This window comes from Pantoea sp. YU22, assembly GCF_003970755.1.
In the GTDB taxonomy this organism is placed as follows: domain Bacteria; phylum Pseudomonadota; class Gammaproteobacteria; order Enterobacterales; family Enterobacteriaceae; genus Pantoea; species Pantoea piersonii.
Genome location: NZ_RYDU01000001.1, coordinates 568,132 through 795,563 on the forward strand (window position 1 = coordinate 568,132; position 227,432 = coordinate 795,563).

The 227,432-nt window shown below is 58.1% G+C and carries 223 protein-coding genes, 3 tRNA genes, 1 other RNA gene and 2 pseudogenes (2 of these 229 only partly in view); 126 read left to right on the plus strand and 103 right to left on the minus strand.

The features are described from left to right. From EKL29_RS02720 to EKL29_RS02730, 3 genes are all read left to right on the plus strand, one after another. Positions 1-786, plus strand: the 3' portion of a protein-coding gene (locus tag EKL29_RS02720; protein ID WP_126688964.1) for a YchO/YchP family invasin. It extends 657 nt beyond the left edge of the window; only the last 786 of its 1,443 coding nucleotides appear in the window; its start codon lies beyond the left edge, outside the window; it ends in the stop codon at positions 784-786. 79 nt (positions 787-865) lie between these two features. Further along, positions 866-1,228 carry a hypothetical protein gene (locus EKL29_RS02725; protein ID WP_126688795.1) on the plus strand — a complete coding sequence of 121 codons (363 nt, stop codon included), beginning with the start codon at positions 866-868 and terminating at the stop codon, positions 1,226-1,228. 129 nt (positions 1,229-1,357) lie between these two features. Beyond that, positions 1,358-2,266: a bestrophin family protein gene (locus EKL29_RS02730; RefSeq protein WP_126688796.1), complete on the plus strand. Its 909-nt coding sequence runs from the start codon at positions 1,358-1,360 to the stop codon at positions 2,264-2,266. A gap of 93 nt (positions 2,267-2,359) precedes the next feature. Here the strand turns inward: EKL29_RS02730 and EKL29_RS02735 are convergent, their stop codons facing one another. Further along, the gene (locus EKL29_RS02735) at positions 2,360-3,433 is read right to left on the minus strand and encodes a porin (protein ID WP_269949110.1); all 1,074 of its coding nucleotides are present in this window, start codon (positions 3,431-3,433) and stop codon (positions 2,360-2,362) included. 492 nt (positions 3,434-3,925) lie between these two features. Beyond that, positions 3,926-4,156 carry a hypothetical protein gene (locus EKL29_RS02740; RefSeq protein ID WP_126688797.1) on the minus strand — a complete coding sequence of 77 codons (231 nt, stop codon included), beginning with the start codon at positions 4,154-4,156 and terminating at the stop codon, positions 3,926-3,928. Positions 4,157-4,352: 196 nt separating this feature from the next. Here EKL29_RS02740 and EKL29_RS02745 point away from each other — a divergent pair, with 196 nt between their 5' ends. The 6 genes from EKL29_RS02745 (at position 4,353) to spy (ending at position 11,189) form a co-directional block, all read left to right on the plus strand. Continuing rightward, positions 4,353-5,573, plus strand: coding sequence for an aspartate aminotransferase family protein (locus EKL29_RS02745; RefSeq protein ID WP_120452336.1), 1,221 nt, complete (start codon positions 4,353-4,355; stop codon positions 5,571-5,573). Then, a complete protein-coding gene (astA, locus tag EKL29_RS02750) occupies positions 5,570-6,601 on the plus strand; it encodes an arginine N-succinyltransferase (protein ID WP_120452337.1) in 1,032 nt (343 codons plus the stop codon). The genes EKL29_RS02745 and astA overlap by 4 nt, the downstream gene beginning before the upstream one ends. Next, positions 6,598-8,064 (plus strand): succinylglutamate-semialdehyde dehydrogenase, encoded by a 1,467-nt coding sequence (astD, locus tag EKL29_RS02755; protein ID WP_120452339.1) that lies wholly within the window; start codon positions 6,598-6,600, stop codon positions 8,062-8,064. The genes astA and astD overlap by 4 nt, the downstream gene beginning before the upstream one ends. Further along, positions 8,064-9,389 (plus strand): N-succinylarginine dihydrolase, encoded by a 1,326-nt coding sequence (gene astB, locus EKL29_RS02760; RefSeq protein WP_126688966.1) that lies wholly within the window; start codon positions 8,064-8,066, stop codon positions 9,387-9,389. The genes astD and astB overlap by 1 nt, the downstream gene beginning before the upstream one ends. A gap of 36 nt (positions 9,390-9,425) precedes the next feature. Further along, positions 9,426-10,424: a succinylglutamate desuccinylase gene (astE, locus tag EKL29_RS02765; protein WP_126688798.1), complete on the plus strand. Its 999-nt coding sequence runs from the start codon at positions 9,426-9,428 to the stop codon at positions 10,422-10,424. Between the two features lie 276 nt (positions 10,425-10,700). Further along, entirely contained in the window at positions 10,701-11,189 is a 489-nt protein-coding gene (gene spy, locus EKL29_RS02770) for an ATP-independent periplasmic protein-refolding chaperone Spy (protein ID WP_126688799.1), read from the plus strand. A 76-nt stretch (positions 11,190-11,265) separates the two neighbouring features. Here spy and cho read toward each other — a convergent pair whose 3' ends face one another. The 4 genes from cho to EKL29_RS02790 form a co-directional block, all read right to left on the minus strand. Continuing rightward, complete coding sequence (gene cho, locus EKL29_RS02775) at positions 11,266-12,126, minus strand: excinuclease Cho (protein ID WP_120452345.1); 861 nt, start codon at positions 12,124-12,126, stop codon at positions 11,266-11,268. A gap of 123 nt (positions 12,127-12,249) precedes the next feature. Continuing rightward, positions 12,250-13,074 (minus strand): ammonia-dependent NAD(+) synthetase, encoded by an 825-nt coding sequence (gene nadE / locus EKL29_RS02780; protein WP_120452347.1) that lies wholly within the window; start codon positions 13,072-13,074, stop codon positions 12,250-12,252. A gap of 126 nt (positions 13,075-13,200) precedes the next feature. Further along, complete coding sequence (locus EKL29_RS02785; protein WP_126688800.1) at positions 13,201-14,394, minus strand: multidrug effflux MFS transporter; 1,194 nt, start codon at positions 14,392-14,394, stop codon at positions 13,201-13,203. Then, positions 14,391-14,978 (minus strand): TetR/AcrR family transcriptional regulator, encoded by a 588-nt coding sequence (locus tag EKL29_RS02790; protein WP_120452350.1) that lies wholly within the window; start codon positions 14,976-14,978, stop codon positions 14,391-14,393. Before EKL29_RS02790 ends, EKL29_RS02785 begins: the two co-directional genes overlap by 4 nt. A gap of 192 nt (positions 14,979-15,170) precedes the next feature. On the opposite strand from EKL29_RS02790, the gene osmE reads away from it, so the two are divergent. Next, positions 15,171-15,506: an osmotically-inducible lipoprotein OsmE gene (osmE, locus tag EKL29_RS02795; RefSeq protein ID WP_126688801.1), complete on the plus strand. Its 336-nt coding sequence runs from the start codon at positions 15,171-15,173 to the stop codon at positions 15,504-15,506. A 95-nt stretch (positions 15,507-15,601) separates the two neighbouring features. Here osmE and EKL29_RS02800 read toward each other — a convergent pair whose 3' ends face one another. The 6 genes from EKL29_RS02800 to hxpB all read right to left on the minus strand — a co-directional run bounded on the left by EKL29_RS02800 (position 15,602) and on the right by hxpB (position 21,002). Continuing rightward, a complete protein-coding gene (locus EKL29_RS02800; RefSeq protein WP_081137281.1) occupies positions 15,602-15,985 on the minus strand; it encodes a DUF6515 family protein in 384 nt (127 codons plus the stop codon). A gap of 195 nt (positions 15,986-16,180) precedes the next feature. Then, the gene (locus tag EKL29_RS02805) at positions 16,181-17,572 is read right to left on the minus strand and encodes an L-cystine transporter (protein ID WP_126688802.1); all 1,392 of its coding nucleotides are present in this window, start codon (positions 17,570-17,572) and stop codon (positions 16,181-16,183) included. A 155-nt stretch (positions 17,573-17,727) separates the two neighbouring features. Further along, complete coding sequence (locus EKL29_RS02810; RefSeq protein WP_126688803.1) at positions 17,728-18,318, minus strand: metal-dependent hydrolase; 591 nt, start codon at positions 18,316-18,318, stop codon at positions 17,728-17,730. A gap of 196 nt (positions 18,319-18,514) precedes the next feature. Continuing rightward, the gene (gene kduD, locus EKL29_RS02815; RefSeq protein ID WP_120452357.1) at positions 18,515-19,276 is read right to left on the minus strand and encodes a 2-dehydro-3-deoxy-D-gluconate 5-dehydrogenase KduD; all 762 of its coding nucleotides are present in this window, start codon (positions 19,274-19,276) and stop codon (positions 18,515-18,517) included. Between the two features lie 16 nt (positions 19,277-19,292). Beyond that, complete coding sequence (gene kduI, locus EKL29_RS02820) at positions 19,293-20,129, minus strand: 5-dehydro-4-deoxy-D-glucuronate isomerase (RefSeq protein WP_120452358.1); 837 nt, start codon at positions 20,127-20,129, stop codon at positions 19,293-19,295. 192 nt (positions 20,130-20,321) lie between these two features. After that, entirely contained in the window at positions 20,322-21,002 is a 681-nt protein-coding gene (hxpB, locus tag EKL29_RS02825) for a hexitol phosphatase HxpB (protein WP_126688804.1), read from the minus strand. 143 nt (positions 21,003-21,145) lie between these two features. Between hxpB and EKL29_RS02830 the strand changes: the two genes are divergently transcribed. Next, positions 21,146-21,682: a YniB family protein gene (locus EKL29_RS02830; protein WP_120452362.1), complete on the plus strand. Its 537-nt coding sequence runs from the start codon at positions 21,146-21,148 to the stop codon at positions 21,680-21,682. A gap of 4 nt (positions 21,683-21,686) precedes the next feature. Here EKL29_RS02830 and EKL29_RS02835 read toward each other — a convergent pair whose 3' ends face one another. Then, a complete protein-coding gene (locus EKL29_RS02835; RefSeq protein ID WP_120452364.1) occupies positions 21,687-22,580 on the minus strand; it encodes a fructosamine kinase family protein in 894 nt (297 codons plus the stop codon). A 135-nt stretch (positions 22,581-22,715) separates the two neighbouring features. Then, on the minus strand, positions 22,716-23,006 hold the full coding sequence (gene ghoS, locus EKL29_RS02840) for a type V toxin-antitoxin system endoribonuclease antitoxin GhoS (RefSeq protein ID WP_120452366.1): 291 nt from the start codon (positions 23,004-23,006) through the stop codon (positions 22,716-22,718). 353 nt (positions 23,007-23,359) lie between these two features. Here ghoS and EKL29_RS02845 point away from each other — a divergent pair, with 353 nt between their 5' ends. The 16 genes from EKL29_RS02845 to EKL29_RS02925 all read left to right on the plus strand — a co-directional run bounded on the left by EKL29_RS02845 (position 23,360) and on the right by EKL29_RS02925 (position 37,702). Next, positions 23,360-24,121 carry a YdiY family protein gene (locus EKL29_RS02845; protein ID WP_120452368.1) on the plus strand — a complete coding sequence of 254 codons (762 nt, stop codon included), beginning with the start codon at positions 23,360-23,362 and terminating at the stop codon, positions 24,119-24,121. 239 nt (positions 24,122-24,360) lie between these two features. Next, on the plus strand, positions 24,361-26,289 hold the full coding sequence (gene thrS, locus EKL29_RS02850) for a threonine--tRNA ligase (protein WP_120452370.1): 1,929 nt from the start codon (positions 24,361-24,363) through the stop codon (positions 26,287-26,289). Positions 26,290-26,293: 4 nt separating this feature from the next. Further along, positions 26,294-26,836, plus strand: a complete 543-nt coding sequence (infC, locus tag EKL29_RS02855; RefSeq protein WP_033747527.1) for a translation initiation factor IF-3 — start codon at positions 26,294-26,296, stop codon at positions 26,834-26,836. Positions 26,837-26,935: 99 nt separating this feature from the next. After that, positions 26,936-27,133, plus strand: coding sequence for a 50S ribosomal protein L35 (rpmI, locus tag EKL29_RS02860; protein WP_081137701.1), 198 nt, complete (start codon positions 26,936-26,938; stop codon positions 27,131-27,133). Positions 27,134-27,230: 97 nt separating this feature from the next. Continuing rightward, positions 27,231-27,587, plus strand: coding sequence for a 50S ribosomal protein L20 (gene rplT / locus EKL29_RS02865; protein WP_010616241.1), 357 nt, complete (start codon positions 27,231-27,233; stop codon positions 27,585-27,587). Positions 27,588-27,707: 120 nt separating this feature from the next. After that, on the plus strand, positions 27,708-27,752 hold the full coding sequence (gene pheM, locus EKL29_RS23190) for a pheST operon leader peptide PheM (protein WP_123912837.1): 45 nt from the start codon (positions 27,708-27,710) through the stop codon (positions 27,750-27,752). A gap of 145 nt (positions 27,753-27,897) precedes the next feature. After that, positions 27,898-28,881, plus strand: a complete 984-nt coding sequence (gene pheS / locus EKL29_RS02880) for a phenylalanine--tRNA ligase subunit alpha (RefSeq protein WP_120452375.1) — start codon at positions 27,898-27,900, stop codon at positions 28,879-28,881. Positions 28,882-28,895: 14 nt separating this feature from the next. Further along, positions 28,896-31,283 (plus strand): phenylalanine--tRNA ligase subunit beta, encoded by a 2,388-nt coding sequence (gene pheT, locus EKL29_RS02885; RefSeq protein WP_120452377.1) that lies wholly within the window; start codon positions 28,896-28,898, stop codon positions 31,281-31,283. A gap of 4 nt (positions 31,284-31,287) precedes the next feature. Next, complete coding sequence (gene ihfA, locus EKL29_RS02890) at positions 31,288-31,590, plus strand: integration host factor subunit alpha (protein WP_033747517.1); 303 nt, start codon at positions 31,288-31,290, stop codon at positions 31,588-31,590. A 204-nt stretch (positions 31,591-31,794) separates the two neighbouring features. Beyond that, entirely contained in the window at positions 31,795-32,145 is a 351-nt protein-coding gene (locus EKL29_RS02895) for a DUF2502 domain-containing protein (protein WP_126688805.1), read from the plus strand. Positions 32,146-32,244: 99 nt separating this feature from the next. Continuing rightward, positions 32,245-33,228 carry a vitamin B12 ABC transporter permease BtuC gene (gene btuC / locus EKL29_RS02900; protein ID WP_126688806.1) on the plus strand — a complete coding sequence of 328 codons (984 nt, stop codon included), beginning with the start codon at positions 32,245-32,247 and terminating at the stop codon, positions 33,226-33,228. Positions 33,229-33,266: 38 nt separating this feature from the next. Beyond that, positions 33,267-33,809 (plus strand): glutathione peroxidase, encoded by a 543-nt coding sequence (locus EKL29_RS02905; protein WP_120452383.1) that lies wholly within the window; start codon positions 33,267-33,269, stop codon positions 33,807-33,809. A gap of 2 nt (positions 33,810-33,811) precedes the next feature. After that, positions 33,812-34,552 (plus strand): vitamin B12 ABC transporter ATP-binding protein BtuD, encoded by a 741-nt coding sequence (gene btuD, locus EKL29_RS02910; protein WP_126688807.1) that lies wholly within the window; start codon positions 33,812-33,814, stop codon positions 34,550-34,552. A 72-nt stretch (positions 34,553-34,624) separates the two neighbouring features. Beyond that, a complete protein-coding gene (locus EKL29_RS02915; RefSeq protein WP_120452387.1) occupies positions 34,625-35,086 on the plus strand; it encodes a C40 family peptidase in 462 nt (153 codons plus the stop codon). A 314-nt stretch (positions 35,087-35,400) separates the two neighbouring features. Then, complete coding sequence (locus EKL29_RS02920) at positions 35,401-36,132, plus strand: EAL domain-containing protein (RefSeq protein ID WP_120452871.1); 732 nt, start codon at positions 35,401-35,403, stop codon at positions 36,130-36,132. Positions 36,133-36,265: 133 nt separating this feature from the next. Beyond that, positions 36,266-37,702, plus strand: a complete 1,437-nt coding sequence (locus EKL29_RS02925; protein WP_126688808.1) for a YdiU family protein — start codon at positions 36,266-36,268, stop codon at positions 37,700-37,702. A 5-nt stretch (positions 37,703-37,707) separates the two neighbouring features. On the opposite strand, the gene EKL29_RS02930 is transcribed toward EKL29_RS02925, so the two are convergent. Next, entirely contained in the window at positions 37,708-38,754 is a 1,047-nt protein-coding gene (locus EKL29_RS02930; protein WP_120452873.1) for a 3-deoxy-7-phosphoheptulonate synthase, read from the minus strand. A gap of 152 nt (positions 38,755-38,906) precedes the next feature. Beyond that, entirely contained in the window at positions 38,907-39,734 is an 828-nt protein-coding gene (locus tag EKL29_RS02935; protein WP_120452391.1) for a pyruvate, water dikinase regulatory protein, read from the minus strand. Between the two features lie 456 nt (positions 39,735-40,190). Between EKL29_RS02935 and ppsA the strand changes: the two genes are divergently transcribed. Then, positions 40,191-42,575 carry a phosphoenolpyruvate synthase gene (gene ppsA / locus EKL29_RS02940; RefSeq protein ID WP_120452392.1) on the plus strand — a complete coding sequence of 795 codons (2,385 nt, stop codon included), beginning with the start codon at positions 40,191-40,193 and terminating at the stop codon, positions 42,573-42,575. A 60-nt stretch (positions 42,576-42,635) separates the two neighbouring features. Here ppsA and rprA read toward each other — a convergent pair. Together rprA and ydiK are read right to left on the minus strand one after the other, a co-directional pair. Next, positions 42,636-42,742, minus strand: an RNA gene (gene rprA, locus EKL29_RS02945) — antisense sRNA RprA. 245 nt (positions 42,743-42,987) lie between these two features. After that, a complete protein-coding gene (gene ydiK / locus EKL29_RS02950; protein ID WP_120452394.1) occupies positions 42,988-44,106 on the minus strand; it encodes an AI-2E family transporter YdiK in 1,119 nt (372 codons plus the stop codon). A 205-nt stretch (positions 44,107-44,311) separates the two neighbouring features. On the opposite strand from ydiK, the gene EKL29_RS02955 reads away from it, so the two are divergent. Further along, on the plus strand, positions 44,312-47,365 hold the full coding sequence (locus EKL29_RS02955; RefSeq protein WP_126688809.1) for an FAD-binding and (Fe-S)-binding domain-containing protein: 3,054 nt from the start codon (positions 44,312-44,314) through the stop codon (positions 47,363-47,365). Positions 47,366-47,398: 33 nt separating this feature from the next. Here the strand turns inward: EKL29_RS02955 and EKL29_RS02960 are convergent, their stop codons facing one another. After that, positions 47,399-47,803, minus strand: coding sequence for a hypothetical protein (locus tag EKL29_RS02960; RefSeq protein WP_120452397.1), 405 nt, complete (start codon positions 47,801-47,803; stop codon positions 47,399-47,401). A gap of 390 nt (positions 47,804-48,193) precedes the next feature. On the opposite strand from EKL29_RS02960, the gene sufA reads away from it, so the two are divergent. Genes sufA through EKL29_RS02995 form a run of 7 tightly spaced genes read left to right on the plus strand, consistent with a single transcriptional unit; the run spans position 48,194 to position 54,837 of the window. Beyond that, entirely contained in the window at positions 48,194-48,568 is a 375-nt protein-coding gene (gene sufA, locus EKL29_RS02965; protein ID WP_120452399.1) for a Fe-S cluster assembly scaffold SufA, read from the plus strand. Positions 48,569-48,575: 7 nt separating this feature from the next. Then, positions 48,576-50,069: a Fe-S cluster assembly protein SufB gene (gene sufB, locus EKL29_RS02970; RefSeq protein ID WP_120452401.1), complete on the plus strand. Its 1,494-nt coding sequence runs from the start codon at positions 48,576-48,578 to the stop codon at positions 50,067-50,069. A gap of 42 nt (positions 50,070-50,111) precedes the next feature. After that, complete coding sequence (sufC, locus tag EKL29_RS02975) at positions 50,112-50,858, plus strand: Fe-S cluster assembly ATPase SufC (RefSeq protein WP_120452403.1); 747 nt, start codon at positions 50,112-50,114, stop codon at positions 50,856-50,858. Next, the gene (sufD, locus tag EKL29_RS02980; RefSeq protein WP_126688810.1) at positions 50,833-52,110 is read left to right on the plus strand and encodes a Fe-S cluster assembly protein SufD; all 1,278 of its coding nucleotides are present in this window, start codon (positions 50,833-50,835) and stop codon (positions 52,108-52,110) included. The genes sufC and sufD overlap by 26 nt, the downstream gene beginning before the upstream one ends. Beyond that, positions 52,110-53,333, plus strand: coding sequence for a cysteine desulfurase SufS (gene sufS / locus EKL29_RS02985; RefSeq protein ID WP_120452875.1), 1,224 nt, complete (start codon positions 52,110-52,112; stop codon positions 53,331-53,333). Before sufD ends, sufS begins: the two co-directional genes overlap by 1 nt. A 20-nt stretch (positions 53,334-53,353) precedes the next feature. Further along, a complete protein-coding gene (sufE, locus tag EKL29_RS02990) occupies positions 53,354-53,770 on the plus strand; it encodes a cysteine desulfuration protein SufE (RefSeq protein ID WP_120452406.1) in 417 nt (138 codons plus the stop codon). A 56-nt stretch (positions 53,771-53,826) separates the two neighbouring features. Then, positions 53,827-54,837 (plus strand): L,D-transpeptidase family protein, encoded by a 1,011-nt coding sequence (locus EKL29_RS02995; RefSeq protein ID WP_126688811.1) that lies wholly within the window; start codon positions 53,827-53,829, stop codon positions 54,835-54,837. Between the two features lie 60 nt (positions 54,838-54,897). Here EKL29_RS02995 and EKL29_RS03000 read toward each other — a convergent pair whose 3' ends face one another. The 6 genes from EKL29_RS03000 to EKL29_RS03025 all read right to left on the minus strand — a co-directional run bounded on the left by EKL29_RS03000 (position 54,898) and on the right by EKL29_RS03025 (position 58,990). Continuing rightward, positions 54,898-55,134: a major outer membrane lipoprotein gene (locus tag EKL29_RS03000; protein ID WP_007374746.1), complete on the minus strand. Its 237-nt coding sequence runs from the start codon at positions 55,132-55,134 to the stop codon at positions 54,898-54,900. Between the two features lie 301 nt (positions 55,135-55,435). Continuing rightward, positions 55,436-56,848, minus strand: a complete 1,413-nt coding sequence (gene pykF / locus EKL29_RS03005) for a pyruvate kinase PykF (protein WP_120452410.1) — start codon at positions 56,846-56,848, stop codon at positions 55,436-55,438. A gap of 346 nt (positions 56,849-57,194) precedes the next feature. Continuing rightward, positions 57,195-57,271: transfer RNA gene (locus EKL29_RS03010), tRNA-Val, on the minus strand. Positions 57,272-57,281: 10 nt separating this feature from the next. After that, positions 57,282-57,358, minus strand: a tRNA-Val gene (locus EKL29_RS03015). A gap of 3 nt (positions 57,359-57,361) precedes the next feature. Next, positions 57,362-57,438: transfer RNA gene (locus EKL29_RS03020), tRNA-Val, on the minus strand. Between the two features lie 178 nt (positions 57,439-57,616). After that, complete coding sequence (locus EKL29_RS03025) at positions 57,617-58,990, minus strand: MATE family efflux transporter (RefSeq protein WP_120452412.1); 1,374 nt, start codon at positions 58,988-58,990, stop codon at positions 57,617-57,619. 193 nt (positions 58,991-59,183) lie between these two features. Here EKL29_RS03025 and EKL29_RS03030 point away from each other — a divergent pair, with 193 nt between their 5' ends. Further along, the gene (locus tag EKL29_RS03030; protein ID WP_120452413.1) at positions 59,184-59,822 is read left to right on the plus strand and encodes a riboflavin synthase subunit alpha; all 639 of its coding nucleotides are present in this window, start codon (positions 59,184-59,186) and stop codon (positions 59,820-59,822) included. A 43-nt stretch (positions 59,823-59,865) separates the two neighbouring features. Here EKL29_RS03030 and cfa read toward each other — a convergent pair whose 3' ends face one another. Continuing rightward, entirely contained in the window at positions 59,866-61,014 is a 1,149-nt protein-coding gene (cfa, locus tag EKL29_RS03035; RefSeq protein ID WP_126688812.1) for a cyclopropane fatty acyl phospholipid synthase, read from the minus strand. Positions 61,015-61,325: 311 nt separating this feature from the next. Then, positions 61,326-62,531 (minus strand): purine nucleoside transporter PunC, encoded by a 1,206-nt coding sequence (gene punC, locus EKL29_RS03040; RefSeq protein WP_120452417.1) that lies wholly within the window; start codon positions 62,529-62,531, stop codon positions 61,326-61,328. Between the two features lie 122 nt (positions 62,532-62,653). Here punC and punR point away from each other — a divergent pair, with 122 nt between their 5' ends. Beyond that, positions 62,654-63,559, plus strand: coding sequence for a DNA-binding transcriptional activator PunR (gene punR / locus EKL29_RS03045; RefSeq protein WP_126688813.1), 906 nt, complete (start codon positions 62,654-62,656; stop codon positions 63,557-63,559). Here punR and purR read toward each other — a convergent pair. Further along, complete coding sequence (gene purR / locus EKL29_RS03050; protein WP_120452420.1) at positions 63,556-64,581, minus strand: HTH-type transcriptional repressor PurR; 1,026 nt, start codon at positions 64,579-64,581, stop codon at positions 63,556-63,558. The genes punR and purR overlap by 4 nt on opposite strands. A 285-nt stretch (positions 64,582-64,866) precedes the next feature. On the opposite strand from purR, the gene EKL29_RS03055 reads away from it, so the two are divergent. After that, complete coding sequence (locus EKL29_RS03055; protein ID WP_120452422.1) at positions 64,867-64,956, plus strand: YnhF family membrane protein; 90 nt, start codon at positions 64,867-64,869, stop codon at positions 64,954-64,956. 49 nt (positions 64,957-65,005) lie between these two features. On the opposite strand, the gene EKL29_RS03060 is transcribed toward EKL29_RS03055, so the two are convergent. After that, entirely contained in the window at positions 65,006-65,809 is an 804-nt protein-coding gene (locus EKL29_RS03060) for a C40 family peptidase (protein WP_120452423.1), read from the minus strand. A gap of 362 nt (positions 65,810-66,171) precedes the next feature. Here EKL29_RS03060 and EKL29_RS03065 point away from each other — a divergent pair, with 362 nt between their 5' ends. Continuing rightward, a complete protein-coding gene (locus EKL29_RS03065) occupies positions 66,172-66,507 on the plus strand; it encodes a Grx4 family monothiol glutaredoxin (RefSeq protein ID WP_179256429.1) in 336 nt (111 codons plus the stop codon). Positions 66,508-66,542: 35 nt separating this feature from the next. Here EKL29_RS03065 and rnt read toward each other — a convergent pair whose 3' ends face one another. The 5 genes from rnt to eptA all read right to left on the minus strand — a co-directional run bounded on the left by rnt (position 66,543) and on the right by eptA (position 71,270). Then, a complete protein-coding gene (rnt, locus tag EKL29_RS03070) occupies positions 66,543-67,217 on the minus strand; it encodes a ribonuclease T (RefSeq protein ID WP_120452877.1) in 675 nt (224 codons plus the stop codon). A 111-nt stretch (positions 67,218-67,328) separates the two neighbouring features. Beyond that, a complete protein-coding gene (gloA, locus tag EKL29_RS03075) occupies positions 67,329-67,736 on the minus strand; it encodes a lactoylglutathione lyase (RefSeq protein ID WP_120452425.1) in 408 nt (135 codons plus the stop codon). Between the two features lie 111 nt (positions 67,737-67,847). Beyond that, the gene (locus tag EKL29_RS03080; protein ID WP_126688814.1) at positions 67,848-68,945 is read right to left on the minus strand and encodes an alkene reductase; all 1,098 of its coding nucleotides are present in this window, start codon (positions 68,943-68,945) and stop codon (positions 67,848-67,850) included. A gap of 48 nt (positions 68,946-68,993) precedes the next feature. After that, the gene (locus EKL29_RS03085; protein WP_120452428.1) at positions 68,994-69,590 is read right to left on the minus strand and encodes a TetR/AcrR family transcriptional regulator; all 597 of its coding nucleotides are present in this window, start codon (positions 69,588-69,590) and stop codon (positions 68,994-68,996) included. 39 nt (positions 69,591-69,629) lie between these two features. After that, positions 69,630-71,270, minus strand: coding sequence for a phosphoethanolamine transferase EptA (gene eptA, locus EKL29_RS03090; RefSeq protein WP_126688815.1), 1,641 nt, complete (start codon positions 71,268-71,270; stop codon positions 69,630-69,632). A gap of 201 nt (positions 71,271-71,471) precedes the next feature. On the opposite strand from eptA, the gene EKL29_RS03095 reads away from it, so the two are divergent. The 4 genes from EKL29_RS03095 to EKL29_RS03110 all read left to right on the plus strand — a co-directional run bounded on the left by EKL29_RS03095 (position 71,472) and on the right by EKL29_RS03110 (position 73,874). Next, on the plus strand, positions 71,472-71,711 hold the full coding sequence (locus EKL29_RS03095; protein WP_120452431.1) for a DUF1289 domain-containing protein: 240 nt from the start codon (positions 71,472-71,474) through the stop codon (positions 71,709-71,711). 57 nt (positions 71,712-71,768) lie between these two features. Continuing rightward, positions 71,769-72,665 carry an aldo/keto reductase family oxidoreductase gene (locus EKL29_RS03100; RefSeq protein ID WP_126688816.1) on the plus strand — a complete coding sequence of 299 codons (897 nt, stop codon included), beginning with the start codon at positions 71,769-71,771 and terminating at the stop codon, positions 72,663-72,665. 84 nt (positions 72,666-72,749) lie between these two features. Continuing rightward, positions 72,750-73,271, plus strand: a complete 522-nt coding sequence (gene sodC, locus EKL29_RS03105) for a superoxide dismutase family protein (protein WP_126688817.1) — start codon at positions 72,750-72,752, stop codon at positions 73,269-73,271. Positions 73,272-73,406: 135 nt separating this feature from the next. After that, positions 73,407-73,874, plus strand: a complete 468-nt coding sequence (locus EKL29_RS03110) for a hypothetical protein (RefSeq protein WP_120452437.1) — start codon at positions 73,407-73,409, stop codon at positions 73,872-73,874. On the opposite strand, the gene EKL29_RS03115 is transcribed toward EKL29_RS03110, so the two are convergent. Genes EKL29_RS03115 through EKL29_RS03125 form a run of 3 tightly spaced genes read right to left on the minus strand, consistent with a single transcriptional unit; the run spans position 73,875 to position 76,982 of the window. Beyond that, on the minus strand, positions 73,875-75,875 hold the full coding sequence (locus tag EKL29_RS03115; RefSeq protein WP_126688818.1) for an FUSC family protein: 2,001 nt from the start codon (positions 75,873-75,875) through the stop codon (positions 73,875-73,877). 7 nt (positions 75,876-75,882) lie between these two features. After that, the gene (locus EKL29_RS03120) at positions 75,883-76,740 is read right to left on the minus strand and encodes an HlyD family secretion protein (protein WP_120452440.1); all 858 of its coding nucleotides are present in this window, start codon (positions 76,738-76,740) and stop codon (positions 75,883-75,885) included. Next, on the minus strand, positions 76,737-76,982 hold the full coding sequence (locus tag EKL29_RS03125) for a DUF1656 domain-containing protein (protein WP_120452442.1): 246 nt from the start codon (positions 76,980-76,982) through the stop codon (positions 76,737-76,739). The genes EKL29_RS03120 and EKL29_RS03125 overlap by 4 nt, the downstream gene beginning before the upstream one ends. Positions 76,983-77,134: 152 nt before the next feature. On the opposite strand from EKL29_RS03125, the gene slyA reads away from it, so the two are divergent. Continuing rightward, positions 77,135-77,572 carry a transcriptional regulator SlyA gene (slyA, locus tag EKL29_RS03130; protein ID WP_033747426.1) on the plus strand — a complete coding sequence of 146 codons (438 nt, stop codon included), beginning with the start codon at positions 77,135-77,137 and terminating at the stop codon, positions 77,570-77,572. 42 nt (positions 77,573-77,614) lie between these two features. On the opposite strand, the gene slyB is transcribed toward slyA, so the two are convergent. After that, complete coding sequence (gene slyB, locus EKL29_RS03135) at positions 77,615-78,082, minus strand: outer membrane lipoprotein SlyB (protein ID WP_120452444.1); 468 nt, start codon at positions 78,080-78,082, stop codon at positions 77,615-77,617. A gap of 268 nt (positions 78,083-78,350) precedes the next feature. On the opposite strand from slyB, the gene anmK reads away from it, so the two are divergent. The 5 genes from anmK to pdxY all read left to right on the plus strand — a co-directional run bounded on the left by anmK (position 78,351) and on the right by pdxY (position 82,812). Continuing rightward, entirely contained in the window at positions 78,351-79,466 is a 1,116-nt protein-coding gene (anmK, locus tag EKL29_RS03140) for an anhydro-N-acetylmuramic acid kinase (protein ID WP_126688819.1), read from the plus strand. Positions 79,467-79,483: 17 nt separating this feature from the next. Further along, complete coding sequence (locus EKL29_RS03145) at positions 79,484-79,816, plus strand: MliC family protein (RefSeq protein ID WP_126688967.1); 333 nt, start codon at positions 79,484-79,486, stop codon at positions 79,814-79,816. A 6-nt stretch (positions 79,817-79,822) separates the two neighbouring features. Continuing rightward, positions 79,823-80,479, plus strand: coding sequence for a pyridoxamine 5'-phosphate oxidase (gene pdxH / locus EKL29_RS03150; RefSeq protein WP_120452451.1), 657 nt, complete (start codon positions 79,823-79,825; stop codon positions 80,477-80,479). Between the two features lie 134 nt (positions 80,480-80,613). Further along, positions 80,614-81,888, plus strand: coding sequence for a tyrosine--tRNA ligase (gene tyrS / locus EKL29_RS03155; protein ID WP_126688820.1), 1,275 nt, complete (start codon positions 80,614-80,616; stop codon positions 81,886-81,888). A 63-nt stretch (positions 81,889-81,951) separates the two neighbouring features. Further along, positions 81,952-82,812, plus strand: coding sequence for a pyridoxal kinase PdxY (gene pdxY / locus EKL29_RS03160; protein WP_120452879.1), 861 nt, complete (start codon positions 81,952-81,954; stop codon positions 82,810-82,812). A 36-nt stretch (positions 82,813-82,848) separates the two neighbouring features. On the opposite strand, the gene gstA is transcribed toward pdxY, so the two are convergent. Next, positions 82,849-83,454 (minus strand): glutathione transferase GstA, encoded by a 606-nt coding sequence (gene gstA, locus EKL29_RS03165; protein WP_126688821.1) that lies wholly within the window; start codon positions 83,452-83,454, stop codon positions 82,849-82,851. A 145-nt stretch (positions 83,455-83,599) separates the two neighbouring features. Further along, positions 83,600-85,096, minus strand: coding sequence for a dipeptide/tripeptide permease DtpA (gene dtpA, locus EKL29_RS03170; RefSeq protein ID WP_120452456.1), 1,497 nt, complete (start codon positions 85,094-85,096; stop codon positions 83,600-83,602). Positions 85,097-85,776: 680 nt separating this feature from the next. Here dtpA and EKL29_RS03175 point away from each other — a divergent pair. Then, complete coding sequence (locus tag EKL29_RS03175; protein ID WP_126688822.1) at positions 85,777-86,475, plus strand: CTP synthase; 699 nt, start codon at positions 85,777-85,779, stop codon at positions 86,473-86,475. Positions 86,476-86,500: 25 nt separating this feature from the next. On the opposite strand, the gene nth is transcribed toward EKL29_RS03175, so the two are convergent. The 9 genes from nth to ydgT form a co-directional block, all read right to left on the minus strand. Further along, on the minus strand, positions 86,501-87,136 hold the full coding sequence (gene nth / locus EKL29_RS03180; protein ID WP_126688823.1) for an endonuclease III: 636 nt from the start codon (positions 87,134-87,136) through the stop codon (positions 86,501-86,503). Further along, positions 87,133-87,837, minus strand: coding sequence for an electron transport complex subunit E (locus tag EKL29_RS03185; RefSeq protein WP_120452462.1), 705 nt, complete (start codon positions 87,835-87,837; stop codon positions 87,133-87,135). The genes nth and EKL29_RS03185 overlap by 4 nt, the downstream gene beginning before the upstream one ends. Then, positions 87,830-88,462 (minus strand): electron transport complex subunit RsxG, encoded by a 633-nt coding sequence (gene rsxG / locus EKL29_RS03190; RefSeq protein ID WP_126688824.1) that lies wholly within the window; start codon positions 88,460-88,462, stop codon positions 87,830-87,832. The genes EKL29_RS03185 and rsxG overlap by 8 nt, the downstream gene beginning before the upstream one ends. A 3-nt stretch (positions 88,463-88,465) precedes the next feature. Beyond that, a complete protein-coding gene (gene rsxD / locus EKL29_RS03195) occupies positions 88,466-89,524 on the minus strand; it encodes an electron transport complex subunit RsxD (RefSeq protein ID WP_120452466.1) in 1,059 nt (352 codons plus the stop codon). Next, on the minus strand, positions 89,525-92,110 hold the full coding sequence (gene rsxC, locus EKL29_RS03200) for an electron transport complex subunit RsxC (RefSeq protein WP_126688825.1): 2,586 nt from the start codon (positions 92,108-92,110) through the stop codon (positions 89,525-89,527). Beyond that, positions 92,103-92,681: an electron transport complex subunit RsxB gene (rsxB, locus tag EKL29_RS03205; protein WP_126688826.1), complete on the minus strand. Its 579-nt coding sequence runs from the start codon at positions 92,679-92,681 to the stop codon at positions 92,103-92,105. The genes rsxC and rsxB overlap by 8 nt, the downstream gene beginning before the upstream one ends. After that, positions 92,681-93,262: an electron transport complex subunit RsxA gene (gene rsxA / locus EKL29_RS03210; protein WP_033747388.1), complete on the minus strand. Its 582-nt coding sequence runs from the start codon at positions 93,260-93,262 to the stop codon at positions 92,681-92,683. Before rsxA ends, rsxB begins: the two co-directional genes overlap by 1 nt. A gap of 123 nt (positions 93,263-93,385) precedes the next feature. Further along, positions 93,386-93,829, minus strand: a complete 444-nt coding sequence (locus EKL29_RS03215) for a DUF2569 domain-containing protein (RefSeq protein ID WP_126688827.1) — start codon at positions 93,827-93,829, stop codon at positions 93,386-93,388. Positions 93,830-93,934: 105 nt separating this feature from the next. Continuing rightward, positions 93,935-94,150, minus strand: a complete 216-nt coding sequence (gene ydgT / locus EKL29_RS03220; protein WP_120452474.1) for a transcription modulator YdgT — start codon at positions 94,148-94,150, stop codon at positions 93,935-93,937. Positions 94,151-94,865: 715 nt separating this feature from the next. Between ydgT and ytfQ the strand changes: the two genes are divergently transcribed. From ytfQ to yjfF, 4 genes are read left to right on the plus strand one after another with little or no spacing between them, the layout of a single operon-like run. Beyond that, positions 94,866-95,822, plus strand: coding sequence for a galactofuranose ABC transporter, galactofuranose-binding protein YtfQ (gene ytfQ, locus EKL29_RS03225; protein WP_126688828.1), 957 nt, complete (start codon positions 94,866-94,868; stop codon positions 95,820-95,822). Between the two features lie 54 nt (positions 95,823-95,876). Next, complete coding sequence (locus tag EKL29_RS03230; RefSeq protein WP_120452477.1) at positions 95,877-97,397, plus strand: sugar ABC transporter ATP-binding protein; 1,521 nt, start codon at positions 95,877-95,879, stop codon at positions 97,395-97,397. Next, complete coding sequence (ytfT, locus tag EKL29_RS03235) at positions 97,390-98,400, plus strand: galactofuranose ABC transporter, ATP-binding protein YtfT (RefSeq protein WP_120452478.1); 1,011 nt, start codon at positions 97,390-97,392, stop codon at positions 98,398-98,400. Before EKL29_RS03230 ends, ytfT begins: the two co-directional genes overlap by 8 nt. Then, the gene (yjfF, locus tag EKL29_RS03240) at positions 98,397-99,383 is read left to right on the plus strand and encodes a galactofuranose ABC transporter, permease protein YjfF (RefSeq protein WP_120452480.1); all 987 of its coding nucleotides are present in this window, start codon (positions 98,397-98,399) and stop codon (positions 99,381-99,383) included. The genes ytfT and yjfF overlap by 4 nt, the downstream gene beginning before the upstream one ends. 283 nt (positions 99,384-99,666) lie before the next feature. Here the strand turns inward: yjfF and araA are convergent, their stop codons facing one another. After that, a complete protein-coding gene (gene araA / locus EKL29_RS03245; protein ID WP_120452481.1) occupies positions 99,667-101,169 on the minus strand; it encodes an L-arabinose isomerase in 1,503 nt (500 codons plus the stop codon). Between the two features lie 11 nt (positions 101,170-101,180). After that, positions 101,181-102,866: a ribulokinase gene (locus EKL29_RS03250; protein ID WP_126688829.1), complete on the minus strand. Its 1,686-nt coding sequence runs from the start codon at positions 102,864-102,866 to the stop codon at positions 101,181-101,183. 15 nt (positions 102,867-102,881) lie between these two features. Here EKL29_RS03250 and EKL29_RS03255 point away from each other — a divergent pair, with 15 nt between their 5' ends. The 6 genes from EKL29_RS03255 (at position 102,882) to EKL29_RS03280 (ending at position 108,903) form a co-directional block, all read left to right on the plus strand. After that, complete coding sequence (locus EKL29_RS03255; RefSeq protein WP_126688830.1) at positions 102,882-103,142, plus strand: hypothetical protein; 261 nt, start codon at positions 102,882-102,884, stop codon at positions 103,140-103,142. A 92-nt stretch (positions 103,143-103,234) separates the two neighbouring features. Next, positions 103,235-104,218: an arabinose ABC transporter substrate-binding protein gene (locus tag EKL29_RS03260; RefSeq protein ID WP_126688831.1), complete on the plus strand. Its 984-nt coding sequence runs from the start codon at positions 103,235-103,237 to the stop codon at positions 104,216-104,218. A gap of 62 nt (positions 104,219-104,280) precedes the next feature. Beyond that, positions 104,281-105,801: an L-arabinose ABC transporter ATP-binding protein AraG gene (gene araG, locus EKL29_RS03265; protein ID WP_120452486.1), complete on the plus strand. Its 1,521-nt coding sequence runs from the start codon at positions 104,281-104,283 to the stop codon at positions 105,799-105,801. A gap of 14 nt (positions 105,802-105,815) precedes the next feature. Further along, on the plus strand, positions 105,816-106,802 hold the full coding sequence (gene araH / locus EKL29_RS03270; protein ID WP_126688832.1) for an L-arabinose ABC transporter permease AraH: 987 nt from the start codon (positions 105,816-105,818) through the stop codon (positions 106,800-106,802). Positions 106,803-106,866: 64 nt separating this feature from the next. Beyond that, on the plus strand, positions 106,867-107,784 hold the full coding sequence (gene araC / locus EKL29_RS03275) for an arabinose operon transcriptional regulator AraC (RefSeq protein WP_120452490.1): 918 nt from the start codon (positions 106,867-106,869) through the stop codon (positions 107,782-107,784). Positions 107,785-107,862: 78 nt separating this feature from the next. Next, on the plus strand, positions 107,863-108,903 hold the full coding sequence (locus EKL29_RS03280; protein WP_120452491.1) for an oxidoreductase: 1,041 nt from the start codon (positions 107,863-107,865) through the stop codon (positions 108,901-108,903). 225 nt (positions 108,904-109,128) lie between these two features. Here the strand turns inward: EKL29_RS03280 and add are convergent, their stop codons facing one another. From add to malX, 3 genes are all read right to left on the minus strand, one after another. Beyond that, a complete protein-coding gene (add, locus tag EKL29_RS03285; RefSeq protein WP_120452881.1) occupies positions 109,129-110,127 on the minus strand; it encodes an adenosine deaminase in 999 nt (332 codons plus the stop codon). A 134-nt stretch (positions 110,128-110,261) separates the two neighbouring features. After that, entirely contained in the window at positions 110,262-111,443 is a 1,182-nt protein-coding gene (locus EKL29_RS03290) for a MalY/PatB family protein (protein WP_126688833.1), read from the minus strand. Between the two features lie 5 nt (positions 111,444-111,448). Beyond that, the gene (gene malX / locus EKL29_RS03295; protein WP_126688834.1) at positions 111,449-113,032 is read right to left on the minus strand and encodes a maltose/glucose-specific PTS transporter subunit IIBC; all 1,584 of its coding nucleotides are present in this window, start codon (positions 113,030-113,032) and stop codon (positions 111,449-111,451) included. A 181-nt stretch (positions 113,033-113,213) separates the two neighbouring features. Here malX and malI point away from each other — a divergent pair, with 181 nt between their 5' ends. Continuing rightward, complete coding sequence (malI, locus tag EKL29_RS03300) at positions 113,214-114,245, plus strand: Mal regulon transcriptional regulator MalI (protein ID WP_120452496.1); 1,032 nt, start codon at positions 113,214-113,216, stop codon at positions 114,243-114,245. 38 nt (positions 114,246-114,283) lie between these two features. Here malI and EKL29_RS03305 read toward each other — a convergent pair whose 3' ends face one another. Both EKL29_RS03305 and manA read right to left on the minus strand, forming a co-directional pair. Further along, positions 114,284-115,783: a YdgA family protein gene (locus tag EKL29_RS03305; protein WP_120452498.1), complete on the minus strand. Its 1,500-nt coding sequence runs from the start codon at positions 115,781-115,783 to the stop codon at positions 114,284-114,286. A 132-nt stretch (positions 115,784-115,915) separates the two neighbouring features. After that, the gene (gene manA, locus EKL29_RS03310) at positions 115,916-117,091 is read right to left on the minus strand and encodes a mannose-6-phosphate isomerase (RefSeq protein WP_126688835.1); all 1,176 of its coding nucleotides are present in this window, start codon (positions 117,089-117,091) and stop codon (positions 115,916-115,918) included. A 193-nt stretch (positions 117,092-117,284) separates the two neighbouring features. On the opposite strand from manA, the gene fumC reads away from it, so the two are divergent. After that, complete coding sequence (gene fumC / locus EKL29_RS03315) at positions 117,285-118,682, plus strand: class II fumarate hydratase (RefSeq protein ID WP_120452502.1); 1,398 nt, start codon at positions 117,285-117,287, stop codon at positions 118,680-118,682. A 42-nt stretch (positions 118,683-118,724) separates the two neighbouring features. Here the strand turns inward: fumC and tus are convergent, their stop codons facing one another. Continuing rightward, a complete protein-coding gene (gene tus / locus EKL29_RS03320; protein ID WP_126688836.1) occupies positions 118,725-119,654 on the minus strand; it encodes a DNA replication terminus site-binding protein in 930 nt (309 codons plus the stop codon). A gap of 213 nt (positions 119,655-119,867) precedes the next feature. Here tus and EKL29_RS03325 point away from each other — a divergent pair, with 213 nt between their 5' ends. From EKL29_RS03325 to EKL29_RS03335, 3 genes are all read left to right on the plus strand, one after another. After that, entirely contained in the window at positions 119,868-121,052 is a 1,185-nt protein-coding gene (locus EKL29_RS03325; protein ID WP_120452883.1) for an MFS transporter, read from the plus strand. Positions 121,053-121,244: 192 nt separating this feature from the next. Beyond that, positions 121,245-121,733, plus strand: a complete 489-nt coding sequence (locus EKL29_RS03330) for an Rrf2 family transcriptional regulator (protein ID WP_120452505.1) — start codon at positions 121,245-121,247, stop codon at positions 121,731-121,733. A gap of 164 nt (positions 121,734-121,897) precedes the next feature. Beyond that, positions 121,898-122,230, plus strand: coding sequence for a hypothetical protein (locus tag EKL29_RS03335; RefSeq protein ID WP_120452507.1), 333 nt, complete (start codon positions 121,898-121,900; stop codon positions 122,228-122,230). 104 nt (positions 122,231-122,334) lie between these two features. Here the strand turns inward: EKL29_RS03335 and oqxB are convergent, their stop codons facing one another. Together oqxB and EKL29_RS03345 are read right to left on the minus strand one after the other, a co-directional pair. Further along, positions 122,335-125,487 (minus strand): multidrug efflux RND transporter permease subunit OqxB, encoded by a 3,153-nt coding sequence (gene oqxB / locus EKL29_RS03340; RefSeq protein ID WP_126688837.1) that lies wholly within the window; start codon positions 125,485-125,487, stop codon positions 122,335-122,337. 17 nt (positions 125,488-125,504) lie between these two features. Next, entirely contained in the window at positions 125,505-126,665 is a 1,161-nt protein-coding gene (locus EKL29_RS03345) for an efflux RND transporter periplasmic adaptor subunit (protein WP_126688838.1), read from the minus strand. Positions 126,666-126,974: 309 nt separating this feature from the next. Here EKL29_RS03345 and EKL29_RS03350 point away from each other — a divergent pair, with 309 nt between their 5' ends. The 3 genes from EKL29_RS03350 (at position 126,975) to EKL29_RS03360 (ending at position 128,112) form a co-directional block, all read left to right on the plus strand. Then, positions 126,975-127,319 (plus strand): helix-turn-helix domain-containing protein, encoded by a 345-nt coding sequence (locus tag EKL29_RS03350; protein ID WP_033747323.1) that lies wholly within the window; start codon positions 126,975-126,977, stop codon positions 127,317-127,319. Between the two features lie 86 nt (positions 127,320-127,405). After that, positions 127,406-127,840 (plus strand): ribonuclease domain-containing protein, encoded by a 435-nt coding sequence (locus tag EKL29_RS03355; RefSeq protein WP_126688839.1) that lies wholly within the window; start codon positions 127,406-127,408, stop codon positions 127,838-127,840. A 2-nt stretch (positions 127,841-127,842) separates the two neighbouring features. Further along, positions 127,843-128,112 carry a barstar family protein gene (locus EKL29_RS03360; RefSeq protein WP_126688840.1) on the plus strand — a complete coding sequence of 90 codons (270 nt, stop codon included), beginning with the start codon at positions 127,843-127,845 and terminating at the stop codon, positions 128,110-128,112. Here EKL29_RS03360 and EKL29_RS03365 read toward each other — a convergent pair. From EKL29_RS03365 to EKL29_RS03380, 4 genes are all read right to left on the minus strand, one after another. Beyond that, positions 128,109-130,484, minus strand: a complete 2,376-nt coding sequence (locus tag EKL29_RS03365) for a virulence factor SrfC family protein (RefSeq protein ID WP_126688841.1) — start codon at positions 130,482-130,484, stop codon at positions 128,109-128,111. The genes EKL29_RS03360 and EKL29_RS03365 overlap by 4 nt on opposite strands. Further along, positions 130,481-133,444: a virulence factor SrfB gene (locus EKL29_RS03370; RefSeq protein WP_126688842.1), complete on the minus strand. Its 2,964-nt coding sequence runs from the start codon at positions 133,442-133,444 to the stop codon at positions 130,481-130,483. Before EKL29_RS03370 ends, EKL29_RS03365 begins: the two co-directional genes overlap by 4 nt. Before the next feature lie 2 nt (positions 133,445-133,446). After that, a complete protein-coding gene (locus EKL29_RS03375) occupies positions 133,447-134,745 on the minus strand; it encodes an SrfA family protein (protein ID WP_126688843.1) in 1,299 nt (432 codons plus the stop codon). Between the two features lie 162 nt (positions 134,746-134,907). Next, positions 134,908-136,083: a benzoate/H(+) symporter BenE family transporter gene (locus tag EKL29_RS03380; protein ID WP_311778956.1), complete on the minus strand. Its 1,176-nt coding sequence runs from the start codon at positions 136,081-136,083 to the stop codon at positions 134,908-134,910. Between the two features lie 92 nt (positions 136,084-136,175). Between EKL29_RS03380 and EKL29_RS03385 the strand changes: the two genes are divergently transcribed. The 4 genes from EKL29_RS03385 (at position 136,176) to EKL29_RS03400 (ending at position 138,870) form a co-directional block, all read left to right on the plus strand. After that, on the plus strand, positions 136,176-136,721 hold the full coding sequence (locus EKL29_RS03385) for a helix-turn-helix domain-containing protein (RefSeq protein ID WP_126688844.1): 546 nt from the start codon (positions 136,176-136,178) through the stop codon (positions 136,719-136,721). A 79-nt stretch (positions 136,722-136,800) separates the two neighbouring features. After that, positions 136,801-137,232 carry a MarR family winged helix-turn-helix transcriptional regulator gene (locus EKL29_RS03390; protein WP_126688845.1) on the plus strand — a complete coding sequence of 144 codons (432 nt, stop codon included), beginning with the start codon at positions 136,801-136,803 and terminating at the stop codon, positions 137,230-137,232. Between the two features lie 11 nt (positions 137,233-137,243). Further along, on the plus strand, positions 137,244-137,801 hold the full coding sequence (locus tag EKL29_RS03395; RefSeq protein ID WP_120452525.1) for an isochorismatase family protein: 558 nt from the start codon (positions 137,244-137,246) through the stop codon (positions 137,799-137,801). A gap of 1 nt (position 137,802) precedes the next feature. Beyond that, positions 137,803-138,870: an AbrB family transcriptional regulator gene (locus EKL29_RS03400; protein WP_126688846.1), complete on the plus strand. Its 1,068-nt coding sequence runs from the start codon at positions 137,803-137,805 to the stop codon at positions 138,868-138,870. A gap of 33 nt (positions 138,871-138,903) precedes the next feature. On the opposite strand, the gene pqqU is transcribed toward EKL29_RS03400, so the two are convergent. After that, complete coding sequence (gene pqqU, locus EKL29_RS03405; protein ID WP_311778957.1) at positions 138,904-141,012, minus strand: TonB-dependent receptor PqqU; 2,109 nt, start codon at positions 141,010-141,012, stop codon at positions 138,904-138,906. A 265-nt stretch (positions 141,013-141,277) separates the two neighbouring features. Here pqqU and EKL29_RS03410 point away from each other — a divergent pair, with 265 nt between their 5' ends. From EKL29_RS03410 to EKL29_RS03505, 20 genes are all read left to right on the plus strand, one after another. Next, positions 141,278-142,141, plus strand: a complete 864-nt coding sequence (locus EKL29_RS03410; RefSeq protein WP_126688847.1) for an NAD(P)-dependent oxidoreductase — start codon at positions 141,278-141,280, stop codon at positions 142,139-142,141. Positions 142,142-142,314: 173 nt separating this feature from the next. Next, positions 142,315-143,247, plus strand: coding sequence for an ABC transporter substrate-binding protein (locus EKL29_RS03415; protein WP_126688848.1), 933 nt, complete (start codon positions 142,315-142,317; stop codon positions 143,245-143,247). Between the two features lie 129 nt (positions 143,248-143,376). Then, the gene (locus EKL29_RS03420) at positions 143,377-143,580 is read left to right on the plus strand and encodes a hypothetical protein (protein ID WP_126688849.1); all 204 of its coding nucleotides are present in this window, start codon (positions 143,377-143,379) and stop codon (positions 143,578-143,580) included. A gap of 9 nt (positions 143,581-143,589) precedes the next feature. Further along, positions 143,590-144,372: a hypothetical protein gene (locus tag EKL29_RS03425; RefSeq protein WP_126688850.1), complete on the plus strand. Its 783-nt coding sequence runs from the start codon at positions 143,590-143,592 to the stop codon at positions 144,370-144,372. An 84-nt stretch (positions 144,373-144,456) separates the two neighbouring features. Continuing rightward, the gene (locus EKL29_RS03430; protein ID WP_120452534.1) at positions 144,457-145,476 is read left to right on the plus strand and encodes a dipeptidase; all 1,020 of its coding nucleotides are present in this window, start codon (positions 144,457-144,459) and stop codon (positions 145,474-145,476) included. A gap of 148 nt (positions 145,477-145,624) precedes the next feature. Further along, the gene (gene pqqA, locus EKL29_RS03435) at positions 145,625-145,696 is read left to right on the plus strand and encodes a pyrroloquinoline quinone precursor peptide PqqA (RefSeq protein ID WP_010617686.1); all 72 of its coding nucleotides are present in this window, start codon (positions 145,625-145,627) and stop codon (positions 145,694-145,696) included. Positions 145,697-145,748: 52 nt separating this feature from the next. Next, entirely contained in the window at positions 145,749-146,666 is a 918-nt protein-coding gene (gene pqqB / locus EKL29_RS03440) for a pyrroloquinoline quinone biosynthesis protein PqqB (protein ID WP_126688851.1), read from the plus strand. 3 nt (positions 146,667-146,669) lie between these two features. Then, a complete protein-coding gene (gene pqqC / locus EKL29_RS03445) occupies positions 146,670-147,425 on the plus strand; it encodes a pyrroloquinoline-quinone synthase PqqC (RefSeq protein WP_120452537.1) in 756 nt (251 codons plus the stop codon). 4 nt (positions 147,426-147,429) lie between these two features. Then, complete coding sequence (gene pqqD / locus EKL29_RS03450; protein WP_120452539.1) at positions 147,430-147,708, plus strand: pyrroloquinoline quinone biosynthesis peptide chaperone PqqD; 279 nt, start codon at positions 147,430-147,432, stop codon at positions 147,706-147,708. After that, a complete protein-coding gene (gene pqqE / locus EKL29_RS03455; RefSeq protein ID WP_120452541.1) occupies positions 147,695-148,837 on the plus strand; it encodes a pyrroloquinoline quinone biosynthesis protein PqqE in 1,143 nt (380 codons plus the stop codon). Before pqqD ends, pqqE begins: the two co-directional genes overlap by 14 nt. A 2-nt stretch (positions 148,838-148,839) precedes the next feature. Beyond that, complete coding sequence (gene pqqF / locus EKL29_RS03460; protein ID WP_158618916.1) at positions 148,840-151,134, plus strand: pyrroloquinoline quinone biosynthesis protein PqqF; 2,295 nt, start codon at positions 148,840-148,842, stop codon at positions 151,132-151,134. Positions 151,135-151,250: 116 nt separating this feature from the next. Further along, positions 151,251-151,835, plus strand: a complete 585-nt coding sequence (locus tag EKL29_RS03465) for a YceI family protein (RefSeq protein ID WP_120452545.1) — start codon at positions 151,251-151,253, stop codon at positions 151,833-151,835. Positions 151,836-152,309: 474 nt separating this feature from the next. Then, positions 152,310-153,290, plus strand: coding sequence for a 6-phosphofructokinase (locus EKL29_RS03470; RefSeq protein WP_120452547.1), 981 nt, complete (start codon positions 152,310-152,312; stop codon positions 153,288-153,290). Positions 153,291-153,300: 10 nt separating this feature from the next. After that, positions 153,301-153,615, plus strand: coding sequence for a PTS sugar transporter subunit IIB (locus EKL29_RS03475; protein WP_120452549.1), 315 nt, complete (start codon positions 153,301-153,303; stop codon positions 153,613-153,615). Next, positions 153,608-154,975 carry a PTS sugar transporter subunit IIC gene (locus EKL29_RS03480; protein WP_120452551.1) on the plus strand — a complete coding sequence of 456 codons (1,368 nt, stop codon included), beginning with the start codon at positions 153,608-153,610 and terminating at the stop codon, positions 154,973-154,975. Before EKL29_RS03475 ends, EKL29_RS03480 begins: the two co-directional genes overlap by 8 nt. Continuing rightward, the gene (locus EKL29_RS03485; protein ID WP_120452552.1) at positions 154,962-155,804 is read left to right on the plus strand and encodes a class II fructose-bisphosphate aldolase; all 843 of its coding nucleotides are present in this window, start codon (positions 154,962-154,964) and stop codon (positions 155,802-155,804) included. Before EKL29_RS03480 ends, EKL29_RS03485 begins: the two co-directional genes overlap by 14 nt. Before the next feature lie 58 nt (positions 155,805-155,862). Next, on the plus strand, positions 155,863-156,132 hold the full coding sequence (locus EKL29_RS03490) for a hypothetical protein (RefSeq protein ID WP_120452554.1): 270 nt from the start codon (positions 155,863-155,865) through the stop codon (positions 156,130-156,132). A gap of 9 nt (positions 156,133-156,141) precedes the next feature. Then, the gene (locus EKL29_RS03495) at positions 156,142-156,579 is read left to right on the plus strand and encodes a PTS sugar transporter subunit IIA (RefSeq protein WP_126688853.1); all 438 of its coding nucleotides are present in this window, start codon (positions 156,142-156,144) and stop codon (positions 156,577-156,579) included. Continuing rightward, complete coding sequence (locus tag EKL29_RS03500) at positions 156,576-157,172, plus strand: glucokinase (protein ID WP_126688854.1); 597 nt, start codon at positions 156,576-156,578, stop codon at positions 157,170-157,172. The genes EKL29_RS03495 and EKL29_RS03500 overlap by 4 nt, the downstream gene beginning before the upstream one ends. Positions 157,173-157,278: 106 nt before the next feature. Beyond that, complete coding sequence (locus EKL29_RS03505) at positions 157,279-157,707, plus strand: thiol-disulfide oxidoreductase DCC family protein (protein WP_120452559.1); 429 nt, start codon at positions 157,279-157,281, stop codon at positions 157,705-157,707. 5 nt (positions 157,708-157,712) lie between these two features. Here EKL29_RS03505 and EKL29_RS03510 read toward each other — a convergent pair whose 3' ends face one another. After that, complete coding sequence (locus EKL29_RS03510) at positions 157,713-158,042, minus strand: cupin domain-containing protein (protein ID WP_126688855.1); 330 nt, start codon at positions 158,040-158,042, stop codon at positions 157,713-157,715. Between the two features lie 138 nt (positions 158,043-158,180). Here EKL29_RS03510 and EKL29_RS03515 point away from each other — a divergent pair, with 138 nt between their 5' ends. The 7 genes from EKL29_RS03515 to EKL29_RS03550 all read left to right on the plus strand — a co-directional run bounded on the left by EKL29_RS03515 (position 158,181) and on the right by EKL29_RS03550 (position 164,856). After that, the gene (locus EKL29_RS03515) at positions 158,181-158,819 is read left to right on the plus strand and encodes an RpiB/LacA/LacB family sugar-phosphate isomerase (protein ID WP_126688856.1); all 639 of its coding nucleotides are present in this window, start codon (positions 158,181-158,183) and stop codon (positions 158,817-158,819) included. Between the two features lie 240 nt (positions 158,820-159,059). After that, the gene (locus EKL29_RS03520) at positions 159,060-159,887 is read left to right on the plus strand and encodes an MBL fold metallo-hydrolase (RefSeq protein ID WP_120452564.1); all 828 of its coding nucleotides are present in this window, start codon (positions 159,060-159,062) and stop codon (positions 159,885-159,887) included. A 99-nt stretch (positions 159,888-159,986) separates the two neighbouring features. Next, positions 159,987-161,102: an ABC transporter substrate-binding protein gene (locus EKL29_RS03525; protein ID WP_126688857.1), complete on the plus strand. Its 1,116-nt coding sequence runs from the start codon at positions 159,987-159,989 to the stop codon at positions 161,100-161,102. Positions 161,103-161,230: 128 nt separating this feature from the next. Next, on the plus strand, positions 161,231-161,638 hold the full coding sequence (locus EKL29_RS03530) for a DUF2231 domain-containing protein (protein ID WP_120452568.1): 408 nt from the start codon (positions 161,231-161,233) through the stop codon (positions 161,636-161,638). 12 nt (positions 161,639-161,650) lie between these two features. After that, a complete protein-coding gene (locus EKL29_RS03535; protein ID WP_120452569.1) occupies positions 161,651-162,943 on the plus strand; it encodes a sorbosone dehydrogenase family protein in 1,293 nt (430 codons plus the stop codon). A gap of 630 nt (positions 162,944-163,573) precedes the next feature. Further along, complete coding sequence (locus EKL29_RS03545; protein WP_126688858.1) at positions 163,574-164,203, plus strand: DapH/DapD/GlmU-related protein; 630 nt, start codon at positions 163,574-163,576, stop codon at positions 164,201-164,203. 38 nt (positions 164,204-164,241) lie between these two features. After that, a complete protein-coding gene (locus EKL29_RS03550) occupies positions 164,242-164,856 on the plus strand; it encodes a glutathione S-transferase family protein (RefSeq protein WP_126688859.1) in 615 nt (204 codons plus the stop codon). Between the two features lie 12 nt (positions 164,857-164,868). Here the strand turns inward: EKL29_RS03550 and EKL29_RS03555 are convergent, their stop codons facing one another. Next, on the minus strand, positions 164,869-166,188 hold the full coding sequence (locus tag EKL29_RS03555) for an MFS transporter (RefSeq protein ID WP_126688860.1): 1,320 nt from the start codon (positions 166,186-166,188) through the stop codon (positions 164,869-164,871). Positions 166,189-166,654: 466 nt separating this feature from the next. Between EKL29_RS03555 and EKL29_RS03560 the strand changes: the two genes are divergently transcribed. Next, a complete protein-coding gene (locus EKL29_RS03560; protein ID WP_126688861.1) occupies positions 166,655-169,009 on the plus strand; it encodes a membrane-bound PQQ-dependent dehydrogenase, glucose/quinate/shikimate family in 2,355 nt (784 codons plus the stop codon). A 60-nt stretch (positions 169,010-169,069) separates the two neighbouring features. Here EKL29_RS03560 and EKL29_RS03565 read toward each other — a convergent pair whose 3' ends face one another. Continuing rightward, the gene (locus tag EKL29_RS03565) at positions 169,070-170,548 is read right to left on the minus strand and encodes a catalase (protein WP_126688862.1); all 1,479 of its coding nucleotides are present in this window, start codon (positions 170,546-170,548) and stop codon (positions 169,070-169,072) included. Between the two features lie 159 nt (positions 170,549-170,707). Further along, on the minus strand, positions 170,708-171,448 hold the full coding sequence (locus EKL29_RS03570; protein WP_126688863.1) for an NADPH-dependent oxidoreductase: 741 nt from the start codon (positions 171,446-171,448) through the stop codon (positions 170,708-170,710). A 286-nt stretch (positions 171,449-171,734) separates the two neighbouring features. Here EKL29_RS03570 and EKL29_RS03575 point away from each other — a divergent pair, with 286 nt between their 5' ends. Then, positions 171,735-172,862 carry a beta-propeller fold lactonase family protein gene (locus tag EKL29_RS03575; protein WP_311778958.1) on the plus strand — a complete coding sequence of 376 codons (1,128 nt, stop codon included), beginning with the start codon at positions 171,735-171,737 and terminating at the stop codon, positions 172,860-172,862. 57 nt (positions 172,863-172,919) lie between these two features. Here the strand turns inward: EKL29_RS03575 and EKL29_RS03580 are convergent, their stop codons facing one another. From EKL29_RS03580 to EKL29_RS03625, 10 genes are all read right to left on the minus strand, one after another. Then, positions 172,920-173,804, minus strand: coding sequence for an Rpn family recombination-promoting nuclease/putative transposase (locus EKL29_RS03580; RefSeq protein ID WP_126688864.1), 885 nt, complete (start codon positions 173,802-173,804; stop codon positions 172,920-172,922). Between the two features lie 346 nt (positions 173,805-174,150). Further along, entirely contained in the window at positions 174,151-174,399 is a 249-nt protein-coding gene (locus EKL29_RS03585; protein WP_120452585.1) for a hypothetical protein, read from the minus strand. 143 nt (positions 174,400-174,542) lie between these two features. Next, on the minus strand, positions 174,543-174,968 hold the full coding sequence (locus EKL29_RS03590) for a hypothetical protein (RefSeq protein WP_120452587.1): 426 nt from the start codon (positions 174,966-174,968) through the stop codon (positions 174,543-174,545). A gap of 10 nt (positions 174,969-174,978) precedes the next feature. Then, positions 174,979-175,653, minus strand: coding sequence for a hypothetical protein (locus EKL29_RS03595; protein WP_269949045.1), 675 nt, complete (start codon positions 175,651-175,653; stop codon positions 174,979-174,981). A 191-nt stretch (positions 175,654-175,844) separates the two neighbouring features. Then, on the minus strand, positions 175,845-176,414 hold the full coding sequence (locus tag EKL29_RS03600) for an NTP transferase domain-containing protein (RefSeq protein ID WP_126688865.1): 570 nt from the start codon (positions 176,412-176,414) through the stop codon (positions 175,845-175,847). After that, on the minus strand, positions 176,411-177,427 hold the full coding sequence (locus EKL29_RS03605; RefSeq protein ID WP_126688866.1) for an XdhC family protein: 1,017 nt from the start codon (positions 177,425-177,427) through the stop codon (positions 176,411-176,413). Before EKL29_RS03605 ends, EKL29_RS03600 begins: the two co-directional genes overlap by 4 nt. Before the next feature lie 68 nt (positions 177,428-177,495). Next, positions 177,496-178,692, minus strand: coding sequence for an MFS transporter (locus EKL29_RS03610; protein ID WP_311778959.1), 1,197 nt, complete (start codon positions 178,690-178,692; stop codon positions 177,496-177,498). A gap of 149 nt (positions 178,693-178,841) precedes the next feature. Then, a complete protein-coding gene (locus tag EKL29_RS03615; RefSeq protein ID WP_126688867.1) occupies positions 178,842-180,179 on the minus strand; it encodes a cytochrome c in 1,338 nt (445 codons plus the stop codon). A 25-nt stretch (positions 180,180-180,204) separates the two neighbouring features. Next, positions 180,205-182,439 (minus strand): molybdopterin cofactor-binding domain-containing protein, encoded by a 2,235-nt coding sequence (locus EKL29_RS03620; RefSeq protein ID WP_126688868.1) that lies wholly within the window; start codon positions 182,437-182,439, stop codon positions 180,205-180,207. Beyond that, positions 182,436-182,894, minus strand: coding sequence for a (2Fe-2S)-binding protein (locus EKL29_RS03625; protein ID WP_120452596.1), 459 nt, complete (start codon positions 182,892-182,894; stop codon positions 182,436-182,438). The genes EKL29_RS03620 and EKL29_RS03625 overlap by 4 nt, the downstream gene beginning before the upstream one ends. A gap of 252 nt (positions 182,895-183,146) precedes the next feature. Between EKL29_RS03625 and EKL29_RS03630 the strand changes: the two genes are divergently transcribed. After that, positions 183,147-184,025: a LysR family transcriptional regulator gene (locus EKL29_RS03630; protein ID WP_205685209.1), complete on the plus strand. Its 879-nt coding sequence runs from the start codon at positions 183,147-183,149 to the stop codon at positions 184,023-184,025. A 5-nt stretch (positions 184,026-184,030) separates the two neighbouring features. Here EKL29_RS03630 and EKL29_RS03635 read toward each other — a convergent pair whose 3' ends face one another. Then, the gene (locus EKL29_RS03635) at positions 184,031-184,927 is read right to left on the minus strand and encodes a LysR substrate-binding domain-containing protein (RefSeq protein WP_120452601.1); all 897 of its coding nucleotides are present in this window, start codon (positions 184,925-184,927) and stop codon (positions 184,031-184,033) included. A gap of 196 nt (positions 184,928-185,123) precedes the next feature. Here EKL29_RS03635 and EKL29_RS03640 point away from each other — a divergent pair, with 196 nt between their 5' ends. From EKL29_RS03640 to EKL29_RS03670, 7 genes are all read left to right on the plus strand, one after another. Then, complete coding sequence (locus tag EKL29_RS03640; RefSeq protein WP_126688869.1) at positions 185,124-185,873, plus strand: SDR family NAD(P)-dependent oxidoreductase; 750 nt, start codon at positions 185,124-185,126, stop codon at positions 185,871-185,873. Between the two features lie 54 nt (positions 185,874-185,927). Next, positions 185,928-187,226, plus strand: a complete 1,299-nt coding sequence (locus EKL29_RS03645) for an MFS transporter (RefSeq protein ID WP_126688870.1) — start codon at positions 185,928-185,930, stop codon at positions 187,224-187,226. Between the two features lie 12 nt (positions 187,227-187,238). Then, complete coding sequence (locus EKL29_RS03650; protein ID WP_126688871.1) at positions 187,239-188,072, plus strand: transketolase; 834 nt, start codon at positions 187,239-187,241, stop codon at positions 188,070-188,072. Position 188,073: 1 nt separating this feature from the next. Beyond that, positions 188,074-189,090, plus strand: a complete 1,017-nt coding sequence (locus EKL29_RS03655; protein WP_126688872.1) for a transketolase family protein — start codon at positions 188,074-188,076, stop codon at positions 189,088-189,090. A 201-nt stretch (positions 189,091-189,291) separates the two neighbouring features. Next, positions 189,292-190,362 (plus strand): ABC transporter substrate-binding protein, encoded by a 1,071-nt coding sequence (locus EKL29_RS03660; protein WP_120452611.1) that lies wholly within the window; start codon positions 189,292-189,294, stop codon positions 190,360-190,362. Continuing rightward, positions 190,331-191,062, plus strand: coding sequence for a substrate-binding domain-containing protein (locus EKL29_RS03665; RefSeq protein WP_120452893.1), 732 nt, complete (start codon positions 190,331-190,333; stop codon positions 191,060-191,062). The genes EKL29_RS03660 and EKL29_RS03665 overlap by 32 nt, the downstream gene beginning before the upstream one ends. Before the next feature lie 70 nt (positions 191,063-191,132). Then, positions 191,133-192,194 (plus strand): nitronate monooxygenase family protein, encoded by a 1,062-nt coding sequence (locus EKL29_RS03670; protein WP_126688973.1) that lies wholly within the window; start codon positions 191,133-191,135, stop codon positions 192,192-192,194. Between the two features lie 13 nt (positions 192,195-192,207). Here EKL29_RS03670 and EKL29_RS03675 read toward each other — a convergent pair whose 3' ends face one another. The 3 genes from EKL29_RS03675 to EKL29_RS03685 all read right to left on the minus strand — a co-directional run bounded on the left by EKL29_RS03675 (position 192,208) and on the right by EKL29_RS03685 (position 193,540). Then, positions 192,208-192,753: an NUDIX domain-containing protein gene (locus EKL29_RS03675; RefSeq protein WP_126688873.1), complete on the minus strand. Its 546-nt coding sequence runs from the start codon at positions 192,751-192,753 to the stop codon at positions 192,208-192,210. Positions 192,754-192,789: 36 nt separating this feature from the next. Next, entirely contained in the window at positions 192,790-193,119 is a 330-nt protein-coding gene (locus EKL29_RS03680) for an SMR family transporter (protein ID WP_120452616.1), read from the minus strand. A gap of 160 nt (positions 193,120-193,279) precedes the next feature. Then, the gene (locus tag EKL29_RS03685; protein ID WP_120452617.1) at positions 193,280-193,540 is read right to left on the minus strand and encodes a hypothetical protein; all 261 of its coding nucleotides are present in this window, start codon (positions 193,538-193,540) and stop codon (positions 193,280-193,282) included. A gap of 278 nt (positions 193,541-193,818) precedes the next feature. On the opposite strand from EKL29_RS03685, the gene hpxO reads away from it, so the two are divergent. Continuing rightward, positions 193,819-194,976, plus strand: a complete 1,158-nt coding sequence (gene hpxO / locus EKL29_RS03690; protein WP_126688874.1) for an FAD-dependent urate hydroxylase HpxO — start codon at positions 193,819-193,821, stop codon at positions 194,974-194,976. Positions 194,977-195,003: 27 nt separating this feature from the next. On the opposite strand, the gene dcp is transcribed toward hpxO, so the two are convergent. The 3 genes and pseudogenes from dcp to EKL29_RS03705 form a co-directional block, all read right to left on the minus strand. Continuing rightward, the gene (gene dcp, locus EKL29_RS03695) at positions 195,004-197,052 is read right to left on the minus strand and encodes a peptidyl-dipeptidase Dcp (protein ID WP_126688875.1); all 2,049 of its coding nucleotides are present in this window, start codon (positions 197,050-197,052) and stop codon (positions 195,004-195,006) included. 28 nt (positions 197,053-197,080) lie between these two features. Beyond that, a complete protein-coding gene (guaD, locus tag EKL29_RS03700; RefSeq protein ID WP_120452622.1) occupies positions 197,081-198,424 on the minus strand; it encodes a guanine deaminase in 1,344 nt (447 codons plus the stop codon). A gap of 361 nt (positions 198,425-198,785) precedes the next feature. Beyond that, positions 198,786-199,013: pseudogene (locus tag EKL29_RS03705) on the minus strand (chemoreceptor); the annotation flags it as partial. Between the two features lie 498 nt (positions 199,014-199,511). On the opposite strand from EKL29_RS03705, the gene EKL29_RS03710 reads away from it, so the two are divergent. After that, a complete protein-coding gene (locus EKL29_RS03710; RefSeq protein ID WP_126688974.1) occupies positions 199,512-200,684 on the plus strand; it encodes a multidrug effflux MFS transporter in 1,173 nt (390 codons plus the stop codon). Between the two features lie 81 nt (positions 200,685-200,765). On the opposite strand, the gene EKL29_RS03715 is transcribed toward EKL29_RS03710, so the two are convergent. Then, a complete protein-coding gene (locus tag EKL29_RS03715) occupies positions 200,766-201,362 on the minus strand; it encodes an undecaprenyl-diphosphatase (RefSeq protein WP_120452895.1) in 597 nt (198 codons plus the stop codon). A 241-nt stretch (positions 201,363-201,603) separates the two neighbouring features. Further along, positions 201,604-202,635, minus strand: coding sequence for a fimbrial protein (locus tag EKL29_RS03720; RefSeq protein WP_126688876.1), 1,032 nt, complete (start codon positions 202,633-202,635; stop codon positions 201,604-201,606). Between the two features lie 794 nt (positions 202,636-203,429). Here EKL29_RS03720 and EKL29_RS03725 point away from each other — a divergent pair. Beyond that, complete coding sequence (locus EKL29_RS03725; RefSeq protein WP_120452627.1) at positions 203,430-203,840, plus strand: ester cyclase; 411 nt, start codon at positions 203,430-203,432, stop codon at positions 203,838-203,840. On the opposite strand, the gene EKL29_RS03730 is transcribed toward EKL29_RS03725, so the two are convergent. The 4 genes and pseudogenes from EKL29_RS03730 to EKL29_RS03745 all read right to left on the minus strand — a co-directional run bounded on the left by EKL29_RS03730 (position 203,837) and on the right by EKL29_RS03745 (position 205,668). Then, positions 203,837-204,253, minus strand: a complete 417-nt coding sequence (locus EKL29_RS03730; RefSeq protein ID WP_271151961.1) for a MarR family transcriptional regulator — start codon at positions 204,251-204,253, stop codon at positions 203,837-203,839. The genes EKL29_RS03725 and EKL29_RS03730 overlap by 4 nt on opposite strands. Before the next feature lie 266 nt (positions 204,254-204,519). Further along, positions 204,520-204,948, minus strand: a complete 429-nt coding sequence (arsC, locus tag EKL29_RS03735; RefSeq protein WP_126688878.1) for an arsenate reductase (glutaredoxin) — start codon at positions 204,946-204,948, stop codon at positions 204,520-204,522. Positions 204,949-204,988: 40 nt separating this feature from the next. Next, a pseudogene (locus EKL29_RS03740) lies at positions 204,989-205,268 on the minus strand (ArsB/NhaD family transporter); the annotation flags it as partial. A gap of 46 nt (positions 205,269-205,314) precedes the next feature. Continuing rightward, positions 205,315-205,668, minus strand: coding sequence for a metalloregulator ArsR/SmtB family transcription factor (locus tag EKL29_RS03745; RefSeq protein WP_126688879.1), 354 nt, complete (start codon positions 205,666-205,668; stop codon positions 205,315-205,317). Positions 205,669-206,036: 368 nt separating this feature from the next. Between EKL29_RS03745 and EKL29_RS03750 the strand changes: the two genes are divergently transcribed. Continuing rightward, positions 206,037-206,723: a ZIP family metal transporter gene (locus tag EKL29_RS03750; RefSeq protein ID WP_126688880.1), complete on the plus strand. Its 687-nt coding sequence runs from the start codon at positions 206,037-206,039 to the stop codon at positions 206,721-206,723. Between the two features lie 904 nt (positions 206,724-207,627). Here EKL29_RS03750 and EKL29_RS03755 read toward each other — a convergent pair. Further along, the gene (locus tag EKL29_RS03755; RefSeq protein ID WP_126688881.1) at positions 207,628-207,825 is read right to left on the minus strand and encodes a hypothetical protein; all 198 of its coding nucleotides are present in this window, start codon (positions 207,823-207,825) and stop codon (positions 207,628-207,630) included. A gap of 1,060 nt (positions 207,826-208,885) precedes the next feature. On the opposite strand from EKL29_RS03755, the gene ydfG reads away from it, so the two are divergent. Further along, positions 208,886-209,632: a bifunctional NADP-dependent 3-hydroxy acid dehydrogenase/3-hydroxypropionate dehydrogenase YdfG gene (ydfG, locus tag EKL29_RS03760; protein ID WP_120452636.1), complete on the plus strand. Its 747-nt coding sequence runs from the start codon at positions 208,886-208,888 to the stop codon at positions 209,630-209,632. Between the two features lie 36 nt (positions 209,633-209,668). Here the strand turns inward: ydfG and EKL29_RS03765 are convergent, their stop codons facing one another. Continuing rightward, positions 209,669-209,998 carry a YnfA family protein gene (locus tag EKL29_RS03765; RefSeq protein WP_126688882.1) on the minus strand — a complete coding sequence of 110 codons (330 nt, stop codon included), beginning with the start codon at positions 209,996-209,998 and terminating at the stop codon, positions 209,669-209,671. A 131-nt stretch (positions 209,999-210,129) separates the two neighbouring features. Between EKL29_RS03765 and EKL29_RS03770 the strand changes: the two genes are divergently transcribed. Both EKL29_RS03770 and EKL29_RS03775 read left to right on the plus strand, forming a co-directional pair. Beyond that, positions 210,130-210,465 (plus strand): DUF1283 family protein, encoded by a 336-nt coding sequence (locus EKL29_RS03770; RefSeq protein WP_126688975.1) that lies wholly within the window; start codon positions 210,130-210,132, stop codon positions 210,463-210,465. A gap of 55 nt (positions 210,466-210,520) precedes the next feature. Then, on the plus strand, positions 210,521-210,817 hold the full coding sequence (locus tag EKL29_RS03775; RefSeq protein ID WP_120452640.1) for a DUF1161 domain-containing protein: 297 nt from the start codon (positions 210,521-210,523) through the stop codon (positions 210,815-210,817). 28 nt (positions 210,818-210,845) lie between these two features. Here the strand turns inward: EKL29_RS03775 and EKL29_RS03780 are convergent, their stop codons facing one another. Next, the gene (locus tag EKL29_RS03780) at positions 210,846-212,312 is read right to left on the minus strand and encodes an MDR family MFS transporter (RefSeq protein ID WP_126688883.1); all 1,467 of its coding nucleotides are present in this window, start codon (positions 212,310-212,312) and stop codon (positions 210,846-210,848) included. Between the two features lie 299 nt (positions 212,313-212,611). Here EKL29_RS03780 and osmY point away from each other — a divergent pair, with 299 nt between their 5' ends. Genes osmY through osmV form a run of 4 tightly spaced genes read left to right on the plus strand, consistent with a single transcriptional unit; the run spans position 212,612 to position 216,050 of the window. Beyond that, positions 212,612-213,325, plus strand: a complete 714-nt coding sequence (gene osmY / locus EKL29_RS03785; RefSeq protein ID WP_120452643.1) for an osmoprotectant ABC transporter permease OsmY — start codon at positions 212,612-212,614, stop codon at positions 213,323-213,325. Positions 213,326-213,345: 20 nt separating this feature from the next. Then, on the plus strand, positions 213,346-214,257 hold the full coding sequence (locus tag EKL29_RS03790; RefSeq protein WP_126688976.1) for a glycine betaine ABC transporter substrate-binding protein: 912 nt from the start codon (positions 213,346-213,348) through the stop codon (positions 214,255-214,257). A gap of 9 nt (positions 214,258-214,266) precedes the next feature. Beyond that, the gene (osmW, locus tag EKL29_RS03795; protein ID WP_126688884.1) at positions 214,267-214,914 is read left to right on the plus strand and encodes an osmoprotectant ABC transporter permease OsmW; all 648 of its coding nucleotides are present in this window, start codon (positions 214,267-214,269) and stop codon (positions 214,912-214,914) included. Then, on the plus strand, positions 214,914-216,050 hold the full coding sequence (osmV, locus tag EKL29_RS03800; protein WP_120452647.1) for an osmoprotectant ABC transporter ATP-binding protein OsmV: 1,137 nt from the start codon (positions 214,914-214,916) through the stop codon (positions 216,048-216,050). Before osmW ends, osmV begins: the two co-directional genes overlap by 1 nt. A gap of 154 nt (positions 216,051-216,204) precedes the next feature. On the opposite strand, the gene EKL29_RS03805 is transcribed toward osmV, so the two are convergent. From EKL29_RS03805 to EKL29_RS03820, 4 genes are all read right to left on the minus strand, one after another. Then, positions 216,205-217,581, minus strand: a complete 1,377-nt coding sequence (locus tag EKL29_RS03805; RefSeq protein WP_120452649.1) for a nucleobase:cation symporter-2 family protein — start codon at positions 217,579-217,581, stop codon at positions 216,205-216,207. A gap of 182 nt (positions 217,582-217,763) precedes the next feature. Then, positions 217,764-218,462, minus strand: a complete 699-nt coding sequence (gene bioD, locus EKL29_RS03810; protein ID WP_126688885.1) for a dethiobiotin synthase — start codon at positions 218,460-218,462, stop codon at positions 217,764-217,766. A gap of 104 nt (positions 218,463-218,566) precedes the next feature. Continuing rightward, positions 218,567-219,784, minus strand: coding sequence for an ROK family protein (locus EKL29_RS03815; protein WP_126688886.1), 1,218 nt, complete (start codon positions 219,782-219,784; stop codon positions 218,567-218,569). 136 nt (positions 219,785-219,920) lie between these two features. Further along, a complete protein-coding gene (locus tag EKL29_RS03820) occupies positions 219,921-220,817 on the minus strand; it encodes a LysR family transcriptional regulator (RefSeq protein WP_126688887.1) in 897 nt (298 codons plus the stop codon). Between the two features lie 93 nt (positions 220,818-220,910). Here EKL29_RS03820 and EKL29_RS03825 point away from each other — a divergent pair, with 93 nt between their 5' ends. From EKL29_RS03825 to EKL29_RS03840, 4 genes are all read left to right on the plus strand, one after another. Continuing rightward, entirely contained in the window at positions 220,911-222,170 is a 1,260-nt protein-coding gene (locus tag EKL29_RS03825; protein WP_126688888.1) for an MFS transporter, read from the plus strand. Positions 222,171-222,331: 161 nt separating this feature from the next. Next, positions 222,332-222,583 carry a hypothetical protein gene (locus EKL29_RS03830; RefSeq protein ID WP_120452659.1) on the plus strand — a complete coding sequence of 84 codons (252 nt, stop codon included), beginning with the start codon at positions 222,332-222,334 and terminating at the stop codon, positions 222,581-222,583. A 124-nt stretch (positions 222,584-222,707) separates the two neighbouring features. Beyond that, positions 222,708-223,247 carry a cytochrome b561 gene (gene cybB / locus EKL29_RS03835; protein ID WP_120452661.1) on the plus strand — a complete coding sequence of 180 codons (540 nt, stop codon included), beginning with the start codon at positions 222,708-222,710 and terminating at the stop codon, positions 223,245-223,247. A gap of 178 nt (positions 223,248-223,425) precedes the next feature. Next, positions 223,426-224,610 carry a sugar transporter gene (locus EKL29_RS03840; RefSeq protein ID WP_120452663.1) on the plus strand — a complete coding sequence of 395 codons (1,185 nt, stop codon included), beginning with the start codon at positions 223,426-223,428 and terminating at the stop codon, positions 224,608-224,610. 45 nt (positions 224,611-224,655) lie between these two features. On the opposite strand, the gene EKL29_RS03845 is transcribed toward EKL29_RS03840, so the two are convergent. Next, positions 224,656-224,913: a hypothetical protein gene (locus EKL29_RS03845; protein WP_126688889.1), complete on the minus strand. Its 258-nt coding sequence runs from the start codon at positions 224,911-224,913 to the stop codon at positions 224,656-224,658. A gap of 31 nt (positions 224,914-224,944) precedes the next feature. Next, entirely contained in the window at positions 224,945-225,202 is a 258-nt protein-coding gene (gene bhsA, locus EKL29_RS03850; protein WP_120452666.1) for a multiple stress resistance protein BhsA, read from the minus strand. Between the two features lie 292 nt (positions 225,203-225,494). Here bhsA and EKL29_RS03855 point away from each other — a divergent pair, with 292 nt between their 5' ends. Next, complete coding sequence (locus EKL29_RS03855) at positions 225,495-226,145, plus strand: TetR/AcrR family transcriptional regulator (RefSeq protein ID WP_126688890.1); 651 nt, start codon at positions 225,495-225,497, stop codon at positions 226,143-226,145. Between the two features lie 58 nt (positions 226,146-226,203). On the opposite strand, the gene rhaM is transcribed toward EKL29_RS03855, so the two are convergent. The 3 genes in view from rhaM to EKL29_RS03870 are tightly spaced (at most 9 nt apart) and all read right to left on the minus strand, a layout consistent with a single transcriptional unit that may run on beyond the window. Beyond that, the gene (gene rhaM / locus EKL29_RS03860) at positions 226,204-226,518 is read right to left on the minus strand and encodes an L-rhamnose mutarotase (protein ID WP_120452669.1); all 315 of its coding nucleotides are present in this window, start codon (positions 226,516-226,518) and stop codon (positions 226,204-226,206) included. After that, on the minus strand, positions 226,508-227,350 hold the full coding sequence (gene rhaD / locus EKL29_RS03865) for a rhamnulose-1-phosphate aldolase (RefSeq protein WP_120452670.1): 843 nt from the start codon (positions 227,348-227,350) through the stop codon (positions 226,508-226,510). Before rhaD ends, rhaM begins: the two co-directional genes overlap by 11 nt. Positions 227,351-227,359: 9 nt before the next feature. Then, positions 227,360-227,432: the final stretch of an L-rhamnose isomerase gene (locus EKL29_RS03870; RefSeq protein WP_126688891.1), read on the minus strand. Its footprint extends 1,184 nt past the window's final position; only the last 73 of its 1,257 coding nucleotides appear in the window; the start codon falls outside the window, past its right edge; the stop codon is at positions 227,360-227,362.

The window sequence follows — 227,432 nt, forward strand, 5'->3', positions numbered from 1 at the left end:
TATCACCCGCTGGGCAGCTGGAAGAACAGCGGCGAAACGCAGCAGCAGCGCATGGCGCGCGGCTACGACATCACCACTCAGAGCTATCTGCCGTTCTATCGTCAGCTGGGCGTCTCGCTGAGCTGGGAGCAGTACCTGGGCGACAACGTCGATCTGTTCCACAGCGGCAACCGCTATCATAATCCTTCCGCGCTGTCGCTCGGCGTCTCCTATACCCCGGTGCCGCTGGTGACCTTCTCCGCCAGCCATAAAACCAGCAGCGCGGGCGAGACGCAGGACCAGCTGGGCCTGAAGCTCAACTATCGCTTCGGCGTGGCGCTGAGCAAACAGCTGGAGGCGAGCAACGTCGACGAGGCGCGTTCACTGCGCGGCAGCCGCTACGATCGCGTCACGCGTTCAGATACGCCGGTGCTCGATTTCCGCCAGCGCAAAACGTTGTCGGTGTTTCTCGCCACGCCGCCCTGGCAGCTGACGCCGGGCGAAAGCCTGCCGCTTAAATTGCAGATCCGCCACAGCAATCCCATTAAGGCAGTGAGCTGGCAGGGCGATACGCAGGCGTTGAGCCTGACGCCGCCGGGGGATAACAGCCAGCCGCAGGGCTGGAGCCTGATCGTGCCCGCGTGGGATGATTCACCAGGCGCCAGCAACGAATATCACCTGTCAGTGACGCTGGAGGATGATAAACAGCAGCGCGTCACCTCGAACTGGATTACGCTGAAGGTGCAGCCGCCGATGCGTCTGGATGCGGGGCAGGCGTCCGATCGCTTCGATATCATGGCGCTCTGAGCCTGTTCTGAGGAAAGCTCAACTCAGCGAAGGCGCCAGGTCTTTTCGCCTTACTCTTTTCCTTCAGGCTGGTAATGAAATGAAACGCATCTCACTTTGTCTGTTTAGCTGTTTTTTATGCGGCTGCGTCGATGTGGGCCAGGTCTCGCTCCATCCGCAAACCACAACCGGCTACTTTTCCGCCTATCGTGGTGAGGTTGAATCCTGTCTGGAGAATGAAGCCCTGCGCCAGCAGCACCAGCTGCAAAAAGACGACCCCTTGCCGGGCGGAACAGACCGCTTCAATCTTCTGAATTCGCAGTCAGAGGTGGTCGCCTGGATTGAGGTGGCGCCGTTCAGCAACAGAGAAACCAGCGTCCAGTTCTATTACGCGCCCGATAAACCTGAAACTAAAAGCGTCGTCGCAGCGCTTATTTCCCGCTGCGGCAGCATCCGGGAATAGCCAGCCCGTGCGGAAATCGCGACGCGCTGGCCTGGGGCGATAAATTGTGACAATTGTCACAATTTATCGCTGGTAAGGCGGGCGGGAAAGTCGCAGAATCGCCGCAAAATCCCTTTTCACCTGCACATCATGATCGTTCGTCCCCATCGCCATTGGTTCGTTCGTTTGTTCGCCTGGCACGGCTCAGTGCTGCCCGATATTTCGTTTCGCTTGTTTCTCAATTTGCTGATGTCGCTGCTCGCGCTCTGGCTGCTCAACTGGTACGAGACGCTCGGCATCCGGCTGACGCTGGCGCCGTTTAGCCTGCTTGGCGTCTCAATTGCCGTGTTTCTCGGCTTTCGCAACAGCGTCTGCTTTGCGCGCTTCAGCGAGGCGCGCCATTTTTTCGGCGCGCTGCTGATCGCCTGCCGCACGCTACAGCGTCAGGTGCTGGCGCTCTTTCCTGACGAGGCGCCGCGTATCCAGGCGCTGCTGCTGGCGTTCTGCTACAGCCTGAAGCACCAGCTGCGCCGCAGCGATCCGCGCCCCGATCTGGAGCGTCTGCTGGGCGAGGATGCCGAATGGGTGCTGTCGCGCCGCTCGCCGACCAATATGCTGCACCTTCAGCTGTCGCACTGGCTGGCGGAGCAGCGTCGTCAGGGCAAAATCAGCGACCTGGTATGGAGCAATATTGACGAAAGCCTGAATCAGCTGGCGGCGGTGCTCGGCGGCTGCGAGCGGCTGGCTAGTATGCCGGTGCCTTTCGCCTATGGCCTGCTGCTGCACCGCACCGTCTATCTCTTCTGCACGCTGCTGCCGTTCGCGCTGGCGCCCGATCTGCACGCGATGACGCCGCTGGTGTCGATGTTCATCTCCTATACCTTTCTGTCGCTGGACACGCTGGCGGAAGAGCTGGAGATGCCCTTTGGCTATCAGAACAACCATCTGCCGATGGACGCTATCTGCGCCAATATTGAAATAAGCCTGCGAGAAATGGCGGGTGAAGAGGAGACGCTGCCGACGCCGCTGCGGCCGGACGTACACTATCGCCTGACCTGAAGGCGGCTTTTACGTCTGCATTAGCCCTGGCAAAAAGCGCTTGTACGACGCGCGCCCGGTTAACAGAAACCGGGCGCAGCGTGGGGAAGGTTATCAGAACTGGTAGATCAGGCCGACGGCGGTGATATCGTCGGTCTTCAGTCCCAGCGGATTGTTCTCCTTCAGCAGGTTGATCTTGTACTCCACGTAGGCAGACATGTTTTTGTTGAAGTAGTAAGTCGTGCCCACCGAGACATATTTGAAGATATCGGCGTCGCCGATGTTCTCAATCTCTTTGCCCTTCGAGGAGACGTAGCCTACTGACGGGCGCAGGCCGTTCAGGAACTGATACTGCGCGACGGCTTCAACGTTCTGCGCTTTGTTGGCAAAGCCGCCGCTGATCGGCGTGGCGTTCAGCGTCTCGCCATACATCGCCGCCAGATAGATCTGGTTAGCGTCATATTTCACCGCTGTCGCCCAGTTTTGCGCTTTATCACCCTCACCGCGCGCCGCCGCGTTCTGCGCCTCGGTGCGGTCCAGACTGGCGAATGCGCCGGTAAAGCTCAGGCCGAAATCGAAATCGTAGCTGGCGGAAAGGGCGTAGCCGTCGCCGTTGGAGCGGCGCACGCCGTCGGTATTGGCGGCGCGATCGTTTTTGCCTTCATACTGCGCGGCCAGGCTGAGGCCTTTAACCAGACCAAAGAAATCTTTGTTGCGCCAGGTCAGCACGCCAGTTGAGCGGCCCGCCAGGAAAGCATCGGTGTAACCTGAATCCCCGCCGAAGAAGGGCAGCATATCGGTATAGGCCAGCGCGTCGTAGACCAGCCCGTAGTTACGGCCGTAGTCCAGCGATCCGGCATTGCCGAATTTCAGACCGGCATAGCCAAGACGGGTTCGGTTCCCGGCCTGCGCGTCGCTGCCTTCTGAGTTGCGCAGGCTGTACTGATACTGCCAGAAACCATAGCCGGTCAGTCGATCGGTAATTTTAGTTTCGCCTTTGAACCCGAGGCGGGTGTAGGAAGAGGTATCGCCATCGTTAGTGCTGTCACTGGAAAAGAGATGCGAGACGTTTATTTTTCCCACCAGGTCGAGCTTGTTGCCATCTTTATTATAAATTTCCGCTGCCTGAACGGCAGATATTCCAAGCAGAGACGACACGACTGTCGCCGCTAAAGCACGCTTCATCATTTATTTTTACCCTGTCACTGTTTGTTATTATTCCCCGCTATCTGGGGCGAAGGAAAAATGACATAAAAGGGTGGGGCGACATAGTGCAATAACTGTAAGTAAATATTTCAATGAATTTCCTCGCCCATGCATTGCCTGGTTATTAACCTTTTCTGTATGGCGTAAATTTATATCTGACAAAGGAAAAAAGAATTATGAATTAATATCTGTATGATTTTAATGTCTTTTTGTGTGGGGTGAATGGTTTCTGTAAAGCGATTAGGCTATTTCTATTTCCCCGGCTAATCCCATGTGGACATCAAGCTTTACTGAAAAAAAGCAATGGAATTTATTGAGGTTAAATACCTAATCATTAGTTTGCTTACAAATAGCCTGGTCATCATATTATCTTATTTCTGCACTGATAATAACGTCAGAAATAATAATGACGATGCTCATTATTTATTCCCCCATTCCTGAAAGATAAATAGTCCGCTTTTCCACCAGAGGGTTTTATTTGTTCAGACGCGCTGTTGTTATTCCGTTTCGCAGAAAACGTAACGGCTGCTTTCCTTCCCGATTTTTTGCCCACCAGTGAAGCAACATGCGCCTCTCTGGTGCAGGTTTTGCCCGAATTTGAACATAAAAGTCAGGGGCGATCACAAAAGCAATATTTACTCTGGCAACTGCATAAATCTGCTGCGGATTCTGCGGCGCAGGCGCGCTTCGGTCAAAATTATTCACTATTTATTCACTTAAAATGAATAGTTGATGTTTATAAGTTATTGATATTACGTCGTGACAACTGTTTTATGCATTTTTTTCTCTGGCTGGCACGCATGCTGCAATCTAGAGTAGGCTGCGTTTACCCAACTTTCACAAATTTAAAACATTCGCTTTACTCACCGGCGCGCCGGGCGGGAAAGCAGGAGAAACAGTTATGTCACTGCAGGTTTCGCGTCACGATTTCGATCAATGGATGGTGCCGGTCTATGCGCCCGCGAGCTTTGTACCGGTCCGCGCATCGGGTTCGACACTCTGGGATCAGAGCGGCAAAGAGTATATCGACTTTGCCGGCGGCATTGCGGTTAACGCGCTGGGTCATGCGCATCCGGCGCTGCAGCAGGCGCTGACCGAGCAGGCGTCGCGCCTGTGGCATACCGGTAACGGCTTCACCAATGAGCCGATTTTGCGCCTGGCGAAGCAGCTGATCGACGCCACCTTCGCTGACCGCGTTTTCTTCTGTAACTCCGGCGCCGAAGCCAACGAGGCTGCGCTGAAGCTGGCGCGTAAAACGGCGCACGATCGTTTCGGCGCGCATAAAAGCGGCATCGTTGCCTTTAATAACGCTTTTCACGGCCGTACGCTGTTTACCGTTTCCGCTGGCGGCCAGCCCGCCTATTCAAAAGATTTCGCGCCGCTGCCGCCCGATATTCGCCATACGCCTTTTAACGATCTGGAGGCCGCGGCGCAACAGATTGACGACAATACCTGTGCGGTGATTGTGGAACCGATTCAGGGCGAGGGCGGCGTACTGCCCGCCGATCCCGCCTTTTTACGCGGTTTGCGCGAGCTGTGCGATAAACATCAGGCGCTGCTGATTTTTGATGAGGTGCAGAGCGGCGTAGGCCGCACCGGTTCGCTCTACGCCTATATGCACTACGGCGTAACGCCGGACGTCCTCACCACCGCCAAGGCGCTGGGCGGCGGTTTTCCTGTCGGCGCGATGCTGACGCGCGAAGACCTGGCGCAGGTGATGAGCGTCGGCACGCACGGCACCACCTACGGCGGCAATCCGCTGGCGGGCGCGGTGGCGGGCAAGGCGCTGGAGCTGATCAACCAGCCCGAGACGCTGGCGGGCGTGAAGGAACGCCATCAGTGGATCGTCGACGCGCTGGAGGAGATCAACCAGCGGCTGCATCTGTTTAAAGAGGTGCGCGGCCTGGGCCTGCTGATTGGCGCGGTGCTGAATGAGGATTATGCCGGTAAAGCGAAACAGTTCAATCTGGCGGCCGCCGAGCAGGGCGTGATGGTGCTGATCGCCGGCGCTAACGTGGTGCGCTTCGCGCCCGCGCTGAATATCAGCGAACAGGAAGTGAAAACCGGCATGGCGCGCTTTGCCGTCGCCTGTGAACACCTGGCGCGAGGATCGACATCATGATGGTGATCCGCCCTGTTGAACATGACGATCTGGCGCAGCTGCTGACGCTGGCGGGTAAAACCGGCGGCGGGCTGACATCGCTGCCCGTCGACAGCCCGACCTTACAGGCGCGCATTGAGCGATCGCTGCAAACCTGGCAGGGCACGCTGCCGCGCGCCGAACAGGGCTACGTCTTTGTACTGGCGGACAGCGAAGACAACCGTGCCGTGGGCATTTGCGCCATTGAGGTGGCGGTCGGACTTCAGGAGCCCTGGTATAACTTTCGCGTCGGCACGCAGGTGCACGCCTCGAAAGAGCTTAACGTCTATGCGGCGCTGCCGACGCTGTCGCTGAGCAATGACCATACCGGCAGCAGCGAACTCTGCACGCTGTTTCTTGACCCTGACTACCGCGACGGCAAAAACGGCTACCTGCTGTCGAAATCGCGCTTTCTGTTTATGGCCAACTTTCGCCATCTGTTTATGGATCGCGTGGTGGCGGAGATGCGCGGGGTCAGCGACGAAGAGGGGCATTCGCCCTTCTGGGAAAGTGTCGGCAGCCGCTTCTTCTCTATGGAGTTTCGCAAGGCTGACTTCCTCAGCGGCACCGGACAAAAGGCGTTTATCGCCGAGCTGATGCCGAAGCATCCGCTCTATATCGACTACCTGTCGCCGGAAGCGAAAGCGGTTATCGGTCAGGTGCATGAGAAGACCGCGCCCGCGCGCGCGGTGCTTGAGGCGGAGGGGTTCCGCTACCGCAACTATATCGACATTTTCGACGGCGGCCCGACGCTGGAGTGCGAGATCGACGACATCCGCGCCATCCGCAAAAGCCATGTGCGCAGCGCCGTGCTCGGCGAGCCGGACGACCATGCGCCGCTTTGCCTGGTGGCGAATCTGGACTATCACCATTTTCGCGTCGCGCTGCTGCCTGCACGTATCGAGCAGCACGACGTCGTACTTAATGAGAATCAGCTCAGGGCATTGCACGTTCAGCCAGGCGACAGCCTGCGCGTGGTGACGCTGAGCGGCGAGGAGAAAAAAGCATGACGCAAATGATTAACGGCGACTGGCTGCCGGGCCGCGGCGACACCTTAAGTAAAATCGATCCGGTCTTCGGCGAGACCCTGTGGCAGGGCGAGTCCGCGACTGCGGAGCAGATCGCGCAGGCCGCCGCCGCCGCCCGCGAAGCCTTTCCCGGCTGGGCGCGTCGGCCTTTCGCCGAGCGTCAGGCGATAGCTGAACGTTTCGCCGCGCTGCTGGAGAGCCACAAAACCGAACTGGCGGAAACCATCGCCGCCGAAACCGGCAAGCCGCGCTGGGAGGCGCTGACCGAAGTGCAGGCGATGATCAATAAAGTCGCTATCTCGGTAAAAGCCTTTCACACGCGCACTGGCGAACAGCACGAGGGCGAAAGTTCGCTGCGCCATCGTCCGCACGGCGTGCTGGCGGTCTTCGGTCCTTATAACTTCCCCGGTCATCTGCCCAACGGCCATATTGTGCCAGCGCTGCTGGCGGGCAACTGCGTGCTGTTTAAGCCGAGCGAGCTGACGCCGCTGACGGCGGAGAAGACCGTACGCCTCTGGCTAGAGGCGGGACTGCCGCGCGGCGTGCTGGCGCTGCTGCAGGGCGCGCGCGAAACCGGCCAGGCGCTGGCGGCTGAAGCGCAGATCGACGGCGTGCTCTTTACCGGCAGCGCGGGAACCGGCTATCAGTTGCATCGCCAGTTCGCCGGTCAGCCGGAAAAAATGCTGGCGCTGGAGATGGGCGGCAACAACGCGCTGATCGTTGAAGATCCGGCTGATATCGACGCGGCGGTGCATATCGCCGTTCAGTCCGCCTTTATTACCGCCGGGCAGCGCTGCACCTGCGCACGTCGCCTGCTGGTGAAGCGCGGCGCGGCGGGTGACGCTTTCTTACAGCGTCTGGTAGAGGTGAGCGCGCGGCTGCAGCCCGGCGCGTGGAACGCCGACCCGCAGCCCTTTATGGGAAGCGCTATCTCCGTCGGCGCGGCGGAAAAAATCTATCAGGCCTGGCAGCAGCGCGTCGCGCTGGGCGGCAAGCCGCTGCTGGAAATGCGCTGGCCGCAGCGCGGCAATGCGCTGCTGACGCCCGGCATTATCGATGTCACGCAGGTCAGCGGCCTGCCGGATGAAGAGGTCTTCGGGCCGCTGCTTAATGTTATCCGCTATGACAGCTTCGATGAGGCGATCCGCCTCGCCAACGACACGCGCTATGGCCTCTCATGCGGCCTTATTTCGCCGTCGCGCGCGCAGTTCGATCAGCTGCTGCTGGAGGCGCGCGCCGGGATCGTTAACTGGAACAAGCCTCTGACCGGTGCCGCGAGCAGCGCGCCTTTTGGCGGCATCGGCGCGTCCGGCAATCATCGCGCCAGCGCCTGGTATGCGGCGGATTACTGCGCCTGGCCGATGGCGTCGCTGGAGACACCTGACCTGACGCTGCCTGCCGCGCTCTCGCCGGGACTCGATTTCTCTGTGGGCGAGGGGCGATGATGAAAGCGATTGAAGCGAACTTCGACGGGCTGGTCGGCCTGACGCACCACTATGCCGGATTATCGTTCGGCAATGAGGCTTCGACGCGCAACCAGCATCAGCCGTCAAATCCGCGCCTGGCGGCGAAGCAGGGGCTGCTGAAGATGAAGGCGCTGGCGGACCGCGGCTTTGTGCAGGGCGTGATCCCGCCGCACGAGCGGCCAAACCTGCCGCTGCTGCGCCAGCTCGGCTACAGCGGCAGCGACGAGCAGGTGCTGGCGCAGGCGGCGAAAACTTCCCCTGGCCTGTTGTCGGCGGTCAGCTCCGCCTCGGCGATGTGGGTCGCCAACGCGGCGACGGTGTCGCCCTCGGCTGACAGCGCCGACGGACGCGTACACTTCACCGCGGCAAACCTGAATAATAAATTCCATCGCGCGATGGAATCGCCGCAAACCGCCCGATTGCTGCGTGCTATCTTCCGCGATCCGCAGCATTTCGCCGTCCACGACGCGCTGCCGCAGGTGGCGCTGTTCGGCGACGAAGGGGCAGCGAACCATAACCGCCTCGGCGCGGCGTATGGTGAACGCAGCCTGCAGCTGTTTGTCTATGGACGCGACGATAACGGCGGCAGCGCGCCGGGGCGCTACCCTGCGCGCCAGACGCTGCAGGCGAGTCAGGCGGTGGCCAGGCTGCATCAGCTTGCTGACAGCCAGGTGCTGTTTGCGCAGCAGAACCCGCAGGTGATCGATCAGGGCGTGTTTCATAATGACGTTATCGCGGTGAGCAACCGCGAGGTCCTGTTCTGCCATCAGCAGGCGTTTGTCGACCAGCCTGCGCTGCTGGCGACGCTGGCGCGCCGCGTACCCGGCTTTACCGCTATCGAGGTGCCCGACAGTCGCGTGTCCGTGGCGGACGCGGTCAGTACCTATCTCTTCAACAGCCAGCTGCTGAGCCGCGACGACGGCTCCATGCTGCTGGTGCTGCCTGAAGAGTCGCGCCAGCATCCCGGCGTCTGGCGCTATCTTAGCGAACTGGTGGAGCAGGGCGGCCCGGTGCGCGAGCTGGTCAGTTTCGATCTGCGTGAAAGCATGCAAAACGGCGGTGGCCCGGCCTGTCTGCGCCTGCGCGTGGTGCTGACGCCGCAGGAGCAGCAGGCGCTCAATCCGGCGGTGATAATGAACGACAGCCTGTTCGCCACGCTCAATCGCTGGGTGGATCGCCACTATCGCGATCGCCTGACGCAGGCGGATCTGGCTGATCCGCAGCTGTTAAGAGAGGGGCGCGAAGCGCTGGACGAACTGACGCGACTGCTGGACTTAGGCAGCGTTTATGCCTTCCAGCTGTAGCGGAAACGGCTCTTTTTCTCGCAGACAGGAGTAGCAATGCAGGATTTTCTTCAGCAAACGCTGTCGGGCGACGCTCCGCAACGTCAGCGCGGCGAAACCCCTTATTTACGCTGGCAGTGGCTCGATCACGGTATTTTACAGCTTGAGCCGCTGGGCGAACCGCAGCAGGCGCTGGTGCTGTCGGCAGGCATTCACGGCAATGAGACCGCGCCGGTAGAGATACTGAATACGCTTATCGGCGCGCTGCTGCGCGGCGAAATGCAGCTGCGGCATCGCGTACTGGCGATCCTCGGTAATCCGGCCGCCCTGCGTGCCGGCAAGCGCTATTTGCGTCATGATGTTAATCGCCTGTTCGGCGGCCGCTGGCAGCGCATCGACGACTGTGACGAGGCGCGACGCGCGCTGCGTCTGGAACAGGCGACGGAAGCCTTCTGGCTGCAGGAGACCAGAGAGGTTCAGCCGCGCTGGCATCTTGATCTGCATACGGCCATTCGCGGCTCCTGGCATACACGCTTTGGCGTGCTGCCGCTTAATCCGCAGCCCTGGCCGGATAATTTTATCGACTGGCTGACAGCGGCAGGGCTGGAAGCGCTGGTCTTCCACACTGCGCCGGGCGGTACTTTCACCCATTTCAGCTGTGCAAACTTTAATGCTGCCAGCTGTACGCTGGAGCTGGGTAAAGCCCTGCCGTTCGGCACCAACGACCTGACGCAGTTCGCTGCCGCGCAGCAGGCGCTGGCGGCGCTGCTGAGCGGCGAGCCGCTGCCGGAAGCGCAGGAGGCGCCGCGCCGCTATCGGGTGGTGCAGCAGATTACCCGCCTCAGCGAGCAGTTCCGGCTGCACATGGACGCGGAAACGCGTAACTTCACTGCGTTTCCGCAGGGCGCGCTGCTGGCCGAGGATGGTGAGACGCGCTACTTTGTGCAGCAGGCGCGCGAATATGTGCTGTTCCCCAATCCCGGCGTGGCGCTCGGGCTGCGCGCCGGCCTGATGCTGGTGGAAGAGAATGCGCAGACCGAGGCGCTGTCGCGCTGACGAAATAAAGGCGGCAGGGCGTGGGATTTTCCTTCCGCTTTGCTGCCAGAACCCTTACACTCCTCCATAATTCCTGCCAAATCCGCTTTGAATTCATACTCTTTTGCAATTCTTCACTTAATTCTTCTCATTCTCTCCATGATTGCGCGATTTTTGTCTTTTATGCTTTCACGGCTTTACTCACTCTCTGAGTAGTTGACATTCAGCAGCGTAATCTTGTTCTCGAAGACGCGACAGGCTGCTGTCGTTATTAACTGAATGATAAGGACAACTATTATGCGTAAACTGACTTCCCTGATTCTGGCGTCTACTCTGGCTTTCGGTGCGGCAAGCGTGGTACATGCCGCAGCTGACAACCTGACGCCGCCGCCGGCCGGTAGCGAAAAGCCCATGCATAAGCCGCCGATGCCGCACGGGATGAACATGATGTTCAAAGATCTCAATCTGACCGAGGCGCAGAAAAAACAGATCCATGAGATCCTGAAAGAGAGCCACAAAGACTTTAAACGTCCGTCGCTGGAAGAGCGTCGCGCCGGTCACGCCATTATCGCTTCTGACACCTTCGACCGTGCGAAAGCGGAAGCGCAGGCAGAGAAAATGACCGCAGACGCGAAAGAGCGCGCGGTGGCGATGATGGAAACGCAGAACAAACTCTATAACGTGCTCACGCCGGAGCAGAAAAAGCAGTACAACGCTAATTTTGAGAAGCGTCTGACAGAGAAAGGCCCGCACGACGATAAAATGGCACCACCGCCGGCTGAATAATCAGGCTGAATTAAGGCAGTGAGACCGCCTGTGTTGTCCAGATAAGCAAAATGCTGGGCAGCGCAGGCGGTTTTTTTTATAAGGGTTCGACAGGATAGTGGCCGGAAAGCAGCGGCCGACACAAGATTTTATAGCCGTCATGGTCAAAGCCGCTCGGCGCCCGTTTTAGCTGGCGCGCCTCCTCCATATCGTTGACCGATCCCAGATAGAACCAGTGATCGATAACGTGGATCTGCGTCATCAGCTTCCCTTCCTCTATCAGCGCCACCGGGCCTTGCCACGGCCAGCAGATCACCCGTACGCTCTCCAGCGCCTCCACCAGGCGCGCCTGATGTTCGCTTAGCGTCTCGCGGCCGCAACAGGCGCCTGCGCAGCGGCGCAGGGCGGCGCGGAAGCAGGCGCGGTTGGCGCTCAGCTTTTCCAGCCCCAGCAGCCCGTGACAGAGCTGATGCTCGTCAGCAAGAAACTTAAGCGTCTCCAGCGCCTTATGGCGGCTGCGGTAGAGGCCGAACAGATCGGGCGAGTGGGAAAAGTCGACGTCGCGCGCGGACACCACTTCAGGCTTGCCGTCGGCGATGCGGATCGAACAGAGCTGGCGATTCTTACGCAGGCGCTTATTAAAAAGCGGCTGCTGCGTCTTGATCATCTGCGCTTCCAGCAGCAGCGCGCCGAGATCGCCAGCGGTCGGGATCCAGCTGACGCGCCGCGCCTGACGCAGCATGCGCGCCTCTTCCGGCGTACGGAAATGAGACATCACGCGCGATCGCAGGTTGATGCTTTTCCCGATATAGAGCGGCAGCGTTTCGCTGTCACCGTGGAAGGTATAGACGCCCGGCTGATTCGGTAAACCTTCCAGCCATTCGCGCAGATGTTCGGGATATTCGTAGATGGCAGCCGCATCGAACTCGAGGCGGTGCGTGGCGGCACGTCGAACCAAGACAGACTCCTGTAACTGTGTATTCATACAGCATATCAGTCTGTTCAGGCTTTCGCCAGCGGGTTAATGAGTGAACACAACGGCAGGAAAAATTCCCCCTGCCGGAGAGCAGGGGAAAAGAGGTTATTTCCAGAAGTCATCGAATACCGTAATCGGCGGACGACGCTTGTGCTCGGTCTTCGTATACCAGTTTTCAATGATTTTCGCCGTTTCCGGCGCGACGCTTTTGCCTTCCAGGTAGTCGTCAATCATCTCGTAAGTCACGCCGAGCGCGACTTCATCTTCAAGGCCGGGACGATCGTCTTCCAGGTCCGCCGTCGGGCGTTTCAGGTAGAGATGTTCCGGGCAGCCCAGCGTTTTCAGCAGCAGTTTGCCCTGACGTTTGTTAAGGCGGAACAGTGGGTTAATATCCGTGCCGCCGTCGCCATACTTGGTGAAGAAGCCGGTCACCGCCTCCGCCGCATGGTCGGTACCCACCACCACGCCCTGCGTCATACCGGCGATGCTGTACTGCGCTTTCATACGCTCGCGCGCTTTTTCATTGCCGCGCACAAAGTCGGAAAGCTCGATGCCCGCTTCCCGCAGCGCGCGTTCGCTGGCCAGCACCGACTCTTTGATATTTACCACCAGCGAGCGATCCGGCTGGATAAACGCCAGCGCGTCCTGGCAATCCTGCTCATCCGACTGCACGCCGTAGGGCAGGCGCACGGCGATAAAGGCGTAGGCCTTGTCGCCGGTCTCTTCGCGCAGTTCGCTGATCGCCATCTGCGACAGCTTGCCCGCCAGCGTTGAGTCCTGACCGCCGCTGATGCCCAGCACCAGGGTCTTCAGAAACGGGTGGCGTTTCAGATAGCTTTTGAGGAAATCAACGCTGCGGCGAATTTCCTGCTGCGCGTCGATAACCGGGTTAACGCCGAGTGCTGTAATGATTTCCTGCTGCAGTGACATGCATTTCTCCTCAAGACGGTGGCCTGTTGGCCCGTGCGAACCATCCATTAAAGCTAACGTGCATCGCTGAAAACAACAAGCCAAAGCGCCAGTTGTTTCCAGTTAAGTGTTGCGATATCAGGCAGTTTATGTTCGCGGCGCGGGCTTCTGCGCCAGGAAAATAAACATCAGAATCGCCAGCATAAAGCAGCCGAAGATGGTGCCGGTCATGCTGAGCAGCGAGGTGCCGCCAAGGCCGGTAATGGGGACTGAAATGGCGCCGAGCGAGAACATGCAGACGCCAATCACCGCCGAGGCGCTGCCGGCGCGATGGCCCTGGCTCTGCATCGCCAGCGACGAGGCGGTGGTGGCGATCACCCCGTTGCTCGCGATAGTGAAGAAAAGCGCCACCAGCACCAGCGGCAGCGGCGCGGCGGTAATGCCCGCCAGCAGCAGCAGGCTGGAGGCGACGAACGCCAGCGTCAGGCCGCCCTTCAGCACGCGATACTCACCCCAGAGCGGGCAAAGACGCGCGCTGGTCTGCGAGGCGATCACCAGGCCGATGCCGTTCGCCGCAAAACAGAAGCTGAACGCCTGCGGCGACAGACCATAAATCTGCTGCAGCACGAACGGCGAGGCGCCGATATAGGCGAACATGCCCGACATCATAAACGCCTGCGTCAGGCAGAAGCCCATAAAAGGACGATGGACGATAACCTGGCCCAGCGCCGCCCAGGCGGAAAACACCGAGCCCTGGCTACGGCGTTCCGGGGGCAGGGTTTCGTGCAGCTTCCAGCGCGCCAGCAGGATAAGCAGCAGCGCCGTCGCGCCCAGCACCACAAAGATGCCGCGCCAGTTAAGCACCGTCATCAGCACGCCGCCGAGCACCGGCGCGCCGATCGGCGCCAGCCCGTTCACCAGCATCAGCAAGGCAAAGAAACGCGTCAGCTCATGTCCGCTGTACATATCCCGCGCCACCGCGCGCGACAGCACCGCGCCGCCTGCGCCCGCCAGGCCTTCAAACAGGCGCGCCAGCAGCAGCTGGTGGATATCCTGCGCCAGTGCGCAGCCAATCGAGGCAACAAACAGCAGCACCAGCGAAAGCGTCAGCGGCCGCAGGCGGCCGAACTTATCGCTCATCGGCCCGAACAGCAGCTGTCCGGCCCCCAGGCCGAGCAGACCGGCAGTAAGGCTGAGCTGCGCCGTCGCGGTTGATGTCTGGAGATCCCGGGCCAGTTCAGGCAGCGCGGGAAGGTAGAGATCGATGCAGAGCGGGCCGAGCGCCGCCAGCAGGCCCAGCGTTATGGCATAGACCAGTCGGTTATTATGTGCAGGTGTCATTTGTCCTCTGAGGGCTTTACTAAGTCGTGGATCATCTTTTTGTAGAGGGTATGGAGCAGCTCCGCTGACGCTTTCTGCGTCGTCAGTCGGCGAAAAGCGGTGCCTTCTACCAGCACCGCCAGCACTTCGACGCAGGCGGCGCGCTGCGTCTCGCTGAGATGCGGATAGTCTGCGCGCATTTTTTCACAGGCGTTGTGAAACAGTCGCGCCTCGGCATGTTGCAGGATATCGCTGACGCGCGGATTGCGGCTCGCCTCGGCGGCAACTTCCAGCATCAGCATCTCATCCTCTTCGTTCAGGGTTTCGCGGCGGGCGATCAGATCGGCGAGATGGCTGGCGTCGGTCTGCTCACTCATCGCCGCCACGCGGCCATCGACGATGCGTTTTACCATCTCTTCGATCAGCGCGTCTTTACTGGGGAAATAGCGGTAGATTTGCCCGACGCTCAGGCTGGCGGCGCTGGCGAGCTGCGCCATGCTGGCACCGTGAAAGCCGGACTGGCGGAAACAGCGCCGCGCCGCCGCGATGATCTCATCCTGGCGCGTGCGATGCCGCGCATCGCGCGCTTCACGCTGTTTGTTCATCCTGCCTCCTGAAACAAGTTTTGAGAGTGTTTATTCTCGCGCTGGATTATACGAGGCGATCGCGATAAGAACAGCTTTTTTACGCTAACCTGACGTTTCAGACTCACCTTAAAAATGCGCCATAAAGTTGATTAATCTGCATTTCTGTTCCAGGCTTAAGCTTACATGGACAATACAACGAGGAACAACAAGATGAAAAAAGCAATGGGATGTATCGCTGCGGCGCTGGCGCTGGTCGCACTGTCTGGTTGTACGGCTTACGATCGTGCTGAGAGCTACGTGAGCAAGCCAGTAGTTAAGGATGTGAAAAAAGGCATGACGCGCGATCAGGTTCGCCAGATTGCCGGTCCGGCTTCAACTGAGATCACCATGGTTCACGCGCGCGGCACCTGTCAGACCTATGTGCTGGGCGAGCGCGACGGTAAACAGCAGACCTATTTCGTCAGCTACAACGACACCGGTCGCGTCATGAACTACGGCTTCCAGAGCTGTAAAGAGTACGATACCGATCCGCAGGCTGCCCAGTAAGCTGCGCAAGAGCGGTAGAGAATAGCAAACGGCCCGTCAGTGACGGGCCGTTTTTCATTGGCTGACTTAGTGCCAGAAGCTGCCCGGGCGAACGGTTACAGCCCGGCGGGACGCGGCACCTCAATATACTCGCCATTAATATCGCGCTGATAGTAATGCCCCTCCTGGACGTAGAAGCGTCGTCCGTTAAAGTCGAGTACGCGCATCGCACTGCCCGGTTCGGCTGGCGGCTGCACCACCACATAGTTCTCGCCCTGACGCTGATAGTAGGCGCCGTTGAGCATATAGTAGGTCAGGCCGCCGATCAGCACCGCGGTAGCCGCTTCAGGCAGGAAGCGCAGCGGGCCGGGACCACCCCAGCCGCGACCAGGGCCGCCCCAGTGGGGACCCGGACCTGGGCCCCAACCGCCGGGGTGAGCAGAGACAATGGCTGGCGACAACAGCGTTAACGCCAGCAGTGAGGCGATAACTTTTTTCATGGGTTTTCTCCTGCGATAACTGACTGAAGCATTCTCCTTTTCCGCCGCGAAAACAAGCGCAGAGGCGCGACTTTTTCCTCTCTTTACCACGCTTAACGCTTTCTTAACGACGTCGCCATAAAGCCAGCGGATTGTGAAGCGCAGACATAAAAAAACCGGGCGCAATGGCCCGGTTTACGGCGACAGAAAAGGTGATTAACGGTGCGCCAGCTCCGCGTGCTCCTCGCTCTCCAGCACCGCTTTATCGGTCAGACCGAGCCAGCGGCTGGTAAGGGAACCGGCGGTCATCGAACCGTTAACGTTAAGCGCGGTACGGCCCATATCGATCAGCGGTTCAATAGAGATGAGCAGGGCGACCAGCGTCACCGGCAGGCCCATCGCAGGCAGTACGATCAGCGCGGCGAAAGTCGCGCCGCCGCCTACGCCCGCCACGCCAGCGGAACTGAGCGTAACGATGCCTACCAGCGTGGCGATCCAGACCGGATCGAACGGGTTAATGCCTACGGTCGGGGCAACCATCACCGCCAGCATGGTCGGATAGAGTCCTGCGCAGCCGTTCTGACCAATAGTCGCACCGAAAGAGGCGGAGAAGCTGGCGATCGATTCCGGCACGCCCAGACGACGCGTCTGGGTTTCCACGTTAAGCGGAATGCTCGCGGCGCTGGAACGGCTGGTAAAGGCGAAGGTGATAACCGGCCAGACCTTGCGGAAGAAGCGCAGCGGATTAATACCGTTTACCGACAGCAGCAGCGCGTGCACGCCGAACATAATCGCCAGGCCCAGATAAGAGGCGACGACAAAACCGCCCAGCTTGATAATGTCCTGCAGGTTCGACCCGGCGACCACTTTAGTCATCAGCGCCAGCACGCCGTAAGGCGTCAGCTTCATAATCAGACGCACCAGCTTCATTACCCAGGATTGCAGGGTATCTATCGCCACCAGCACGCGCTGGCCTTTGGCTTCGTCATCTTTCAGCAGCTGCAGCGCCGCAACGCCGAGGAAGGCGGCGAAAATCACTACGCTGATAATCGAGGTCGGGCTGGCGCCGGTCAGATCGGCAAACGGATTTTTCGGCACAAACGAGAGCAGCAGCTGAGGGACGGTCAGATCCGCCACTTTGCCCGCGTAGTTGCTCTGTATCGCAGCGAGGCGCGCGCTCTCCTGCGCGCCCTGCACCAGGCCTTCAGCGCTGAGGTGGAACAGGCCGGTAACCAGTACGCCGACCAGTGCGGAGATGGCGGTGGTGAACAGCAGCACGCCAATCGTCAGCAGGCTGATTTTGCCCAGCGACGAGGCATTATGCAGACGCGCGACGGCGCTGAGGATCGAGGCGAACACCAGCGGCATCACGATCATCTGCAGTAGCTGTACGTAGCCGTTGCCCACGATATTAAACCAGTTGATAGAGGTTTTCAGCACCTCGCTCTGCTGGCCGTAGATGGTTTGCAGCGCCAGGCCGAACAGTACGCCGATCACCAGACCGACCAGCACCTTTTTCGACAGGCTCCAGCTTTGACGGCCGAGGCGCGACAGCAGCAGCAGCAGCGCGACGAAGGCCGCGAGATTAAGAATCAGAGGTAGATCCATGTTGGCTCCCGAGAGAGGCGCCCGACGACAGCTGTGGTGTCGGGGCGCCAGATAATGTTATGCACGAATTAAGTGCCGGTATGTTAACAGTTACCTGGGGTGCCAACTTATATCCAAATGGAATGGCTTATAACCAGACAGCGCTTTCTGCTGGTTTAATGCGCTTTTTGTGTAGAAATCAAGCGGGAAACGCCATTTTGTAGCGTATCGAAGAGCTGTGAAGGCCAGCCGTTCGCACCAAAAGAGGGCGAGCCGGGTGGAAACCAGAGCGCATAGCCAACCAGCGCCAGGCAAAGCGTACGCTCCAGCTGGTTACCTTTCTGGCTTCTGAGGATAGGCAGGCGGAAGCGCCAGCGGCACGGCCACAGCAGCGGCACTCCGGCGGGGGTTAGCATATCCGCCACGATATGGCTGAGATAGCCCAGCGTCATACCTTGCAGCACGTCGGCAGGCAGCAGCCAGTCTTCGGGGACGTTAATCTGGAACAGCCACAGGCTGGCGGCCACCGCCAGCAGGCTGTGCGTGAATCCCCGGTGACCAAAGGCGCGTGCGATAGGATGCGACAACCACTTTAAGCGCTGGCCAAGCAGGGATTTGGGATGATCGATATCGGGCAGCAGGCAGGTGAGCAGCGAGGCGGAAATAAGGTGCCACCAGTCGGCCTGCGCCAGCACAGGCGTCAGCTCTGCGCGCTTGGCAAAAATAGCGGTGGCAATAGCGAAAATTACGTGGCCTTCGCCCGTCATGATAAAACCTGGCTGCAAACTGTCGATGCATCCAGTATAGGGATTTATCCAGTGAATGAGAAGTTGTGACGCTGTAACGAAGCGTGAATTTTTTTAGCGAAACGGCGGCGCCAGACCTGCCGTTTCGCCACAGATAGCCTTTCAGGGCGAGAAGTGCCGAAGGGCTACTTTTCTCGCCTGGCGCGCATCACAGCGCTTAACGCGCCAGCCAGCCGCCGTCGACGGCCAGCGTATAGCCATTCACATAATCCGACGCCGAAGAGGCCAGGAAAACAACCGGACCCATCATATCTTCCGGCAGTCCCCAACGCTCGGCCGGGATGCGCCCGAGAATTTCTGCGCTGCGGCCCTCGTCGCTGCGCAGCTGCTCGGTGTTGTTGGTCGCCATGTAACCCGGCGCGATGGCGTTAACGTTAATGCCGTGTTTCGCCCATTCGTTCGCCATCAGTCGCGTCAGCCCCATCACCGCGCTTTTCGACGCTGTGTATGAGGGAACCCGAATGCCGCCCTGAAAAGAGAGCATCGAGGCGATATTGATGATTTTACCGCCCTGGCCCTGGGCGATGAAATGACGCGCCACCTGCTGCGACAAAAAGAAGACGCTCTTGGTGTTGATGTTCATCACATCGTCCCAGTCCTGCTCGCTGAAGCTAAGCGCGTCTTCGCGGCGGATAATTCCGGCGTTATTGACCAGAATGTCAATTTTGCCCGCGGCGGCGATCGCTTGCTCCACGACGCGCGGCACCTGCTCGGTACGGATAAGATCCGCCTGCAGGGACCAGAAGCGGCGGCCAAGTGCTTCGACGCGCTGCTGCGTTTCTGCTGGCTCTTCGCGATTGACGCCGACGATATCGCAACCGGCCTGCGCCAGGCCCAGCGCCATGCCCTGGCCAAGCCCGGTATTGCAACCGGTGACCAGCGCGATTTTACCTTCCAGATTAAATGCGTTGAGTATCATGAGAGCGCCTCCTTTTTTAGCGCAGATCGCGGATTTTGACATGATCCATGTCGTCGAATACCTGATTCTCGCCGACCATGCCCCAGATAAAGGTGTAGCGTTCGGTGCCGACGCCGGCATGAATCGACCAACTGGGCGAAATGACCGCCTGCTCGTTGTGCACCAGCAGATGACGCGTCTCCTGCGGCTGACCCATCATGTGAAATACCGCGCTTTCCGGGTTCATATCGAAATAGAAATAGACTTCCATACGGCGCTCGTGCGTGTGACACGGCATGGTATTCCACAGGTTGCCTTCATCCAGGCGGGTCAGCCCCATGGTGAGCTGGCAGGTCGGCAGCACGTCCGGCACCAGATATTTATTGATGGTGCGGCGGTTGGAGGTCGCCGCATCGCCGAGCGTGGTGCGTACCGCCTCCTCTTTACCCACTTTCTTATCGGGAAAGCGGCTGTGCGCGGGCGCGCTGTTGAAATAGAACTTCGCCGGGTGAGCCGCATCGCTGCTGCGAAAGCTCAGCGACTGGGCACCTTTGCCGACATAGAGCGCTTCTTCCGTGCCGATCTCCCAGACTTTGCCGTCCACCTCAATGGTACCCGGACCGCCGATATTGATGACGCCCAGTTCGCGGCGCTCCAGAAAATAGCTTACGCCCAGCTGTTTGCCCATCTCGTTGCCGAAGGAGACGCTGGCGGCGACCGGCATTACGCCGCCGACAATAATGCGATCGATATGGCTGTAGGTCAGGGTGTAGCGGTCAGCTTCGAAGATGTTTTCGATTAAGAACTCGCGGCGTAGCGCGGCGGTGTCGAGCTGTCTGGCATGCTCGCTGTGAATGCTTTGTCGAACGTCCATTCTGATCCCCTCTGGCGAAAAAGGCATACGTGCCCCGCAGGGCGTCTGAGGGCATCTTAGGAGGAGTGGAAGATCAATTCAATAAAAATGAAACGTTGTTTTATTTTTTGAGAAGGGGATCATACCGTAAACAAAACCCGCCAGCGGCGGGTCGGGTCTGATAAAAGGCGCAATCAGAGGTGCACGCGCGGATCAGGGCGCGGAATCGCCCAGCAGATGCGCCGCGGTCAGCTGGGTAAGATCGTCCAGCCTGACGTTCGCCAGCGACCAGCGCGCGTCATCGCGTAGCGCCGCGGGCGGCACCACAATGGAGCGCATGCGCGCCGCTTTTGTGGCGATCATACCGTTAAATGAGTCTTCCAGCGTCACGCAGTTTAGCGGGTCGACGTTCAACTGCGCGGCGGCATCCAGATAGACCTGCGGATGCGGTTTGCTGTAGGGCAGCGCCTCGGCGGAGACCAGCACGTCGAAATCGTCGCGCAGGTCGAAGAGCGTCAGCACGCGCTCCAGCATCATCAGCGGCGACGCGGAGACCAGACCGGTTTTCAGTCCACGCTGGCGACACAGCTGCAGCGCCTGCTTAACCCCGGGCAGCAGCGGGCGCTTTTCCTCAATCAGCGCCAGCGCGCGGGCGATAATGCGCGCCGTGACCGTCTGCTGGTCCGGGCCTGACCAGGGCAGGGTTTCATACCACATGCGCACCACCTGATCGATGCGCAGGCCCAGCGTGTCCGGCAGCTCGCTGCGGCGCGATAAATCGACGTTCAGCGTGGCGAAGATGTCCAGTTCAGCCTGATCCCACAGCGGTTCGGAGTCGATAATCAGGCCATCCATATCAAAAAGGGCGGCATAAACAGGGCGGGTATAACTCATCGGCTGGCTCCTTGTAGAATTTGCGCTACCTTATCATGGGCTGGCGCGCGCCGCGAAAGGGGCGCAGGCTGCGCTTTTTACAGGAAATTAAAACCACAGGCAGGTAGACTGGCTGCAATCTGGATTCAGGTACAGGAGATACCATGACTTATCAACAGGCTGGCCGCATCGCCATCCTTAAGCGAGTGGCTGGCTGGGCAATATTTTTGCTCGCGCTGCTGTCGACCGTGATTTCAGTGCTGAGCTTTATGTTCAGACACAGTGAAAAACAGCCGGGCATTGACGCCGTTATGCTCGACTTTGTCCATGTGATCGTTGACATGATCCGCTTCAACACGCCTTTCCTTGGCTTCTTCTGGCAGAACTCGCCGGTACCGGAGTTCCACGGTCAGATGAATATCGGCTTCTGGATCATCTACATTCTGATTTTCGTCGGTCTGGCGCTGGAAGCATCCGGTTCGCGAATGGCGCGTCAGGCGCGCCATATAAAAGAGGGTGTTGAAGATCAGCTGATTCTGGAGCAGGCGAAAGGCGGCGATGCCCGTACGCGCCAGCAGCTGGAAGAGAAAATCCGCGTGCCGCACCACACCATCTTCCTGCAGATTTTTCCGCTCTATATCCTGCCGGTGGTGATCGCCGTTGCCGGTTATTTTGTGCTGTCGCTGCTCGGCTTTCTGTGACAGGTCAGGCCGGTCTGGCCTGACGCTGCGCCAGCGCGTCCTCATCCAGCAGCCGCCCGACGGCGAACTGCGCCTCGCTTAACCAGCTGCCGCCGAATACGTTGGCGCGGTTAAGCAGGTAGTAGAGCTGGTAGACCGGCTGGCGCTGCGAGAAGCCGTCTGGCAGCGGCCAGACCGACTGATAGCCTTCATAAATCTGCCGCGGCAGATCCGGGAACCAGCCGAGCATCGCCAGATCGCATTCGCGATCGCCCCAGTAACAGGCGGGATCGAACAGCCAGGGACCGTTGGCGCTGCCAGCGCAGTTGGCTGGCCAGAGATCGCCGTGAAGCAGGGAGGGCTGCGGCTGGTGCGTGGCAAGCGCACGCTGCACGCAGTTCACAATCTCTTCCGTATTGCCGTAGGTGAGGCCTTTCTCTTCGGCCAGCTGAAGCTGCCAGCCGATACGCTGCTCGGCAAAGAAGACTGACCAGCGACGCAGCCAGCTGTTGGGCTGCGGCGTTGTGGTGATATTATTGTCGAAGTCGAGGCCGAACTGCGCCTGTTCGCTCCACTGATGCAGATGCGCCAGCTGCTGTCCCAGCTGAAAGGCGTTCTCCGCATCCAGCGGTTGAGGCGTGATATATTCCAGCAGCAAAAAGCTCTGATCGCGGTGATGGCCCACGCCATAAACCGCCGGTACGCGTACGCTTTGCGTGCGCGCCAGCAGCGCCAGCTGATCGGCTTCCCAGGCGAAAAGGGTGAGCATTTCACGACTATTGCACTTCACGAAGACGTCATGTTCGCCATAGCGAATGCGCCAGGCGGGGTGAATGTCGCCGCCAGGAAGTTCGTGGCGTTCGGTAATATCGGCATGGCCAAACTGTTCGCTTAATAAACGACTAATAGCGTTCCACATTGGGCGATCCTCTTTTAACCTGTCAGGCTGCGGTGTCGGTCAGCACGCTCTACGACCCAAAGACGATTATATCGCGTGAATATCGCTCAAAACCCGCGCTTGCGCACAGCTTACCGGAACGAATGGCGGGCGCGGTTACTGCGAAGCGTCACGTAAAAACGCCTCCAGCGTCGTCACGGTGACATCGGGCGTCTGATGCAGCACGCTCTCGCCAGCGGCAACAGCCTGTCGTTGCAGATCCTCCTGCGACAGGGCGCTGACCAGACCGAAGCTGTTGGTGCCTAGTTCATGAGTGTGACCCTGATCGTCCTTAAGCGTGGTGCTAAAACCGCCCGCGATCATCGCGCTGTTAAGCGTTTGAACGTCGCTGAGGCCCGATTCCTGATAGTGAAACGTGACAATGTAACGTTTAAGTCCGTCGCTCATTTTTCACCTCTGTTCGGCTTGACTGAGCACAGCGTAGACCATGGTGAAAAAATGCGCGAATAATGAACAGGATAAAGGCATTATTTATCACAGGCATAAAAGTAAAGCTGGGTAAAGGCGCCCCTGGCGGGTTCAGAAAAATCTTGTCGCAACTCCGCTGAATTTTTGTTGGCTGCTCCCTATAATGCGCGGCGTTAATGAGAAAATTCCCAATAATCAAGCGTGATTGACTCTGAATGGGGTGTTTCATGGAGGTTAATACTTATTTACAATACTTACCGTAAATTGCATTGATCGGCCCGTAAAACCCTTCACACTCTTCGTTTTTTAAACTGTCGTACGGGTCACAATAAATGAAAGTGCTTAACAAGCTCTCAGCCGTTCTTTTGCTCTCCGCTGGCGCGTTTTGCCACCAGGCATTGGCGGACAACACCGTTTTTACCGCGATGGACGATCCTTCAACGGCAAAGAAGCCGTTTGACGGCAGCGCCTCCGCAGGCTATCTGGCGCAGACCGGTAACACCACCAGCTCTTCGCTGACAGCGCAGACTAATATGACGTGGTATCAGAGCTCTATGGCGTACAGCCTGTGGGGCAACGCGGCGAACACCTCATCTAATGATGAACGCTCTTCTGAAACCTACAATATCGGCGGCCGCTCGCGTTATAACCTCAACAGCTTCGATTACCTGTTTGGTCAGGCAAGCTGGCTGAGCGACCGTTTTAACGGCTACGATTCGCGCGATGTGCTGACCGCAGGTTACGGTCGTCAGATCCTGAGCGGCCCCATTCATTCGCTACGTGCTGAATTTGGTCCAGGCGTGCGCTATGACGATTTCCATGACGGCGGCAGCGAAACCAAAGCGCTGGGCTACGGCGCGCTGAGCTATCAGTGGCAGCTGACCGATAACACCAAGTTTATTCAGGGCGTATCGGTGCTGAGCAGCTTCGGTGAAGACACCACCATTAACTCAGAAACCGGCCTGCAGGTTGGCATCAACGACCACTTCGCGCTGAAGCTGGCCTACAACGTCACCTGGAACAACAATCCGCCGGAGTCCGCGCCCGATCGCACCGACACCAAAACCAGCATTATGCTGACCTACGCGATGTAATTCTCTGCGTAAACCGCTTCCTGACCGCAGCCTGTCTGCGGTTTTTTTTCGCCTGCTCCTCGACTTAGCTGCGAGAGCACGGGTTTTGCTGGCCGCTCAAAGCTGTTATCATCGTCGGCGCACTACAATTCCTGGCGTCATTCCGACAATGTGGGTCTGACATTACGCCAGGCAATCAATTTTACTCAATGTTGTATGTAAGCTTTCGTGTGGCTTACCACTGCAATTAAGGATATTAAATGCCTGTAATTACTCTTCCTGATGGCAGCCAGCGCACCTACGATCGCGCAGTCAGCGTGATGGATATTGCGCTGGATATCGGGCCTGGCCTGGCGAAAGCCTGTATTGCCGGACGCGTTAACGGTCAGCTGGTGGATGCGGTCGATCCCATCACCGAAGATGCCTCTGTGGCCATCATTACCGCAAAAGATGAAGCGGGTCTGGAGATTATTCGCCACTCCTGCGCGCATCTGCTGGGGCACGCTATTAAACAGCTGTGGCCCAACACCAAAATGGCGATCGGTCCGGTTATCGACAACGGCTTCTATTATGACGTCGATCTCGATCATACCCTGACGCAGGAAGATATCGACGCGCTGGAAAAACGTATGCACCAGCTGGCCGAAACTAACTACGACGTTGTGAAAAAGGTCGTCAGCTGGCAGCAGGCGCGCGACGTGTTCGCCGAGCGCGGCGAGAGCTATAAAATTACTATTCTGGATGAGAACATCAGCCACGACGATCGTCCTGGCCTTTATCATCACGAAGAATATATCGACATGTGCCGCGGTCCGCACGTGCCGAATATGCGTTTCTGCCACCACTTCAAGCTGCAGAAAATCGCGGGCGCCTACTGGCGCGGCGACAGCAATAACAAAATGCTGCAGCGTATCTACGGCACGGCCTGGGCGGATAAAAAGCAGCTCAACGCCTATCTGCAGCGTCTGGAAGAGGCGGCGAAGCGCGACCACCGTAAAATCGGCAAGCAGCTCGACCTCTACCATATGCAGGAAGAGGCACCCGGCATGGTTTTCTGGCATAATGACGGCTGGACTATCTTCCGCGAGCTGGAAGTGTTCGTGCGCAGCAAGCTGAAAGAGTACCAGTACCAGGAAGTAAAAGGTCCGTTTATGATGGACCGCGTGCTGTGGGAAAAAACCGGGCACTGGGAAAACTACAAAGAGGCGATGTTTACCACCTCTTCAGAAAACCGTGAATACTGCATCAAGCCGATGAACTGTCCGGGCCACGTGCAGATCTTTAATCAGGGGCTGAAGTCCTACCGCGATCTGCCGCTGCGCATGGCGGAGTTCGGCAGCTGTCACCGCAACGAGCCGTCAGGCGCGCTGCACGGCCTGATGCGCGTACGCGGCTTTACCCAGGATGACGCCCACGTCTTCTGTACGGAAGATCAGGTGCGTGACGAAGTGAACAGCTGTATCCGCATGGTCTATGACATGTACAGCACCTTCGGCTTCGAAAAGATCGTGGTGAAACTCTCCACGCGTCCTGAGAAGCGTATCGGCACCGACGAAATGTGGGACCGCGCCGAAGAAGATTTAGCCGCTGCGCTGAATGAAAACGAAATTCCGTTTGAATTCCAGCCCGGAGAAGGTGCATTCTACGGCCCGAAAATTGAATTTACGCTTTACGACTGTCTCGATCGCGCCTGGCAGTGCGGCACAGTTCAGCTAGACTTTTCCCTGCCAAAACGTCTGGACGCCACGTATGTGGGCGAAAACAACGATCGTCAGACGCCGGTTATGATTCACCGCGCGATTCTCGGCTCTATGGAGCGCTTTATTGGCATCCTGACCGAAGAGTTCGCCGGTTTCTTCCCGACGTGGCTGGCGCCGATGCAGGCGGTGGTGATGAATATCACCGATGGGCAGGCAGAATATGTCGACATGTTGACACGCAAATTGCAGAATGCTGGCATTCGTGTGAAAGCAGACTTGAGAAACGAGAAGATAGGCTTTAAAATCCGCGAGCACACATTGCGTCGCGTCCCTTATATGCTGGTTTGCGGTGACAAAGAGGTGGAAGCAGGCAAAGTTGCCGTTCGCACCCGCCGCGGTAAAGACCTCGGGACGATGGATGTCGATGTGTTTGTTGAGAAGCTGCAACAAGAGATTCGCAGCCGCAATCTTCACCAATTAGAGGAATAAGGTTATTAAAGGCGGAAAACGAGTACAACCGACGCGTCCGAATCGAATCAACGGTGAAATCCGTGCCACTGAAGTACGCTTAACTGGCGTGGATGGCGAACAGATTGGTATTGTCAGCCTTCGCGAAGCTATTGAAAAAGCTGAAGAAGCGGGTGTTGATTTAGTAGAAATCAGCCCCAACGCCGAACCGCCGGTGTGCCGTATTATGGATTACGGCAAGTTCCTTTATGAAAAAAGCAAATCTTCTAAGGAACAGAAGAAGAAGCAAAAAGTTATCCAGGTTAAGGAAATTAAATTCCGTCCTGGTACCGATGAAGGCGACTATCAGGTAAAACTCCGCAGCCTGATTCGTTTTCTGGAAGAAGGCGATAAAGCCAAAATCACGCTGCGTTTTCGCGGTCGTGAGATGGCGCACCAACAGATCGGTATTGAAGTGCTTAACCGCGTGAAAGAAGATCTGACCGAACTGGCAGTAGTCGAATCCTTCCCATCGAAGATCGAAGGCCGCCAGATGATTATGGTGCTCGCTCCCAAGAAGAAACAGTAGGCTTTCAAGTAACAATGACCGCGCAGCGTTCGCGCTGTGCGGTTCTTTGTTCGCCTGTCTGATTCGTTTTATTAACAATGCGAAGTGGATATTTTTAAAATGCCAAAGATTAAAACTGTACGTGGCGCGGCTAAGCGCTTCAAGAAGACCGCTTCTGGCGGCTTCAAGCGTAAGCACGCAAACCTGCGTCATATTCTGACTAAAAAATCAACTAAGCGTAAACGTCACCTGCGTCCGAAAGGTCTGGTGTCTAAAGGCGATCTGGGTCTGGTTGTTGCCTGCCTGCCGTACGCATAAGTTAACTTTTTTATAAATCTGCCTGAAACCTTTGCATAACGGCCGCTGGCCAGCAGGGGATAAGGGCATCACAGAATATTGATACAGGAGAGCTCACATGGCTCGCGTAAAACGTGGTGTAATTGCTCGCGCACGTCACAAGAAAATCTTAAAACAAGCTAAAGGCTACTACGGTGCACGTTCACGTGTATACCGCGTTGCCTTCCAGGCTGTTATCAAAGCTGGTCAGTATGCTTACCGTGACCGTCGTCAACGTAAGCGTCAGTTCCGTCAACTGTGGATTGCGCGTATCAACGCTGCAGCGCGTCAGAACGGCATCTCTTACAGCCGTTTCATCAATGGCCTGAAAAAAGCGTCCATTGAAATTGACCGTAAGATCCTGGCTGACATCGCTGTATTCGACAAAGTGGCATTCACTGCACTGGTCGAAAAAGCAAAATCAGCTCTGGCGTAAGTCAGATGAAAAAGGGAGCTTGCTCCCTTTTTTATTGCTTGTAACTCAAGCAAAAGATTGACATTTTCATCGCTGGGCTTTTCAATAGTACCCTCAGAATCCCAGCAAGGTAACGCAAGCATGCACGCTGCTATTTTCCGTTTCTTTTTTTACTTTAGCACCTGACTCTCAGGGGCTTTTGCGCATAGAAAAGAAACGAAAAATCGCGCCGAAAGCCTCCCTCGTGGAGGCTTTCGTGTTTCTGGCGAAGCATATTGGACGGCAACGTCCCAACGAGAACTGACCAGCCCGCCTGGAAGAAGAGGAAACCATGTCCCAACTCGCAGAACTGGTGGCCCGCGCCACAGCCGCTATCGACGAGGCGACGGATATCGCCACCCTTGACGCGGTGCGCGTCGAATATACCGGTAAAAAAGGCCATCTGACGCAGCTGATGACGACGCTGCGCGAGCTGCCGCCGGAAGAGCGTCCGGCTGCGGGCGCGGTGATCAACGACGCCAAGCAGCAGGTGCAGGAGCGACTTAACGCTCGCAAAGAGACGCTGGAGTCCGCCGCGCTCAATGCCCGGCTGGCCGCCGAGACCATCGACGTTTCCCTGCCGGGGCGCCGTACGGAAAATGGCGGTCTGCATCCGGTAACGCGCACCATCGATCGCATCGAAACCTTCTTCGGCGAACTGGGTTTCGCGGTGGTGACCGGTCCGGAAATCGAGGATGACTACCATAACTTCGACGCGCTGAATATTCCCGGCCATCACCCGGCACGCGCCGATCACGACACCTTCTGGTTCGACGCCACGCGGCTGCTGCGTACTCAGACTTCCGGCGTGCAGATCCGCACCATGAAAAATCAACAGCCGCCGATTCGCATCATCGCGCCGGGCCGCGTCTATCGCAACGATTACGATCAGACGCATACCCCGATGTTCCACCAGATGGAAGGGCTGATCGTCGACAAGAACATCAACTTCACCAACCTGAAAGGCACGCTGAACGACTTCCTGCGCAACTTCTTTGAGGAAGATTTGCAGATCCGTTTCCGTCCTTCCTACTTCCCGTTCACCGAACCTTCGGCGGAAGTGGACGTGATGGGCAAAAACGGCAAATGGCTGGAAGTGCTGGGCTGCGGCATGGTGCACCCGAACGTTTTGCGCAACGTCGGTATCGATCCGGAAATCTACTCCGGCTTCGCCTTCGGTATGGGCATGGAGCGTCTTACCATGCTGCGTTACGGCGTGACCGACTTGCGCGCCTTCTTCGAAAATGATTTACGTTTCCTCAAACAATTTAAATAAGGGCAGGTTATCCAATGAAATTCAGTGAACTCTGGTTACGCGAATGGGTAAACCCGGCTCTGGACAGCGCTGCCCTTTCTGAACAGATCACCATGGCCGGTCTGGAAGTGGACGGCGTGGAGCCGGTTGCCGGCGCGTTTCACGGCGTGGTCGTCGGTGAAGTGGTGGAGTGCGGCCAGCACCCGAACGCCGACAAGCTGCGCGTGACTAAAGTCAACGTCGGCGGCGATCGTCTGCTGGATATCGTCTGCGGCGCGCCGAACTGCCGTCAGGGGCTGAAGGTGGCGGTCGCCACCGTCGGCGCCGTACTGCCGGGCGATTTTAAAATTAAAGCGGCTAAGCTGCGCGGCGAACCTTCGGAAGGCATGCTCTGTTCTTTCTCTGAGCTGGGCATTTCCGACGATCACAGCGGCATTATCGAACTGCCGGGCGATGCGCCGATCGGCATGGATATCCGCGACTATCTGAAGCTGGACGATAACACCATTGAGATCAGCGTGACGCCGAACCGTGCCGACTGCCTCGGCATTATCGGTATTGCGCGCGATGTGGCGGTGCTGAATAGCCTGCCGCTTACCGCGCCCGCTATCGAGCCGGTAGCCGCCACCATCGGTGACACCTTCCCGATCCGCGTTGACGCCACCGACGCCTGTCCGCGCTACCTGGGCCGCGTGGTAAAAGGCATCAACGTCAAGGCTGCCACGCCGCTCTGGATGCGTGAAAAGCTGCGCCGCTGCGGCATCCGCTCTATCGATCCGGTGGTGGATATCACCAACTACGTACTGCTTGAGCTGGGTCAGCCGATGCACGCCTTCGATCTTGACCGCATTGACGGCGGCATCGTGGTGCGCATGGCGGAAGAGGGCGAAACCCTGACGCTGCTCGACGGCAGCGAAGCGAAGCTCAGCAGCGATACTCTGGTTATCGCCGATCACCATAAAGCGCTGGCGATGGGCGGCATATTCGGCGGCGAGCATTCCGGCGTGAATGAAGAGACGCAGAACATCCTGTTTGAGTGCGCCTGGTTCGAGCCGCTGGCGATCACTGGCCGCGCGCGTCGTCACGGCCTGCACACCGATGCCTCGCACCGCTACGAGCGCGGTGTCGATCCGGCGCTGCAGTACAAAGCTATTGAGCGCGCCACTCAGCTGCTGCTGGAAATCTGCGGCGGCCAGGCTGGCCCGGTTATCGACCAGACGCACGAAGCGGCGCTGCCGCCGCGCGCCACCATCACGCTGCGCCGCGAGAAGCTGGATCGCCTGATTGGCCATGTTGTTACCGATGAGCAGGTGACCGACATTCTGACGCGTCTCGGCTGCGACGTGACGGCAGGCCAGGGCGAGTGGAAAGCGGTCGCGCCGAGCTGGCGCTTCGACATGGCGATTGAAGAAGATCTGATTGAAGAGGTCGCGCGCGTCTACGGTTATAACAATATCCCGAACGTGCCGGTACAGGCTGGCCTGGTGATGACTCAGCATCGCGAAGCGAATCTGTCGCTGAAGCGCGCGAAAAATATGCTGGTGGATAAAGGCTATCAGGAAGCGATCACCTACAGCTTCGTCGATCCGAAAATGCAGCAGCTGCTGCACCCGGGCGAAGAGGCGCTGATCCTGCCAAGCCCGATCTCCAGCGATATGTCGGCGATGCGCCTGTCGCTGTGGACCGGTCTGCTGAGCGCCGTGGTCTACAACCAGAACCGCCAGCAGAGCCGTGTGCGCCTGTTTGAGAGCGGTTTGCGCTTTGTACCTGATACCCAGGCTGATTTAGGCATCCGTCAGGATCTTATGCTGGCGGGCGTGCTGAGCGGCAACCGCAACGAAGAGCACTGGGATCTGGCGCGTCAGACGGTTGACTTCTATGATTTGAAAGGTGATTTGGAATCGCTGCTCGATTTAACCGGCAAGCTGGATGACATTCGCTTCCGCGCCGAAGCTAATCCAGCGCTTCATCCGGGACAGAGCGCAGCAATTTATTTGCATGATGAACGAATCGGATTTATCGGTGTGGTTCATCCTGAGCTGGAACGTAAGCTGGATCTCAATGGTCGCACCTTAGTCTTTGAACTGCTTTGGAATAAGGTCGCAGACCGCGTCCTGCCTGATGCGCGCGAGATTTCACGCTTCCCGGCGAACCGTCGCGATATCGCCGTGGTGGTGGCTGAAAACGTCCCCGCAGCAGATATCATCGCCGAGTGTAAGAAAGTTGGCGTAAATCAGGTAGTTGGCGTAAACTTGTTTGACGTGTACCGCGGTAAGGGTGTTGAAGAGGGTTTCAAGAGCCTCGCCATCAGCCTGATTTTGCAGGATACCAGCCGGACACTCGAAGAAGAGGAGATTGCCGCGACCGTTGGCAAATGTGTTGCGGCATTAAAAGAGCGATTCCAGGCAACCTTGAGGGATTGAACCTATGGCGCTTACAAAAGCTGAAATGTCAGAGTACCTGTTTGAGAAGCTTGGGCTGAGCAAACGCGACGCGAAAGAGCTGGTGGAGCTGTTTTTTGAAGAGGTTCGCCGCGCTCTGGAAAATGGTGAACAGGTAAAACTGTCTGGGTTTGGTAATTTCGACCTGCGCGATAAAAATCAGCGTCCAGGCAGGAATCCAAAAACGGGGGAAGATATTCCGATTACCGCGCGCCGCGTGGTAACGTTCCGCCCGGGTCAGAAGCTGAAAAGCCGTGTCGAAAATGCTTCTCCGAAAGATAACGACTGACCGATTTCAGTGTTCTAAAAAGGCCGCGCAAGCGGCCTTTTTCATTTCTGCGCCGTGCGCGCTGTTTTCTTTCTGCATGTTCTCTTCACACTGTCAGCTTTCTGTAAGCATAGGGGAAATAAGCTGAAAATCCGCCTGCGCCGATAGTGACCCGTGAAACGCTTTTGTTATAACTGCGCCGACAGATAACAAGAGACTACCCTGATGAAAAAAACCGCACTGCTTTTAAGCGTCCTGCTGGGGATGCCGCTGCTGGCGAGCGCTCATGCTCCGCATTATGACAACGCGCCGGGCCCTGGCGTCCATATTGGCGATCGCGATCATCGCGGCTACTACTGGGACGGCTATGACTGGCGTCCGGCGAAATGGTGGCAGGCGCACCATGGCCGCAATGTCGGACTGAAAGGGCCGCATGGCTACTGGAACGGCAACGGCTGGCAGGCGCAGCGCCCTGACCACGACAAGCCGATGGCGAAGCGCGACAACCCGTCGCATAACGACCATCCGACGCGCAACGACCGCGAGCCGGTGCCGCCGCGCGCTAACCACAACTGATCCTCTTTGCGGCGCCCTCCGGCGCCGCAAACGCCAGCCTTTCTTTTTCTGCCAATCTCTCTACAATCAAATCTCTGTTTTCTCAGCGAATCCTCGATTATGTCCCTGCTGGAGCAGCTTGCTCATCAGGCGGATCGCCGCAGCCGTCGCGTGCTGATGGCGCTGTGCCTTATCCTGCTGGCGTTAATTGTTCTCAGCCTGTGCGCGGGCGATAGCTGGATCGCCCCGGCCCGGTGGCTGAGCGACAGCGGCCAGCTGTTTGTCTGGCAGCTGCGTCTTCCGCGCACCCTTGCGGTGGTGCTGGTCGGCGCGGCGCTGGCAGTCTGTGGCGTCGTAATGCAGGCGCTGTTTACCAATCCGCTGGCGGAGCCGGGCCTGCTCGGGGTTTCTAACGGCGCGGGCATTGGACTGGTGCTGGGCGTGCTGTTCGGCAGCGGGTCGCTCTGGAGCCTGAGCCTGGCGGCGATGGCGGGCGCATTGCTGATCACCCTCATCCTGCTCCATTTCGCCCACCGGCAGCTCTCCGTAACGCGACTGCTGCTTACCGGCGTGGCGCTGGGCATTATCTGTAGCGCCATTATGACCTGGGCGGTCTACTTCAGCACCAGCCTGGATCTGCGCCAGCTTATGTACTGGATGATGGGCGGCTTTAGCGGTATCGACTGGCGTTATGGCTGGATGATGCTGGCGCTGCTGCCGGTCACCGCTGGGCTGATCGCCACCGCGCGCGTGCTCAATCTGCTGGCGCTCGGCGAAACTCCGGCGCAGCAGCTGGGCCTGTCGCTCTTTTTCTGGCGCAATACGCTGGTGCTGGCTATGGGCTGGCTGGTCGGCGTCAGCGTCGCTATGGCGGGTGCGATCGGGTTTGTCGGCTTAGTGATCCCGCACTTGCTGCGGCTGAGCGGCATCAGCGATCATCGCTATCTGCTGCCGACATCGGCGCTGGCGGGCGCGGGCGTACTGCTCGCCGCCGACATTATCGCGCGTCTGGCGCTGACCTCGGCGGAGTTGCCGATCGGCGTGGTGACCGCCACGCTGGGCGCGCCGCTGTTTATTGCGCTGTTAGTCAAATCTTCGCGCTAGCTTCGGCTGGCTTTCCGCATCCACGACAGGAGACTTTTATGGGCCTTTATCAAACTGAACTGATGACGATCGACGGCAAGAAAACCACGCTGGAAGAGTGGCAGGGCAAGGTGTTGCTGGTGGTGAACGTGGCGTCAAAATGCGGTCTTACCCCGCAGTACGAGCAGCTGGAGGCGCTGCAGCAGCAGTATCAGGCGCAGGGCTTCAGCGTGCTGGGCTTTCCCTGCAATCAGTTCCTTGAGCAGGAGCCGGGCAGCAACGAAGAGATTAAAACCTACTGCAGCACCACCTGGGGCGTGACCTTTCCCATGCTGGCCAAAGGCGATGTCAACGGCCCGGCGCGCCATCCGCTCTATGCGCAGCTGATCGCGGCGCAGCCGGAGGCGGTGCGCCCGGAAGGCAGCGGCTTTTACGAGCGTCAGGTCAGCAAAGGCCGCGGGCCGAAAGCGCCGGGCGATATTCTGTGGAACTTCGAGAAGTTCCTGATCGATCGTCAGGGCAACGTAGTGAAGCGTTTCGCGCCGGATATGACGCCGGACGACGCCATTATCCAGCAGAGTATTCAGCAGGCGCTGGCGTAACCGTGCTCATCAGCCTCAGGGACGCCGCCGTTCCCGGACGGCTGGCGTCTTTCTCCGCCGAAGTGGCCGCCGGCACGCTGCTGCATCTGGTCGGGCCAAACGGCGCGGGCAAAAGCACTCTGCTGGCGCTAATGGCGGGGATGCTGCCGGGCGAAGGAGAGATCCGGCTACTGGGGCGTCCGCTGCGCGAATGGCGCGGCCCGGCGCTGGCACGGCTGCGCGCCTGGCTGCCGCAGCAAATCGCGCCGGGCTTTATGCCGGTTTACCACTATTTGCGTCTCCATCTGAGCGAGACGCAGTCAGACGCGCCGCTGACCGCGCTGCTGGAGAAGCTGCAGCTGCAGGACAAGCTGGCGCGTCCGCTGGCGCAGCTGTCGGGCGGCGAGTGGCAGCGCGTCAGGCTGGCGGCGGCGTTCGCCCAGATCGATCCCGCCCTTAACCCAGAGGGAAAAGTGCTGCTGCTGGACGAACCGATGACGGGACTGGATATTGCCCAGCAACACGCCGTCCACAGCCTGATTGTCGGGCTGCAGCGCGCCGGCATCTGCGTTATCGCCAGCAGTCACGATCTCAACCATACGTTGCGTCATGCCGATAGCGTCTGGCTGATGGCGCAGGGCAGAGTGATGGCGCAAGGGGCACCTGCGGCGATCCTGACGCCCGAGCGTCTCAGCGATCTCTATGCTATCCCGTTTCGCCTGCTGGAACTGGATGGCCAGCCGCTGCTGACTGCGCAACCCTGACGGCCACGTCTTGCCAGGCTGCGCGCCTGACGCTAGAGTGAGGCCGTTGCGATTAACAGAGGATGTGCGCGAATGCGGTTAGGCGTGTTTTTACTGGTGTTGATACTGGCAGGATGCAGCGGCCATCGCGCGCCGCCGGTGAACGGCCGCCTGTCTGATCCCATTATGGTGGTGGCACAGCTCAACGAACAGCTGGGCCAGTGGCGTGGCACGCCCTATCGTTACGGCGGCATGAGTCGTGGCGGCGTTGACTGCTCCGGTTTTGTCTATCTCACCATGCGTGACAGGTTCGACCTGCAGCTGCCGCGCAGCACGCGGGCGCAGAGCGATATCGGCACGCGTATCAGCAAGGATGAGCTGCAGCCGGGCGATCTGGTATTTTTCAAAACCGGCCGCGGTGAAAATGGCCTGCACGTCGGCATATATGACCGCGACAACGCCTTTATTCACGCCTCCACCAGCCAAGGGGTGATACGCTCCTCGCTGGACAACGTTTACTGGCGCAAAGCCTTCTGGCAGGCGCGGCGCATTTAAGGCAAATTACCTCTCTCTCAGAACGCCGTGCGCCGTAATAGCTGCGTAAATAGCAGCAAAAAATGCAGGTATATTTTAACTCTTATTTAAATTGGCACTTTACGCTGCCGGGAAATAATTATATCAATAAGACAGAGATTTAATTTTCTGGTAAAGGGTATTTACGCGACCGTTATTTGGCTTAGGGATCTGGCGCAGCGGGCAAAGCGAAATTTAACGGCAAAGATGTCCATCTCTTCCGGGGTTTGGTACTATTGCCTGCCTGATTTCGATGATATACGATGCGCCAGTCGCCACTTTATCTGGCTGTAAAAATGAAAGTTCATTTATCTGCCGACTATCAGTCGGAAATTTGGTTTTATCCTGCCTGCACAATTAGCGGGCAGCTGGTGGCCGTCGAGCTGGTTAGCCAGTTCGTGCATGAGACTGCGCCTGTCACCTTGCCGCAGGATTTGTTATTGCCGCAGCTTAATGAAACGCAGAGACTGCGTCTGCTGCAGCGCCAGATTAGCTTGCTGGAGCAACACTACGAGTTCTTCGAAAAGAATCATGTGCTGGCATTAATGCGAATTGATGAAAATCTGGCGCAAACGCTGCTGGCGAGTGAATTGCTGATACGTAAAATTAAGCAGCTTCCCTTTTTATTGCTGGACCTCAGCGAAACGTTTCCGCAGCTTTTAAACGGAATTAACGATCCTCTTATTTCTGCGCTAAAACAACAGTTCCGTTTATCATTATCTCATTTTGGTGCCGGTAAATCTTCGACTCGCGCCGTCTACGATAATCTGTTCGACTGCATCAAACTGGATAAACAATTTATTCAGGCACTGGCGAAACGTGCCTCTTTCCAGCCTTTTATTCAGAGCATCATTGATAACTTTTGCAGCCATACGCAGCTGATGATTATTTGCGGCATTGACGACAGAACGCTGCTCGATAAAACAGCGCCGCTGCAGGATGCCGTGCTGCAGGGCGCGCTTTTCCCGCCGGTAAAAGCCGAGGCGCTAAAGCGTCTGATTGCGAGCCAATGCTGCGCCCCTGATTAAGCCCGCCTGTTGTATTTGATTTCCCACCACTATACTTGCGGTGTCTCGCGCCTCTGCGCCGGGACGGCCCGATATCCGGTTTTTCACAGCGACGGTGGCCCTGATTTCGCCTGGCTGCCGCTCGGGAGAGTGTATGTTGTTTGATAACAGCTGGCAGCGCGAGCTGCCGGGATTCTATACCGCTCAGATGCCGACTGCGCTTAAGGGCGGCCGTCTGTTTTATCACAATGCGCCGCTGGCGCAGACGCTGGGCGTCGACCCGGCGCTTTTCGCCGGCGAAGGCCATGGCGTATGGCATGGCGCCGCGCTGCTGCCCGGGATGGAGCCGCTTGCGCAGGTCTATAGCGGACATCAGTTCGGCGTCTGGGCCGGTCAGCTGGGCGACGGCCGCGGCATTTTGCTGGGCGAACAACGCCTCAGCGCGGAACACAAAGTCGACTGGCATCTGAAGGGCGCCGGACTTACCCCTTACTCGCGGATGGGCGACGGACGCGCCGTGATCCGCTCCACGGTGCGCGAATTTCTCGCCTCCGAGGCGCTGCATCACCTGGGCATTCCCACCACGCGCGCCCTCGCTATCGCCATCGGCGACGAGCCGGTCTATCGTGAAACGCCAGAGCGCGGTGCGACGCTGATGCGCATCGCTGAAAGCCATCTGCGCTTCGGTCATTTCGAGCATTTCTTCTATAGCCAGCAGCAGGAAAAAGTAGAGCAGCTGGCGGATTATGCGCTGCGCCACCACTGGCCGCATCTGGTTAACGAAGCGGATAAATATCTTTTATGGTTTACCGACGTCGTTGAGCGCACCGCGCGCCTGATCGCCCAGTGGCAAAGTGTGGGCTTCGCGCATGGCGTAATGAACACCGACAATATGTCGCTGCTGGGGCTGACAATCGACTACGGCCCTTACGGTTTCCTTGACGACTATCAGCCTGGTTTTATCTGCAACCACAGCGATTATCAGGGGCGCTATAGCTTCGAAAACCAGCCGATGATTGGTCTGTGGAACCTGAACCGCCTGGCGCACGCGCTTTCCGGCCTGCTTAACGTCGAGCAGCTTAAACAGGCGCTGAGCCGTTACGAGCCGGAGCTGATGCGGGTATGGGGCGAACGTATGCGGGCGAAGCTGGGCTTCACGCAGCCTGACAGCGGCGATAACGCGCTGCTGGTGGAGCTATTATCGCTGATGGCGCAGGAGCACAGCGACTATACCCTGACGTTCCGTCTGCTCAGCGATACGCAGCCGCAGGACGCGCGTTCGCCGCTGCGCGACGAGTTTATGGATCGCGATGCCTTTGACCGCTGGTATCAGCGCTACCGCGCGCGTCTGCTGCAGGAAGAGGTTGCCGATGAGGCGCGACAGCAGCGCATGAAAGCCGCCAACCCGGCGCTGGTGCTGCGCAACTACCTGGCGCAGCAGGCGATCGACGAGGCGGAAAAGGGCGAAAGCGGGGCGCTGGCGCGGCTGCATCAGGCGTTGCAGCAGCCCTTTAGCGACGAAACGGCCGCTGAGTATCGTCAGCGGCCGCCGGACTGGGGTAAGACGCTGGAGGTGAGCTGCTCCAGCTAGGCGGCTCAGAAGCGGCTGTTCACCGCCTCGGCCAGCAGCGACAGCACCGCTTCGCTGTCCTGCCAGCCGAGGCAGGGATCGGTAATCGACTGGCCGTAAACCAGCGGCTCGCCCGCGACCACTTTCTGGTTTCCCTCTTCAATAAAACTTTCGATCATTACGCCCGCGACCGCGCGCGACCCGGCGCGGATCTGCTGCGCCACCTCGGCCGCCACCTCTTTCTGACGACGATGCTGTTTCAGGCAGTTTCCGTGGCTGAAATCGATGACCAGTTGCTCTGGCAGACTGAATTCACGCAGGCTGGCGGCAGCGGCGGCCACATCGTCGGCGTGATAGTTTGGCGCTTTGCCGCCGCGCAGGATAACGTGGCCGTGCGGGTTGCCGCTGGTCTGGTAAATCGTCATCTGGCCATCTTTGTCGGGTGAGAGGAACATATGGCTGGCGCGCGAGGCGCGAATGGCGTCCACCGCAATGCGCACGTTGCCGTCGGTGCCGTTTTTAAAGCCCACCGGACAGGAGAGCGCTGAGGCCATTTCACGGTGAATCTGGCTCTCCGTCGTGCGCGCGCCAATCGCCCCCCAGCTGATCAAATCGGCGATAAACTGGCCGGTAACCATATCCAGGAATTCCGTCGCGGTGGGCAGACCGAGGCGGTTAATATCGAGCAGAATCTGGCGCGCCAGGTCGATGCCGCGGTTAACGTTAAAGCTGCCATCCAGATCGGGATCGGAGATCAGTCCTTTCCAGCCCACCACGGTGCGCGGCTTTTCAAAATAGGTGCGCATCACGATTTCCAGGCGATCGGCGTAGCGCTCGCGCAGCGCATTCAGCCGCTGCGCGTAGTCGAGCGCGGCGCGCGGATCGTGCAGAGAGCAGGGGCCGATAATCACCAGCAGACGCGGATCTTCGCCGGTCAGAATCCGGGCGATGCGCTGGCGCGCGCGGGTCACGTTATCCGCAATGTCGGCGGAGAGAGGATGGGCAGCGGCTAATGCGGCAGGCGTGATCAGGCTGCCGATGCGTGCCGTACGCAGTTCATCAGTTTTATTCATGAGCATCTCGAAAGCTTTTTCTTCGCAACGGTGACATACCGGGAAGTGATGATGATCACAATAAATTATTAGCCTGCGAATGCAACCCTATAAACTGAAATGATTTTTTGCCCAACGGCAGCGGCGGTTTACAAGCCGCTGCCGTTGGCTGCTCAGTACATGCGGCGCGTCAGGCCCATAATGTCGAGAATTTTGGTGGCGATCTCCTCCACCGAATAGTTGGTGCTGTTGAGATAGCGGATCTGGTGAGTGCGGAACAGCGCTTCGACTTCGCCCACTTCGAGCCGGCACTGGCGCATTGAGGCGTAGCGGGTATTTTCCGCCCGCTCCTGACGAATGGCGGCAAGCCGTTCCGGATCGATGGTTAAGCCAAACAGCTTGTGCTGAAACGGACGCAGGGCGGCAGGCAGGCGGAGATTATCCATATCGTCGGCGATAAAAGGGTAGTTGGCGGCGCGGATGCCGAACTGCATCGCTAGATAGAGGCTGGTAGGGGTTTTACCGCAGCGAGAAACGCCCAGCAGAATGACCTGCGCATCCTCCAGGCCACGTAGCGAGATGCCGTCGTCGTGCGCCAGGGTATAGTCAATAGCGGCGATACGCGCGTCGTACTTGCCCAGGTTGCTGGCGTCGAGGCCGTGGGTGCGGTGCGCCACCGGTGCGGGCGCCAGGCCCAGCTCTTCCTGTAACGGCGCCACCAGCGCCTGCACGATGTCCTGGCAGAAACCCTCGCTCTGCATAATGATGTCGCGCACTTCCGGCGTGACGATAGAGAAAAACACCAGCGGGCGAACGCCGCTTTTTTGATAGAGCGCGTTAATTTGCGCCTTCACCGCCTGCGCGCGCTGAACATTCTCGACAAAAGGCAGCGTCAGGCTATTGAACCCCACCGGAAACTGCGAAAGCACGGCATGTCCCAGCACTTCGGCGGTAATTGCGGTGCCGTCTGAAATATAAAAAACGCTTCTTTCGCTGCTCATGGCTTTTTACCTTATGCGTACAGAGATATCGGATAGGTTAGCAGCTTTAAATAGCGGTTTAAGCAAAATAAAAAATCCATATTTGAATTTTATGAACTTTTTGTTTTTTCTTGCCTGTTTTAGCCCTCGATGACGCCGTTAAAATAATGAAATGACGTTTTGAAATCATTTTCTGGGTGGCAGGTAAGGTCTGCGGGGAAATAAAACGGCTGCTCGTTGCGCAACAAAATCGCCACTAACTCAATGAATAATATAAAAAATCAAATCCATCATAGCCTTAGCGGAAAATAACCGATTTGCGCAACCAGTCCGAATTATTGGAATAATTCTTAATTTGCGAAATCTTGCGCGCTTTAACGATTCAACACTTAGTCATTAATTGCGCATTGTGCCAGGCTAATTTTGCGAATAGCTAAATTTTCCATGTGCCCATTCATTCTTAAAAGGATAATCTCGATGTCCATTACAGGCGAACAGCCGTTAGTGCTCTGGTATAACCAGCTTGGCATGCATGATGTCGATCGCGTGGGAGGGAAGAATGCCTCTCTGGGTGAAATGATTACGAATTTGTCGTCGCTGGGCGTCTCGGTGCCTAACGGATATGCGACCACATCTTACGCCTTTAATCAGTTCCTCGATCAGAGCGGCCTCAACCAGCGCATTTACGATTTACTGGACAAGACCAACATTGACGATGTCGATGAGCTGGCGAAAGCCGGTAAGCAGATCCGTCAGTGGGTCGTGGATACCCCGTTCCAGCCTGAGCTGGAAGCGGCTATTCGCGAGGCCTACGAGCAGCTCTCCTCCGACGATGCCGAAGCGTCCTTCGCCGTACGCTCCTCCGCCACAGCGGAAGATATGCCGGACGCCTCCTTCGCCGGTCAGCAGGAGACCTTCCTTAACGTGCAGGGCTTTGACGCGGTCATGATCGCCGTGAAGCATGTTTACGCCTCGCTGTTTAACGATCGCGCTATCTCCTACCGTGTGCATCAGGGCTACGACCATCGCGGCGTAGCGCTGTCGGCGGGCATTCAGCGCATGGTGCGCTCGGATCTCGCGTCGTCGGGCGTTATGTTCACCATCGACACCGAATCGGGCTTTGATCAGGTGGTATTTATCACCTCTGCCTTCGGCCTCGGCGAGATGGTGGTGCAGGGCGCGGTTAACCCGGATGAGTTCTACGTGCATAAGCCGACGCTGGCTGCCGATCGTCCCGCTATCGTGCGCCGCAATATGGGCTCGAAAAAGATTCGTATGGTCTACGCCGATTCGCAGTCTCACGGCGAACAGGTGCGTATTGAAGACGTGCCGGAAACGGAGCGCGACCGCTTTTCGCTTACCGATGAGGAAGTAGAAGCGCTGGCGCGTCAGGCCGTACTGATCGAACAGCACTACAAGCGTCCAATGGATATCGAATGGGCCAAAGATGGCCACACCGGCAAACTCTTTATTGTCCAGGCGCGCCCGGAAACCGTGCGTTCCAATGGTCAGGTAATGGAGCGCTATAACCTGCAGGGCAAAGGCAGCGTGGTAGTGGAAGGGCGCGCCATCGGCCATCGCATCGGTGCCGGCGAAGTGAAGGTTATCCACGACATCAGCGAGATGAACCGCATTGAAAAAGGCGACGTGCTGGTAACGGATATGACCGACCCGGACTGGGAACCGATCATGAAGAAAGCCTCGGCGATCGTCACTAACCGCGGTGGACGCACCTGTCACGCGGCGATTATCGCGCGTGAGTTAGGTATTCCTGCGGTAGTGGGCTGCGGCGACGCCACTGACCGCCTGAAAGACGGCAACAAAGTGACGGTCTCCTGCGCCGAAGGCGATACCGGCTATGTCTATAACGATCTGCTCGATTTCGAGGTCACCAGCTCGCAGGTAGACGAAATGCCCGCGCTGCCGCTGAAGATTATGATGAACGTCGGCAACCCCGATCGCGCTTTCGACTTCGCCTGCTTGCCGAACGAAGGCGTCGGTCTGGCGCGTCTGGAGTTCATCATCAACCGTATGATCGGCGTGCATCCGAAAGCGCTGCTGGAATTTGATCAGCAGACGCCGGAGCTGCAGCAGCAAATCCGCACCATGATGAAAGGCTTCGACAATCCGGTGGAGTTCTATATTGCGCGCCTTACCGAAGGGATTGCGACGCTGGGCGCCGCTTTTGCGCCGAAGCGGGTAATTGTGCGCCTTTCGGACTTTAAATCGAACGAGTATGCCAACCTGGTCGGTGGTGAACGCTACGAGCCGGAAGAGGAGAACCCGATGCTGGGCTTCCGCGGCGCGGGACGCTATGTGTCTGATAGCTTCCGCGACTGTTTTGCGCTGGAGTGCGAAGCGGTTAAGCGCGTGCGTAACGAAATGGGGCTGACCAACGTTGAAATCATGGTTCCCTTTGTACGCACCGTCGCGCAGGCGCAGGCCGTGGTCGAAGAGCTGGAACGCCAGGGTCTGAAGCGCGGCGAGAACGGCCTGAAGATCATTATGATGTGCGAAATTCCCTCTAACGCCTTACTGGCCGAGCAGTTCCTTGAGCATTTCGACGGCTTCTCTATCGGCTCGAACGATATGACGCAGCTGGCGCTGGGGCTGGATCGCGATTCAGGCGTGGTGTCGGCGCTGTTCGACGAGCGCAATGACGCCGTCAAAGCGCTGCTGTCGATGGCGATTCAGGCAGCGAAGAAGCAGGGCAAATATGTCGGCATCTGCGGCCAGGGACCATCCGATCATCAGGACTTCGCGGCCTGGCTGATGGAAGAGGGTATTGATAGCCTGTCGCTTAACCCAGACACCGTGGTTGAGACCTGGCTGTCGCTCGCTGAGTTAAGCAAAAGCGCATGATTGTTTAAGCTAAAATGCAGACAAAAGGCCAGCTTTGCTGGCCTTTTTACTTTATCTGGGCCAAAAAAAAGCCCATCACAGGGGATGGGCAAAGACTACACACAGCAATTCTTCACTTTACTCAGGGGAAAAGGTTGTTTAAAAATCAGTAGCTTGATTTCAAACATAGGAATCATGTTATTCATCGCGCCGTTCTGAGTCTTTAAGAATCCTCTTATTAGTTTAAAGCCAGTAAACTTTTGTCACGTATTTTGCCGCGAATTCCGGGTAAACCAGTGCGAAAAATAAACTATTCGCCGCTGATATGCGGCCTCATGGTTAAAAACTGCGTTTTTTCTTAAAAAGCGCTAATGAAAAAAAATATTAACGTGACGCAAATGAATCAGGGCGGTTAACCGCCCTGAGCCTGGGTTCAGGAAGGCAGATGTTCTTCGTCGTGATCGGCGAGGATATCGACCACGCTGGCGGCATCGTCCGCTGGCGGCGGCGCCTCATGCATCCAGACGGAAACCAGTCGGTAAGAAACCGCCAGCACCACCGGACCGATAAACAGGCCGATCAGGCCGAAGGCCACCAGCCCGCCGATAACGCCGGAAAGGATCAGGATCATCGGCAGGTCCGCGCCCATGCGAATCAGCATCGGACGCAGCACGTTATCCAGCGTGCCGACCACGCAGCTCCAGATCAACAGCACCGTTCCCCACGTGGTGTCTCCGCTCCAGTAGAGCCAGACGATGGCGGGAACCAGCACGATGAGCGGCCCAATCTGCACCAGGCAGCAGAGGATCATCAGTACGGTAAGCAGCGTGGCGTAAGGGATGCCGGAAAGCGCCAGCCCAATGCCGCCAAGCACGCCCTGCACCAGCGCAGTGACCACCACGCCGAGCGCCACGGCGCGGATCGCCTGACCAGCCAGCAACACGGTTGCATCGCCGCGGCGGCCCGCCATACGAAAGGCGAAGTGACGGATGCCATGCGCCGCCTGTTCGCCGCGCCAGAACAGCAGGGCGCTGAACAGAAGCATCACGCCGAGGTGGATCATCAGCCGACCAAAGTGGCCCGCCTGAGCGACGAAAAAGCCGGTGGTGCGGCCGACGTAGGGCTGCAGTTTCGCCATAATGGCGGAGCCGCCGCCTGCAATCAGCTTGTGGTAGCTGGAAAAGAGTTTATCGCCAATGGCCGGAATATCATTCAGCCACAGCAGCGACGGCATTTCCATATGACCCTGAGTCGCCCAGGCGATCACCGGGGCGCTGTTGTCGATCAGGCTGTTGACCAGCAACGCGATAGGAATAATAAACAGCAGCAGCAAAAGCAGCGTCATCACGATGACCGCCAGCGAACGCCGGTTCCACAGCAGTCGCTGTACGCGCAGCATCAGCGGCCAGGTAGCAATCACCACCATGCTCGCCCAGGCGAAACCCAGAATAAAAGGCTGAACTATCCAGATACAGGCGACGATCATCAACAGGATAAACATCAGCGTAAAGAGCATCTGCGGCATATCCGTGGTGCGGTGCAGGTTTTTCATAAGGAACAACGACCTCAAATAATCCTTCATGGAGGGGCAATCGGGCCCGGCTTAATGATGAGCTATTTTCAGGGCTTTAAACAGGGGCGAAAGAGAGGGTTTTTCCCTTTCCTGAAAAAACAGCGAGCGCGAAAAAAATGTGTTAAAACGGAACGTTCAGACAAAACAGACAACGCAAACGTTTACAACATCTGGTCTCCCAACAATGATCCCACAGATTTCTCAGGCGCCCGGCCTCGTTCAACGGGTGCTGACATTCCTCGACGCGCTGAAGGCGCAGGGTTTCACCGGCGATACCGCCACCAGCTATGCTGACCGCCTGTTAATGTCCACGGATAACAGCATCTATCAGCTACTGCCGGATGCGGTGCTCTTTCCGCGTTCTACCGCCGACGTCGCGCTGATTGCGCGCGTGGCGGGCGAGGAACGCTTCCGCGAGCTTGTTTTCACGCCGCGCGGCGGCGGGACCGGCACCAACGGGCAGTCGTTGAATCAGGGCATTGTGGTGGATATGTCGCGCCATATGAACCGCATCCTGGAGATCAATCCCGAGCAGGGCTGGGTGCGCGTCGAAGCGGGCGTGGTCAAGGATCAGCTTAACGCCTGGCTTAAGCCTTACGGTTTCTTCTTCTCGCCGGAGCTCTCTACCAGCAACCGCGCGACGCTGGGCGGTATGATCAATACCGACGCCTCGGGTCAGGGATCGCTGGTGTACGGTAAAACGTCCGACCATGTGCTGGGGCTGCGCGCAGTTCTGCTCGGCGGGGATATTCTTGATACCCGGCCGATGGCCACCGCGCTGGCGGAGACACTGGCGCAGACGGCGACGCCGGAAGGGCGTATCTATCAGCAGGTGCTGACGCGATGCCGCGAGCAGCGCGCCTTAATTCTGGAGAAGTTTCCTAAGCTGAACCGCTTTCTGACCGGCTACGATCTGCGCCATGTCTTTAGCGACGATATGCAGACCTTCGACCTGACGCGCATCCTGTGCGGCGCAGAGGGCACGCTGGCCTTTATCACCGAGGCGCGGCTCGACATTACGCCGATCCCGAAAGTGCGCCGTCTGGTGAACATCAAGTATGACTCCTTCGACTCTGCGCTGCGCAACGCGCCTTTTATGGTAGAGGCTAAGGCGCTGTCGGTAGAAACGGTGGACTCCAAAGTCCTGAATCTGGCGCGAGAAGATATCGTCTGGCATTCGGTGCGCGAGCTGATTACCGACGTGCCGGATAAAGAGATGCTCGGCCTGAACATTGTGGAGTTCGCAGGCGACGACGGCGCGCTGATCGAGCAGCAGGTAAGCGCGCTCTGCGCGCGGCTGGATTTGCTGATGGCGCAGCGTCAGGGCGGCGTGATCGGCTATCAGCTCTGTAACGATCTCGACGGCATCGAGCGCATCTATAACATGCGTAAAAAAGCGGTGGGGCTGCTGGGCAATGCGAAAGGCCGTGCCAAGCCGATCCCCTTTGTGGAGGATACCGCCGTGCCGCCGGAGAATCTCGCCGATTATATCGTCGAGTTTCGCGCGCTGCTCGACAGCCACGGCCTGAGCTACGGCATGTTCGGCCATGTTGACGCGGGCGTACTGCATGTGCGTCCCGCGCTGGACATGTGCGATCCGCAGCAGGAAATGCTGATGAAAACCCTCTCAGATGACGTGGTGGCGCTTACCGCGCGCTATGGCGGATTACTCTGGGGCGAACACGGTAAGGGATTCCGCGCGCAGTACAGCCCGGCCTTCTTCGGCGAAACGCTGTTCAACGAACTGCGGCGCATCAAGGCGGCGTTCGATCCCGACAACCGCATGAACCCGGGCAAAATCTGTACCCCCATCGACAGCAATGAGCCGATGATGCAGGTCGACGCGGTGAAGCGCGGCAGCTATGACCGCCAGATCCCTCTGACGGTACGCAGCGACTGGCGCGGCGCGATGGAGTGCAACGGCAACGGCCTCTGCTTCAACTTCGATGCGCGCAGCCCGATGTGCCCCTCGATGAAAATTACCCGCAATCGCATCCATTCGCCGAAAGGGCGCGCCACCCTGACGCGCGAGTGGCTGCGCCTGCTGGCGGAGCAGGGCATCGATCCGCAGCAGCTGGAGAAGCAGATACCGGAGAACAGCCTGTCGCTGCGCGCCCTGATTGGCCGCGTGCGCAACAGCTGGCACGCCAGTAAGGGCGAGTATGATTTCTCCCATGAAGTCCATGAGGCGATGTCCGGCTGCCTCGCCTGTAAAGCCTGCTCGACCCAGTGCCCGATCAAAATCGACGTACCCGATTTTCGCGCGCGCTTTTTACAGCTCTACCATACGCGCTACCTGCGGCCGGCAAGCGACCATCTGGTCGCGGCGGTAGAGAGCTATGCGCCGCTAATGGCGAAAGCGCCGAAGGCCTTTAACTTCTTCCTTAAACAGCCCTGGATGCGCGAGCTGAGCAAAAACCACATCGGCATGGTCGATCTGCCGCTACTGTCGTCGCCTTCGCTAAAGCAGGAGCTGAGCGGTCATCCGGCAATGAATATGACGCTGGAGAAGCTGGAAGCGCTGCGTGCCGACCAGCGCGCCGACTATGTGCTGGTGGTGCAGGACCCCTTCACCAGCTTCTATGAGGCGCAGCTGATCGCTGATTTTATTCGCCTGATCGAGAAGCTGGGCCTGCGGCCGGTGCTGCTGCCCTTTATGCCCAACGGCAAGGCGCAGCACGTTAAAGGCTTTCTGCAGCGCTTTGCCCGCACCGCAGCAAAAACCGCTGACTTTCTTAATCGCGTGGCGAAACTCGGCATGCCGATGGTCGGCGTCGATCCGGCGACGGTGCTCTGCTATCGCGACGAATACCGGCAGGCGCTCGGCGAGAAGCGCGGCGACTTTCATGTACAGCTGGTGCATGAGTGGCTGCACGACGTGGTGAGCCCGCGCGCCGCCCAGCCGGGCAGCGGCGAAAGCTGGTATCTGTTCGCGCACTGCACCGAAGTGACGGCGCTGCCGAACACGCCGAATCAGTGGCAGGCGATCTTTGCGCGCTTCGGCGCGAAGCTGGAGAATATCAACGTCGGCTGCTGCGGCATGGCGGGCACCTACGGGCATGAAAGCAAAAACCTCGACAACTCGCTGGGGATCTATGGGCTGTCGTGGCATCCGCAGCTGCAGAAACTGCCGCGCCAGCGCTGCCTGGCGACCGGCTTTTCCTGCCGTAGCCAGGTCAAAAGGCTGGAAGGCAACGGCATGCGTCATCCGCTACAGGCGCTGCTGGCGTTGATGTAACAAAATTGTGCGCGACGTCACGGCGCGGCTGGATTAGAATATCCAGCCCGCGTGACGCACGAAGTCGCTTTGCAGCGCGGTGGCTTTGTCCCACTCTCCGACCAGCGCCAGCTGATGGCACAGGCGGGTGAGGGAGAGGCGCGCCAGCTGATAGGCCTGGATGCGGAACAGCCTGTCGCGCTCGCTGTTGCCCATCTCCTGCACCAGCCGATGGTGCAGTTTGCCCATGGCGTGCAGATAACTTTGATCGTCTCCGTTGATCTGGCAAATTTCGGCCATATCCAGACAGGTATCGTTAAACTGACGAAGCTGATGAATGGTGCAGTCGGCCCGGTTCAGCTTTGCCTGAGCCAGATAGAAGTCAACGGTGATATCGCGAACGGAAAATTTATAATCGTCGATTTTGCGCTGTAACCAGGCGGAGACGGAAAGCGTCATGGCGCCACCTCAAGTGGTTAATGATAATAATTATCATATTCAACTGGGTGAGGATTGCAATTACGCCGCGCGAAAAATTTCACGATTTACTTAGCCTGTTAATAAAATCGGCAAGAACAATCCCCATCCAGGTGATAAAGGCGTAACCTATTAATAAGAAGTTATTAATAACTGGCTGAAAAATTTTTTACGTAATTTTAACAAGTTAGGGCGCTGTCTGACGCCCGCACTGCCTCGCCGCAAAGGTCTGCGAAGCAGCTATGCTTAATAAAGCATCGATTAAAAACAGCACAAGATGATTATCCCTGCAAAACAAGAGGTTGAAGTGATCGCCCAGATCCTTACCATAGGGGGATAGCCTGAAAAGGTCCGGACTTACGAGGTATCAACATGGCATCTGTAAATGCAGCAACGTTCTCTCCTGATGATTTTGTCTGGAAAGGGGTCACGCTGACTGATTCCGCGGCAAAGCAAATTCTTAACCTGGTGGCGCAAGACCCTGAAGTCAAAGGTCTGCACCTGGGTGTGAAGCAATCCGGCTGCGCCGGTTTCGGTTACGTCATGGATCTGGTGAAAGAGCCTGCCGATGACGATCTGCAGTTTACCCATAACGGCGCAACGCTTTACGTGCCGCTTCAGGCGATGCCGTTTATCGACGGCACCGAAGTGGATTATGTCCGCGAAGGCCTGAACCAGATTTTTAAATTCAATAACCCTAAAGCTCAGCACGCCTGCGGGTGCGGTGAAAGCTTTGGCGTCGAGTAAGTGAAATATGTCACGACACAGCGAAACATCTGACGATGTACAAATGTGGGAAGGCAAGCTCAATTACAAAGAGGGCTTCTTTACCCAGTTGCAAACCGACGAAATGGCGCACGGCATTAATGAGGATGTGGTGCGCGCGATCTCGGCTAAACGTAACGAGCCAGAGTGGATGCTGGAGTTTCGTCTCAAAGCCTTTCGCGCCTGGCTCGAAATGGAAGAGCCGCACTGGCTGAAAGCGCATTACGACAAACTGGATTATCAGGATTACAGCTACTATTCGGCGCCATCATGCGGCAACTGCGATGACAGCTGCGCCTCAGAGCCGGGCGCGCTGCAGTCATCGGGCATTGAAGAGACGAACAACTACCTGACGCAGGAAGTTGAGAAAGCCTTCGATCAGCTCGGCGTGCCGGTACGCGAAGGGCGCGAAGTGGCAGTTGATGCGATTTTCGACTCCGTTTCCGTCGCCACTACCTACCGCGGCAAGCTGGCGGAGCAGGGCATTATTTTCTGCTCGTTCGGCGAAGCGATTCAGGAACACCCGGAGCTGGTGCAGAAATACCTGGGCACCGTGGTTCCGGCTAACGACAACTTCTTTGCGGCGCTGAACTCTGCGGTTGCCTCTGACGGCACCTTTGTTTATATCCCGAAAGGGGTGCGTTGCCCGATGGAGCTGTCGACCTACTTCCGTATCAACGCGGCGAAAACCGGTCAGTTCGAGCGCACCATTCTGATTGCAGACGAAGACAGCTACGTCAGCTACATCGAAGGTTGCTCCGCGCCGGTACGCGACAGCTATCAGCTGCACGCGGCGGTGGTAGAAGTCATTATCCATAAAAACGCGGAAGTGAAGTATTCCACCGTCCAGAACTGGTTCCCGGGCGGCGAAGGCGAAGGCGGTATCCTGAACTTCGTTACCAAGCGCGCGCTGTGTGAAGGCGAGAACAGCAAGATGTCCTGGACGCAGTCCGAGACCGGTTCCGCCATCACCTGGAAATACCCGAGCTGCATCCTGCGCGGCGATAACTCGATTGGCGAGTTCTACTCAGTTGCGCTGACCAGCGGTCGCCAGCAGGCCGATACCGGCACCAAGATGATCCACATTGGTAAAAACACCAAATCGACCATCATCTCCAAGGGTATCTCTGCCGGCAAGAGCCAGAACACCTATCGCGGCCTGGTGAAAATCATGCCGACCGCGACCAACGCGCGTAACTTTACCCAGTGCGACTCGATGCTGATCGGCCCTGATTGCGGCGCGCATACCTTCCCGTATGTGGAAACCCGCAATAACACCGCTCAGCTGGAGCATGAGGCGACCACCTCGCGCATCGGCGAAGACCAGCTGTTTTACTGCCTCCAGCGCGGTATCAGCGAAGAAGATGCGATCTCGATGATCGTCAACGGCTTCTGTAAAGACGTTTTCTCTGAGCTGCCACTGGAATTCGCCGTGGAAGCACAAAAACTGTTAGCCATCAGCCTTGAGCACAGTGTGGGCTGATGCCGTCACACGCGTTGCCGGAAGCAATGTGAAGGAATAAGTATGTTAAGCATTAAAGATTTACAGGTTAGCGTTGAAGATAAAGAGATTCTGCGCGGTCTTAACCTCGAAGTGAAACCGGGCGAAGTACACGCCATCATGGGCCCGAACGGCTCAGGCAAAAGTACGCTCTCTGCAACGCTGGCTGGCCGTGAAGATTACGAAATCACCGGCGGTTCCGTGAGCTTCAAAGGCAAAGATCTGCTGGAACTCGACCCGGAAGATCGCGCGGGCGAAGGCATCTTTATGGCGTTTCAGTATCCGGTAGAGATCCCGGGCGTCAGCAACCAGTTCTTCCTGCAGACTGCGGTCAACGCGGTGCGTAAGTATCGCGGCAAAGAGGAGCTGGATCGTTTCGACTTCCAGGACTTTATCGAAGATAAAATTCATCTGCTGAAGATGCCGGAAGATCTGCTGACCCGTTCGGTCAACGTCGGCTTCTCCGGTGGCGAAAAGAAACGCAACGACATCCTGCAGATGGCGGCGCTGGAGCCGGAGCTGTGTATTCTGGATGAAACTGACTCCGGTCTTGATATCGATGCGCTGAAAATCGTAGCGGAAGGCGTTAACAGCCTGCGCGACGATAAGCGCGCTTTTATCATCGTAACCCACTACCAGCGCATTCTGGACTACATTAAGCCAGACTTCGTGCACGTGCTGTACAAAGGCAAGATCGTCAAATCTGGCGACTTTACTCTGGTGAAACAGCTGGAGGAGCAAGGCTATGGCTGGCTTACCGACGAAGAGTGATAACGCCCTGCAGCAGTGGCACCACCTGTTTGAATCCCGCGGCGAGTCACGCTCGCTGCAGGCTCAGCAGCACTGGCAGCAGCTGATGCGCGTCGGCCTGCCGACGCGTAAGCATGAAAACTGGAAATACACCGCGCTGGACGGGCTGTTCGCCCACCAGTTCGTACTGCCGCAGGCGCAGAGCCTGAGTCAGGCGCAGGTCGATGCGCTGGCGCTGCCGCTGGACGCCATCCGTCTGGTGTTTGTCGACGGCCTGTTCCAGCCGTCGCTGAGCGCGGCCGATACGGAGTTGTTCGCGATCCAGCACAGCCGCGCCGCCGAGCGTCGCCCGCTGCCTGCGCCGGTTCAGCCGGAAGTGTTCCTGCACCTGACCGAAAGCCTGGCGGAAGAGGTAACCTCGATTCGCCTGGCGCGCGGCAAGGCAGCGGCGCGTCCGCTCTACCTGCTGCATATCACCAGCGGCCAGGCGGATGCGCTTAATACCGTGCATCATCGTCACCATTTCGAGCTGGAAGAGAGCGCGCAGGCGCAGGTTATCGAGCACTACGTGACGCTGAAGGGCGCGCAGCACTTTACCGGCGCGCGCTTTACCTTCGCGGTCGGCGACAATGCCCAGCTGAAACACATCAAGCTGGCGTTTGAAGAGAGCAGCAGCTACCACTTCGCCCATAACGATATCGTTATCGGACGCGATGCGCAGGTGAGCAGCACCAGCTTCCTGCTGGGCGCGGGCCTCTCTCGTCACAACACCAGCGTGCAGCTCAACGGCGAAAATACCCAGCTGTCGCTGAACAGCCTGGTGCTGCCGATGAATTCGGAAGTGGCGGACACCCGCAGCTATCTGGAGCACAACAAAGGCTACTGCCTGAGCCGTCAGCTGCATAAAACGATTTCGCGCGACAAAGGCCGCGCGGTGTTTAACGGCCACATCAAAGTGGCGCAGCACGCGCTGAAAACCGATGGACAGATGACCAACAACAACCTGTTGCTGGGTCGTCTGGCGGAAGTGGACACCAAGCCGCAGCTGGAAATCTACGCTGACGACGTGAAGTGCAGCCACGGCGCGACCATCGGCCGCATTGATGATGAGCAGATGTTCTACCTGCGCTCGCGCGGTATTGCAGAGGACGCGGCGCAGCAGATGATTATTCACGCTTTCGCAGCCGAGCTGACCGAAGCGCTGGATGATGAGACGCTGCGTCAGGCGGTTCTGCAGCGTATCGCGGCGCGCTTCCCTGGAGATGCCTCATGATGAACTTCGATCTCGAACGTATCAGGGCCGACTTCCCGATCCTGAAGCGTGAGGTCAACGGTCATCCGCTGGCCTACCTTGACAGCGCGGCCAGCGCCCAGCGTCCGCTGGCGGTGATTAACGCCGAAAGTCATTTTTATCAGTACGGCTATGCGGCCGTACATCGCGGCATTCACAGCCTGAGCGCGCAGGCCACCACCGATATGGAAAACGTCCGCCTGCAGGCGGCGCGTTTTCTTAACGCCTCTTCACCGGAAGAGATCGTGTTCGTTAAAGGCACCACCGAGGGCATTAACCTGGTGGCGAACAGCTGGGGCGCAAGCCAGCTGAAAGCCGGCGACAATTTGATCATCACCGAGATGGAGCACCACGCGAATATCGTGCCGTGGCAGATGGTGGCGCAGCGCACCGGCGCGGAAATCCGCGTGCTGCCGCTGAACGACAGCGGAGAGCTGGCGATCGACGCGCTGCCGGGGCTGATCGACAGCCGTACGCGGCTGCTGGCAGTGACGCACGTCTCAAACGTGCTCGGCACCGTTAACCCGGTCAAGGCGCTGGTGGCGCAGGCGAAAGCCGCTGGCCTGGTTACGCTGGTGGATGGCGCGCAGGCGGTTATGCATGGCAAAGTCGACGTGCAGGATATCGACTGCGACTTTTACGTCTTCTCCAGCCATAAAATCTACGGCCCCAACGGCGTTGGTATTCTCTACGGGCGCAAAGCGCTGCTCGATGAGATGCCGCCGTGGGAAGGCGGCGGCTCCATGATCGATCAGGTCATGTTGCCGACTGGCACCACATGGAATAAAGCGCCCTGGCGATTCGAGGCGGGCACGCCCAACACCGGCGGCATTATCGGCTTCGGCGCGGCGCTGCGCTATGTGGAAGAGATTGGGCTTGATGCGATTCAGCAGCGCGAGCAGGCGCTGATGCGCTATGCGCTCGATAAGCTCGCTTCGGTGCCGGACCTGGTGATTTATGGTCCGCAGGAGCGCGCAGGCGTAATTGCGTTTAACCTGGGCAAGCATCACGCTTACGACGTCGGCAGCTTCCTTGATCAATACGGTATCGCCATTCGTACCGGCCATCACTGCGCGATGCCGCTGATGCGCCATTTCGCCGTACCGGCTATGTGCCGTGCCTCGTTTGCCTTCTACAACAGCGAAGAAGAGGCCGATCGTCTGGCGGCTGGTTTGACCCGTATTCATCGTCTGCTGGGCGGTTGAGCAGAGTTCAGGAGTAAGTCATGGCCACGTTGCCAGATAAAGAGAAGCTGGTGCGCAACTTTAACCGTTGCGCCAACTGGGAAGAGAAGTACCTCTACATCATTGAGCTGGGCGCGAAACTTCCAGAATCATCCGAAAGCCTGCACCAGCCGGAAAACGTTATCTCCGGCTGTCAGAGCCAGGTATGGATCAAGATGACGCCTCAGAGCGACGGTACGCTCGCCTTTGAGGGCGACAGCGATGCTGCTATCGTTAAAGGATTGATTGCAGTAGTGTTTAGCCTTTATCAGAACCTGACTGCGGCGGATATCGTCGCGCTGGACGTGCGTCACTGGTTCGAAGAGCTGGCGCTGACCCAGCATCTGACCCCGTCGCGGTCGCAAGGCCTTGAGGCGATGATTCGGGCAATTCGCCATAACGCTCAAAATCTCCTCTGAGTTAAACTAGCAGACGCCAACAGGCGTCTGTTTTTTTATCTGAAAGAGAAGATTGCATGAAATCAGCCTTACGTTTCGCCGGTGCGCTGCTGCTAAGCGTTGGACTTGCCGCACCTGCTTTCTCCACGGAATATCCGCTACCTCCTGCTGACAGCCGCCTTATCGGCGAAAACCAGTTAACCACCGTTCCCGACGACAAACGCCCCCTTGAAGCGATTGCTGCGAAGTACCAGATTGGACTCCTGAGCATGCTGGAAGCCAATCCCGGCACCGATCCCTGGCTACCGAAGCCCGGGACACAGCTAGTGGTGCCGCAGCAGATGCTGCTGCCGGATACGCCGCGTGAGGGCATTGTCGTCAACCTGGCCGAGCTGCGCCTCTACTACTATCCCAAGGGAGAGGACAAGGTCATCGTCTATCCGATCGGCATCGGCCAGCTCGGTGCCGCAACGCCGGTGATGGTGACCAGCGTCAGCCAGAAGATCCCTAACCCGACCTGGACGCCGACCGTCAATATACGCAAGCGCTACGCCAAAGATGGCATTACGCTGCCGGCAGTGGTGCCTGCAGGCCCGGAAAACCCGATGGGGCTGTTTGCGCTGCGTCTGGCGCGCGGCAGCGGCAACTACCTGATCCACGGCACCAATGCGGATTTTGGCATCGGTATGCGCGTCAGTTCCGGCTGCATACGTCTGCGCCCGCAGGATATCGAAGCGTTGTTTAACAGCGTGCCGAAAGGGACGCGCGTGCAGGTCATCAACCAGCCGGTAAAATTTGCCATTGAGCCGGACGGAAAACGCTACGTCGAGGTGCATCAGCCGCTGTCGCACAGCGACAAAGACGATCCACAAACGATGCCGATAGCGCTCAGCCCTGCGCTGAAGAAGTTTATCAAAAGCCCGCACAGTGACAGCGAGCTGATTAAGGCGGCGCTTGAACGCCGTTCCGGGATGCCCGTGCTGGTATCGAACGGAGAAGCGGTCGGAGAGGGGACTGAGACGGCCCCAGAGCAGGCGCAGAGCGTGCAGACGACATCTGTGAGCCAGGCGGCGGTTAACACGCCCTAGGCGCTAAATAAGGGCAAAAAAAATGGCGCCACATGGGCGCCATTTTTAATACCAGAACTCTTACTTACGGTAAGAGTGAGCCTGGTTGTCCAGACGCTGGTTAGCACGAGCTGCGTCATCTTTAGCAGCCTGCACGTCAGAACGGATTGCGTTCACGTCGTTGCTCAGCTGGTCAACTTTAGCGTTCAGAGTCTGAACGTCTGAAGACAGCTGGTCGATTTTAGCGTTGCTTGAGCAACCAGCCAGCAGAGTTGAACCCAGGATTACCGCGCCCAGTACCAGTTTAGTACGATTCATTATTTATACCCTCTAGATTGAGTTAATCTCCATGTAGCGTTACAAGTATTACACAAAGCTTTTTAAGTTGAGAATAAATTTTTGATGAGAAGATGCTTAAATTTGATCGTTCGCTCAAAGAAGCAGCGCTTAACCGCATATGATAAAAATATTTAGCGAAAACAGAGAGATTTAATCGGATTAACCTTAATTTCAGAGGATATTGAATAGTTATTATCGATTGGAAATTTTTTGGTTTTGTATTAGTAACAGAATAAAAAAAGCGCCTTTAAAGGCGCTTTTAAATAAATGCTTCTCGTAATTAAATGACGTGTACTGACGCCGTATTTGTGGTACCGCTTGGTACTAATGCGCCTGACACCATTACCACGACGTCGCCTTTTTGCGCGTAGCCGCTTTCGAGCGCCATTTCTTTACCGATGCGATAGAAATCATCGGTAGAAGCTATCTCTTTAACCAGGCGTGTTTCAACGCCTTTGCTCAGGATCAGCTGACGTGCCGTGGTCTCGTTGGTGGTAAGCGCCAGGATGGTCGCATCCGGGAAGTACTTACGTACGGATTTCGCCGATTTACCGCCTTCCGTCGCCACCACAATCAGCGGCGCTTCCAGTTTCTCTGCGGTTTCCACGGCGCCGCGGCAGACGGCCTCAGTGATGCGCAGCTTGCGGGAATCTTCCAGCGTATCGATGCGCGATTTCATCACGCGGTCGGTGCGCTCGCAGATGGTGGCCATAATGGTCACCGACTCCAGCGGATATTTACCTTTGGCGCTTTCGCCTGACAGCATGACTGCGTCGGTGCCGTCGAGGATGGCGTTAGCCACGTCGCCTGCTTCCGCGCGGGTAGGGCGCGGGTTTTTGATCATCGAGTCGAGCATCTGGGTAGCGGTGATCACTACTTTGCGCGCCTTGTTGCACTTCTTGATCATCATCTTCTGCGCGAAAATGACCTCTTCGACCGGGATTTCTACGCCCAGATCGCCGCGCGCCACCATGATGCCGTCAGAGGCGTCGAGGATTTCGTCGAAGTTGTTCAGGCCTTCCTGGTTTTCAATCTTGGAGATGATCTGGATATGTTCGCCGCCGTGGGCTTTCAGGTGCTCACGAATTTCCAGCACGTCGGAACGCTTACGAATAAATGAAGCCGCCACGAAATCGACGCCTTGCTCACAGCCGAAAATCAGGTCGCGTTTGTCTTTTTCCGCCAGCGCAGGCAGCTGGATAGAGACGCCCGGCAGGTTAACCCCTTTATTCTCGCCAAGGTCGCCGTTGTTCAGGACGGTACACACCACGGTGTTCTCCGTCACTTCTTTCACTTCCATGCCGATCAAACCATCGTCTACCAGCACGGTATTGCCAATTTTCAGATCTTCCGTAAAACCCGCGTAGGTGACAGCTACGCGCTCGCTGTTGCCGATTACGCTCTGGTCGGTGGTAAAGGTGAACGTCTGGCCCGCTTTCAGCGAAACGTCGTTACCGCCTTCCAGTTTCATGGTGCGGATTTCCGGACCCTTGGTGTCGAGCAGGATAGCAGCCTGACGACCGGTCTTCTGCATGACCGCGCGCATATTGGTGATGCGCTGACCGTGTTCGGCGTAATCGCCATGCGAGAAGTTCAGACGCATAACGTTCATGCCCGCTTCCAGCAGTTGAGTCAGCATCTCTTCAGATTCGGTTTTCGGGCCGATAGTACAAACGATCTTGGTCTTTTTCATGACAGGTTATCTGTAAGTTGTGATGGATGATAAAGGTCGGAGTTCGATGACAGCGCATCGAAATGAGAATTCTGGTTGATAGCGAAACGGACGATACAGAATAAGAATAGGTGACGAAGGCTGAGCGTGCAGGGAAGTTGTGCGGTTACGTCTGGAAACCGCCAGGAGCGTGTTGCGCAAAGAGTATAAGTTATCGCCATAGGCACGCCGCGCTGAAACCTTTCAAGTGAAACAACGCGGGATAGTATAGTCGCTAAGTATCCGAAAACCAATTAAAAAGCAGAAGGGGAAACGATGGAGATCAATAAAAAGTGAAGTTGCGCAAGGGGAAAAGGGTGCAAGAGAGTGGTGCGTTCTAATGGACTCGAACCATCGACCCCCACCATGTCAAGGTGGTGCTCTAACCAACTGAGCTAAGAACGCATTGAAGAAATGGTGCGTCCGAGTGGACTCGAACCACCGACCCCCACCATGTCAAGGTGGTGCTCTAACCAACTGAGCTACGGACGCACTTGGTGCGTTCTAATGGACTCGAACCATCGACCCCCACCATGTCAAGGTGGTGCTCTAACCAACTGAGCTAAGAACGCAACGGCTGTCAGGGCGACAGCGGGGACGAATATTAACGACAGCCAGCAACGCTGGCAAGGGGAAAAACGTATTTTTCCGTCTGACTGACCAGCAACTGCGCTATGCGTCGTTTTTTTAGGCGCAACGGGCCTTTACAGGCCCGTTCAGAGAGATGAGCGCCTTTTCCGCGTAGAGGCGTTAGCGCGCCGCGCGGGCGAGGATCACCTGCGCAGGCAGCTGCTGCAGACGGCGGATACGCCACAGCATCATGATCGCCGCTGAGGTCAGCCCGATAATGAAACCGCACCAGAAGCCCGCCGGGCCGAGACGCGGCACGACCCAGTCGGTCATCGCCAGCGTATAGCCGCTGGGCAGCCCCAGGATCCAGTAAGCGATAAAGGTGATAAAGAAAATCGAACGCGTATCTTTATAGCCGCGCAAAATGCCGCTGCCGATCACCTGAATCGAATCGGAGAACTGATAGATGGCCGCCAGCATCATCAGCTGCGCCGCCAGCGCCACCACTTCCGGATTGTCGTTATAGAGCAGGGCGATCTGATGCCGGAAGGTGACGGTAAACAGCGCGGTGATGGCGACCATACAGACGCCGACCGCCTGTGCGGTCCAGGCGGCAACGCGCGCCTGCTCCGCCGAACCCTGTCCCAGCCGGTAGCCGACGCGAATGGTGGTGGCGACGCCCAGCGAAAGCGGCAGAACGAACATCAGCGAGCTGAAGTTAAGCGCGATCTGGTGTCCGGCGACATCCACAATGCCCAGCGGCGACACCATCAACGCCACCACAGCGAACAGCGTCACCTCGAAAAAGAGCGCCAGCGCTACCGGCAACCCCAGCGAAACCAGCCGCTGCAGCACGGCGCGCGACGGTGGCGACCAGCGAGTTTGCATGCGGATATCGCGCAAACCGCCCATGCGGCGCACCCAGAAACGCATCACCAGGAACATCACCCAGTATACCGAGCCGGTCGCTACGCCGCAGCCGACGCCACCCAGCGCCGGCATACCGAAGTGGCCGTTAATAAAGATCCAGTTCAGCGGGATATTGACCAGCAGACCGATAAAACCCATCACCATGCCGGGCTTGGTTTTAGAGAGGCCTTCACACTGGTTGCGCATCACCTGGAAAAACAGGTAGCCAGGCGCGCCCCACAGCAGGGCATGAAGATAGCCTTCCGCCTTCAGAGCCAGCTGTTCGTCGATATCATGCATGGCGCGGATAACGTAACCGGCATTCCACAGCACCACCATAATCAGGATAGCGACGAAAAACGCCAGCCAGTAAGCCTGGCGGACCTGTTCGGCAATACGTTCGCGGCGGCCTGAGCCGTTAAGTTGCGCAACGGTTGGCGTCAATGCAAGCAGAAGACCGTGGCCGAACAGAATGGCCGGAAGCCAGATAGAGGTGCCGACTGCGACGGCGGCCATATCCGTGGCGCTTACTGCGCCGGCCATAATGGTATCCACAAATCCCATTGCGGTCTGCGCCACCTGAGCAAGGATGACCGGAATCGCAAGGGCAAGCAATTGACGCGCTTCTGTTAAATACTTCTGCACGTTAACACCTGTTTAAAAAAGAAAGGGGAGTAATCCCGGAGAAATGCGCGGTTAGTGTAGCGGCATTAACCGAATTCACCAAGTTTTGTCACGCTGTGCGTTATATTACGGCTGTAAAGCGGACGCGACGCGGAAATAATATCCGCGCGCTAAGCTGTGATAAGCTAGGGCAAACTTCGCAGAGGCCAAAACTATGTTTACCGGAATTGTGCAGGGCACCGCAAAGATTGTGTCCATTGAAGAAAAAGAACTGTTTCGCACCCATGTTGCGGAGCTGCCGGAAGAGCTGCTGCCGGGGCTGGCGCTGGGCGCGTCGGTTGCGCATAACGGCTGCTGTCTGACCGTCACCGCGATTGAAGGCAACCGCGTCAGTTTCGATCTGATTAAAGAAACCCTGCGCGTCACCAATTTAGGCGATCTGCAGGAAGGCGATGTTGTCAATATTGAACGCGCAGCGAAATTCAGCGATGAGATCGGCGGCCACCTGATGTCTGGCCATATTATGACCACTGCGGAAATCTGCAAAATTATCCAGTCAGAAAATAACCGCGAAGTCTGGTTTAAAATTCAGGATCCGGCGCAGATGAAATATATTCTGCATAAAGGTTTTGTCGGTATTGACGGCATTAGCCTGACCGTGGGTGAAGTGACGAAAAGCAAATTTTGCGTCTATTTAATCCCGGAAACGCTGGAACGCACCACGCTTGGCGCTAAAAAGCTGGGCCACCGCGTCAATATCGAGATCGATCCGCATACGCAGGCGATTGTCGATACCGTCGAGCGCGTACTGGCGCAGCGCGAAGCCGCCGCGCTCAGCCGCGACGCAGAATAAGCATAAAAAAAGGCGCTCAAGGCGCCTTATTTATCTGTACGGTTTAGCGCGCTACGCGCAAACCGCCTTCCACACCGCGACTAAACACGACCTGCCACAGCTGAATATCGCGGGCGCGAAACGCTCCAGCGCAGGCGTTGAGGTAGTAGCTGAACATACGCTTAAAGCGTTCGCCATACTTCTCAGCCAGCTGCGGCCACGCCTGCGTGAAACGCTCATACCAGGCCATCAGCGTAGTATCGTAATCGGCGCCAAAATTATGCCAGTCTTCAAGAATAAAGTGGGGCTCGCTGGCGTCCGCGATATGCCGTACCGACGGCAGACAGCCGTTAGGGAAAATATATTTATTAATCCAGGGATCGACATTCATATCGGTGCGGATCGCGCCGATGGTATGCAGCAAAAAGAGGCCGTCAGGCTTCAGGTTGCGATCCACCACGTCGAAGTAGGTCGCGTAGTTTTTCGGGCCAACGTGTTCGAACATGCCAACCGAAACAATACGATCGAACTGCTGATTGAGGTCGCGATAATCCTGCAGCAGGATAGTCACGTCCAGTCCTTCACAGCGCTGCTGCGCCAGCTTCTGCTGCTCGGCCGAAATGGTCACGCCATGCACGACCGCTCCGTAGTGGCGGGCGGCATAAGCAGCGAGACCGCCCCAGCCGCAGCCGATATCGAGCAGCGTCATGCCGGGCTTAAGCTGCAGTTTGCGGCAGATCATATCCAGCTTCGCTTCCTGCGCCTGTTCCAGCGTGTCGGCTTCTTTCCAGTAGGCGCAGGAGTATTGCATATAGGGATCGAGCATCAGCGAGAACAAATCGTTCCCAAGATCGTAGTGCTCTTTACCTACTATCCATGCGCGTTTTTTTGACTGCAGGTTGGTGAGACGCGCGGCGGCCACGCGCAGCGTATCTTTAAAGTGGTGCGGCAACTGCTTATCCAGCTTGTGCTTCAGCACGCGGTGAAAAAACATATCCAGCCGTTCGCACTCCCACCAGCCATCCATGTAAGCTTCGCCAAGACCAAGTGAGCCTTCCTGAATCACGCGCTTAAAAAAGTCAGGATGTTTAATCTGAATATCCCATGGGCGGCTGCCATTGATTTCGATGTCCGCTTTTTCCAGCATTTCGTGGACGATTCGATACCAGTGGTTTTCTTCAAGGCTCACTTCTTCTATACACGATGAACTCATAGCTTCTCCATCACCTGTCCGCTTTGAACCTGAGAAAAAGAATAGTCAATTTCTCAAGGCTTGTGAGAAAAGTCACGGATTGCTCCGTGCGCCTGATATCCGACGTTTTACAGAGGATTGAATCTGAAAATTATAGTCTGACGCAACGGAGTGGAAAGCGCGTGCAGACACCATCCGGGCGATAAGCTTCGCCTAATAATAAAACAATTATGTTATTGATTTGTTGCAGATTTATTGACCTGACTGAGTATAAGCTCAACCAGGTCAATATTCAACGACTTATTGTTAGGCAGCTAACTATGCAAGTTGCCTTAGTGATGATCCTGGCAGGGAGCAGCGGGACGAACAATATCCATTTGTGCGCAGGCGCGTCGCTGCCAGATATAGCCTGCAATCGCCAGAGCAATCGTCATCACCATAATCAGCGTAGTCATTAGCAGCGGCTGTTGTAAACCTGCAGAGACCGCCAGGCTGGCAAGAAAGCAGAGGCCCAGCTGCAGCGTGTTTTGCAGCGCCGCGGCTTTACCGGTGGCGTGCGGGAAAGGCAGCAGCGCATTCGACACCACAATAGGGTAAATCGCGCCGTTCGCCAGCGCCATGCCGCAGAAAGGCAAGAGAAGGGCGATCAGGTTATGGCTGCCGGTCAGCGCCACGGCAAACAGCGTTGCGACGCTCAGGCTGTAGATCGTCAGGAGCCAGGGGAGCAGCAGCGTGCCGGAGAAGCGGTTAAGCAGCGCGCGGCAGCCGAATCCGCCCAGCAAAAAGGCGATAGTTTGCGGAATATAGCTCAGACCGATATCCGCCGGCGTTAAGCCCGCGTCGGCGAGGATAAAAGGCGACCCGGTGAGCCAGGCGAAAAAACTGGCGGAGCAGGCGGCGTAGATCAAGACGTTGCCGCTATACACCCCGGAGCGCAGCAGAGCGAAAAAGCCAGGCTGATCGGCGGTCTCTTTCGCCGTCGGGCGGCGGCTGGCGGGCAGGCGTAGCGTCACCAGCATCAGCGCGATGGCGGTCAGCGTCAGCACCAGAAAAATCGAACGCCAGTGAAAATGGCTGATTAGCCAGGCGCCGAGCAGCGGCGCAAGCGCAGGCGAAAGCGCAACCAGCGGCATAATGGTGGCGAATACCTTGTTGGCGCGGGCGCTGGGATAGCGATCTACTACCAGCGCCTGCCAGCTCACCGCTGCCGCGCACACGCCGATCGCCTGCAAAAAGCGCAGCGCCAGCATAAGCGCCACGTTTTCTACCCACAGCATACCGGCGCAGCCGAGCGCGAAAAGTGCCAGTCCCATCAGCAGGACAGGTTTGCGGCCGATGCGATCGGAAAGCGGTCCCCAGAAAAGCTGACCCACGGCGAAGCCCGCCAGAAAGAGACTCATACTGGCGCTGATGACGCCGGGCGACGTGGCGAAGCTAATCTGCATCGCGCCGAAAGCGGGAAGGTACATATCGGTCGCCAGAAAACCCAGCATGCTGAGCAGGGCGAGATAGGGCATAAATCCTTTTGATGACAGCATGGTTTTACTCATTCTCATATTCGTCAGGCAGGTTGAACGCGGCAAAGTGTAAAAGGGTGCGCCCGTCACTGTGAAACGTTAATATTTGCAGAATGCTGTGAAATATTTTGAAGGGAATAATTATGTGGTCTGAATATGCGCTTGAGGTGGTGGACGCCGTCGCGCGTACCGGCAGCTTCAGCGCCGCCGCTAAGGAACTGCATCGCGTGCCTTCTGCCGTCAGCTATACGGTGCGTCAGCTGGAAAGCTGGCTGGCGGTACCGCTCTTCGAGCGGCAGCACCGCGACGTGGCGCTGACCGCCGCGGGAGAACATTTCGTACGGGAAGGACGCGAAGTTATCAAAAAAATGCTCGCCACCCGCAGGCAGTGCCAGCAGCTGGCGAATGGCTGGCGCGGCCAGCTGAGCATAGCGGTTGATCGCATCGTGAAGCTGTCGCGCAGCCGCCAGCTGGTCACGGACTTCTATCGCCATTTCCCCGATATGGAGCTGCACATCAGCTATGAAGTTTTTAACGGCGTCTGGGATGCGCTGGCCGACGGGCGCGTAGACGTGGCGATCGGCGCGACCCAGGCGATTCCGGTCGGTGGACGCTTCTCTTTTCGCGATATGGGCGCGCTAAACTGGCGCTGCGTTGTGGCGCGCCAGCATCCGCTTACGCAACAGCCGCGACTCGACGACGACGCGCTGCGCGCCTGGCCGTCGCTGGTGCTGGAAGATACCTCGCGTGCGCTGCCGCGCCGCATGACCTGGACGCTCGATAATCAACGGCGTCTGGTGGTGCCGGACTGGCAGGCGGGGCTGGCGTGCGTACTGGATGGATTATGCGTGGCGATGATGCCGGGCCATCTGGCGCGTCCGTTGCTGGACAGAGGGGATCTGGCGGAGCTGACGCTGCCTGCGCCGTTCCCGGAAAGCCCCTGCTGCGTGAGCTGGTCGGAAGCGCACGCATCGCCGGCACTGAGCTGGCTGCTCAGCTATCTCGGCGATGCGCAAACGCTCAATCAGGAGTGGTTAAGCGAGGATTAACGGCGGTAGTCGCGGAAGGGACCGTCACCGACCGAGCGACGTTCAATCAGCGTCGGGTGCACTTCAATGGTCTGCGACTCTTCGCGTTTGCTGGTGATGCGATCCAGCAGCATCTCCAGCGCCTTCTCGCCCAGCTGGGCTTTAGGCTGATGGACGGTAGTCAGGGCTGGCGTGAAGTAGCGCGCGTTGCGCACATTATCATAGCCGATCACTGAAATATCCTGCGGCACGCGCAGGCCCATCTCGTCGGCGGCGCAGATCGCCCCCATCGCCATAATATCGCCGCCGCAGAAGATCGCCGTTGGGCGCTGCTTCTGCTGCAGGATCTGTTGCATCGCCTGATAGCCCGATTCTGGCTCAAAATCGCCCTGCACAATCCACTCGGAACGCACCGCGATGCCTGCTTCCTGAAGCGCTTTTAAAAAGCCTGCATGACGGCCGCCGCCGGTGTTGCGCTCCAGCTGACCCGGTATGGCGCCGATGTCGCGATGGCCGCGTTCAATCAGGTAGCGCCCCGCCAGATAGCCGCCCTGGAAGGCGTTATCGAGCACGGTATCGGTAAAGTCTGCGCGCGATTCGCCCCAGTCCATCACGACCATCGGGATATTGCGATTCTCTTCCAGCATCTTCAGCAGATCGTCCGGGTACTCGGAACACATTACCAGCAGTCCATCGACGCGCTTCTGCGCCATCATCGACAGGTAAGCGCGCTGCTTCTGCAGATCGTTGTGGGCGTTGCCGAGAATCAGGGTATAGCCGCGCTCAAAGCAGTGGTGCTCCACCGCTTCGATAATTTCCGCAAAATAGGGCGCCTCGCTGGAAGTGGCAAGCAACCCCAGCGTCTTGGTGTGATTTACCTTCAGGCTTCGCGCCACGGCGCTGGGCGAGTAGTGCAGCTCCTGAATCGCCTGCCAGACGGCGTTGCGCGTCTCTTCCGCAACGAAGCGCGTTTTATTGATAACGTGAGAAACGGTGGTGGTGGAGACACCCGCGCGCTTCGCGACATCTTTGATTGTTGCCATTAAAAAGAGACTCCAGAACTCATCAATAACTCGCTGATAAGCATAATGTTAAACGTTTGCGTCCGCTAAGAGACTTTTCTGTTAATTCGCTACAGTTTTTGTCGGTGAAATATTCACTGGGCGGGACAAAACAGAGGCTGTTGCGTGCGAACGGAACCGGTGTTGCGTCAGTTGCGCAACAAAGCCGGAGATTCTAACAAGGCTTGCAGGATAAAACGAGATTTTTACCGGCAACTATGGGAAAATCCCTTAAGACCCTGTTAATTGTGTGGATAAGGAAAAGTGATGAGCACTGATTTGAAAATGGCACTGATGACGACCTGTGCCGCGCTGCTGATGATCGTAGCGTTTAGCTTTACCGCCGTGATGCACTGATACGCAGCGATAAAAAAACCGGGGAGGCCCCCGGTTTTTCTTTTCTGTCTTAGCGTATGGTTTTCGGCGTCATCATTCGGCGCGCGCCGATGTAGTGACGCTGCCAGTAATCTTCCGACAGACCGCTGATCTGGATATCTTTTCCGGTGCGCGGCGACTGAATAAATTTGCCGTTGCCGAGATAAACGCCAACGTGATCGGCCGTACCGCGACCGTTAATACGGAAAAACACCAGGTCGCCTTTCTCCAGCGATTCGCGCTTCACCGGCGCGGCGTCGCGCAGGTGGTACATTTCATTGGCGGTGCGCGGAATTCTGAATTTCACTAAATCCTTATAGGCGTACCAGACCAGGCCGCTGCAGTCGAAACCGGTATGCGGAGAGGTGCCGCCCCACTGATAGGGTTTGCCCAGCTGTCCCATCAGCTTGGTCATCGCGGTTTCGCGCGCTTTCTGGTAACGCAGGCGATGAGACTTGCTCATTTTGATGGTGGTGCCGTCATCGGCGTCCAGCAGCTGCAGCTTAGCGGTTTTGGCCGTACCCAGCTCGCGCTGATGGCCATAACGTTTACGGGAAGATTTAAGGGATTTTTTCTGTTCGCCAGCGGAATGAGAAAGTGAAGCCGTTTCGATTTTCTTCTGTTTTTTCAGTTTAATTTTTTGCGTAGCAGAAGAAGGGCGCGATTTTTTCGAGCTGCTTTTAACCGGCCGCCGTTTGCGTCGCTCATCTTCGCGCGCGCTTTTTTTCTCCGCCTTGTGCAGGCTGGCGTTAACCGGCGTTTGCGGCGAAGCTGAAGCGATGTTCAGAAACAGCTGCGCGAAAGCTAATATGAAAAGCGTAATCAGTAATCGCATAGTCCGGTTACAGGGTTAGCGGTTACGACGACAGGCCGTAACGAGGTTAGAAAAATCTGATCGAGGATCAGCGCCGGGGCCATTCTAAGCCAGGTTTTTTTCAAAAGTTAAGCCATTTTTCTATTAAACTGTTACAGGGTTGCAACTGACTCATAAATGAGCGATTTCAGAAGCTTATAGCAGCAAACTTATTACCAGTTATGAACAGCTTAAGTTTTGATTATCGTCAGAAAAAGTCAGAGCTTTACTTAAAAACTTAACAAACATGGCGGTTTCGCCTGGTAAGCGAGAAATTGTCGTTTTCAGTAACGGGGCGAAGTCGCTACAATAAACAAACACGAAGTAGGGAATTAAGGAAGGCAATTATGAGTACTGTAGAAAAAATTCAGCGCCAGATCGCAGAAAACCCGGTCCTGCTGTATATGAAAGGCTCGCCGAAACTGCCGAGCTGCGGTTTCTCTGCGCAGGCGGTGCAGGCGCTCTCTGCCTGCGGTGAGCGTTTTGCTTACGTGGATATTCTGCAGAACCCTGATATTCGCGCCGAGCTGCCGAAATATGCCAACTGGCCGACCTTCCCGCAGCTGTGGGTTGACGGCGAGCTTGTTGGCGGCTGCGACATTATCGTAGAAATGTTCCAGCGCGGCGAACTGCAGTCGCTGATCAAAGAGACGGCAGAAAAGCATAAAGAAGCGGAATAAACAAAAAGGCCGACGCGAGTCGGCCTTTTTTATGACTATTCCTCCGACGCAGGTTCACCCTCGTCGTCCGCCGCGGCCAGCGGCAAAGGCCAGCCTCCCAGCCGTTTCCAGCGGTTCACCAGCTCGCAGAACAGCGTCGCCGTCTGTTCGGTATCGTAAAGCGCCGAGTGCGCCTGCGTGCTGTCAAAATCCATGCCTGCCGCTTTACAGGCTTTCGCCAGCACCGTCTGCCCCAGCACCAGCCCACTCAGCGCCGCGGTATCAAAGGTGGCGAACGGATGGAAAGGGTTGCGCTTCAGGCCTGCGCGTCCGGCGGCAGCCATCATAAAATTCAAGTCAAAGGTCGCGTTGTGCGCCACCATAATGGCGCGATTGCAGTGATGATCCTTGATCCCTTTGCGCACCATCTTGAAGATGGCGTGCAGCGCCTCATATTCGCTGACCGCGCCGCGCAGCGGATTGCTGGGATCGATGCCGGTAAAGGCCAGCGCTTCCGGATGAAGCAGCGCGCCTTCGAAAGGTTCGACGTGAAAATGCAGCGTCTGGTCGCGGTGCAGCCAGCCCTCTTCATCCATTTTCAGCGTGGTGGCGGCGATCTCCAGCAGCGCATCGGTCTGCGCGTTAAAGCCTGCGGTCTCGACATCGATCACCACAGGATAGAAACCTCGGAAACGTTGATTCAGCGCGTTCAGGGAGTTCGTTTCAGACATCAGCATCTCATAGCAGAAATTAGGCAGCGCGCATTATGGCAAAAAAAAGGTGAGGGTGCAGCAGAAGGGAAGGCTTCAGCCTGCCGCAAACAACAGACTGAAGCGGCAAACTTAGTTGCCCAGGCCGTTACCGGCATCTTTGTTTTCGATCAGCTCGATTTTATAGCCGTCTGGATCTTCAACGAAAGCGATAATAGTAGAGCCGCCTTTAACCGGGCCAGCTTCGCGCGTTACGTTGCCGCCCGCGTTGCGAATACGGTCGCAGGTCGCCGCCACGTCGTCCACGCCCAGCGCGATATGACCGTAGGCGTTGCCGAGATCGTAGCTGTCCACGCCCCAGTTGTAGGTCAGTTCGATAACTGCGCCTTCGCTCTCTTCGGTGTAGCCCACGAATGCCAGCGTATATTTGTATTCCGTGTTTTCGCTCTGACGCAGCACGCGCATGCCGAGAACGCGGGTGTAAAAGTCGATGGAGCGTTGCAGATCGCCAACGCGTAACATGGTGTGGAGTAAACGCATAACTTCCTCTTTTATTAAATTGTCATCTTCTGATGACGCAAACGCTAAGTATAGCGATGAAAATAGCAAAAAACGGTCGCTGGCGTAACCGTCGTCACGCCAGCGCTTCGCTTAGAGCGTGGGGTAGTCGGTATAGCCTTCCGCGCCGCCGCCGTAGAAGCTCTCCGGACGCTGCGGGTTGAGCGGGGCATCCTGCTGCAGACGCGCCACCAGATCGGGGTTGGCGATAAAGTCGCGGCCAAACGCCACGGCATCGATCAGACCGCGCGAAATAAGGTCGTCCGCTTTTTCGACGGTATAGGCGCCTGCGCCGATAATCACACCCGGGAAGATCCCGCGCACTTTTTCGCGGAAGGCGTCGCTATAGGGCTTGCCGCCCGCCCAGTCCGGCTCGGAAAGGTGCAGATAGGCGATATTGCGCTTCGCCAGCTCGCCGATATACCACAGCGCGGCTTTCTCTTCTTCAGGGCCGTTATCCAGATTCTGGAAGCTGCCCACTGGCGAAATGCGAATGCCGATACGATCGGCAGACCAGTTGGCAATGGCGGCATCCACCACTTCCAGCGCAAAGCGGCCGCGTTTCTCAATGCTGCCGCCATATTCATCGGTGCGACGGTTGGAGTCGGGCGCCAGGAACTGGTGCATCAGGTAGCCGTGCGCCGAGTGCAGCTCAAGCAGATCAAAGTCCGCTTCGCGTGCGTTGCTGGCCGCCTGGCCGAAGTCCGCCACGATCTGCTTAATCTCGGCGATGGTCAGCTCACGCGGCGTTGAGGTCTCTTCACGATAGACGCTGCCGTCTTCTGCGCGCAGCGAGGTGCGCGTGCCAGCGGCGATAGCGGAGGGGGCGACAGGTGCTTTCCCTTCCGGCTGGACGCTGTGGTGCGAAATCCGGCCGGTATGCCACAGCTGAACGGCGCTGTGGCCGCCAGCCTCGTGAATGCCTGCGTTAATCGCTTTCCAGGCGGCAATCTGCTGCTGGGTATGCAGCCCCGGCGCGCCGGCATAGCCTTTCGCCTGGAAAGAGACCTGCGTCGCCTCGGTAATAATCAGCCCGGCGCTGGCGCGCTGACGATAATATTCTCCCATCAGCGGAGTAGGAATATCGCCAGGTTCGATGCTGCGCAAACGCGTCAGCGGCGCCATAAATACGCGGTTCGGTACGGTAATCGCACCCACTTTAAGCGGGCTAAACAGCTGGGTACTTGCCATAACAACTCCTGTAGTAGACCGGTCTGCTATAAAACGGCGTTTTTAAAATCAGTGGGCGTGTAACCACTGTTCGAGAGTGCTTAATGCCAGACGCAGCGGCTCGGGCTCACGCGATAGCTTGCTCTGCAGGCTTGCGCCCAGCCACAAAATATAGATGACTTTCGCCATCTCCTGCGGCGCATGTGGCAACACCATCTTCTCCTGCCGCAGAGCCGCCTCCAGCGTTTGCGCATAGGCCGCGATAATACGGCTGGCGCCATGCTGCAGCGCATCGCGCATCGGCTCAGAGAGATCGCAGACTTCGGCGGAGAGTTTTACCACCAGGCAGCCGACGATATGCCCCTGTTCGCTGAACAGCCGCTCCGCCTGACGGAAGAACGCCAGCAGACGTTCGCGCGGCGTGCCCTTGTCATGCTGCAGCTGCGCGTCGACCTGCTGATGGAAATGGAGAAAGTAGCGCTCCAGCAACGCCACGCCAAACGCCTCTTTCGAGCGGAAGTAGTAATAGAAGGAGCCTTTCGGCACCTGCGCCAGCGTCAGCAGTTCGCTGAGTCCCATTCCGGTAAACCCCCGCTGCAGACAGAGCTGCTCGCCGGTGGCGAGCAGGTGTTCACGAGTTTCATTGCGTTGCAGCGTCTTGTTCATGGCGCTTAAGGTAGTAGACCGATCGGTCGAATGCAACGCTTAGCCCGCTTTACGGCACGTTCTGATCATGTCGAGCTGCGGCTGATACTCGCTGGTCTGCACGTCAAACATACCCAGCAGCGTATGGAAAAGGTTGTCCTGCGACACCTCTGCCGCAGGCGCCTGACGGCGCAGACAGGCCTGATCGATACCGTAGGTTTTGGCGTAATCGTCCGACATCCAGAGCAGTAAGGGGATATGCGTCTGTTGAGACGGCGCAAACAGGTAAGGCGCGCCGTGAAGATACATGCCATGCTCGCCCAGCGATTCGCCGTGATCGGAGAGATAGATCAGCGCCACGTTGAAGCGGTCGCTGAGGCCTTTCAGCTTATCGATGGTGCGGCTGATCATATCGTCGCTGTAGAGCAGAGAGTTATCGTAGGTATTCATCAGCGCCTGATGATCGCAGTCCTGAATCTGGTTGCTGTCGCAGGTCGGCGTAAACTGGCGGAACTGCGGCGGATAACGGCGATAGTAGGCAGGCCCGTGGCTGCCCATCTGATGCAGCACGATAATGCCGTCGTTATGCAGGCTGTCGGTATAGTTATCGAGCCGGTGCAGCAACACATCGTCCAGACAGGAACCTTGCTGGCATCCGTCATTCAGCTTCCACAGCGTCATATCGGTGTGGGGCACACGGTCGCAGGCGCCTTTGCAGCCGCCGTCATTTTCGCGCCACAGTACGCTGATGCCCGCATGTCCCAGCACGTCCAGCGCGCCATCCTGATGGTGCGCCAGATTGGCGTCGTAATGGATGCGCGGCATACTGGAGAACATACAGGGCACGGAGATGGCCGTTTCTGTGCCGCAGGAGGTCGCCTGCGGGTAGTAAATAACCTTCTGTTTCTTCAGCTGCGGGTTGGTCTCACGCCCATAGCCGCCCAGCGAAAAGTTTTCCGCTCGCGCAGTTTCACCTACGACCAGCACCACGAGCGTTTTTTTCTGCTCCGCTGCGATAGTCGGCCCTTTATGCGCGTCCTGACCGATATGGACCCACTCCTGGCTGCCTTTCATCCAGCGATTGTTAACGTAGTGGCCCGCGCCGCTGACGATGTTGGCGGGCGTCACCATCTTGACCAGCCCTTTATTGTTGCGGATCAGCGACGCGTAATCTTTATAAAACAGCAACGCCATCAGTATGATCACGCCCAGCGATGCCGCCATAAACAGCGCGCGCCAGGCCAGATTCATCCACCATGAGTCGCGGCGTTTGAAACGCACCAGCAGCATGATAAGGGTCGGCACCACGCCCATCAGGGTAATCCAGATGATGGCGTTAGGGCTGATCAGCGCGGTGGATTCCTGGAGATCGGTTTCGAATACGTTCTGCACCATATTGGTATCGATAACGGTGCCGAAGCTGTACATAAAGTAGTTTGCCGCCGCGCTCGACAGGATTAGCACCGCCAGCAGCGGCTTACGCAGATAAGGCCAGGCGATCAGGTTGAAGATCAACGCGAACGCTGCCGTCAGCACGACAGGAAGACTAAAGGCAAAAAGGTAGTCGTGCAGCGAGGTGTAGGGGATACGTTCCCAGGCGCGGAAGACAAACAGTCCGTTCAGAACTAACGCAAAAAACAGAGAAACCGCCAGATTAAACGTGCTTTCGTGACAGCGTAACTTATTTAACAGCATGAGTATCCAGTAAAAAACAAAGAGTCGCTAAAAGAGAATAACGATAACTGCTTTGAGAAACCTTAACAAAAGCTCAACACTATGAGGGGAATTTCCAGATAAGCCAACCTCATTAGTTACATTTATTGACCAGACGCATCTGCCTGAGGAAAAAGGTGCAGGGATTGCGCTATCTTTAGTGGAGATATTGAACAATGCGGAGACGCTGTGGCGGAGCAACTTGAGTTTTTCCCGGTACCCAGTCCCTGTCGCGGCATCTGCCAGGTAGATGCGCGCGGCTACTGCATCGGCTGCCTGCGCAGCCGTGACGAACGCTTTCACTGGATGAAGTTCAGCGATGCGCAGAAGCGCGAAGTGCTGCGCCTGTGCCATCAGCGCCGTCTGCGCATGCTGCGCACGCAGAAACAGGATGACGATCAAGAACCGCAGCAGCCGTCCCTGTTCTGACCGCTTTTCGTTATACTCCCTGTCACCAACTGAGATAGCACACACAGGGATATCACTATGCTGCAACCGCAACCAGTCTCGCCACAGGGTCCAGATTTCTCTCCGCTGATTATGGGCTACTGGCGCCTGATGGAGTGGGGAATGACGCCGCAGCAGCGCGTCAGCTTTATCGAACATCATCTCTCTTTGGGCATTACCACGGTCGATCACGCCGATATCTATGGTGATTACCGCTGCGAGGCCGCCTTTGGCGAGGCGCTGAAGCTGTCGCCCGGCCTGCGCGACCGGCTGCAAATCGTGACCAAATGCGGCATCGCCACGCGCGCTAAGCCAGAGCATCACATCGGACACTATATTACCGACAAGGCGCATATCGTGCAGAGCGCGGAGAATTCGCTACGTCATTTCGCCACCGATCGCCTGGATCTGCTGCTGATCCACCGTCCCGATCCGCTGATGAATGCCGATGTGGTGGCCGAGGCGTTTCTGGCGCTGCATCAGAGCGGCAAGGTGCTGCACTTCGGCGTGTCGAACTTTACCCCCTCGCAGTTTGCGCTGTTGCAGTCGCGTCTGCCCTTTACGCTGGTGACCAATCAGGTAGAGATCTCGCCAGTCCAGCAAAATGTGCTGCTGGACGGCACGCTCGACCAGTGTCAGCAGCTTCGCCTGCGTCCGATGGCGTGGTCCTGTCTGGGCGGCGGCGAGCTGTTTCAGGATCCGCACTACCAGCCGCTGCGCGATGAGCTGGAAAAGGTACGCCTCGAGACCGGCGCAGCCAGCCTGGCGCAGGTGGTATACGCCTGGGTGCTGATGTTGCCCAGCCAGCCGCTGCCGATTATTGGCTCCGGCAATCCCGAACGCGTCAGCGAGGCGGCGGCCGCGCTAAGCGTGAGGCTGGACCGCCAGCAATGGTTCCGCATTCGTAAAGCGGCGCTGGGTTACGACGTACCCTGAAGCGTAAAGCTGTGTCAATCAGGGGCAGGGATCTGAAATTGCGGCCAGGCTTATCAAACCCTGGGGGAGAGATAAGAGGCAACGATGAAAAAATCGGTCTTAGCGTTGTTATTACTGATGGGCGGCGGCCTGGCCGCCAGCGCGCAGGCGCAAGAGGTGACGCTGCATAAAGTGAGCGCAGAGGGTATCGGTGAAGCGATCGGCACGATCGATATCGAGCAGACAACGTACGGCCTGCAGCTTACGCCGAAGCTCAGTGGCCTGACGCCGGGCGTGCACGGCTTTCATGTTCATGCCAGCGGCAGCTGTGAGCCAGCCGTTTCTAAAGGCAAGAAGGTCGCGGCAGGCGCGGCGGGTGGCCACCTCGATCCGCAAAAAACCGGCAAGCACCTTGGTCCTTATGCAGAGGGACACCTCGGCGATCTGCCGGCCATCTACGTTGACGATAAGGGCAACGCCACTTATCCGGTACTGGCGCCGCGTCTGAAATCCCTGGATGAGATCAAGGGCAAGGCGTTGATGGTGCATATCGGCGGCGATAACCATGCCGATCATCCGCTGCCGCTTGGCGGCGGCGGCGGGCGCTACGCCTGCGGAGTGATCTGATTGCTCGCCTGCCGACGGCTCCGTAAGGGAGCCGTTTAATTACCATTTAGTTTATAGCTATATTCTCCTGATAAATTACCGCCTATGATACTGATTCTGGACACTTTCATCTGGCGCGGTCAAAGGAGAAAAGGAATGAGAAGAACAGGCGCACTGCTGTTCTGTCTGCTGCTGGCGGGCTGCGATCAACCCAATGCGACCCAGCTTATGACCGAAACAGGACGTCAGCTGCAGCGCACCATTGACGCCAATCCGGCGCGCGGCGAGTGTGAAGATATTGCGAAAGGACGCGAGTGGCTGAGCCACAGCGCGCGTAAGCGGCTTGAAGAGAAGGGCTGCCAGTTTGTGTTGCGCAGCGCGACGGAGACTAACTTCGAGCAAACGGCGGTCTATCACACCAGCATGACCATGGTGTGCGGCAGCATTGTCGGCAAGAGCTTTACCGGCAGCGAAATCCGGCGTCGTTTTATCTACTCGCCGGAAGAGCGTGAGCTGGTGATTGAGCCGATGTCCCCCAACGATAAAACCCGGTTCGAGCAGCGTAAAACGCTGGCGCAGCTGCAGGCTGATTTTGAACGCCAGCAGCTGCAGTACTGTAAATAGCTATTCCGGCACCGCCTGCTTCAGCTGCGCCAGCGAACAGCGCAAGCGCCACAAAATGCCTGCCAGCGTATTCGCCTCCGTATCGCCATCCGCCACCAGCTGGCGGATCATCTCATCCAGCTTCGTCAGCGTCTGGTCGAGCGACCTGTGCCGCACGCCGCGCGCGCTCATAATACGCTGTAAATCCTGCAGGCTCGCCTCGCGCATCTGCGCCAGCGTGGCCGACGCGGGTTGCCAGTCGCGCAGATGCCAGACAATATGCGAACAGTTCAGCAGCACTACGCCCCAGCGCAGCAGCCAGACGCGCGCCTGTTCATCGCGACTGCTGCTCAGCTGGCTGATGCGATGATAAATCTGCGATTCAAAGCGGCTTTCGCTCAGGCGCGGACGGCGGCGCAGCTGATCGAGAAACGCCATGCGCAGCGCGCGAATATGGCGGCGGCTGCGGCGTGCGTCGGAGCTGGGTCGCAGGATCTGGAACGCCAGCCAGGCGAGCATCACGCCGCAGACTTTGGCGATATTATCATTGAGGAAATCGGCGTAATCCCAGCTGGGCGGGTTGGTGACCGCGATAAACGATCCCATAAAAACGATAAACTGGCCCCAGAGCGCGGCGCGCTGTTTTTGCTGCAGCTTAAACAGCTGCAACGTCAGCAATAACGGAAACAGAAACAGCAGAAACTGCCACAGCTGGGAAATCTGCACCATCAGGCCGAACTTCACCACAAAGCTGAACAGCGACAGCCAGAGCAGGGTTTTTAACAGCAGCGTCACGCTGCCGCTCGGTGAGGGCGCAGAGGAGTAAAGCACGCAGGCGATGGCGGTCAGCGTCAGCGCCGCCGCCCCGGAAGACCACTGGGTGGTAATCCAGAAGGCGCAGCCCGCGACGACCACGCAAAAGGTGCGCAGTGCGCTCCAGCCCGCCTCGGCGCTGTCGCTTTCCCGCGCGAGCGAGGGCACGCGCGGCGGCTGAAAGCGGGTATCCGCATCGGCGCGGGCGAGCAGGCGGATCCAGCGGCTGACGTTCAGATACATCCAGCAGAAATAGCGCAGCCGCTGGCAAAACGCGCGCTGGCGGTAATCGCCGTCGGCAGCGGGCGTCACGCTGCGCAGAATCTGCGCCAGCCGGTATTTATTGCACTCCGCGCTGGCCAGCTCCTGCATCAGCGCGCTGATGGCGTCGTAGAGCGTCTGCGGCGCATCGGGCCAGTTAAGCAGCATGCGGCGCAGGCTGGAGAGCACGCTGGTCAGGCGCAGCTGCTGGTGCAGCACATAGTTAAGGACATTGTTCTGACGGCGAAAGCGGTAGTGGCTCCAGAACGCCTGGATGCGCAGCAGGTTCATGGTGAGAATCTGACTGATGACCGCTTCATGCGCGGCGCGCACATTCTCGACGTCGGTGGGTTGCAGCAGCAGTCCGGCGTGCTCCAGCAGGCGCGTATGCATCTTCTGCAGCGACGTAATCAGCGCCTCGCCGTCCGAGGTGCTTGGCAGCACCATCATCATGAAACCGGCGCACAAAATGCCTGAAATCACCTCGCATACGCGCGCCTGAGTCAGGGTCCAGAGATCCGTCGCGTCGGTCAGGTCAACGCTGCTGAAGACGATAATCGCCGCGGTATAGCCCGCCAGCGAAAAGGCGTAGGCCACGTTGTTCTGGTAGTGGTTGGCGATGCCGGTACAGAACGCCAGCCAGCCGGCGATAAAAAAGGTAAACAGCCAGGGATCGTTAAGGGTATGACCGGCGATCAGCAGCGCGGCGCCCGCGCCCATCAGGCTGCCGACAATACGTCCCAGGCTTTTGCTTATCGCACCGCCGACGGTGGGAAAGCTGATGACCGCCGCCGAGGTCATCGCCCAGTAAGGCTCATCCAGATCGAGCGCGTAGGCGATGCTGAGCGCCAGGCACATCGCGATGGCGTTACGCAGCGCGTAACGCCACTGATTCGCGTCTGCCTTGACCCACGGCAGCTGGTCCCACGCCAGCCATTGCAGATTCATGGCGCGCTCACGGCTGTACGGAGATGGTGCAGGTGGTGCCCGCCACCAGCGGCACGTTATCCGGTATCTGCGCTAAGCGAATGCGTACCGGTACGCGCTGCGCCAGCCGCACCCAGGGCACGTTCGGTTTGATATCCGGCACCAGCCCACTGTCGCTGTCGATGCTCTGGTCATAGATAGCGCGCCCAATGCTTTCGACTTCGCCCTGCAGCCGTGCGCCATTGCTGTAGAGCACGATCTGCGCCGGCGCGCCGGGACGGATATGGCGCAGCTTGGTCTCTTCAAAATAGCCCATGACGTAATAGGAATGGCTGTCGACCAGTGCGAAGAGCGGCGTGCCCGTCGTGGCGTAATCGCCAACGCGCAGCGTCAGGTTGCTGACCCAGCCGTCGGTCGGCGCGACCACGGTGGTTTGCTGCAGGTTCCAGCGCGCCTGGTCCAGCGCCGCCTGTGCCGCTTTGGCGCTGGCCGCCATCGAGGCGGCGTTGAGCTGCGCGGCGTCAAGATCTTCTGCGGAGATTACATTGCGCGGCAGGCTGGCGCGGCGGCGGGCCTCATGCTGCGCTTTGGCCAGATCGGCCTGCGCTTTCGCCAGCTGCGCCTCGGCGTTGTCCAGCGCAATCTGCAAGGGCACGGTATCCAGCGTCAGCAGCGTCTGCCCCTGATGCACAAACTGATTATCTTTCACCGCCACGGAGACGATGCGCGCCGAAACCTGGGGCGTAATTTGCACCAGTTCGGCGCGGACCTTGCCGTCGCGTGTCCAGGGCGACTGCATGTAATAGTTCCACATCCACCAGCCCGCCAGCAGGGCGGCCGCGAAGACGATCAAGGTCGAAAAATATTTCACTGCGTTAAATTTCATGGTGAGTATCCCTGTCCCAGCAGTAAAAGCGCGGCGGCGACGCAAAGCACAAAAAGAGAGAGATCCAGCAGCGTCGGATGCCAGATATCGCCCGAGTAAATCCAGCCGCGCAGCAGCGGATGGAGAATCAACCAGAAAAAGAAGCCGAGCAGGACGGCTTTAAAGAGCGGTGGAAAAAACAGCGAAGCGCCGAACACCAAGTCAGTCAGGGGGCTAGCCGCATGAAAGGGAGGAATTGTCACATATCGTCCTTCTGATATCACCCGGGCATCGGTCTCAAAAAGCGTAGATGAAGCGCTGCGGCTTCGCCTGGGGTTTGTAATTTGTCCTTTAAACTCGCAGAATAGTGTAAAATCTGGCTTGATAGCTAGCAAGCTAATTATAAGGAGATGAAATGGATACGCCCCTTGGAACGGATTTGTCTCGCCTGGTGCGCATCTGGCGCGCGTTGATCGATCAGCGCTTAAAGCCGCTTGAGCTTACGCAGACCCATTGGGTCACGCTGCATAATATTCATCAGCTGCCGCCAGAACAGTCGCAGATCCAGCTGGCGAAGGCCATCGGCATTGAACAACCGTCGCTGGTGCGTACGCTGGATCAGCTGGAAGAGAAAGGCCTGATTACCCGCTCGACCTGCGCTAACGATCGTCGTGCAAAGCGCATCAAGCTGACGCGTCAGGCGGAACCGATCATTGAACAGGTGGAAAGCGTTATCGACGCCACCCGCGACGATATCCTTGCCGGCATCAGCCGCGAGGAGATCAACCAGATGGTGACGCTGATCGCCCGGCTGGAAAAAAATATTCTCGAGCTTCAGCATCGGGAAAAATAAAAAAACCGACGCAGCGGCGTCGGTTTTTTTTTGCTGAGGCGATCAGCGCGGCGAAACGGTAATCTGGCTGCCGTTAGACGCCAGCGCCACTCGCTGGCCAACTGAGTAGCGGGTAGCCGCCTGTTTCTGCACCACCATAATGGTGTTGCCATCATCTTTACGAATTTCCAGCTCAACGCCGTCGGTTTTATTGACTGCGCCCTGAACGCCCTGACCCGCCAGACCGCCAGCGATAGCGCCGCCTGCGGTGGCAAGGCTGCGTCCGGTGCCGCCGCCGATGGTGTTGCCGAGGAAACCACCCAGCACTGCGCCGCCGATAGCGCCGATCACGTTGCTGTCATCGCCGCCCTGAATCTTAACCGGGCGGACCGATACCAGCGTGCCGTAAGAGACGCTCTGAACCTGTTTGGCCTCACTGGCGCTGTAGGTATCGCCTGACAGGGTACTGTTATTTGCGCACCCGGCCAGGGTAATACCAGCCAGTGCAACCGCAACGAAACGCTTGATCATTTGTTACTCCTTTCTTAAGCAATGCGCCATGTGTATCGCGAAATCCTGCAAACAGTATAAGACACAAAGCAAATTAATCTTAGTCTGAGTAAAACATGGTGAACCCAAGCATAGACTATTGGCGATCAACAAAAATTCAACCAGGCGGCAAAAAAAGGCGCGCAATGTTACCTGTTGCATAAAGTGGGTGAAAAACATCAGGTAATCGTCGAATCAGACGAGAGAATTTGCCAGACTAAACGGAGTTGAATCGCCTTAAGGACCCGAAATGAAATCAGGACGTTATATCGGCGTTATGTCAGGCACCAGCCTGGACGGCGTTGACGTGGTGCTGGCCGCCATTGATGAGAATATGGTGGCGCAACAGGCCAGCTACTGCCATCCCATGCCGGGTGAGCTGCGCCAGCAGATTCTGGCGATCTGCCAGGGCCAGACGCTGACGCTCTCGCAGCTCGGCCAGCTCGATACGCGGCTTGGCCGGCTGTTTGCCGAAGCGGTCAATACGCTGATGCGACGCGAGGCGCTGGAGCCGAGCGATATCGTCGCGATTGGCTGTCATGGGCAGACCGTCTGGCACGAGCCGCAAAGCGACGCGCCCAACACGCTGCAAATCGGCGATAATAATCAGATTGTCGCGGCGACGGGCATTACGGTGGTGGGCGATTTCCGCCGCCGTGATATGGCGCTGGGCGGTCAGGGCGCGCCGCTGGTGCCCGCTTTTCATCAGGCGCTGCTGATGGATGGGGTGGAGCGCCGCATGGTGCTCAATATCGGCGGTATCGCTAATCTTTCTCTGCTGCTGCCCGGCCAGCCGGTGCGCGGTTTCGATACGGGTCCCGGCAATATGTTGATCGATGCGTGGATCTGGCGCCATCAGGGCAAGCCCTTCGATCGGGATGCCGGCTGGGCGCGCGGCGGCAAAGTGGTGCCTGCGCTGCTGGAGCAGATGTTGCGCGATCCCTGGTTTGCGCTGCCGTCGCCGAAAAGCACCGGTCGCGAATATTTCAATCTGGGCTGGGTTGAACGTCAGCTACAGAACTTCCCGGGCCTGGCGCCGCAGGACGTGCAGGCGACGCTGACTGAACTGAGCGCCGTCTCTATCGCCCATCAGGTGCAGCTTAACGACGGCTGCGATCGGCTGCTGGTGTGCGGCGGCGGCGGTCGCAATCCGCTGCTGATGGCGCGCCTCGCCGCGCTGCTGGCTGGAACCGAAGTCACCACCACCGATGCGGCGGGCATTCGCGGCGACGATATGGAGGCGCTGGCGTTCGCCTGGCTTGCCAGCCGTACGCTCTCCGGGCTGCCCGGTAATCTGCCTGCCGTGACCGGCGCGGCCGAAAAAAGCGTGCTCGGCGCCATCTATCCGGCTAATCCGCTCTTTTGACTGTAAGGAGAATCATGATGAAACAGGGGTTAATTTTTGCCGCCGCGCTGCTGCTCTCGGGCTGCGGCCTGATGCACAAGCAGGCTGAGGCGCCGCAAACGCTGCACTATCGCTGTGGAACCTTGCCGCTGACCGTCACGCTCGACAACGTCAGCGATCAGGTCAGCTTTATTATGGACGGCCAGCCTTTAACGCTGAAGCGAGCGATTTCCGCCTCAGGCGCGCGCTACAGCGACGGGAAATATGTATTCTGGAGCAAAGGCGATACCGCCTTTATCGAGCGTGACGATAAAATCGTCGTTAACGACTGTGCGCTGCAGCCTGCCAGCCAGTCAGTTCATGTTGAGTAACTCCTTATGAGCACGAATTTCACTCTGCAAGATATCGCCAGCCTGCGCCGCGAATATACGCGCGGCGGGCTGCGTCGCAAGGATCTGCCGGACCAGCCGCTGGCGCTGTTTGAAACCTGGCTGCAGCAGGCGTGCGAGGCGCAGCTGCCCGATCCCACTGCCATGACAGTAGCGACGGTGGATGAGCAGGGGCAGCCTTACCAGCGCATCGTGCTGCTCAAGCACTATGATGACAACGGTCTGGTGTTTTATACCAACCTGGGCAGTCGCAAAGCGCAGCATCTTGCCGGCAATCCGCGTATTTCGCTGCACTTCCCGTGGCACTTCCTTGAGCGGCAGGTGATGGTGCTGGGCGAAGCGGAGAAACTGTCGCCGCTGGAAGTGCTGAAATATTTCCATAGCCGCCCGCGCGACAGCCAGATCGGCGCCTGGGTATCGCGTCAGTCGAGCCGTATCTCGGCGCGCGGCGTGCTGGAGGGCAAGTTCCTCGAACTGAAGCAGAAGTTCCAGCAGGGAGAGGTGCCGCTGCCGAGTTTCTGGGGAGGATATCGCGTTAAATTTCATACCATGGAGTTCTGGCAGGGGGGCGAACATCGCCTGCATGACCGTTTCCTCTACCAGCGCGACGACAACGGCTGGAAAATCGACCGCTTAGCCCCGTAAAACAGCGTTTTTCTACTCTCTCAGCGCTGGCACAGAAGTCGCCAGCGCTTTATGCTATAGCCCTCTTTTTTTTCCGCACTCAGCGGAGAGCTGTGTACCAGCATAGGTGCAGTCTGATCAATTTGGAGTCAGTGATGACCAGCAGTAACCTGATACAACAATTGCAGGAACGGGGCTTAATCGCCCAGGTAACGGACGAGGAAGCGTTAGCAGAGCGACTGGCGCAAGGGCCGATCTCCCTCTATTGCGGCTTCGATCCGACCGCTGACAGCTTGCATTTGGGCCATCTGGTGCCGCTGCTCTGCCTGAAACGTTTTCAGGATGCCGGACACAAGCCGGTCGCGCTGGTGGGTGGTGCCACCGGTCTGATTGGCGATCCCAGCTTTAAAGCAGCAGAACGTAAACTCAATACCAGCGAAACCGTAGGCGAGTGGGTCGAGAAGATCCGCAAGCAGGTCGCGCCTTTCCTCGATTTCGACTGCGGCGACAACAGCGCTATCGCCGCTAACAACTACGACTGGTTCGGCAGCATGAACGTGCTGACCTTCCTGCGCGATATCGGCAAGCACTTCTCTGTGAATCAGATGATTAACAAAGAAGCGGTGAAACAGCGCCTGAACCGCGACGACCAGGGGATCTCCTTTACCGAGTTCTCCTACAACCTGCTGCAGGGCTACGACTTCGCCGAGCTGAACAAGCGTCACGGCGTGTCGCTGCAGATTGGCGGTTCCGATCAGTGGGGCAACATCACTTCCGGCATCGATCTGACGCGTCGCCTCTACCAGAATCAGGTCTTTGGCCTGACGGTGCCGCTGATCACCAAATCGGACGGCACCAAGTTCGGTAAAACCGAAGGCGGCGCGGTGTGGCTCGATGCGAAGAAAACCAGCCCGTATAAGTTCTACCAGTTCTGGATCAATACTGCGGACGCCGACGTCTACCGTTTCCTCAAGTTCTTCACCTTCCTGAGCCTGGAAGAGATCAACGCGCTGGAAGAAGAAGACAAGAACAGCGGGAAAGCGCCGCGCGCGCAGTATGTGCTCGCCGAAAGCGTTACGCGTCTGGTACACGGCGAAGCGGGTCTGGCCGCGGCGAAGCGTATTACCGAAAGCCTGTTCTCCGGCGCGCTGAGCGACATGACCGAAGCGGACTTCGAACAGCTGGCGCAGGACGGCATGCCGACCGTTGAGCTGGGCGCGGAAGATGATCTGCAGCAGGCGCTGGTGAATGCTGAACTGGTGCCGTCACGCGGTCAGGCGCGCACCATGATCGGCTCAAACGCCGTCACCATCAACGGCGAGAAGCAGTCAAACGCGGAATACCGTTTTAGCGAGAGCGATAAGCTGTTTGGTCGCTATACGCTGCTGCGTCGCGGTAAAAAACACTACTGCCTGATTGTCTGGCAGTAAGCGCTCAGGGCCGGTCTCCGGCCCTTTTTTATGGACGGCAAGGGCAAGGCAGTACAGAAAATAATGAAGAATATTCTCGCAATTCAGTCGCATGTGGTGTTCGGCCATGCAGGTAACGCCGCCGCCGAGTTCCCGATGCGGCGCATGGGGGCCAATGTCTGGCCGCTTAACACCGTACAGTTCTCCAACCACACCCAGTATGGTCACTGGACCGGCACCGTGATGCCCGCAACGCACCTGACGGATATCGTCAAGGGCATCAGCGATATCGATCGCCTGAAAACCTGCGACGCGGTACTGAGCGGCTACCTTGGCTCAGCTGAGCAGGGCGAGCAGATCCTTGAAATCGTGCGCATGGTAAAGGCCGCCAACCCCGACGCCTGGTTCTTTTGCGATCCAGTGATGGGCCATCCTGAAAAAGGGTGTATCGTGGCGCCCGGCGTGGCGGAGTATCACTGCAAATACGCCATGCCCGCCAGCGACATTATTGCGCCCAATCTGCTGGAGCTGGAGATGCTTAGCGAGCGCAGCGTGACCAGCGTAGAAGAGGCGACGGCGGCAGCGCGCGCGCTGATTGCGCAGGGGCCGCGCGTGGTGCTGGTGAAACACCTGGCGCGCGCCGGACGCCGCAGCGATCGCTTCGAGATGCTGCTGGTAACGGCGGAAGAGGCCTGGCATATCAGCCGCCCGCTGGTGGATTTCGGCGTGCGGCAACCGGTCGGCGTCGGCGATCTGACCAGCGGCCTGCTGCTGGTGAATCTGCTGCACGGCAAGGATCTGAAAAGCGCTCTGGAGCATGTCACCGCCGCCGTCTACGAAGTGATGCTGACGACCCATGCTATGGGCGAATATGAACTGCAGCTGGTGGCGGCGCAGGACGCTATCGCGCAGCCGACCCAGCACTTTACCGCCGAGCCTCTGTAAGCTCGCACCGGGCCGATATCCTGTCGGCCCCGCTTGTTACGCTATCCCTTCCGCCTTTAGCGCCGCCTGCACCGCGGGCCGCTGGGAGGCGCGCTGGAACCAGGCTTCCAGCGCTGACAGCCCATCCAGCTCTAGCTTCAGCGCATGCGCCCAGCGCACCATCACGTAGAGATAGGCATCCGCCACGCTAAAGCGCAGCCCCATCAGCCACTGCTTATCCTGCAGCGCCTTATCGACGTAGCGGAACTGTTGTTCCAGCCGGGCGCGCAGCAGAGGTTTATAGTCGTCAGGGGTGTCGGGTTTAAACAGCGGGATGAAGGTTTTATGCAGCTCGCTGCTGATAAAGCTGAGCCACTCCAGCGTGTGGTAGCGCGTCAGGCTGCCGACCGGCGCCAGCAGCTGGCGATCGGGCTTCAGGTCCGCCAGATACTGCACAATCGCCACGCCTTCGGTCAGTACGGTGCCGTCATCCAGCTCCAGCGCCGGCACCTGGCCCTTGGGGTTGATTTGCCAGTAATCTTCGCTGCATTCGGTGACTTTTTTCATCAGGTCGACATTAACCTGGGTGAAGTCGAGCCCGCACTCACGCAGCACGATATGCGGCGAAAGTGAGCAGGCGCCAGCCTTACAGAACAGTTTCATAACGGACCTCCGGGTTGCGACAGCATCATTGCAGCTTAATGCGTCGTCGCAGATTTGCCAGTGACCTCGGTCAAGCGTTCTGTCTGGCCCGAAAAAGGATAAAAAAAAGCCGGGCGCATGGCCCGGCTGCATAGAACCTGAATAATCAGGCCTGCGCTTTTTCCAGCTCCGCCTGCGGTGTCTGCGTCATGCGGTTCAGCAGCGGCGCCGTCAGCAGCATCAGCACGGCAATCACGCCGGTAACGATACCAATCTGCTGGAAGACGCTGCTGTAGACGCTCAGCGAGGCGAGGGGGTCAGTTACGTTCTCAGGCACCGCCATCAGACCTGCCACTTTACCGGCGATCATCGCTGCGCCAGCGGTGGTGAGGAACCAGGAACCCATAATAAAGCCCATCAGACGCTGCGGCACCAGCTGCGCGACCATCGCCAGGCCCAGCCCGGAAATCATCAGCTCGCCCACGCTCTGCAATGCATAGCTGAGGATCAGCCAGTTAACCGAGACGATACCGGCATCCGAAGCGAACTTCGCGCCCATCGGCAGCACCAGGAAGGCTGCCGAGCAGAGCACCATACCGATAGCGAACTTAAACGGCATCGGCAGCTTATCGCCCAGCTTGTTATAGACCGCCGCCAGCAGCGGGCTCGCCAGCATGATCCAGAACGGGTTAAGCGCCTGGAACTGTTCCGGCTCAAAGGTAATGCCCAGAATGGTGTGCCCGACGTTGCGAATCGCAAAGAAGTTGAGCGAAGTCGGCATCTGCATATAGAGCACGAAGAAGACGATCGCCTCGACCATCAGCAGGAACGCCACGATCATCTTACGACGTGCCGCGCCATGCAGGGCAAAAGCTTCTTTCGCGAAGATCAGGATAATGCCCAGCGCGACCACGCCCAGGGTGATGCGCGCAATAGTCTGGTTATGCAGCAGCCAGGTCGCGATGGCGACCAGCACTACAACGCCGACCAGCGTCATCAGCAGTTTGCCGACGTTCAGCGGTGCGAAGTCGGGCTTAGAACCGTAGTTCTTAACCAGACCTTTGCAGAACAGGAAATTAAGCAGGGTGATGATCAGACCGACCACCGAAAGCGAAAACGCCACGCTCCAGCCATATTTCGCCGCCAGCCAGGGGGTCAGCATCATAGAGAACAGCGAGCCGACGTTGATCGACATATAGAACATGGTGAAGGCGCCGTCGAGACGCGGATCGTCTTTCTCGTAGCAGGTCGAGAGCAGCGAAGAGGGGTTGGCTTTAAACAGACCGCTGCCCACCGCGATGGTCGCCATGCCGATATAGACCATGCCGACGTTATGGCCAGAGAAGGCGACCAGCGCATAACCCAGCGCCAGCACGAGCACGCCCAGCATAATAACGCGTTTGGTGCCCAGCACCTTATCGCCCAGCCAGCCGCCGATAGCCACCAGGCCGTAGACCAGCGCGCTAAAAGAGGCGAAGAGGGTAATAGAGTCCGCTTCTGACATGCCCAGCTGTTTCACCAGGTAAACAGCCATAATGGCCTGCAGGCCGTAGAAGCCGAAACGTTCCCACAACTCAATCGAGAAGATCAGGTAGAACGCCTTCGGCTGTTTGAACGCATTGAGGCTGACGGCCTCATCAGTGTGTTTGTTTGCAGTTGACACTTGTACCTCAGTTTTTCTCGTACCCTGTTTTATGACAGGAAATAAGTCCGCGTCATGTCAGGTTTCCATGCGCGACATTGTTATTAGTAGGGAAAAGCGGCGCCTAATGTGGCTGATAACGCGCATCAGGGCAAGAATTTTTTGAATGCTGTAAAGCTTGGGTTGCGTAAGGTTTAAAACCCGAGCGAAGTTTGTTAAATGGATTTTAATTTCAACTCTGGCAATTCTATCAGAACAAACGGTTGTTTTTCAGGTGCGCCAGGCAACAAGAACCAGATAAGCTGCTTTGGCGTTATTTTGCAGGCTAAGGTGTTGTGGTTCGTTAATTAACCAGTTTAATGTTTTGTATGTGATCCACTTATCAGCTAATTTGAACAACAAATCGGCAAAAATCTTCCTTAAAATGACAAGCCAGGTGTAAAAGTTGATCCTTCGCACAAAATCATCAATTAATTCATCAGGTAAAAGAAGAAAGCGTTTGCGTAGCCGAAAAGGGCGTTAAAAATGCCCTGATAATGCCAGGCGGGAGCAGTTAATCGCGTCTCACCGTGCCGGGGAGGAGGCGTCGCATGCGTGAGCGAAAATCCACGCCGCAGCCAGATGAAAATTGCGATTTTTACCGTCTCGACAACAAATTACCGATCCGGTAACCTCGATATTTCTCTTTACAGGACGTTAACATGACAGCCTCTCTAAACCTGGCACTGGTGGGCGATTACCGCGCCAGCGCCGTTGCGCATCAGGCCATTCCGCTGGCTATCGAGCGCGCCGCCGCGCACCTGGGCGTTTCCGCTAGCTTCACCTGGCTTCCTACCGACCAGCCGGACGTTTCAGACGCCGTACGCAGCAGCGATGCTGTCTGGGTGGTACCTGGTAGTCCTTATAAAAATGATGACGCGGTATTTGAGACCATTCGCTGGGCGCGAGAGCAGCGACACCCTTTTCTGGGGTCCTGCGGCGGTTTTCAGTATGCGGTAATCGAGTACGCCCGCAATGTGCTGGGCTGGCAGGATGCGAATCACGCCGAGACCGACGAAGGCGGCCGCATGGTGATCGCGCCGTTGAGCTGTTCGCTGGTGGAGCAGCGCGGAGAAGTGAGATTCGCGCCGGGATCGCGCATTGCCGAGGCCTATGGCGCGCAGTCAAGCGATGAGGGCTATCACTGCAACTTCGGCGTTAACCCCGCCTTCAGCGAGGCGCTGGAAGGAGAAAACCTGCGCATCACGTCCTGGGACGCGTCGGGCGATGTGCGCGGCATCGAACTGAACGATCATCCTTTCTTTGTCGCGACGCTGTTTCAGTCAGAGCGGGCCGCGCTGCAAAATAAAAATTCGCCGCTGGCGATCGCCTGGCTACAGGCGGCACTGGCGCGTCGCTAGCTTGCTACGGGCGTTTTCGCGCCCGTTAAATTTCCGTCTTGTCCGGAAACTCGCACAGATCTTCAATCAGACAGGCGCCGCAGCGCGGTTTGCGCGCAACGCAGGTATAGCGGCCATGCAGGATCAGCCAGTGATGGCAATCGACCTTGAACTCGCTGGGGACCACCTTCAGCAGCTTCGCCTCAACCTCTTCCACGTTTTTTCCTGGCGCAAAGCGGGTGCGGTTGCTGACGCGGAAAATATGGGTATCAACGGCGATGGTCGGCCAGCCAAAAGCGGTATTCAGCACCACGTTGGCCGTTTTGCGGCCTACGCCCGGCAGCGCCTCCAGCGCGGCGCGATCTTCCGGCACTTCGCCGCCGTGCTGCTCCAGCAACATACGGCAGGTCTTAATGACGTTCTCGGCTTTGCTGTTGTAGAGGCCGATGGTTTTGATATGTTCCTTCACGCCTTCCACGCCCAGCGCCAGCATGGCGGCAGGCGTATTCGCGACGGGATAGAGCCTGGCGGTTGCCTTATTGACGCTGACGTCAGTCGCCTGCGCCGACAGCAGCACGGCGATCAGCAGCTCAAAAGGTGAGGTGAAGTTAAGTTCAGTCGTGGGGTGCGGGTTGTTCTCCCGCAGCCGACGGAGAATTTCTACGCGCTTTGCCTGATTCACACTGCTTTCCCGGCCTGGGCGTGCGGTTCAGCCGCCGCCGCTTCAGCGGCGCGACGCACAGCGCGCTGTTTCATCTTCTGATCGATAACGTACTTCGCAGCCAGCAGCATGCCCAGCCCGATAAAAGCGCCCGGCGGCAACATCGCCAGCAGCATCGGCGAATCGAAATGCACCACCTCGATGCGCAGCGCCTTCGCCCAGGGGCCGAGCAGCTGATCCGCACCGTTAAACAGCGTGCCGCTGCCGATCAGCTCACGAATCGAGCCGAGCGTGACCATGGCGCAGGTCGCGCCCATGCCGATAGCGAAGCCGTCGAGCGCGGCAAGGGGAATGCTGCTTTTCGAGGCGACCGCTTCGGCGCGGCCGACCACGATGCAGTTGGTCACGATAAGCGGAATAAAGATGCCGAGCGACTCATAGAGGCCATAGGCGTAGGCGTTGATCAACATCTGCACGCAGCTCACCACCGAGGCGATAATCATGACGTAGATCGGGATGCGGATCTCCGACGGCACCCAGCGGCGCGAAGCGGAAATAGCGCTGTTGGTAATGGTCAGCACCAGCGTGGTCGCCAGACCGAGGCCCAGCGCGTTGGTCGCCGTCGAAGTTACTGCCAGCAGCGGGCAGAGCCCCAGCAGCTGCACCAGCGCCGAGTTATTTTTCCACAGTCCGCCAACCAGCAGGTTTTTGGCTTCACTCATTTGCCTCTCCACATTCGGGCAGCGACGAGAGCCTGCCGCTCAAAGTTTCAATCAGTAGCGCGGTGCGTCGGGTGGCGTTGACTACCGCGCGCGGAGTAATAGTCGCGCCGGTAAACTGATCAAATTCGCCGCCATCTTTCTTCACCGCAAAGGCTTTATCATCGGCGCCGTGTACGACTTTGCCATTAAAGCTGTTAATCCAGTTGGAAATACGCAGTTCGATCTTATCGCCGAGGCCGGGCGTCTCGTGGTGTTCAATAACGCGCACGCCCAGCACTTTACCGTGAAAATCAGCGCCAACCAGCATCTGTATCGCACCAGAATAGCCATCCGGCGCGGTGGTCTCAAGCGCGGCCGCAACTGCCGTATCGCCTTTACGCGCCAGATAGAGATGGTGCGGCGTGGTCGTCCCCAGCGCAGGATCGGTGACAAGGTAACATTCGTGCTGGATCTGATTATCGTACAGATCCACAGGCACCACCTGATCCAGCAGGTTTTTCTGATTCAGCGCCGTCTGGTGCGCGATAGTGGGTTTGGTGACGTAGTTCACCACGGCGGTTAAACCGGTGGTAAAGACGGCGAACAGCGCCAGGGTGACGGCGTTTTTGCGGATAGTCTCAAGCATCGATCACTCCTTGCGATGGCCGTAGACGCGCGGCTGCGTGTAGTAATCGATCAGCGGCACGCAGATATTCGCCAGCAGGACGGCAAAAGCCACGCCGTCGGGATAGCCGCCAAAACTACGGATTAGCCACACCAGCAGACCAATCAGCGCGCCATAGAGCAGGCGCCCGCGGTTGGTGGTAGAGGCGGTAACCGGGTCGGTGGCGATAAAAAACGCGCCGAGCATGGTCGCGCCGGAGAAAAGGTGGATCAGCGGGGTATTCAAACTTTCCGGCGAGATCAGCCAGCCCAGCGTGGCGCAGAACGCCAGCGACAGCAGCATCGCCGCGGGAATATGCCAGCGAATCGCCTTCTTCCACAGCAGAAACAGCCCGCCCGCCAGGTAGCCGATATTGATCCACTGCCAGCCGAGACCGGCCAGGACGCCGGTATAAATCGGCTGCGCCAGCAGCTGTTCTGCGCTGTGGCCGGCGCGCAGTCCGGTTTTGAAATTATCCAGCGGCGTCGCCTGGCTAATGCCGTCCACGCCCAGCTGCAGCTGTTGCATGGTATCGCCCGCCAGAGTATGGCCAGTGAAAATCATGCTCAGCGAATCGAGCAGACCCGGTTTAACCACCTGCAGCGCGTCGGGCGGCAGCCAGCTGGTCATCTGCACCGGGAAAGAGATCAGCAGCACCACATAGCCGACCATAGCCGGGTTAAACGGGTTCTGTCCCAGTCCGCCGTAGAGCTGTTTGGCGATGACAATAGCGAAAAGGGTGCCGATCACCACCAGCCACCAGGGGGCGAGCGGCGGCAGGCTGATGCCGATAAGCACAGCGGTCAGCAGCGCGGAGTTATCCGCGAGGCTGGGAGCAATCGGCGCCTTGCGCAGACGCAGAATCGCTGCTTCCGCCAGCCAGGCGGTCAGCACCGCCAGCAACACCTGCAATACGCTGCCGTAACCAAAGAAATACCACTGCGCGGCAAAGCCAGGGACGGCCGCCAGCACCACCAGCAGCATAATGTTGCCGGTGCTGCGGCGGTTATGGGTATAAGGAGAACTTGCGATACGAAAAGCCATTTATTCCTCAAACGTCGACGGCGTCTGCGCTTTACGCGCTTTTGCCCGGGCGATGGCGGCAGCGACGGCTGCCTTGCGCGCGTCTTCCGACGGACGCGCATCACTGTTTTCAACGTCGAGATTCACGACGTCCTTTTCTGATCCCTGCGCGGCGGCTTTCTTCGCTTTAGCGCGGGCGATGGCGGCTTCCACCGCCGCCTTACGCGGATCGACCGGCGGGGTGTCCTCGACCGGCAACACCTCTTCGGTCAACGTACCGGCAGCGGCCTGTGCAGCTTCGGCTTTCTTCGCCTTCGCACGGGCAATGGCGGCTTCTACCGCCGCTTTGCGCGGGTCGACCGGCGAAGCAGTTTCAAGCGACGGCGCATCCTTGACCGGCTGCGTCTCTTCCATCGGCGTATCGGCTGTAGCCTGCGCGGCGGCTTTCTTCGCCTTCGCGCGGGCAATGGCGGCTTCTACCGCCGCCTTGCGCGGATCGACCGGCGAAGCATTTTCAACCGACGGCGCCTCCTCGACCGGCTGCGTCTCTTCCGTCGGCGTATCGGCTGTAGCCTGCGCGGCGGCTTTCTTCGCCTTCGCACGGGCGATAGCGGCTTCTACCGCCGCCTTGCGCGGATCGGCCGGCGACGCATCCTCGATCGGCGGCGTCTCTTCCGTCGGCGCATCGGCTGTAGCCTGCGCGGTGGCGGCTTTCTTCGCCTTCGCACGGGCGATAGCAGCTTCTACCGCTGCTTTGCGTGGATCGACCGATGCCGCATCCTCGTTCGGCGGCGTCTCTTCTGTCTGCACGGCGGCGGCTTTCTTCGCCTTTGCGCGGGCGATGGCGGCTTCTACCGCCGCTTTGCGCGGGTCGGCTGCCTCCGTCTTCGCTTCTTCCGCTGCTTCAGGCTGCGTAGTTTTCTTCGCCTTAGCACGGGCGATCGCAGCCTCTACGGCCGCCTTACGCGGATCCTCAGCCTGGCGGCTCAGCGCCTGGGTTTCCGCCTGCGCTTCAGCCTGACGCAAATGCGCCTGAGCGTGTCGCGCCTGACGCTGTGCTTCTTCTACCGCCGGATCAACTTCGCCTGCCGCCTGCCGCTTCGCCATAACGCGTTCGCGGGCTGCGGCCAGTTCGCCTTCGTCGCTGCGCGCAACGCGCTGCTTCGCCTGCTCATGCTTCGCTTCACGCGCCAGCTTTTCACGCTCCAGACGTGCCTGGCGCGCCTCAAAGCGCGCTTTCGCTTCAGCGGTACGCTTCGCCTCAAGATCGATAGCGCGCAGCTCGGCCTTCTCCTGGCGGTAATACTGCACCAGCGGAATATTGCTCGGACAGACATAGGCGCAGGCGCCGCACTCAATGCAGTCGTCGATATGGTGGGCGCGCGCTTTATCGTGATCGCCGCCCTGGCTGTACCAGTAGAGCTGCTGCGGCAGCAGCTTCGCCGGGCAGGCGTCGGCGCAGGCGGAGCAGCGAATGCAGGACTGCTCCTCGTCGTTGTTGCCCATTTCGCTGGCGGAGGGCGCGAGAATGCAGTTGGTGATTTTCACTACCGGCACGTCAAGCGACGGCAGGGTAAAGCCCATCAGCGGACCACCCATAATGACCATCTGGCGCGGAGCGGGCGTAAAGCCGACCTGGTGCAGCAGATGGCTGATGGGGGTGCCGATCCGGCTCCAGACGTTGCGCGGCTGCGCAATCGCCTCGCCGGTCAGGGTCACCACGCGTTCGGTCAGGGGCTCGCCGTTGATCACCGCGCGCTTCACCGCCCAGGCGGTGCCGACGTTCTGCATCAGCACGCCGATATCGGTAGAACGTCCGCCGTGCGGCACTTCCAGACCGGTAAGTATTTTGGTCAGCTGCTTTGCGCCGCCAGAGGGATATTTTGTCGGAATAACGCGGATGTGCAGATCGCGCTCGCCGCCCAGCGCTCGCTTCAGCGCGGCAATCGCTTCCGGCTTGTTATCTTCAATGCCGATTAACACGCGCTCAGCCTGCAATACCCAGGCGAGGATGCGGCTGCCTTCCAGCACTTCGGCGGCATAATCCTGCATCAGGCGATCGTCGGCGGTGATATAGGGCTCACATTCAGCGGCATTGATAATTAATGTTTTTACGCCGCGCAGTCCGCCGCGCAGCTTGGTGCCGGTCGGAAAGCCCGCGCCGCCAAGGCCGGCGACGCCCGCATCGTGAATGCGCTGAACGATATCGGCGCGCTGGCGCTGGCGGTAGTCCGCCATCGGCTCCAGCGTCGTCCAGCGATCCTCGCCGTCCGGCGACATAAAAATGCAGAGTTCCGACAGCCCGGAGGGATGCGCGGTCATATGCTGCGCAATCGCATCGATGGTGCCCGAGGTCGGCGCGTGCACCGGCAGCATCCGGCCGTTGCCAAAGGTGAGCGGCTGACCGCGCAGCACGCGATCGCCCGGCGCAACGCAAATCTCGCCTTCATGGCCGATATGCTGTTTCAGCGGAATAATAAAACGGTCCGGCAGCGGCAGCTGGCTCAGCGGGGTGCCGTTAGACTGGGTTTTCATTTCAGGCGGATGGATGCCGCCCTGGAAATCCCACAGCTTCTCTTTACGAAAGATATTCAACAGATTAAGCATGACTTTCTACCGGGATCACCCGTACAGGAATGGTTTCGAGATCCCACTTCCAGTTAGCGGTAGTGGTCGCCACTGGACGCATCTCGATGCAGTCGGTAGGACAGGGCGCGACGCAGAGATCGCAGCCGGTACAGACGTCGCTCAGCACGGTATGCATGGCGCGCGTCGCGCCGACGATAGCGTCAACCGGGCAGGCCTGGATGCATTTGGTGCAGCCGATGCAGTTCGCTTCATCAATCCAGGCCACGGTGCGCACCGGCTCTTTCGCCGTTTCGTCGCCGTCAATCGGCTGGGGATCGACGTTCAGCAATGCCGCCAGCTTGAGCATGGTCTGCTCGCCGCCCGGCGCGCATTTGTTAATCGCCTCGCCGTTGTTGCCCACCGCGTCCGCATAGGGACGGCAGCCGGGGTAGCCGCACTGGCCGCACTGGCTTTGCGGCAGCAATTCGTCAATCTGTTCGACAATGGGATCTTCTTCTACTTCGAAGCGGCGAGAGGCGTAGCCCAGCAGCGCGCCAAACACCAGGGCCAGCGCGCTCAGAACAATAATTGCAATCCAGATAGCGGTCATCAGAATTTCACCAGACCGGTAAAGCCCATAAACGCCAGCGCCATCAGGCCAGCGGTCACCAGTGCGATAGAGGAGCCTTTAAAGGGCGCAGGCACGTTAGCCAGCACCAGACGCTCGCGCATCCCGGCAAACAGCACCATCACCAGCGAAAAGCCGAGTGAGGCGCTAAAGCCATAAAGAGCCGCCTGCAAAAAGGTATGGTTGAGGTTAACGCTCAGCAGCGGCACGCCGAGCACCGCGCAGTTGGTGGTAATCAACGGCAGAAAAATGCCGAGCAGTCGGTAGAGCGACGGGCTGGTTTTACGCACCACCATTTCGGTGAACTGCACCACGACGGCGATCACCAGGATATAAGCCATGGTGCGCAGATAGACGAGATCGAGCGGCACCAGGATCAGGTGGTTTACCAGCCAGGCGCAAATCGACGCCAGGGTGATCACGAAGGTGGTGGCAAGGCCCATGCCAATCGCCGTTTCCAGCTTTTTGGAAACGCCCATAAAAGGACAGAGGCCAAGGAATTTCACCAGAACGAAGTTGTTCACCAGCACAGTGCCTACAAACAGCAGCAGATAATCGGTCATTTTTTCGCCATTGATTCGGAAAGCGGCTCATTATCTGTGATCTGTGACGCTATCTCAACCACTGCGCGAAACGCAGCAGGCTGTTTCGCACTCAGGATTAAATTGTTGACGAAACTCACGGCGTTACGGCCGGATAAACGTCGTTTTTACCCGCTGGGAACGTTTGAAGTAGGGCACGAAAACCGCGGCGGCGAGCAGGGCCAGCAGCAGCGTCTGAGCAGCTTTGCCGTCGGCGACCGGTGTAAAGGCGAAGGTCTTTAGCGCCAGCAGCAGCGTGACCAGCAGCCAGATAATGTAGTGGCGTGGCAGGCGGCGCGAACGTTTGCAGAAGATCCAGCATACCCACAGGCTGTAAAGCCAGACGGCGAGCGCGGTCAGCAGAGAGATTGCCCAGTTGGTCACCAGCATGCCGCCGTGCGAAAACAGCGTCGCGCGCCATTCCGGATTAAACAGCGGGCTGAGATACATTGCCACCACCAGGGCGCTGGTGAGCAGCATCATAATCAGCCAGGCGAGCGGGACTAGCAGCCAGCCGCCCAGACGCGGCGCGGTTACCGATTCATTCATGAGGATGATCCTGTTGCGACAAGGAAAGCGGGAGAGAATAACACGTTCAAACAGAGCCTGCCTGCGCAGAAGAGAAGCGGCGCCAGCAGGCCCGTTAATCGCGGATCAGACGACGTAACGCCACACGGTTTTAGGCACGCGGCCTAAATCGTACAGCCGACCGCCTGACGCCAGCTCAGCGCGCCGATGATCCGCCGCGCGGTACATGCTGATAATCTCTTTATCATCGGTGAGCGAGTAGTTGAGGTGATCGTAGAGCTTTTCCAGACTTTCCAGATTATTCACTTTGCGGAATTTGAGCAGGTAATCTTGCGCGGTCATGATTGCCATAAATGAAGAGAACAGAGGAGAGGTCAGTATAGGGAGCAACTGCACGCTGTCCAGCGTCTTATGCTGTAAAAGAGACAAATTATTTATTTTTGCTAATCAATGCGCTAAAAACGCCACTTATTATCATCTGAGCATAAAAAAAGCGAAACGGCTAAAAGGGATGGCGCCGCCGCCCGTCGCTTGCCGCTGCGCTAAACGGTGCCAGGGCTCGCCACGTCTGCGATTACACTTTTCTGAGGCTGAATCCGCTTCGCTTAGGGTTATAAAAGTGTATTTATTACGTTCCCCGCCACCAGGGTGACTGAAAGGAGTAAATAACAGCGTTTTTAATCATTCAGGCCCTCTTTCCGGTGGTCAAAAGGGCGCCTCAGACGCGCCTGTTCATTCCCGGTTTCTGTGCGGAAAATCACAAATTTATCATCTCGCCTGCACCACGTGCGATGACCAAAGTTTACGTATAATTGTAATCGCTTTCAGGAGCAGATTTCATAAGCGATTCTGTTTATTACATTTATTTAACCAGCGTTTTTAAAATAACCAGTCATTTTGTCCATGCCTGCTAAGGCGAGCAACTGCCATACCTGCACGTAACCCCTTTAATTTGAACTAATTTGTGAGGCGCGTCGCCCTTATTCATAGCGATTTACGCCAGGCTAAACGGGCTCTTTACCCTTACTCGCAAAAGCCCTTCAGAGGAATGCAAACTATGTGGAAACGTTTACTTGTGACCACCCTGGTCAGCACCGCGTTAGCAGCGCCGGTAATGGCGGCTGACCTGACCGTCGGCTTCTCTCAGGTCGGCTCCGAATCTGGCTGGCGTGCAGCGGAAACTAACGTGGCGAAAAGTGAAGCGGCGAAGCGCGGCATCACGCTGAAAATCGCTGACGGTCAGCAAAAACAGGAGAACCAGATCAAAGCGGTCAGGTCGTTTATCGCACAAGGCGTCGACGCGATCTTTATTGCGCCGGTGGTGCAGACCGGCTGGGAGCCGGTGCTGGAAGAGGCCAAAGATGCCAAAATTCCGGTGTTCCTGCTCGACCGCGCCATCGTGGTGAAAGATAAATCGCTCTATATGACGGTGGTGACCGCCGATAACGTGCTGGAGGGCAAACTGATTGGCGACTGGCTGGTGAAAACCGTCGGTAACAAGCCGTGCAACGTTGTCGAGCTGCAGGGCACCGTCGGCGCCAGCGTCGCTATCGACCGTAAAAAAGGCTTTGCCGAGGCGATCGCCGGCCATCCCAATATCAAACTGGTTCGTTCGCAGTCTGGCGACTTTACCCGCAGCAAGGGCAAAGAGGTGATGGAGAGCTTTATCAAGGCGGAAAACAACGGCAAGAACATCTGTATGGTCTATGCGCACAACGACGATATGGCAATCGGCGCGATTCAGGCGATTAAAGAAGCTGGCTTGAAGCCGGGCAAAGATATCCTCACCGGCTCTATCGACGGCGTGCCCGATATCTATAAGGCGATGCTGGCGGGAGAAGCTAACGCCAACGTCGAGCTGACGCCGAATATGGCTGGTCCGGCTTTCGACGCGCTGGAGAAATTCAAAAAGGATGGCACGCTGCCGCCGAAAATCACCAAAACCGAATCCCGGCTCTATCTGCCTGCTGATGCGCAGGCACAGCTGGATCTGAAAAAAGGCATGGGTTACTGAGCCGCGAGCCGCTCTCCGGAGCGGCTTTTTATCTGTTGAGGCGGAGCTGACAAGATGATTAGGCACAATGATGATGCGCTGCTCACCATCAGCGGCGTCAGCAAAGGTTTTCCCGGCGTTAAGGCGCTGGATAACGTGTCATTTAGCGTGCGCAAGGGCGAGATCATGGCGCTGCTGGGCGAGAATGGCGCGGGCAAATCGACCCTGATCAAGGTGTTGACCGGGGTGTACAGCCGCGACGCGGGCACCCTGACCCTGAACGGGCAGACCATTGCGCCGCGCAGCACCGCCGACGCACAAAAAATGGGCATCGGCACGGTCTATCAGGAGGTCAATCTGCTGCCGAATATGTCGGTGGCTGACAACCTGTTTATCGGCCGCGAGCCGCGCCGCTTCGGCATGGTCGACCGCCGACGCATGGTGCGCGACGCCGACGCGCTGATGCGCAATTACGGATTTGTTCTCGACGTAACGCGTCCGCTGGGACACTACTCGGTCGCCATGCAGCAAATTATCGCCATCTGTCGCGCCGTCGATCTGTCAGCGCAGGTGCTGATCCTGGATGAACCAACCGCCAGTCTCGACGCCAGCGAAGTGGAGATGCTCTTTGCCCTGATGGCGCAGCTGAAAGCCAAAGGCATGAGCCTGATCTTCGTCACCCATTTTCTCGATCAGGTTTATCGGATTACCGACCGTATTACGGTATTGCGCAACGGTCAGTTTATCGCCACGCGCGATACCGCGACGCTGCCGCAGATTGAACTGATCAAGCTGATGCTGGGGCGCGAGCTGCTGGAAACCGCGCTGCAGCGTCAGGGCAGCACGCTGCGCAGCAACCAGCCGGTAGCGTCGTTTCGCGACTACGGCAAGAAGGGCACCATTGAACCTTTCGACCTTGAGGTGCGGCCTGGGGAAGTGGTCGGTTTGGCTGGTCTGCTCGGTTCCGGCCGCACCGAAACCGCCGAGGTGCTGTTCGGCATTCGCCGTCCCGATCGCGGCACGGCGACCATTAAGGGCAAGCCGCAGACCATACGCTCCCCGGCGAAAGCGTCGCGCCTCGGCATCGGTTTTTGTCCGGAAGATCGCAAGACCGACGGCATTATCGGCGCCGCCTCGGTGCGCGAAAACATTATTCTCGCGCTGCAGGCGCAGCGCGGCTGGCTGCGGCCGATTAAGCGGCGCGAGCAGCAGGCGATTGCGGAACGTTTCATCAAAAGCCTCGGCATTCGCACGCCGCACGCCGAGCAGGCCGTGGAGCTGCTTTCCGGCGGCAATCAGCAGAAGGTGCTGCTGTCGCGCTGGCTGGTGACCAGACCGCAGTTTCTGATCCTTGACGAGCCGACGCGAGGCATCGACGTCGGCGCGCACGCCGAGATTATTCGCCTGATCGAATCCCTCTGCGCCGATGGTCTGGCGCTGCTGGTGATCTCCTCTGAGCTGGAGGAGCTGGTGGGTTATGCCGATCGCGTGGTGATTATGCGCGACCTGAAGCAGGTGGCGGAGATCCCGCTTGAGCAACTGTCGGTGGCGTCGATTGTTAATGCTATCGCGGATGGAGGGGCACAACATGCTTGAATCCCATATGACGAAGCCAGAACGCCGTAAATTCCGTCTGCCGCCGGGGCTGCCACAGGTCGCCGCACTGATTCTGGTGCTGCTGGTGGATAGCCTGGTGGCGAATAACTTTTTCGCCGTGCATCTGCAGGATGGCCGCCTGTTCGGCAGCCCCATCGATATCCTTAACCGCGCCGCGCCGGTCGCGCTGCTGGCGATCGGCATGACGCTGGTGATCGCCACCGGCGGCATCGATCTCTCCGTGGGTGCGGTGATGGCGATTGCGGGCGCGACCGCCGCAACCTTAACCGTGGCGGGTCACAGCCTGACAATGGTGATTTTTTCCGCGCTGGGCGCAGGTCTGCTGTGCGGGTTATGGAACGGCGTGCTGGTGGCGCTGCTGCGCATTCAGCCCTTTGTCGCCACGCTGATTTTGATGGTGGCGGGGCGCGGCATCGCGCAGCTGATTACCCAAGGGCAGATCGTGACCTTTGACAGCGCGACGCTGGGATGGCTGGGCAGCGGTTCGCTGTGGCTGCTACCGGTGCCGGTATGGATTACGCTGGCGGCGGCGCTGCTGGTCTGGCTGCTGACGCGCAAGACCGCGCTCGGGCTGTTTATCGAGGCGGTAGGGATTAACCTGCGCGCGGCGCGCAATGCGGGCGTAAACGGCTGGCTGGTGGTGATGTCCACCTATGTGATTAGCGGACTCTGCGCGGCGATAGCGGGCCTGATCGTGACCGCCGATATTCGCGGCGCAGACGCCAATAACGCCGGCTTATGGCTGGAGCTGGACGCGATCCTCGCTGTGGTGATTGGCGGCGCGTCGCTGATGGGCGGCCGTTTTAACCTGGTGCTGTCGCTGATCGGCGCGCTGATTATTCAGGCGATGAATACCGGCATTTTGCTGTCCGGTTTCCCGCCGGAGCTTAATCAGGTGGTGAAAGCGGTGGTCGTCATGTGCGTGCTGCTGCTGCAGTCGCCGCGCTTTCTGGCGATGCTGAAACGGAGAGGTTCCCAATGATTAAACGTCATCTTCCTCTGATGATTACGCTGCTGGTGTTTGTCGCTGGCTACCTTTTCTGTCTGAGCCAGTTTCCCGGCTTCGCCTCAACGCGCGTAATCTGCAATATCCTGACCGATAACGCTTTTCTCGGCATTATCGCCGTCGGCATGACTTTTGTGATCCTCTCTGGCGGCATCGATCTGTCGGTGGGCGCGGTGATCGCTTTCACCGGCGTGTTTCTGGCGCGCGCCATTGGCGATCTGCATATTCATCCGCTGCTGGCATTCGCCATTATTCTGGCGGCGGGCGCGCTGTTCGGCGCGATGATGGGCTGGCTGATCGACGCGCTGAAGATCCCGGCCTTTATTATTACGCTGGCAGGCATGTTTTTCCTGCGCGGCTGCAGCTATCTGGTATCGGAGAACTCGATTCCCATTGATCATCCGCTCTATGCCACGCTTTCCAGTCTGGCGTGGAAAGTGCCGGGCGGCGGTCGCCTGAGTTTGCTGGCGCTGGTTATGTTGCTGGTGGTGGCGGGCGGGATTTTGCTTGCCCACCGTACGCGGTTCGGCAATCAGGTCTACGCCATAGGTGGCAACGTGACCTCGGCGCAGCTGATGGGGATCTCCACACGCGCCACCACCATTCGCATTTATATGCTGTCGACCACGCTGGCGACGCTGGCGGGTATCGTTTTTTCCATTTATACCTCGGCGGGCTATGCGCTGGCGGGACTGGGCGTCGAGCTGGACGCTATCGCCTCGGTGGTGATTGGCGGCACGCTGCTCTCCGGCGGCGTCGGTACGGTGCTCGGCACGCTGTTCGGGGTGTTGATTCAGGGGCTGATTCAGACCTGGATTAACTTTGACGGCACGCTGAGCTCCTGGTGGACCAAGATCGCCATTGGCATTTTACTGTTCGCCTTTATCGCGCTGCAGCGTCTGCTGACGGTGATGTGGGACCGGCAGAAAAATGCGCCGGTGAAGCGAATAGCGACCTGAGGGTTTGTTGTTGACTAAGCCGCCTGCGGGCGGCTTTTTTGTGGCGGTGAGAATGTGCTTTAAGCGGGCCAACGCTACACCTTGTTCAAAAACGCTCCCGGCGTTTTTATCCATGGCTCGGACGCGTTGCTCTTCGGGCAGAACCCTTGCACGTATTGGCTATTGCATTGCTGTTTTAAACAAACCGCACAGAGGTTAATCAAGGAGGGAGATGGGCAGTTCGGTCTTTCGTAAACAACAGCGCCGACTTTTAAAGTCGGCGCTGATTTTTTCTAATAAAAACTTAACGTTTCGAACGGTAATAAACTTCATTCCAGCGCAGCGCGTCTTTAAACGCCGGCAGCCGCGTATGCTCGTCAATTACCAGCACTTCGATATCGTTCATCTCGCCGTAGAGGTACATATCATCCAGCGTCAGCGCCTGACTGAATACCGTATGGTGCGCGCCGCCCGCCAGAATCCAGGCTTCCGATGCGGTAGCCAGCGACGGCTGGGCGCGCCACAGCGCACGCGCCACCGGCAGCTTCGGCAACGGTTTCGGCTGCTCAATCGCATCCACCACGTTTACCAGCAGGCGGAAACGATCGCCCATATCGATAACGCTGGCGTTAACCGCGCGTCCGGCTGGCGTTGAGAAGATCAGGCGCGCCGGATCGGCTTTGCCGCCGATGCCAAGGAACTGCACGTCGATCAGCGGCTTCTCTTCTTTAGCGACAGAGGGGCACACTTCCAGCATATGCGAGCCTAACACCAGGTCATTGCCGGGCGAGAAGTGATAGGTGTAATCCTCCATAAACGAGGTGCCGCCGGGACGATCGCCCGCAAGAACTTTGAAAATGCGCAGCAGCGCGGCGGTTTTCCAGTCGCCTTCGCCGGCGAAGCCGTAGCCCTGGCCCATCAGACGCTGTACCGCCAGGCCGGGAAGCTGCGTCATGCCGTGCAGCGTCTGGAAGTTGGTGGTAAAAGCTTTGCAACCCTCGTCGTCAAGGAAGCGCTTGATGCCGATCTCAATCCGCGCCGCGTCCAGCACGTTCTGGCGCTTTTCGCCGCCGCTGGCCGCCACGTCGCTGAAGCGATAGAGGCTTTCATACTCATCGATCAGGGCGTTGACCTCGCCGTCGCTGACCTGATTGATCACCTCGACCAGATCGCCGACGCCCCAGCCGTTGACCGCATAGCCGAACTGGATCTGCGCGGCTACTTTATCCCCTTCGGTAACCGCCACTTCGCGCATATTGTCGCCGAAGCGCGCCACTTTCAGCTGCTGGCTGCTCTGCTTCGCGAATGCGGCGCGCATCCAGTTGCCGATACGTTGCTGGCTGGCCGGGTCCTGCCAGTGGCCGGTCACCACGCTGTGCTGCAGGCCCATGCGCGCGCCAATAAAGCCGAACTCGCGGCCGCCGTGCGCGGTCTGGTTCAGGTTCATAAAGTCCATATCCATGCTGTCCCACGGGATCTCCGCATTGAACTGGGTATGGAACTGCAGCAGCGGCTTGTTCAGCACGCTCAGCCCGCCGATCCACATTTTGGCGGGCGAGAAGGTGTGCAGCCAGGTGATGATACCGACGCAGCTGTCGTCGTGGCTGGCGTCGCGGCAGAGCGCCAGCGCTTCATCCGGCGACTTCACCAGCGGCTTGACGATAAGCTTTAACGGCAAGGCGGAGGAGGCATTCAGTCCTTCCACCACCTGGCGCGCGTGCGCTTCGACCTGACGCAGGGTTTCCGGGCCATAAAGATGCTGCGTGCCGATCACAAACCATACGCTGTGCGCGTTGTACTGATCCATAAAACCACTCCTTAATTAGCGTTGGCGGGGCGCGACGCATACTGCGGCTCAGCCGCCGCGCACCAGAGTTGATAACGTTCATAAAGCTGCTGATAGCGCGCGACTCGCGCGGCGTCGGGCTGGAGCGTGACGGCGACCGGACTGGCCATCGCTTTCTGCGCCTCGGGCACCGTGGCGTAAACGCCTGCGGCGACGGCGGCGAAAATCGCCGCGCCCAGCGCGCAGCACTCATCCGAGGCGACGATATCCAGCGGGCGGTTCATTACGTCGCAGCACGCCTGCATGATGGCAGGTGATTTGCGCGCGATGCCGCCCAGCGTCAGGATGTTCTCTACCGGGATCTGCTGCTGTTCGAAGCACTCCATAATGGCGCGTGCGCCGAAGGCGGTTGCGGCGATCAGGCCGCCGAACAGGGCGGGCGCGTCGGTGCCGAGGTTAAGGTCGGTGATAACTCCTTTCAGGCGCTGGTTGGCGTTGGGGGTACGTCGACCGTTGAACCAGTCGAGCACCACCGGCAGATGATCCAGCTGCGGATCGGCGGCCCAGGCCTCGGTCAGCTGGCGGATCAGATTGCGCTGCAGCTCGGCCAGCTGCGGCTGAAGTTCAGGATGTTGCGCCGCCGCCTGCTGCAGCGGCCAGCCGAGCAGGCGGCTGAACCAGGCGTAAATATCGCCGAACGCCGACTGACCCGCTTCACAGCCGATAGCGCCCGGCATAACGCTGCCGTCTACCTGACCGCAGATGCCTTTAATGGCGCGATCGCCGACCCGCTGCGCGTCAGCGATCAGGATGTCGCAGGTTGATGTGCCAATCACTTTCACCAGCGTATAGGGCTGTGCGCCAGCGCCGACCGCGCCCATATGGCAGTCGAACGCGCCGCCAGCAATAGTCACGCTCTGCTGCAGGCCGAGCCGCTGCGCCCATTCGGCGCTGAGCGTGCCGACCGGGATATCGGCGGTCCAGGTGTCGCTGAACAGCGGCGAGTCGAGCTGCTGCGTCAGCAGCGGGTCGAGCGCGTTCAGGAAGTCGGGGTCGGGCAGGCCCTGCCAGTCGGGATGCCACAGCGCCTTATGACCGGCGGCGCAGCGGCTACGGCGCAGAGTGGCGGGCGCGGTAGTGCCGCTCAGCAGTGCTGGCACCCAGTCGCACAGCTCAACCCAGGAGACGGCGGCGTCGCGAACGGCGGCGTCGGCGCGCGAAACGTGCAGGATTTTCGCCCAGAACCATTCAGAGGAGTAGATGCCGCCAATATAGCGGCTGTAGTCGGTAAAGCGTCCGCTGCGGCACAGCTGATTAATCGCTTCCGCTTCTTCGATAGCGGTGTGATCTTTCCACAGCACAAACATCGCGTTGGGGTTATCGGCAAAGTCGGGACGCAGCGCCAGCACGTTACCGTCGCGGTCGATGGGGGCAGGCGTCGAGCCGGTGGTATCGACGCCGATTCCCGTGACGCTGTCACGTTGTGTCGGCGTCAGCGCCTCAAGCACGCCCAGCAGCGCCTGCTCCATCGCCTCTATATAGTCCAGCGGATGGTGACGAAAGCGGTTGGCATGAGGATCGCTGTACATGCCCCGTTGCCAGCGCGAATAGTTCACTACGGCGGTTTTCAGCTCGCTGCCGCTGTCGCAGTCCACCGCCAGCGCACGTACCGAATCACTGCCAAAATCGAGACCCAGAGTGATGGCTCCAGCACGCATCGGAAATCTCCTGTTATGAATAATCGTCTCTCCATCCTGTGGCGGCGGCGCAAGAAACGTTATTCACCGATCGCTGAGAATATGCACTTTTCTGCCATGGGCAGCGATTTTGTGATCGCCGACAAAAGTTACCTCTCGGTTAAAATTGCTGAATATATGGAACATTTTGTCGTGATTTCAGGGTGTGATACCGCTCTACATTTTTCATCGGCTTTCCCGCTACAACTAGCCCAGCGTTTGTGCAGGCTTTACTCAATCGCCCGTCTAACGCGCTGATTTTCATCCGTACCCAAAAAAGAAAATTGACTGGTAGCGTTTACACCGATTCGTTAACAGCAGTGAAAAATACCCTAGCGCCGGAGAGCATCATGCATAAATTCACTAAAGCGTTCGCGGCCATCGGCCTGGCAGCGGTTATGTCACATTCCGCTATCGCCGAGACCATGAAGCTGGGATTTCTGGTCAAGCAGCCTGAAGAACCCTGGTTCCAGACCGAATGGAAATTCGCGGACAAAGCCGGGAAGGATTTAGGCTTTGAAGTGATCAAAATCGCCATTCCCGACGGCGAGAAAACCCTTAACGCCATCGACAGCCTCGCCGCCAGCGGTGCGAAAGGCTTCGTTATCTGCACCCCCGATCCCAAGCTCGGTTCCGCTATCGTCGCCAAGGCGCGCGGTTACGATCTGAAAGTGATCGCCGTCGACGATCAGTTCGTCAACGCCAAAGGCAAACCGATGGACAGCGTGCCGCTGGTGATGATGGCCGCGACCAAAATCGGCGAGCGTCAGGGACAGGAGCTGTATAAAGAGATGCAGAAGCGCGGCTGGAACGCCAAAGAGACCGGCGTGATGGCGATTACCGCCAACGAGCTGGACACCGCGCGCCGCCGTACCGGCGGTTCGATGGAGGCGCTGAAAGCAGCCGGCTTCCCGGCGGCGCAGATCTATCAGGTTCCTACCAAATCCAACGATATTCCCGGCGCGTTTGACGCAGGCAACTCGCTGCTGGTGCAGCATCCCGAAGTGAAACACTGGCTTATCGTCGGCATGAACGACAACACCGTGCTGGGCGGCGTGCGCGCCACCGAAGGCCAGGGCTTTAAGGCAGCCGACGTGATCGGTATCGGCATCAACGGCGTCGATGCGATAAGCGAACTGTCGAAAGACAAAGCGACCGGCTTCTACGGCTCGCTGCTGCCCAGCCCGGACGTGCATGGCTACAAGAGCAGCCAGATGCTCTACGACTGGGTGAGCAAAGGCACTGAGCCGCCGAAATTCACCGAAGTCACCGACGTAGTGCTGATTACCCGCGACAACTTTAAAACCGAACTGGCGAAGAAAGGGTTGATGTAAACCCGCGTACCGTGCCGCCGCGTATGCGGCGGCACCTTAACGGTAAACCCAGAGGAGTTACCATGAATAGCGAGCCAACCTTTCTGTCGTTTCATGGCATCAGCAAGACTTTTCCCGGCGTTAAAGCGCTGCAGGATATCTCGTTCGAATGTCGCGGCGGCGAAGTGCACGCCCTGATGGGCGAGAACGGCGCGGGCAAATCCACGCTGCTGAAAATTCTCAGCGGCAGCTATCAGCCCAGCGGCGGCGAGATCCGCATTAAAGGCGAGCCGGTCAGTTTTCAGCATACCAGCGACGCGCTGGATGCGGGCGTCGCCATTATCTACCAGGAGCTGCATCTGGTGCCGGAAATGAGCGTGGCGGAGAACATCTATCTCGGCCAGATCCCGCACAAGCGCGGCCTGGTAAACCGCAAGCTGCTGCGCTACGAAGCGGGCCTGCAGCTGAAAAACCTCGGCATGGATATCGATCCCGATATGCCGCTGAAATATCTCTCGCTCGGCCAGTGGCAGATGGTAGAGATAGCCAAGGCGCTGGCGCGCAACGCGCGCATTATCGCCTTTGACGAGCCGACCAGCTCGCTCTCCGCGCGCGAAATCGACAACCTGTTCCGCGTTATCCGCCAGCTGCGCGCGGAAGGGCGCGTGGTGCTCTACGTGTCGCACCGCATGGAGGAGATTTTCGCGCTGAGCGACGCCATTACCGTGTTTAAAGATGGCCGCTACGTTCGCACCTTTACCGATATGTCCAATACCCATCACGACGATCTGGTGCAGGCGATGGTGGGACGCAACCTCGGCGATATTTATGGCTATACGCCGCGTCCGCACGGACCGGTGCGCCTGGTGCTGGAGAAGGTCGAGGCGAAGGGGGTGCGCGAACCCATTTCGCTCGAGGTGCGCGCCGGTGAAATCGTCGGCCTGTTCGGGCTGGTGGGCGCCGGACGCAGCGAGCTGATGAAAGGGGTGTTCGGCGCGACCCGACTGCGCGGCGGACGCATCCTGCTGGACGGCGAAGTGGTGAAGCTGCGCGAGCCTATAGACGCGATTCGCGCCGGCATCATGCTCTGCCCGGAAGATCGTAAAGCGGAAGGGATTATTCCGGTGCACTCGGTGCGCGACAATATCAATATCAGCGCGCGGCGCCACAACCTGACCGCCGGCTGCCTGATAAAAAACCAGTGGGAGGCGAGCAACGCCGACAGCCATATCCGCTCGCTCAATATCAAAACGCCCCATGCCGGGCAGCTGATTATGAATCTTTCCGGCGGCAACCAGCAAAAGGCGATTCTGGGCCGCTGGCTGTCGGAAGAGATGAAGGTGATCCTGCTGGACGAACCGACGCGCGGCATCGACGTCGGCGCGAAACATGAGATCTACAACCTGATCTATCAGCTGGCGAGCAAAGGCATCGCGGTGCTGTTCGCCTCCAGCGACCTGCCGGAAGTGATGGGCCTTGCCGACCGCATCGTGGTGATGCGCGAAGGCGCCATCGCTGGCGAACTGCTGCATGACGACGCCACGGAGCAGCAGACGCTGAGCCTGGCGATGCCTAAAACCACCCAAGCGGCCGCTGTGGCCTGACAGAGGAAAATATTATGTCTTCATCCACAACTTCAGGTACGCCGCCGGTTCAGCAGCGCAGCGGCATGCGCTTTGGGCGTATCTGGGATAACTTCGGCATGCTGGTGGTGTTCGCGCTGCTGTTCATCGCCTGCGCCGTGTTCGTGCCAAACTTCGGCTCCTTTATCAATATGAAAGGTCTGGGCCTGGCGATGTCGATGTCGGGCATGGTGGCGTGCGGCATGTTGTTTTGCCTCGCCTCCGGTGATTTTGACCTCTCGGTCGCGTCGGTAATTGCCTGCGCTGGCGTGGTCACCGCCGTGGTGATCAATATGACCGAAAGCCTGTGGATCGGCGTGTTCGCTGGCCTGCTGATCGGCGTTGCCACCGGCTTTATCAACGGCTTTGTGATTGCGCGCCTGAAAATCAACGCGCTGATCACCACGCTGGCGACCATGCAGATCGTGCGCGGCCTGGCCTATATCTTCTCCGACGGCAAAGCGGTCGGCATTGAGGATGAGCGCTTTTTTACCATCGGCTTCGCCAACTGGCTTGGCGTGCCTGCGCCTATCTGGCTCACCATTGCGACCATGCTGATTTTCGGCTTCCTGCTGAACAAAACTACCTTTGGCCGCAACACGCTGGCAATCGGCGGTAATGAAGAGGCGGCGCGTCTGGCAGGCGTGCCGGTGGTGCGCACCCGCATCATCATCTTTATACTCTCCGGGCTGGTGTCGGCGGCGGCGGGCATTATTCTCGCCTCGCGTATGACCAGCGGCCAGCCGATGACCTCGCTGGGCTATGAGCTGGTGGTGATCTCCGCCTGCGTACTGGGCGGCGTCTCGCTGAAGGGCGGCATCGGCAAAATCTCCTATGTCGTGGCTGGCGTGCTGATCCTCGGCACCGTTGAAAATGCAATGAATTTACTGAATATCTCGCCATTCTCACAGTACGTGGTGCGTGGTCTGATACTGTTAGCGGCGGTGATTTTCGACCGCTATAAACAAAAGAATAAAGCCTGACGGCAAAAAGACGCGGCGCCCGGTGGCGCCGCGCACTGATTAACCATGACTGAGTGAGGGCGTTATGTACCACCGTGAATCCACAGCGGCGCAGCAAAATCCTCTGTTGCCCGGTTATCCCTTTAACGCCTGGCTGGTCGCCGGGCTGACGCCTATCGCGGCCGACGGCCCGCTCGACTTTTTTATTGACCGTCCCCACGGTATGAAAGGTTTTATTCTTAACCTCACCATTAAAGGCAAAGGTCGCGTTTTCGACGGCGAGAACGGCTTTGACTGTCTGCCGGGCGATATGCTGCTGTTCCAGCCGAAAACCCCGCACTACTACGGACGCGCGCCGGACAGTCCCGAATGGCATCACCGCTGGGTTTACTTTCGACCGCGCGCCTACTGGAACGACTGGCTGCAGTGGCAGGATGCGCGCGAAGGCGTAGGGCGGCTGCATCTCAACGAGACGCTGCGCGCCGAATTTGATCGCCTGTTCGCCAGCATCGAGCAGACTCATAACTCGGGTCGCCGCTTCGCCGAAGAGCTGGCAATGAACCTGCTGGAACGTCTGCTGCTGCGCGCGGTGGAAGAAGATCCGCGCAGTCATCAGCAGGTGCGCGACCCGCGCATTATCGAAGCCTGCCAGTACGTCACCAACCATCTGGCCAGCGAAGTAAAAATCGAAGAGGTGGCGCGCCACGTCTGCCTTTCGCCGTCGCGCCTGGCGCACCTGTTCCGCGAGCAGATGGGCGTCAATCTGCTGCGCTGGCGCGAAGACCAGCGCGTGATCCGCGCCAAACTGCTGCTGCAAACCACGCAGGAACCTATCGCCAGCGTCGGGCGGGAAGTGGGTTACGACGACCAGCTCTATTTTTCACGTGTGTTCCGCAAACGCGTCGGCGTCAGCCCCAGCGACTTCCGTCGGCGCAACCAGGATGCGCAGGATACCTTGCTCGCTGAAACCCCCTGGCCGATGGCGCAGAGTGCTATCTCCTGATTTTTCGGGGGAATCCTGCTTGTTCTAACCGACGCTATGGTCTTAAATCAGTCGGGTATGCGAATAAGAGGAGTGATAATGAGCGACAAACTTCGTGTTGGATTGATGGGGTACGGCTTCGCCAGTAAGACGTTTCACGCGCCGCTGATTGCGGGCACGCCGGACGTCGAGCTGGCCGCTGTCTCCAGTAGCGACGAAGCGAAAGTGCACGCCGACTGGCCGCAGGTTAAGGTGGTGGCCGAACCCCAGGCGCTGCTGGACGATCCTACGCTGCAGCTGATCGTTATCCCCACGCCTAACGATACCCACTTTCCGCTGGCCAAGGCCGCGCTGAATGCCGGTAAGCACGTCGTGGTGGATAAGCCCTTTACCGTGACGTTGTCACAGGCGCGTGAGCTGGAAGCGCTGGCGAAGGCCAAAGGTCTGCTGCTTTCCGTTTTCCATAACCGTCGCTGGGACAGCGATTTCCTGACCCTTAAGCAGCTGCTGAAGGATGGCACGCTGGGCGAGGTGCGCTATTTTGAATCGCATTTCGACCGTTTTCGTCCGGAAGTGCGTCAGCGCTGGCGCGAGATGAAAGGCGCTGGCAGCGGCATCTGGTACGATCTGGGACCGCATCTGCTCGATCAGGCGCTGCAGCTGTTTGGCGCGCCGGTCGCCATTAATGTCGATATGGCGGAGATGCGTCCGGGCGCGCAGACCACCGACTATTTTCACGCCACGCTCACCTATCCGCAACGCCGCGTGGTGCTGCACGCCAGCATGCTGGTGGCCGCCGAGTCGCCGCGTTATGTGGTGCACGGCACGCGCGGTAGCTACGTGAAATATGGTCTGGACCCGCAGGAAGACCGGCTGAAAGCGGGCGATTTTCCGCCGGGCGAGGAGTGGGGCTACGATATGCGCGACGGCGTGCTGACGCTGGCGGAAGGCGACGGCGTCAAAGAAGAGACGCTGATGACGCAGCCGGGCAACTATCCCGCCTATTATGCGGCGGTGCGCGATGCTATCAGCGGGCGTGGCAACAATCCGGTCACGGCGGAAGAGGCGATCCAGGTGATGGAGTTGATCGAGCTGGGGCTACAGTCGGCTGAGAAGCGACAGACGCTGTCGCTGAAGTAACAGAAAAGGTCGGCTGCGCGCCGACCTTTCTTTTGGGCTTTTGGTGGTCACAGGCAGCTCAAAAAAGTAAAACGTGGGTGACATGGACCGAAGAGCAAAGCGTCCCGCGCCAGGGACGGCGCGGGCCGAGCTGCCATGGATGGCGCTTTTTGCGTCTTTGCGATCGGGCCTTGTCACCCACGTCGCCACGTTGCCGATAAGCTGAGGCCGCACCCGCGGCCTTTCTTACGCCTTCACTTTATTGCGAATGGCGGTTTTCTCCGCGTCGCTCAGGAAGGCGATGGTCAGGCCGTTCTCCTGCGCCTGGCGGATCTGCGCAGCGCTCAGCCCGGCGGCAGGGGCAGCGTGCTGATATTCATGCGCCAGTTCAATCCCCTGAACCGCCGGATCGTCGGTGTTCAGCGTCGCCAGAATGCCGTGCTCCAGGAACTGTTTCAGCGGATGGTGCGCCAGCGACGAAACGGTGCTGGTCTGGATATTGGACGTGAGGCAGGACTCAATACCGATGCGATGCTCGGCAAGAAAATCCATCAGCGCGCGGTCTTCAATCGCTTTTACGCCATGGCCGATACGCTCGGCGCCCAGCTCGCGGATCGCCTGCCAGATGCTTTCCGGACCAGCCGCTTCACCCGCATGCACCGTTACGCGGAAACCGGCGTCGCGCGCCTGCGTAAAGTGGCTGAGGAACTCGCTGCCGGGAAAGCCCAGCTCATCGCCCGCCAGATCGACGGCGGTGATGTGATCGCGGTGCGCCAGTAAGCCTTCCAGCTCGCGCAGGCAGGCTTCGTCACCGAAGGTGCGGCTCATAATGCCAATCAGGCGCACGTCAACGTTATATTTCTGACAGCCCGCCTTGATCCCGTCGATTACCGCTTCTACCACGCCCGCCACCGGCAGGTTATGGTTCATTGCCATATAGCCCGGCGAAAAACGCAGCTCGGCGTAGTGAATGCCGGCGCGCGCCGCATCTTCGACATTCTCCAGCGCAACGCGGCGGCAGGCATCAAGATCGCCCAACACCTTCACACCCCAGTCGAGCTTATTAAGAAAGCTCACCAGATCGGGCTGATTTTCAACCACCTGAACGTGCGGACGCAGCGATTCCAGCGAGGTGGCGGGCAGGGCAAGGTTAAACTGACGGCCTAAATCCAGAATGGTCTGCGCGCGGATATTGCCGTCAAGATGGCGATGGATATCGGTAACGGGAAGGCTGGGATCGAACATGCTGCACTCTCTGACAAGGATAAAAGTGCAGACCATTATAGAAACATCTTGCGCAACATAGCGAGTCATTTGCGCAACCTGCGCCGCGTCTGCTGCGATATTAAGCGAAAGGGCGGCTAAGAAGCCGCCCGGTTTCATGCGCCGAGCGCCTGTAGCGCCGCAATCAGGCGGCTGAGACCCTCGTCCAGCTTGCTGCGCGGACAGCCAGCGTTCAGGCGCAAAAAGCCCCGGCTCGCTTCTCCATAGGTCGAGCCGGGCATCATCGCCACTTTCTGTTGCTGAATAAGCTGCTGCTGCAGTGCCGCCTCGTCGATGCCAAGCGGATTTAGATCGAGCCACGCCAGGTAGGTCGCCTGTGGCGGCTGCCAGTCGAGCACAGGAAAGGCTGCATTAAGCCGCTGGGCCACGTGCTGCAGATTTGACTGCAAACAGGCGCGCAGCGCGTCGAGCCAGGGCGCGCCTTCGCGATAGGCGGCGATATGCGCCGCCACGGCGAACACCGCAGGTGAGGAGAGACCATCCGCCTTCATCTGCTGCATAAAGGCTTGTCGATCCTGTTGATCGCTGATGATCCCCCACGCGCCCGTCAGCGCCGGAATATTGAAGCTTTTCGATGCGGAGGTAAAAAGCGCCCAGTCGCTGCGCGCAACTTCGCTCCAGGGCAAATGCACAACGTCGCCCCACACCATATCCATATGGATTTCATCGCTGATGACGCGTACCTGGTAACGTTCGCACAGCGCGGCCATCTGCGTCAGCTCCTCCCGCGTCCAGACTTTGCCGGTGGGATTATGCGGACTACACAGCAGCATCAGCTTGCACCCTGGACGAGCGAGCTGCTGCTCCAGCGCCTGCATATCGCAGCGCCAGCCTTGCGCATCACGCAGCAGCGGCTGGGCAAGAATCTGGCGTTGACTCTGAGTCAACAAGGTATAAAAAGCATCGTAAGCGGGCGTATGGATAAGTACTTCGTCGCCCGGCACCGTCCAGCGGCGCATCGCTTGCGCCACCATATAAATCACCGAAGGGCCGTATACCACTGACCGCTCATCCGGCGTCGTGTGGAAACGCGTCTGCATCCAGTGGCAAACCGCCGACAGAAAGTCGTGATGCTGCCAGCGGCTGTAGCCGAACACGCCGTGATCGAGCCGCTGCTGCAGCGCCGCGCGAATAGCGGGCGCAACGGCAAAATCCATATCCGAGATGGTAAAGGGCAGCAAGTCCGGCTCGCCAAAGCGGTCCGCGACAAAGTCCCACTGCGTGCAGTAGCTGCCGCGTCGGTCGATAACTTTATCAAAATCAAAAGATTCACTCATATTCGTTACACCGTCACATTCATCAGCTGCGCCAGCTCTTCCTTAACGGACTGCACCTGCGGCCCGATAACCACCTGTAGCGTAACAGGACTAAGGTGCACGACGCCGATGGCGCCGTTGGCCTTCAGCGCGGCGTCATTGACCTTCGCCATATCGACGATGCGCAGACGCAGACGGGTCAGGCAGTTATCCAGCGAGGTGATGTTCTCCACGCCGCCCAGCGCGTCGAGAATGGCTGGCGCGTTGTAGCCAGATTTACCAATGCCCGCGCGGCTGACCTGCTGCTCCAGGCCGCTCTCTCTTTCACGTCCCGGCGTGGCGATATTGAAGCGGATAATGGCGAAGCGAAACAGCAGGTAGTAACCTGCAAACCAGATCGCGGCGGCGACCGGCACCCAGTACCACTTCGTTGCAAGGCCGTGCAGGATGCCGAACACGACAAAATCAATAATATTGCCGTCCGTGTTGCCGATGGTAACGCCCAGCACCGCCATAAGCGTAAAGCCAAGCCCGGTCAGCAGGGCGTGCAGCAGGTAGAGCGCCGGGGCGACAAACAGAAACAGAAACTCGATCGGTTCGGTCGTGCCGCCAACCACGCAGGCCACCACGCCGGAAATCAACAGTCCTTTGATCTTGTGACGATTCTCTGGCCTCGCGCAGTGATAAATGGCTAACGCCGCGCCGGGCAGGCCACCAAGAAACGCGGGCATTTTTCCCTGCGAGAGAAAGCGGGTGGCGCTTTCCGAGAAGCCATGCACTTCCGGACAGGCGAGCTGCGCCTGGAAAATGGTCAGCGCGCCGCTGACGCTCTTGCCGCATACCTCCATCGTGCCGCCCGCATCGGTAAAGCGGATAATCGCCACCAGAATATGCTGCAAACCAAACGGCAGCAGCAGGCGCTCGCCGGTGCCGAACAGCATCGGGCCAAAGTCGCCCGCACCGTTAATCATCCAGCCGAGTCCGGCAATGCCGCGCGCGAAAAAAGGCCAGATCAGCGGTACCACAAGGCCAAGCAGCCCCGTCACCAGCAGTGTGATGATGGGAACGAACCGCGTGCCGCCGAAAAACGCCAGCGCGTCCGGCAGGCGCACGTTATGGAAGCGCTCGTGCAGCCAGAACACCACGACGCCGACAATTACCGCGCCAAGAATGCCGGTATCGATCGCCTGAATGCCGAGAACTGACTGGATATTGTTCGCTTTCAGCAGCGCGGCATCGCTGGTGGGCAAAATGCCTTTAATCGTGAGCCAGAAGTTGGTGCTGAGGTTCATCACCGTATAGCCAACAAAACCGGCAAAGGCGGCGACGCCTTTATTTTCACGCACCATGCCGAGCGGGATGGCAATAGCGAACATCACCGGCAGAAAGCGAAAGGCGAATGCGCCGGTTGTCGCCATCCAGACAAACAGATGCTGCAGCAGCGGATGGTCCAGCAGCGGGATTAACGTCAGCACGTCACGGCTGCTGAGGGAACTGCCGATGCCGAGCAGAATGCCGCAAAAGGAGAGCAGGGCGACAGGCAGCATAAAGGTTTTGCCCAGGCTCTGAAAAAACTCCCAGAGCGACAGGCGAGGAAGCGGAGCAGACATATTTTCTCCTGGAAAGAAAGCGGACGGGTATCAAGGTAAAATGATGATAAAACGTTTTACCACCGCTTTATGAGCGGGCCGTCACAATGTGAGCGTGGCAGGGTCAGCTAACTTTATTCGTCAGGTTTAACGTTTTACCTATATGATAAGGCGATTAGATAGTGTTTCGCAGGCGAGCATCATGACGCAGCAAAAAGTCACCATTAACGACGTCGCCGAAGCGGCTGGCGTCTCCGTCACCACCGTTTCTCTGGTGCTCTCCGGCAAGGGGCGCATCTCTCCCGCCACGGTGGCGCGAGTTAATCAGGCGATCGAACAGTCAGGCTATGTGCGCAACCGTTCGGCGGCCTCGCTGCGCGGCGGTGCCAGCGGCGTGATCGGGTTGATCGTACGAGATCTCAGTCAGCGGTTTTACGCTGAAATGACCGCGGGCCTCAGCGAGGCGCTGGAGACGCAGGATAAGATGCTGGTGCTGGCCCAGAGCGGCGCGCAGGGAAAGTATCTGACGCGCTGCTTTGATGCGCTGGTGGCGCAGGGGGTGGATGGAATAGTGCTGGGCGGCGATGCGGGCAATGGCGCGGCGCTGGCGACGCGCGCCGCAGAGCTTGGGCTGCCGCTGATTTGCGCGTCGCGCGCCAGCTATCTGGAGGGCACGGACAGCCTCCGGCCCGACAATGCGCTGGGCGCTCGCATGGCGACGGAGTATCTGATCCGCCAGGGGCATCAGCATATCGCCTGGCTGGGCGGCAGCGGCGCGTCGCTGACGCGCGCCGAGCGCATCGGCGGCTACTGCGCCACCTTGCTGCAGTACGGCTTACCCTTTAAGCCGGAATGGATTATCGAATGCGAAGAGAGCCAGAATGCGGCGGCTGAGGCGACCACGCAACTGCTGCAGCGCTACCCGCGCCTGACGGCCATTATCGCCGCTAATGGTGCCACCGCGCTGGGCAGTTACTTTGCCCTGCTGCGCAGCGGCCGTACGCTGGGCAAGGGCGCGGTTGACAGCTATTACGCGCAGCAGATGGCGCTGGTGGGATTTAGCGATGAGCCCCAGGCGAACCTGAGCGATCCGCCGCTGACCTTTATCTGCAGCCCGGCGCGTGAGATGGGACGGGCCGCGGCGGCGCGTATTCTGCTGCGGATCAGCGCGCCGGAGACGGCCAGCCAGCATATGATCCTGACGCCGAGCCTGATTACCAGCGAAAGGAGATAAAAAAAGCGACCCGCAGGTCGCTTTTGTCAGGCTGCCGTTTACTGCGGCATGCCTTCGCTGGTTGGCAGGCCGAGCATATAGCGCGACATAAACTGCTCCAGCGTCATCGTATCGCCGTTCATATTTACCTGGCCGCCGTTGTACTGCAGGCTGGTGACGATATTGTTGTCCTGCTGCTGGGTCAGACGGAACATCTGCCCCATCGCCGCCAGGCCTTTTACCTGCTGATCCGCCAGCTTCTGCGCGTCATCGCCAGAGTAACCTTCGGCCAGGCCGACGTTGCGCATCACTTCTGTCGCCATCGGCATATTGATAACCAGTTTGGCGGTTAACCCCTTCAGCACGCGATCCACCATGCCGGCCAGGTTTTGCGGCTGGCCGGTGACGGTAGCGGGATCGTTAAAGTTGGCGGTCAGGTTAAAGGTGCTTTCACCTTTATCATTTTTCCAGCTCAGCGGCGCGATGCTCACCATCGGCGCGCCTTTCAGCAGCGTCGGCAGATTGTTCATCAGAATGGTGTTAACGCCTGCCTGATAGCGAATCGGATCGCTGGCAAGGCCAGGCTGATTCAGCAGATCCTGCATCTGGGCGTGGTAATTATCGGAGAAGGTTTTCACCGCCTGGGCATCAAACTGCGCCAGCTTCATGCTCAGCTTCGCTGCGCCGAAATCATTGCTCTGCAGATGCACGTTATCGACCTGATAATCGATATTGCCGCTGATTTTGCCCGCTTTGTTATCGAACGATGAAGTGCCGTTGAGTTTTTGCAGCGTCAGCACATCTTTGCCGTTCGCGCTGGCGTTAAATTTATCCAGCTCGACTTTCTGATCGCCGATGCGCACGCCTTCCGGCGTCAGATGGGTATTGCCGCTTACGCGGACGCCGTTGGCGGTGAAGAGCACCGGCAGACCCATCTCGTTTTTACTGGTGATGGCGATGCTGTCGATATCGCTGTCCACGGAAACTTTATCGCCTTTGCTGTCTGCGCTGACGTTCAACGTGCCGCCGTTGGTCGCCACGCGCTGGCCGGTCTGGGCGTTCTGGTAATTAACCGGTAAAAAGTGCAGCGCGGTATCGGTCGCGCCGCTGTAGCCGATGCGGGTGTCCGCATTGGCCGGCGATTTATTGTCGGTCAGGGCGAAAAGGTTTTTCAGCGCATCGGTATTTTCCAGCTCGGTATGCACCGACGCCATGCTCGGGATCAGCGTAAAGCGACGCAGCTGCGCGAACGGGAAGGGACCGTGATCGATGGTTTCGTTAAAGACGATACTTTGGCCCGGTTTCAGGAAGGCGTTATCTTCGGTCTGCGAACTGGCCTGCAATACCAGCTTCGCTTTGCTGCTGAAAACGCCGCGCTGGTAATCCTGATAGCTGAGTTTGAGTCGGCTATTGGGCGCATAAGCGTTAAGCTGTGTATTGGCGTTCTGCACCAGTTCATCCATATGGCTTTCCAGCTGCTTACCGGTAAACCATGCCGCGCCGGTCCAGATTACGCCCAGGGCGATAATCACACCTACGGCAACGTTGGTCTTTTTCATTGCTGAGTCGTCCTTATCCTTGTATCCGCTTACGCCGCTCTCCGACGTCCGGCGAGGGAAGAAAAACGCCCGCAGGCGTTTTTCGCTAATAGATTGAAATAATAGCAGTTAGGGCCAGTTCCGTCAGCCGAATCAGCGCAATGCGTTAAAAACGCGCGCCAGACGGCCGCTTCCTGTCGCTTTCAGCGCGCCGTCGCTGGCGGGAATAAAGCAGGATTCCCCTGGTTGCAGCACCAGCTGCTGCTGGCCCAGCGTCAGCGTCGCCTGACCTTCGATACAAAACAGGATCGCCGCGCTCTCCTGAGAAAGGGTTTGCGGTTCGCTGTCCAGCATATGAATGGCAAAGGCGAAATCCTCCACCGGGATGGGGAAGTTCAGGGCGCGATCCTGCGGCTGCGGCTGCGTAAGCAGCTGCGCGGCCGGTTTTGACTGAAACTTCACGTTGGCGAGCAGCTCGGGAATATCGATATATTTTGGCGTCAGTCCGGCGCGCAGCACGTTGTCGGAGTTGGCCATTACCTCCAGCGCCACGCCGTTCAGGTAGGCGTGCGGCGTCTCTGCATAAAGAAACATCGCTTCGCCCGGCTGCAGCGTAACCACATTCAACAACAGCGGAGAAAACAGCCCGCTGTCGTCGGGATAATCCACCGCGATCGCCTTGATCGTTTCCCAGGGCTGGCCTTCGCGCGCATTGAGCGCGGCTTTCAGCACGTCCAGCGCCAGCGACTTCGCCTCGCCCTGCAGTGAGAGCAGAGTCGTAAAGAGCGTGGCCAGATTTTCGCTGTCGGGATGCTGCAAAAAGTGGGCAATTTGCGGATGCGCGCCCGCGACCGGCTGCAGCAGGGAGGCGATTTCCGTCAGCTCGCGAAAGCCGTTCATCGCCTGAAAGGGCGTCAGCGCATAGACCAGCTCCGGCTTATGGTTGGCGTCTTTGTAGTTGCGTTCCGCCGCATTGAGCGGAATACCCGCGGCGTTTTCGCGCGCGAAACCCTCTTCAGCCGCGCTTTTGCTCGGATGCACCTGAATCGACAGTGGCTGATCGGCGCACAGTACCTTAAACAGGAAAGGCAGTTCGCCAAAGCGCTTCGCCACCGCGTAGCCCAGCGACGCCTCTGGCGCTGCGTCGATCACCTCGCGCAGCGAGCGGCGCTCGCCCTTGACCTCAACCTGCGAAGGGCTCTTAGGGTGCGCGCCCATCCACAGCTCCGCCATCGGCGCGCCGCCAGGATTAGGGATGCCATAGAGTTCCGTTAAGGCGGTTCTACTGCCCCACGCGTAATTTTGCAGCGAATTGACCATTTTTTGCATGATTAACCCTTTAATCACGGGAAGTTATGACGCCTATTAAAGCAGAAAATGGCGTGGAGAATACATATCAAGTGCAAACAGCGCCTCAGACTCGCATAATGTTAAATTCTTGTATGTAAGGATTCTGCGCGTCCAGGGGGCTTGCCGCACTGGACGAACAATCACCACAACCTGTGCTAAAGGAGACGTAGACATGGCAGCCACTCGCATTGAAAAAGATTCAATGGGGCCCATTGATGTACCCGCAGACAAGTTATGGGGCGCGCAAACGCAGCGCTCGCTGGAACACTTCCGTATCTCGACAGAAAAAATGCCCACCGAACTGGTCTATGCGTTAGCGCAGACCAAGCGCGCCGCCGCCACCGTGAACCGCGATCTCGGCCTGCTGCCTGCCGATCGGGCCGAAGCGATCGTCAAAGCCGCCGATGAAGTGCTGGCCGATCAGCACAGCGGCGAATTTCCGCTGGCTATCTGGCAAACCGGTTCCGGCACCCAGACCAATATGAATATGAACGAGGTGCTGGCCAACCGCGCCAGTGAAATCCTCGGCGGCGAGCGCGGCATGTCGCGCCTGGTGCACCCCAACGACGATGTGAACAAAAGCCAGAGTTCTAACGACGTCTTCCCGACCGCGATGCACGTGGCGGCGGTAATCGCGCTGCGCGAAAAGCTGATCCCGCAGATTGACGTGCTGAAAAAAACGCTGAGCGAGAAATCCAGCGCCTTTAAAGATATCGTCAAAATCGGCCGTACCCACCTGCAGGATGCGACGCCGCTGACCCTGGGCCAGGAGATCTCCGGCTGGGTGGCGATGCTGGAGCATAACCTCAAACATATCGAGCAGAGCATTCCCCACCTGGCGGAACTGGCGCTGGGCGGCACCGCCGTGGGCACCGGGCTGAATACCCATCCGGAATACGCGGTGCGCGTGGCGAAAGCGCTGGCCGAACTGACGGGGCAGCCGTTCGTCACCGCGCCGAATAAGTTCGAGGCGCTGGCGACAACCGATGCGCTGGTGCATGCGCACGGCGCGCTGAAAGGGCTGGCGGCCTCGCTGATGAAGATCGCCAATGATGTGCGCTGGCTGGCCTCAGGGCCGCGCTGCGGCATCGGCGAGCTTTCTATTCCCGAGAACGAGCCGGGCAGTTCCATCATGCCGGGCAAGGTGAACCCGACCCAGTGCGAAGCGATGACGATGCTCTGCTGCCAGGTGATGGGCAACGACGTGGCCATCAATATCGGCGGCGCCTCGGGCAACTTCGAACTGAACGTCTTCCGTCCGATGGTCATTCACAACTTCCTGCAGTCGGTGCGTCTGCTGGCTGACGGTATGGACAGCTTTAACCACCATTGCGCCGTCGGCATTGAGCCGAACCGCGACCGCATTTCGCAGCTGCTCAATGAGTCGTTGATGCTGGTAACCGCGCTGAATACCCATATCGGCTATGACAAAGCGGCCGAAATTGCGAAAAAAGCGCACAAAGAGGGGCTGACGCTGAAAGGCTCGGCGCTGAAGCTGGGCTATCTTACCGAAGAGGAGTTTGACGCCTGGGTGCGTCCGGAAGATATGGTCGGCAGCATGAAGTCGTAACCAGCAGAGTCAAACAAGGCCAGCGCTGCTGGCCTTGTTGCGTTATATCGGGCAGTCGACCCACAGATGCAGGCGCGGGATCAGCAGGTTGAGCGGCTCCGCCGCTGGCTTATAGCGATGCTGTACGTTATCCGCGTTGTAGTTCAGCAACTCTCCCAGCACCGGCACCTGAGTGCGGTCGCGGCAGAGCACGATAATCGGCGACGGGCAGGCGAGCTGGGTCTGCTTTTTCTCCTCGGCGCGCCAGACGCGCGCGATAGGCTGCACTTTTACCGGGCGTTTTATCTTCAGCCGCGCGGTGGCGGGCAGGGCGCGGACGCTCTCCAGCTCATCCTGCACTTTTTCCGCCCACTGTTCGCGCGTCCAGGGTGCCTGCGCGCGGTTAGCGCTCAGGCTCTTCTCCAGCTGCGCGATAATCTCTTCTCGCTTCACGTTTTTAATGACGTGCTTGTTGGCCCAGCCGAAACGCAGGCTGTCCGGCGCCTGCAGCAGCGTAATGGCGCGATAGGCGTTGAGCGTAATCAGGCCGCGCAGATGCTGATGCACGAACTCAAACCGCGCCTCGCTCGGCAGGCCGGACTCCACCGTGATGATCTGCTCCAGCCGCGCCTTGTATTGATTCACCTGCGCGATTTGAGCGGTGAGGGCGGCTTCGCGTTCGCCTTCTGCTTCGATGCAGATGGCGCCGGGCAGGCGGACGGCGGCTTTGGTACTCAGTTTCTCGGACTGATGCTGCATAAAGAGCCGACAGAAGTGCGCCAGCGCCATCTCGCGCGCGGCTTCGCCCAGATGCTGTTCAACGGCAATTTCGGTTACTGCGTCATGTTCGTGGCCTTTTTCGACTGGCGGCAGCGAGAACACCCGCGCGATCAAGAGCGGCTGCGCCATAATCATCTCGCGTAACTCGGCCAGCGAACGTTCGAGGCTATTGGCGCAGTCATGCAGGTCAGAAATCAGGTCGTAACGCATTATTCGTCTCCATAGTTACAACATACCCTAATGTGGCAGAGAGTGGCCCGCTCTGCAATTTGCTTAAATAGTTACAACATACTTATAGAAGATATTATCAAAACAGTGCAGTCTGCCAGCCTGACAGGAAAAGCAGGCCGCAGAGCGCCGTTTCGGTTTTTTCCTTATGTCATAACATGTTATAAAAGCCGCTACCTGTACAAAACGGTGATGGATGTGAATCAACAGAATAAACCTGGCGTGCTGGCGGTGGTGGTGCTGGGACTGGTGCAGATACTCTCGTGGGGCGGTTCGTTTTATCTGATGGCCGTGATGGCGGCTCCCATCGTCGCCGAAACCGGCTGGTCGCAGCAGTGGGTCTATGGCGCGCTCTCGACCGGCATTCTGGTTTCCGGCCTGCTGGCGCCGCTCAGTGGACGCATTATCGCGCGTACCGGCGGCCGCATGCTGCTGGCGCTGAGCGGGGCGGTGATGGCGGCCGGACTCGTTATCATGGGATTAAGCCACTCGCTGCCGCTGTTTCTTGGCGCCTGGACGATTACTGGCGTCGGTATGGCGATGGGGCTTTACGATGCGCTGTTTGCCACGCTGGGTACGCGCTACGGCGGGCAGGCGCGCAGCGCAATTACCAGCATTACGCTTATCTCTGGGTTTTGCACCACGCTGGTCTGGCCCGGCACTGCGTTGCTTATTCATCTGCTTGGCTGGCGCGACGCCTGTTTCGCTATTGCCGCAATGATGCTGCTGCTGGTGTTACCGGCCTATTTTTACGCACTGCCAGATAAGTCTCTGGCTCTGAAACCGAGAGCGCCAGCCGCGCGTGCGCAGCAGAGCGATATCGCGCCGTCGCTGTTCTGGCTGTTATGCGCTATTTTCACGCTGGCCTCGGTGATCATGACAGCTATCTCAGTACAGCTGATCGCTTTGCTGCAGGCGAGCGGTTATACGCTGGCCTCTGCGCTGGGGATCAGCGCCATACTCGGGCCTTGCCAGGTAGGATCGCGGGTAGTGGATATTCTGTTTAAGCGCGGCCATCCCATCTGGACGGCGTTTTTCTCGGTGGGACTGGTGGCGCTCGGTTTGCTGGCGCTGGCGTTATTCCCGCAGTTTGCGCTGCTCAGCATGGTGCTCTACGGCGCGGGAAATGGTTTGCGCGCTATTGTGCGGGGAACTTTACCGCTGGCGATGGTCAAACCGGAGGCGTATGCCGTTGTTGTTGGTCGTATGGCGCGTCCGGCGCTTATCGGTCAGGCGCTGACGCCGGTGGCGGGCGGTTATCTGTTTGAAACGCTCGGCGCTTCCGCTACGCTGTGGATGCTTTGCGCGCTGGCGCTGCTTAACGTCGCGCTGGTTATGGCGCTTAAACAGCGACTGCCGTCGGCAGCGGCAGAGCCGCGTTAAGGGCAGTGCGAAAGCCGCTGCGCCGCGGGCTGAACAGCTTGTGCTGTCGGCAGCCGGGTTTTAATGAATACGTGCCCTGGCGCAGTAGCCTTGCTTCTAAAAAGCAACAGTGTTTGTTATATTTATTGCTCACTGAATGTTCACTTACGCGGCAATAAAACAATAAGATGCACCGCAACTCAGGATAAAGAAATGCTTGATTACCGCTTCCCGACAGCTTTGCAAATGGTTCTTAGCGTAGCGATGGCGGAGCAAATGGGTAAACGCTCGACCAGCGCCATTCTGGCATACGGCCTTGAAGCGAACCCCAGTTTCATCCGTAAGCTAATGGTTCCGCTAACCCGCGACGGCATTATTGTCTCGACGCTTGGCCGCACCGGTTCGATCCATTTAGGTCGTCCGGCCAGCGAAATCACGCTGCGCGATATTTACACCTCAGTGATTGAAGACAAAAAGCTCTGGGCGTCGCGTCCAGACGTCGCGCCGCGCTGCCTGGTCAGCGCCAATCTCTGCTGGTACTTTAAATCCATTGCGGATGAGGCCGAACAGGCGTCGCTGGACGTTCTGGAAAAACGCACCGTTGCCGACGCGCTCGAAGAGCTAAAAAAAGGCAATGAAACCGAGTGTGCAGCGGTACTTGAGCCGGGTGCGATAGAGGACCTCTGTAAAAAAAGCCGCTGATGCGGCTTTTTTTATGCCTGTCACAGGCGATGCCCTGCGGCCAGAATCCGCTGAATCTGGCGCTATAGCAAAAGAACCCGTCTAAATGGCGGGTTTTTTATTCGATTGATAATTCAGGATAAGAGTATTTTTCCGGCTGATTATTAGTTTCTAAGGAGAGAGAAATGGCGTTAATCAACTGCCCGGAATGCACTGCGCGAATCAGCGATTCAGCGTTTAAATGTCCATCCTGCGGACACCAGGTTAAAAAGCCAAAGCGGTCCCTGTTTGGAAAGATCGTGAAGATACTCTTTATTGTCTTCAATATTTTTATGATCTACGCCGTTTTCAAAGGGCTGGGGGCAAGCGGAGAGGTAGTCAACAATGCGGCTTCTGAAGCTGAGCGAGCCGGGGCTGCTTTGGGCGCGGGCATGGGAGCGATGATGCTAGGTATCCTCTGGGTGGTAGGCGATATTATCATCGGCACCCTGGTTTTCCTGACGCGTCCTAAGTCGTAATAAAAAGACTTACCACGCAAAATGATTAAAAGCCGCGAAGCGGCTTTTTTTATTTCTGCCTGTAAGAGAGTGATAAAGGGCGATCCAGGACCGCCCTTTATTCATTACGCGGTCTGCAACGTTTCTTTCGGCGCTTTGCGCGTCACCAGCTTACGCAACGTCACGTAAAATACCGGGGTCAGGAACAGGCCGAACAGGGTGACGCCCAGCATCCCGGCGAACACGGTAATACCGGTAACGCCGCGCACCTCGGCGCCCGCGCCTTCGCCCAGAATCAACGGCACGGTACCGGCGATAAAGGCGATAGAGGTCATCACAATAGGGCGCAGACGCAGGCGACAGGCTTCCAGCGCCGCCTCCACGATGCCTTTGCCCTGCATCTCCAGCTCCCGGGCGAACTCCACGATAAGAATGGCGTTCTTACACGCCAGCCCCATCAGCACCACCAGGCCGACCTGTACGAAGACGTTGTTATCGCCGCCCGTCAGCCAGACGCCGATCAGCGCCGACAGCATCGTCACCGGCACAATCAGGATCACCGCCAGCGGCAGCGTCCAGCTCTCATAGAGCGCGGCCAGCACCAGGAACGCGAGCAGCACCGCTACCGGGAAGACGATAAAGGCGGTATTGCCCTGTGTCGCCTGCTGATAGCTCAGATCGGTCCACTCGATATTCATGCCGTTCGGCAACAGCTGGCTGGACATCGCTTCCAGCTGGGTCATCGCCTGCGCGGAAGAGAGTACGCGCGGGTCGGCATCGCCAATCAGATCCGCCGCCGGATAGCCGTTATAGCGGATCACCGGATCGGGGCCGTAAGTGGTGGTGATATGCACCATGCTGCCGACCGGCACCATTTCGCCGCGATCGTTGCGGGTGCGCAGGTTGGCGATATCTTCCACGCTGTCGCGGAATTCACCGTCCGCCTGCGCCATCACGCGCCAGGTGCGGCCAAAACGGTTGAAGTCGTTAACATACGAGGAGCCGAGATAGGTTTGCAGCGTACTGAAGAGATCGGTCAGCGACACGCCCTGCGCCTTGGCTTTATCGCGATCGACCTGCACATCCAGCTGCGGCACGTTCGCCTGGTAAGAGGAGATCGGATAGTGCATGCCTGGGGTCTGCATGACCGCGCCGGAAAGGGTATTGATCGCCGTCTGCAGCGCGCCATAGCCCAGACCCGCGCGATCCTGCACGTAGAGCGAATAGCCCGAGCCCTGGCCGAGACCCAGAATCGGCGGCGGCATAATTGAGAAGCCGAACCCTTGCTGCAGCTGAGAGATTTTCGCGTTGATTTCAGCGTTGATCTCCGCCGCGCTGTGCTTACGCTCGTTGAACGGCTTCAGGCCGAAGAACACCGTACCGGTATTCGGCGTGTTGGTGAACTGCAGCGCATTCAGGCCGGGGAAGGCGACGGAGTAGGCGACGCCTTCGGTGTTCATACCGATTTCGCTCATCTTGCGGATCATCTCATCGGTACGTTCCAGCGATGAGCCTTCCGGCATTTTCACGCCGCCGATCAGGTAGAGCTTATCCTGCGTCGGGATAAACCCGCCCGGCACGGCGTGGAACATAAAGGCCGCGCCCGCCAGCAGCAGCACATAGACGCCGAAGACCGCGCCGCGTCGACGCAGCGTTTTGCCGACCAGCCCTTCGTAACCGTGCGCGCTGCTGTTAAAGAAGCGGTTAAACGGGCGGAACAGCCAGCCGAGCAGGCGATCGATAATGCGCGTTGGAATATCTTTCGGCGCATGGTGGTCTTTCAGCAGCTTTGCCGCCAGCGCAGGCGAGAGCGTCAGCGAGTTAATGGCGGAGATCACCGTCGAGATGGCGATGGTCACCGCGAACTGCTTATAGAACTGACCGGTAACGCCAGAGAGAAACGCCATCGGCACAAACACCGCGCACAGCACCAGCGCGATAGCGATAATCGGCCCGGAGACCTCGCGCATTGCCTGATGCGCCGCCGCCTGTGGCGAGAGGCCCAGCGCGATATTACGCTCGACGTTCTCCACCACCACGATGGCGTCATCCACCACAATGCCGATAGCCAGCACCAGCCCGAACAGGCTCAGGGTATTGAGCGAAAAGCCGAGCAGATAGAGCACACTAAAGGTGCCGACCACCGAGACCGGCACCGCCAGCAGCGGAATAATCGAGGCGCGCCAGGTCTGCAGAAACAGGATCACCACCAGAACCACCAGGGCGACCGCTTCCAGCAGCGTATGCACCACCGCGCTGATAGAGTCGCGCACGAACACCGTCGGGTCGTAAGGCGCGGCCCACTGCACATCATTCGGGAAACGCGTCGCCAGCTCGTTCATTTTGGCGCGTACCGCGTTAGAGAGATCGATGGCGTTTGCGCCCGGCGCCTGGAAAATACCGATACCGACCGCATCTTTATTATTGAGCTGAGAACGCAGCGCGTAGCTGCCGGAACCCATCTCAATGCGCGCCACGTCGCGCAGCCGCACCAGCGAGCCGTCGCTTGAGGTTTTCAGAATGATATTGCCGAACTGCTGCTCGTTTTCGAGGCGGCCCGCGGTATTGATGGATAACAGAAAGTCAGACTGCTTTTTCAGCGGCTCAGCGCCGAGCTGACCAGCCGAAACCTGCACGTTCTGCTCCTGCATCGCCGTGACCACGTCGGCGGCGGTCAGGCCGCGCGCGGCCACTTTATTAGGATCGAGCCAGACGCGCATCGCATATTCGCCCGCACCGAAGATCTGGATCTGGCCGACGCCCGGCAGGCGCGCCAGCTCATCCTTCACCTTCAGCGTGGCGTAGTTGCGCAGGTAGAGCGAGTCATACTTGCCGTGCGGCGAGAACATATGCACCACCAGCGTCAGCGTCGGCGACATCTTCTGGGTGGTGATACCGAGGCGGCGCACATCTTCCGGCAGACGCGCTTCCGCCTGCGCGACGCGGTTCTGCACCTGCACCTGCGCCTGATCGGGATCGGTGCCCGGGCGGAAGGTGACGGTGGTCACCAGCACGCCATCGGAACCGGCCACCGACTTCATATACATCATATTTTCAACGCCGTTGATCGCCTCTTCCAGCGGCGTCGCCACGGAATCGGCGATCACCTTCGGATTCGCGCCGGGATATTCAGCGCGCACCTGCACGCTGGGCGGCACGACGTCCGGATATTCGCTGATCGGCAGCAGCGGAATGGCGATCAGGCCGGTCACAAAAATTAAAATCGACAAAACGGCGGCGAATATCGGCCGGTCGATAAAAAAGCGGGAGAAGTCCATAGCGGCAGTAGCCTCAGTTAGTTGGCGTTAGCCGCGCGCATCGCGACCTGCTGTGCCGTTACCGGCATTCCGGGCATAAACACTTTTTGCAGCCCGTCGACAATCACCCGATCGCCCGACTGCAGTCCGCTTTTCACAATGCGCAAACCTTCAGCCATCGCGCCGGGCTGAATATCGCGGCGCTGCGCCTTGCCGTCTTTGTCCACCACATAGACATATTTGCGGTCCTGGTCGGTGAGCACCGCTTTATCGTCAATCAGCAGCGCCTGGAACTGTGCGCTGCCCGGCAGGCGTACGCGAGAGAAGAGGCCGGGCGTAAACTGACGCTGGCGGTTATCGAGCTGGGCGCGCATGCGGATGGTGCCGGTGCTGGCGGTAAGCTGGTTGTCGGTAAAATCGACCATGCCGCGGTGCGGATAGCCGTTTTCGCCCGCCAGGCCGATCTCGACCGGCAGCGACCCGCGCTGCTCTCCCTGACGCGCCATCGCCTGGTAATGAAGGAAGGTGGTTTCATCGACATCGAAGTAGACATACATGCGATCCTGCGACACCAGCGTGGTAAGCACGCTGGCGCTGTCGCCGGCGGTCACCAGGTTACCGGTGGTGATCATGGCGCGGCTGGCGCGTCCGTCGATCGGCGCGGTCACGCGGGTAAAGTCAAGATTGAGCTGCGCCATATCCACGGCCGCTTCGGCGGAGAGCACGTCCGCCTGCGCCTGGCTGGCGGCAGAGCGACGCTGCTCCCACTGCTCGCGTGAAATCGCCTGAGTGCCGATCAGCTTTTCGGTACGCGCCGATTCGCTGCGCGCCAGCGCGGCCTGACTGCGCGCGCGCGCCAGTTCGGCTTTCGCCTGCTCCAGCGCGGCGCGGTAGGTGCGATCATCGATAGTGAACAGCACCTGGCCTTTTTTTACTTCGTCGCCTTCACGGTAGTTCACGGCGTCGATATAGCCGGAGACGCGCGGACGCAGCTGGACGCTCTGTACCGCCTCGATGCGCCCGTTAAAGCTGTCCCACTGGCTGACCGGTTTCACCACCACATCGGCGACGCTGACCTGAGGGGGCGGCGGCGGGGCGTTTTGCGCCACGCCTTTGTCACATCCGCTGAGTATGCTGCTTAGCAGCACCGCGCCCAGAAGGGTTGAACCCTGACGAACCCACTTCGTTTGTCTGTTCATTATTGTTATTCCGCATAGCGTTAGAAAAGAGCCCACAAGGGCGGGCCAATATTTGCAACTTTTAAGATTGCAATTTATCGCGAGGAGTGTAGGCTCGGGTATCCAGCAACTGCAAGAATATCTGATACACTTTATGTGCGGTTTTGGTTGATGCAGTGCGCAGGCGTGGCGGGGCGGAGAATGACCTTACGGCGAGTGCGGCATTTAATGTATCAATCCAACTTGCATTAAATGGCAAAGTCAGTCACCCTTAAAGTGTAATTGCAACTGATACTGATACTGTTCGCAACGGCGACGGGAGAAAATGGGATGATGAGCGACGCATTTATTCACGATCTAATCGACTGGATTGATAACAACATCGAAGCACGTCTGGATCTGGACACCGTATCGGAGCGCGCAGGCTATTCCAAATGGCACCTGCAGCGTATGTTTAAAGAGCACACCGGCTACCCGCTGGGTGAGTACATTCGCATCAAGAAACTGAAAAAATCCGCGGATCGTCTGACCACCACCAACGAGCCTATCCTCAACGTAGCGATTTCGCTGGGCTTCGACTCGCAGCAATCCTTCAACCGCAGCTTTAAACGTCAGTATGGCGTCGCGCCAGGCGCATGGCGTCGCCATGGGGCGCAGATGCAAGCGATGCAGTGATCCCCGCAGGGCCAGCATTGCTGGCCCGCGCTGCATCTCAACGTTAAAGCTGGTATCATCAGCGTCCTGTTGTCTGGGATGCCATCATGTCGAAAAAACTCTGGATTGCACTGGTTATCGTGCTTGCGGCCGCCTGGGCCGGTTTTAAACCCCATCTGAATTCTTTGCCTTCATCAAACGCCAGCGATATCAGCACGCTGACGGATGCGCGCACCGTGGCGCGTTACCTGCTGCAACATCAGCAGCTGCCAGCCTATTACATCAGCAAAAACGACGCGCGCCGCCTCGGCTGGGATCCAGCCAAAGGCAACCTGTGCGAGGCGCTGCCGGGCAAGGCGATCGGCGGCGATCGCTTCGGCAACCGTGAAAAGCGCCTGCCGCAGCGCAGCGGACGCTTATGGTATGAGGCGGACGTCAACTATCGCTGCGGTCATCGCGAGGCGGACCGGCTGGTCTACTCCTCAGACGGCCTGGTCTATATCACTACCGATCATTACCGCAGCTTTAAGCAGGTGCCCTGAAGATGCTGAAGATTACGCTCGATTTTCATCGCCTGCCGAATCGCGACGCGCTCTATCAGACGCTGGCGCAGCAGAGCCATTGCCCGTTCGCCTTCGGTAATAATCTCGACGCGCTGTGGGACTGGCTGACCGGCGGCATGGCGCTGCCGGCGCGTATTCATCTGCGCCATGCAGCGGGCCTGGAAAAGAGCGACGAATTCGCCGCCGTGCTGGAACTGCTGGAAGAGGCGGCGCAGGCGCTGGACGGCGACCTGCACCTGAAGCGGGATTAGCTGCGCAGCGTGTTAAGGATGGCGGCCAGAGCCTCGCGCGCCGCAGGCGTGACATCGCGGCCACCGGCGTACCCGTTGTTCTCGAGGATCACCGAATTCAGGCCCACCAGCCAGTCATAAATATAGTAGGCGGTATGGTTGGCCGGCGCGGCGGATAAGCGCGTCAGACGCTGCCCGGCGGAAAAGTTGACGCTCGGCGCGGGCGGACGCGCAAAAACAGGCTGACCGCGATTGACGCGGCTCGGCGGCCGCTCGGCGTCGTCGCGCTGTAAAAAACCCAGCCAGGCGACAAAATCGCCCAGCACCGTCATCGCGCGGGACACCTGGCGATCGGCGCGCGATTCATGGCTAACGGACGGGTTTTCCGGTTCATGCAGCGCCTGCTCCAGCGAAGTCAGCATATCGAGACGGAAGCTGGCAACAATCAACTCCTCTACCAGCCACTCCAGCGTAACGCGATCCACATTCAGCAACGTCAGCAGGCTGCGGTTCTCCGGCAGTTCGCGCAGATGATCGAGCCACAGCGCCATCACCTGACGGGCAAAACTCTGACCGGCGGCGCTGACGTGATGCGGCACGCTCGCAGGCTCCGCCAGCGGCGTATCGCTAAAGAGATCGAATTCAAATCCGACGCCGAAGTGCTGTGCCGGCGCCTCTGTGCGGATCGCGGCGGCGGTGGCGGGCGCGTCATGCTGGCTAAGCCAGAGCTGACGCAGCGCTTCCCGCGGCGGCTGCAGCCGCTCCAGCAGTTCGCCGTGCAGGCCGGTGCGGTGCTGCAGACATTTCAGCAGCGAATCGGCGATGGTCTGTTTGCGCGCGGCCTGCTCAGGGCTGCCGTCGGCTTCGGTCCAGGGCAGCAGGCGACGTTCCAGCACGCTGTGCTGCAGGTCGCGCAGCTCTGTCAGCAGCCTGTCGCGGCGCGCATCCGGCTGCATCTCTTCCTGAAGCCACTCCGCCATCCGATCGACGCCGGCGCGATCGAGCGCCAGCATCGAACCCCAGCGCTGACCGGGCTGGCCGATCTGGCGCTGCACCGCCTCATCCACGTTGATCTGCTGATGACGCGCATCGTAAGGGGTAATCGCCCAAATCAGGCGCGGCTTTTCGCCGCTTTCCCGCGGCGGCTGATGCAGCTGCCATTCGCGCAGGGCGCGGCTGGCGAGATCGGCATCCTGCCGCTGGCTGGCGGCGGTACAGACCAGCATTAAATCGATCCCCTGGCGCGCGGCGTAGAGACCGGGCAGCAGGGCGCGTTTCTGTTCCAGCAGCCGTGCGCGCAGCGGATCCTGCTGTTCCAGCCGCTGGCGCTCCTCCAGCGCCGCCGCATCGGCGGGCGCGCCGGGCGCAGGCAGATCCAGCATATCGGCGTCGTCATAGAGGGCGGTGCGCGGCGTCGAGCTCAGAGGAAGCACCAGCTCCAGCGTCAGCAGCGTCAGCCAGCCGAGCGGCACCTGCTGCGGCTTGCCGATGCGGTTGCCGTTAAGCGGGCAGACTTCCACCTTCATCTGGCGATCCTGCTCGCTGGCGTGCGCGATCAGCTGCTCGCTCGGCAGCAGCGCGTCGTCGACCAGCAGGCTGAGCGGCGCCAGCACGCGGCTGGCGCTGCGCAGCTGATGGCGTAAATGCAGCAGCGCGCGCAGCGCCTCGCTCAGCTCCGGCTGGGTCGGCCACAGCAGCGCAAAAAGCTGTACCCGATCGTCCACGCTGAGCGCGGGGGCAAGCTCTACCGCCTGCGGCCAGAAATGGCGATCGAGCCGCGCGTCGTGACAGCGGTGACGGCGGCTCCAGGCCCAGAGCGTGACCAGCGCGTCGCTGTCGAGTCCGCCGACCGGCGTAGTGAGGCGCTGACGCTGCAGGCGCTGCAGCTGCTGATCGAGATGCGCGCTTTCCGGCTGCGGCGCTTCGCCGCGGCAGCTCAGCACCAGACGTACAATTTCCGCCTCGCTCAGCAGCGCCAGCTCTACCGGCCATTCGCTGGAGAGCGCTTCGCGCTGGTGGCAGTAGCGGGTCGCGGCGGCAAAATCGAGATTGCCGGGGTTGATCTGCTGAAAAACGTTCAGCGTCTTTTCACCGAGGCGCGTCAGCATCTGGCCCTGCGCGTCGGCGACCATTTCGTTCAGCAGCCAGGCTTTGCCCGCCTGTGACTGGCCGAACAGCGCCAGCGTAACCGGGCGCGCCACCTGCTGGGCCAGCGCATCGCTCTGGGCGCGGGCGCGGCGCAGCTGGCGCGTAAAGGTGTCCGCTTCCAGCGCCAGACGCGGCGACGCGTCGCGGTGTTCGGCAACCCACTCCAGGCTGGCGTTGAGCGCCTCCTGCAGCAGGCCAAGACGTTTTGCCAGCGTTTGCGGCTGGCGGGGCTTTACAGTTCTCATCGTTTACAAAGGCTTCCGCTGTCAATCCAGTACTGGGCGTTGGCGTTGCCCGTCGGCGAGAGAGTATTAAGCTTCAGGCTCAGCTGTTCAAGCGGCACGCGCGTGCCGTCGTCAAGACGCGCGTCGCTCAGCACCAGACGCTCCGGGCCGGGTAGCGTCGGGCCCGGCGCTACCGCCAGCTTCACGCGCAGCACGCTCTCTCCGGCGACTTTACGCGCCAGCTGGGCGTCGTTCAGCGTCAGGCTGTAGAGCGGCGAAGCGGGCCAGCGGGCATTATCCAGCTGGCGGAAGCCAAGACAGACGTTGCCGCGAATACGGAAGCTGCTCTTACGATCCAGCGCAAAACCCTGATCGTCGAGATCGATATCGCTGTAGCAAAGGTTATCGTCGGTCAACGCCTGGTTCTCGTCGAGCACGCCGAGGTAGCGAATGGTTGAGTAGGGTTCGAAATCGCCCGCGCGGAACCAGAAGCTGTTCAGACGCAGATCCAGCGCCAGCAGGCAGAGCATCGCGCCGACCGCCGCGGTGGATTTCGGGTTATCAATACGACCATGTTTGTTGAAGGGATACCAGTCGCTGGTGTGATAGCCCTCCAGCGACAGAATGCGGCTGCCTGGCAGCGGCTGCAGATGGCGCACCAGCGCCTGAATGCCGGGGAAGCGCGACGGCCGACCGGTGAGCAGCAGCACGTCGCACTGATAGAGCGACACCACCTCGCACATCGAACGCAGCGCCGGAATAATCGCCATGCGGTGCTGCATAAACTCGGCGTGCAGCTGCGCCAGGCTGACGATCAGCGGCACTTCCAGCAGATCGAAACCGCTGCCAGCGCCCAGCGCACGCTGGATTTCGCCGTTGATAAAGGCGAGCACCGCGTCGGCCGGCGGGCTGGCCACCAGTTCGCCGAACAGGGCGTTGATCTCCGCATGGCTCTCCAGCGGGTCCCAGTTCTCATAACGCTCCAGCACCGCCTGCGCCAGCGGAATAAACAGCTGCAGCGTCGCCTGCTGGCGCAGCGTGGCCTGACCGTCGAGGCGGCCGTCATGGCCGAACAGCTTGTTCAGCAGCGGCTCGGCAAGGGCGAGGCCCGCCTTTTGCAGGCTCTGCTGCAGAGCGGGCAGGATCCAGAGCTGAATGACGTCCAGCAGAATATCGTCGCCCGCGACCTTGAATCCCTCGCGGAACAGCAGGCGCGGAGTGATTTTGACGTTATTGCCCTGGCCATCATCGAGACGGTAGTGGGTGATCGCCAGATCGGTGGTGCCGCCGCCGATATCGATCGAGGCGATGCGCAGGCTTTTGCCCGGCACTTCATCCGTTTCGCGCGGCCGATCCGGGCGCGCAGTGCTGCTGAAGAAATCCTGCGCGCGGCCGGCGAAATTGACCTGGGTTTCGTTAAACAACCATACCATCTGGCCGCAGGTCGCTTCGTCCCACTCCATCTGCACGTCCGGCACCGGCTTGCGGCATACTGGCGGTGCATCGGCGTCGAACGGCTCGTCGGCGGCGTGCCAGCCTTCCGCTTTCCACACCAGCGCGATCGCCTGCTGCATGCGGCGACGGAAAATCTCGCGCTCCGGCTTCGGCATTGCCGACGGCAGGGTAAGAATGACGTGGCGCAGCTGACGCGGCGCGTGGCTCTGCGGCATACGCTGACGCTGGGCCGCGCTGTTCATCTGCATCAGCGCCTGTGCCAGCAGTTCGCACAGCATAAAGGTCATCAGCGAGCTGCGGCTGTAGTGCGCGGAAAAAACCGGCAGGCGGTCGTCGGCGGAGAGCGCGTGCAGCGGCTCGCCTTCATCATTGAGCAGAAAAGTGAAGGGCGCGGCGTTGGCCTGCGGCTCGTTCGTGCCGTGCGGCTGGTTAAAGCGCCAGCCTGGCTGATAGCGAGCCTCGTCCCACAGATAGCGGCGCGGGCTGGAGATGCCGGTGCTGCCGTCAAGACCGGCGCGCTGCAGCGCCAGGCGGCTCGCTTCGCGGCCGACGCGCGTCAGCGACGGCCACATAAAGGCGTTTTCGCGGCCGCTCTGTAGCGAAAAACTCGCCTTGCCGAAATGGGTTTCTGCGAACTCCAGGCGGCTGTCGAACAGTTCGTTGTAGACCTGATGCGGCTGCGAGAGGTCGCGCAGCTGCAATTCGTAAGTCTGCTTCAGGCCATTGCTCTCTTCGGGATGATCTTCCACCAGAATGCCGCAGGTATGCGAGTTGCCGACGTCGAGAATAATGTCGACATTAACCGCGGGCGTCTGCTGGGTGGCGGCCTGAAGATGGATATCGCTGAGGTTGAGCTGCTCGCCGAGCAGCTCCAGCAGGTTGAGGTAGTGCGCCTGATACTCAAACTCGCGCAGCGCCTGCGCGATTGCCTGTTCGCGGCGATCGCCGACGCGGTCGCTGAACGCCTCGCGCAGCCAGCCGTCGACCCAGATATGATCGAGAAACTCGCCCAGCTCGTAGTTATGCCAGGCGAGAGAGAAGGTCACGCCGTTTTGCGCGTCGGCGGAGGTGAGGCCGAGCTGCTCGCCGCCATCCTCTTCCGCTACGCAGCGGGTATCGAATGCCAGCGTCACGCGATGGGTATTGCCCGCCGCATCGGGCTGCGCCAGCGCCGTGAGGCGCAGACGCGCCCAGTTTTCCGGGCCGCCGATAAAACGACGGCCGCTGGCGCAGCGCAGCATCGGCAGCGGCAGCCAGCAGTCAGCCAGCAGCGTCAGCGAGTCGGCCAGCGCCACGTCCGATTCCGGACGCACCACTTCCGGCGCGCCGCCGTCCTGCGGATAGAGCAGAAACTTGCCGCTGTTGCCGTCAACGTTCAGGCGCAGCAGCGGACCATTCGCCGTCTGGCGTACAAACTGGCGGCGCGCCTGACCTGCGGCGATGCGCAGGCCAAAATCCAGAAACTGTACGCCGCTCTCTTCAATCAGCGTGATTTTTTGTTTGTCATCGATCAGGGGAGCCAACATGGTTACTTACTCTCACGCTTAATCGTCATCGGGAAGGATTTGTTGTCGCTGAACAGCGCTTCGCACACGGCGGCACCGTCTCCCGGTTTACACATCAGCTGCGGCATGCGGTAGCGCGAACCGTCGCTGCATTTGGCAGTATAGCGGCTGCGAACCGACAGCTGACCGCTGCCGAGCATGGCGGCGGTGACTTCGTCGGCGGTGCAGCGCAGATTATTACCCTGGGTGACCGTGGCGCTGCCTTTGCCTGCGCTGAGCTCATAGTGCAGCACCGGCGAAGCGCCGCCCGGCAAGGAATTCTGCATCACCACGCGCCAGCGCCCGTCGACGACGTTAATTGCGCCGTTGCGAACATCCTCCACGCTCATTTTCAGCGCGGCGTCTGCGGCAACCGGTACGGCAGGCGTCACTACGCTGGCGAGCGTTGCGGAAGGAGCTGAAGGGTCGGCAGGCATGGCGACGCTTGCTGGCGTCTGCGGCAGGGTTGAGGCGAGTTTCTGCGCGGCGATCAGCGCGGCTGGGGGCGCGATAGTCGCGGCGACCGGCGCGGCCGGTTGCGGCGCGGCGACGGGGGTCGGCTGAGGCTGATGCAGCCAGAAAGCGGCCGCGGCGGCAACGGCCAGCGCGACCGGCGCGAGATACCCGATGCGGAAGGCGCGGCGCGGCGCGGGCGGCGCCACAACCGGCGGCGCTTCGGCGGCAGGTTCAGGCTGCGGCTCAGGCTCAGGCTGTGTCTCCGGCTCCGCGATAATCAGCGGCATCTCCGGCTGCGGCTCGACCACCACCGGTTCCGGCAGCAGCGACGGCAGAGATTCATCCAGCGTATCGCGCAGGCAGGCGAGCGCATCGTCGCGCGTGCGCGCCTGTGCGTCGACAAATCCCCAGAAGGTGATTACCGGCTTGCCATCCACCAGAAAGACATACTGCTGATCGGGAAACTGCAGCGCTTTGGCCAGCAGCGCGCCGAACAGACGCATCGCCGGGTTGTCAGCTTCGCGCGCGCGTGCGCTGAGATCCTGCATCTCCTGCTGCGTCGCCGTCAGCTGATCCAGCGCCTGACGGCGCTCATGATCGCTGGCCCCGAGCCAGGATTTTACTTTGCCGCTGAACGGCGCATACCAGTCGAGGCGGTCGCCGCGCTCGTTTGGCTGGGGAATGGCCAGGCAGTTTGCCAGTACCGTCTGACGACGCAGACGTAGCGTTTCACGAATTTGCAGGGCGGATGCGTAGACCGGCTGGCCGTTTTCACCCAGCGCCAGCACCGCGTCAAGATTGCCGCTGCGCAGAAAAGTTTTTGCCACCTGTTGGGCCCTTATCGGTCGAATTCTGAGGCAGAAAATCGTGTGTTATCGGCGATTGGAGTGATTTTACGCGGAGCAAGAGCAAATCAAACGCCGGAAAAAACGATAATTAAGGGCGTTTTTCGCGCGCTGCGATGAAAAATATGCAGCGCGCCCAGGTGATTAAGCGGCGCGACGCTTCAGCACGGCATGCGCCAGCATACCGCCGACCAGCCCCCAGAAAGCGGCGCCAATGCCGAACAGCGAGAGGCCGGACGCGGTAATCAGAAAAGTAATCGCGGCGATATCGCGCGTATCGGGTTCCGACAGCGCGCGCGTCAGGCTGCCGCTGAAGGTCGACAGCAGCGCCAGACCGGCAAGGGTGGCGATCAGCGGCGGCGGCAGCGCGACAAACAGCGTGGCGATCAGCGCGCCAGAGAGCCCGGCCAGCAGATAAAAAACGCCTGCCAGCGCGGCGGCCATCCAGCAGCGGCGCGGGTCGGCGTCTACCTCTTCGCCCATGCAGATGGCGGCGGTAATCGCGGCGATACAGACGGAAAACCCGCCAAATGGCGACAGCAGCAGGGCGACCAGGCCGGACCAGCTCATCAGCGCGGAGACCGGCGGCTGATAGCCGTGCGCCTGCAGCGTGGCGATGCCTGGCGCATTTTGCGACGCCATGGTCACCAGGAAAAACGGCAGGCCGATGCCCAGCAGCGCGGTCAGGCTAAAGTGCGGCATAATGCCCTGCGGCAGCGCGAAGCTCGCCGCATCCGCCGGGAAATGAATCGCGTGCCGCGCCAGCGCGACCGCAACGCCCACTGCCAGCGTGGCTAAAATGGCGTAGCGCGCCAGCCAGCGTCGCGCCAGCAGCCAGACGAGACACATCGCGCCGCACAGCGCAAAATCGCTCTGCAGGCCGGTAAACGCCTCAAGGCCAAAGCGCAGCAGAATGCCGGCGAGCATCGCCGACGCCAGCGCAGGGGGAATGATATTCATCAGGCGCGCAAACAGCCCGGTGACGCCGCTCAGCACAATCAGTGCGTTGGCGAAGATAAACACGCCGACCGCTTCATTAATCGAGAGGCCGTGAAGGCTGGTCGCCAGCAGCGCCGCGCCAGGCGTGGACCAGGCGCAGAGGATCGGCATCCGCGTCCAGAGAGAGAGGCCGAGCGAGCCTACCCCCATCGCAATGCCCAGCATCGACAGCCAGCCGCCGATCTGCGTCGCAGAAGCACCCGCAGCCTGCGCGGCCTGAAAAATAATGGCCGCTGAGCTGCTGTAGCCGACCAGCACGGCGACGAAACCAGAGACCACAATCGGAAATGAAAAGGCGGATCGCGCCATGATGCGCTGCATAAAACCTCCCTCGTGCGTTATAGCGCACATCGTAGCACTGTGCGCTATAGCGCTCAAGTGCTACACTGCCGCCATGTTTTCAGGAGAAGCCTATGGAAAATCTGCATCAGCATCTCAGCGAGGCGCTGAAACAGCTGCGCCAGGCGAACGGCTGGAGCCTGACGCTGGCTGCGGAGCGCACCGGCGTCAGCAAAGCGATGCTCGGCCAGATCGAGCGCGGCGAGTCCAGCCCGACGGTGGCGACGCTATGGAAAATCGCCACCGGTTTTAACGTCCCGTTTTCTTTTTTTATTCAGGGCAACGGGCTGCAGAGCGGCGAGTCCGCACGCTTCAGCCAGCTCAACGCGCAGATGACGGTGCGGCCGCTGCTGCCTTACGATGCGCAGCTGCGCTTCGATTTGCTGGCGGTAGAGCTGGCGGCGGGGGCGCAGAGCGACTCATCCCCTCATGAAAGCGGCTGCATAGAGCAGGTGGTGGTGACAGAAGGCGAACTGCTGCTCGGCATGCGCGGCGTCTGGCGCAGGCTGCAGGCGGGCGAAGCGTTGCAGTTCGAAGCCGACGTGGCGCACAGCTATCGCAATCCGCTTGCCACGCCGCTGCGTTTTCACAGCCTGATCCACTACCTGAAACGTCCCTGACCTTACAAATTGATACGAAGGTAAACTACACAGTTTACCTTCGTATCTCTATACTTGCGCTAACGTAAGGAGAAAGGCGATGAGCGAACTGACTGAAGCCGCCGCGATGCTGCGCATGGTGACAGGCAAGCTAAGCCGTCGGCTGCGCGAATCCGCGCCGCCGGGCGATCTCACCTGGTCACAGGTGTCGGTGCTGGGGTATCTGGTGCGCGATGGCGCGATGACCATTACCGAGCTGGCCACGGCGGAAGGGGTACGCACCCAGTCGATGGGCGCAACCGTCGCCAGCCTGCTGGCGGTGGGCATGGTGCAGGGCGAAGCGGATCCGCACGACGGACGCAAAACCCGCTACTCGCCGACGTCAGCCGCCCGCGCGCTGATTGCCGCTAACCGCGCCATGCGCGATGACTGGCTGGTGCGCGCTATCGATACGCAGCTCAGCGCCAGCGAGCAGCAACTGCTGCTCTCCGCTATACCCTTACTGCAACGACTCGCCGACAACGCATCCTGAGAGGACTTTCCATGGCTCTGACGACCCTTGATACCCAAACCGCACTGATTATCATCGACCTGCAACACGGCATTGTCCGCCTGCCGGTGGTGCACGAGCCGCAGCCGGTAATCGACCTCTGCGCACAACTTGCCGAAGGGTTCCGCGCCCGTCAGCTGCCGGTCGTGCTGGTGAACGTCGCCGGCGGCGCGCCGGGCCGTAACGAACAGGGCCGCCACAGCGGCGAGCTGCCCGCCGACTGGGCGACGCTGGTGCCAGAGATGACGCCGCAGCCGGGCGATATCACCGTGACCAAGAAAACCTGGGGCGCATTTCACAATACCGAACTGCACGCCGAGCTGCAGAAGCGCGGCGTAACGCAGGTAGTGGTATGCGGCATCGCCACCAGCATCGGTGTGGAATCCACCGCGCGTCAGGCGTATGAATTAGGTTACAACGTCACGCTGGCCACCGACGCCATGACCGATCTTAACCTCGATACCCACAATAACAGCGTCAGCCTGATATTCCCGCGTCTTGGCGAGACGGGCAGTGCCGCCGACGTGCTGGCGCTGATCAACGCGCGTTAAGATGGCTATCGCGCAGGCGGGCCTGACGCGCTGGGCCGGGCTGATCTTCAGCTCGGTGGCGCTGGTAGCGGCGCTGGAGTGGCTGCATATTCCGGCTGCGCTGCTGCTTGGCCCGATGTTCGCGGCCATTGGCTTTGCCGCCTCTGGCCGCGCGCTGAAAATATCGCGGCCGCTGTTCAACTGCGCCCAGGCGACGGTCGGCGCGATGATCGCTGCGGCGATCCCCGCCTCAATATTTCATGAAATCGCCGACGACTGGCCGCTGTTTGTGCTGTGCGTCGGCTCGGTGATTGTCGCCAGCCTGGCGCTCGGTGGCCTGCTGGCGCGTTTTCGCGTGCTGCCAGGCTCGACGGCTATCTGGGGTTCGTCGCCCGGCGCGGCAACGGCCATGACCCTGATGGCGGAGAGCTTTGGCGCCGACGTGCGCCTTGTCGCTTTTATGCAATATCTGCGCGTCATGATGGTAGCGCTGGTCGCGACGCTGGTGACGCGCTTCTGGGCGGGCGGCGACGGCGCACCAGCAGCATCGCCCGCGCTCAATCTCTTCGCGCCTTTTGCGCCGTTATCCTTTCTCTTTACCTTACTGACCATTGCCGCAGGCGTGCTGGCGGCGCGGCTGTTGCGTATTCCCGCCGGCCCGATGCTGATGACGCTGATTGTTGCCTCAGTGGTGCAGGATGTCGGCTGGGTCGACATTACTTTGCCGAAATGGCTGCTGGCGCTGGCTTACGCCTTTGTCGGCTGGGGTATCGGCCTGCGCTTCAGCGCCGAGATCCTGCGCTATGCGGCGCACGCCTTCCCGCGCGTGCTGCTGTCAGTGCTGACACTGATAGCCATCTGCGGCCTGTTCGCCTTTTTACTGGTGAAGTTTGCCGGTATCGATCCGCTGACCGCCTATCTGGCGACCAGCCCGGGCGGCGCCGATTCAGTGGCGATTATTGCCGCGTCGAGCAACGTTAATATGCCGTTTGTGATGGCGATGCAGACCGGGCGTTTTATCGTGGTGATGTTCACCGGCCCGATTTTGTCACGCTGGATCGCCAGCTGGATGGCGCGGCGCGAGAAATAACGCTCGCCCCGGCGCTGGCCGGGGCGATATTCCTTACTGAAACGCGTAGCTCACCGTCAGCCCGACGCTGTAATTGCGTCCCGGCGCCGGTTCGAAATAGCGTCCATTGCCTTCGTTAACGATAACGGAACCGACATAGTTGCGGTCGAACAGGTTATCGACGCGACCGAAGAGATCCAGCGTCCAGTTCTGCACCAGCCATTTATAGCCGCTGTTGAGCGCCGCGACGGTATAGGAGGGCGCCTTCACCTCGTTCTGGTCATCGGCGGCGATATTGCTCATATAGCGCATCTCCGCGCCCGCGTAAAAGCCCTGTTCCGGCGCATACTCCAGACCGGTGTAGAGCATATTGCGCGCAATGCCGGGGATGCGTTTGCCGTCGCAGCTCTCATCGCCGCATGCGTTGCTGCGATAGCGCGCGTCGAGCAGCGTCCAGGCCGCCTTCACTCGCCAGTCTGCGGCGAACTGCTGATCCACGCCCAGCTCCAGACCGCGCCGACGGGTCTCTCCGGCGTTCTTATAGGTTGTGCGGCCGCCACTGCTGGTGTCGGTGACGATTTCGTTTTTGGTATCGGTCTGGAACAGCGCAGCGGTGATCAGGCCGTTGCCGATGCGTTTTTTCGTTCCCAGTTCCACCGTATCGCTGGTCGCCGGTTTCAGTCCGGTATTGAGGCCGGTTTCGCCATCGGCGCGATAGGAGAGTTCGTTAATGGTCGGCGTTTCAAAGCCGCGACCCGCGGAGAGATAGGCGTTCCAGCTGTTGTCGATAGCGTACTTGAGCGACGCGGCGGGCAGCCATTTGTGATAGCGCGCGTCACCGCTGTCATCGCCGTTGCTGGAGGTAATGTAATAGTCGTTGGAATCAAAGTTTACCGTGCTGTAGCGCAGCCCGGCGTCCAGCGACCATTTATCGGTGAGCTGCCAGGCGGTCTGCAGGTAGGGGTCCAGATTCCACATCAGGTTGCGTTCGTTGCGGCGAATATCGCCTTTTACGCCGTAGTCGGTCGCGTTGAAGTTCTCAAAACCTTTGCGGCGCTCGGTCATGGTTTCATAGTCGAGTCCGCCGGTCAGCGTTACCGGCACGCTGAACAGGGTGTCGCGATGCGTCCAGCGCGTGTCGATGCCCTGATAGTGGCGCGTCAGGTCGATGACGCCGCCTGGATGTTTAGGGTTGAGCTGCACGCTTTTCGGGATCGACTGATACTGGGTAGTTTCGCGGATCCCGGCGTACATCATGACGCTGAGATCGTCGTTTTCACTCATCTGGCGCTGGTAGTGCAGGCCGCCCTGGGTCTGATCCACGGTTTTGCGCGTGTTATAGAGCGTTACGTTGCTGACCACCTGGCGCGGATTCGCGCGCCACTGATCCGGCGTCAGGCCGCCAGGATCCTGCGCGTCGATATGTACGCTGTTAAACAGCAGCGTCAGGCTGCTGACATCGTCGATGCGAACGCCCAGCTTCGCGTTGCCGAGGTTCTTCTGCGCCGCGCTGTGGTCGCGGTAGCCGTGGGTGGTGAAACGCGAGGCGGAAACGGTGTAGTTGACGTCGCCCGCATGGGTGCCGTCGCCGGTGGCGCCGCTCGCTTTGACGCTGTTGCGCCAGCTGCCGTAGCTGCCGTACCAGCTGCTCGCTTCCAGCGTCGGCGGCTGCTGGCCTGTCTGGGTCTCGACGTTAATCACGCCGCCCGAGGCGTTGCCGTAGAGCGCGGAAAAGGGGCCGCGCAGCACTTCGATATGGTCAATGGAGCCAATATCGATATTGGAAGTTTGTCCCTGTCCGTCGGGCATGGTGGCGGGAATGCCGTCCACGTACATGCGCAGCCCGCGCACGCCGTAGGTAGAGCGCGAACCAAAACCGCGCACCGAAAGCTGCAGATCCTGGGCGTAATTTTGCCTGTTCTGGATTTGCAGCCCCGGCACGCTGCCGAGATTTTCCGACAGGTTAACGCGCGGCGCGGCCTGACGCATATCTTCGCCGCTCACCACGCTGACGGCGGCGGGCGTATCAAGTTCAGAGAGGCCGGTTTGCGCCGGCGCGGCGCTGACGACCATCGTACTGCCGGTATTGTCAGCCGCCAGCAGGGGCAGCGGCAGTATAGCAGGCAACAGCACGCTGACCTGACGCAGTGATGCAATTTTCATGAGTGAAAGACCGTAATAAAGAGATGAAATGAACCAAATGGAACATTAGGCGCGTATGTTAAGGCTTTTTACGATTATTTGAAAAGCGTAAATAATAAGGTGGTTTTATGCGAAATTCAGCGTCGAAAAATGTTTTCCCAGGCTGGATTTTTGCTGACTTTCCCTTCAGTCTTAAATGTTTACTTTCCAGAATGCGTTAATGATAACGCCCATCCGGGCGCAGCGCCGCAAACATCTGTCCGTCACGACAACCAGAGGAGTCAGTATGAGTCAACAACCTGCAGTCGCCGTATTAGGTTTAGGGGCCATGGGGCATGCCTTCGCCGCCAACCTGCTGAAAAAAGGATTTACCGTGTATGGCTGGAACCGTACGCGGGCGCGCGGCGACGATCTGGTCGCGTCCGGGCTGAAGCTGAGCGACAGCCCGGAAGAGGCGGTGCGCGACGCAGATGTGGTTATTGCCATGCTCGCCGACGGCGAGACCACGGAAAAGACGCTGCACCAGGTTAAAGACGCGCTGAAGCAGGGGGCGACTATCGCGCAGATGGGCACCATCGGCGTCGAGAAAACCGATGCCCTGATCGCCTGGTGCGCCGGGCAGCGTCCGGACGTGCTCTTTATCGACGCGCCCGTCTCCGGCACCAAAGCGCCGGCTGAAAATGCGCAGATCCTGGTGATGGCCAGCGGCGATCAGTCGCGCGCGCAGGCAGCGGAAGCGGTTTTCGCCGCTATTGGCAAAGGCACCCAGTGGCTGGGCGAGGCGGGGAAATCGTCACGCATGAAGCTGGTGGTCAACAGCTGGCTGATCGGCCTGATGCAGAGCCTGGCAGAGAGCACGCGCCTGGCGGAGGAGTTCGGCTTCACCACCGAGGATCTGTGGAACGTGCTGGAGGGCGGCCCGCTGGCAGCCCCTTACGCTAAAGTGAAACTCGCCATGATCGCCAGCGAAGATTTTACCCCGCAGATGCATCTGGTCTGGGCGCTGAAAGACGCGAAGCTGGCGTTAGAGGCGAAGGGCGATGCAAAACTGCCGGCGCTGGAGCATATCGCCGAACTGTGGCAGCAGGCGGTTGACGCGGGCTACGGCGAAAAAGATCTGGCGTCGATCCATCATTATCTGAAGGCGTAACCCGTGACGGCGCATCTGGCGCGACAGAGGTAAAAAAGGCGCGCGCCAGGGTGACAACCGCTGGCGCAAAAGCCTCAGCCTTATGCGTCCGGCGGCTAACCTCATGCGGAATCGGCATCGGCGATTTTCAACGTCCGCTTTACTCTGGATGTTTTGCGCCGGGAGGAAGCCGCATGAAATATCACACCCTTTATATCGCGCTGGCGCTGGCCACCGCGACGTCTGCACAGGCCGTCACGCTGCGCATCGCCGATCAAAAGGGCAATATGCGCGCCGAGATGGCGTCAGCGCATCAGCTCGACAATCTGAACTACACCATAGAGTGGGCGGAGTTTCCCGCCGCCGCGCCGCTGGCGGAAGCGCTCAACGCGGGCGCGGTTGACGCCGGCATTATCGGCGACGCGCCGCTGCTCTTCTCGCTGGCTGCCGGTTCGCAGGTGAAAGCGGTTGCGGTAAGCAAATCGGTGCCCGCCGGGCTGGCGGTGCTGGTGCGTCCCGATTCGCCGATTAAAACGGCCGCCGATCTGAAAGGGAAAAGCATCGCCACCGGACGCGGCTCCATCGGCCACCTGCAGGCGTTAAAAACGCTTGAGCAGGCCGGGTTAAGCGATAAAGAGGTTGTCTGGCGCTTTTTACAGCCTGCCGATGCGCGTATCGCGCTCTCTAACGGCTCGGTAGACGCCTGGGCGACGTGGGATCCCTATACCGCGCTGGCGGAAGTCACGCAGACGGGCCGCGTACTGGTAAACGGCGTGGGGCTGGCTACCGGCAACAGCTTCCTGGCCGCCACCGACGCCGCCCTCAATGAGGGCGATAAACGCGCCGCGCTGCAGGATTACGTCAATCGGCTGGCGGCGGCGGACCGCTGGGCCAACAGCCACGTCAGCGACTACGCGCAGACGCTGGCGAAGATTATCGGCTTCCCGCCCGCCGCAGCGGAAAAATCGTTCTCCCGTCGCCAGTCACACTGGCAAAGCATCGACGACAATACGGTGCAACAGCAGCAGGAGACCGCGGACTTTTACCATAAATATGGTCTGCTCCCGAAAACGCTTGATGTGAAACTCACCTTTTATCGCGGCCTGACGGTAGCGCAGGGCGGTTAAAGCAGGATGCGGTTGCGCGGCAGCACAAAACAGCGTAGAAAGCTGAACAAGGAATGTTCGTTGCGTCTGGCGTATACTCAACAGAGCGCAACCGCATACATCAGCGCGATGTAAAGGCGAGGAGGTAAAATGAACAGGCTGCAAAGGTTAATAGGCAAGTGGTTCGCCGAGCCAGATAAGTTTATGCGCGGATTAACCAATGAAGATCTGCGTTACTCCGATCAGGACAAGCTTATCCTCGACGTTAACGGTAATGCCCGACTGAATATGAATAACCCCGACGTGGGCAGAGCGATGCGCGCGCGTATGGAAGAGCTGGCGCAAAAACGTTAAGGGCGCGCGATGGGACCGCTGGTCATTATGGTCGTGCTGGTCTGCGGCTACTGGTATACGGAAAACCATTACCCTTCGCGCACGCGTCAGGCCCGCTCAAGCGGCTGGATCGCCTATTTTTACGTGGCGATGCACGGCGCGAAATTCGCGCTTCAGGGCTTTTTTGGCGTGGCGCTTATCTATGTCGCGCTGTTCCTTCTGAGTCTGCTCCTCTCTGTTCCTCATCTCTTTTCCCCCGATTACGCCGTCCGGGATTACTACTCCTGGCTGACCCGCACCACGCTGATGAATTATCCGCTCTTTTTCGAGCTGGGTCTGGCGCTCGCCTGCCTGCGCGCCTGGCGAGCGGGCGAGGCGGCGCGACGATCGATGCGGGACGGGAAAAGCAGCATGGCGGAATACCGTAAAGTCGCCAGAGAAGATGGCATGGAGTCGCTGCTACTGCAGGCGATAGAAGAAGAGAGGCTGGTATTCGTGACGCTGAAATCGCGCAAGGTTTATATTGGCTATGTCGCCGCGCCGCGCATCGAACATACGCAAACGCAGCATCTGGCGCTTATCCCCTATATCAGCGGCTACCGCGACAAAGAGACGCTGCGCTTCTGCGAACAGCATCGCTATTACGAACTTTACCTGGCGCAGAATATCACTCCCGATTCCGAACCGCTGAACCTGCAGCACTTCCGTCACCTTATTCCCATGGCGGAGGTCGAGGCGGTTTCGCTGTTCGATGTCGCCACCTATAAAATTTTCGATCGCTTCTCTGTTACGCCGCCGCCAGCGTCGGAGTAACCATTCGTGCCCTCTGGTTTGGCGTTTATCCTGCGGGCGCGTAACATAGCCTGATGTCGAGTTTTTTAAGCGCTTATTTCTCCGATGTTAACTTTTGATGGCCATAACGATCTGCTGCTCAATCTGTGGCTGAATCATCGTGATGCGCCGGTCGACGCCTTCTTTAACGGTATTGAACGCGGCCACCTCGATTTTCCGCGCATGCAGCAGGGCGGCTTTTTCGGCGGCCTGTTCGCGATCTTTGTGCCGCCTCAGGCCTATATCGCCCAGACGACGCCGCACCTTGCCGATACGCCTTATCAGCCGCTGGAGATCATGTGGCAGCAGCTGGCTATTCTGCAGCAGATCGCCAGTCAGTCGCAGGGGCGCGCGCGCCTGTGCCGCAGCGCCGCCGATATTGCCGCCTGCCGCGCCGAGGGCGTGCTGGCGCTGGTGGCCCATATCGAAGGCGCGGATGCGCTGGATGAAGAGGGCGAACAGCTGCAGGCATTTTACGACGCGGGCGTACGCAGCATCGGTCCTTTCTGGAACCTGTCTAACCGCTTCGGCGTCGGCGTTACCGGCGCGTTTCCCGGCTCGCCGGACAGCGGACCGGGCCTTACCGATGCTGGTAAAGCACTGATTAAGCAGGCTAACGCGCTCAATATGCTGATCGACGTATCGCATATGAACGAAAAAGCGTTCTGGGACACCGCCGCGCTCTCTGACTCGCCGCTGGTCGCCACCCACTCCAACGCCCATGCGCTCTGCGCCCAGCCGCGAAACCTCACCGATGCGCAGCTAATCGCCATTCGCGACAGCGGCGGCATGGTCGGCATTAACTTCGGCAACGCGTTTCTGCGCGCCGACGGCAAACGCGACGGCGACACGCCGCTGGGCGAAATCGTCAGGCATTATGAACGGCTCATAATGATAATGGGCAGCGATCATGTCGGATTTGGTTCCGATTTTGACGGCATCTCCACGCCAGAGGCGCTAAAAGATGTGTCAGGGCTGCCGCGACTGTTCGCAGCATTTCGCGATGCGGGCTATGATCAGGATCGGCTGGAGAAGCTCGCCTCGGCCAACTGGCAACGCGTGCTGCAGGCGATCTGGCGAGGTTGATTCATTTCCATAACATTTGCGGGTTGATCTCGCTGCGCCGTTAGCGCACCATCAGCCGGCTCAAAATTGCGTGCATAATCATTTGATTGTTTACGTAATGATACCTGACGGGTATCGCTTTGTTCATTCACCTTAGAGGAAGACTATTATGTGGAAAAAACCTGAATTTGTTGATTTACGTCTCGGTCTGGAAGTAACGCTGTACATCTCCAACCGTTAATATTTATGCCCGCCAGCTGCGCGGGCATTTTGTTTCAACACCGGGTTTCCCTATGTATATCAAAGTCCTTGGCTCCGCCGCCGGCGGCGGCTTTCCTCAGTGGAACTGCAACTGCGCCAACTGTCAGGGCGTGCGCAACGGTACGATTCAGGCCAGCGCGCGTACCCAGTCCTCAATTATTCTCAGCGACGACGGCGAAAACTGGGTGTTATGCAACGCCTCGCCGGATATCAGCCAGCAGATCGCTCATACGCCGGAACTGATAAAAAAGGGCGTGCTGCGCGGCACCGCCATCGGCGCCATTATACTTACCGACAGCCAGATCGATCACACTACCGGTCTGCTTAGCCTGCGCGAAGGCTGCCCGCATCAGGTGTGGTGCACGCCAGAAGTGCATGCCGATCTCACCAGCGGCTTTCCCGTCTTCACCATGCTGAAACACTGGAACGGCGGGCTACAGCATCGTCCGATCGCGCCGCTGGAGCCTTTCAGCGTCGATGTTTGTCCCGATCTGCGCTTTACCGCTATCCCGATCCTCAGCAACGCGCCGCCTTATTCTCCCTACCGCGACCGCCCGCTGCCGGGGCACAACGTGGCGCTGTTTGTTGAAAATATCGCCACTAAACAGACGCTGCTCTATGCGCCGGGCCTCGGCGAGCCGGACGCGGTGATTATGCCCTGGCTGCAGAAGGCGGACTGCCTGCTGATCGACGGCACCGTCTGGAAAGATGACGAGCTGCAGACGACCGGCGTTGGCACCAATACCGGCAAGGCGATGGGCCATCTGGCGCTCTCCGACGAGCAGGGGCTGATGGCGCTGCTCGCCTCGCTGCCGGCGAAACGCAAAATTCTTATTCACATTAACAACACCAATCCGATCCTTAACGAGCAGTCGCCGCAGCGTCAGTTCCTGACGCAGCAGGGCATAGAAGTAAGCTGGGACGGCATGGCGATTCATCTTCAGGAGTGAGTGATGCAGATAACCGAGACGCTGACGCCGCAGGCGTTTGAACAGGCGCTGCGCGATAAAGGCGCGTATTACCATATTCATCATCCTTACCATATCGCGATGCACAACGGCGACGCGACGCGCGAGCAGATCCAGGGCTGGGTGGCAAACCGCTTCTACTACCAGACCAGCATCCCGCTGAAGGATGCGGCGATCATGGCGAACTGCCCCGATCCCGCAACGCGCCGCAAGTGGGTGCAGCGTATTCTCGATCACGACGGCAGCAACGGCCACGACGGCGGCATTGAAGCCTGGCTGCGGCTGGGCGAAGCGGTAGGGTTAACGCGCGAGGAGTTGCTGTCGGAGCGCCATGTGCTGCCGGGCGTACGCTTCGCCGTCGACGCCTATGTTAACTTCGCGCGCCGCGCCAACTGGCAGGAAGCGGCCTGCAGCTCGCTGACCGAGCTGTTCGCGCCGCAGATCCATCAGTCGCGTCTCGACAGCTGGCCGCAGCACTATCCCTGGATCAAGGAAGAGGGCTACTTCTATTTTCGCAGCCGTCTGAGCCAGGCGAACCGCGATGTTGAGCACGGCCTGGCGCTGGCGCTTGAGTTCTGCGATACGGTAGAGAAGCAGAACCGGATGCTGGAGATCCTGCAGTTCAAGCTCGATATTCTCTGGACCATGCTGGACGCCATGACCATGGCCTACGCGCTGAATCGTCCGCCTTACCATACGGTCACCGATAAGGCGGCCTGGCACACTACACGACTGGTATAACCCCATGAATGAAAACTCCATCCCCGCGTTTCGCCGCGGCTATCGTATGCAGTGGGAAGCCGCGCAGGAGAGCCATGTGGTGCTCTATCCGGAAGGCATGGCGAAGCTGAATGAAACGGCTGCCGCCATTCTGGAACGGGTAAACGGAAAAGAGAGTGTGGCCGCTATTATCGCCGACCTCGACGCGCGCTTCCCGGAAGCGGGCGGCGTCGGCGAAGACGTCAAAGAGTTTCTGCGCGCGGCGCATGAACAAAAGTGGATAATATTTCGTGACCCAGAATAAACCTGCCGTCAATCCGCCGCTCTGGTTGCTGGCGGAGCTGACTTACCGCTGTCCGTTGCAGTGTCCTTACTGCTCAAATCCGCTCGACTTCGCCCAGCAGGAGAAAGAGCTGACCACGGCGCAGTGGATTGAGGTGTTTCGCCAGGCGCGCGCCATGGGCAGCGTCCAGCTCGGCTTTTCGGGCGGCGAACCCCTGACGCGTAAAGATCTGCCGGAGCTGATCCGCGCGGCACGCGATCTCGGTTTCTATACCAACCTGATTACTTCCGGCATCGGCCTGACCGAGAAGAAGCTGGACGCGTTCGCCGAGGCGGGCCTGGACCATATCCAGATCAGCTTCCAGGCCAGCGACGAGACGCTAAACGCCGCGCTGGCGGGGTCGAAAAAGGCGTTTCAGCAAAAGCTCGAGATGGCGCGAGCGGTAAAGAAACATGGCTATCCGATGGTGCTGAACTTTGTGTTACACCGTCACAATATCGATCAGATCGACAAGATTATCGACCTCTGCATCGAGCTGGAAGCGGACGACGTAGAGCTGGCCACCTGCCAGTTCTACGGCTGGGCGCAGCTGAATCGTCAGGGCCTGCTGCCGACGCGCGAGCAGATCGCGCAGGCGGAAGCAGTCGTCAGCCGCTATCGCGAACGCATGAGCGGCACTGGCAACCTGACCAATCTGCTGTTTGTGACGCCGGACTATTATGAAGAGCGTCCCAAACCCTGCATGGGGGGCTGGGGCGCGATCTTCCTCAGCGTCACGCCGGAAGGCACCGCACTGCCGTGCCACAGCGCGCGCCAGCTGCCGGTGGCGTTTCCGTCGGTGCTGGAACAGTCGCTGGAGGATATCTGGTATCGCTCTTTCGGCTTTAACCGCTACCGCGGCTTCGACTGGATGCCTGAACCCTGCCGCTCATGCGATGAGAAAGAGAAAGACTTTGGCGGCTGTCGCTGTCAGGCCTTCATGCTGACCGGCAATGCCGACAACGCCGATCCGGTGTGCAGCAAGTCGCCGCACCACGACGTGATCCTTGAGGCGAGGCGCGAGGCGGCGTGCAGCGATGTGAAGATAGGGCAGCTGCAGTTCCGCAACCGTGCCAATTCGCAGCTTATCTATAAAACCCGGACCTTTTGATTGTGCTGAATATCCGTCAGCTGCAGCTGAACGGCCTGCGCGTGACGCTGATCCATCAGCCCGACGCGCGCCAGGCCGCCGCGCTGGCGCAGGTTGCGGCGGGTAGTCATGACGAACCCGAGGCCTGGCCTGGTCTGGCGCACCTGCTGGAGCATCTGCTGTTCAGCGACAGCGCCCGGTTTCAGGGCGATGCGCGGTTGATGCCCTGGGTGCAGGCTGCGGGCGGGCGGGTCAACGCCACCACGCTGACGCGCAGCAGCGCCTGGTTTTTCGAGGTCGAGACGAGCCTGCTGGCCGAAGGCGTAGCGCGTCTGGCGGATATGCTGGCCGCGCCGCAGTTTACCCCTGACGCGATCGCGCAGGAGTCAGCGGTCATTGATGCTGAGTATCGGCTGATTCAGCAGCATACGCCCTCCAGACGGGAAGCCGCGCTGAATACGCGCGTCAGCGCGCCATCTGCATTTCAGCGCTTTCATATCGGCAGCCGCGACGCTTTTGGCGACGATGTCGGGGCGCTTAAGCAGGCGCTGCATCAGTTTCATCAGCGCTTCTTTCAGGCGGGTCAGACGCAGCTATGGCTGCAGGGGCCGCAGACGCTGGAGGAACTGGAGCAGCTGGCGCAAAACTTTGCCCGGCAACTGCCGTCGGGGAGAGCGGAGCCACGGACAGACACGATTCATTTTGTCAGGGAGGCGGATATCGCGCTGGCCACCCAGGGCGCGGGAGAGCTGCGCATCACCGCCTCTCTGCGCGGCGATACAGCCGCAATTCGTGACAACGTCACATTGATGCGTGAGTTTTTACAGGATGAGGCGCCAGGCGGCGCGATGCACGCCCTGCGCCAGCAGGCGTGGGCGCAGCAGCTTGAGTTTACCTGGCTTAGCCTGGAGAGCGCAGGCGGCTGGCTGGCGCTGCAGTTCGAAACGGCGCGGCCAGAGGCGCTCTGCGCCTGGTATCCGCAGGCGCTGCGCGCGCTGGCGCAGACCTCCCAGGCACAGCAGCACCACTATCTGCGGCTGGCGCAGCAGCGTTTCGCCGCGCTTACGCCGCTCGATCAGCTGCGCGAGCGGGCGTTCGGGTTTGCGCCGCCCGCCCATACGGCAGGTTTTATCCCGCTGCTGCGTCAGCTGATGAACGCGCCGCAGGCAAGGCTCTGGAGTTCGCCCGCAGTGCAAGGCGAAACGGTGGAAACGCAGGGGTTTATCCTTGCGCTGCAACCCTGGACGCCTGGCCACTTTAACGGCGCGCTGCCGACGCTGCGGTTTCATCCCCAGGCGACGCACGCCCCACATCTGACGCCGCCCGCCGCCCGCGCGCCGCTGCTGCACCTGGCGCCGGGCAAAGAGCCGGTCACGCTGATGCTGCGGCCCCCCTTTTTCACCACGCTTAGCCATGCGGCGGCCGTTGCTATTGACCGCCGCCTGCGTCCGCTTTTCGCGCTGCTGCGTCATCAAGGCGGCAGGGGAAGCTGGCAAGAGATCCAGGGCGTCTGGCAGCTGGAGGCACAATTGCCGCCGGAGAGCGAAGCGTGGCTGGCGTCGCTGTCAGATGCCTTGCATCAGAGAGAAAGCCTGAACGCTGAGCCATCGTCGGACGATGTGGCGATCCGCGAGCTGCTGCGACGGCTGCCACAGGTTGTGGCGAGCGCTGCGCCTGCGAAGGGCTGGCGCGCGGCGCTGTATGGCGGCTCGCCGCAGCAGTATGACCTTATCGCAAGGTGGCTCTCGCCGCTGACGGGGACGACTGACGATAAAGCCGCAGAACCGGTGCAGGGCAACCAGTTGACCGTGAAACATCACAGTCGCGACAGCGCGCTGTTGCTGTTTCTGCCTTGTCCGCGAGAGATATCACTGGCGGCGCTGCGCGCGCTGGCGCTGCTGATGGAGCCGCGTTTTTTCCAGCGTATGCGCGTCGAACAGCAGATCGGCTACGTCGTCAGCTGCCGCTATCATCGCTGCGTCGACCGCGACGGTATTCTCTTTGCTTTGCAGTCGCCGCAGATCATGCCCGATGCGCTGCTGGAGCAGTGCCATCTTTTTTTACAGCAACTGCAGATACCTGATGACGCGGAGACGCTGGAGACGTTGCGCTCGCGCCTTGAGGCGCAGCTTAACGCCGCGCCGGACGCCACGAGCGCGTTGCAGTCCGGGCTACGCCAGGCGCACGGGCTGCGCGACCTTGGCAGGGCCTCAACAGAGGCACTTACGCTGGCGCAGCTGCATCAGGCACAGGCGCAGCTCCTCAGCCAGTGGCATCACGGCGTTGTGGTGGCGACGCATTGCGCGGGTTCGCAATAGTCACGCCAGGATATTGCTGAATTTATTTGAAAATTAAGACCAAAACTCTTCACTATATCTGCACGAGCGTTTCGGAGACACTCAACGGGATTCGGCTGTTTTAAAAGGAACCCTAAGTGAAAAATATCAAACGTCTTGCGCTGCCGCTGCTGGCTGCCACCGCTCTCTACGTCCCGCTGTCACAGGCGGCCGCTCAGCAGTACGAGCTTAATCCGGAACATACTTCAGTTATCGTTACCTGGACCCATTTTGGCTTTTCCCATCCCACCGCTGACATCCCTGACAGTAAAGGCACGCTGGTGTTTGACAGTGCAAACCCAACGGCTTCTCGCGTTGACGTTACGCTGCCAGTTAGCCACATCGACAGCCATGTTCCTGCGCTGACGAAAGAGTTTAAAGGCGCGGAGTATTTTGATACCGCGAAATACCCGACCGCGACGTTCCACAGCACCAAAGTGGTCGCGAAGGGCGATAACAAATTCGACGTGGAAGGCAACCTGACGCTGAAGGGCATCACTAAACCGGTCACGCTGCACGCTACCCTGAACAAACAGGGCGAGCATCCGATGGTGAAAAAGCAGGCTATCGGCTTTGACGCCACCGGCACCATCAAGCGTTCCGACTTTAAGCTGGATAAATATGTGCCAGCCGTTGCCGACGACGTGACGCTGACTATTTCAACTGAAGCCTACGCGAAATAATGTCAGGCCTCTCTCTTTACACAAGAGAGAGGTTATTTCCCGCCTTACTCTGCCTTATCAGTTAACCGCCTCTTCTCTCTGTACTACCGGCGCTAAAATCTCTTCTCTGCTGCAGAGTAATTTCACCAGAAATTATCACCCCTTGTATAAATAAAGGTCTAAATAAGCGAATGCGCTTTAAAAATGAGGTGGAAATCACAATTCTGCATCATGGTGAAAAGCGTGAACTTCGCTGAATGCACACCACTAAAAAGACAGGCCGCTTTTTATCTCAACTTAATGAATAATAGCCAAAAAAAGAGATTTCTTTCTTTTTTGTCACTGTGACCATCCTCCCAAATATTGCCTTCATACGGAGCATGTCAAGCCTGATCCTCGCTCCTTCTCTGCTCAGTTTGTGATATTCGTTGCAAATTTAAAAGGCGCTCACCGGAACAATAACCTCAGAGCGGATTAAGCGGGGAGGTTTTTATAATGAGAATTGGCATGGTGATAAGCGGAGGTGATGTCGCCGGAATTAATAATTTTATCTTCCAGGTGGCGCGACTGGCGCAGGCGGAGATGGTGTTATTTAACGGCGGCATTGCGGGTCTGCTTAACAATTATCATCAGGAGATCGCCTGGCGTGACCTGGTTGATTATTCCGTCGCCTCCATTCCTTTAATGCAGTCCGGCAGAACCGAAAAGAAATTAGTACGCAGCGAATATGAGCAAATAGCCAGGCAGCTTAAAGCGCTGCGCGTGGAAATAGTCATTATGGCGGGCGGCGATGGTTCACTGCAGTTTTTGCATACGCTGAGCGAATTTGGCGTTAACTGTTTCGGCGTCGGCATGACTATCGACAACGATGTTTTCGGCAGCGATTACACCATCGGTTTTTCCACCGCCTGCGAGCAGGTATTAAAAGAGGTGGCGAAGCTGCGCAATACCGGCAGAGCGCTCGCCGGGCGCGTTTTTATGGCGGAGCTGCTGGGCGGTTTCTGCGGCGAGCTGACGCTACGCTCGGCGATTAAAAGCAACGCTGATTTCGCGCTGATCCCGGAGTGCCAGATTCCGGTGCCGCAGCTGGCAGAACGTATCCGGGCGCGGCTGGAGCGGCAGAACAGCGTGGTGATCCTTTGCTCGGAGGGCTACACGCGCGAATATTCGCCTGGCTTTCAGGGCGCAATCGACACCCTGATCAAACAGCTGGAGCCGCTGACGGGCGTGCGCATTCGTAAAACGATTATTGGTTACGGTCTGCGTAACGGCGATCCCACCTGCGAGGAGATTTATCAGGGCGCCATTATGGCGGAGGAAGTGGTGCGTTGTATTCAGTCGGGCATGCGGAATAAAGCGGTCATTATTAATGGCAGCAATAAACCTATCCCGATTGATTTAATGAGCATGAAAAAACGCCTTGTCGATACTGAAGGGCATTATTACAAACTCGCTAAACAACTGAATATAATCTGAGGAGATAGCCATGCTTAAGATCTTATGTGTCTGCGGCTGCGGACTGGGTTCCAGTTTCGCCATCGAAATGAGCGCAAAGGCGGTATTAAAGAAGCTGGAAATTGAAGCCGACATCGATCACACCACCATATCGGAAGCGAATGCCTTTAAGTCCGATATTATTTTAACGCAAAAAGCCTTTGCCGACGTATTAAACGCCGACGCCAGCCCGGAAGAGATGAAGCGCGTTATTGTGCTTAACCGGCTTACCGATAAAGGCGAAATTGAAGAAAAGATCTTGGCGTTTTTAAAAGAACACAATGTAAAGGTCGCGAATCATGAATAGCGTGATTAATTTCCTGGTCAGGGATCTGTTAGGGCAGGCATCTATTCTGATCGCCTTTATTGCGCTGATCGGTCTGCTGCTGCAGCGTAAATCAGCGGGTAAAGTGGTGGAAGGCACCTTTAAAACGCTGCTGGGCTTTTTGATAATGATGGCCGGCATCAATATTATTGTCGGCGCGTTAACCTTCCTGAATACCATATTTACCCACGGTTTCGGCATGCAGGGCTATATCACCGATGTGGCCGCGATTGCCGGACTGGCTAACCGCGAGCTGGGATCGGAAGTGGCACTGACGCTGCTGGTGATCTTTATCGTGAATATCATCATCGCGCGCATTACGCCCTTTAAATATATTTTCCTGACCGGGCAGGCGCTGCTGTGGATGGCCACTATCGGCACCGTGATCGGTTATAAAGCCGGACTGACCGGACTTCCGCTGATCCTTACCGGCGGCATTTTCGGCGGCATTATGGCGGTTGTGATGCCTGCGCTGGCGCAGCCGGTGGTACGACGTATCACCGACTCTGACGATATCGCGCTCGGCCATTTCTGTACTATCGGCTACCTGGTGCAGGCGGCGGTGGCGAAAGTGGTCGGCAAAGGCTCGCGATCTACGGAAGATCTCAAGCTGCCGGACAACTTCAAATTCCTGCAGGATACCTATCTGGCGATGGGCATCGTGATGGTGCCGATGTATCTCATCCCGGCGCTGGCCGCCGGACCGGCTTTTATCGCCTCTTACAGCAACGGCATGAACTACCTGATGTATGCCTTTATGCAGGCGATGCAGTTTGTCGCCGGGGTGTTTGTGCTCTATAGCGGCGTGCGGCTGCTGCTCAATGAACTGGTGCCGGCGTTTCGCGGCATCGCGATGCGGCTTGTGCCGAACGCCAGGCCCGCGCTCGACTGTCCGGTGCTGTTTCCCTATGCGCCCAACGCCGTGATTGTCGGCTTTCTCGCCACTACGCTCGGTTCGATCATCGGCATGATCGTCTTCCCCATGTTTGGCCTGGCGATGATCCTGCCCGGTCTGCTCACCAACTTCTTCGCCGGCGGCGCGGCTGGCGTGTTCGGCAATGCGCTCGGCGGTCGTCGCGGCGCGATGATCGGCGGCGTGGTGCATGGGCTGTTTATCACCTTTCTGCCCGCCATTCTGGTGCCGATGCTGGAAAGCTACGGTTTCACCGGCGTCACCTTCAGCGATGCTGACGTCATCAGCACCGGCCTGGTGTTAGGCCACGCCTTCCAGGGCAACTGGCTGTTCGTCGCGCTGTTCGTGCTCTTTATTACCCTGATCGCCTGGTTTGTTAACGGAAAATCCACTAAGCCCCGTGAGGAAAATATCCATGAGTCTGTATAACTTTATCGATCTGCTGCAGGTGGCTAAACAACGCGAGTTTAAAGCGCTTGGTTCTTTTAATTTGCACTGTCTGGAAATGCTGCCCGCGTTTTTTAAGGCGGCGGAAAAGACCAACAGCCCTTTAATGATCCAGATTTCGACCGGCACCGCGAAATATTTAGGCTACCGGCTGCTGGTGGACGCTATTTGTTCGCTGTCGGCCAGTAAAAATGTGCCGACCTGTCTGCACCTCGATCACTGTTCAGATTTAGCGGCGATTCAGACCGCCATTGACGCCGGGTTCAGTTCGGTGATGTATGACGGCTCGCATCTGCCGATTGACGAAAATATTGCGAATACGCGTCGCGTTATTGATATGGCGCGCCCGCGCAACGTGTCAGTAGAGGCGGAGCTTGGCGCAATAGGCGGCTCGGAGGATGGCAAAGTAGTGGCGCTGGAGGAGATCGCCTTTACGCCTGTAGAAGACGCCAGACGCTTCGTGAATGAAACTGGCGTCGATATGCTGGCTATCTCTATCGGCACCGTTCACGGCCTCTATACCGGCAAAGCGCATATCCAGCATCAGCGGCTGGCGGAGATCACCCAGGCGACCGGCACGCCGCTGGTGCTGCATGGTGGTACCGGCGTCAGTGATGAAGATATGCGGCTGGCGGTGCGCAACGGTATCGAAAAGGTCAATGTCGGCACTGAAATGAACGTGCAGTGGGTGGCGCGTTGCAAGCAGACGTTTGAAAAAGGCAAAGTGAACGACAGCGTGCGAAACTTTCTCGTTCCGGCGAATGACGCCGTGACGGATGTGTTAGTCGAGAAGATCCAGCTGTTCCGTTAATTTCTTTTCTCCATTATGAAAATACCATTGCCCGGCGCGATTCGGGGCAGGAGAGGCTATGTTTGGATTTATGAAAAAGTCCACGCCAGATAAAAGCGTGGATGAGGCGGAAATTAATCGGCAAGCCAGCGAAGTAAACAGAGAAATAAGCGGGCTGGAACAGCGGCTGGAGATAAATTCCCGCGACGGCGAAGCGCAAAAGCAATTAATGCAGGCCTATAACCGGGCGCTGAGCTTATTTGCCAAAAGTAAACACCACCGCACTGAAATGGATGCGCTGTTCGTCAAAATGGATACGCTGCGCAATATTATGCGCAAGTCGATCTGAGGAGACCTGATGAGTATTAAACAGGTATTACAGGAGGCCAACGCCATTCAGGTCGGCGTCAGGGCGTGCGACTGGCAACAGGTGATTACGCTGGCGGCGCAGCCGCTGGTGCGCGGCGGCTATGTGAAAGCCTCCTATCCCGAAGCGGTTATCGCTAATACGCTGAGGCATGGCGCTTACTATGTGTTTGAAGAGGGGATCGCCATACCCCACGCGCGGCCGGAGAGCGGCGTGGTTAAAGATTGCTTTAGCCTGCTCCTGTTACAGGAGCCGATCTCGTTTGATGGCAGTGATAAAGCGGATATCGTCATTATGTTCGGCGCGCGCGACAGCAATGCGCACATTGAGGAGGGCATCCGCGCCATTGTCTCGCTGCTGGATAATGCGGAAACGCTGGCGCGCTTACGCCAGGCGAACAGCGTGGCGGAGGTGATGGATATCTTATGACGCTCGCAACCCAACCCAAACAGGTGGTGCTGGTAAACGGCATTCCCGCCTCCGGCAAAAGCACGCTGACCCGGGCGCTGGCCGCGCGGCTGAGCCTGCCGGTGCTGACGCTCGACAGCATAAAAGAGCCCTTTATGGCGAGCTTCGCGCCGGTGGATCGCCAGCGCAATCGCCAGCTGGGCTGCGCCGCCTATCAGGCGATATGGAAAATCGTCGGGCAGGCGCCGCCAGGGTGCGTCTACCTGATTGACGCCTGGTTCGGCTTTCAGCCAAAAAGCGTACTGGAAGAGGGGCTGGCGAGCGCGGGCGTCAGCCGGGCGCTGGAGCTGTGGATGGCGATATCTCCGGACGAAGCGGCAGCGCGCTACCAGGCGCGGCTGTCGAACCGGATGCCAGGCCATCCCGGCGCGGAATATCTGCCGGAGCTGCGGCGGCTGGCGGAGCAGGCGAAGCCGATGGCGGCGGGCCCGATATATCAGCTTGACGCCAGCATGCCGGATACGGAAGGCGCCGAACGGTGGCTGAAGCAGCAATTACTGCCGCCGCGCATAACCTCTTTCGCCTCCGATAACGTCCTGTATAGGCAGGGCTAAACCGAAACCGGCCTCAGGGTCGGTTATTTTATCCCCGCCTGCCGCTTGACGTCTGCGCAATTAATGACCGTACTTAATTAATAAATTGTCATTAAAGGAGAGCTCTATGTCACTGCCACCCTTCCTCAAGCCAGGCGAAAAGGTCGTGCTCTATGACGGCATCTGCAAACTTTGCAATGGCTGGGTCAAGTTCCTGCTACGCAGGAAGCTCTCTCATCGCATTCGCTTTGCCGCTGTTCAGAGTGAAGAGGGCAAGGCGCTGCTGCGCTTTGCCGGGCTGCCGGATGAAAACATACGCACTATCGTACTGATCGACGGCGACCGTCACTGGATCCGCGCCCAGGCGATTTTGCGCGTTATGCGACTGATGCCTTTTCCCTGGGGGCTGATCTCGCTGCTGAGGTTCATTATTCCTGGCTTTATCAGCAACTATTTCTACAACCGCATTGCCGTCAACCGCTACCGGCTCTTTGGCTGCTACGAGGCGCAGCTTCCGGTAACCGCCGATTATCCGGGACGCTTTTTGCATCCCTGAGATCGTTATCCCGGCGTCAGGAACTCTTCACGCTGCGGGGTAAAGGTATCCAGTAGCGTGCCTGCCTCAAGGCAGACACAGCCGTGTTCGACGTTCGGAGCTTTATAGAGCGTGTCGCCCGCACCGACCTCCTGAGTGACGCCAGCGATAGTAAAGGCGAAACGACCGCTCAAAACAAAGGTCAGCTGCTCATGGGGGTGATGATGCAGCGGCCCCACCGCGCCCCGTTCAAAGGTGACCTCCACTGCCATAATGGCTCCGCCGTGCGCCAGCACGCGGCGCGTTACGCCATTGCCTAAATCTTCCGGCTGCGTCTGCGATCGGTATACAAACATATGCGCTCCTCATTCAGGTCAGGTTGCTGCCTGCCGTTTTTGTGACTCTCATCACGGCACGGCGTACGATTAACGCATGCACTTTAGCCGCTTTTGATTAAAATGAAACGGTGTTTCATAAATAATTAAGGGCAGATCATGAAAATCGCATTAATGATGGAAAACAGCCAGGCGGCTAAAAACGCTGTTGTGCGCAAGGAGCTGGAAAATGTGGCACAGCCGCTGGGCCATCAGGTCTTTAACGTTGGCATGAGCGACGAGCAGGATCACCATCTGACCTATATTCACCTCGGTATCATGGCCAGCGTGCTGCTGAACAGCAAGGCGGTCGATTTTGTTGTCGCCGGCTGCGGTACCGGGCAGGGCGCGCTGATCTCTCTTAATCTGCATCCGGGCGTGGTCTGCGGCTACTGTATCGATCCGGCGGACGCCTACCTGTTTGCCCAGATCAACAACGGCAATGCGCTGGCCCTGCCGTTCGCCAAAGGCTTCGGCTGGGGCGCGGAGCTTAACCTGCGCTTTATTTTTGAAAAAGCCTTCACCGGTGAAAAAGGGCTGGGCTATCCGCCAGAGCGGAAAGAGCCGCAGGTGCGCAACGCCGGTATCCTCAATCAGGTCAAAGCGGCGATGCTGAAAGAGAACTATCTCGATACGCTGCGCGCGCTGGATCCAGAACTGGTGCGCACTGCGCTCAGCGGCCCCCGTCTGCAACACTGCCTGTTCGAACATGGCCAGGTGCCGGAAATCGCCGATTTCGTGCGTCAGATGGCGCAGTAACGCTTTTGCTGGCGTGCGGTGTTCACCGCGCGCCTCTCTCTTTCCTCCGAACCTCCTCGCCAGCGCCGCGCCTTTTTTATCCCGCTCCTGGCGCGTGTGAATACGCACGCAATGAAGAATTTACCCAGACGATTGTGCCGCTCACGCTTGCAGATGCGGCAGAGCTGACCATTATTGTTTATTAACCCGTTCATCATTAACCGGCTTTTGACCGACAGGGCGAAAGGCAAGGAGGAAGAAATGCGCGTTCATCACCTTAACTGCGGCTGTATGTGTCCCTTTGGCGGCGCGCTCTATGACGGATTCAGCCGCTCGCCGATGGCGCACCTCAGCTGCCATTGTCTGCTGCTGGAGACAGACGCGCACGGGCTGGTGCTGGTGGACACCGGCTTTGGCCTGCAGGATATGGCGCGTCCCGGCCATCGTCTGTCAGGTTTTTTTCGGCTGTTTAACAATATTCAGTTCGACCGCAAACTCAGCGCATGGCAGCAGGTTGTCGATCTCGGTTTTAAACCAGAGGATGTACGCCATATTATCCTGACGCATCTCGATTTCGACCATGCGGGCGGCATCAGCGACTTTCCCCACGCACGCGTGCATCTGCTGCAGCGGGAGCTGGATACGGCGCCAGTGCGGCAGAGCTGGCTGCAGCGGCAGCGTTTTCGTCCGCAGCAGTGGGGCAATCACAGCGGCTGGCGCGGCTATGCTACCGGCGGCGAGCGCTGGTTCGGCTTTGATGCGGTGAGGGCGCTCGACGATCTTAACGACGAAGTACTGCTGGTGCCGCTGCCCGGCCACACGCTGGGGCATGCGGGCGTCGCGGTGCGCCAGGGCGACGGCTGGCTGCTGCACGGCGGCGACGCCTGGTTTTACCGCGAGGAGATGCGCCAGCCGGAGCGTCACTGCACGCCCGGCCTGCGGTTCTACCAGTGGATGATGTGCAGCGATCGCGAAGCCTGGCGCACCAATCAACAGCGGCTGCGCGCGCTCTCCCTGCAACCCGACGCGAAGGTGACGCTGTTCTGCAGCCACGATCGACGCGAGCTGGGCCTGCTTGACGGCCGTTGACAACATTTTTCTCCGCCTCTTCTCCTTTAACCCATTTTGCGTGATAGTAACGGCGCTTTACACAAATAATTATCATTATCATTTGTATGGGTTAGTTGAATGAAAAAATGGATGTTAGCGCTGGGATTGTTATGCATAACGGGAACGACTGCGGCCAAAACTATTACTGACGTGGCGGGCCGTCAGGTTGAGGTCGCCGACGAGTCGAAACGTATTATCTTAGGCGAGGGGCGACAGATCTATCTGCTGGCGGCGTTCGATACCGATGCGCCGTTTCAACGCGTGGTGGGGTGGCGCGACGACTTTCACAAAGCGGACTGGGATGGCTATCGGGCCTATGAAGCGCGTTATCCGCAAATTAAGAGGCTGCCGACTTTCGGCGGCGCGAAAGACGGCACCTTTAACGTCGAACAGGCGCTGACCCTGAAGCCCGATCTGGTGCTGATGAACCTGGAGTCGAGAGCGGCGACTGATGAAGGGAAGCTGATTGAGAAGCTGCAGGCGGTTGGCGTTCCGGTCGTCTTTATCGACTTTCGCGAAGCGCCGATGGTTAACGCGGAAAAAAGCATTCGCATTATGGGCGAACTGCTGAATAAACCCGAACGCGCGCAGGCGATTATCGATTTTCGCCACCAGCAGATCGAACGCGTAACCGCGCGGCTTCAGGATTTTCGCGGCACGCGCCCGAAAGTGATGATTGACCGCGCAGGCGGCTATACCGATGAGTGCTGCATGTCATTCGGCAATGAAAACTTCGGCCAGATGGTGGAGATCGCGGGCGGGAACAATATAGCGAAGGAGTTGATCCCCGGCACCTTCGGCACGCTTAATCCGGAGCAGATTATCGCCAGCCGTCCCGACGTCATGGTGGTAACCGGCGCTAACTGGAAGAATTACAATACCGTCGGCAAATGGGTTGGCGTTGGGCCGGGCGCCGACACGAAGGAAGCCGAAGCGCGCCTGCGCAGGTTGATGATGCGCGACGCCTTTAAAACCCTGCCGGTCGCGCATAACGGGCACGCGCACGCTATCTGGCATCAGTTCTATGACAGTCCTTACCAGTTCGTCGCCATCCAGGCGCTGGCGAAGTGGCTACATCCCGATCTCTTTGCCGATCTCGATCCGGACGCCACGTTCCGCGAATTTCACGAGAAGTTTTTACCCCTGCCTTATCAGCCGGGCTACTGGGTAACGCTGCCCGCCGACAAGCGCTGAGGCCCATGCTGCGGCAGGGACGCCGCATCATCTCCTGAATCTTTCCGTCATCTTTCTTCATATTTACTAATATTTTACAGGCGCGGCGCGTTTTACGCGCTCTATCGCTCAATGACATGGAGATGATAATGACCAGAACCTCGGGACGATCGGCTTTCGCCGTGGCGCTTTACACGCTGTTCGAACCTGTGCCGCTCGGCTTTTTCGTGGCGGCATGGATCTTCGACATTATTTACCTTAACAGTTTCGTCGTGGAGTGGACGCACGCCGCCAGCTGGCTGATCGCCATCGGGCTGGTCATCGCCATTGTTCCGCGTCTTATCGCCCTGATTGACCTCTTTCGCGGCAGCAGTCGCGCGGAGAAGGTGCATTTCTGGATCACTCTGCTGGCGATAGCGCTGGCGATTGTGAACGCCTTTGTTCACAGCCGCGACGCTTACGCCGTGGTGCCGTCCGGCGTAACGCTGTCGACGCTTGTGGTGGCGCTGATGCTGATCGCCAACGTTCAACTTGCGCTGCGTCAGCGCACAGCTTAAGGAGAAGCATCGATGAAAAAGCAAACGCTTATCGCTATGGCGCTGACCGCGCTTCTCGCTGGCTGCGACAGCGGCGCGCAGCTCGATCCGCAGAAGCAGACGGGGCCGAACCCGGAACTGCCGGAAGCGAAGAACTTCTTTATGCCGCCGATGCAGGTGCCGGAAGGGGTGCCGTGGAAGCAGGGCGAAATGCCGAAGGTCGCGCAGGGACTGAAGATTGAGAAGATCGCCGAAAATCTCAAACATCCGCGCCAGGTGCTGACGCTGCCGAACGGTGACGTGCTGGTGGCGGAGGCAAACGGTCCGGCCAAACCTACCACGCGGCCCAAACAGCTGATCATGGGCATCGTGCAGAAAGCCTCTGGGAAAGGCGGCGAGGGCGGCAACCGCATCACGCTGCTGCGCAACGTGAACGGCAAATGGGAGCAGCACACCTTTATTGAAAATCTCTTTTCGCCCTTCGGCATGCAGCTCATCGGCAATACGCTGTATGTCGCCAATGCCGATAGCCTGGTGAAATTCCCTTATCAGGAGGGCGAAACCGAGATCCGCACCCCGCCGCAGCTGGTTACCGATCTTCCGGGCGGTCCCATTAACCACCACTGGACTAAATCGCTGGTCGCCAGCCCCGACGGCAGCAAGCTCTATGTCGGTATCGGCTCCAACAGCAATATTACCGAGAACGGCATCGGTGCCGAATACCATCGCGCCGCCGTGCTGGAAGTGGACGCTGCGACCGGTGCGAGTCGCCTTTACGCCACCGGGCTGCGTAACCCGACCGGCCTGCAGTGGGAGCCGCAGAGCAACCGTCTGTGGGCTATTGTCAACGAGCGCGACGAAATCGGCTCCGACCTGGTGCCGGACTATATGACCGCCGTGCAGGAGAACGGGTTTTACGGCTGGCCTTACAGCTATTTCGGTCAGCATGTGGATACGCGCGCACAGCCGCAGCGTCCCGATCTGGTCGCGAAAGCGATCAAGCCGGACTATGCGCTCAGCTCGCACGTCGCGCCGCTGGGTCTGCTCTTCTATCAGGCGGACAATATGCCGCAGTATCGCGGCGGTGCCTTCGTCAGCGAGCATGGCAGCTGGAACCGCACGCCGCTTAACGGCTATCAGGTGGTGTGGGTGAAATTTGAAAATGGCAAACCGGTCGGCATGCCGCAGCCGGTCGTAACCGGGTTTCTTACCGACGATCAGAAGCAGGTAAGGGGCTTGCCGGTAGGACTGGCAGCCGATCGTCAGGGCGGGCTGTTAATTGCGGATGACGCCGGCAATACGGTGTGGCGCGTTAGCGCGAAGTAATAAATCGCAGGCATAAAAAAAGGATTTGGCGTCATGGCCAAATCCTTTCTTTTTTTGTTCGCTTAGCGGCTGGTGACCGCGCTGCGAACGAGGTGCTCAGCACTCTCCACAAGTGCGATTCTAAATAGCGCAGAGAAATATTTCAAGTTTCGCCAAAATACTGTATGGTTATACAGGTGTTGGGCGCGAAGCGGACCTCCAGCTGACTGGCGGCTCCCAGGGGCACGGTTTTGAAAATCCCGGCAGGCATCAGGTGGTGCTGGCCTGTGGCTTTAGCAACGAGTGCCGCTCAGCGCTCTCCACAAGATGTGCTTAGGCGCCCGGCGGGTAGAGTCAAAGCCTCGGTAGCCGAACAGCGCGCTCCTGTTGAAGGAGAAGGAAAGTGATGGAACTGATTAGATTGCTCCTGGATCTTATCCGGGTCATCTTGCAGATCATCGTTGCCCTTTTGCAACTGACCGGCCAGGCTCACTAGCCGGAACTTGAATAAAGGCGGAGCTGACCACTCCGCCTTTTTCGTCGGGTTTACCTCTCTGTCTTCTGGCTGTCATCTTCGCCCGTTACCGTCAGCGCTGTTTCCGGCGCGCCGGGCGCGCGGCTTATCCAGACATCTGACCAGACGAGGCTTTTATGTCTTTACACGCCATCTCTTCCGCCAGACTGCAGCAAACCTTTATTCATGACAGCGTACGTATGCGCGACACCCTTGTGGGGCAGCAGTGCGAAATCCTGGCGCACAGCTATCTCGAATACAGCACGCTGGGCGACTTCTCCTACCTTGGCGAACACTGCAACGTGGCGGACGCGCAAATAGGCCGCTTTACCGCTATCGCCAACCATGTGCGGCTGGGCGCGCCGAATCATCCGATGGAGCGCGCTTCGCAGCACCGTTTCACCTATTGCCCGGAGTATTATGACGCCAGCGCCGCGCGCGACAGCGGCTTTTTTGCCGACCGGCGCGCCGCACGCGTGATCGTCGGCCATGACGTCTGGATTGGCCACGGCGTGATAGTGCTGCCCGGCGTTACGATCGGCAACGGCGCGGTGCTGGCGGCAGGCGCGGTGGTGACTAAAGATGTCGCGCCCTACAGCGTAGTGGGCGGCGTGCCGGCGAAACCGATCCGCATGCGCTTTACGCCCGCCATCGCCGCGCGCCTGCAGCAGATCGCCTGGTGGGAGTGGCCGCTGGAGAAGCTGATGGCGAACCTGGCTGATTTTCAGTCTGGCGACATTGAGCGCTTCTGCGAACGCCACGGCTGACTACACTTAACCGATCGCAACCCAAACAGGAGAGCGCTATGTTTACGCTCTATGGCGTACCGGGCTGGGGATCGGCTATCAGCGAACTGATGTTCTGCCTTTGCCGCGAGCCTTATCACTGGGTGGATGTGTCTGGTTTTGACCAGCCGGGCGAAGCGCGCGCGCGGCTGCTGGCGCTTAACCCGCTGGGGCAGGTGCCTGTTTTGCAGAAAGAGGATGGCGCGGTGCTGACGGAGAGCGCTGCCATTGCGCTGATGCTGGCGGATCGCAACCCTGCGCTGCTCCCACCGGTCGGCAGCGCCCAGCGCGAGCGTTTTTACCACTGGCTGGTATGGCTGGTCGCTGCTATCTATCCCACCTTTACCTACGGCGACTACCCGCAACGCTGGACAGCTTCCGGCGCGGAGGAGCTGAAACAGAGCACCGACGCCCATCGCGAAAGCGGCTATCGCTGGCTTGAGTCGCAGCTCGGCGAGAGCGCTTTTCTGCTGGGCGATAATATTACGCCGCTTGACGCTTATCTGCCGGTGCTGGTGAGCTGGCAACCGCGCGAGGCCTGGTTTCAGGCCAACACGCCGAAGCTGTGGGCGATTGCGCAGCGCGTTAAGAGGCGGGAAGAGCTACAGACCGTGATCGCGCGCAACCATCTGTAGCAGGTCCCGCTGTTACAGCGCCTGCTGCGCGACGCCGGGCGCGTTCTCTGGCTGAAGACGTTTCTCCGGCTGCAGCAGCGTCATCGCCAGCATACTGCCCAGCGCAACCCCTGCGGTTACGGTAAACATCGCATTGTAGCCGTAATACTCCGCCAGCCAGCCGCACAGCATCGGCGAAACGATCGAGGCGAGATTGGCGATAGCCAGCGTCATGCCGCTGAAGGCGCCGACAGACGCTTTAGGCGTCACGTCGATCACCACAGACCAGTAAACGTTATTGACCATCGCATTCAGCGCGTTGCCAAGCGTCATCAGCGCAATAATCGCCGTTGCCGATCCGATGTAAGGGATAGCCATAAAACAGCAGGCGGTGCCCAGTAGCGTGACGGCGGCAAACAGGTTGCGCGCCACGCGCAGGTTACGGAAACGCGTCAGCAGGCGATCAGCGAGGCGGCCGCCGAACAGGACGGTAAGGCAGGCTCCGCTCCAGGGGATCATGGCGACGTACCAGAGCGAATGAAGATCGTAATGGAAGCTATCCTGAAGGTATTTCGGCAGCCAGGTCACCAGCGTAAAGGTGATATAGAGAAAGGAGAAATAGCCCAGCGCATTACACACCAGGGTACGGCTGGTAAAGAAGCGCCACCAGGGCAGCGGCGCATCGTCATGCGCGTCCTGGCTCTGCCCGCTACGGATCAGCGCCCGCTCCGCCGCGTTTACCGCAGGCTGCTGATCGGGGGCGTCGCGGAAGGTGCGCGCAAACAGCAGCATCGCCAGCAGCGAGAAGACGCCCAGCAGGATAAACATCATGCGCCAGTCGTGGGTCAGCAGCAGCAGGCCGACCGCAATCGGCGCAGTCAACAGCGAGCCGGCCTGCGTAGAGAGTAAGCCAATGCCCAGCGCGAAACCCCGCTCGTTATCCGGCGCCCAGTGGGCGATCGCCTTGTTCATCAGCGCATAGGCGGGGCCTTCGGAAAAGCCGAACAGAATGCGCAGGGCGGCAAACCCCATAATCGCCGAGCCGCCAAACAGCGCCATACCCAGATCGCCCGCCCAGGCGGTAGCGATCTCCAGCAGCGACCAGAGCACGCCTGCCATCAGCCACACTTTTCGGGTGCCAAGCCGATCCGCAAGGAAACCGCCGCACAGCGAGCCGAAGAGATAACCAAACCCGAAATAGCTCAGCACCGCGCCCAGCTGCACTTTATTGAAGTGATATTCCTGCGAGATGGCGTTAGCGGCGAATGACAGTGCTCCGCGATCGATGTAGTTGATCAGCGCGACAAAGAACAACAGCGAAAAAATAACGTAACGATAGCGACTCGGCTGCATCTTGCTTCTCCTGCATGAATAAGGTCAGCATGAGACAAGCAAGATTGATGCCGGAATTCCTCACAACAGGCTGGCAGGGCGTTTCAGGCGGATCAGGCCTTGTCTGGCGTTAAAACAAACTCGTTCGCGCCTCATCCGGGTGCAGTAAAAGCCGCTTTGTGAGGTCGGGAAGGCCTGGGAAGCCCGGCCAGCGTTAAGTAAATGTGATTTTTCTGACAGCGGCCTGAACAAAAGATGCGATAAAGCAAGGGAATTAATTAGCCGCGCGCTATCAATATCAGCAGCGCCCTGGTCATCCCGCCCCTGAGCAGAGAGCATGTTCCTGTTTCGCCAGCCCCTCATTCGTTAGCCCTGCTTAAGTCATGGTATATAAACAGTTTTTACGAAAAATTTACCTAAGTTAAAATAACGTTGAAGTTATGTGTATTTATTTTATTTCGACCCTTGAATGAGGAAGAGAAGGATCATGGTTAACAAGCTAACCAGTATCGTGATGGCGATTGTCGCCGTTGCGATGCTCTATATGGGCGGAAAGCTTCTGCTGCTGGGGGGCAGCGCGTTTTATGCGCTGATGGCCGCAGGCTTACTGCTCGCAGCGATACTGCTGTTTCTCAATAAACGTAGCGCCTTAACGCTTTACGCGCTGCTGATGTGGATTACGCTGTTCTGGACCGTCTGGGAAGTCGGCTTCGATAAATGGCAGTGGATCCCGCGCGGTGACCTGTTTGGTCTGTTCGGCGTGTGGCTGGCGCTGCCCTGGGTAGTGCGTCCGCTTACCCAGCGCACGTTCCATCCTTTCCTGGGCTCCACGGTGGTGATTATGATCGCCCTGGTTATCGGCCTCTGCTTTTACGATCCGCTGCCGCAGCAGGGAACCATTACTAATGCGCGCACGCCGTCAGCTTCGACCGGCGCCGGCAATGACTGGACGGCCTATGGCGGCTCCACCAATGGGCAGCGCTTCTCTTCGCTGAATCAGATCACCAAAGACAATGTGAAGAATCTTGAGGTGGCCTGGACTTATCACACCGGCGATCTGCGTAAAAGTGATGACGCTACCGAGTATACCTTCGAGGCGACGCCGCTGAAGGCTAACGGCATGCTCTACTTCTGTACGCCGCATAACGAGGTGCATGCGCTTGATCCTGAAACCGGCGCGGTGAAATGGAAATATGCGCCGCCGCAGGATCGCTCCTATATGCAGCAGCACCAGACCTGTCGCGGCGTCGGCTTTTATGACGGCGGCAGCGCGGCGGCGGAGAGCAGCGCCTCGCAGCCTGCCATCTGCCGTAAGCGTATCTTTAACGCCACGACCGATGCGCAGCTGGTGGCGCTGGATGCCGACAGCGGCAAGCCATGCGCTGATTTCGGCCAGAACGGCGTGGTCGATCTGCATGTCAATATGGGCGAAGTGCGCCCGCATGCGCTGATGCAAACGTCAGCGCCGCTGGTTGCAGGCAATCTGGTGATTGTCGGCGGCTCGGTAATGGACAACGGCTTTAACCGCGGCAACCCGTCCGGCGTCATCCGCGCCTATGACGTGACCACGGGTCGTCTGGTGTGGAACTTCGATCCTGCGAATCCTGACCAAACCCAGCCGATTGCGGCGGATGCGAGCTATCCGCAGGATACGCCTGTGGCCTGGGCGACGCTGAGCGCCGACCTGAAGAATGGCCTGGTCTACGTGCCTTTCGGCAACGCTTCGCCGGATGAAGTGGGCATCGAGCGCGATCCCAACAGCAATACGGAGAAATTCCGCGATGCGCTGGTGGCGCTGGATCTGAAAACCGGCGCCTTTAAATGGCGTTATCAGAGCGCTAATCACGATCTCTGGGACCGCGATAATCCGTCTCAGCCGTCGCTGGTGGATATCGACTACCAGGGCAGCCAGCAGCCAGCGGTCATCCTGCCGACCAAAACCGGCAACCTGTTCGTGCTCAATCGCCTGACCGGTCAGCCGATCTATCCGGTTAACCAGGTGAAGGTATCGACTGAAGGCGGCGTCGAGGGCGAGAAGTTCGCGGCCACGCAGCCGGTCTCCAGCCTGAACTTTATTCCGCAGCCGCTGACGGAAAAGGCGATGTGGGGTATTACGCCGTTTGACCAGATGAGCTGCCGTATCGACTTCCACGAGCTGCGCTACGACGGCAATCCATGGACGCCAGCGACAGAGAAGGGCTCGTTGATTTTCCCGGGCAATTTCGGCGTGTTTAACTGGGGTTCCGTCGCGGTTGATCCCGAGCGTCAGCTGTTGATTGCCGCGCCGGTGCGTCTGGCCTATAAGTACAACCTGATCAAACGTACGCCTTCGACCGAAACCGAGCGTCTGTTTACGAAGGATGGCTCCCCTTACTGGAACGAAAACTTCCATGGTGACTACGCTATCCATATTCAGCAGTTTTCGTCAGCGCTGGGCATACCCTGTATCGCGCCGCCGTGGGGCCGTATGGTTGGCGTCGATCTGAAAACCGGCAAAACCGAATGGCTGCGCCGCGTCGGCAACACGAAAAACCTGAATACCACCTTCCTGCCGGGTCGTTTCCCGATCGGTTTCCCGATGGGCATGGTGGCGCACGGTGGTCCGCTGGTGACGGCGGGAGATGTTGTGTTCCATGGCGCGACGGCGGATAACTTCTTCCGCGCCTATGACAGCACCACCGGCGCGCTGCTGTGGCAAACCGAGCTGAGCGCAGGCGCGCAGGCCACGCCTTCAACCTTTATGGGTAAAGATGGCAAGCAGTATGTGGTGATTGCCGCTGGCGGCCACGGTTCGATGGGAACCCAAAGCGGTGACAGCGTGGTGGCGTTCCGCCTGAAATAGCGGAAACGCATCGCGCAGATAAAGATAAAGCGCCCATTCGGGCGCTTTTTTTGTGCAGAATTACGCCTGCGCCTGTCGCTTCGAACGCTCCTCCAGCACCCGCAGCGCGATCCTGTCGCCAATCGCCTGATCGATATTGCGCCAGTATTCAAACGCGCGCGACAGCACCGGCTCCTCTACGCCGTTAAGCAGATGCCCGCTCACATTGTTGACCAGCCGATCGCGCGCCGCGTCATCCATCACTTTATTGATCAGCGTATTGGCCTGACCGAAATCGTCATCATCCTTGCGCAGCGTGTAGGGCGAACGCACCATATCGCCGCTGGCGTGCCAGGTGGCGTCATCCGGATAGCGCTCGCCGTCTGCCGCCGGGCCGCCTTTGCTGTTCGGCGCATAGACCGGATCGGAAACCGGGTGAATACGCATTGCGCCATCTTTGCTGTAGCTGTTGACCGGCGACTGCGGCGCGTTAACCGGGATCTGCTTATAGTTGACGCCAAGGCGGTGGCGGTGCGCGTCGGCGTAGGAGAAGACGCGTCCCAGCAGCATCTTATCGGGGCTGAGGCCGATACCGGGCACCAGGTTATTGGGTTCGAAGGCTGCCTGTTCGATCTGCGCGTGGTTATCGGTGGGGTTGCGGTTCAGCACCAGCTTGCCCACTTTAATCAGCGGATAGTCGGCGTGTGGCCACACCTTGGTCAGATCGAACGGGTTATAGCGATAGGTTTCCGCTTCGGCGAACGGCATGATCTGCATGTAGAGCGTCCAGCTCGGGAAATTGCCCTCCTTAATGGAGAAGAAGAGGTCGCGCGTATGGTGGTCGATATCTTTTCCGGCGAGCGTATCGGCCTCTTCCTGCGTCAGGAACTCAATGCCCTGGTCGGTGTGAAAATGGTATTTCACCCAGAATTTCTTGCCCTCGGCATTTACCCACATGTAGGTGTGACTGGAGTAGCCATTCATATGACGCCAGGTTTTCGGGATGCCGCGGTCGCCCATCAGCCAGGCCACCTGATGCGAGGACTCCGGCGAAAGCGTCCAGAAATCCCACTGCATGTCGTTATCGCGCAGGTTGTTGTCGGCGCGGCGCTTTTGCGAACGAATAAAGTGCTGGAACTTCATCGGATCGCGAATAAAGAAGACCGGCGTGTTGTTTCCCACCAGGTCGTAGTTGCCTTCAGTGGTATAAAACTTGAGGGCGAAACCGCGCGGATCGCGCCAGGTATCCGGGCTGCCGCGCTCGCCCGCGACGGTAGAGAAGCGCAGCAGCACGTCAGTGCGCGTGCCGGGCTGGAACAGGGCGGCTTTGGTATATTTGCTGACGTCATCGGTCACGATAAAGTAGCCGAACGCACCGCTGCCTTTCGCGTGCGGCTGACGTTCCGGGATGCGTTCGCGGTTGAAATTCGCCATCTGCTCAATGAGATAGTGGTCATGCAATACCAGCGGGCCGTCAGGGCCGACCGACAGTGAATGTTCATCGCTGGCAACGGGAATGCCAGCATCCGTCGTTGTCGGTTTACGCTCATCATTGCTCATGGGTTCTCTCCATTTTTATAGGGATATAGCAATGATTAAGCGTAGTTAAGAATCCCGCGTCTGCCGTAGCAGAATGCTGATGATTGCGAAAGGCAGAGAGCGAAAAAAGAGCGCGCAGAGGAGGGGACGCTCAGGCCGTTTGCCTGAGCGCGAGGAGACTTATTTGTCGGTGCCGAAGCCCTGTTTTTTCAGCGCGCCCAGCACGTGCGGGAAGTAGATGTTCTGATAATAGCCGCTGACGCTTTCGCTCCAGCTTTCGCCGTCGGAACGGCCGATATTCTGCCAGTGCTGCACCATCTCCTGATTGTAGGCGGCGATTTTCTCCGCCAGGCCTTCGCTGCGGTAGGTCTCTTCGTGACGGAAGGTCTCCAGCGGCAGACGCGGCTTCTGGTGCGACGGCTCAGCGACATAGCCGATCACGACGCCCGCCACCGGGAAGGTGTATTCCGGCAGTTTCAGCAGCTCGATCAGCGCCTCAGGCTCGCGGCGGATGCCGCCAATCGGCACAATGCCCAGGCCTTCCGCGCGCGCGGCGGCCATAACGGATCCCAGCGCAATACCCACATCGGTAGAGCCGGAAACGATGCTCTCAATACTCTGCTGAGCGATCTGCTCGCGATCGATCGCCTCCATCGCTACGCGGGATTTATGCATATCCAGCACGAAAGTCAGAAACACCGGCGCCTTAGCGATCCACGGCTGGCCGCCGGCGATCCGCGAAATCTCCGCTCGTTTGGCCGCATCTCGGGTCATCACGACGGAAACCTGCTGCGAGTTGACTGACGTCGGCGCGCGGTAAGCGGTGCTGATAATGCGATCCAGAATCGCGTCGTCAACCGGTTGTTCAGTAAAGCTGCGTTCGCTTTTATGGCTGGTAAAAATATCAATTAGTGAATTCATGGATCCTCCAGATGTGGAGGCTAAGAGTAGCAGGTTCGGGCAGGGCCAGATTTAACCGCATTGGTCATTGCTGACAACTTGAGACTTTTTAGAGGATTAGGGGATGTACCGGCAGTGAGCCAGTACACATTTCTGCATTAACGCCAAAATGTTACAGTCGCGCAACGTTTTGAATGCGCTGGCGTTTTGGGCAAACACACAATATGCCTCAGGCAGCTACACATCACCACGTTGCATCCGGCTGCGTATATCTGGAGCAGTAATCCTGACTCTACTGAGGTGACAAATGAACAAAATCCTGGCGCTGCGCCACTCGCTTCTCCTGCTGGGCATGGTTTGTAGCAGTTCGCTGCTGGCGCAGACCTTCGTCTACGTTTCTGCGGCGGACGATGGCAATATCGCGCGTTACGCCTTAAATGATCAAACCGGCGCGCTGAAGCGCCTTGGCGAAACGCCAGCGGGCGGCAAGGTTATGCCGATGGCAATCGGCCCCGATAAAAAAACGCTCTATGCCGCCGTGCGCAGCGAGCCGATGCGGCTGGTGAGCTGGTCTGTTAATCGTAAGACCGGCGCGTTAACGCCAGCGTCAGAGAGCGTCGCCGCTGCAAGCTATCCCTATATTAGTCTGGACAGGCAAGGGCGCTTTTTACTGGCAGCCTCTTACGACAGCGGCGTGGTGCATGTTTATCGCCTGAGTGCGCACGGGAAGGTCGTCACGCCTTTCGTTGAAGAGGTTAAAACCGGCCATGCCGCGCATTCGGTGATTGTCGATGCGACCAGTCGCTTTGCCTATGTTGGCGTGCTGGGCACCGATCGCGTCCTGCAGCTCGCGCTGCATCAGGATGGCCAGCTGACGCCTGTCGGCGAAGGTTTTGCCGCGACGGGAGAGAAAAGCGGGCCGCGGCATTCAGTGCTCTCGCCGGATAATCGCTTCCTCTATAACATCGGAGAGATGAGCGGCAGGATTACCCAGTTTGCTCGCCAGCCAGACGGCGCGCTGCAGAAAATCGCGGAATATCCCAGCGCGGTGGCGGAAAAATATCATTTGCAGCATGGCGTGGAGCGTACGGCCAGCTATAACGACACGACGCCGCGCATCTGGGCCGCCGATATCAAGATCACGCCAGACGGGCGCTTTCTGTATGTTTCGGAACGTACCAGCAGCACGGTAACGGGCTACCGCGTCAGCCAGCAGGATGGAAAGCTACAGCTTATTGACAGCTGGCCGGTAGAAAAACAGCCGCGCGGCATAGCGGTGACGCCGGACGGGCGCTGGTTGATCGCCAGCGGCGAAAAGAGCGCGGTGATTGGCAGCTATGCCATCGCAAAAGAGAGCGGAGCGCTGCGACGCGTCGCCGAAGCGCCGGTTGGTCGGGATGCCAACTGGGTGAGTATTGTGAGCTTTGATAAGTAGCGGGCAGGGGGAATATAAGAAGAACCGCGTAAGTTCGCGGTTCTTTTCCGAACCCGATCAGGGCTGGAGCTGCTTTAGCTCCTGTTCGGTCAGGCCGGTCATTTTCATCACGAATGCATTATTCAGACCGCTTTTCAGCATATTTCTGGCAATTTCCAGGCTGGCTTCACGCTTGCCTTTTTCCATGCCTCGCTGTTCCAGCTGTTCCGCAATGGTCATCAGTTGCTCCTCATGCTGTGGCACATGCCGCGCCAGTTCGCTAAGGGTTAATTCAAGATCGGGCGTTTCGCCGACCTGAAGCATGTAGTTTACCAGCGCGATTACCTGCTGTCTGGTCATAAATTCAGTCCGCATCAGCGTTATCAGCCGATCGAGCAGGCTGCCTAAATCGCGCTGGCGAATATGCTTTTTCAGCAGGGTCAGCGCCGCCATGCTGCGGTGGTGCATAATCTCTTCATCGGGAATAACGGTTACGTCAACCAGCGGGAACGTACCGCTATACAGCGCAGCGGCGTGCTCAGTTTCGCTGAAAAGATCGAGCCAGCAGAGCGAATAAGGATAAGGGCTGCGCTTGCCCTGATAGAACAGAATGGGGATCACCAGCGGTAGTCTGTTATGGCCGGCATCGAGATGGCGCTGCATGCCAGCGATGGCGTAGCGCATCAGGCGAAAGGCCATATGTTTATCCGGTGAACTCTGGTGCTCAATCAAAACCTGCACGTAGCCATCGCCATGGCGCGTTTTCAGCGAGTAAAGCACATCACTGTAGTAAGGACGTAAATCATCTTCGACGAAGCTGCCGGACGCCAGCCTGAGCGTCGACAGGTCACAGATGGCCAGCAACGCGGGCGGCAGATGCAGCGTAATAAAGTCGCGAGCGGTTTTCGGGTGCGACAGAAAGGTTTTGAACACCGCATCGTGCGGCGTGTGAGTGGTCTTCATCCTGAAGCCTCCGCCAGCGTTTTGTCTGCCGGACCATAGCAAAAGCCCGATACGTGGCGAAAGAGGAAAGCGCACAGCAGCCGAGGCGGCCCGCAAATTTACGCCCGGTCTGAAACGGGGTCTTAGCCGTTCAGGGAGAAAGGGGAAGAGTGAAGCATCCGGCGCAGCCCACGCTACGTATTACTGATATCTCATTTAACATAATATACATTATGTGCACCGATATAGAGTCAGGAAGAACCGTTGGTAAATTATTCGCTGAGTCTGTTACCAAGCCTGCTCAATCCCGGACAGCAACAAAAACACGTTTTGTCACTGCCCGGTGTTTTTTAGCGGCTAAAAATGTTCACCACCACCATGCAAACGGCTTATTGCTGACTGGAAATGCGATACCGTCAGCATCACGGCCACGCAAGACCTGATTAAGAAGCTTTTTTACTTCACGACGCTCTGGCCGGGTCATCATCATATTGCGATACCAGGATGGAGATTTATCAAACCATCTGGAACAACTGGTAAAACGTGAACCAACACGACGATAAGATTTCATGCGACCATCGGGAAGCCGATCGCGCCCCCTGCTTTTTACAGCCATAATTAATCCTCTAAGTAAATGAATTACCTAGAAGATGTCTTGCTGCTCATATCCTGTTAGTTTTAAGGCCATAATACAGGTTCCCAAACTAAATCAATTGGTTTCAAACATTAGCGACTAAATCAAAATCTGATTAAAGCTGGTCAGTTCTGCCAGTTAATCATCTCGTCAAGGCCGGACAGTAATGCCGGAAAGTAGCTCTGATCTATGCCAAATGAATCTTTTATGATGACACTTTCAGCGGGATTTTCAGGTCTGAGCGTTAACTCAACTACGATAGAATTATAGGGCACAGGAATAAAACGAAGATTTAACTGATTTTCAGTACTGTCGAACACTACATCAGGCAATTTACTCCCATTAATCAATCCCTGATATAAAGAGGCTATATTTTTCCTCAAATCAATTAACTCCCCAGCACAAAATGATGCCTGATATTGTGTTTTTAACTCAGGAAGTTGATATTCAACATATGTGCTTATCCAGTCATATGCGGGGGCATCTGGGGTGTTTTGTCTTTCGAATGGCGAAAGACGCAATGTTCTTGAGCCACTTACGATTTCTATCATGATACCCCTGTCACTTGTATAAAAAATGTGTGATCGTCCAGTCCTTTTCGCGAACTATGACCTCAAGCGTAAAGCGTTTATAGTAGTAATAACCTTTTCGGGATTTGTCTTCAACCAGGCGGTACATGTCCGTCTCGTAACGGAAAAGACCTGGGGTTTTTTGTGGGTCTGGCATCCTACGGCCATAGCGGATAGCTTTCTCCTGAATTTGTAAAGGCACATAGCGTCCGGGGTTATACATGTGTTTTGCTGCTGTTTCTGTCATTTTAAGATTACGGGCTGACAGGCCCATTTTTAACCGGGCACGCAGGAAAGAAACGGTGCTCTGGCTTAGTTTTACAGCAATGGCCGTTCTGGCTCCGCTTTGCAACAACGCTCTGCCTGCAAAGAAGATGCGGAAAACACCGGCTGCAAGTAACGCAATATCAAGTGGATCAATCAGCGGCAATTCAAGCGGAGCTTCTTCAAGCCTGACAAAAGTGCCATCGGTATCATAAATACGCCATAAGCCGGGAGCCTGTGAAACGGAATAACCAATGCACATCCCGCTTTCATCGTCGGTTATCGGTTTGGCGTTAGAGGGTAAAAATCGAGGACGGATTTCAAAAAATTCACCCGGAGGCAACCGGGACTGAAAGGTATAGTACCGACCGGGTTCTTCCCTGACTGCAAGTCCTGTTGTCATAAAATGATTCCTTCTGGTTAACCAGCCTCGTGGAATTTTATAACACTTTTTTTAGCACAACATCACCCTTTACACCGCCTGTCACCTGACCCTTAAACTGGTTTATATCAGATCGCCGGGAAGCGGCTATATCGCAGGCGGACTGAGTATTTAATCCCCCTTCTCAGCCGGAAAGCGTTCCGGCTGAGAGCTTACGGGGCGCGAAGAAAGCGCTGAAGATCTGAACGGGTATCAATATCCAGCACGCACCCCTTGTCCGCGAGTTTTACTGCCTGACACGGCGCGCGCTGTAGCAAAGCGCGTGCGCCCGTATCGCCTGACAGCGCTATAAGCGCAGGATAAAATGGGCGCTGAAAACCCACTGGATGGCCGGGCTCGCCATTCACTTCAGCACGAACCAGCGGCGCATGACGCAGCGCATCAGCAACGGCCAGTAAACTCTCAACTGTTAAAAACGGCATATCGCCCAGCGTAATCAGCCAGCCGTCATAATCCGCGCTGGCTTTAACGCCCGCTGCGATAGAGTCGCCGATGCCCTGGCTGTTGCAGATAACGGAACGGCCCGCGTTGATAAGCGCCGCTATTTCCGTCTCTTCAGGCCGCGTTACCACAAAGAGATCCAGTCCCGTAGCCGCGGCATGTTCCAGCGTGTGCTGCAAGACCGGCTTGCCGTTCAGCGAAGCCAGTAGCTTATGTTCGCCGCCGCTCTCTCTGAAGCGGCGGCTGAATCCGGCAGCCAGAACCAGAATGGCGATCCTCATATCAAACTTCCCTGCTCCCACGCCTGCTCAGCTAAAGACGCACTCGCCTCCACGCAGCCGTTCTTATAGCGCACAATATCCGCCAGAACGGACAGCGCGATCTCCGACGGCGTTTTACTGCCGATATCCAGCCCTACCGGCGCGTGAATACGGCTTATCTGCTCAGGCGCGACATCCCCATACTGGCCCAGCCGCTCTTTTCTTCTGAGGCTGTTCTTTTTCGATCCCATCGCGCCGATATAAAACGCAGGCAAATTCACCGCTTCCATCATGGTGAGATCGTCAATGCGCGGGTCGTGTGTGAGCGACAGGATCGCCGTACCGGCATGGCAACCTTCCCGCTCCAGATAAACAGCGGGAAACTGCTTAATCAGCGTGACGTTCGCATCCAGCGAAGCAGCCATATTCTGCAGCGCCTCTTCCCGATGTTCGCAAACAATGGTTTCGAAGCCGAGCGCGACGGCAAAATTCGCGCAAAAAACCGCTACGCTGGAAAGTCCGCCAATCACCAGTCTCGGCGCGGTAGAGAGCGTCAACGTTATCGCAGCCCCGTCGCGGTAAGTGAGCGTACTGTTGGTATAGGCGGCTGGCTCCAGCGCATGACAGGGATGCGGCAGAATAATCTTCTTTTTAACCGCCGTAGCGGCGACCAGCGCATCATACATTTTCTGCAGATAGCCACGGCTGGCTGCGCCGGGCGGCAGCTTTTCAACAAGAATATCCAGCACGCCGCCGCACGGAAGCGCCCTGTCCGGTTCAAAGCCCCCTTCGCCGTAGCGCACCACCTGACTGGACGCCGGGAACGCGTTTTGATTGATGCGCTCAATAAAACTGTCTTCAACGCAGCCGCCTGAAAGCGAACCGCAGTGATGCCCCTCTTTGCGGATGATCATCATCGCACCGGGCGGACGCGGCGAAGAACCGTAGGTAGAGAGTACCGTACAGAGCCATACCTCATGCGTGTCAACCCACTGCAATCCTGCGTTCAATACCTGCATATCAAGGTTGTGCATGACCTGATCTCTCCGGCTGTGATTAAGCCAGGGCGTGCCCTGGCGGTTAAATAGTCAACGATGCCCTGTTAACGCTGGGCATCCTGGTGAAGATAGTGTCGGTTTGCCAGCGCGGCAAACAGCGCCGACAGCATAAGCAGCACAACGCCCATAGCAAAAGGGCTCCACCAACCCACTGCATCGAACAGCTCGCCGCCCAGCGCCGCGCCTGCGGTTATCGCCAGCTGGATCACGGCAACCATCAGGCCGCCGCCCGCCTCTGCGCTTTCCGGCAGCGCGCGGCTCAGCCACAGCCCCCAGGCGACCGGCGCAGGCGTCGAAACCAGTCCCCATATCGCTAAAAGCGCGCCCGTTATCAGCAGTGAATGACCCTGCCAGATCAGCAGCGCGCCGAGGGTCGCCATCGCCAGCGGGATCAGAATCAGCCAGCGAAATAAGTGTCTCTTCAGCAGCCGGTCGACAGCCCAGGTGCCTGCCAGCCCGGCGGCGCCCAACAGCAGCAAAATAAACGAGAGCGCGCTGACGCTGGCTCCCGTTACCGACTCCATAAACGGGCGCAGATAGGTGAAAATAGCAAACTGTCCCATAAACAGCGCCAGAATCGCGGCCATTCCCGAGGCGACGTGCGGCAAGCGAAGCAGTCGCAAAGGGTTCGCGGTATGGTTATCTCCCTGCGCCGGCAGCGACGGAATAGCGCGCCACTGCCAGATAAACGCGGCGACAGCCAGCGGCACGACAATAAAAAATGCGCCGCGCCAGCCAATATACTGCCCGAGGAAACTTCCGAGCGGCGCGGCGACGGTGGCGGCCAGCGCATTGCCGCCGTTAATCAGCGCCAGCCCCTTCGCCACGGCATGAGGAGGCGCGAGGCGCATAACCGTCGCCGTCGACATCGACCAGAATCCGCCTATCGCCACGCCAAGCAGCGCGCGGCCGACAATAAAAATTAGTCCGTCTGGCGCGAATGTGACAGTCAGACCGGAAATTGTCAGTAAAAGCGTAAAGGTGCTCAGCACCTTCTTGCGGTCAAAGCGGCCGGTAAGCGGCGTATTAAGCAGACTGGTCAGCACGGCGAAAAACCCGCTCACGGAGATCGCCTGGCCTGCTTGTCCCTGGCTGATGCCCAGCTCCTGCGCCACGGGCGTCAGCAAGCTGACAGGCATAAATTCAGAGGCGATCAGCACCACGACGCCAAGCGCCATAGAGAAAATGGCGCCCCAGGCGGCAGAGTGACGCGATGCAGCGTGCGTAGTCATAGCGGTCATAAGAGAATCCATAAGTTTCAGGGCTATAAGATCCTACCCAAACTGCCGGATTGAATTAACCTGGATAAACCGGATGTAATTGTGAATTAAATTCAATAATGGCTGATGCGCGCTGCCGCAGCAGTCTGAACAGCGCGCATCAGCCCGCATCACCGCATCTGCAGAATAATGACGTTGCTGCTGGCAGGATCGGTATGCTGACGCATCTCTCCCACCGCTTTTGCCGTTGTCTGCGCGCCGCCGTTGCCCCAGGAGGAGCGAATATAATTAAGCACGTCCGCCGTCTCCTGGTCGGAAAGCTGTTTACGGTAGGGCGGCATCCGGTAAGCATCCGGAACACCGTCGGCAATAATGCGGGCTGATCCATTAAGCACGATATTGATCGCCGAAGAGGCCTCTACCTGCATAGAGGTCGCCCCAGCCAGCGGCGGGATCCAGGGCGCTTGTCCGCGACCGTCGGCGCCATGGCAGCTGCTGCAGCGCGCGTTAAAGGTCTGCTCGCCGGGAAGGCGGCTTGCGCCCTGTTCACTCTGCGCCGGGTAACGCCAGGCTTTACCGCTGTCGTTGCTGCCTGGCGGCAGCGACTTGAGATAGTGCGCGATGGCGCGCAGATCGTCGTCGCGCATAAACTGCGTTGAGTTGTTAAACGCATCGGCCATCGAGCCGAAAACCACGGCGTGCTGGTTGCGTCCCTTTTGCAGAAACGCTACCACGTCATCTTCGCTCCAGCGGCTGATGCCGCTGCCGACGTCGCCTCGCAGACTGGGCGCGTACCAGCCGTCAAGCAGTGCGCCCGCCAGATAGTCCGGGCTGGTTGCGTCCAGCGCTTTTTCGTTAAAGGCCAGACCGCGCGGCGTATGGCAACTGCCGCAGTGCCCCGGGCCTTCGACCAGGTAAGCGCCCCGGTTCCAGCGATCGTCGCGCTTCTCCACCGTCTGATAAGGCGCGCCAGCAGCGAATGCGGCGCGCCATAAGGCCAGCGGCCAGCGCATATTAAGCGGCCACGGGATTTCCGTCGGCTGGTTTTGCCGCGCGGCGGGCTGAACGCCATGCATCATAAAGGCATAAAGGGCGCGGATATCCTCGTCGTTCAGCTTTTGATAAGAAGGAAACGGCATCGCCGGATAGAGCCGATGCCCGTCGCGCGCTACGCCCTGACGTACCGCCCGATCAAAGTCAGCCAGCGAATAGCGGCCGATGCCGGTCTCTTTGTCAGGCGTAATGTTGGTGGTATAGATTTTTCCTGCCGGCGTCGCCATCGGCAGACCGCCGGAAAAGGGGGCGTTCTCTGGCGTGCTGTGGCAGGCGACGCAGTCGCTGAGTCTGGCGACATATTCGCCGCGCCGGATAAGATCGGGCGATGCGGCCGCCTCCGTCGAGGTCGCCTTATCGAAAGGCGACGCTGGCGTGCGCAGCGTCCACAGCAGCACGGCAGCCACGACGATCAGCGTTGCCGTCAGCAACAGGCAGAGCCTTTTTATAGTCATGATGTTTTCCCTAAAAATCGGCGGCTCAGGTAAAGTTGTAGCGTGAAAGCGGCATAGAGCGGATACGCTGGCCGGTCAGCCTGGAGACCGCATTTGCGACCGCAGGCGGCACGGCGGGCAGCGGCGGTTCGCCGATGCCGCCCATTTTTGCGCCGCTCTCGATAATGCGTACCTCGACCTGCGCCATGCGTGATGGCGGCAGAATGGGATAAAGGTCGTAGTTACGCGCGACCGGCTGGCCCTTTTCAAACAGGCTCTCTTCCAGCAGAACCTGCGATAACCCCAGCGCGACCGCACTGTTGACCTGCGCCTCGACGATGGCCGGATTGACGATGCTGCCGGGATCGATCGCCTCCCAGACCCGATGCACCCTGACCTGCCCGTTCTCAATCGAAACTTCCGCTATCGCAGCCGCTTCGGTGCCGAACGGCGACGCCATCGCCACGCCCCGGGCGCGTCGGCTGCCATCGTCGGCGGTATAGGGGCCCGGTTTCCAGCCGCCCGACAGCTCTGCTACCGCTTCCAGCAGCGTCGTCAGGCGCGGATTGCCTTTCAGCAGGCGCAGCCGCAGCTCATAGGGATCTACCTTGCCTTTATCCGCAATCTCATCAAGGAAGCTCTCATAGAGAAAATCGTTCATCGAATTGCCGACGGAACGCCAGTAGCCCAGTTTCACCGGCCCTTTTTTATAGATCTGCGCGATGCGCACATGAGGAATATCATAGGCTTTGCCGGTCAGGCCCTCGGTGGCGGTCGGATCGAGCTTATCGCCCTGCTTACCTGAGATGCCTTCGGTCGGGCCTTCGCAGATGCTGACCGCTTCCAGCGCCAGCGGATATCCCTCGTCATCCAGCCCGGCGCGGAAGCGCACCGCCGCCATCGGGCGACGGGTGTCGCGCAGGAACTCCTCTTCACGGCTCCAGATCAGCTTGATCGGGCGGCCTGTCGCTTTCGCCAGTTCAATCGCCTGCGGCCACGCCATCGCGCCGTCGTAAACAAAGTGACGGCCGAAAAAGCCGCCCAGCAACGGCGAATGGATCATAATGTTATCGGCGGCCAGCCCGGTGCGTTTTGCTACCTCGCCCTGAAACATCTCCGGCGCCTGATTAGGGATCCAGAGATCCAGCGTGCCGTTATCGTTAAAGCGCGCCAGCGCCGAAGGCGGCTCCAGCTGGGCATGGTTAAGGTACTGGCTGTGGTAGGTGGCGCTTATCGTGGTTTTGGCCGCAGACAGGCCCGTTGCCAGATCGCCTTTGACCTCAGCCTCTTTGCCCTCGCCCGGTTCGTTAGCCAGCGTTTGCGCAAAATCGTCGGAGGAGAAATCCGCCGACATCGCATCAGCGTCTGTCGCAGCCTGCCAGTCTACCTGCAATGCCTCAACGGCGCGTTTCGCCTGCCACCAACGCTCGGCGACCACCGCCACTGCGCCTGATAACCGGTGAACCGAGTGCACGCCCTTCATGGCCTTAACCTGCTCCGCGTTGCGTAGCTCACCGGCCTCCATTCCCAGGCGCGGCGCGTGCTGTACCGCCGCGTGCAGCATATTGTCGACGCGGCAGTCGATGGTGTAGATGGCCTGCCCGGTCGATTTCTCATAAACATCGACGCGCTTAACGGGTTTGCCGATCCAGCGAAACTGAGCAGGATCTTTTAAGACGACGGAATCAGCGGGCGGAACCGGCAGATCGTGTGCGCGGCTGGCAAGCTCGCCGTAAGTCAGCGTACGCCCTGAGGCGTCGTGCACGACTTTTCCAGGCTCGGTGCGCAGCGCCGCAATCGGCACGCCCAGCGATTCTGCCGCCGCCTGCAACAGCATCTGACGCGCCAGCGCGCCGAGGCGGCGCATCGTCGCGTAGCTGGTTCGCACCGACTGGCTGCCGCCGGTAATGCGCATGCCGCTATCCATCACCTTGTACTGTTCGCCAGCCGGGGCATTCTCTACCAGGAACGTGGCGGGATCGGCATCCAGCTCTTCACCGACGATCTGCGCCATAGCAGTAAAAATGCCCTGTCCGCCTTCGATAAACGGCGACAGAAAACGCACGCTGCCGTCTGGCCGGATTTCAAGAAACGCCGGGACGCGCGTACCGGGCGGCAGCGTCTGTTCAGCCGCCTGCGCGCGAGCCTGCCCCACAGGCAGACCAATCCCCAGCACGAACGCGCCTGCTACGCTGCCCGAGGCGAGCAAAAATCGGCGGCGCGACAAACTGACAGGTTCATCCCCGAAGGCAATATCTGGTGCGCTGGAAGAGGCTTTCACGGTTGGTCTCCCTGACTCGCTACCTCGTGGATGGCTGCGCTGATGGCGTTATAGGTGCCGCAGCGGCAGAGATTCACCATCGCCGCCGCAATCTCCTGGTCGGTTGGGCGCGCGTTCTGCTTTAGCAGCGCAGTCGCCGCCATCACCTGACCAGACTGGCAATAGCCGCACTGCGGTACCTGATGCTTCACCCAGGCCTGTACGACGCGTTTGCCCGTATCATCCGCTTCGATCGCCTCGATAGTGGTGATCTGCTTACCGGCGACCTTATCAATCGGGGTGACGCAGGATCGCGCTATCTTTCCGTCGATCATGACCGAGCAGGCGCCGCACTGCGCCAGACCGCAGCCATATTTTGTCCCGGTCATGCCCAGGTCGTCGCGCAACACCCATAATAACGGCGTGTCGCCTTCGGCATCGACCTGTAGGGTTTTATTGTTAATTTGAATTTCCATAGAGCTCCGGCCTTAATGGCTATCGATTTCACTCTATCCTTACAGAGAAGAGTGGAATGATTAACCTGCCGACGCCGCATACGCTGCTGAATAAAATTTAGTAATTAACTAAACGCCCACGCAGAGGCTTTTTCTGGGCATGGCGGGTTTTAATGATCTGTGCGATTGAGTAAATGCGATTGGATTCGCCCGCCTCAATAAGATAATTTTCCACTCTCTGTGAATTAAAATCATTAATAAGGTATGGATAAGATGAATGATATTCAGGCGTTTATTGCTGTGGCGAGGGAGCAGAGCTTTACCAAAGCAGCGGCAGGCCTGGGGGTGAGTCCTTCCGCACTCAGCCATACTATCCGTAATCTGGAAGAGCGCATCGGCGTGCGCCTGCTGGCGCGCACCACGCGTAATGTCGCGCCAACGGAAGCGGGCGAACGTTTGTTGCAGTCGGTTGCGCCGCTGTTTGAACAGATTAATAGCGAAATTGCCCGCATTGGCGAATTACGTGATACTCCTGCCGGCAATATACGCATTACCTGTTCCGACGATGCCGCCGAAAGCCTGCTTCGTCCTGCGCTGCCCGCTTTTTTTGCCAGATATCCTGATATCAGCGTGGAAATTTGTATCGACTACGGTTTTACCAATATTGTCACGGAGCGTTTTGACGCCGGCATTCGACTGGGTGAATCGATCAGCCGCGATATGATTGCGGTTCGACTGGGTCCAGACTGGCGGCTGGCGGTGGTCGGCACGCCCGACTATTTTCAGACGCATCCTGTTCCCGTTATTCCGCAGGATCTGACGGCGCATCGCTGTATTAATATCCGGCACTCGGTCGGCGGCAGCGTCTACGCCTGGGAATTTGAAAAGGACGATCGCAAATTAAATATCCGGGTAAATGGCCCGCTGCTATCCAACAGTATTATTCACGTCATGAACGGCGCGCTGGACGGCATCGGCCTGGCCTATGTGCCGGAGCAGATGGCGCGGCCTCATATTGAAGCAGGCCGTCTGATTGAAGTGCTCGCCGACTGGAGTCCGACATTCGAAGGGTTTCACCTCTACTATCCTAACCGACGGAACACCTCCTCCGCCTTCGCCGCTTTTGTGGAAGCCGTCAGATACCGCGGCTAGCCCGCTTATTCGCTCAGCTGCGCCTGAATCCACTGCAGAAAGTCACTCACGCGCGGAAACTGCGCATAGCCGCGCGGATAAACCAGGTGATGGGCGCTGACCGGCAAACTCAGGGCAGCGTCAAATACCGTTACCAGTTTGCCGCTGCGTAGATAATCAGCGGCCAGCAGTTCGCTTTCAAAGATAAGCCCATGACCGAGCATTGCGGCTTCAAGGCTCATATAAGAGCGATCGAAGCGAAACAGCCACTCTCTGGCGGGCTGCGGCAATTGCTGCGTGGCGAACCACTGCGGCCACTGAATAAGCGGCGACTCGGAAAGGATCAGCGCGTGGTTGTTTAATTCGGCGGGTTCGCGCAGCGGATATTTTTCCAGATAAGCGGGCGATGCCAGCACCGACATTTTTTCATGGCGAATGGTTTTTATTTCAAATGCCTTCCATTCAGGAAACCCATGGCGCACCGCAATATCGATATTATCGCGGCTAAAAGAGAGATTTTCATAAGAACAGGAGAGCGTAACCTGTATTTCCGGGTGCGCCTCGCGAAATTTATGAAGACGCGGCAGCAGCCATAACAGCCCAAAACTGGGTGCGCAGTGAATACGCAGCGCGCTGCGATCTTTCTCATTACGCAGACGCGCCGTCGCCTGCGTCAGCCCCAGGATCAGCGGTCGAATCTCCTCTAAATAACGCTCTCCCGCCAGAGTTAATACCACGCCTTTTGCCGAGCGGTGAAATAAAATTGAGCCCAGCTCTTTCTCCAGTTTCGCCAGCTGGTGGCTCGCCGCTGATGCCGTGATATTTAATTTTTCCGCCGCCCGGGCCACATTTCCGTTTTGCGCCACCTCTTCAAATACGCGCAGCGATTTTAAAGAAGGAAGCTGACTGACAGGTTTTTCCATAAACATTCCCGCTCACGTTTTTGTGATTTATATCCGTTTTAAAAAATAAAAAATGTTAACTGCATCAAACCAACAATTTCATTCAGCATCAAATGAATTTTTTTGCATTGCCAACGTTGTCGCCTTTTCTAATGCTGAGGATGAACCCTACCGGTAGCGATACCGAACCTTATAAAAAAAGAAACTGGAGTTATTTATGTTGCTGAAAGAAAAAGTTGCGATTATTACCGGCGCCGCGTCTCAGCGCGGTATTGGACGTGCAACGGCCGCCTGCTTCGCCCGCCACGGCGCGCGCGTCGTGGTGCTGGATCTGGATGAAACCGCGGCGCAGCGCACCGCGCTGGCGCTGGGATCCGGGCACCTGGGCCTCGCCGCCAACGTCACCGACAGTGATGCTATTCGGCGCGCTATCGCTCAGGTGATGCAGGCATATGGCCGCATTGACGTGCTGGTCAATAACGCGGGCATTACGCAACCGGTTAAAACGCTGGAGATCGGCATCGAGGATTACAACCGCATCCTCGATGTTAACCTGCGCGGCACGCTGCTGATGTCGCAGGCGGTGATCCCCATTATGCAGCGTCAGGGCGGCGGCAGTATTGTCTGTCTGTCATCGGTATCGGCGCAGCGCGGCGGTGGTATCTTTGGCGGCCCGCACTACAGCGCGGCTAAGGCGGGCGTGCTCGGCCTGGCAAAAGCGATGGCGCGCGAGTTCGGCCCGGATCAGATCCGCGTCAACGCGCTGACGCCAGGTCTGATCCAGACCGATATCACCGGCGGGCTACTGCATGACGAACGTCGCCACGCCATTATTGACGGTATCCCGCTTGGACGCCTCGGCGAGGCAGACGATGTGGCCAACGCCGCGCTGTTTCTCGCCAGCGATCTCTCCAGCTACCTCACCGGCATCACCTTAGACGTGAACGGCGGCATGCTGATCCACTGATCGGCCCCCTTTTCGCCAGCAGCCCGGCTGCTGGTCACTCCCGGAGTGATTATTATGACAACGCTGAATATCAGTGCGGCTGTCGCTGCGCGCGACGGCGCCTACCGAAAAATCGCCTGGCGTCTGATGCCGTTTTTAATGTTGTGTTACCTCTGCGCCTATCTGGATCGCGTCAACGTCGGCTTTGCCAAGCTGCAGATGATGGACGATCTCGCGCTGAGCGAAACGGTCTATGGACTGGGCGCCGGGATCTTTTTCCTGGGGTATTTTATCTTTGAGGTGCCCAGCAACCTGATCCTGCACCGCGTCGGCGCTCGCCGCTGGGTTACCCGCATTATGATCACCTGGGGCCTGATCTCCGGCGCCTTCGTCTTTGTCGAGACAGCCTGGCAGTTCTACCTGCTGCGCTTCCTGCTTGGCGTGGCGGAAGCTGGCCTGGCCCCGGGTTTGCTGCTCTATCTCACCTGGTGGTTCCCTGCCCAACGACGGGCGCGCATGACGGTGCTCTGGTTCGTCGCGATTCCGCTCTCCGGCATGATCGGCGGCCCGCTCTCGGGCTGGATAATGGAGACCTTCGCCGGATCGCGCGGCTGGGCGGGATGGCAATGGATGTTCATGCTGGAAGCGATCCCGACGATCCTGATGGGATTCGTCGTGCTGGTGGTGCTCAAAGATCGCGTTGAACAGGCGAAATGGCTCGACGAAAGCGAAAAAAACATGGTGCGCGCCGATCTGGAGGAAGATAACCAGCAAAAGTCGCACCACGGCACCATTAAGGCTTTCGTGGCGGACAAGCGGCTCTGGACGCTGGCGGCTATCTATTTTTGCGTGGTGATGGGTCAGTACGCCCTGACCTTCTGGCTGCCGACGCTGGTAAGAAACGCTGGCATCCGCGAACCGCTGCATATTGGCCTGCTTACCAGTCTGCCCTATCTGTGCGCCATCGTTTTTATGCTGATAGCGGGCCGCAGCGGCGATCGTCATCGCGAGCGCCGCTGGCACCTTATCATTCCGATGCTGCTTGGCATGGCGGGCCTGACGCTGGCAACCCTGCTGGGCCATAGCGTTGCGCTGTCGCTCTCCTTCCTCTGCGTTGCGGCGGCAGGCATTCTCTCCGCCTCGTCGCTGTTCTGGATGCTGCCAACCAATTTGCTGGGCGGCGTTTCTGCCGCGGCCGGTATTGCGGCAGTGAACTGCATCGCCAATCTCGCCGGATTCTTTTCGCCCTGGCTTATCGGCGCGATTACCACGCTGACCGGTTCGCCCGCCTCAGGCATGTACTTTATCGCTGCGGTTCTGCTGCTGGGTGCGCTCTGCGTGCTGCGCATCCGGGCAGCGGACGTTAATCGTTAATCAGGAGGTTCTATGCATACTGAAACTTCGCCGCTGACGCTACGCCAGCGCGCCGCCCGTATTCGACGCCATGCGCTGCTGATGGGCCAGGTTCAGGGCCAGGGCTATATCGGCCAGGCCCTTGGCGCTGCCGATCTGCTCGCCGTTAGCTATTTCCATGCGCTGAACTATCGCGCCGCCGATCCCCAATGGGAAGGCCGCGATCGGTTTTATCTCTCAATTGGTCATTATGCTATCGCGCTTTACGCGGCGCTGCTGGAGGCGGGCGTTATCCCTGAAGCGGAGCGCGAAACTTACGGCAGCGACGAGAGTCGCCTGCCGATGTCCGGCATGGCGGCTTATACGCCCGGCATGGAGATTACCGGCGGCTCGCTGGGACATGGATTGGGTATTGCGGTTGGCACCTGTCTCGGGCTAAAGCGGAAAGGATCGTCATCGCGGGTTTATAATCTGCTATCCGACGGCGAAATGAACGAGGGATCAACCTGGGAAGCGGCAATGTCGGCGTCGCACTGGCAGCTGGATAATCTGATCGCCATTATCGACATTAATAACCAGCAGGCGGATGGCCACAGCAGCGAGATCCTGGCGTTTGAGCCGGTTGAGGCGCGCTGGCAGGCTTTCGGCTGGTATACGCAGCGGGTGGACGGCAACGACATCGATGCACTGGTCGTCGCTTTTGATGCCGCGCGCAACTGGCCGCAGGCGCAGCCACGCGTGATTATTTGCGATACCCGAATGGGCAAAGGCGTGCCTTTCCTTGAAACCCGGGAAAAGACCCACTTTATTCGCGTTGAGGCCGATGAATGGGATAAAGCCCTTACCGCGCTGGAACAGGGAGAATAAGATGAATACTTCTGCGTTAAAAAAACGGCTGACCACCTCGGCGATGATCGCCTCGATTGCCGCTGAGGGCCAGCCCACGGAATCCGCGCCCTTTGGCCACGCGCTGGTCAGCCTGGCGCGTCAGCGTCAGGATATCGTCGGGTTAACCGCCGATCTGAGCAAATATACCGATCTGCATCTTTTCGCCGAGGCTTTTCCCGATCGTTTCTTTCAGATGGGAATGGCGGAGCAGCTGCTGATGAGCGCCGCTGCCGGTATGGCGCGCGAAGGCTTTACGCCCTTTGTGACAACCTATGCGGTGTTTGCTTCGCGCCGCGCCTATGACTTTATCTGTATGGCGATAGCCGAAGAGAACCTTAATGTAAAAATCGCCTGCGCCCTGCCTGGCCTGACGACCGGCTACGGCCCAAGCCATCAGGCGACGGAAGATCTGGCGATATTTCGCGGTATGCCCAACCTGACGATTATCGATCCCTGCGATTCACGGGAAATCAGCCAGGTGGTGCCCGCTATCGCCGAACATCAGGGGCCGGTCTATATGCGCCTGCTGCGCGGCAAAGTCCCGCTGGTGCTGGATAAGTATGACTACCGCTATCAGCACGGCAAAGCGCAGCGCCTGCGTTCGGGCAAACATGCGGTGATTATCAGCAGCGGCTTAATGACGATGCGCGCGCTGGAGGCGGCGGAACGGCTGGAAAGTCGCGGCATCGACGTGGGCGTGGTGCACTCCCCAGTGATTAAACCGCTGGATGAGGCGACCATACTGCGCGAGGCTGGCGAAGCGGCCAGCGCGGGACGGCTGGTGATTACGGCGGAAAACCACTCGATTACCGGCGGCCTGGGCGAAGCCATTGCGGCATCGCTGCTGCGCCACGGCGTAACGCCTGGCTTCCGTCAGATCGCCCTGCCCGATGCCTTTCTGGCCGCGGGCGCGCTGCCGACGCTGCACGACCGCTACGGTATTTCCACCGAGGCGATGGTGACGCAGATTACGGCCTGGCTGGAGCATGGTCTTTAAGCGAAATATCATCCGGAAACGCAGGGCTTCCGGATAGATTAGCGAACCGGCGCTTTCACTCTGGAGACTTATGATGTGTTAGCGCTTGGGCTGACGGTTTAATCAAACTTCAAATGTATGATGTAACTAATATGGATTGTTCTGTTCATCACTCAGCCTGACGCTATATACTCCACGACATATCGCTTTGTGGAGCCCATTATGTCCCGCTTTTTGCGTCATTCTCTCATTGCTGGCCTGCTCACGCTGAGCGCGTTTAACAGCCAGGCAAGCCGCGTGATTACCGATCAGCTTGGTCGTCAGGTCACCCTGCCCGATCGCGTTGATCGCGTCGTCGTGTTGCAGCATCAGACGCTGAATCTGCTGGTTCAGCTTAACGCCACCGACAAAATTGTTGGCATCCTCGCTAACTGGAAACAGCAGCTTGGCGACAGCTATGCGCAACTGGTGCCGGAACTGACGCATAAAGCGATGCTCGGCGACCTCACCCACGTTGATGTGGAAAGCCTGGTGGCGCTGCACCCGCAGGCGGTATTTGTCACCAACTACGCCCCGCAGGAGATGATTGATAAAATTTCCGCGCTGGGCATCCCGGTTATCGCGATTTCTTTGCGCCACGATGACCCTGGCCAGCAGGGAAAGATAAACCCCGGTATGCAGAATGAAGAACGGGCCTATAACCTCGGATTGAAAGAAGGCATCACGCTGATCGGCGAGGTGGTTAATAAGCCGCAAGAGGCGAAAGCCCTGATTGACGCCGCTTTCGCCGGCCGCAAGCTGGTCAGCGACCGCCTGGGCTCCCTGCCCCAGCAACAGCGGGTACGCGCCTATATGGCAAACCCGTCGCTCACCACCTACGGCTCTGGTAAATATACGGGCCTGATGATGGCCCATGCCGGTGCCTTAAACGTTGCTGCTGCGACCGTACAGGGATTTAAGCAGGTCAGCATGGAGCAGGTTATCGCCTGGAATCCGCAGGTAATTTTTGTGCAGGACCGCTACCCTGAGGTCGTCAATGATATCAACCAGGATGCGCAGTGGCAGTCCATTGACGCAGTGAAAAACCATCGCGTCTGGCTGATGCCTGCCTACGCTAAGGCATGGGGTTATCCCATGCCGGAGGCGACAGGTCTGGGCGAGCTGTGGATGGCGAAAAAGCTCTACCCGGAAAAATTCCGCGATATTGACATGCAACAGCAGGCCGATCGCTGGTATCAGCGCTTCTACCGCACCCATTATGTTGACGATGCTGCGCGTACTGGCAGCCGGTAGTTTGCGGCCCGTCTGGCCGGAGCTGATGACGGCTTTTAACGCGCAAAGCGGCCTCGCGGCTGAAACGCTATTCGGCCCTGCCGGGCTGCTGCGTGAGCGTATTGAGCGGGGCGAGCCGTGCGCCCTTTTCGCCTCCGCCAGCCTGGCGCATGCGGATGCGCTGGTACGGCAAGGCGTGGCGAGTGAAAGCCGGGTTTTTACCGCCAACCGCCTCTGTCTGACCGCCAGATCCGAGGTGGTGGATGCTGCGGATACCTGGCTTACTCTGCTGCAGCGCCCGGAACTGCGGCTGGCGACCTCAACGCCGCTCAGCGATCCTTCAGGCGATTACACCTGGCAGATGTTTGCCGCGCTCGAGAGGCGTTATCCAGGTTTGGGGGACAATCTTCGCCAGCGCGCGCAGATGCTGGCAGGCGGTGCCGACAGCCTCCCGTTGCCCGCAGGCGCGCTGGCCGCGCACTGGCTGTTGAGCAATAATGAGGCCGATCTCTTTATTGGCTACGCCAGCTATGCGCCGCGCCTGGCGACGTTCCCTGCCCTCAGGGTGTTCAACATTCCTGCCGCGGACAACGTTTTTGCGCGCTATGGCTATGCGGTCTGTCAGCCATCAGCCCAGCCGCTGGCGCGTTTTCTGCACTCGGCAACGGCGCAGACGATACTGCAGCGGTATGGTTTTTTGCTGCCTGAGCCACAGAGTTAAGCGTCAGGGTTGTGTTTTAGCCGCTGCGACGCGATGCTGGCCGCTGTTATTTCCACCAGCAGGAGAAATGATGGAAAACCCGCTCTGCCGCGCGCTACAGATAGCGTTCCCGCTGATTCAGGCCCCGATGGCGGGCGTCTCTACCCCGGAGCTGGCCGCCGCCGTAAGCAACGCTGGCGCGCTGGGTTCAATTAGCCTCGGCGCGACAAACCTGGCGCAGGCCAGTGCCATGCTGAACCACCTGCGCCAGCTGACCACCGGACCGGTTAATATCAATCTCTTCTGCCACGCGCCGCCGCAGCGCGATGCTGAGCGTGAAAGCGCCTGGCTGGCGCGGTTTAAACCGCTGTTTGAGCAGTATGGCGCGTCGCCGCCTCAGTCACTGACTGAGATCTACCCCACTTTTAATGCCAGCTCCCCGCTGCTTGAGCCGATCCTGAATGCGGCTCCCGCAGCGGTAAGCTTTCACTTCGGCCTGCCGGAACAGGACGTTATCGACCAGCTGAAAAGGCAAGGTATAGTGACGCTGGCCAGCGCTACCTCTGTTGACGAAGCGCGCCAGGCCGCTGCCGCAGGCATCGATTTCGTGGTAGCGCAAGGAATTGAGGCGGGCGGTCATCGCGGTATTTTCGATCCGCAAAAAACGGATACGCAAATGAGCACCATGACGCTGGTGCAGGCGATAGTCAGGCAGTGCGATCTTCCTGTTATCGCCGCAGGCGGCATTATGGACGGCAACGCCATCGCCGCCATGATGAAGCTGGGCGCAACGGGCGTGCAGCTGGGAACGGCCTTTGTGCTCTGCCCGGAGTCAGCCGCTAATGCCGCTTATCGTGCAGCGTTAAAAAGCGCTACCGCCACCGGGACAGAAATGACCGCTGCGATTTCCGGGCGGCCGGCGCGCGCGCTCAGTAACGCCTTTTGCCACTATACGCGCGGGATCGCGCACGAGGCGATCCCGGATTATCCGCTGGCCTACTCGCTGGGCAAAGCGCTCGCCGCCGCGGCCGCCGCTCAGGGCGAGCACGGCTTTGGCGCACAGTGGGCGGGCCAGGGCGCGATGCTGGCGCGGGAAATGCCCGCGGCGGCGCTGATCAAGGCCCTGATAACCGAGTATCACGCGGCGCAGTAGCGCGCCGCGCCTTTCAACGAGTGGGATCCGCCAGCAGCAAGAGCAGCGGCACCAGCGAGAGTCCGTCAGGCATTTCGCCGCTGACGATGAGCTGCCGGATCTCCTCACGGGTAAACCAGCCGGTGTCCATCACTTCATCCTGATCGTCATCCATGCCCACATATTCAAGATCGGTGGCAAGATGGGTAATAAACAGCTGATCGCTGCTTCCGTAGGAGGGATTGTAACGAATAAGCTCACGGATGGTTTTCGCGCGATAGCCGCTCTCTTCAAGCAGCTCGCGCTGCGCGGCGCATAAGGGCGTCTCATCAACATCGACGCCGCCGGAGGGAATCGCCCAGACCACGCGATCGATCAGATAACGATACTGTTTGATCAGCAGGATCTTATCCTGCTGCATCGCCACAATACCTACCGCGGGACGTTCGTGATGGACGGCATAGAAATCACGACGCTCCTGTTCGCTAAGCGCAATACTCGCCTTCTGCACGCTAAACCAGGGGTTTTGATAAAGGGTCTGCACCTCATGAATATCCGCCTCGGTGAGCTGTTTTTTCACGTTTTCCTCCCGTCGATAACAGTGAAATACAGTACCTTAATGCCCGACCGTTTTGGAAAAAAGGTTCACCACCAGCACCCCGGCAATGATCAATCCAAGGCCCAGCATGGCAGGCAGATCCAGCTTCTGTTTGAACACCACCCAGCCAACCACGGAAATCAACACAATTCCAACGCCCGACCAGATGGCGTAGGCGATACCGGTCGGCATGGTACGCAGCACCAGCGTCAGGAAATAGAAGGCGATGCCATACCCTGCCACCGTTGCCACCGCGGGCCACAGGCGGGTAAAAGATTCGGAAGCTTTCAGACAGCTGGTTGCGATTACTTCCGCCACTATAGCGATAAACAGATAAAGGTAAGTCATAACATCCTTAAAAAGGCGCGGAGACTGCCCGGCAGTAAAGCCGGTTCAGGTGACAGGAAAATGACTATTTTAAATGATGACAGGCTGAAAAGGGAAACGGCGACAGGATGGTTTGACCTGAATCAATAAACGGCAAACCGCAAGATTTGCCGTTTATGCCTTATCTGCACTGGCTGGCGCAGTTCTGCACGCAAATCTGCGCTTCGCTGCTACAGGAACCGTTTCCGCGCGTATTGCAGTGTGAACGCTCTACGTAGCAGTTCTGCTGGCAGCTGGCGAGATCGCATTTGGCCGCAACCGGCGTCAGCTGAACAACAGGCGCGCGTGGGGTAAACAACGCCTGCGAGGCGGTCGGTTGCGCAACGGCGCTCTGCCCCAGCAGTAAGGCGCTCAGCATCAGCATGATGTAACGAGTTTTCATCTTTACTCTCCCTGGGTTCGACACCGGCTAAGTATGGCTGGCGAACGGACAAATGTCTGTGCGGCGCATGCAAAACCGCCTGGCAGTCACACTTCAGCCGCTGCATGAAACGAAAGGTTCATCCCTCTTCTTAAGCACCAGAATAGAGCATTTTGCTGGTCTGGCTGCCCGCTGCTGGCGCGCCCCCACCTCAGTTTGTCTGCCATTGCCCCGCTATACCGGCCCGGCCGGGTTGGTACAAAAGTTGCAGCTTTTACATCATCAACAAGGAGGAAAGTATGAAAGCGATTATTACTGGCGCCGGCATTGGCGGAATGTGCGCGGCTATCGCGCTGGAAAAAGTGGGCATCGAAACCGCCGTTTTTGAAGCCGTAAAGGAGATGAAGCCGGTCGGCGCGGCCATCTCTGTCTGGCCCAATGGCGTGAAATGCCTCAATGCGCTGGGCCTGAAAGCGCAGCTGCGCGCGCTGAGCGGAAATATGGCGTATATGGCCTACCAGGATTTCGCCAGCGGCGCGACCCTGACGCGTTTCAGTATGGAGCCGCTGGTACGCCAGGTAGGCGAATACCCCTCTCCGGTAGCGCGCGCCGAACTACAGGCGATGCTGATAGAGAGCTATGGCCGCGAACGCGTCAGCTTTGGCAAACGCGTGGCGCAGGTCACCCAGCACGGCAACGGCGTCACCGCCACCTTTGACGATGGCACGCTGGCGCACGGCGATCTGCTGGTCGCCGCCGACGGCACGCATTCAGTTATTCGTCATAGCGTGCTGGGCGAAAAAGTCGAGCGCCGCTATGCCGGCTATGTGAACTGGAACGGGCTGGTGGAGATCGATGCGTCGCTGGCGCCCGACGATCAGTGGACGACCTTTGTCGGCGAAGGCAAGCGCGTCTCGTTAATGCCGGTTAGCCGCAATCGCTTCTATTTCTTCTTTGACGTGCCCTTGCCGAAGGGGCTGGAGGAGGATCGCAGCACGCTCAAAGCCGATTTGCGCCGTTACTTTCAGGGCTGGGCGCAGCCTGTACAGCGTCTGATTGAGGCTATTGATCCCGCGACCACCAACCGCGTAGAGATCCATGATATCGAGCCCTTCAGCCGTTTCGTCAACGGACGCATCGCGCTGCTGGGCGATGCGGCGCACAGCACGACGCCAGATATTGGTCAGGGCGGCTGCGCGGCGATGGAAGACGCGCTGGTGCTGGCCTCCTCTCTCGCCGCCCACTCGCTGGGCATTGAGGACGCCTTGCTGCGCTATGAGGCGCGACGCGTCAGCCGCACCCGCGATCTGGTGCTGAAAGCGCGTAAACGCTGCGACATAACGCATGGCAAGGATCCGCAGGCGACCGCGGTCTGGTATCAGGAACTGCGGCAGGAGACGGGCGAGCGCGTGCTGGCGGGCATGTGCGAAACCATCGAGGGCGGCCCGCTGGGATAAAAAAGCGGGCATTGCGCCCGCTCATGATTAATCCGCCAGACCGCGATTTTTCAGCATCGGCTCAAGCTGCGGCTCACCGCCGCGCCAGTTTTCGTAAAGCTGCTTCAGATCGCTGCTGTTGCCGCGCGACAGGATCATCTGGCGGAAGCGGTCGCCGTTCTCGCGCGACAGCCCGCCGTTCTCCACAAACCACTGATAGCCGTCGTCCGCCAGCATCTGCGTCCAGATATAGGCGTAATACCCCGCTGCGTAGCCGCCGCCCCAGATATGCTGGAAATAGCTGGAACGATAGCGCGGCGGTACGGCGGCCAGCGCCAGGTTATCGCTCTGCAGCGCCTGCTGCTCAAAGCCCTCTACTGACTGCGGCGCCTCGCCAACGCGGATGCTGCGCCAGTGCAGATCCAGCAGCGCGGCGGCCAGCAGCTCGCTCATGTCATAGCCTTTGTTAAAACGGCTGGCGCGCACGATTTTCTGATGTAGCGCTTCCGGCATCGCCTCACCGCTCTGATAGTGGCGGGCATAGTTCAGGAAAACCAGCGGCTCGCTTGCCCAGTGTTCGTTAAACTGAGAAGGAAACTCAACGAAATCGCGCGGCGTGGCGGTGCCGGAGAGGCTCGGATAGCGCTGGGTGGCGAACAGCCCATGCAGCGTATGGCCGAACTCATGGAACAGCGTCACGACCTCATCCCAGCTGAGCAATGCCGGTTCGCCTTCCGGTGGTCGGGTGTAGTTACAGACGTTATAGATGACCGGACGCGTCGCCAGCAGCCTGGACTGGTTAACGAAATTGCTCATCCATGCGCCGCCGCCTTTGTTGTCGCGCTTGAAGTAGTCGGTATAGAACAGCGCCAGCGGCGCATCGTCCACATCGAAAATCTCATATACGCGCACGTCAGGATGGTAGACCGGCAGATCGTGGCGCTCGGTGAAGCGAATGCCGTAAAGCTGGCTGGCAGCCCAGAATACCCCTTTCTCCAGCACGTTGTTCAGCTCGAAATAGGGGCGGATCTGACTCTCATCCAGATCGTACTGCGCCTTACGCACCTGCTCGGCGTAGAAGTTCCAGTCCCAGGCGGCCAGCGTAAAATCACCCTGTTGCTGGTCAATGGTCTGCTGAATGGCGGCCGCTTCGCGTTCGGCGCGCCCGCGGGCGGCCGGAACAATATGGCGCATAAAGGCGAACGCCGCGTCCGGGGTTTTTGCCATCTGATCTTTCAGCTGCCATTCGGCAAAGCTGGCGAAACCCAGCAGCTGCGCCTGTTGCGCGCGCAGCTGCGCCAGTTCCAGCACCAGCGCGCGGGTGTCGTTCTCATCGCCCTTTTCGCTGCGGCCGGTCGAGGCGGCGAAAAGTGCCTGCCGCGTCGCACGCGAACGCAGCGCCTGCAGCGCCGGTTGCTGAGTGGTGTTCTGCAGCACCAGCAGCCAGGCATTCTCCAGCCCGCGCGCTTTCGCTGCCGCCTGTGCCACTGCGAGATCCGCCGGGCTCAGGCCATCAAGCGCGTCGGCGCTCTGTACCACCAGCCCGCCCGCTTTGGTGGCGGCCAGCAGTTTATTGGTGAAGCGCGTGCTGAGCCGTGCCGCCTGCTGGTTCAGCGCCTTGAGCTTCTGCTTGGCCTCTTCGTCCAGACTGGCGCCGGACAGCTGATAGTGCTGCCAGGTCACTTCCACCAGCCGCAGCGACTCCGGATCGAGCGCCAGCGCCTGACGCTGCTGATAAACAGCGTCAAGACGCGCGAATAGCGCGCTGTTCAGTACAATCTCGTCGTTCAGCGCGGTCAGCTGCGGTGCAATCTCTTCATCGATCTGCTGCAGGTAATCGCTGGTATTGGCGGAGGTCATGGCACCAAAGACCAGATTAACGCGTTCGAGCAGCTGTCCGCTGCGCTCCAGCGCCTCAAAGGTGTTGGCGAAGGTGGGCGCCTCGGGATTCTGCGCAATCGCCTCGACCTCTTTACGCTTCTCCTCAATGCCCGCCTGAAGCGCGGGCAGAAAGTCCTCTTCCTGAATCTGGTCAAACGGCGGCGCCTGGTAGGGCAACGTGCTCACCTGAAAAAACGGATTTTGTCTGACGTTCATGCCTCGCTCCTGATTACCGTGCAAAAGATTATCCTGGCAGGTTGCTGCGCCCGGAACAACTCAGCTTAGCGTCGTCGCGCCGCCATACCGCGCGCCCGTTTATCCAGGTCTCGGCGATATTGCGATCGTCGCCGAGCGTCATCAGCACGAAAAGCTGCTCCCAGATATCCTTACTGTTACTCATGCGCAGTTGCTGCAGCGGCGAAACGGCCCGATCCAGCACCACGAAGTCCGCCTCTTTGCCCGGCGCGAAATTCCCTGTTTTGTCATGCTGATCGAGCGCGTGCGCGCCGCCGAGCGTGGCGTGGTAGAAGGCTTCCGCGGCGCTCAGCCGATACTGCTGCAGCTGCCCCACCTTGTAGGCTTCTCCCAGCGTCTTAAGCATATTAAAGGTGGTGCCGGCGCCGATGTCTGTACCGATGCCAATTTTGACCCTCTGCTGCCAGCTGCGCTTCAGGCTGAACAGCCCGCTGCCGAGAAAGAGGTTTGACGTCGGGCAAAAGGCGATGGCGGAGTCGGTCTCGTGCAGACACTGCCACTCGTGCTCCTCCAGATGCAGACAGTGCGCGAACAGGCTGCGTCGTCCGGTCAGCTGGTGGCGATGATAAACGTCGAGATAGCCGTCATACTGCGGAAACAGTGACTTCACCCAGGCGACCTCCTGCGGGTTTTCGCTTAAGTGCGTATGCAGCCAGACATCGGGGAACTCCTGGCGCAGCTGCTGCACCTTTTTCAGCAGCGCCGGCGTTGAGGTAGGCGCAAAGCGCGGCGTCAGCGCGTAGCTGAGCCGTCCGCGTCCGTGCCAGCGCTCAATCAGCGCCCGCGTCTCGGCATAGCTCTGCTCCGGCGTTTCCAGCAGCTCTTCCGGCGCGTTGCGATCCATCATGACCTTCCCGGCAATCAGCCGCATATCGATCGCTTCCGCGGCGCTGAACAGCGCCTCGACTGACTGTGGATGAACGGTGCCGAACACCAGCGCGCTGGTGGTGCCGTTCGCCAGCAGCTGTTGCAGGAAAAAGGCGGACATGGCGGCGGCGTGATCGGCGCTGTGATACTGGCTTTCCACCGGAAACGTATACTGATTCAGCCACGTCAGCAGCTGTTCGCCATAAGCGCCAATCATCTCCGTTTGCGGATAGTGGATATGCGTATCGACAAAGCCCGGCACAATCAGACTACCGCGCAGATCAATGAGGCTGGACGGCAGATGCGGCAGCGACGCCCAGGCGTGCAGCCCGACGATACGTCCCGCCTCCAGCAGCAGTACGCCATCTTCGATATAGCGCGCCTGCGCCATAATCGCCTCAGGCTCGTGCGCAATATCGCTAAAATCGAAAAAGCTGGCGCGAATGGCAGTAGAGGTTAACGGCATAAAGGCTCCTTGATTCCGCGCTCGCTGGCGCAATTAACAGTCGGACAGTAAGGGATGAACTGCAACCCGCATGCCAGAAAATAGTGAATATCAATACGTTATGTAAATAAAGCAGCAATGAGCCGGTCGGAAAAACGGTATCGTATGCGCAACCGGTTGGCTGGCTGGGATGTGCCAGCCACGAAGAAAGGAACCAAGGTTTCGTGCCCGCTGCTGGTGCAGTCCGCGCTGAAATAGCGCAGCAGACGCTTTTTACAGTATGAGCGCGCTTTGTCACCGCGTGGCGTTAGCTAAAAAAATCCCGATGACACAGCGAGTCACCGGGATGCTTTATTGCCAGGAGCGGCGCGCCGGACAGGCCTTAACGGCCTGTTGAGAAGGTTTGCAGCACTTTCAGCTCGGCCACCGCTTCCTGCATGGCATCCATGCCAGCCGTCAGCGTGCGCAGGCTGTTCAGCTGTTTTGTTATGTCTGCCCGCTCATGCCGCGTCTGATGACTCATCTCAGCAATCTTGTCGGCCGCGTGAATACTACGCTCCGCCATATCCGTAGCAGTTTGTACCGTACTAATCGCCACATCGCGAATGCGCGGTGAAACGTGCCTCACGGGGCAGCACTCAGGGCAACGGGTGACTGAAATACTAGTGCGCTGCGTTGTAAATAGTGCTGCCCTTTTCGACGCGGTGAATAACCTGAATAAAACAATATTCTCAGGATACTTTCCTGGTAACGTTTATAGTCCGACAAGATTTTTTGCAAATAGCGATAAGATTCCCCTGGGGTATTGATTCGCTCAGGTCTTCGGAGATAAATAACGAGAGAGTTAAATAGCTCGCCTCTTAAAAACAACAGCAAAAAAATAGCAGAAGCAAAATCGGGAAACAGCCATGCCGGTGGTTATTTCAGGCGCGTGGATAATATCTGCGCCGCACTGGTGGCGACTGACGTAATGGTATCACGCGTCTGTTCTGGAGGCTTCTGGCAGACAGCCTTATGCGCCTGCTCGTCGGCATATCAGCTTACTCATGCCTGTAACAGATTAAGTCCATGCATCGAGGGAATTTCAGAACCTGTTAAAGGAATAAACATGCAAAAAATATCTTTTATCTTTGCAGCCATTCTCGGTTTGCTTACAGCCACAGGACCGCTGTGTACCGACTTTTATTTGCCTGCTTTGCCTGAGATTGCAGCACAGTTTGATACCACCGCTACACTCACCCAGCTTTCTCTTACTTCTGCCCTGGCAGGGTTGGGTCTTGGTCAGCTGATATTTGGCCCCATCAGCGATCGCACAGGCCGCAAAGCGCCATTAATATTTTCACTGATGATATTTGTGGCAGCATCGGTTCTTTGCGCCATCACGCATGATATATACGCGCTTACTGGCTGGCGCTTTCTTCAGGGGCTGGCAGGCGCTGGCGGCTCGGTGCTGGCGCGCGCCATTGCGCGCGATAATTATCAGGGAACCGTGCTGACGCACTTTTTTGCCCTGCTGATGACGGTAAATGGCATTGCCCCGGTATTTTCGCCGGTCTTAGGCGGCTATCTCGCCTCCCGTTTCGACTGGCGCATGCTGTTCTGGGTTATGGCAGCTACTGGCATTGTGCTGGCGTTAGTCAGCCTGCTGTTCGTTCGCGAATCCCTGCAGAAGCCCAAGAAACATACGTCGCTGCTGAACACGGCGAAATCAGTAATCCGGAACCGGCAGTTTATCCGCTGCTGTCTGATTCAGGCGTTTATGATGGCGGGGCTATTTTCATACATAGGCTCCTCCTCATTCGTATTTCAGACGGAGTATGGCCTCAGTCCACTCAGTTTCAGCCTGATTTTCGGCATTAACGGCCTTGGGCTGGTTTTCGCTGCGTTAATCTTCTCGTGGCTTGCCAGGCGCTATCGCGCAGAGGCGCTGCTCAGAACGGGGCTGGCGCTGGCTGTGATAGCGGCGATGACCACCCTGGCACTTGCCTGGCTTAATGCGACCCTGCCTGTTCTTGTTGCCCTTTTCTTTACCATCGCCTTTAACAGCGGCATAAGCACCCTGGCGGGCGCTGAGGCGATGAGCGTGGTAGAAGCGGGCGAATCGGGCACCGCTTCCGCCCTGTTGGGGATGCTGATGTTCCTTTTTGGTGGTCTTGCGACTCCGCTTGCAGGCATTGGCGGCGAGTCGATGATAAAGATGAGTCTGGCTGTGCTTGTCAGCTACGTGATTGCTCTGGCGTTAACCCGCGCGGCAAACGCCGGGGTATCCTCTGGCCGCTGATACGCAGGCGCGGGTTTACCCGCCAGAGGAGGAGTAGAATGCGCCAGACGGCAGTGAACCAGGCTAATGACGAACAATAAATCAGGGAGTGAACCTGGCTGGTAGCCACGAGAACAACTTCCCGCTGACGGCCTCACAGAGAGCGGTCAGCGCATCACTCCACCAGAACCAGGCGGGCTTAACCAGCACGCAAGCCAGTGCGGCTACGGTCGCTGCGCCTGCCATATCCAGCGGAAAATGTACGCCAAGAAAAACCCGCGACCAGGCCACCAGCAGTGATAAAACCAATACCAGAGTGCCGGTTATAAACGCCCGCGAAACCAGCAGGGAAAATGCGGTGCTGAAAAACAGCGTAGCGTGATCGCTGGGGAATGAGGTTTCCGGCGCGTGGAAAATCCAGCTATGACCAAGCGGTATCATAAAGGGGCGAGGATGGAAGTAGATAACAGAGCAGATAAAACCGAGTCCCAGCGCAGCCAGAACCGTGGCCAGTGTGAAAAGTGCCGTTCTGTGCCCGGCTTTTCCCCCCAGAAACCAGTAAGCCAGCAGTATGACAGGAATAACGTAAAGTAAGTATTGCGCGCAGACTGTAGCGAAAGTCATTAACCAGCCCGGCGCGCCAGGCTGGGCATTTAACGACAGAAACCAGGCTCGGTTCAGCGTCTCCAGTAAGTTCATCATAAAGTAGCCGCTCCGGGCGGAAATGAAAATGTTGCCTTCATTCTGTCCGGCTGGGCTTAACTAAACCTTAATGAAACGTCTGCAGAGACCCGCGGGCGGTTAGCGACAAGGTTGTTTGCCTCAAAATTAACAGCAACGTTACTGACTGCATCTGTCTCGTTTATGCCCGCATTGTTCCCCTGGGCTACAGGTTCGCAAGCCCTGTCGATGGCAGATAGCTGACTGGCGGGATGTCTCCTTAGTCAAAATCCACGCGCAAGTAACCCTCGGAGGTAAATTTACCCGCCACCGGTTCGTTTCCGGTAATACTAACGGGCCAGGCGCTAATCGAAACGGATGAAGAGGCGTTGTCATCTAACCGAAAGGGAATCTTGCTGTTAATATCATTAGGCGTCAGTGGTTTTTTATTGCCGTCGGCCACAATAAAGCCCAGATCCTTATTGTCGGAGACAATCGCTCCCCCAGAGGTATTGTTCGCCTCGATACGTAGCGATAATAATGCCTGAGCATCGATATTTTTACATTTAATGCCTATCTTTCTTGTCTGCGGATTGACGCCGACAGGCTTATTCCCTGCCCCAGCCTCTGAAAACTGGCGGGCGCCAATATCACCAAAATCCATACTCACCACTTGATTCTCGTTGATCTCACACGTTTGTGGCACTACCACGGAGGCGTTAACATGGATAATGACCATGGTTTTTCTGTCCCCTTCCCCTGCGGAATTATTGCCAGATAAATAAGCCACATCAGCATTAACGCCTTCGGTACCTACAAAGGGTTTGATAATTTTGAATTTTAATATCACCTTCGAACCACTTGACGCGGCGAGCCCACACATCCGGGAATCAGAACAGTGATTATTTATATCAACAAAGGGAACGGTGTAATATTTTGACGCGTGTACGGCGTCATAAACGTATACTTGCGTTGATACCTGCAGATAGTCACCCTCTTTCCCTGAAAAAGCGTACCAGCCATTTTGCTGTTCGATCATTCCGCTTGCAGCCGTGGCAGTCCAGTACACGCTTTTTTTAATATCACAAAGTCCGCCTATGCTATAGCTGCCTGCCCTTGACACTGGGATATCATTTGTCTCATATCCAGCAAAATTTGATTTGGAGTTAAAGTTTATATTCTGGTCGTATGTATACACGCCACCATCAGCCAGAGAGCATGGGCTTGCAAAAACGTTATTGCAATTGAGTAACACGCTCGTCACAAATACCACACCAACAATTATTTTATGATACAAAGAATAAAAACGCATAAATTCACTTCCTGTTTTCTTTTCAAGCAGGCTCAAATCGTTGGCTTTGAGTTAATGGCAGAGATCCGCTCATTTTTAATTAGTCTATTTCAGATGCTCGTCCTCTGTAAAAAATATTGTATAACAGTTGTATTTGATCGGTAAAGCCGATCGATAGCACCATCACGATAGACTCACCCAATCATCACGGCGTTCATAAGCGTTATACATTAGCAGAAAAAATAATGGGCCAATTGAAATAACCATATGATTCAGGCAGTTGAAAAATAAACTCACAATTAAATCCTGTTTACTCTCAGCTTTATAAACATAAACGCCTCAAAGTTGAACAGGCCGTTATCGTTTAAAATAAACAGATTGTTTATTCTTTATTTAATTTAATGGCATTAAATTCAAACCATGGGTAAACAGATAATAAAGCATTATTTTTTATTTTATTTCAGGCAAGGGCTGCGCCAGCTACGTCATAAAAGAGTTATGCAAAAACAGGTTTGTGATGATGTTACCGCCCTGATTTCCTGAATGATTGCGTCCACCCGATTACGCTTTCAGGCTTTCCGCGATGCGCCATAAGAAAGCCAGCCTGCTGCTTCTGCCAAATGATCCTGTCGCGCGGCAACAGCAGCGATCTGTCCTGCGTGCCAGCTCATCTCACCGTGAATGCCTCGCCCCTGCATAGCCTTCTTTAAGCTGGAGTTGCTTCTCCTCTCCCCACCGCACAACTTACCTATCGCTTTAAAGCTTCATCCTGCTTAATTATATACAGTTAAACTGTACATATTGCGGAGTCTGGTATGTCTGAAGAGAACAAGATCGTGGTACGGCGCTTTAACCAGCAGGTCATTGCCGAAGGGAGTCGTCAGGCGTTTGAAGAGCTGGTTGCGCCCCGTTTCATCAACCGATCTGCGCCAGCGGGTACGCCCAACGATCGTGAAAGTCTGTGGCGTACCTTTAATCAGATCCTGTTTCCCGCGCTGACTGATTTGCAGGTCAGGATCGAAGATCAAATTGCCGAACGCGATTGGGTTACTACGCGTAAAACGATAACAGGTGTGCACAGTGGTGAGCTGCTGGGCGTGGCGGCCAGCGGTAAAAACGTAACCATTGCGGTAATTGATATGGTGCGCATTGAGGATGGGCAGTATGTCGAACACTGGGGATTAAATACGCTGGCGCACGTGGTAAACCAGTTGAAGCAGGATTAAAGCAGTTTACGCAGCGCCGCCACGCCTTTCTCGAGATCTTCGCAGGCAGCCGCATCAAGCTTGTCGGCAATCTGCTGAGCTATCCACTCGCTACGTTTTGCCCGCGCATCAGCCAGCAAAGCGCGGGCGCTTTCACTAAGCACGATCAGCTGCGCCCGCGCGTCTTGCGGGCTTTTTTGCCGCTGCACCAGTCCCTGCAGCTCTAGCTCATTGATCACCAGACGCATACTTTGATGTTTCACACCGCGCAGCCGGGCAAGATCGGCGATAGAGAGCGCCTGGTGCGTATCAAGCAGATCCAGCGTTTCATGCTGTGAGGTGCGTACGGTGGCGGTTGCCACGCGAGCATTTCGCACAAAAGCGCTGATAACCTGGCGCAGTTCATTAGCCAGCTGTTGAGTTTCAATGGTCAAAGTGACGATTCCTGCACGTTAAGGGAGGGAGAGTATAAGCGATTTCGACGTGGCATTGAGATGCCCATAAACGCGAACCTGACGAATGACAGCGTTGTCGGGGCAACAACAGCGAAAGCGTTGACATTGAGGCATCAGACAGGCAGAGGCGAATATTTTACGCCGTCCGGCCTGCCTTGCCCGGCGGTGCCCCGGAGAGGCATTGAAAAGTCGCAGCGCTGCGCGAGGCGCTCCTCTGCTCTAATCAACTGCCGGTCTGCTAATAATCAGCGGCCGACGCGGTTCCCTTGCTCATTAATAACAACTTCACCATCCTCTTTGGTAAAGGCGCCCTGCTGCGGGTCAGGCAGAATGTCCAGCACCGCTTCAGACGGCCGACAGAGTTTTGTGCCGAGCGGCGTGACCACCACCGGCCGATTAATAAGAACGGGATAAGCCAGCATGGCATCCAGCAGTTCGTCATCGCTGAACCGGTTTTCTGCCAGCCCCAGTAGCGCAAAAGGTTCGGTATTTTTACGCAGCAGTTGCCGCACGCTTATGCCCATATCCTCTGTCAGTTTTTTTAACTCGTCGCGCGTTGGCGGCGTTTCCAGATACAGAATAACTGAGGGCTCAATGCCGCTGTTGCGGATAAGGGCCAGCGCATTACGGGATGTCCCGCAGGCCGGGTTGTGGTAAATGGTGATATCAGTCACAGGTGATTCTCCGGTCAGTGGGCTGCGCCCGGCTGGAAGGTTAAACAGACAGACGCAGGGCCAGCGCGGTAAAAAGCACCGGCAGCGTCATGACAAAGCCGACAAGAAAGTAATAATCCCAGCTGACGGTGAGGGTTATCTGCGCCAGCACAGATAACCACAGCAGAGTGGCGAGACTACCGATGGGGGTAATTTTCGGGCCGAGGTCGCCATCGAGGATGCTGGCGTAAATCACCGCCTTCTTTACCCCCCTGAACGGTACTGCCGTCAATGGAGCGCGCACCAGCCAGCACGATGGGCATGTTATAAATGAGGCCGGAATCACCCTCTCAAACACATTCATTAAAACGCATATAAAAGGGAAGCTCAAATACAAACAGGCTTGCCGTTGGTCGTTGCATTATCGCGCTCAACCTGCAGGCTAAGACGTATAATGTCATCCCGCTGGCACAGATAAGCCTGTTCAATCACCGCCGCCGCCCAGGCTGGCATATAAGGTGATAACCGATAGTGGATCCACTTGCCGTCACGCCTGTCGATAAGCAGCCCACTCTCCCTCAGCATAGCCAGGTGGCGGGAAATTTTGGGCTGATTCTCTTTCAGCATTAACGTAAGCTCACAGACGCACAGCTCCCCCTTTTCACGCAGTAACAACACCAGGTTAAGGCGGGTATCGTCCGAGAGATTTTTGAAAAGTTGCAGAGGGTGTAGTTGCGGCATAATGATTCCTGACATCGGGATTCAACAAGTGTCGCCTCTTCCACAAATCGAGTCAACAACACATTCGATAATCCACATATGTAAACCTTTCCCAGGCTCCGTTTAATTAAAAACATAGCTGAGCCAGGCTTTTTAACCGGATTGGTTACCGCTTCCGCTCAAGTCAGCGCACGCTATAGCACTGGCTATCAAAGTTAGCGCCACCTATAAGTGCATGAATTTTATTGTTTTTTATCAACCCTGCTTGTAGCAGTATAAGCCGCCTCTTGAACTTAACGCTTTGTTCCCCTTCGAGAGACGACACGGAATGCCCGCTAAACCTGATATTTCCTCTGTACCTCTTTCGGAACCTCTGGTCGGAGCGCTACATGCTCTTAACGCTGCTTTATACCCTCTTCTCTGTTAGCGCTGCGATAGCGGGTGCCGGTGCTGCACTTTTCCGCCAGCCCGGCGAAAAAGCCATGAGCCTGATCCACCATTTTACTGCTGGCGTTATTTTCTCAGCGGCGGCTACCGAAGTCCTTCCCGGCCTCAAACAGCATTCGATGGTGGCGGTACTGGCAGGCGGTGTGGCCGGCGGCGTGTTAATGATGCTGATTCAGCACTACGGCGAAAAGGCGGCCAGTAAGGCCGGCATGCTGGTGGCTATCGGTATCGATATCTTCATCGACGGATTAGTGCTGGGGATAAGTTTCGCGGCTGGCGCTAAAACCGGCATGATGCTGACGCTTGCCCTGACGCTTGAGATCCTCTTCCCTGGCTTGTCAGTGGTCGGCGATTTAAAAACCCTGTTGGGGAGCACGGTAAAGGTCTTGCTTGCGGTCACGGGGATTGCACTGCTTCTACCAGCTGGAGCCCTGCCAGGTACGCCTGTTGCGCAACTCGGCGAGTTCTGGCTGACCTGCTTCCTCTCCTTTGGTCTGATGGCGCTGCTGTATCTGGTGACGGAAGAGTTGCTGATAGAAGCGCACCAGGGCGATCGGGATACGCCGCCAGGCACAGCCATGTTTTTTGCCGGATTCATGATCCTGATGCTTATCGAGGAAGGCCTTTGACGTTTATGCTCGCGCAGCATAACGATCCGGTTCAAAATCATGCATATACAAACAGTGAGATTGTACAAAGGCTGATAAAGTCACGTTTATTCCCAAATGAGACGCAATGCGTACGTCTTACATGTTTACTTAATAAGCAAATTCTCTACTATAAAAGCAGTTAACCGTTCTGCTCTCCCTCACGCAATCCATTTATAGATTGCCCGGCGGACGGTTAACACCCTCAACCCACTCTTAAGGATCAGGCAAATGGCTTTACGCAGGAAATTTATACTGAACAACACTGACTGCGTCTTTTTTGATATACAGGTGTCCGGCGTACTTGCTGGAACATTATTGATGAAACATCAATAGATAGTCTTTATCGTGAATTATTCACACCACATGCCGGCACTGCAGTAAAAGAAAGGATAACGTTTGCCATGCCTCAGATTACAGGTCAGCAGAAATGCATATTTTAATATAACTATGATATCCACCCTTGTATCTGTTTCCTGACAGATCGCGGTTGGGTTAAGGTGATATCCAATGGCATGAGCAGGTGACCAAAAACTGGATGAAATGCTGCTATTACTCTTTTTATACGGCCACCAGGAATACCCCTGTTCAAGTGAAGGACATTAATCATGATATTGCAGGCAAGCTGCCCCTTTTTATAAGCGGGGATATAGATGCAGAGTCGAACAATGATAGTTATGTTTATATCAATTTAAACGTAGTAAGCGTGAGCTCTGCCCTTATTTATACAACCCGGGTAAAACCATCCATCCAGTATGGGGGTTAAAAATGCCAGCCCCTCTCTCCATATGCCTTAAAGAGCGGTCCCTCAGCTTAAACGCGCCTCACCAGGGGCATAGCCCGGCAGGTTTTCTGCCGGGCTTTTTTTAGTTAAATATGAACACCCTTAGTGAACATCATGTTTAAGCAGCTCCATGGCAATTTTATAAACCAGCTCTGGTTTTCTGTCAGGAAGCATTTTCCTCACTTTTTCTTCAATAGCCGCATTCGTTACAAACTGATTATCCTGAAGCAATTCCAGCACCGCTTGCCCAAACATCAGGCGACAAATGTGAATCGCATCTTTGACATATTTACTTTCCATAAGACCTCCTTTTAAAGAAGATCTCAGAATAAGTTTCACTCGCTATGAAACAATAGTGATTTTAATAATTATTCAAGTAACAAAATGGCGCGTAAAGTTTCAGTGCACACTTAATGAAACGCCTGACCTCTTGAATATATGAAAAGCAACTTGTAATTTCATTTCAGAAAGCATTAAGGGGCACAGGCAGAGACGCGCCTGACTCTCCAGGTCAACATGCCATGACCTCCCTCAATAAAAAACAACCTTTCATACTTTTTTGTTTACCTTAGGTTTCTTTTAAGAGGCATATAATCCCCTCACTCATTGCGACACGATTGTTAAACTATTGTTCGGTAAAACCTGAACGGCAAGCGGCAGCTAAAAACACAAAGAGAATTTTACATGAAAATATTATCACCCCGTCGTTGTTTATACTGCGGCGCTCGTCGATCAGTTTTACAACGTCTTTTTTCTGTAGACTCTTCTTTTTGTGATGAGTGCTATTTTTCTGTATATAGAATTACCAGGTCTAAGGGATGCCGTGATTAGGCGGGAAAACTGTGTTCACGCTCTTGTTCCCTGACGCTTGCCATTGCTTGCCATTTAAAGTTTACGCTGTCAGGAAATTGCCTTCTGACCCACGTCGTTTAGAGCCTTGCTGTGCTCCATCATCTGAAGCGTGATGATAAACGCCAGCCACGTAATCGGCCTGGCCCTCTCTTACCGCTCCTCAGAGCCCCTGCCTGACCAAAGCGCGGAAACCGCGTGGATCCTGAAGGTCGCTACGTCGTTGTGGTCGAAGACTGTTCTTAACGGGCGCGCCTGAAATTTTTCTGTGATTAAGGGCTGTAACCCAGGTACTATTAACCAGATACGGTCGAAAACGCATTTTCATCTGCCCGTTAATACTCCCTCTGACAGCAGATCAAACCGGTCCCCCTCCGCCCTGGGATTTTCACCGCAGCTTTCTTAATTACGGCGTTTTGCTCCTTATCTGCCCCGCAAGCCTTTTTTGTTTGAAGATTTGCTCTTAATATCAATGGACTATTAAACCTGCACTTATTTAAGGAACAGTGAGATGATTATTTTTGTTACCGGTGCGACCGCCGGTTTTGGTCAAAGTATCACCCGCCGATTCATTGAAACAGGTCATAAAGTTATTGCCAGCGGACGCCGCGCTGAGCGTTTACAGGAGCTGAAAGAGGAGCTGGGCGACAACCTCTATACCGTACAGCTCGACGTGCGCAACCGCGCCGCGATTGAAGAGGCGGTCGCCTCTCTGCCCGCCGAGTGGCGCAATATCGACGTGCTGGTCAATAACGCCGGACTGGCGCTCGGCATCGAGCCGGCGCATCGCGCCAACGTCGAAGACTGGGATAATATGATTGACACCAATACCAAAGGGCTGGTCTATATGACACGCGCCCTGCTGCCGGATATGGTGGAGCGCAACGTCGGTCACATTATCAATATCGGCTCCGTCGCCGGAAGCTGGCCCTATGCGGGCGGCAACGTCTATGGCGCGACCAAAGCCTTTGTACGCCAGTTCAGCCTCAATCTGCGCACCGACCTGCACGGTACCGCGCTGCGCGTCACCGATATTGAACCAGGCCTGGTGGGCGGCACGGAATTCTCTAACGTGCGCTTCAAAGGCGATGATGAAAAAGCGGATAAAGTTTACGACGGCGCGACGGCGCTAACGCCGGAGGATGTGACCGAAGCCGTTTACTGGGTCGCCACGCTGCCGAAACATGTCAATATCAACACGCTTGAAATGATGCCGGTAAGCCAGACGCAGGCCGGTCTGAAAGTGCACAAGCCCTGATGATGCCAGAGGCCAGCCCAGCGGGCTGGCCTCTGTTCAGGCACGCCCCCAGCCCGCCACGATAATCAGCATGCCGCAAAACGCCACCAGCGCCCCGCTCCAGTCCCACGCGCTGAGCTTTACGCCATCCACCACGCGCAGCCACAGCAGCGCAGTCACTACATAAACGCCGCCGTAGGCCGCATATACGCGCCCGCTCGCCGCCGGATGCAGCGTCAGCAGCCAGACAAAGGCCGCCAGACTCAGCGCGGCAGGCAGCAACAGCCAGGGGGAAGCGTTCTTTTTCAGCCACAGCCAGGGTAAAAAGCAGCCGACAATCTCCGCGATGGCGGTGAGAAAAAAGAGCAGCGCGGTTTTAACCAGCATGAAATCCTCTCGCTAAGGTAAACAGAACGCCCACTACTGGTGAGCAAATAAAGCGCGATGATATACTAAGCACTGCCTGCCGCAACCCTGAGTCATTCCTGCGCGCCAGGCATTAACCGAAGGAAAAGATGATGAAAAAATTGTTTCCGACCCTGCTCGCCGCGCTGCTGGCCAGCAGCACGATGCTGACCGCCGTGCAGGCCAGCGCTAATACCAGCCGTCTGATTATTGAAGATGGCAGCAGCGCCGCCAGTAATGAAGCTGCGCGTCAGAGCAAAGAGCAATGGAATGATACCCAGCGCCTGCGCCACAAAGTGAACACGCGCGCCGAAAAAGAGTTTGATAAAGCAGATCGCGCATTTGATACGCGCGACGCCTGTGAAAAAAGCTACAACGTTAACGCCTACTGGGAATCCAATACCCTGCGCTGCCTGGATCGCCGTACCGGCCGCCCGGTCGTGCCCTGATATTGCCCACGAAATGCTATAGTCAGTAAGGTTCACTACGCAAAAGGAGAAGATGATGAAGAAACAGACCGGAATGTTAATCGCAACTTTACTGGCGCTGCCGATGCTGGCACACGCCTCCTGTGAATCCGTCAAGGCGGATATCAGCCACAAAATTATCCAGAACGGCGTCCCGGAATCGGGTTTCTCGCTGGATATCGTGCCTAACGATCAGGTTGACCAGGCGGGCGGCCAGGTGGTGGGCCATTGCGAAAACGACACACAGAAAATTGTTTATAAGCGCGTGGGACGCAGCGACGAGGGCAGCGTGCCCGACAGCGCGGGCAGCTCGCAGGACGCGCCTGCTCAGTAAACATGAAGGGCGACGCAGTCGCCCTTTTCTATTCCGCATGTTCCGGCCGCTGTCGCGGCATCATCCAGGCTACGCCCAGCGCAAACAGCGCAATCACCAGTGCCACAATAAACACCCAGTGCAGCGAGGCGGCAATCGCCAGCACCATATGGTGCAGCGTCTCGCTGGAAAGCGCCTCGCGCGTTGGCGCAGACATAATCTGCTGCACAGGATCCTGGGCGTGCGGCAGTCGCTGCGACAGGTTGAGGTTCAGGACGGCGCCCATCAGCGCGGTGCCGACAGCCGATCCCATCATGCGGCTGAACATAATCGACGCGGTGCAGATGCCGCGAATATCGTAGTGCGCATGGTTTTGCACCGACACCAGAAAAGTGGTGCTGGTCATCCCCATGCCGGTACCGATAACAAAAGCGGTGGCACCTGCCTGAAACAGAGAGCTGTCAGCGCGCAACAGCAGCAGCAAGGCGCTGCCCGCGACCAGCAGCAGCGCGCCGAGCTGGGCAGTAAAACGATAAGAGGTGCGCAGCATCAGCCGCCCGCTGAGCGTGCTGGCGAGCGGCCAGCCGATCGACATCATGGCCAGCGCGCTGCCCGCCTGCAACGGCGTGCCGCCGGTAATGCCCTGAATCCAGGTCGGCAAAAAGGCGCTGATCCCCATCATTGCCGCACCAATAATCAGATTCCCGATATTCCCGGCGATAACTAGACGGCTACGCCATATCTCCAGCGGAAACAGCGGCGCATCAGCCCGCAGCTCATGCTTTTTAAGCTGACAGCCGGCGAACAGCGCCAGCAGCAGAAAAGCGATCAGCCAGTAGCCGAGCCACTCCGCCTGCAGCAGCGCCATCAGCAGCGCGCTGACGCTCACCATCAGCCAGACGCTACCCGCCACGTTAAGCGGCTGCGGCTTTTCTTCGATGCAGTGCGCAGGCAGAAAGCGCGCCAGCATCGCCATGCTGATAAGCCCTATCGGCAGATTGACCCAGAAGATCAGCGACCAGCTGAAGTGCTCCACCAGCCAGGCGCCGGTTAGCGGACCGACGATCGCCGCTACGCCCCATACGCTGGAGAGCCAGCCCTGCACGCTGGCGCGCTCGCGCGGCGAATAGATATCCGCCACGATGGTTGAGCTGAGCGGCATAATCGCGCCTGCGCCTAACCCCTGGAAAGCGCGAAACAGGATCAGCCACAGCATGCTGTGGGCGAAGCCGCACAGCACCGAGCCGACCAGAAACAGCGAGGTGCCGATAAAGAACATTCTGCGCCGTCCCCACATATCCGCCAGTCTGCCATAGAGCGGCACGCTCACCGCCTGGGTGAGCAGATAGACAGAGAAAACCCAGCCAAACTGCGAAAAGCCGCCCAGATCGGCAATAATGGTCGGCATTGCCGTCGCGACGATAGTCACCTCAATCGCGGCCATAAACATTGCCAGCATACAGGCGAACAGGATCCAGCCGCGGTGGCTGACCTGCAGGTGTGCGCTCTCAGTCATACATCTCCCTTTTGTTATTCAGCAAGGCTAGCCTAAATTCGCGCCGCTGCTGTGCCAGGCGTGCGCTCTCCTTGTGACAGCGTCACAATATGGCGATGAAAATGATTAATCACCTGCTGAAACCAGATGCCATGCGGCTCCACCCGCTGTTTTGGGGGTTTCTATCTGTCTGATTTTTCCCATAAAAAGTGGCGCCCCCTTTTTTACGCTGCTATAGGCTTAATAGCTTTTTAGCCATACATAATAATCGGGCTACGTTTTAACCGCCCGGGATAACAAACAACAGGGAGAAATACCCCATGCAAAATGGTTCGCTGGTCAGACGCGCCGGACTCGCGCTGCTGGCTATTGTTTGTGTGCTGGCGCTGCTGGTCTGGGGCCTGGGTCTGGATACGCTGCGCGCGCGCAGGGTTGATTTGATCTATCTGGGTCAGCAGCATCTCTATCTGGTGTTCTGGTCGATGCTGTTTGCGCTGCTGGTCGGTATTCCCAGCGGTATAGTGCTGAGCCGCCCCTTTGCGCGCCGCTGGGCTGAATATGTGATGCAGATTTTTAACGTCGGTAATACGTTGCCGCCGCTGGCGGTACTGGCGCTGGCGATGGTCGTTATCGGCATCGGCGATAAACCGGCGCTTTTCGCCCTGTTCCTCGCCTCGCTGCTGCCGATTGTGCGCAATACCTTTTCCGGGCTAAGCGCGGTGCCGCCTTCTCTGATTGAGGCCGCTAACGGCATCGGCATGACCCGGCTCCAGCGCCTGCGCCAGGTTGAACTTCCTAACGCCTGGCCGGTGATGCTGGCGGGCATCCGTATCGCGACCGCCATTAACGTCGGTACCGCACCGCTGGCCTTCTTAATTGGCGCCAGCAGCTACGGCGAACTGATTTTTCCCGGCATCTACCTTAACGATTTCCCGACGCTGATCCTCGGCGCGGTCGCCACGGCGCTGTTCGCGCTGGTGCTCGATATGCTGCTGGCGGCGCTGGGACGCTACCTCAGTCCACACACGGCTTAATCACAGGAGACGTTATGACAATGCTGACGCGCTGGTTCAGACGCACCGCTGTGACCCTCGCCGCTACGCTGGCATTCAGCCAGGCGGTTCATGCCGCAGCGCCGCTGGTGATGGCGACCAAAAGTTTTACCGAGCAGCATATTCTTTCCGCCATGACCGTATTGTGGCTGCAGAAAAAGGGATTTGAGGTCATTCCCAAACGCAATATCGCGACCACCATCAGCCGCAACGCGATGTTGAATAAGCAGATAGATATGACCTGGGAGTATACCGGCACCTCGCTCATTATCTTTAATCACATCAAAAGGCCGCTTTCCTCTGAAGAAGCGTACCAGACGGTAAAATCCCTCGACGGCAAGCTGGGCCTGGTCTGGCTTAATCCGGCGCCGATGAATAATACCTATGCCTTTGCGATGAAGCGCGAACGGGCCGAGAAAGAAGGCATCAGCACCATGTCGCAGCTGGTGACGAAAATCGAACAGATTCGCCAGCGCGATCCCGACCATAACTGGCGGCTCGGGCTGGATCTGGAGTTTTCTGGTCGCTCTGACGGCATGAAACCGCTGCAGGCTGCCTATAACCTGGCGCTGGACCGGCCGCAGATCCGTCAGATGGACCCAGGCCTGGTCTATAACGCGGTACGCGACGGATTCGTCGACGCGGGCCTCATCTACACCACCGACGGCCGGGTGAAAGGCTTCGACCTGAAAGTGCTGGAGGATGACAAGCACTTCTTCCCAAGTTACAACGTCACGCCGGTGGTACGTCAGGATGTGCTCGACAGCCATCCAGGCCTGGCAGAGGCGCTAAACCAGCTCTCGCCGTTGATTACCAGCGATGCGATTTCCGAGCTGAATAAGCGCGTCGATATCGATCATCAGTCGCCCGAGCAGGTTGCGCGCGATTTTCTCACAGCCAAAAACATGCTGTAAGGCAGTCATATGGATACCCTACATTACATCATAAACAACTGGAGCAGCTTGCTGGCTCTGACCTGGCAACATACCTGGCTGGTGCTGGTGGCGGTGGGCTGCGCCATCGTCGCAGGCGTGCCGCTGGGCATTCTTATCGTGCGCGTCAGATGGCTGGCCGCACCGGTGCTGGGCATCGCCACCGTCGTGCTTACCATTCCCACCATCGCATTGTTCGGCCTGATGATCCCGCTGTTTTCGATGATCGGTCAGGGCATCGGCGCGCTGCCCGCTATTACCGCGGTCTTTCTCTATTCGCTGCTGCCGATTGTACGCAACACCCATACTGCGCTGGAAAACCTGCCTGACGGCCTGCGCGAGGCGGGCCGCGGCATCGGCATGACCTTCTGGCAGCGACTGCGCTGGGTGGAAATCCCCATGGCGCTGCCGGTGATCTTCGGCGGTATCCGTACCGCCGTGGTGATGAACGTCGGCGTGATGGCGATTGCAGCGGTAATCGGCGCGGGCGGCCTTGGTCTGCTGCTGCTGGACGGCATCAGCGGCAGCGATATTCGTATGCTCATTGCCGGCGCGCTGATGATCTGCCTGCTGGCTATTATTCTCGACTGGCTGCTGCAGCGTCTGCAGTCGGCGCTGACTCCTAAGGGGATTCGATAATGATAAAACTGGAAAACCTGACGAAAACCTTTACCCAGAAAAACGGCACCAGCGTCACCGCCGTCGATAATGTCAGCCTGCATGTGCCGCAGGGCGAAATGTGCGTGCTGCTCGGCCCTTCAGGCTGCGGCAAGACCACAACGCTAAAGATGATTAATCGCCTTATTCCCAGCACCAGCGGCAAAATTCTGATTAACGGCGAAGATACCAGTACCCAGGATACCGTTACGCTGCGCCGCAACATCGGCTATGTCATCCAGCAGATCGGCCTGTTCCCCAATATGACTATCGAGGAGAACATTACCGTTGTACCGCGCATGCTGGGCTGGGATAAAAAACGCTGCCGCGATCGTGCCACCGAACTGATGAGCATGGTGGCGCTCGACCCTACTAAATTCCTCCACCGCTATCCGCGCGAAATGTCGGGCGGCCAGCAGCAGCGCATTGGCGTGATCCGCGCGCTGGCGGCGGATCCGCCCGTACTGCTGATGGATGAACCCTTCGGCGCCGTCGACCCGATTAACCGCGAGGTGATCCAGAACGAGTTTCTCGATATGCAGCGTCAGCTGAAGAAAACCGTGATGCTGGTGAGCCACGATATTGACGAAGCGCTGAAGCTGGGCGACCGCATCGCCGTGTTTGGCCAGGGCAAAATCGTGCAGTGCGCCAGCCCCGATGAGCTGCTGGCCAGCCCGAAAAATGAGTTTGTCGGCTCTTTTGTCGGTCAGGATCGCACGCTGAAGCGTCTGCTGCTGGTACAGGCAGGCGACGTGACCGATCAGCAGACAACGATTACCGTTAAGCGCGCGACGCCACTGGCGGACGCTTTCGCCCTGATGGATGAAAACGATATGCGTTCGGTCACGGTGGTTGATAACGATGGCAAACCGCTCGGCTTTGTAAAACGCCGCGAAGCGCGCAACGCCAGCGGTTATTGCGAAGAACTTCTGCATACCTTCCGGGTGACCGCTAAGGCGGAGGAGAATCTGCGCGTGGTGCTCTCTAAACTCTATGAGCACAATACCGTCTGGATGCCGATCGTTGATGAAGAGGGTCGCTACAGCGGCGAAATCTCTCAGGACTATATTGCCGACTACCTGAGTTCAGGCCGCACGCGCCGCCGCCTTAATCCTTAAGCGACCGGGCAGCGCATCAGCCGGAAACAGGCGGTACGCCCCGAAGCGCAAAAAGTCCTGCGCCTGGGATAAAACGCCGGGAGCACGCCTCAGGGATGAGGCGTCTGGCCGCTCTGTAAACCATCGGCGTCTTTAAGGAGTGCCAGCGCTGGTTTTACTGCCCGCCCGCCGTTTCGCCCTGCGGTAGCACCACAGCGCGCTGCTCACTGGGCAACACCACATTGAGCAGGATCGCCAGCACGCCGCCGGTGGTCACCGCATGGCCAAAAAGCTGGCTGACCAGCGGCGGCAGCTGTTTCAACGCCTCCGGCACCGCTTCGACGCCCAGCCCCAGTCCAAACGACACCGCCACAATCAACATTTCCCGACGGCCCAGCGGGGTTTGCGTCAACACGCGGATCCCGGCGGCCACCACGCTGCCGAACATCACCAGCGTCGCGCCGCCCAGTACCGGCGGCGGTATCTGCTGCATCAGCGCGCCGAAGGCGGGAAACAGCCCCAGCAGCGCCAGCATCACGCCCATCACCATGCCGACATAGCGGCTCGCTACGCCGGTCATCTGAATGACCCCGTTATTCTGCGCAAAGGTGGTATTGGGAAACGCGGAAAACATCGCCGCCAGCATACAGCTGACGCCATCGGCGCAGAGCGCACCCTGTAGCCGACGCTGAAACTGCGGGCCGACGATCGGCTGCTGCGACAGCATACAGTTAGCGGTAAGGTCGCCTGCCGCCTCAATAACGGCGATTACCGCTACCAGCGCAATCGGCAAGAAAATCGCCCAGTCAAAGGCGAAACCGAAACGGAAAAAGCCAGGCAGCGCCAGCCAGCCTGTTTCAGGCTGCGGCGTCAGCACCAGCTTGCCGCTCAGCGCCGCGGCGAGGCAGCCAACGACGATCCCGGCGAGCACCGCAATCAGCCGCGCCCAGCGGTTACGCATCCGGTTCAGCGTAATAATCACCAGCAGCGTCAGGCCGCCGAGCGCCAGATTACCGGGCGCGCCGAAATTTGCGGCGTGGTGCCCGCCCGCCCAGTCGGTGATGCTCACCTTAATCAGGCTGATGCCGATCAGCGTAATCACCGTTCCGGTCACCACCGGCGTCAGAACGCGGCGCAGCTGAGAGACGCAGCGGCTAATCAGCAACGGGATCAGCGCGGCGACCAGCGTGCAGCCAAAGATCATCGCCATGATCTCCTCCGGCGAGCCGCCGCGGTTTTTGACAATCATACCGCCCGACAAGATAACGCCAAGAAAGGCGAAGCTGGTGCCCTGCAGGCAGATCATGCCCGCGCCTATACCCGCCACGCGCCGCGCCTGAAGAAACGTGCCGATGCCGGAAACCAGCAGCGACATACTGATCAGATAAGGGAGATAAGCCTGCAGCCCCAGCACCGAGCTAATAATCAGCGGCGGCGTGATAACGCCCACGACGCTGGCCAGCAGATGTTGCAGCGCGGCGAAAAAAGCGGGCGCAGGACGAATGCGTTCGTCCAGTCCGTACAGCAATGCTTTCTCTTCTGTATGCGACATAATGATGCTCCGACTCCTCTGTGATTAACGCTGTTAATGCATTAATCACGCCATCCGCAGAGCGCATTACGGGACAGAAAGCTAATTTATTGAACTGAATAGGATTAAAAAAGAGAAACGCTGCGCCAAACCCTGAAACTATCGGTTCAGCCACAGCGATTGTTGAAGAGAATGTTTCACCATCAGGCGATCTTTGCACTTGAATCGGGCAAGGCGACCTTCCTCAGCGGGGAGAGATCGAGATAGCCCGCTAAATCGCGCTGTTCGGCACGCGGCAAATAGGGCAGCTCCCCCAGCAGCGGCGCGTCAATGCTGTCGCTGAGCACGTCAATCAGTTCGGCATAGTGCGCCAGTCCGGGATTGATGCGATTCGCGACCCAGCCCGCCAGCGGCAGGCCGTCGCGCGTTATCGCCTCGGCGGTCAACAGCGCATGGCTGAGGCAGCCCTGTTTGATGCCGACCACCAGCACCACCGGGATATGATGCTGCTCCACCCAGCCGGAGAGCGGCTTCGCATCATTCATCAGGCTGCGCCAGCCGCCAGTGCCCTCAATCACAACGCAGTCGGCCTGCTGCTGCAGACGCTGCAAACGCTGGCTCAGCAACGAATAGTCAACGGGCTCACGCGGACGGATGCAGACCTCATCCTCTTCGTAAATCAGCGGATTAATCGCGTCGTAAGGCAGGGTTAGCGTCGAGCTGCTCTGCAAAACCAGCGCATCTTTACTGCGCAGGCCCTCTGCGCTCCGCACGGCGTTTCTCGCAACCGGCTTGAAACCGACTGCGCTCAGGCCAGCGCGTGCGAAATACTGCAGAAGCGCGCGTGAAACAACGGTCTTCCCTACAGCGGTGTCAGTGCCGGTAATGAACAGATTTTTCACCCCACTCCTCCTCAACTTAACGGTTTTGTTTTACAAAAAAGCAAAACGCATTGTAGGGAATGCGGATGGCGGGCAGCTTGCGTTAGCGCAAAGTTCAGTCGCGCTTAACCTTGCAACAATTTCACTAACAGGTAGCCGCTGTAGAGCGCGTCTTTGATCAGCGCCGCGGCGCCAAGGGTGCCAGGTTCGTGGAATTCGGTCGGCGCGAGCTGAATTGACTCGCTGTAGGCGGGCAGTGCCTGCTGGCGGATGGTGCTGCTTACGGCGGGAAACAGCACCTCGGCAGCCTGATTAAGCGGCGAGCCGATCAGAATATGTTGCGGGTTGAAGATATTGACCATCATTGCCAGCATCCGGCCGACATGATATCCGACGCCTGCGATGGCGTCGCGTGCCAGCCGATCGCCCTGACGGGCCGCCAGACAGAGCGACTCCAGCGTTAAAGGCTGCTGATGCAGTACGCTGTCCGGCTGCGTCGCCAGGCGCTGCGCCGCCAGCGCCAGCAGGCTCCCGGTGCTGGCGACCGTCTCCAGACAGCCGTGATTGCCGCAATAACACTGTTGGCCATAAGGGTCGATCTGCGTATGCCCAATCTCCACCAGCGCGCGGCCGCTTTTATGCAGCAGCTGACCGCCGCTGATTACGCCTGCGCCGACGGTGTCGTCAATCACAATCTGAATCACATCCTGCGCGCCGCGCGACGCGCCGAACAGCGACTCCGCCAGCGTCCAGGCGGAAATGTCGTGCTGCACGAAAACCGGCACCCCGGTGCGCTGCGCCAGCGTATCGCCCAGCGGCATGTCCTGCACCTGATAACCCGGCAGGCGATGCACTACGCCCGAGGCGGCGTTGATCAGACCGGGCAAGGTAATAGCGATCGCCGTCAGCCGTTCCAGCTTGCGCTGATGGCGCATAAAAAAAGCGTCAACACGATCAATCAGCGACGTCAGCAGCGGCTGCTGCGCTTCGTCAGGCAGCGGCGACGTCTCCTCTACCAGCGCGCGGCTGCTGAGATCGCGCAGCGTCAGGGTCAACGCACCATGATGCAAACGCACCGCAAGATAGTGCCAGGCCAGCGTGTCCAGAATCAGGCCAATCGCCGGCCGTCCGCGCGACCCTGGCTCCTGAAACTCCGTTTCCTGCACCAGATGAGCATCGAGCATTTCGCGCACGATTTTGGTGATACTGGCGGGTGCCAGCTGCGCCAGTCTGGAAAGTTCGATACGCGAAATCGGACCGTAGAGATCGATCAGGCGATAAACAACGCCTGCATTAGTCTGTTTAATCTGGTCAATATGCCCAGGCTGACTCTCCAGCTTCACGCCCTGCTCCCGGTTATTTTCGCGCTTCTAAATAAACAGCGACTATGGTGAGGCAGATTGCGGTTGAGCGTCAAATATTTGATTTGAAATGTGATTTGCAGCACATAAAAACCGGGCTTTGGTTAAGGTCTGGTCCTTAATTTTCGCCTGCTGGCGACAAAAGCTGCATCATATTGCGCATCTGCATCGAGGGTTCGCGCTCGCAGGACCAAACCAGCCATACCTCCGACAGCGCATCTTCTTCCCTGAGCGGCAGCCAGACCACATCGGCCAGACGCGCGCGCGCGAACGAGGCGGGCAAAATCGACACGCCGAGACCGGTCGCCACCAGACCGAGGATGGTCATCGCTTCGCCGACCTCCTGCATAATGTAGGGCTTGATATGGTAGCGATGCAGCAGGCTGAGAATTTCACCGTGCAGCGCCGTGCCGCCCTGCGGGTCGAAGAAGACAAAAGGTTCGTTCGCCAGCTCGCTGATAGAGATCGACTCCGCATCCGCCAGCGGATGCGCCCAGTGCACCACCGCGCGCAGCGGCTCGCGCAGCAGCAGCTGATGCCGTAAATCGGGCGGCAACAGGGTATTGCGCATAACGCCCAGATCGAGCTGGCCCTCATGCAGCGGGACGAGCTGCTGGCGCGTATTAATCTCCTGCATCTGAATATGCACCTGCGGCCAGCGCTGACGAAACTGATAGAGCGCGTCCGAGACCAGGCCGGTAAAGGGCGCGGAAGAGGTGAAACCGATGCGCAGCTCGCCCTCTTCGCCGCGCTCAAGCCGCGCCGCGCGCCCGGCGGCCTGCTCCACCTGTTGTAAAATCGCGCGCGCATCGCTGAGAAACTGCTGACCCGCCGGCGTAAGCTGCACGCTGCGGTTGGTGCGGATAAACAGCTTTGCTGCTATCTCCTGCTCCAGCTGCATAATTTGCTGGCTGAGCGGAGGCTGAGAGATGTTTAGCCGCTGCGCCGCGCGGCCAAAGTGAAGTTCTTCCGCAACCGCCAGAAAATAACGCAGATGACGCAGTTCAATATTCATATTTTAAACGTATCAGTTGAGATTATTAATATATTAGACAACCTATTGGCGCTTTCCTAGAGTAAGTCTATTGCTTTCTTATGAGGAATTAACGTGCGTCGCTCTTCTCAGGCGGTCACCCTTGACGATAATGAGTTAGCCGACTCTGCCGCGGTTTCACCGGCTTCATCGTCCGTATGGATTAAACGCGGCACGCCGCAGTTTATGCGCGTGACCCTGGCGCTTTTCTCCGCTGGTCTGGCGACCTTTGCGCTGCTTTACTGCGTGCAGCCTATTTTACCGGTGCTGTCGGCGCAGTTTGGCGTTTCGCCCGCTGAAAGCAGCATTTCGCTCTCTATCGCAACCGGGCTGATGGCGTTAGGTTTGCTGGTGACAGGTCCGCTTTCTGACGCGATCGGGCGCAAGAACGTGATGGTAACGGCGCTGATGCTGGCCGCGCTCTGCACTCTGGTTTCCGCCACCATGAACAGCTGGCACGGTATTTTGCTGATGCGTGCGCTGACGGGGCTCTCCCTCAGCGGCGTAGCCGCCGTCGGCATGACCTATCTGAGCGAGGAGATCCACCCGAGCGTTATTGCTTTCTCCATGGGACTTTATATCAGCGGCAACTCTATCGGCGGCATGAGCGGCCGACTGCTGAGCGGCGTGCTGACCGACTTCTTTTCATGGCGCATCGCCATTGCAGCCATTGGCTGCTGCGCTCTCGCCTCGGCGCTGATGTTCTGGCGCATTCTGCCCGCTTCTCGTCATTTTCGACCGGCGTCGCTGAAGCCGCGCAGCCTGATGATTAATTTTCGGCTGCACTGGCGCGATGCGGGCCTGCCGCTGCTGTTCGCCGAAGGCTTTCTGCTGATGGGCGCCTTCGTCACGCTGTTCAACTATATCGGCTATCGTCTGCTCGGCGCGCCCTATCATCTCAGCCAGGCGATTGTCGGCCTGCTCTCCGTGGTTTATCTGACCGGATCCTGGAGTTCCCCTAAGGCGGGCGCGCTGACGATGAAACTGGGCCGCGGTCCGGTGCTGCTCGGCGCGACGGCACTGATGCTGACGGGCCTGCTGCTTACCGCGTTCAGCGCCGTGTGGTGGATTTTTCTGGGCATGATGCTCTTTACCGCTGGCTTCTTCGCCGCGCACTCCGTCGCCAGCGGCTGGATCGGTCCGCGCGCGCGCCGTGCCAAAGGTCAGGCGTCATCGCTCTATCTCTTCAGCTACTATGTCGGTTCCAGCGTAGCCGGTACGCTTGGCGGCGTGTGCTGGCACAGCTACGGCTGGGCAGGCATCACTTTCTTTATCTCCGCGCTGTTGCTTCTCGCTCTGCTGGTAGGCTGGCGCCTGCAGCAAAAACACCTGTAACAACCATGACCAAAAAGGACGCAGTTGCGTCCTTTTTAGCCTGTTAACCTTCAGACTGTTTGCTAATTAGTACCAAAAAGAAAAAAGCCGTTAATCCCCGCTATAATCCCTCTCACTCCAACAATAAATGTTTTTTTATTCACAGCAATGAGGATGTCCCTGTGGGCCATTACTATTACGTTTCTAAAATTTCTGGCTATAACGATAACCATGTGGTGCACGCCGCAGGCTGCCAGTATCTTCCCCCGCTTGAAGCGCGCCTGTTTCTCGGCACTTTTTACACGGCGAATGCCGCTATCCAGCAGGCGCGCAAGTATTACCCCAGAGCGCTGGGTTGCGAGGCCTGTTGTCCGCTGCCGGTAAAAAAAAACCTGAGGAGTCAGAATAGCGTGGCACTAAAGCATATCGCCTGACTCTGATTATGCTGGCCTGACGGCAGAGGTCAGTCGCGGGTCTGGCACCGTTGCGCCAGTTTGTTAAGATTTTGCATGTTTTTCCAGTAAGGTAGAGTGCTTCTTCCTGTTGCATGAGCAGACTATGCGCGAAAAATATGCCGCTTCACAAATTACCCTGCACTGGCTGACCTTCCTGCTGGTCGCGCTGGCTTACGCCACTATCGAGCTACGCGGTTTTGCCCAGCGCGGCTCCTGGCAGGGCTACGCGATGATTATTACTCACTTCAGTGCGGGCTTTACCGTTCTGCTGCTGATGGTGGCGCGTCTGTTTTTACGCACGCGCCACCGCACCCCAGCCATCACGCCCCCCATCGCTCGCTGGCAAACGGGCCTGGCGCATCTGGTGCATACGCTGATTTACGCCCTGTTTATTACCCTGCCCATTCTGGGCATCACGTCGCGCTATCTGCGCGGGCGCGACTGGTGGCTGTTCGGCATCTCCATGCCGGTCGCGAGCGAACCAAATTTCGACCTTTCCGATACCTTAATCGGCTGGCATGAAACCCTGGCGCCGCTGGGATACTGGCTTATCGGCCTGCACGCCCTGGGCGCGCTGTTCCATCACTATTTTCTCCGGGACAATACGCTCAGGCGAATGATGCCAGGCAAATCTTCGCATTGATAACCGTTTTTTATCGCCCGCCGGTCGGGCGATAAAAAACTTTCAGGAATAAAACTGCTTTTCAGCGTTCCCCTTATCGTGCAATTCCTCCACAATGGTCGATAATTTGTGACGCAAGTCACTATCGTGGATGTGAAAGCCGCATCTGTTTGCTGTTGTTCTGACTAATTTTATTTTCATGCAATCAACTACTGTATCTCGTAAAACGGCCTGGCTACGCGTGGTGCTGCTGGCTATCGCCGCCTTTGTTTTTAATACCACTGAATTTGTGCCCGTTGGCCTGCTCTCAGACATCGGCGCCAGCTTCAGCATGAAAAGCGCTGACGTGGGCATTATGCTCACTATTTATGCCTGGGTAGTGGCGCTGCTTTCGCTGCCGCTGATGCTGCTGACGCGTAATATCGAGCGACGCATACTGCTGGCAGCACTGTTTCTGATCTTTATCGCCAGCCATGTGCTTTCCACCTTTGCGTGGAGTTTCACCTCGCTGGTGGTATCGCGCATCGGTATCGCGCTGGCGCACGCGGTCTTCTGGTCGATCACCGCCTCGCTGGCGATACGCGTCGCACCAGCCGGTAAAAAGACGCAGGCGTTAAGCATGCTGGCGACCGGCACCGCGCTGGCGATGGTACTGGGCGTACCGATCGGCCGCATAGTGGGTCAATATCTTGGCTGGCGCACCACCTTCGGCATGATTGGCGTCTCGGCGCTGGTGCTGATGGTGCTGCTGGCGCGCGTTCTGCCGCGTCTGCCGAGCGAACACACCGGCTCGCTGAGCAGCGTGCCGATGCTGTTTCGCCGACCGGCGCTGGTGAGCATGTATCTGCTGGTCACGCTGGTCGTTACCGCGCACTATACCGCCTACAGCTACATTGAGCCGTTTATGCAGTTTGTTGCGGACGCGGATAATAACTTCACTACGCTGCTGCTGCTGCTGTTTGGCTCTGCCGGCATTCTGGGCAGCGTACTCTTTAGCTCGCTGGGCAATAAATTCCCGTCTGCGCTGCTGATCGGCGCGATTGCGACCATTACGCTCTGCATGGGGCTGCTGATTTTTGCCGCTGTCCGTCCGGCCGCGATTTCGACGCTCTGTGTTCTGTGGGGCATGGCGATGATGATGATCGGGCTGGCGATGCAGGTGCGCGTGCTGTCGCTGGCGCCTGATGCGACCGATGTGGCGATGTCGCTGATGTCAGGCATCTATAATATCGGCATCGGCGCGGGCGCGCTGCTGGGCAATCAGGTTAGCAAACATCTGAGCATGTCGGACGTCGGCAATATCGGCGGGCTGCTGGGACTGGTTGCGCTGTTCTGGTGTATCGCTATCTTCCGCAGATATCCGCAGCTGCGCAGCAACGGATAAAAAAAGGGGCTTCAGAATGGTTTTCTGAAGCCCCTTTTTACTGTCTTAGTTAAGGCTGGCGGTGGTGCCAGACAGCCTGCTCGCGCCAGAGGTCGAAGTGATGCGAAAAGACTTTACGCGGCCAGTGTCCTGCTTTCCCGACAGCTGCTGTTCCAGAGAAATCAGGCTGCTGCTGCCGCTGACGTTCACCGCTACGGCCTCAGTCTGGTAATAAGGCGCAGCTTCTGGCTGTTGCGCCGCCGCGCTGGCAAATGAAACCACGCCAAGCAACGCCGCCAGTAGACTATATTTCACGCTTTTCATCTTCTCTCTCCTGCTCTCCAACGCGATTCACTTACTGATAAATCACCGCTGTGCCGTGCAGGTTGTTCTGACCGGAGGTAGAGGTGATGCGGAAAGATTTCGCGCCTGCGGCATCCGCTTTCGCGTTCAGCTGCGCTTCCAGTGAATCAAGGTTGGCACCGCCCTGCGCGGAGATTGTGCCTACCGGCGTCTGATGCAGAGGATCGCTGACAACCTGCTCAGCAGCGAAAGCACCAAAAGTCAGGGTAGTAAGGGCCAGAGCGGCCAGGGTCAGTTTAGTAGTTTTCATGATATCGGCTCTCATATTCGGGTTTGAAAAGGTGTCGTTAAATTAATTAACGATCGTTAAATAAATAGTAGTGCATGCAGCGACCTTGCGTCAATATTTTTTTATCGATCGTTATTTTAATGCGGAAGTGGCGTGATTATGGGCTTTGTCGCCTTTTTACACTTAACCATAAGGGGGAAAGGCACTCGACGAGGCACAAAATGACAACCTGCTTTCGTCGGAAGGCGGGCTGGCTTGCATATTTTCTTAATGATCGGTAATTTAATAGAGCCTTTTACAGAAGTGAGGATCTATGAGTCAGCAATATGATGAAGCACAGAAAAAATGTCGTGGTCGGCCAAGGACCTTCGATCGGGACGCTGCGCTGGACAAAGCCCTGACGCTGTTCTGGACTCACGGCTATGAGGGCACCTCCCTTTCTGATCTGGTTGCCGCTACTGGCGCAAAAGCGCCTACGCTTTACGCCGAGTTCGTGAATAAGGAAGGCCTGTTCCGCGCCGCGATGGAACGCTATATCGAGCGCTTTAGCGCCTGGCGCAATGCTGCGCTGCAGGATGAGAATAAATCCGTTGCCGAAGCGATTGAGGGCTGGTTCCGCGCTACGGCGGCTTGCTTTACTAACTGTGAGACTCCGTCAGGCTGCTTTTTTATCTGCACCTCGACCGCGCTCTCTTCGTCATCGAGCGAGATTGCTCATATGCTGCGCCAGCAGCATGAAGCACAGCAGCAGACCCTGCTGGATTTTCTGGCCGCCCGCCAGCAGCGCGGCGAAATCCCGGCGCAGGTCGATATGCTTTCTCTGGCCCGCTATCTTGCCTGTATGGTGCAAGGCATGTCGGTACGGGCGCGTGAAGGCGCGCCGCAGGCAGATCTCGATAATATTATCGATACGCTGATGGCGATGTGGCCAACGCTGACCGGTCAGTGCATGAAGACGCACTGAATATTTTTACACTATGAAGTAATCAGGGCGGGAGATCCCCGCCCTGTGTTGCAACCGTTTATTCCAGAAAAAAGACCGGTTTTAACGGCTGGCTGACTGGGCTGTTGTCAGGGTTGCTCGGCATCAAATCCTTCATCGACGCCCACCAGCGCTGACACACCTCCGTTTGCGCGACGGCATTCCAGCGCTCCTCCGATTCGATTTCCACGCTGGCGAACAGCAGATTACGTTCGGCGTCCAGCCAGATCGCATAGTTGTGCGCGCCGTGCGCCTTCAGCGTTTCCGCCAGTTCCGGCCAGATGGGCGAATGGCGGCGCTCATACTCCTGATGGCACTCCGCATTCACCTGCATGACAAAGGCTTTACGAAGCATTGGCGGGTCCTGCGTCAAGAGCGGCCTGCCAGGGCTTAACGTTGAAGCGTTTGCCCAGCGCGACCAGCTGTTCGGTTGTGATGCTCTGCCGGATACCGCCCATCGACAGCACTTTTACGATCACTTCAGACGATTTCTCCGCCGTATCGATCAAGCCGAAGGTCTCATCCAGCGTCGGCCCAGCACCAAAAATGCCGTGGAAGGGCCACATCACAATGCTGTGTGACGCCATTTGATCGGCTGTCGCCTGGCCAATTTCATCCGTTCCCGGCACCATCCAGGGCAGGATGCCGACGCCGTCAGGAAACACCACCAGACACTCAGTGCTGCCTTCCCATAACAGACGAGTAAAGCGTGCCGAATCGAGATCCACCACATAGCTCAGCGACATAAAATTTGTTGCGTGGCAGTGCATAATCACGCGGTCTACGCCACCGGAGACCACTTTACGCACGCTGTGTGACTGGAAGTGCGCCGCCAGCTCTGAGGTAGGCAGCCCGCCGTTAGTCAGTCCCCAGTGGATCTTGTACGACAGCCCTTTCTCATCAACCTTTAACAGCGCCAGAGAGTCAGCGGGATCGAGCTGCACATTGCGGAAAAATTTGCCGGAGCCGGTGACAAGGAACCAGCAGTTTGCCAGCTCAGGGGCCGGTTTAGTCAGCTCAACGCAGCGCGGCTCCGCGTAAAAGTCGCCCGCGAACGGCGCTGTTTCTTCCTCAAGCAGGCGCAGCGAAACGTTGCCGCCATTACGTTCGTCCCAGCCCTTCAGCCACATATCGCTGGTCGCTTTAACCATTCCCTGAACAAACCAGGATGAAAGAATGCTTTGCATAGTGAATCCTTAACGTTGGCTCAGAATTTGTTTTTCATAATCGCGGACACTGCTTAACCAGCTGGCATCGGCGGGCACGTCG

Coding starts and splice junctions, on each gene's coding strand:
- ihfA (WP_033747517.1), top strand. CDS start 31,288: ATGGCGCTTACAAAAGCTGAAATGTCAGAGTACCTGTTTGAGAAGCTT.
- EKL29_RS03250 (WP_126688829.1), bottom strand. CDS start 102,866: ATGCGTGCTGGAGCCATCACTCTGGGTCTCGATTTTGGCAGTGATTCG.
- slyB (WP_120452444.1), bottom strand. CDS start 78,082: ATGATCAAGCGTTTCGTTGCGGTTGCACTGGCTGGTATTACCCTGGCC.
- EKL29_RS03820 (WP_126688887.1), bottom strand. CDS start 220,817: ATGAATATTGAACTGCGTCATCTGCGTTATTTTCTGGCGGTTGCGGAA.
- EKL29_RS03745 (WP_126688879.1), bottom strand. CDS start 205,668: ATGCCGCAACTACACCCTCTGCAACTTTTCAAAAATCTCTCGGACGAT.
- oqxB (WP_126688837.1), bottom strand. CDS start 125,487: ATGGACTTCTCCCGCTTTTTTATCGACCGGCCGATATTCGCCGCCGTT.
- ytfQ (WP_126688828.1), top strand. CDS start 94,866: ATGTGGAAACGTTTACTTGTGACCACCCTGGTCAGCACCGCGTTAGCA.
- EKL29_RS03175 (WP_126688822.1), top strand. CDS start 85,777: ATGACAGCCTCTCTAAACCTGGCACTGGTGGGCGATTACCGCGCCAGC.
- pqqC (WP_120452537.1), top strand. CDS start 146,670: ATGCAGATAACCGAGACGCTGACGCCGCAGGCGTTTGAACAGGCGCTG.
- EKL29_RS03410 (WP_126688847.1), top strand. CDS start 141,278: ATGAGTCAACAACCTGCAGTCGCCGTATTAGGTTTAGGGGCCATGGGG.
- EKL29_RS03655 (WP_126688872.1), top strand. CDS start 188,074: ATGAATACTTCTGCGTTAAAAAAACGGCTGACCACCTCGGCGATGATC.
- EKL29_RS02725 (WP_126688795.1), top strand. CDS start 866: ATGAAACGCATCTCACTTTGTCTGTTTAGCTGTTTTTTATGCGGCTGC.
- EKL29_RS03585 (WP_120452585.1), bottom strand. CDS start 174,399: ATGGCTGTAAAAAGCAGGGGGCGCGATCGGCTTCCCGATGGTCGCATG.
- araH (WP_126688832.1), top strand. CDS start 105,816: ATGTCTTCATCCACAACTTCAGGTACGCCGCCGGTTCAGCAGCGCAGC.
- pykF (WP_120452410.1), bottom strand. CDS start 56,848: ATGAAAAAGACCAAGATCGTTTGTACTATCGGCCCGAAAACCGAATCT.
- guaD (WP_120452622.1), bottom strand. CDS start 198,424: ATGCCGTTAACCTCTACTGCCATTCGCGCCAGCTTTTTCGATTTTAGC.
- EKL29_RS03490 (WP_120452554.1), top strand. CDS start 155,863: ATGTTTGGATTTATGAAAAAGTCCACGCCAGATAAAAGCGTGGATGAG.
- dcp (WP_126688875.1), bottom strand. CDS start 197,052: ATGAACGTCAGACAAAATCCGTTTTTTCAGGTGAGCACGTTGCCCTAC.
- EKL29_RS02935 (WP_120452391.1), bottom strand. CDS start 39,734: ATGAGCAGCGAAAGAAGCGTTTTTTATATTTCAGACGGCACCGCAATT.
- purR (WP_120452420.1), bottom strand. CDS start 64,581: ATGGCAACAATCAAAGATGTCGCGAAGCGCGCGGGTGTCTCCACCACC.
- EKL29_RS03605 (WP_126688866.1), bottom strand. CDS start 177,427: ATGCACAACCTTGATATGCAGGTATTGAACGCAGGATTGCAGTGGGTT.
- EKL29_RS02735 (WP_269949110.1), bottom strand. CDS start 3,433: ATGATGAAGCGTGCTTTAGCGGCGACAGTCGTGTCGTCTCTGCTTGGA.
- EKL29_RS02960 (WP_120452397.1), bottom strand. CDS start 47,803: ATGACGCTTTCCGTCTCCGCCTGGTTACAGCGCAAAATCGACGATTAT.
- EKL29_RS03775 (WP_120452640.1), top strand. CDS start 210,521: ATGAAGAAACAGACCGGAATGTTAATCGCAACTTTACTGGCGCTGCCG.
- pdxH (WP_120452451.1), top strand. CDS start 79,823: ATGAGCACGAATTTCACTCTGCAAGATATCGCCAGCCTGCGCCGCGAA.
- EKL29_RS02920 (WP_120452871.1), top strand. CDS start 35,401: ATGAAAGTTCATTTATCTGCCGACTATCAGTCGGAAATTTGGTTTTAT.
- EKL29_RS03790 (WP_126688976.1), top strand. CDS start 213,346: ATGCTGACGCGCTGGTTCAGACGCACCGCTGTGACCCTCGCCGCTACG.
- malI (WP_120452496.1), top strand. CDS start 113,214: ATGACGCAGCAAAAAGTCACCATTAACGACGTCGCCGAAGCGGCTGGC.
- EKL29_RS03560 (WP_126688861.1), top strand. CDS start 166,655: ATGGTTAACAAGCTAACCAGTATCGTGATGGCGATTGTCGCCGTTGCG.
- EKL29_RS02925 (WP_126688808.1), top strand. CDS start 36,266: ATGTTGTTTGATAACAGCTGGCAGCGCGAGCTGCCGGGATTCTATACC.
- EKL29_RS03685 (WP_120452617.1), bottom strand. CDS start 193,540: ATGAAAACTCGTTACATCATGCTGATGCTGAGCGCCTTACTGCTGGGG.
- EKL29_RS03715 (WP_120452895.1), bottom strand. CDS start 201,362: ATGAACTTACTGGAGACGCTGAACCGAGCCTGGTTTCTGTCGTTAAAT.
- EKL29_RS03330 (WP_120452505.1), top strand. CDS start 121,245: ATGCTTGATTACCGCTTCCCGACAGCTTTGCAAATGGTTCTTAGCGTA.
- EKL29_RS02915 (WP_120452387.1), top strand. CDS start 34,625: ATGCGGTTAGGCGTGTTTTTACTGGTGTTGATACTGGCAGGATGCAGC.
- EKL29_RS03660 (WP_120452611.1), top strand. CDS start 189,292: ATGTCCCGCTTTTTGCGTCATTCTCTCATTGCTGGCCTGCTCACGCTG.
- EKL29_RS03855 (WP_126688890.1), top strand. CDS start 225,495: ATGAGTCAGCAATATGATGAAGCACAGAAAAAATGTCGTGGTCGGCCA.
- EKL29_RS03255 (WP_126688830.1), top strand. CDS start 102,882: ATGAATAATCGTCTCTCCATCCTGTGGCGGCGGCGCAAGAAACGTTAT.
- EKL29_RS02905 (WP_120452383.1), top strand. CDS start 33,267: ATGGGCCTTTATCAAACTGAACTGATGACGATCGACGGCAAGAAAACC.
- rsxA (WP_033747388.1), bottom strand. CDS start 93,262: ATGACCGATTATCTGCTGCTGTTTGTAGGCACTGTGCTGGTGAACAAC.
- EKL29_RS03395 (WP_120452525.1), top strand. CDS start 137,244: ATGGCTCTGACGACCCTTGATACCCAAACCGCACTGATTATCATCGAC.
- btuC (WP_126688806.1), top strand. CDS start 32,245: ATGTCCCTGCTGGAGCAGCTTGCTCATCAGGCGGATCGCCGCAGCCGT.
- EKL29_RS03840 (WP_120452663.1), top strand. CDS start 223,426: ATGCAATCAACTACTGTATCTCGTAAAACGGCCTGGCTACGCGTGGTG.
- EKL29_RS03765 (WP_126688882.1), bottom strand. CDS start 209,998: ATGCTGGTTAAAACCGCGCTGCTCTTTTTTCTCACCGCCATCGCGGAG.
- punC (WP_120452417.1), bottom strand. CDS start 62,531: ATGCTGTCATCAAAAGGATTTATGCCCTATCTCGCCCTGCTCAGCATG.
- anmK (WP_126688819.1), top strand. CDS start 78,351: ATGAAATCAGGACGTTATATCGGCGTTATGTCAGGCACCAGCCTGGAC.
- EKL29_RS03475 (WP_120452549.1), top strand. CDS start 153,301: ATGCTTAAGATCTTATGTGTCTGCGGCTGCGGACTGGGTTCCAGTTTC.
- EKL29_RS03535 (WP_120452569.1), top strand. CDS start 161,651: ATGAAAAAGCAAACGCTTATCGCTATGGCGCTGACCGCGCTTCTCGCT.
- ghoS (WP_120452366.1), bottom strand. CDS start 23,006: ATGAGCGACGGACTTAAACGTTACATTGTCACGTTTCACTATCAGGAA.
- EKL29_RS03845 (WP_126688889.1), bottom strand. CDS start 224,913: ATGAAAAGCGTGAAATATAGTCTACTGGCGGCGTTGCTTGGCGTGGTT.
- EKL29_RS03400 (WP_126688846.1), top strand. CDS start 137,803: ATGGCTATCGCGCAGGCGGGCCTGACGCGCTGGGCCGGGCTGATCTTC.
- EKL29_RS03230 (WP_120452477.1), top strand. CDS start 95,877: ATGATTAGGCACAATGATGATGCGCTGCTCACCATCAGCGGCGTCAGC.
- add (WP_120452881.1), bottom strand. CDS start 110,127: ATGTTCGATCCCAGCCTTCCCGTTACCGATATCCATCGCCATCTTGAC.
- osmW (WP_126688884.1), top strand. CDS start 214,267: ATGGATACCCTACATTACATCATAAACAACTGGAGCAGCTTGCTGGCT.
- EKL29_RS02930 (WP_120452873.1), bottom strand. CDS start 38,754: ATGAATAAAACTGATGAACTGCGTACGGCACGCATCGGCAGCCTGATC.
- EKL29_RS03480 (WP_120452551.1), top strand. CDS start 153,608: ATGAATAGCGTGATTAATTTCCTGGTCAGGGATCTGTTAGGGCAGGCA.
- EKL29_RS03000 (WP_007374746.1), bottom strand. CDS start 55,134: ATGAATCGTACTAAACTGGTACTGGGCGCGGTAATCCTGGGTTCAACT.
- EKL29_RS03755 (WP_126688881.1), bottom strand. CDS start 207,825: ATGGAAAGTAAATATGTCAAAGATGCGATTCACATTTGTCGCCTGATG.
- EKL29_RS03570 (WP_126688863.1), bottom strand. CDS start 171,448: ATGAATTCACTAATTGATATTTTTACCAGCCATAAAAGCGAACGCAGC.
- nadE (WP_120452347.1), bottom strand. CDS start 13,074: ATGTCACTGCAGCAGGAAATCATTACAGCACTCGGCGTTAACCCGGTT.
- EKL29_RS03360 (WP_126688840.1), top strand. CDS start 127,843: ATGCTGAAGATTACGCTCGATTTTCATCGCCTGCCGAATCGCGACGCG.
- cfa (WP_126688812.1), bottom strand. CDS start 61,014: ATGAGTTCATCGTGTATAGAAGAAGTGAGCCTTGAAGAAAACCACTGG.
- osmV (WP_120452647.1), top strand. CDS start 214,914: ATGATAAAACTGGAAAACCTGACGAAAACCTTTACCCAGAAAAACGGC.
- EKL29_RS03115 (WP_126688818.1), bottom strand. CDS start 75,875: ATGAATCTGCAATGGCTGGCGTGGGACCAGCTGCCGTGGGTCAAGGCA.
- rsxB (WP_126688826.1), bottom strand. CDS start 92,681: ATGACCGCTATCTGGATTGCAATTATTGTTCTGAGCGCGCTGGCCCTG.
- EKL29_RS02835 (WP_120452364.1), bottom strand. CDS start 22,580: ATGTGGAACGCTATTAGTCGTTTATTAAGCGAACAGTTTGGCCATGCC.
- EKL29_RS03350 (WP_033747323.1), top strand. CDS start 126,975: ATGATGAGCGACGCATTTATTCACGATCTAATCGACTGGATTGATAAC.
- sufB (WP_120452401.1), top strand. CDS start 48,576: ATGTCACGACACAGCGAAACATCTGACGATGTACAAATGTGGGAAGGC.
- EKL29_RS03530 (WP_120452568.1), top strand. CDS start 161,231: ATGACCAGAACCTCGGGACGATCGGCTTTCGCCGTGGCGCTTTACACG.
- EKL29_RS03380 (WP_311778956.1), bottom strand. CDS start 136,083: ATGCAGCGCATCATGGCGCGATCCGCCTTTTCATTTCCGATTGTGGTC.
- astA (WP_120452337.1), top strand. CDS start 5,570: ATGATGGTGATCCGCCCTGTTGAACATGACGATCTGGCGCAGCTGCTG.
- EKL29_RS03420 (WP_126688849.1), top strand. CDS start 143,377: ATGAACAGGCTGCAAAGGTTAATAGGCAAGTGGTTCGCCGAGCCAGAT.
- EKL29_RS02800 (WP_081137281.1), bottom strand. CDS start 15,985: ATGAAAAAAGTTATCGCCTCACTGCTGGCGTTAACGCTGTTGTCGCCA.
- EKL29_RS03290 (WP_126688833.1), bottom strand. CDS start 111,443: ATGAGTGAATCTTTTGATTTTGATAAAGTTATCGACCGACGCGGCAGC.
- pqqD (WP_120452539.1), top strand. CDS start 147,430: ATGAATGAAAACTCCATCCCCGCGTTTCGCCGCGGCTATCGTATGCAG.
- EKL29_RS03085 (WP_120452428.1), bottom strand. CDS start 69,590: ATGAACAAGACGCTGCAACGCAATGAAACTCGTGAACACCTGCTCGCC.
- EKL29_RS03680 (WP_120452616.1), bottom strand. CDS start 193,119: ATGACTTACCTTTATCTGTTTATCGCTATAGTGGCGGAAGTAATCGCA.
- sufE (WP_120452406.1), top strand. CDS start 53,354: ATGGCCACGTTGCCAGATAAAGAGAAGCTGGTGCGCAACTTTAACCGT.
- hpxO (WP_126688874.1), top strand. CDS start 193,819: ATGAAAGCGATTATTACTGGCGCCGGCATTGGCGGAATGTGCGCGGCT.
- pheT (WP_120452377.1), top strand. CDS start 28,896: ATGAAATTCAGTGAACTCTGGTTACGCGAATGGGTAAACCCGGCTCTG.
- gstA (WP_126688821.1), bottom strand. CDS start 83,454: ATGAAACTGTTCTGTAAGGCTGGCGCCTGCTCACTTTCGCCGCATATC.
- slyA (WP_033747426.1), top strand. CDS start 77,135: ATGGATACGCCCCTTGGAACGGATTTGTCTCGCCTGGTGCGCATCTGG.
- EKL29_RS03515 (WP_126688856.1), top strand. CDS start 158,181: ATGAAAATCGCATTAATGATGGAAAACAGCCAGGCGGCTAAAAACGCT.
- sufC (WP_120452403.1), top strand. CDS start 50,112: ATGTTAAGCATTAAAGATTTACAGGTTAGCGTTGAAGATAAAGAGATT.
- osmY (WP_120452643.1), top strand. CDS start 212,612: ATGCAAAATGGTTCGCTGGTCAGACGCGCCGGACTCGCGCTGCTGGCT.
- EKL29_RS03280 (WP_120452491.1), top strand. CDS start 107,863: ATGAGCGACAAACTTCGTGTTGGATTGATGGGGTACGGCTTCGCCAGT.
- ydiK (WP_120452394.1), bottom strand. CDS start 44,106: ATGAAAAACCTGCACCGCACCACGGATATGCCGCAGATGCTCTTTACG.
- EKL29_RS03545 (WP_126688858.1), top strand. CDS start 163,574: ATGTCTTTACACGCCATCTCTTCCGCCAGACTGCAGCAAACCTTTATT.
- EKL29_RS03055 (WP_120452422.1), top strand. CDS start 64,867: ATGAGCACTGATTTGAAAATGGCACTGATGACGACCTGTGCCGCGCTG.
- EKL29_RS03385 (WP_126688844.1), top strand. CDS start 136,176: ATGGAAAATCTGCATCAGCATCTCAGCGAGGCGCTGAAACAGCTGCGC.
- EKL29_RS03355 (WP_126688839.1), top strand. CDS start 127,406: ATGTCGAAAAAACTCTGGATTGCACTGGTTATCGTGCTTGCGGCCGCC.
- EKL29_RS03215 (WP_126688827.1), bottom strand. CDS start 93,829: ATGAATGAATCGGTAACCGCGCCGCGTCTGGGCGGCTGGCTGCTAGTC.
- EKL29_RS03525 (WP_126688857.1), top strand. CDS start 159,987: ATGAAAAAATGGATGTTAGCGCTGGGATTGTTATGCATAACGGGAACG.
- EKL29_RS03590 (WP_120452587.1), bottom strand. CDS start 174,968: ATGATAGAAATCGTAAGTGGCTCAAGAACATTGCGTCTTTCGCCATTC.
- EKL29_RS02955 (WP_126688809.1), top strand. CDS start 44,312: ATGATCCCACAGATTTCTCAGGCGCCCGGCCTCGTTCAACGGGTGCTG.
- EKL29_RS03610 (WP_311778959.1), bottom strand. CDS start 178,692: ATGACCGCTATGACTACGCACGCTGCATCGCGTCACTCTGCCGCCTGG.
- EKL29_RS03710 (WP_126688974.1), top strand. CDS start 199,512: ATGCAAAAAATATCTTTTATCTTTGCAGCCATTCTCGGTTTGCTTACA.
- rplT (WP_010616241.1), top strand. CDS start 27,231: ATGGCTCGCGTAAAACGTGGTGTAATTGCTCGCGCACGTCACAAGAAA.
- EKL29_RS03650 (WP_126688871.1), top strand. CDS start 187,239: ATGCATACTGAAACTTCGCCGCTGACGCTACGCCAGCGCGCCGCCCGT.
- rsxG (WP_126688824.1), bottom strand. CDS start 88,462: ATGCTTGAGACTATCCGCAAAAACGCCGTCACCCTGGCGCTGTTCGCC.
- EKL29_RS03470 (WP_120452547.1), top strand. CDS start 152,310: ATGAGAATTGGCATGGTGATAAGCGGAGGTGATGTCGCCGGAATTAAT.
- EKL29_RS03430 (WP_120452534.1), top strand. CDS start 144,457: ATGTTAACTTTTGATGGCCATAACGATCTGCTGCTCAATCTGTGGCTG.
- EKL29_RS03185 (WP_120452462.1), bottom strand. CDS start 87,837: ATGAGTGAAGCCAAAAACCTGCTGGTTGGCGGACTGTGGAAAAATAAC.
- punR (WP_126688813.1), top strand. CDS start 62,654: ATGTGGTCTGAATATGCGCTTGAGGTGGTGGACGCCGTCGCGCGTACC.
- araG (WP_120452486.1), top strand. CDS start 104,281: ATGAATAGCGAGCCAACCTTTCTGTCGTTTCATGGCATCAGCAAGACT.
- cybB (WP_120452661.1), top strand. CDS start 222,708: ATGCGCGAAAAATATGCCGCTTCACAAATTACCCTGCACTGGCTGACC.
- EKL29_RS03630 (WP_205685209.1), top strand. CDS start 183,147: ATGAATGATATTCAGGCGTTTATTGCTGTGGCGAGGGAGCAGAGCTTT.
- araA (WP_120452481.1), bottom strand. CDS start 101,169: ATGGATCAGTACAACGCGCACAGCGTATGGTTTGTGATCGGCACGCAG.
- EKL29_RS03520 (WP_120452564.1), top strand. CDS start 159,060: ATGCGCGTTCATCACCTTAACTGCGGCTGTATGTGTCCCTTTGGCGGC.
- EKL29_RS03495 (WP_126688853.1), top strand. CDS start 156,142: ATGAGTATTAAACAGGTATTACAGGAGGCCAACGCCATTCAGGTCGGC.
- EKL29_RS02745 (WP_120452336.1), top strand. CDS start 4,353: ATGTCACTGCAGGTTTCGCGTCACGATTTCGATCAATGGATGGTGCCG.
- EKL29_RS03555 (WP_126688860.1), bottom strand. CDS start 166,188: ATGCAGCCGAGTCGCTATCGTTACGTTATTTTTTCGCTGTTGTTCTTT.
- astB (WP_126688966.1), top strand. CDS start 8,064: ATGAAAGCGATTGAAGCGAACTTCGACGGGCTGGTCGGCCTGACGCAC.
- pqqU (WP_311778957.1), bottom strand. CDS start 141,012: ATGAAAATTGCATCACTGCGTCAGGTCAGCGTGCTGTTGCCTGCTATA.
- spy (WP_126688799.1), top strand. CDS start 10,701: ATGCGTAAACTGACTTCCCTGATTCTGGCGTCTACTCTGGCTTTCGGT.
- ydfG (WP_120452636.1), top strand. CDS start 208,886: ATGATTATTTTTGTTACCGGTGCGACCGCCGGTTTTGGTCAAAGTATC.
- EKL29_RS03510 (WP_126688855.1), bottom strand. CDS start 158,042: ATGTTTGTATACCGATCGCAGACGCAGCCGGAAGATTTAGGCAATGGC.
- EKL29_RS03770 (WP_126688975.1), top strand. CDS start 210,130: ATGAAAAAATTGTTTCCGACCCTGCTCGCCGCGCTGCTGGCCAGCAGC.
- EKL29_RS03625 (WP_120452596.1), bottom strand. CDS start 182,894: ATGGAAATTCAAATTAACAATAAAACCCTACAGGTCGATGCCGAAGGC.
- osmE (WP_126688801.1), top strand. CDS start 15,171: ATGAAAAAAGCAATGGGATGTATCGCTGCGGCGCTGGCGCTGGTCGCA.
- fumC (WP_120452502.1), top strand. CDS start 117,285: ATGGCAGCCACTCGCATTGAAAAAGATTCAATGGGGCCCATTGATGTA.
- EKL29_RS03505 (WP_120452559.1), top strand. CDS start 157,279: ATGTCACTGCCACCCTTCCTCAAGCCAGGCGAAAAGGTCGTGCTCTAT.
- EKL29_RS03110 (WP_120452437.1), top strand. CDS start 73,407: ATGAGAAGAACAGGCGCACTGCTGTTCTGTCTGCTGCTGGCGGGCTGC.
- rpmI (WP_081137701.1), top strand. CDS start 26,936: ATGCCAAAGATTAAAACTGTACGTGGCGCGGCTAAGCGCTTCAAGAAG.
- rsxC (WP_126688825.1), bottom strand. CDS start 92,110: ATGCTTAATCTGTTGAATATCTTTCGTAAAGAGAAGCTGTGGGATTTC.
- EKL29_RS03370 (WP_126688842.1), bottom strand. CDS start 133,444: ATGTTGGCTCCCCTGATCGATGACAAACAAAAAATCACGCTGATTGAA.
- pheS (WP_120452375.1), top strand. CDS start 27,898: ATGTCCCAACTCGCAGAACTGGTGGCCCGCGCCACAGCCGCTATCGAC.
- EKL29_RS02995 (WP_126688811.1), top strand. CDS start 53,827: ATGAAATCAGCCTTACGTTTCGCCGGTGCGCTGCTGCTAAGCGTTGGA.
- bhsA (WP_120452666.1), bottom strand. CDS start 225,202: ATGAAAACTACTAAACTGACCCTGGCCGCTCTGGCCCTTACTACCCTG.
- EKL29_RS03670 (WP_126688973.1), top strand. CDS start 191,133: ATGGAAAACCCGCTCTGCCGCGCGCTACAGATAGCGTTCCCGCTGATT.
- EKL29_RS03780 (WP_126688883.1), bottom strand. CDS start 212,312: ATGACTGAGAGCGCACACCTGCAGGTCAGCCACCGCGGCTGGATCCTG.
- astD (WP_120452339.1), top strand. CDS start 6,598: ATGACGCAAATGATTAACGGCGACTGGCTGCCGGGCCGCGGCGACACC.
- EKL29_RS02785 (WP_126688800.1), bottom strand. CDS start 14,394: ATGACACCTGCACATAATAACCGACTGGTCTATGCCATAACGCTGGGC.
- rhaM (WP_120452669.1), bottom strand. CDS start 226,518: ATGCTTCGTAAAGCCTTTGTCATGCAGGTGAATGCGGAGTGCCATCAG.
- malX (WP_126688834.1), bottom strand. CDS start 113,032: ATGTCTGCTCCGCTTCCTCGCCTGTCGCTCTGGGAGTTTTTTCAGAGC.
- EKL29_RS02805 (WP_126688802.1), bottom strand. CDS start 17,572: ATGGATCTACCTCTGATTCTTAATCTCGCGGCCTTCGTCGCGCTGCTG.
- EKL29_RS03260 (WP_126688831.1), top strand. CDS start 103,235: ATGCATAAATTCACTAAAGCGTTCGCGGCCATCGGCCTGGCAGCGGTT.
- manA (WP_126688835.1), bottom strand. CDS start 117,091: ATGCAAAAAATGGTCAATTCGCTGCAAAATTACGCGTGGGGCAGTAGA.
- EKL29_RS02810 (WP_126688803.1), bottom strand. CDS start 18,318: ATGACGGGCGAAGGCCACGTAATTTTCGCTATTGCCACCGCTATTTTT.
- kduI (WP_120452358.1), bottom strand. CDS start 20,129: ATGGACGTTCGACAAAGCATTCACAGCGAGCATGCCAGACAGCTCGAC.
- EKL29_RS03080 (WP_126688814.1), bottom strand. CDS start 68,945: ATGGCAAGTACCCAGCTGTTTAGCCCGCTTAAAGTGGGTGCGATTACC.
- EKL29_RS03345 (WP_126688838.1), bottom strand. CDS start 126,665: ATGAACAGACAAACGAAGTGGGTTCGTCAGGGTTCAACCCTTCTGGGC.
- EKL29_RS03595 (WP_269949045.1), bottom strand. CDS start 175,653: ATGACAACAGGACTTGCAGTCAGGGAAGAACCCGGTCGGTACTATACC.
- astE (WP_126688798.1), top strand. CDS start 9,426: ATGCAGGATTTTCTTCAGCAAACGCTGTCGGGCGACGCTCCGCAACGT.
- sufS (WP_120452875.1), top strand. CDS start 52,110: ATGAACTTCGATCTCGAACGTATCAGGGCCGACTTCCCGATCCTGAAG.
- EKL29_RS03550 (WP_126688859.1), top strand. CDS start 164,242: ATGTTTACGCTCTATGGCGTACCGGGCTGGGGATCGGCTATCAGCGAA.
- EKL29_RS03100 (WP_126688816.1), top strand. CDS start 71,769: ATGCTGCAACCGCAACCAGTCTCGCCACAGGGTCCAGATTTCTCTCCG.
- EKL29_RS03750 (WP_126688880.1), top strand. CDS start 206,037: ATGCTCTTAACGCTGCTTTATACCCTCTTCTCTGTTAGCGCTGCGATA.
- gloA (WP_120452425.1), bottom strand. CDS start 67,736: ATGCGTTTACTCCACACCATGTTACGCGTTGGCGATCTGCAACGCTCC.
- tyrS (WP_126688820.1), top strand. CDS start 80,614: ATGACCAGCAGTAACCTGATACAACAATTGCAGGAACGGGGCTTAATC.
- EKL29_RS03640 (WP_126688869.1), top strand. CDS start 185,124: ATGTTGCTGAAAGAAAAAGTTGCGATTATTACCGGCGCCGCGTCTCAG.
- EKL29_RS03575 (WP_311778958.1), top strand. CDS start 171,735: ATGAACAAAATCCTGGCGCTGCGCCACTCGCTTCTCCTGCTGGGCATG.
- EKL29_RS03390 (WP_126688845.1), top strand. CDS start 136,801: ATGAGCGAACTGACTGAAGCCGCCGCGATGCTGCGCATGGTGACAGGC.
- ppsA (WP_120452392.1), top strand. CDS start 40,191: ATGTCCATTACAGGCGAACAGCCGTTAGTGCTCTGGTATAACCAGCTT.
- EKL29_RS03805 (WP_120452649.1), bottom strand. CDS start 217,581: ATGTCGCATACAGAAGAGAAAGCATTGCTGTACGGACTGGACGAACGC.
- EKL29_RS03060 (WP_120452423.1), bottom strand. CDS start 65,809: ATGCGATTACTGATTACGCTTTTCATATTAGCTTTCGCGCAGCTGTTT.
- EKL29_RS03500 (WP_126688854.1), top strand. CDS start 156,576: ATGACGCTCGCAACCCAACCCAAACAGGTGGTGCTGGTAAACGGCATT.
- EKL29_RS03365 (WP_126688841.1), bottom strand. CDS start 130,484: ATGAGAACTGTAAAGCCCCGCCAGCCGCAAACGCTGGCAAAACGTCTT.
- ydgT (WP_120452474.1), bottom strand. CDS start 94,150: ATGACCGCGCAAGATTACCTGCTCAAATTCCGCAAAGTGAATAATCTG.
- EKL29_RS02830 (WP_120452362.1), top strand. CDS start 21,146: ATGACTTATCAACAGGCTGGCCGCATCGCCATCCTTAAGCGAGTGGCT.
- rnt (WP_120452877.1), bottom strand. CDS start 67,217: ATGTCTGAAACGAACTCCCTGAACGCGCTGAATCAACGTTTCCGAGGT.
- EKL29_RS03635 (WP_120452601.1), bottom strand. CDS start 184,927: ATGGAAAAACCTGTCAGTCAGCTTCCTTCTTTAAAATCGCTGCGCGTA.
- EKL29_RS03565 (WP_126688862.1), bottom strand. CDS start 170,548: ATGAGCAATGATGAGCGTAAACCGACAACGACGGATGCTGGCATTCCC.
- hxpB (WP_126688804.1), bottom strand. CDS start 21,002: ATGAGTTATACCCGCCCTGTTTATGCCGCCCTTTTTGATATGGATGGC.
- rsxD (WP_120452466.1), bottom strand. CDS start 89,524: ATGGCTTTTCGTATCGCAAGTTCTCCTTATACCCATAACCGCCGCAGC.
- pqqB (WP_126688851.1), top strand. CDS start 145,749: ATGTATATCAAAGTCCTTGGCTCCGCCGCCGGCGGCGGCTTTCCTCAG.
- EKL29_RS03580 (WP_126688864.1), bottom strand. CDS start 173,804: ATGAAGACCACTCACACGCCGCACGATGCGGTGTTCAAAACCTTTCTG.
- sufA (WP_120452399.1), top strand. CDS start 48,194: ATGGCATCTGTAAATGCAGCAACGTTCTCTCCTGATGATTTTGTCTGG.
- EKL29_RS03305 (WP_120452498.1), bottom strand. CDS start 115,783: ATGAAAAAGACCAACGTTGCCGTAGGTGTGATTATCGCCCTGGGCGTA.
- EKL29_RS03120 (WP_120452440.1), bottom strand. CDS start 76,740: ATGAAATTTAACGCAGTGAAATATTTTTCGACCTTGATCGTCTTCGCG.
- EKL29_RS03600 (WP_126688865.1), bottom strand. CDS start 176,414: ATGAGGATCGCCATTCTGGTTCTGGCTGCCGGATTCAGCCGCCGCTTC.
- ytfT (WP_120452478.1), top strand. CDS start 97,390: ATGCTTGAATCCCATATGACGAAGCCAGAACGCCGTAAATTCCGTCTG.
- sodC (WP_126688817.1), top strand. CDS start 72,750: ATGAAAAAATCGGTCTTAGCGTTGTTATTACTGATGGGCGGCGGCCTG.
- EKL29_RS03145 (WP_126688967.1), top strand. CDS start 79,484: ATGAAACAGGGGTTAATTTTTGCCGCCGCGCTGCTGCTCTCGGGCTGC.
- EKL29_RS02895 (WP_126688805.1), top strand. CDS start 31,795: ATGAAAAAAACCGCACTGCTTTTAAGCGTCCTGCTGGGGATGCCGCTG.
- EKL29_RS03335 (WP_120452507.1), top strand. CDS start 121,898: ATGGCGTTAATCAACTGCCCGGAATGCACTGCGCGAATCAGCGATTCA.
- EKL29_RS03030 (WP_120452413.1), top strand. CDS start 59,184: ATGTTTACCGGAATTGTGCAGGGCACCGCAAAGATTGTGTCCATTGAA.
- EKL29_RS03415 (WP_126688848.1), top strand. CDS start 142,315: ATGAAATATCACACCCTTTATATCGCGCTGGCGCTGGCCACCGCGACG.
- EKL29_RS03485 (WP_120452552.1), top strand. CDS start 154,962: ATGAGTCTGTATAACTTTATCGATCTGCTGCAGGTGGCTAAACAACGC.
- sufD (WP_126688810.1), top strand. CDS start 50,833: ATGGCTGGCTTACCGACGAAGAGTGATAACGCCCTGCAGCAGTGGCAC.
- EKL29_RS03615 (WP_126688867.1), bottom strand. CDS start 180,179: ATGACTATAAAAAGGCTCTGCCTGTTGCTGACGGCAACGCTGATCGTC.
- EKL29_RS03645 (WP_126688870.1), top strand. CDS start 185,928: ATGACAACGCTGAATATCAGTGCGGCTGTCGCTGCGCGCGACGGCGCC.
- kduD (WP_120452357.1), bottom strand. CDS start 19,276: ATGATACTCAACGCATTTAATCTGGAAGGTAAAATCGCGCTGGTCACC.
- rhaD (WP_120452670.1), bottom strand. CDS start 227,350: ATGCAAAGCATTCTTTCATCCTGGTTTGTTCAGGGAATGGTTAAAGCG.
- EKL29_RS02730 (WP_126688796.1), top strand. CDS start 1,358: ATGATCGTTCGTCCCCATCGCCATTGGTTCGTTCGTTTGTTCGCCTGG.
- yjfF (WP_120452480.1), top strand. CDS start 98,397: ATGATTAAACGTCATCTTCCTCTGATGATTACGCTGCTGGTGTTTGTC.
- EKL29_RS02845 (WP_120452368.1), top strand. CDS start 23,360: ATGAAAGTGCTTAACAAGCTCTCAGCCGTTCTTTTGCTCTCCGCTGGC.
- EKL29_RS03725 (WP_120452627.1), top strand. CDS start 203,430: ATGTCTGAAGAGAACAAGATCGTGGTACGGCGCTTTAACCAGCAGGTC.
- EKL29_RS02790 (WP_120452350.1), bottom strand. CDS start 14,978: ATGAACAAACAGCGTGAAGCGCGCGATGCGCGGCATCGCACGCGCCAG.
- EKL29_RS03720 (WP_126688876.1), bottom strand. CDS start 202,635: ATGCGTTTTTATTCTTTGTATCATAAAATAATTGTTGGTGTGGTATTT.
- pdxY (WP_120452879.1), top strand. CDS start 81,952: ATGAAGAATATTCTCGCAATTCAGTCGCATGTGGTGTTCGGCCATGCA.
- EKL29_RS03425 (WP_126688850.1), top strand. CDS start 143,590: ATGGGACCGCTGGTCATTATGGTCGTGCTGGTCTGCGGCTACTGGTAT.
- thrS (WP_120452370.1), top strand. CDS start 24,361: ATGCCTGTAATTACTCTTCCTGATGGCAGCCAGCGCACCTACGATCGC.
- araC (WP_120452490.1), top strand. CDS start 106,867: ATGTACCACCGTGAATCCACAGCGGCGCAGCAAAATCCTCTGTTGCCC.